The 230,686-nt window shown below is 28.3% G+C and carries 203 protein-coding genes, 1 tRNA gene, 1 other RNA gene, 2 riboswitches and 5 other annotated features (1 of these 212 running past the window's edge); of the genes, 67 read left to right on the forward strand and 138 right to left on the reverse strand.

The annotated features are described in order from the left end of the window. Window positions 1–90: 90 nt before the first annotated feature. Window positions 91–732 carry a peroxiredoxin gene (locus tag OW763_RS01475; protein WP_268039289.1) on the forward strand — a complete coding sequence of 214 codons (642 nt, stop codon included), beginning with the start codon at window positions 91–93 and terminating at the stop codon, window positions 730–732. A 78-nt stretch (window positions 733–810) separates the two neighbouring features. Here OW763_RS01475 and OW763_RS01480 read toward each other — a convergent pair whose 3' ends face one another. After that, on the reverse strand, window positions 811–1,137 hold the full coding sequence (locus OW763_RS01480) for a hypothetical protein (RefSeq protein WP_268039290.1): 327 nt from the start codon (window positions 1,135–1,137) through the stop codon (window positions 811–813). Next, the gene (locus OW763_RS01485; protein ID WP_472924606.1) at window positions 1,115–1,420 is read right to left on the reverse strand and encodes an RNA polymerase sigma factor; all 306 of its coding nucleotides are present in this window, start codon (window positions 1,418–1,420) and stop codon (window positions 1,115–1,117) included. The genes OW763_RS01480 and OW763_RS01485 overlap by 23 nt, the downstream gene beginning before the upstream one ends. 211 nt (window positions 1,421–1,631) lie before the next feature. Beyond that, a riboswitch (purine riboswitch) is annotated at window positions 1,632–1,733 on the forward strand. A gap of 80 nt (window positions 1,734–1,813) precedes the next feature. Between OW763_RS01485 and OW763_RS01490 the strand changes: the two genes are divergently transcribed. The 4 genes from OW763_RS01490 to OW763_RS01505 all read left to right on the forward strand — a co-directional run bounded on the left by OW763_RS01490 (window position 1,814) and on the right by OW763_RS01505 (window position 6,631). Further along, window positions 1,814–2,875, forward strand: a complete 1,062-nt coding sequence (locus OW763_RS01490) for a solute carrier family 23 protein (RefSeq protein ID WP_268039291.1) — start codon at window positions 1,814–1,816, stop codon at window positions 2,873–2,875. Between the two features lie 14 nt (window positions 2,876–2,889). After that, complete coding sequence (locus OW763_RS01495; protein WP_268039292.1) at window positions 2,890–3,438, forward strand: phosphoribosyltransferase family protein; 549 nt, start codon at window positions 2,890–2,892, stop codon at window positions 3,436–3,438. A 584-nt stretch (window positions 3,439–4,022) separates the two neighbouring features. Continuing rightward, the gene (locus OW763_RS01500) at window positions 4,023–4,955 is read left to right on the forward strand and encodes a hypothetical protein (RefSeq protein WP_268039293.1); all 933 of its coding nucleotides are present in this window, start codon (window positions 4,023–4,025) and stop codon (window positions 4,953–4,955) included. Between the two features lie 455 nt (window positions 4,956–5,410). Beyond that, window positions 5,411–6,631 (forward strand): linear amide C-N hydrolase, encoded by a 1,221-nt coding sequence (locus tag OW763_RS01505; RefSeq protein WP_268039294.1) that lies wholly within the window; start codon window positions 5,411–5,413, stop codon window positions 6,629–6,631. Window positions 6,632–6,786: 155 nt separating this feature from the next. Here the strand turns inward: OW763_RS01505 and OW763_RS01510 are convergent, their stop codons facing one another. After that, window positions 6,787–7,950, reverse strand: coding sequence for a linear amide C-N hydrolase (locus tag OW763_RS01510; protein WP_268039295.1), 1,164 nt, complete (start codon window positions 7,948–7,950; stop codon window positions 6,787–6,789). 293 nt (window positions 7,951–8,243) lie between these two features. On the opposite strand from OW763_RS01510, the gene OW763_RS01515 reads away from it, so the two are divergent. The 3 genes from OW763_RS01515 (at window position 8,244) to OW763_RS01525 (ending at window position 12,508) form a co-directional block, all read left to right on the forward strand. After that, window positions 8,244–9,464: a linear amide C-N hydrolase gene (locus OW763_RS01515; protein ID WP_268039296.1), complete on the forward strand. Its 1,221-nt coding sequence runs from the start codon at window positions 8,244–8,246 to the stop codon at window positions 9,462–9,464. 355 nt (window positions 9,465–9,819) lie between these two features. Next, window positions 9,820–10,266, forward strand: coding sequence for a YiiD C-terminal domain-containing protein (locus OW763_RS01520; RefSeq protein ID WP_268039297.1), 447 nt, complete (start codon window positions 9,820–9,822; stop codon window positions 10,264–10,266). 208 nt (window positions 10,267–10,474) lie between these two features. Beyond that, window positions 10,475–12,508 carry a methyl-accepting chemotaxis protein gene (locus OW763_RS01525; RefSeq protein ID WP_268039298.1) on the forward strand — a complete coding sequence of 678 codons (2,034 nt, stop codon included), beginning with the start codon at window positions 10,475–10,477 and terminating at the stop codon, window positions 12,506–12,508. Window positions 12,509–12,578: 70 nt separating this feature from the next. On the opposite strand, the gene OW763_RS01530 is transcribed toward OW763_RS01525, so the two are convergent. The 14 genes from OW763_RS01530 to OW763_RS01595 all read right to left on the reverse strand — a co-directional run bounded on the left by OW763_RS01530 (window position 12,579) and on the right by OW763_RS01595 (window position 31,073). Then, window positions 12,579–13,178: a 4Fe-4S binding protein gene (locus tag OW763_RS01530; protein ID WP_268039299.1), complete on the reverse strand. Its 600-nt coding sequence runs from the start codon at window positions 13,176–13,178 to the stop codon at window positions 12,579–12,581. Window positions 13,179–13,334: 156 nt separating this feature from the next. After that, the gene (locus OW763_RS01535; RefSeq protein ID WP_268039300.1) at window positions 13,335–14,747 is read right to left on the reverse strand and encodes a Na+/H+ antiporter NhaC family protein; all 1,413 of its coding nucleotides are present in this window, start codon (window positions 14,745–14,747) and stop codon (window positions 13,335–13,337) included. Window positions 14,748–14,896: 149 nt separating this feature from the next. Further along, entirely contained in the window at window positions 14,897–15,322 is a 426-nt protein-coding gene (locus OW763_RS01540; RefSeq protein ID WP_268039301.1) for a MarR family winged helix-turn-helix transcriptional regulator, read from the reverse strand. A 144-nt stretch (window positions 15,323–15,466) separates the two neighbouring features. Further along, window positions 15,467–17,095: a cell shape-determining protein gene (locus OW763_RS01545; protein ID WP_268039302.1), complete on the reverse strand. Its 1,629-nt coding sequence runs from the start codon at window positions 17,093–17,095 to the stop codon at window positions 15,467–15,469. 149 nt (window positions 17,096–17,244) lie between these two features. Continuing rightward, window positions 17,245–18,105 (reverse strand): protein kinase domain-containing protein, encoded by an 861-nt coding sequence (locus tag OW763_RS01550; protein ID WP_268039303.1) that lies wholly within the window; start codon window positions 18,103–18,105, stop codon window positions 17,245–17,247. 115 nt (window positions 18,106–18,220) lie between these two features. Continuing rightward, window positions 18,221–18,886: an FMN-dependent NADH-azoreductase gene (locus tag OW763_RS01555; RefSeq protein ID WP_268039304.1), complete on the reverse strand. Its 666-nt coding sequence runs from the start codon at window positions 18,884–18,886 to the stop codon at window positions 18,221–18,223. Between the two features lie 272 nt (window positions 18,887–19,158). Beyond that, the gene (locus OW763_RS01560) at window positions 19,159–20,310 is read right to left on the reverse strand and encodes an MGDG synthase family glycosyltransferase (RefSeq protein ID WP_268039305.1); all 1,152 of its coding nucleotides are present in this window, start codon (window positions 20,308–20,310) and stop codon (window positions 19,159–19,161) included. A 293-nt stretch (window positions 20,311–20,603) separates the two neighbouring features. Continuing rightward, window positions 20,604–21,812: a M24 family metallopeptidase gene (locus OW763_RS01565; protein ID WP_268039306.1), complete on the reverse strand. Its 1,209-nt coding sequence runs from the start codon at window positions 21,810–21,812 to the stop codon at window positions 20,604–20,606. A 249-nt stretch (window positions 21,813–22,061) separates the two neighbouring features. Further along, complete coding sequence (locus OW763_RS01570; protein ID WP_268039307.1) at window positions 22,062–23,576, reverse strand: sodium-dependent transporter; 1,515 nt, start codon at window positions 23,574–23,576, stop codon at window positions 22,062–22,064. 292 nt (window positions 23,577–23,868) lie between these two features. Next, window positions 23,869–25,044 (reverse strand): YgeY family selenium metabolism-linked hydrolase, encoded by a 1,176-nt coding sequence (locus OW763_RS01575; RefSeq protein ID WP_268039308.1) that lies wholly within the window; start codon window positions 25,042–25,044, stop codon window positions 23,869–23,871. Between the two features lie 25 nt (window positions 25,045–25,069). After that, window positions 25,070–26,293, reverse strand: a complete 1,224-nt coding sequence (gene dpaL, locus OW763_RS01580) for a diaminopropionate ammonia-lyase (RefSeq protein ID WP_268039309.1) — start codon at window positions 26,291–26,293, stop codon at window positions 25,070–25,072. A gap of 201 nt (window positions 26,294–26,494) precedes the next feature. Beyond that, window positions 26,495–28,228 (reverse strand): sigma-54-dependent Fis family transcriptional regulator, encoded by a 1,734-nt coding sequence (locus OW763_RS01585; RefSeq protein WP_268039310.1) that lies wholly within the window; start codon window positions 28,226–28,228, stop codon window positions 26,495–26,497. A gap of 159 nt (window positions 28,229–28,387) precedes the next feature. Further along, window positions 28,388–29,278 carry a CPBP family intramembrane glutamic endopeptidase gene (locus OW763_RS01590; protein ID WP_268039311.1) on the reverse strand — a complete coding sequence of 297 codons (891 nt, stop codon included), beginning with the start codon at window positions 29,276–29,278 and terminating at the stop codon, window positions 28,388–28,390. 19 nt (window positions 29,279–29,297) lie between these two features. Then, window positions 29,298–31,073 carry a glycerophosphodiester phosphodiesterase gene (locus OW763_RS01595; protein WP_268039312.1) on the reverse strand — a complete coding sequence of 592 codons (1,776 nt, stop codon included), beginning with the start codon at window positions 31,071–31,073 and terminating at the stop codon, window positions 29,298–29,300. Window positions 31,074–31,385: 312 nt separating this feature from the next. Between OW763_RS01595 and OW763_RS01600 the strand changes: the two genes are divergently transcribed. Both OW763_RS01600 and OW763_RS01605 read left to right on the forward strand, forming a co-directional pair. Further along, window positions 31,386–32,528, forward strand: a complete 1,143-nt coding sequence (locus tag OW763_RS01600; protein WP_268039313.1) for a 4Fe-4S binding protein — start codon at window positions 31,386–31,388, stop codon at window positions 32,526–32,528. Between the two features lie 83 nt (window positions 32,529–32,611). Then, on the forward strand, window positions 32,612–33,271 hold the full coding sequence (locus OW763_RS01605; protein WP_268039314.1) for a DUF5661 family protein: 660 nt from the start codon (window positions 32,612–32,614) through the stop codon (window positions 33,269–33,271). Window positions 33,272–33,324: 53 nt separating this feature from the next. Here the strand turns inward: OW763_RS01605 and OW763_RS01610 are convergent, their stop codons facing one another. Continuing rightward, the gene (locus OW763_RS01610; protein WP_268039315.1) at window positions 33,325–34,008 is read right to left on the reverse strand and encodes a hypothetical protein; all 684 of its coding nucleotides are present in this window, start codon (window positions 34,006–34,008) and stop codon (window positions 33,325–33,327) included. 295 nt (window positions 34,009–34,303) lie between these two features. Between OW763_RS01610 and OW763_RS01615 the strand changes: the two genes are divergently transcribed. After that, a complete protein-coding gene (locus OW763_RS01615) occupies window positions 34,304–34,948 on the forward strand; it encodes a DUF4230 domain-containing protein (protein ID WP_268039316.1) in 645 nt (214 codons plus the stop codon). A gap of 33 nt (window positions 34,949–34,981) precedes the next feature. Here OW763_RS01615 and OW763_RS01620 read toward each other — a convergent pair whose 3' ends face one another. The 5 genes from OW763_RS01620 to OW763_RS01640 all read right to left on the reverse strand — a co-directional run bounded on the left by OW763_RS01620 (window position 34,982) and on the right by OW763_RS01640 (window position 40,318). After that, window positions 34,982–35,839, reverse strand: coding sequence for an ABC transporter permease (locus OW763_RS01620; protein WP_268039317.1), 858 nt, complete (start codon window positions 35,837–35,839; stop codon window positions 34,982–34,984). Further along, window positions 35,836–36,738 (reverse strand): ABC transporter ATP-binding protein, encoded by a 903-nt coding sequence (locus tag OW763_RS01625; protein WP_268039318.1) that lies wholly within the window; start codon window positions 36,736–36,738, stop codon window positions 35,836–35,838. The genes OW763_RS01620 and OW763_RS01625 overlap by 4 nt, the downstream gene beginning before the upstream one ends. Before the next feature lie 3 nt (window positions 36,739–36,741). Continuing rightward, window positions 36,742–37,860 (reverse strand): anti-sigma factor, encoded by a 1,119-nt coding sequence (locus OW763_RS01630; RefSeq protein WP_268039319.1) that lies wholly within the window; start codon window positions 37,858–37,860, stop codon window positions 36,742–36,744. Beyond that, a complete protein-coding gene (locus OW763_RS01635) occupies window positions 37,850–38,377 on the reverse strand; it encodes a sigma-70 family RNA polymerase sigma factor (protein ID WP_336296874.1) in 528 nt (175 codons plus the stop codon). Before OW763_RS01635 ends, OW763_RS01630 begins: the two co-directional genes overlap by 11 nt. 417 nt (window positions 38,378–38,794) lie before the next feature. Then, complete coding sequence (locus tag OW763_RS01640; RefSeq protein WP_268039804.1) at window positions 38,795–40,318, reverse strand: BCCT family transporter; 1,524 nt, start codon at window positions 40,316–40,318, stop codon at window positions 38,795–38,797. A gap of 352 nt (window positions 40,319–40,670) precedes the next feature. Between OW763_RS01640 and OW763_RS01645 the strand changes: the two genes are divergently transcribed. Continuing rightward, window positions 40,671–42,323 carry a BCCT family transporter gene (locus OW763_RS01645; RefSeq protein ID WP_268039320.1) on the forward strand — a complete coding sequence of 551 codons (1,653 nt, stop codon included), beginning with the start codon at window positions 40,671–40,673 and terminating at the stop codon, window positions 42,321–42,323. Between the two features lie 138 nt (window positions 42,324–42,461). Here the strand turns inward: OW763_RS01645 and OW763_RS01650 are convergent, their stop codons facing one another. From OW763_RS01650 to OW763_RS01665, 4 genes are read right to left on the reverse strand one after another with little or no spacing between them, the layout of a single operon-like run. Next, window positions 42,462–43,250, reverse strand: coding sequence for a 5-deoxy-glucuronate isomerase (locus OW763_RS01650; RefSeq protein WP_268039321.1), 789 nt, complete (start codon window positions 43,248–43,250; stop codon window positions 42,462–42,464). Between the two features lie 43 nt (window positions 43,251–43,293). Then, a complete protein-coding gene (iolC, locus tag OW763_RS01655; RefSeq protein WP_268039322.1) occupies window positions 43,294–44,313 on the reverse strand; it encodes a 5-dehydro-2-deoxygluconokinase in 1,020 nt (339 codons plus the stop codon). A gap of 17 nt (window positions 44,314–44,330) precedes the next feature. Then, window positions 44,331–45,170, reverse strand: coding sequence for a class II fructose-bisphosphate aldolase (locus OW763_RS01660; protein WP_268039323.1), 840 nt, complete (start codon window positions 45,168–45,170; stop codon window positions 44,331–44,333). Between the two features lie 37 nt (window positions 45,171–45,207). Then, window positions 45,208–46,359: an iron-containing alcohol dehydrogenase gene (locus OW763_RS01665; RefSeq protein ID WP_268039324.1), complete on the reverse strand. Its 1,152-nt coding sequence runs from the start codon at window positions 46,357–46,359 to the stop codon at window positions 45,208–45,210. Window positions 46,360–46,685: 326 nt separating this feature from the next. Here OW763_RS01665 and OW763_RS01670 point away from each other — a divergent pair, with 326 nt between their 5' ends. Next, window positions 46,686–47,447: a DeoR/GlpR family DNA-binding transcription regulator gene (locus OW763_RS01670; RefSeq protein WP_268039325.1), complete on the forward strand. Its 762-nt coding sequence runs from the start codon at window positions 46,686–46,688 to the stop codon at window positions 47,445–47,447. Between the two features lie 201 nt (window positions 47,448–47,648). On the opposite strand, the gene OW763_RS01675 is transcribed toward OW763_RS01670, so the two are convergent. Together OW763_RS01675 and OW763_RS01680 are read right to left on the reverse strand one after the other, a co-directional pair. Then, the gene (locus tag OW763_RS01675) at window positions 47,649–48,101 is read right to left on the reverse strand and encodes a DMT family transporter (protein WP_268039326.1); all 453 of its coding nucleotides are present in this window, start codon (window positions 48,099–48,101) and stop codon (window positions 47,649–47,651) included. 12 nt (window positions 48,102–48,113) lie between these two features. Further along, window positions 48,114–48,536 carry a DMT family transporter gene (locus OW763_RS01680; RefSeq protein WP_268039327.1) on the reverse strand — a complete coding sequence of 141 codons (423 nt, stop codon included), beginning with the start codon at window positions 48,534–48,536 and terminating at the stop codon, window positions 48,114–48,116. Between the two features lie 195 nt (window positions 48,537–48,731). Between OW763_RS01680 and OW763_RS01685 the strand changes: the two genes are divergently transcribed. Beyond that, window positions 48,732–49,427, forward strand: coding sequence for a cyclic nucleotide-binding domain-containing protein (locus tag OW763_RS01685; RefSeq protein WP_268039328.1), 696 nt, complete (start codon window positions 48,732–48,734; stop codon window positions 49,425–49,427). Between the two features lie 24 nt (window positions 49,428–49,451). Here OW763_RS01685 and OW763_RS01690 read toward each other — a convergent pair whose 3' ends face one another. After that, entirely contained in the window at window positions 49,452–49,865 is a 414-nt protein-coding gene (locus tag OW763_RS01690; RefSeq protein WP_268039329.1) for a hypothetical protein, read from the reverse strand. Window positions 49,866–50,089: 224 nt separating this feature from the next. Here OW763_RS01690 and OW763_RS01695 point away from each other — a divergent pair, with 224 nt between their 5' ends. Both OW763_RS01695 and OW763_RS01700 read left to right on the forward strand, forming a co-directional pair. Further along, window positions 50,090–50,545, forward strand: coding sequence for a DUF2383 domain-containing protein (locus OW763_RS01695; protein ID WP_268039330.1), 456 nt, complete (start codon window positions 50,090–50,092; stop codon window positions 50,543–50,545). A 264-nt stretch (window positions 50,546–50,809) separates the two neighbouring features. Continuing rightward, window positions 50,810–51,724 carry a DMT family transporter gene (locus OW763_RS01700; protein ID WP_268039331.1) on the forward strand — a complete coding sequence of 305 codons (915 nt, stop codon included), beginning with the start codon at window positions 50,810–50,812 and terminating at the stop codon, window positions 51,722–51,724. 93 nt (window positions 51,725–51,817) lie between these two features. Here OW763_RS01700 and OW763_RS01705 read toward each other — a convergent pair whose 3' ends face one another. Next, window positions 51,818–52,543: a hypothetical protein gene (locus OW763_RS01705; RefSeq protein ID WP_268039332.1), complete on the reverse strand. Its 726-nt coding sequence runs from the start codon at window positions 52,541–52,543 to the stop codon at window positions 51,818–51,820. 248 nt (window positions 52,544–52,791) lie between these two features. Here OW763_RS01705 and OW763_RS01710 point away from each other — a divergent pair, with 248 nt between their 5' ends. Genes OW763_RS01710 through OW763_RS01720 form a run of 3 tightly spaced genes read left to right on the forward strand, consistent with a single transcriptional unit; the run spans window position 52,792 to window position 54,886 of the window. Further along, the gene (locus OW763_RS01710; protein ID WP_268039333.1) at window positions 52,792–53,889 is read left to right on the forward strand and encodes a TlpA disulfide reductase family protein; all 1,098 of its coding nucleotides are present in this window, start codon (window positions 52,792–52,794) and stop codon (window positions 53,887–53,889) included. Between the two features lie 15 nt (window positions 53,890–53,904). After that, a complete protein-coding gene (locus OW763_RS01715; protein ID WP_268039334.1) occupies window positions 53,905–54,063 on the forward strand; it encodes a CD1871A family CXXC motif-containing protein in 159 nt (52 codons plus the stop codon). Continuing rightward, window positions 54,056–54,886: a 4Fe-4S binding protein gene (locus OW763_RS01720; RefSeq protein WP_268039335.1), complete on the forward strand. Its 831-nt coding sequence runs from the start codon at window positions 54,056–54,058 to the stop codon at window positions 54,884–54,886. The genes OW763_RS01715 and OW763_RS01720 overlap by 8 nt, the downstream gene beginning before the upstream one ends. 104 nt (window positions 54,887–54,990) lie before the next feature. Here the strand turns inward: OW763_RS01720 and OW763_RS01725 are convergent, their stop codons facing one another. From OW763_RS01725 to OW763_RS01755, 7 genes are all read right to left on the reverse strand, one after another. After that, window positions 54,991–55,161 carry a glycosyl hydrolase family 65 domain-containing protein gene (locus tag OW763_RS01725; protein ID WP_336296875.1) on the reverse strand — a complete coding sequence of 57 codons (171 nt, stop codon included), beginning with the start codon at window positions 55,159–55,161 and terminating at the stop codon, window positions 54,991–54,993. Between the two features lie 6 nt (window positions 55,162–55,167). Further along, window positions 55,168–57,039, reverse strand: coding sequence for a PTS fructose transporter subunit IIABC (locus OW763_RS01730; RefSeq protein ID WP_268039336.1), 1,872 nt, complete (start codon window positions 57,037–57,039; stop codon window positions 55,168–55,170). 42 nt (window positions 57,040–57,081) lie between these two features. After that, window positions 57,082–57,996, reverse strand: coding sequence for a 1-phosphofructokinase (pfkB, locus tag OW763_RS01735; protein ID WP_268039337.1), 915 nt, complete (start codon window positions 57,994–57,996; stop codon window positions 57,082–57,084). Further along, window positions 57,993–58,742, reverse strand: coding sequence for a DeoR/GlpR family DNA-binding transcription regulator (locus OW763_RS01740; RefSeq protein ID WP_268039806.1), 750 nt, complete (start codon window positions 58,740–58,742; stop codon window positions 57,993–57,995). The genes pfkB and OW763_RS01740 overlap by 4 nt, the downstream gene beginning before the upstream one ends. A gap of 318 nt (window positions 58,743–59,060) precedes the next feature. Then, complete coding sequence (gene metA / locus OW763_RS01745) at window positions 59,061–59,984, reverse strand: homoserine O-acetyltransferase MetA (RefSeq protein WP_268039338.1); 924 nt, start codon at window positions 59,982–59,984, stop codon at window positions 59,061–59,063. Window positions 59,985–60,004: 20 nt separating this feature from the next. Beyond that, entirely contained in the window at window positions 60,005–61,285 is a 1,281-nt protein-coding gene (locus tag OW763_RS01750; protein WP_268039339.1) for an O-acetylhomoserine aminocarboxypropyltransferase/cysteine synthase family protein, read from the reverse strand. 69 nt (window positions 61,286–61,354) lie between these two features. Further along, window positions 61,355–61,456, reverse strand: a riboswitch (SAM riboswitch). 116 nt (window positions 61,457–61,572) lie between these two features. Next, window positions 61,573–63,897, reverse strand: a complete 2,325-nt coding sequence (locus OW763_RS01755; protein WP_268039340.1) for a PAS domain S-box protein — start codon at window positions 63,895–63,897, stop codon at window positions 61,573–61,575. A gap of 385 nt (window positions 63,898–64,282) precedes the next feature. Between OW763_RS01755 and OW763_RS01760 the strand changes: the two genes are divergently transcribed. The 6 genes from OW763_RS01760 to OW763_RS01785 all read left to right on the forward strand — a co-directional run bounded on the left by OW763_RS01760 (window position 64,283) and on the right by OW763_RS01785 (window position 71,464). Then, complete coding sequence (locus OW763_RS01760) at window positions 64,283–64,726, forward strand: CBS domain-containing protein (RefSeq protein ID WP_268039341.1); 444 nt, start codon at window positions 64,283–64,285, stop codon at window positions 64,724–64,726. 212 nt (window positions 64,727–64,938) lie between these two features. Beyond that, entirely contained in the window at window positions 64,939–66,660 is a 1,722-nt protein-coding gene (locus tag OW763_RS01765) for an ABC transporter substrate binding protein (protein WP_268039342.1), read from the forward strand. Between the two features lie 151 nt (window positions 66,661–66,811). Then, on the forward strand, window positions 66,812–68,209 hold the full coding sequence (locus OW763_RS01770) for an amino acid permease (RefSeq protein WP_268039343.1): 1,398 nt from the start codon (window positions 66,812–66,814) through the stop codon (window positions 68,207–68,209). Between the two features lie 212 nt (window positions 68,210–68,421). Continuing rightward, entirely contained in the window at window positions 68,422–69,819 is a 1,398-nt protein-coding gene (locus OW763_RS01775; RefSeq protein WP_268039344.1) for an MATE family efflux transporter, read from the forward strand. A 124-nt stretch (window positions 69,820–69,943) separates the two neighbouring features. After that, window positions 69,944–70,963 (forward strand): threonine aldolase family protein, encoded by a 1,020-nt coding sequence (locus OW763_RS01780; RefSeq protein WP_268039345.1) that lies wholly within the window; start codon window positions 69,944–69,946, stop codon window positions 70,961–70,963. A 39-nt stretch (window positions 70,964–71,002) separates the two neighbouring features. Beyond that, a complete protein-coding gene (locus tag OW763_RS01785) occupies window positions 71,003–71,464 on the forward strand; it encodes a MarR family winged helix-turn-helix transcriptional regulator (RefSeq protein WP_268039346.1) in 462 nt (153 codons plus the stop codon). Window positions 71,465–71,502: 38 nt separating this feature from the next. Here the strand turns inward: OW763_RS01785 and OW763_RS01790 are convergent, their stop codons facing one another. From OW763_RS01790 to OW763_RS01810, 5 genes are all read right to left on the reverse strand, one after another. Further along, window positions 71,503–73,419 carry an ABC-F family ATP-binding cassette domain-containing protein gene (locus OW763_RS01790; protein WP_268039347.1) on the reverse strand — a complete coding sequence of 639 codons (1,917 nt, stop codon included), beginning with the start codon at window positions 73,417–73,419 and terminating at the stop codon, window positions 71,503–71,505. Between the two features lie 170 nt (window positions 73,420–73,589). Further along, window positions 73,590–74,663 carry a GerAB/ArcD/ProY family transporter gene (locus tag OW763_RS01795; RefSeq protein ID WP_268039348.1) on the reverse strand — a complete coding sequence of 358 codons (1,074 nt, stop codon included), beginning with the start codon at window positions 74,661–74,663 and terminating at the stop codon, window positions 73,590–73,592. A 58-nt stretch (window positions 74,664–74,721) separates the two neighbouring features. Further along, entirely contained in the window at window positions 74,722–75,804 is a 1,083-nt protein-coding gene (locus OW763_RS01800) for a GerAB/ArcD/ProY family transporter (protein WP_268039349.1), read from the reverse strand. Between the two features lie 3 nt (window positions 75,805–75,807). Next, window positions 75,808–76,965, reverse strand: coding sequence for a Ger(x)C family spore germination protein (locus OW763_RS01805; protein ID WP_268039350.1), 1,158 nt, complete (start codon window positions 76,963–76,965; stop codon window positions 75,808–75,810). Further along, complete coding sequence (locus OW763_RS01810; RefSeq protein ID WP_268039351.1) at window positions 76,949–78,445, reverse strand: spore germination protein; 1,497 nt, start codon at window positions 78,443–78,445, stop codon at window positions 76,949–76,951. The genes OW763_RS01805 and OW763_RS01810 overlap by 17 nt, the downstream gene beginning before the upstream one ends. A gap of 175 nt (window positions 78,446–78,620) precedes the next feature. Here OW763_RS01810 and OW763_RS01815 point away from each other — a divergent pair, with 175 nt between their 5' ends. The 4 genes from OW763_RS01815 to OW763_RS01830 all read left to right on the forward strand — a co-directional run bounded on the left by OW763_RS01815 (window position 78,621) and on the right by OW763_RS01830 (window position 82,346). Continuing rightward, entirely contained in the window at window positions 78,621–79,706 is a 1,086-nt protein-coding gene (locus OW763_RS01815) for a GerAB/ArcD/ProY family transporter (protein ID WP_268039352.1), read from the forward strand. Between the two features lie 124 nt (window positions 79,707–79,830). Beyond that, a complete protein-coding gene (locus OW763_RS01820; protein ID WP_268039353.1) occupies window positions 79,831–80,718 on the forward strand; it encodes an ABC transporter ATP-binding protein in 888 nt (295 codons plus the stop codon). Window positions 80,719–80,723: 5 nt separating this feature from the next. After that, window positions 80,724–81,515, forward strand: coding sequence for an ABC transporter permease subunit (locus OW763_RS01825; protein WP_268039354.1), 792 nt, complete (start codon window positions 80,724–80,726; stop codon window positions 81,513–81,515). Window positions 81,516–81,548: 33 nt separating this feature from the next. Continuing rightward, on the forward strand, window positions 81,549–82,346 hold the full coding sequence (locus OW763_RS01830; protein WP_268039355.1) for an ABC transporter permease subunit: 798 nt from the start codon (window positions 81,549–81,551) through the stop codon (window positions 82,344–82,346). 138 nt (window positions 82,347–82,484) lie between these two features. Here the strand turns inward: OW763_RS01830 and OW763_RS01835 are convergent, their stop codons facing one another. Further along, the gene (locus OW763_RS01835; protein WP_268039356.1) at window positions 82,485–84,479 is read right to left on the reverse strand and encodes a methyl-accepting chemotaxis protein; all 1,995 of its coding nucleotides are present in this window, start codon (window positions 84,477–84,479) and stop codon (window positions 82,485–82,487) included. A gap of 441 nt (window positions 84,480–84,920) precedes the next feature. Here OW763_RS01835 and OW763_RS01840 point away from each other — a divergent pair, with 441 nt between their 5' ends. Beyond that, window positions 84,921–85,709, forward strand: a complete 789-nt coding sequence (locus tag OW763_RS01840) for a hypothetical protein (RefSeq protein ID WP_268039357.1) — start codon at window positions 84,921–84,923, stop codon at window positions 85,707–85,709. 69 nt (window positions 85,710–85,778) lie between these two features. Here the strand turns inward: OW763_RS01840 and OW763_RS01845 are convergent, their stop codons facing one another. Then, on the reverse strand, window positions 85,779–86,189 hold the full coding sequence (locus OW763_RS01845) for a YjdF family protein (RefSeq protein ID WP_268039358.1): 411 nt from the start codon (window positions 86,187–86,189) through the stop codon (window positions 85,779–85,781). 376 nt (window positions 86,190–86,565) lie between these two features. Between OW763_RS01845 and OW763_RS01850 the strand changes: the two genes are divergently transcribed. Continuing rightward, on the forward strand, window positions 86,566–87,372 hold the full coding sequence (locus OW763_RS01850) for an MBL fold metallo-hydrolase (protein WP_268039359.1): 807 nt from the start codon (window positions 86,566–86,568) through the stop codon (window positions 87,370–87,372). 60 nt (window positions 87,373–87,432) lie between these two features. On the opposite strand, the gene OW763_RS01855 is transcribed toward OW763_RS01850, so the two are convergent. Beyond that, a complete protein-coding gene (locus OW763_RS01855; protein ID WP_268039360.1) occupies window positions 87,433–88,911 on the reverse strand; it encodes an exo-beta-N-acetylmuramidase NamZ domain-containing protein in 1,479 nt (492 codons plus the stop codon). Between the two features lie 329 nt (window positions 88,912–89,240). Between OW763_RS01855 and OW763_RS01860 the strand changes: the two genes are divergently transcribed. Further along, window positions 89,241–90,770 (forward strand): sensor domain-containing diguanylate cyclase, encoded by a 1,530-nt coding sequence (locus OW763_RS01860; protein WP_418921788.1) that lies wholly within the window; start codon window positions 89,241–89,243, stop codon window positions 90,768–90,770. Window positions 90,771–90,938: 168 nt separating this feature from the next. Here OW763_RS01860 and OW763_RS01865 read toward each other — a convergent pair whose 3' ends face one another. After that, window positions 90,939–92,234, reverse strand: coding sequence for a Na+/H+ antiporter family protein (locus OW763_RS01865; protein ID WP_268039362.1), 1,296 nt, complete (start codon window positions 92,232–92,234; stop codon window positions 90,939–90,941). A gap of 184 nt (window positions 92,235–92,418) precedes the next feature. On the opposite strand from OW763_RS01865, the gene OW763_RS01870 reads away from it, so the two are divergent. The 3 genes from OW763_RS01870 to OW763_RS01880 all read left to right on the forward strand — a co-directional run bounded on the left by OW763_RS01870 (window position 92,419) and on the right by OW763_RS01880 (window position 95,884). After that, window positions 92,419–93,372 (forward strand): DUF5050 domain-containing protein, encoded by a 954-nt coding sequence (locus OW763_RS01870; RefSeq protein WP_268039363.1) that lies wholly within the window; start codon window positions 92,419–92,421, stop codon window positions 93,370–93,372. 189 nt (window positions 93,373–93,561) lie between these two features. Then, window positions 93,562–95,055 (forward strand): YjjI family glycine radical enzyme, encoded by a 1,494-nt coding sequence (locus OW763_RS01875; RefSeq protein WP_268039364.1) that lies wholly within the window; start codon window positions 93,562–93,564, stop codon window positions 95,053–95,055. Beyond that, complete coding sequence (locus tag OW763_RS01880) at window positions 95,048–95,884, forward strand: YjjW family glycine radical enzyme activase (protein WP_268039365.1); 837 nt, start codon at window positions 95,048–95,050, stop codon at window positions 95,882–95,884. Before OW763_RS01875 ends, OW763_RS01880 begins: the two co-directional genes overlap by 8 nt. Before the next feature lie 86 nt (window positions 95,885–95,970). Here OW763_RS01880 and OW763_RS01885 read toward each other — a convergent pair whose 3' ends face one another. After that, window positions 95,971–97,680 (reverse strand): methyl-accepting chemotaxis protein, encoded by a 1,710-nt coding sequence (locus OW763_RS01885; protein WP_268039366.1) that lies wholly within the window; start codon window positions 97,678–97,680, stop codon window positions 95,971–95,973. A 282-nt stretch (window positions 97,681–97,962) separates the two neighbouring features. Between OW763_RS01885 and pflA the strand changes: the two genes are divergently transcribed. Beyond that, window positions 97,963–98,676, forward strand: a complete 714-nt coding sequence (gene pflA, locus OW763_RS01890; RefSeq protein WP_268039367.1) for a pyruvate formate-lyase-activating protein — start codon at window positions 97,963–97,965, stop codon at window positions 98,674–98,676. Window positions 98,677–98,702: 26 nt separating this feature from the next. Here the strand turns inward: pflA and OW763_RS01895 are convergent, their stop codons facing one another. The 6 genes from OW763_RS01895 to OW763_RS01920 all read right to left on the reverse strand — a co-directional run bounded on the left by OW763_RS01895 (window position 98,703) and on the right by OW763_RS01920 (window position 102,988). Next, window positions 98,703–99,191, reverse strand: coding sequence for a QueT transporter family protein (locus OW763_RS01895; RefSeq protein WP_268039368.1), 489 nt, complete (start codon window positions 99,189–99,191; stop codon window positions 98,703–98,705). A gap of 2 nt (window positions 99,192–99,193) precedes the next feature. Beyond that, entirely contained in the window at window positions 99,194–99,889 is a 696-nt protein-coding gene (locus tag OW763_RS01900; protein WP_268039807.1) for a radical SAM protein, read from the reverse strand. Between the two features lie 353 nt (window positions 99,890–100,242). Then, a complete protein-coding gene (locus OW763_RS01905; protein ID WP_268039369.1) occupies window positions 100,243–100,764 on the reverse strand; it encodes a hypothetical protein in 522 nt (173 codons plus the stop codon). Window positions 100,765–100,878: 114 nt separating this feature from the next. Further along, window positions 100,879–101,169, reverse strand: a complete 291-nt coding sequence (locus OW763_RS01910) for a hypothetical protein (RefSeq protein WP_268039370.1) — start codon at window positions 101,167–101,169, stop codon at window positions 100,879–100,881. 225 nt (window positions 101,170–101,394) lie between these two features. Then, a complete protein-coding gene (locus OW763_RS01915; RefSeq protein WP_268039371.1) occupies window positions 101,395–102,270 on the reverse strand; it encodes a patatin-like phospholipase family protein in 876 nt (291 codons plus the stop codon). Continuing rightward, window positions 102,263–102,988: a DUF3139 domain-containing protein gene (locus OW763_RS01920; protein ID WP_268039372.1), complete on the reverse strand. Its 726-nt coding sequence runs from the start codon at window positions 102,986–102,988 to the stop codon at window positions 102,263–102,265. The genes OW763_RS01915 and OW763_RS01920 overlap by 8 nt, the downstream gene beginning before the upstream one ends. A 456-nt stretch (window positions 102,989–103,444) precedes the next feature. Between OW763_RS01920 and OW763_RS01925 the strand changes: the two genes are divergently transcribed. The 3 genes from OW763_RS01925 to OW763_RS01935 are packed head-to-tail and all read left to right on the forward strand — an operon-like array spanning window position 103,445 to window position 107,602. Then, window positions 103,445–103,933 carry an NADH-quinone oxidoreductase subunit NuoE family protein gene (locus tag OW763_RS01925; RefSeq protein ID WP_268039373.1) on the forward strand — a complete coding sequence of 163 codons (489 nt, stop codon included), beginning with the start codon at window positions 103,445–103,447 and terminating at the stop codon, window positions 103,931–103,933. Between the two features lie 3 nt (window positions 103,934–103,936). After that, on the forward strand, window positions 103,937–105,832 hold the full coding sequence (locus OW763_RS01930) for an NADH-quinone oxidoreductase subunit NuoF (protein ID WP_272507230.1): 1,896 nt from the start codon (window positions 103,937–103,939) through the stop codon (window positions 105,830–105,832). Window positions 105,833–105,868: 36 nt separating this feature from the next. Next, window positions 105,869–107,602, forward strand: a complete 1,734-nt coding sequence (locus tag OW763_RS01935; RefSeq protein ID WP_268039374.1) for an NADH-dependent [FeFe] hydrogenase, group A6 — start codon at window positions 105,869–105,871, stop codon at window positions 107,600–107,602. 49 nt (window positions 107,603–107,651) lie between these two features. Here the strand turns inward: OW763_RS01935 and OW763_RS01940 are convergent, their stop codons facing one another. Beyond that, the gene (locus OW763_RS01940; protein ID WP_268039375.1) at window positions 107,652–109,379 is read right to left on the reverse strand and encodes a glycoside hydrolase family protein; all 1,728 of its coding nucleotides are present in this window, start codon (window positions 109,377–109,379) and stop codon (window positions 107,652–107,654) included. A gap of 100 nt (window positions 109,380–109,479) precedes the next feature. After that, window positions 109,480–110,319: a YkgJ family cysteine cluster protein gene (locus tag OW763_RS01945; RefSeq protein WP_268039376.1), complete on the reverse strand. Its 840-nt coding sequence runs from the start codon at window positions 110,317–110,319 to the stop codon at window positions 109,480–109,482. A 251-nt stretch (window positions 110,320–110,570) separates the two neighbouring features. On the opposite strand from OW763_RS01945, the gene OW763_RS01950 reads away from it, so the two are divergent. From OW763_RS01950 to OW763_RS01960, 3 genes are all read left to right on the forward strand, one after another. Next, entirely contained in the window at window positions 110,571–112,061 is a 1,491-nt protein-coding gene (locus OW763_RS01950) for a spore germination protein (RefSeq protein ID WP_268039377.1), read from the forward strand. After that, window positions 112,054–113,154, forward strand: coding sequence for a GerAB/ArcD/ProY family transporter (locus tag OW763_RS01955; RefSeq protein WP_268039378.1), 1,101 nt, complete (start codon window positions 112,054–112,056; stop codon window positions 113,152–113,154). The genes OW763_RS01950 and OW763_RS01955 overlap by 8 nt, the downstream gene beginning before the upstream one ends. A gap of 161 nt (window positions 113,155–113,315) precedes the next feature. After that, a complete protein-coding gene (locus OW763_RS01960) occupies window positions 113,316–114,431 on the forward strand; it encodes a Ger(x)C family spore germination C-terminal domain-containing protein (protein ID WP_268039379.1) in 1,116 nt (371 codons plus the stop codon). 76 nt (window positions 114,432–114,507) lie between these two features. Here the strand turns inward: OW763_RS01960 and OW763_RS01965 are convergent, their stop codons facing one another. Genes OW763_RS01965 through OW763_RS01975 form a run of 3 tightly spaced genes read right to left on the reverse strand, consistent with a single transcriptional unit; the run spans window position 114,508 to window position 118,976 of the window. Beyond that, on the reverse strand, window positions 114,508–115,875 hold the full coding sequence (locus OW763_RS01965; protein WP_268039380.1) for a SpoVR family protein: 1,368 nt from the start codon (window positions 115,873–115,875) through the stop codon (window positions 114,508–114,510). 4 nt (window positions 115,876–115,879) lie between these two features. Further along, complete coding sequence (yhbH, locus tag OW763_RS01970) at window positions 115,880–117,049, reverse strand: sporulation protein YhbH (protein ID WP_268039381.1); 1,170 nt, start codon at window positions 117,047–117,049, stop codon at window positions 115,880–115,882. 4 nt (window positions 117,050–117,053) lie between these two features. Continuing rightward, window positions 117,054–118,976, reverse strand: coding sequence for a PrkA family serine protein kinase (locus OW763_RS01975; protein ID WP_268039382.1), 1,923 nt, complete (start codon window positions 118,974–118,976; stop codon window positions 117,054–117,056). A gap of 231 nt (window positions 118,977–119,207) precedes the next feature. On the opposite strand from OW763_RS01975, the gene OW763_RS01980 reads away from it, so the two are divergent. Both OW763_RS01980 and OW763_RS01985 read left to right on the forward strand, forming a co-directional pair. Then, window positions 119,208–119,876, forward strand: coding sequence for a CsxC family protein (locus OW763_RS01980; protein WP_268039383.1), 669 nt, complete (start codon window positions 119,208–119,210; stop codon window positions 119,874–119,876). 103 nt (window positions 119,877–119,979) lie between these two features. Continuing rightward, the gene (locus OW763_RS01985; RefSeq protein WP_268039384.1) at window positions 119,980–120,732 is read left to right on the forward strand and encodes a hypothetical protein; all 753 of its coding nucleotides are present in this window, start codon (window positions 119,980–119,982) and stop codon (window positions 120,730–120,732) included. Window positions 120,733–120,796: 64 nt separating this feature from the next. Here the strand turns inward: OW763_RS01985 and OW763_RS01990 are convergent, their stop codons facing one another. Beyond that, a complete protein-coding gene (locus OW763_RS01990; protein ID WP_268039385.1) occupies window positions 120,797–121,705 on the reverse strand; it encodes an HD domain-containing protein in 909 nt (302 codons plus the stop codon). 268 nt (window positions 121,706–121,973) lie between these two features. On the opposite strand from OW763_RS01990, the gene OW763_RS01995 reads away from it, so the two are divergent. Together OW763_RS01995 and OW763_RS02000 are read left to right on the forward strand one after the other, a co-directional pair. Beyond that, window positions 121,974–122,219 (forward strand): glutaredoxin domain-containing protein, encoded by a 246-nt coding sequence (locus tag OW763_RS01995; RefSeq protein ID WP_472924607.1) that lies wholly within the window; start codon window positions 121,974–121,976, stop codon window positions 122,217–122,219. Window positions 122,220–122,250: 31 nt separating this feature from the next. Next, window positions 122,251–122,787, forward strand: a complete 537-nt coding sequence (locus OW763_RS02000) for a peroxiredoxin (RefSeq protein WP_268039386.1) — start codon at window positions 122,251–122,253, stop codon at window positions 122,785–122,787. Window positions 122,788–122,840: 53 nt separating this feature from the next. Here OW763_RS02000 and OW763_RS02005 read toward each other — a convergent pair whose 3' ends face one another. Next, complete coding sequence (locus OW763_RS02005; protein ID WP_268039387.1) at window positions 122,841–124,541, reverse strand: methyl-accepting chemotaxis protein; 1,701 nt, start codon at window positions 124,539–124,541, stop codon at window positions 122,841–122,843. 275 nt (window positions 124,542–124,816) lie between these two features. Between OW763_RS02005 and OW763_RS02010 the strand changes: the two genes are divergently transcribed. Then, entirely contained in the window at window positions 124,817–126,643 is a 1,827-nt protein-coding gene (locus OW763_RS02010; protein WP_268039388.1) for a YcaO-like family protein, read from the forward strand. Window positions 126,644–126,740: 97 nt separating this feature from the next. Here the strand turns inward: OW763_RS02010 and OW763_RS02015 are convergent, their stop codons facing one another. From OW763_RS02015 to OW763_RS02170, 32 genes are all read right to left on the reverse strand, one after another. Then, window positions 126,741–127,130 (reverse strand): hypothetical protein, encoded by a 390-nt coding sequence (locus OW763_RS02015; RefSeq protein ID WP_268039389.1) that lies wholly within the window; start codon window positions 127,128–127,130, stop codon window positions 126,741–126,743. Window positions 127,131–127,227: 97 nt separating this feature from the next. Beyond that, entirely contained in the window at window positions 127,228–128,046 is an 819-nt protein-coding gene (locus OW763_RS02020; RefSeq protein ID WP_268039390.1) for a purine-nucleoside phosphorylase, read from the reverse strand. Window positions 128,047–128,068: 22 nt separating this feature from the next. Continuing rightward, a complete protein-coding gene (locus OW763_RS02025; RefSeq protein ID WP_268039391.1) occupies window positions 128,069–129,241 on the reverse strand; it encodes a phosphopentomutase in 1,173 nt (390 codons plus the stop codon). Window positions 129,242–129,398: 157 nt separating this feature from the next. Then, complete coding sequence (locus tag OW763_RS02030) at window positions 129,399–130,421, reverse strand: LacI family DNA-binding transcriptional regulator (protein WP_268039392.1); 1,023 nt, start codon at window positions 130,419–130,421, stop codon at window positions 129,399–129,401. A gap of 367 nt (window positions 130,422–130,788) precedes the next feature. Continuing rightward, on the reverse strand, window positions 130,789–132,357 hold the full coding sequence (locus OW763_RS02035; RefSeq protein ID WP_268039393.1) for an AbgT family transporter: 1,569 nt from the start codon (window positions 132,355–132,357) through the stop codon (window positions 130,789–130,791). Window positions 132,358–132,375: 18 nt separating this feature from the next. Further along, the gene (locus tag OW763_RS02040) at window positions 132,376–133,557 is read right to left on the reverse strand and encodes a M20 metallopeptidase family protein (protein WP_268039394.1); all 1,182 of its coding nucleotides are present in this window, start codon (window positions 133,555–133,557) and stop codon (window positions 132,376–132,378) included. A 477-nt stretch (window positions 133,558–134,034) separates the two neighbouring features. Then, on the reverse strand, window positions 134,035–135,294 hold the full coding sequence (gene larAH6 / locus OW763_RS02045) for a nickel-dependent malate racemase, LarAH6 family (RefSeq protein ID WP_268039395.1): 1,260 nt from the start codon (window positions 135,292–135,294) through the stop codon (window positions 134,035–134,037). A gap of 177 nt (window positions 135,295–135,471) precedes the next feature. After that, window positions 135,472–136,863, reverse strand: coding sequence for a PH domain-containing protein (locus tag OW763_RS02050; RefSeq protein WP_268039396.1), 1,392 nt, complete (start codon window positions 136,861–136,863; stop codon window positions 135,472–135,474). Beyond that, entirely contained in the window at window positions 136,856–137,341 is a 486-nt protein-coding gene (locus tag OW763_RS02055) for a PH domain-containing protein (RefSeq protein ID WP_268039397.1), read from the reverse strand. The genes OW763_RS02050 and OW763_RS02055 overlap by 8 nt, the downstream gene beginning before the upstream one ends. A 194-nt stretch (window positions 137,342–137,535) precedes the next feature. Beyond that, window positions 137,536–138,882, reverse strand: a complete 1,347-nt coding sequence (locus OW763_RS02060) for an FAD-dependent oxidoreductase (protein ID WP_268039398.1) — start codon at window positions 138,880–138,882, stop codon at window positions 137,536–137,538. Window positions 138,883–139,072: 190 nt separating this feature from the next. Beyond that, window positions 139,073–139,372: an ArsR/SmtB family transcription factor gene (locus OW763_RS02065; RefSeq protein WP_268039399.1), complete on the reverse strand. Its 300-nt coding sequence runs from the start codon at window positions 139,370–139,372 to the stop codon at window positions 139,073–139,075. A 213-nt stretch (window positions 139,373–139,585) separates the two neighbouring features. After that, window positions 139,586–139,942: a transfer-messenger RNA gene (gene ssrA, locus OW763_RS02070) on the reverse strand. A 236-nt stretch (window positions 139,943–140,178) separates the two neighbouring features. Continuing rightward, the gene (gene smpB / locus OW763_RS02075) at window positions 140,179–140,652 is read right to left on the reverse strand and encodes an SsrA-binding protein SmpB (RefSeq protein ID WP_268039400.1); all 474 of its coding nucleotides are present in this window, start codon (window positions 140,650–140,652) and stop codon (window positions 140,179–140,181) included. Window positions 140,653–140,819: 167 nt separating this feature from the next. After that, window positions 140,820–143,012, reverse strand: a complete 2,193-nt coding sequence (gene rnr / locus OW763_RS02080) for a ribonuclease R (protein WP_268039401.1) — start codon at window positions 143,010–143,012, stop codon at window positions 140,820–140,822. Between the two features lie 334 nt (window positions 143,013–143,346). After that, the gene (locus OW763_RS02085) at window positions 143,347–145,365 is read right to left on the reverse strand and encodes a sodium-translocating pyrophosphatase (RefSeq protein ID WP_268039402.1); all 2,019 of its coding nucleotides are present in this window, start codon (window positions 145,363–145,365) and stop codon (window positions 143,347–143,349) included. 391 nt (window positions 145,366–145,756) lie between these two features. Beyond that, window positions 145,757–145,984: a preprotein translocase subunit SecG gene (gene secG, locus OW763_RS02090; RefSeq protein ID WP_268039403.1), complete on the reverse strand. Its 228-nt coding sequence runs from the start codon at window positions 145,982–145,984 to the stop codon at window positions 145,757–145,759. Window positions 145,985–146,182: 198 nt separating this feature from the next. Further along, window positions 146,183–147,484 (reverse strand): phosphopyruvate hydratase, encoded by a 1,302-nt coding sequence (eno, locus tag OW763_RS02095; protein WP_268039404.1) that lies wholly within the window; start codon window positions 147,482–147,484, stop codon window positions 146,183–146,185. Between the two features lie 209 nt (window positions 147,485–147,693). Continuing rightward, complete coding sequence (gpmI, locus tag OW763_RS02100) at window positions 147,694–149,238, reverse strand: 2,3-bisphosphoglycerate-independent phosphoglycerate mutase (RefSeq protein ID WP_268039405.1); 1,545 nt, start codon at window positions 149,236–149,238, stop codon at window positions 147,694–147,696. A gap of 36 nt (window positions 149,239–149,274) precedes the next feature. Further along, on the reverse strand, window positions 149,275–150,027 hold the full coding sequence (gene tpiA, locus OW763_RS02105; protein WP_268039810.1) for a triose-phosphate isomerase: 753 nt from the start codon (window positions 150,025–150,027) through the stop codon (window positions 149,275–149,277). Window positions 150,028–150,350: 323 nt separating this feature from the next. Then, complete coding sequence (locus tag OW763_RS02110) at window positions 150,351–151,547, reverse strand: phosphoglycerate kinase (protein WP_268039406.1); 1,197 nt, start codon at window positions 151,545–151,547, stop codon at window positions 150,351–150,353. Between the two features lie 390 nt (window positions 151,548–151,937). After that, the gene (locus tag OW763_RS02115; protein WP_268039407.1) at window positions 151,938–152,852 is read right to left on the reverse strand and encodes an ABC transporter permease; all 915 of its coding nucleotides are present in this window, start codon (window positions 152,850–152,852) and stop codon (window positions 151,938–151,940) included. Then, window positions 152,845–153,921, reverse strand: a complete 1,077-nt coding sequence (locus OW763_RS02120) for an ABC transporter permease (RefSeq protein ID WP_268039408.1) — start codon at window positions 153,919–153,921, stop codon at window positions 152,845–152,847. Before OW763_RS02120 ends, OW763_RS02115 begins: the two co-directional genes overlap by 8 nt. Then, window positions 153,914–155,455 (reverse strand): ABC transporter ATP-binding protein, encoded by a 1,542-nt coding sequence (locus tag OW763_RS02125; protein WP_268039409.1) that lies wholly within the window; start codon window positions 155,453–155,455, stop codon window positions 153,914–153,916. Before OW763_RS02125 ends, OW763_RS02120 begins: the two co-directional genes overlap by 8 nt. A 158-nt stretch (window positions 155,456–155,613) precedes the next feature. Beyond that, entirely contained in the window at window positions 155,614–156,738 is a 1,125-nt protein-coding gene (locus OW763_RS02130) for a BMP family lipoprotein (protein ID WP_268039410.1), read from the reverse strand. A gap of 308 nt (window positions 156,739–157,046) precedes the next feature. Then, window positions 157,047–158,054, reverse strand: a complete 1,008-nt coding sequence (gene gap / locus OW763_RS02135; protein WP_268039411.1) for a type I glyceraldehyde-3-phosphate dehydrogenase — start codon at window positions 158,052–158,054, stop codon at window positions 157,047–157,049. Window positions 158,055–158,129: 75 nt separating this feature from the next. Continuing rightward, the gene (locus tag OW763_RS02140) at window positions 158,130–159,200 is read right to left on the reverse strand and encodes a sugar-binding transcriptional regulator (RefSeq protein WP_418921780.1); all 1,071 of its coding nucleotides are present in this window, start codon (window positions 159,198–159,200) and stop codon (window positions 158,130–158,132) included. A gap of 156 nt (window positions 159,201–159,356) precedes the next feature. After that, a complete protein-coding gene (rpoN, locus tag OW763_RS02145; protein ID WP_268039811.1) occupies window positions 159,357–160,721 on the reverse strand; it encodes an RNA polymerase factor sigma-54 in 1,365 nt (454 codons plus the stop codon). A gap of 222 nt (window positions 160,722–160,943) precedes the next feature. Beyond that, window positions 160,944–161,786 (reverse strand): DegV family protein, encoded by an 843-nt coding sequence (locus OW763_RS02150; RefSeq protein WP_268039413.1) that lies wholly within the window; start codon window positions 161,784–161,786, stop codon window positions 160,944–160,946. 10 nt (window positions 161,787–161,796) lie between these two features. Continuing rightward, window positions 161,797–162,282, reverse strand: a complete 486-nt coding sequence (gene trmL / locus OW763_RS02155) for a tRNA (uridine(34)/cytosine(34)/5-carboxymethylaminomethyluridine(34)-2'-O)-methyltransferase TrmL (protein ID WP_268039414.1) — start codon at window positions 162,280–162,282, stop codon at window positions 161,797–161,799. Between the two features lie 82 nt (window positions 162,283–162,364). Next, window positions 162,365–163,375, reverse strand: coding sequence for a spore photoproduct lyase (gene splB / locus OW763_RS02160; RefSeq protein ID WP_268039415.1), 1,011 nt, complete (start codon window positions 163,373–163,375; stop codon window positions 162,365–162,367). Window positions 163,376–163,448: 73 nt separating this feature from the next. Then, complete coding sequence (locus tag OW763_RS02165; RefSeq protein WP_268039416.1) at window positions 163,449–164,264, reverse strand: Cof-type HAD-IIB family hydrolase; 816 nt, start codon at window positions 164,262–164,264, stop codon at window positions 163,449–163,451. A 249-nt stretch (window positions 164,265–164,513) separates the two neighbouring features. After that, window positions 164,514–165,893, reverse strand: a complete 1,380-nt coding sequence (locus OW763_RS02170; RefSeq protein WP_268039417.1) for a VanW family protein — start codon at window positions 165,891–165,893, stop codon at window positions 164,514–164,516. A gap of 121 nt (window positions 165,894–166,014) precedes the next feature. On the opposite strand from OW763_RS02170, the gene OW763_RS02175 reads away from it, so the two are divergent. After that, window positions 166,015–167,055: a M42 family metallopeptidase gene (locus tag OW763_RS02175; protein ID WP_268039418.1), complete on the forward strand. Its 1,041-nt coding sequence runs from the start codon at window positions 166,015–166,017 to the stop codon at window positions 167,053–167,055. Window positions 167,056–167,116: 61 nt separating this feature from the next. On the opposite strand, the gene OW763_RS02180 is transcribed toward OW763_RS02175, so the two are convergent. The 3 genes from OW763_RS02180 to OW763_RS02190 form a co-directional block, all read right to left on the reverse strand. After that, window positions 167,117–167,971 (reverse strand): DNRLRE domain-containing protein, encoded by an 855-nt coding sequence (locus OW763_RS02180; RefSeq protein ID WP_268039419.1) that lies wholly within the window; start codon window positions 167,969–167,971, stop codon window positions 167,117–167,119. 137 nt (window positions 167,972–168,108) lie between these two features. Further along, a complete protein-coding gene (locus OW763_RS02185; RefSeq protein ID WP_268039420.1) occupies window positions 168,109–169,242 on the reverse strand; it encodes a glycosyltransferase family 4 protein in 1,134 nt (377 codons plus the stop codon). Between the two features lie 9 nt (window positions 169,243–169,251). Then, window positions 169,252–169,911 carry an SPOCS domain-containing protein gene (locus OW763_RS02190; RefSeq protein WP_268039421.1) on the reverse strand — a complete coding sequence of 220 codons (660 nt, stop codon included), beginning with the start codon at window positions 169,909–169,911 and terminating at the stop codon, window positions 169,252–169,254. Window positions 169,912–170,111: 200 nt separating this feature from the next. On the opposite strand from OW763_RS02190, the gene OW763_RS02195 reads away from it, so the two are divergent. Then, entirely contained in the window at window positions 170,112–170,513 is a 402-nt protein-coding gene (locus OW763_RS02195) for a hypothetical protein (protein ID WP_268039422.1), read from the forward strand. 45 nt (window positions 170,514–170,558) lie between these two features. On the opposite strand, the gene OW763_RS02200 is transcribed toward OW763_RS02195, so the two are convergent. From OW763_RS02200 to OW763_RS02215, 4 genes are all read right to left on the reverse strand, one after another. Next, on the reverse strand, window positions 170,559–171,035 hold the full coding sequence (locus OW763_RS02200; RefSeq protein WP_268039423.1) for a DUF3794 domain-containing protein: 477 nt from the start codon (window positions 171,033–171,035) through the stop codon (window positions 170,559–170,561). Between the two features lie 187 nt (window positions 171,036–171,222). Next, on the reverse strand, window positions 171,223–171,756 hold the full coding sequence (locus tag OW763_RS02205) for a DUF3794 domain-containing protein (protein ID WP_268039424.1): 534 nt from the start codon (window positions 171,754–171,756) through the stop codon (window positions 171,223–171,225). A 37-nt stretch (window positions 171,757–171,793) separates the two neighbouring features. Beyond that, the gene (locus OW763_RS02210) at window positions 171,794–172,858 is read right to left on the reverse strand and encodes a DUF3794 domain-containing protein (protein WP_268039425.1); all 1,065 of its coding nucleotides are present in this window, start codon (window positions 172,856–172,858) and stop codon (window positions 171,794–171,796) included. A gap of 53 nt (window positions 172,859–172,911) precedes the next feature. Continuing rightward, window positions 172,912–174,432, reverse strand: coding sequence for a collagen-like protein (locus OW763_RS02215; protein ID WP_268039426.1), 1,521 nt, complete (start codon window positions 174,430–174,432; stop codon window positions 172,912–172,914). Between the two features lie 162 nt (window positions 174,433–174,594). On the opposite strand from OW763_RS02215, the gene OW763_RS02220 reads away from it, so the two are divergent. The 3 genes from OW763_RS02220 (at window position 174,595) to OW763_RS02230 (ending at window position 177,265) form a co-directional block, all read left to right on the forward strand. Next, a complete protein-coding gene (locus tag OW763_RS02220) occupies window positions 174,595–175,203 on the forward strand; it encodes a DUF3794 domain-containing protein (protein ID WP_268039427.1) in 609 nt (202 codons plus the stop codon). 133 nt (window positions 175,204–175,336) lie between these two features. Then, window positions 175,337–175,819, forward strand: a complete 483-nt coding sequence (locus tag OW763_RS02225) for an SPOCS domain-containing protein (protein WP_268039428.1) — start codon at window positions 175,337–175,339, stop codon at window positions 175,817–175,819. A gap of 21 nt (window positions 175,820–175,840) precedes the next feature. After that, on the forward strand, window positions 175,841–177,265 hold the full coding sequence (locus OW763_RS02230) for a TolB family protein (RefSeq protein ID WP_268039429.1): 1,425 nt from the start codon (window positions 175,841–175,843) through the stop codon (window positions 177,263–177,265). A gap of 45 nt (window positions 177,266–177,310) precedes the next feature. Here the strand turns inward: OW763_RS02230 and OW763_RS02235 are convergent, their stop codons facing one another. The 7 genes from OW763_RS02235 to OW763_RS02265 all read right to left on the reverse strand — a co-directional run bounded on the left by OW763_RS02235 (window position 177,311) and on the right by OW763_RS02265 (window position 184,376). Then, complete coding sequence (locus OW763_RS02235) at window positions 177,311–178,243, reverse strand: patatin-like phospholipase family protein (RefSeq protein WP_268039430.1); 933 nt, start codon at window positions 178,241–178,243, stop codon at window positions 177,311–177,313. A 188-nt stretch (window positions 178,244–178,431) separates the two neighbouring features. Continuing rightward, the gene (nth, locus tag OW763_RS02240; protein WP_268039431.1) at window positions 178,432–179,079 is read right to left on the reverse strand and encodes an endonuclease III; all 648 of its coding nucleotides are present in this window, start codon (window positions 179,077–179,079) and stop codon (window positions 178,432–178,434) included. Next, complete coding sequence (locus OW763_RS02245; protein ID WP_268039432.1) at window positions 179,072–179,950, reverse strand: damage-control phosphatase ARMT1 family protein; 879 nt, start codon at window positions 179,948–179,950, stop codon at window positions 179,072–179,074. The genes nth and OW763_RS02245 overlap by 8 nt, the downstream gene beginning before the upstream one ends. A gap of 154 nt (window positions 179,951–180,104) precedes the next feature. Continuing rightward, complete coding sequence (locus tag OW763_RS02250; protein ID WP_268039433.1) at window positions 180,105–180,806, reverse strand: lysophospholipid acyltransferase family protein; 702 nt, start codon at window positions 180,804–180,806, stop codon at window positions 180,105–180,107. A 292-nt stretch (window positions 180,807–181,098) separates the two neighbouring features. Beyond that, entirely contained in the window at window positions 181,099–181,680 is a 582-nt protein-coding gene (gene epsC / locus OW763_RS02255; RefSeq protein ID WP_268039434.1) for a serine O-acetyltransferase EpsC, read from the reverse strand. 65 nt (window positions 181,681–181,745) lie between these two features. Continuing rightward, window positions 181,746–182,024 (reverse strand) — a binding site (T-box leader). Between the two features lie 97 nt (window positions 182,025–182,121). Continuing rightward, a complete protein-coding gene (gene sleB / locus OW763_RS02260) occupies window positions 182,122–182,829 on the reverse strand; it encodes a spore cortex-lytic enzyme (protein WP_268039435.1) in 708 nt (235 codons plus the stop codon). Between the two features lie 284 nt (window positions 182,830–183,113). Then, window positions 183,114–184,376 carry a magnesium transporter gene (locus OW763_RS02265; RefSeq protein ID WP_268039436.1) on the reverse strand — a complete coding sequence of 421 codons (1,263 nt, stop codon included), beginning with the start codon at window positions 184,374–184,376 and terminating at the stop codon, window positions 183,114–183,116. A gap of 588 nt (window positions 184,377–184,964) precedes the next feature. Between OW763_RS02265 and OW763_RS02270 the strand changes: the two genes are divergently transcribed. Next, window positions 184,965–186,851, forward strand: coding sequence for a YgiQ family radical SAM protein (locus OW763_RS02270; RefSeq protein WP_268039437.1), 1,887 nt, complete (start codon window positions 184,965–184,967; stop codon window positions 186,849–186,851). Between the two features lies 1 nt (window position 186,852). On the opposite strand, the gene OW763_RS02275 is transcribed toward OW763_RS02270, so the two are convergent. The 3 genes from OW763_RS02275 to OW763_RS02285 form a co-directional block, all read right to left on the reverse strand. Beyond that, a complete protein-coding gene (locus OW763_RS02275; protein ID WP_268039438.1) occupies window positions 186,853–187,503 on the reverse strand; it encodes a hypothetical protein in 651 nt (216 codons plus the stop codon). A 61-nt stretch (window positions 187,504–187,564) separates the two neighbouring features. Continuing rightward, entirely contained in the window at window positions 187,565–188,467 is a 903-nt protein-coding gene (locus OW763_RS02280; protein ID WP_268039439.1) for a YegS/Rv2252/BmrU family lipid kinase, read from the reverse strand. 325 nt (window positions 188,468–188,792) lie between these two features. Continuing rightward, entirely contained in the window at window positions 188,793–189,221 is a 429-nt protein-coding gene (locus OW763_RS02285) for a CBS domain-containing protein (protein ID WP_268039440.1), read from the reverse strand. Between the two features lie 175 nt (window positions 189,222–189,396). Here OW763_RS02285 and pssA point away from each other — a divergent pair, with 175 nt between their 5' ends. Beyond that, window positions 189,397–189,918 (forward strand): CDP-diacylglycerol--serine O-phosphatidyltransferase, encoded by a 522-nt coding sequence (gene pssA, locus OW763_RS02290; protein WP_268039441.1) that lies wholly within the window; start codon window positions 189,397–189,399, stop codon window positions 189,916–189,918. A 14-nt stretch (window positions 189,919–189,932) separates the two neighbouring features. Here the strand turns inward: pssA and OW763_RS02295 are convergent, their stop codons facing one another. From OW763_RS02295 to OW763_RS02310, 4 genes are all read right to left on the reverse strand, one after another. Then, complete coding sequence (locus tag OW763_RS02295; protein WP_268039442.1) at window positions 189,933–190,262, reverse strand: hypothetical protein; 330 nt, start codon at window positions 190,260–190,262, stop codon at window positions 189,933–189,935. 53 nt (window positions 190,263–190,315) lie between these two features. Then, window positions 190,316–191,365 (reverse strand): calcium/proton exchanger, encoded by a 1,050-nt coding sequence (gene cax / locus OW763_RS02300; protein ID WP_268039443.1) that lies wholly within the window; start codon window positions 191,363–191,365, stop codon window positions 190,316–190,318. Window positions 191,366–191,444: 79 nt separating this feature from the next. Then, window positions 191,445–192,272, reverse strand: coding sequence for a hypothetical protein (locus OW763_RS02305; protein ID WP_268039444.1), 828 nt, complete (start codon window positions 192,270–192,272; stop codon window positions 191,445–191,447). Between the two features lie 133 nt (window positions 192,273–192,405). Then, the gene (locus tag OW763_RS02310; protein WP_268039445.1) at window positions 192,406–194,064 is read right to left on the reverse strand and encodes a nucleoside kinase; all 1,659 of its coding nucleotides are present in this window, start codon (window positions 194,062–194,064) and stop codon (window positions 192,406–192,408) included. 189 nt (window positions 194,065–194,253) lie between these two features. Between OW763_RS02310 and OW763_RS02315 the strand changes: the two genes are divergently transcribed. From OW763_RS02315 to fba, 3 genes are all read left to right on the forward strand, one after another. Next, window positions 194,254–194,925 (forward strand): DUF421 domain-containing protein, encoded by a 672-nt coding sequence (locus tag OW763_RS02315; RefSeq protein WP_268039446.1) that lies wholly within the window; start codon window positions 194,254–194,256, stop codon window positions 194,923–194,925. 28 nt (window positions 194,926–194,953) lie between these two features. Further along, window positions 194,954–195,334 carry a DUF4363 family protein gene (locus OW763_RS02320; protein ID WP_268039447.1) on the forward strand — a complete coding sequence of 127 codons (381 nt, stop codon included), beginning with the start codon at window positions 194,954–194,956 and terminating at the stop codon, window positions 195,332–195,334. A 213-nt stretch (window positions 195,335–195,547) separates the two neighbouring features. Next, window positions 195,548–196,474, forward strand: coding sequence for a class II fructose-1,6-bisphosphate aldolase (gene fba / locus OW763_RS02325; RefSeq protein WP_268039448.1), 927 nt, complete (start codon window positions 195,548–195,550; stop codon window positions 196,472–196,474). 75 nt (window positions 196,475–196,549) lie between these two features. Here fba and OW763_RS02330 read toward each other — a convergent pair whose 3' ends face one another. Beyond that, window positions 196,550–197,587, reverse strand: a complete 1,038-nt coding sequence (locus OW763_RS02330) for a nucleoid-associated protein (RefSeq protein ID WP_268039449.1) — start codon at window positions 197,585–197,587, stop codon at window positions 196,550–196,552. Window positions 197,588–197,752: 165 nt separating this feature from the next. On the opposite strand from OW763_RS02330, the gene OW763_RS02335 reads away from it, so the two are divergent. Both OW763_RS02335 and OW763_RS02340 read left to right on the forward strand, forming a co-directional pair. After that, complete coding sequence (locus OW763_RS02335; RefSeq protein ID WP_268039450.1) at window positions 197,753–198,295, forward strand: class IV adenylate cyclase; 543 nt, start codon at window positions 197,753–197,755, stop codon at window positions 198,293–198,295. A gap of 60 nt (window positions 198,296–198,355) precedes the next feature. After that, window positions 198,356–198,430, forward strand: a tRNA-Gln gene (locus tag OW763_RS02340). A gap of 77 nt (window positions 198,431–198,507) precedes the next feature. Here OW763_RS02340 and larA read toward each other — a convergent pair. The 3 genes from larA to rpsA all read right to left on the reverse strand — a co-directional run bounded on the left by larA (window position 198,508) and on the right by rpsA (window position 202,104). Next, the gene (gene larA / locus OW763_RS02345; RefSeq protein ID WP_268039451.1) at window positions 198,508–199,785 is read right to left on the reverse strand and encodes a nickel-dependent lactate racemase; all 1,278 of its coding nucleotides are present in this window, start codon (window positions 199,783–199,785) and stop codon (window positions 198,508–198,510) included. Between the two features lie 221 nt (window positions 199,786–200,006). Next, complete coding sequence (locus OW763_RS02350; protein WP_268039452.1) at window positions 200,007–200,720, reverse strand: FadR/GntR family transcriptional regulator; 714 nt, start codon at window positions 200,718–200,720, stop codon at window positions 200,007–200,009. A gap of 211 nt (window positions 200,721–200,931) precedes the next feature. Beyond that, window positions 200,932–202,104 carry a 30S ribosomal protein S1 gene (gene rpsA / locus OW763_RS02355; protein WP_268039453.1) on the reverse strand — a complete coding sequence of 391 codons (1,173 nt, stop codon included), beginning with the start codon at window positions 202,102–202,104 and terminating at the stop codon, window positions 200,932–200,934. Between the two features lie 217 nt (window positions 202,105–202,321). Between rpsA and OW763_RS02360 the strand changes: the two genes are divergently transcribed. Further along, complete coding sequence (locus tag OW763_RS02360) at window positions 202,322–202,723, forward strand: rhodanese-like domain-containing protein (RefSeq protein ID WP_268039454.1); 402 nt, start codon at window positions 202,322–202,324, stop codon at window positions 202,721–202,723. Between the two features lie 55 nt (window positions 202,724–202,778). Further along, window positions 202,779–202,974: a binding site (T-box leader), on the forward strand. An 80-nt stretch (window positions 202,975–203,054) separates the two neighbouring features. Further along, window positions 203,055–205,508, forward strand: coding sequence for a leucine--tRNA ligase (gene leuS, locus OW763_RS02365; protein WP_268039455.1), 2,454 nt, complete (start codon window positions 203,055–203,057; stop codon window positions 205,506–205,508). A 116-nt stretch (window positions 205,509–205,624) separates the two neighbouring features. On the opposite strand, the gene yjbM is transcribed toward leuS, so the two are convergent. Further along, window positions 205,625–206,419 (reverse strand): GTP diphosphokinase, encoded by a 795-nt coding sequence (gene yjbM, locus OW763_RS02370; RefSeq protein ID WP_268039456.1) that lies wholly within the window; start codon window positions 206,417–206,419, stop codon window positions 205,625–205,627. A 323-nt stretch (window positions 206,420–206,742) separates the two neighbouring features. On the opposite strand from yjbM, the gene OW763_RS02375 reads away from it, so the two are divergent. Beyond that, the gene (locus OW763_RS02375) at window positions 206,743–207,600 is read left to right on the forward strand and encodes a DUF2225 domain-containing protein (RefSeq protein WP_268039457.1); all 858 of its coding nucleotides are present in this window, start codon (window positions 206,743–206,745) and stop codon (window positions 207,598–207,600) included. 30 nt (window positions 207,601–207,630) lie between these two features. Here OW763_RS02375 and OW763_RS02380 read toward each other — a convergent pair whose 3' ends face one another. The 15 genes from OW763_RS02380 to OW763_RS02450 form a co-directional block, all read right to left on the reverse strand. Next, window positions 207,631–208,317, reverse strand: a complete 687-nt coding sequence (locus OW763_RS02380; RefSeq protein WP_268039458.1) for a metallophosphoesterase — start codon at window positions 208,315–208,317, stop codon at window positions 207,631–207,633. Window positions 208,318–208,323: 6 nt separating this feature from the next. Further along, window positions 208,324–208,599 (reverse strand): EscU/YscU/HrcU family type III secretion system export apparatus switch protein, encoded by a 276-nt coding sequence (locus OW763_RS02385; protein WP_268039459.1) that lies wholly within the window; start codon window positions 208,597–208,599, stop codon window positions 208,324–208,326. Between the two features lie 28 nt (window positions 208,600–208,627). After that, a complete protein-coding gene (locus OW763_RS02390) occupies window positions 208,628–210,349 on the reverse strand; it encodes a hypothetical protein (protein WP_268039460.1) in 1,722 nt (573 codons plus the stop codon). 296 nt (window positions 210,350–210,645) lie between these two features. Then, a complete protein-coding gene (gene tyrS, locus OW763_RS02395) occupies window positions 210,646–211,866 on the reverse strand; it encodes a tyrosine--tRNA ligase (RefSeq protein WP_268039461.1) in 1,221 nt (406 codons plus the stop codon). Between the two features lie 55 nt (window positions 211,867–211,921). Continuing rightward, window positions 211,922–212,146, reverse strand: a binding site (T-box leader). 86 nt (window positions 212,147–212,232) lie between these two features. After that, window positions 212,233–213,015 carry a tryptophan synthase subunit alpha gene (gene trpA / locus OW763_RS02400; RefSeq protein WP_268039462.1) on the reverse strand — a complete coding sequence of 261 codons (783 nt, stop codon included), beginning with the start codon at window positions 213,013–213,015 and terminating at the stop codon, window positions 212,233–212,235. A gap of 18 nt (window positions 213,016–213,033) precedes the next feature. After that, window positions 213,034–214,212 (reverse strand): tryptophan synthase subunit beta, encoded by a 1,179-nt coding sequence (trpB, locus tag OW763_RS02405; RefSeq protein ID WP_268039463.1) that lies wholly within the window; start codon window positions 214,210–214,212, stop codon window positions 213,034–213,036. Further along, window positions 214,196–214,807 (reverse strand): phosphoribosylanthranilate isomerase, encoded by a 612-nt coding sequence (locus OW763_RS02410; protein WP_268039464.1) that lies wholly within the window; start codon window positions 214,805–214,807, stop codon window positions 214,196–214,198. The genes trpB and OW763_RS02410 overlap by 17 nt, the downstream gene beginning before the upstream one ends. Further along, complete coding sequence (gene trpC, locus OW763_RS02415) at window positions 214,797–215,573, reverse strand: indole-3-glycerol phosphate synthase TrpC (protein ID WP_268039465.1); 777 nt, start codon at window positions 215,571–215,573, stop codon at window positions 214,797–214,799. Before trpC ends, OW763_RS02410 begins: the two co-directional genes overlap by 11 nt. Beyond that, window positions 215,570–216,586 carry an anthranilate phosphoribosyltransferase gene (gene trpD, locus OW763_RS02420; protein ID WP_268039466.1) on the reverse strand — a complete coding sequence of 339 codons (1,017 nt, stop codon included), beginning with the start codon at window positions 216,584–216,586 and terminating at the stop codon, window positions 215,570–215,572. Before trpD ends, trpC begins: the two co-directional genes overlap by 4 nt. Further along, window positions 216,579–217,154 carry an anthranilate synthase component II gene (locus tag OW763_RS02425; protein ID WP_268039467.1) on the reverse strand — a complete coding sequence of 192 codons (576 nt, stop codon included), beginning with the start codon at window positions 217,152–217,154 and terminating at the stop codon, window positions 216,579–216,581. The genes trpD and OW763_RS02425 overlap by 8 nt, the downstream gene beginning before the upstream one ends. After that, entirely contained in the window at window positions 217,151–218,569 is a 1,419-nt protein-coding gene (trpE, locus tag OW763_RS02430) for an anthranilate synthase component I (RefSeq protein WP_268039468.1), read from the reverse strand. Before trpE ends, OW763_RS02425 begins: the two co-directional genes overlap by 4 nt. A gap of 50 nt (window positions 218,570–218,619) precedes the next feature. After that, window positions 218,620–218,960: a binding site (T-box leader), on the reverse strand. 178 nt (window positions 218,961–219,138) lie between these two features. Further along, entirely contained in the window at window positions 219,139–219,549 is a 411-nt protein-coding gene (locus OW763_RS02435) for a hypothetical protein (RefSeq protein WP_268039469.1), read from the reverse strand. 90 nt (window positions 219,550–219,639) lie between these two features. Further along, on the reverse strand, window positions 219,640–220,794 hold the full coding sequence (locus OW763_RS02440) for an AlbA family DNA-binding domain-containing protein (RefSeq protein ID WP_268039470.1): 1,155 nt from the start codon (window positions 220,792–220,794) through the stop codon (window positions 219,640–219,642). A gap of 88 nt (window positions 220,795–220,882) precedes the next feature. Continuing rightward, window positions 220,883–221,977, reverse strand: a complete 1,095-nt coding sequence (locus tag OW763_RS02445; protein WP_268039471.1) for a sensor domain-containing diguanylate cyclase — start codon at window positions 221,975–221,977, stop codon at window positions 220,883–220,885. A gap of 194 nt (window positions 221,978–222,171) precedes the next feature. Then, window positions 222,172–222,747 (reverse strand): ECF transporter S component, encoded by a 576-nt coding sequence (locus OW763_RS02450; protein WP_268039472.1) that lies wholly within the window; start codon window positions 222,745–222,747, stop codon window positions 222,172–222,174. 161 nt (window positions 222,748–222,908) lie between these two features. Between OW763_RS02450 and OW763_RS02455 the strand changes: the two genes are divergently transcribed. Both OW763_RS02455 and OW763_RS02460 read left to right on the forward strand, forming a co-directional pair. Continuing rightward, window positions 222,909–223,064: a DUF5670 family protein gene (locus OW763_RS02455; protein ID WP_268039473.1), complete on the forward strand. Its 156-nt coding sequence runs from the start codon at window positions 222,909–222,911 to the stop codon at window positions 223,062–223,064. 96 nt (window positions 223,065–223,160) lie between these two features. Next, a complete protein-coding gene (locus OW763_RS02460; protein WP_268039474.1) occupies window positions 223,161–224,363 on the forward strand; it encodes an NAD(P)/FAD-dependent oxidoreductase in 1,203 nt (400 codons plus the stop codon). 116 nt (window positions 224,364–224,479) lie between these two features. Here the strand turns inward: OW763_RS02460 and OW763_RS02465 are convergent, their stop codons facing one another. Further along, window positions 224,480–226,075 (reverse strand): peptide chain release factor 3, encoded by a 1,596-nt coding sequence (locus OW763_RS02465; protein ID WP_268039475.1) that lies wholly within the window; start codon window positions 226,073–226,075, stop codon window positions 224,480–224,482. A gap of 109 nt (window positions 226,076–226,184) precedes the next feature. Beyond that, complete coding sequence (locus OW763_RS02470) at window positions 226,185–226,757, reverse strand: ATP-binding protein (RefSeq protein ID WP_268039476.1); 573 nt, start codon at window positions 226,755–226,757, stop codon at window positions 226,185–226,187. Between the two features lie 197 nt (window positions 226,758–226,954). On the opposite strand from OW763_RS02470, the gene yidA reads away from it, so the two are divergent. Both yidA and OW763_RS02480 read left to right on the forward strand, forming a co-directional pair. Further along, a complete protein-coding gene (gene yidA / locus OW763_RS02475) occupies window positions 226,955–227,803 on the forward strand; it encodes a sugar-phosphatase (RefSeq protein WP_268039477.1) in 849 nt (282 codons plus the stop codon). 49 nt (window positions 227,804–227,852) lie between these two features. Next, window positions 227,853–228,755 carry a Cof-type HAD-IIB family hydrolase gene (locus OW763_RS02480; protein ID WP_268039478.1) on the forward strand — a complete coding sequence of 301 codons (903 nt, stop codon included), beginning with the start codon at window positions 227,853–227,855 and terminating at the stop codon, window positions 228,753–228,755. Between the two features lie 27 nt (window positions 228,756–228,782). Here the strand turns inward: OW763_RS02480 and trpS are convergent, their stop codons facing one another. After that, window positions 228,783–229,790, reverse strand: a complete 1,008-nt coding sequence (gene trpS / locus OW763_RS02485; RefSeq protein WP_268039479.1) for a tryptophan--tRNA ligase — start codon at window positions 229,788–229,790, stop codon at window positions 228,783–228,785. A gap of 124 nt (window positions 229,791–229,914) precedes the next feature. After that, window positions 229,915–230,151: a binding site (T-box leader), on the reverse strand. A 165-nt stretch (window positions 230,152–230,316) separates the two neighbouring features. On the opposite strand from trpS, the gene OW763_RS02490 reads away from it, so the two are divergent. After that, window positions 230,317–230,514, forward strand: coding sequence for a hypothetical protein (locus OW763_RS02490; RefSeq protein WP_268039480.1), 198 nt, complete (start codon window positions 230,317–230,319; stop codon window positions 230,512–230,514). A 96-nt stretch (window positions 230,515–230,610) separates the two neighbouring features. On the opposite strand, the gene OW763_RS02495 is transcribed toward OW763_RS02490, so the two are convergent. Then, window positions 230,611–230,686 carry the final stretch of a GH36-type glycosyl hydrolase domain-containing protein gene (locus OW763_RS02495; RefSeq protein ID WP_268039481.1) on the reverse strand. It continues 8,564 nt past the right edge of the window, so only the last 76 of its 8,640 coding nucleotides appear in the window; its start codon lies off the right edge, out of view; it ends in the stop codon at window positions 230,611–230,613.

The following is a 230,686-nucleotide window of genomic DNA, read 5'->3' on the forward strand; positions in this document are numbered from 1 at the left end:
TAAATTTATTTTAAACACCCTTTCTTTTTTATTACTATTGTTATATAATTATTAATAAATAATGATTATTTATTAGAGAGGGGATACGTTATGAAATTATTAATAAGAGATATTTTCCCAAATATTAAAGTAGAAACTACAAAAGGAAGCATAAATTTGCCTAAAGATTATGAAGGAAAATGGTTCGTTCTTTTTAGCCATCCAGCAGATTTCACTCCAGTTTGCACTACAGAATTTGTTTCGTTTCAAAAGAAAAAGAAACAATTTAATGAATTAGGAGCAGAATTAATTGGGTTAAGCGTAGATAATATAGAATCACATAAAAATTGGATTAAATGGATTAAAGAAAATATACATGTTCAAATAGAATTTCCTATTATAGATGATGAAGATAAAAAAATTTCTGAAAAACTTGGATTAATTCATCCTAACTCAGGAGATGCAGATACTGTAAGAGCAGTTATCATTGTAGACCATGTAGGCAGAGTTAGAACAATTATGGAATATCCTAAAGAAATAGGCAGAAATATTGATGAAATATTAAGAACTGTAAAAGCATTAAAGAATGCTTCTATTAAAAAAGTATTTGCACCAGCAAATTGGCCTAACAATGAAATAATCGGAGATAAAGTATTATTCCATCGTTCCGAAGAAGACAATCCAGCACTCGATAAAGAACGTGGAATCTACAGTTTATCTGATTGGTTTGTATATAAAAATATCGATGAATAAAAAGTTATATTAAAAAATACTCTATAGAGGAAATTTAAAATTATTGATTTTCTCTATAGAGTATTTTATTTAGTATATTTAATTCACAGGTATATCTATAACCTCATTATAAATTTTTTTGTACCTTAATCCTTTGATTTGTAAGTTTAATTCTTTTCCTGTACCTATAAACCTAAGAGTTCTAGTATGACTAGTAGTTTTATCTAACTCTTTATTTTTTTTACTTAAAATAGTTTTCTGTAATTCTACTTTTTTACCGTCCATTATCATATATATCTTTGAAAGAAGTACATCTTCTCTAGTAGTAATAGTTACATATGTTTCTCCTTTTGATTCATATACTTTGTTTATTTCTATTTTTTTTCCTAGAATTTCAATGGTTTTACTGCTGCCATTCTTCTTCAATAGATTCTAATGAAACTATCTTTTTTCTTTTTCTCAAAAGCTTCTTACAGCAATTCACCAAAATAGTTTTGCTCCAACTATAAAATGCATCATTTTTCTTCAATTTGTGTATATTCTCATATAAAATTACTATCATATCCTGCATTGCATCTAATGCAGCTTCTTCATTTTTCATATATACATAAGCAAGTTTGTAATACTCTTGTTTTTTGCTCATAATAAGTTGAATTAATGCTTCTTGATCTCCTTGTTTTGCATTTTTAACTACTTCTCTAGCATCCACATTTTCACCTCTTTCTATATATAAGAGTATTATATATGTAAAAAAGTTCATATTTAAATATGATTTTAAGAATAAAGCACAATATTGCCTTTATGAAAAATATTTATAATTTTCTATATATTATATTTTAAGCTCATTTTTTGAATATATACGAATATTTTGTTATATTTTGTTGAAATATTTCGTACTATATGCTATCATTTACCTCGATAACAAATATAATATTTGCTCTTGTATATTTCTGATAATATGGTTCAGAAGTTTCTACCGAATAGCCGTAAACTATTCTACTATAGGAGATACTATTAAGTTATTATATTTTTTCCCATAATAACTTTTAATATCTCTCCTTTTTATCACTAAGAGTAGACATAATTGAGAGGAGAATAAAACATGAATTTATGGAAAGACATTTTAGCAATCTTGAGCGTACTTCTTAACGGATTGCCTCAAGGACTACTGGCATTATCTTTTGGTTTTGCATCAGTTCCTACCGCATTTGCATTTCTAGTAGGTGCTGTTGGTAACGCAATAACAGGAGGTGTAGCACCTATATCCTTTCAAGCTGAGACAATCACCTTAGCTGGAACTATGGGAGACAACCTTAAAGAAAGGATTTCAATGATTTTTTATGGCGGATGCATAATGGCCTTAATTGGAATATTTGGCTTAATGAGCAAAATCATTGATTCAATTGGTCCTGTTATTACAGCTGGAATGATGGCTGGAGTTGGAATTATGTTAGCTAAAGTTTCTATAGAAATGGCTAAAAAGGACAAAATTGTAGGTTCAGTTTCTATAGCGTCTGGAATAATCACATACATATTTACAAAAGATTTAGTTTATACAATAGGAGTATCAGTAATAATATCAAGTATTGTCTATAACATAGTAAATAAAAATGTTGAATGTACAGTAACAGAAAGAGAAAAAATTAAAATGCAAAAACCTGTATTAAGTGCAAAAATATTAAGAGGTGCTATGAGTATGGTGTGCTTAAACATAGGTGCTAATATAGCATTTGGTAACATCACTGGACAACTCGCAAATCGTAAAGTTAACATAGATAAGCTCTCTATAGTAAGTTCTTTGGCTGATATGAGTTCTTCCCTTTTTGGTGGTGCACCTGTAGAATCAATAATTTCTGCAACAGGTGGGACTAATCATCCTGTAACTAATGGTATTATAATGATGTTAATTATGGCTGCAATCTTATTTGCGGGACTTCTTCCTAAAATAGGTAAATACATTCCTACAGGATCAATAGCAGGATTTCTATTTGTATTAGGTGCATTAGTTACAGTACCTGTAAATGCATCTTTTGCTATTGTTTCTACAGTTCCACATGGTACAGTTATAGGCGGAATTACGATGACTGTAACAGCTATTACAGATCCTTTTATTGGGATGATTGCAGGATTATTAATGAAAATATTATTACCTATAGTAGGATAGAGGAGGACTAATAAATGAATAAAAATTATGAATTAAATATATGTGGTATTAAACGTAATCTTCCAATACTAAAAATAAATGAAGAACTTGAAATTGCTAGTTTTGTGATACTTGGTGATACTGAACTTATATCTAATGTAGCCCCATCTCTAGCAGAAAAGTTGCCAGAAGTTGATGTATTAGTTACAGCAGAAGCTAAGGGAATTCCTTTAGTTTATGAAATTTCAAAGATATTAAATATGAAAGAATTTATTGTTGCAAGAAAAACTATAAAACCTTATATGAAAAATCCTATATGTGATGAAGTGGTTTCTATAACTTCTCAGAAAAAACAACTATTATGTCTTGATGGTATTGATGCAAACAAAATTAAAGGTAAAAAGGTTGCATTAATTGATGATGTAATTAGTACTGGTGAATCATTAAATGCAATAGAACGATTAGTAGAAAAAGCAGGTGGAATCATAACTGCTAAAGCTTCAATTTTAGCAGAAGGCGATGCTGCTGAAAGAGAAGATATAATATTTTTAGAAAAATTGCCTTTATTTCCAATAAACCATTAAAGAAAAAGTTTTTAAAGATTTTCATTTATAATTGTATATTATTTCGTAAACTACACATATTAATATCGTAAGGAACATAACGATTGAGCTAAGATTTATATATGTTCGTAAAATCGGATATATATAGGTCGACCAAAGATTGTATACAGGTTGAGAAGCTCGTATATAGTTAGAGGGAAGATTCTATACGGTGGGGAAAAGCTTTATTACAGTCGAAACCTTGTGTTATTGATTGTAATGAGGTTCCAACTTATGGTATAGGGTCGAGCGAAGATTATGCAGGGTGTTGAAATATTAGAATTTTTATTCTAAATCGGTTCTGTTAAGCCGAGAGGTTTAACAGGGTTGTGTAGATATCTTGTATGGTCGAACGAACCATCTTTATAGGTAGTCACCTGCTATTTCATAGTCGAAAGATTATGATATGGTAATAAGTTATCTATATAGGTGCAAGGTAGATTGTTATGTTCTTTATTTATTTTTTGCAATTTTAATTTTTAATAATTTTGTAACCTTTTAATACTAATTTTAATATACACTGTTTAAGTGAATTTTAATTAATAGCATATTTGGGAGGTATTACTATGAAAAGAAAATTAATAATTGCTATATGTGGATTACTAGCCACAACATCTTTTATAGGATGTAATAAAAAAACTCCAGTTAATAACACAGCTACTTCAGGACAAGCTGTTTCTGATTCATCAAAAACTTCTTTAAAATCAAAAGAAGAACAAAAAGAAATCTTAAATAATTTTGATAAATTAACAAAAGAAAATTCAAATGAACAAGATATAATAAACTACGTTGACCATAACATAGAAGGTTTATCAAAAGAAAATGCTTCTATTTTAATGCTAGGTTTAGAAACTTTTAAGAATGGACATTTAACCCAAGTATATGATAACTGGGCTAAAAATAATATTGATGAAAAAATACGTAAAGAATTTCAATATGATTTTACTATAGATAAAATAAAAGACATTAAAGATAAAGAATTAAAACAATATCTTGAAAGCTTTGTTAATAAAGGCTATAGTATTTTAATGACAGAGGGTATGTATTCTCCAATGCAAGATTATAAATTTTTTAATAAATATAGTAAATATCTAACTGATGATATTAAAAACTATATAGATATTCTATCAACAGAATATGATTCACCAGCTATTTTAGATGCAAACTTAAATATTTCATGGGATGAACTATATAAAAGAGCCGAAAATTGCGAACTTTTCTTGAATACATATAAAGACTCAAAAGCAAGGGTTACTATTGATAATTTATATAATTCTTACATTTCAGCATACTTATTGGGAATAACATATGACCCTCAAAGTAATAAATTATTTGATGAAGTAAAAGAAAGTTACTTAAAAGCAGCTGAGAGTAATTCAGATACTAAAATATCTAACATTGTAAAAGAATATTTAAAAATACTAGAAAAAAATAACTATAAGATAACTGAAGAATCAAATAAATTTATAGAGAACGCTATAAATGATTTAAAGAAATAGATGTACATGCAGAAAACTTATTAAGAATTTAAGTTCCTATTCTTAGTAAGTTTTTTCATTTTTAATTTTAATATAACAATATCAATAATTTAATTAATGGTATAGTAGAATTCTCTCATCAATTAGCTTCATCTTCAGAAGAATTATATGCTACCTCTGAAGAAGTAACCTCTTCTTCAGAAGAAATATCTAAAACCATTAAGAATGCCCATATTTTAAGCCTTCCTAAGAATTTTTATTGCAAAATTCTTAGGAAGGCTTTATAATATCACCCTTTTACATAATAAGAATATAATATACTAGAATAGAAGAATGTATATACATTAAAAAGTATTCTTCTATTAAAATTAATAAATTGAGGTAATTGCATAATTCCAAAATTATATAAATGCATGCAATTTTCTAAATTAAATATATTAAATCATTAAAAATTTAATGATTAATGGAGTGATAAAATGACTAACTCACAAGATTACAAAATAGTGCATAAAAATAATAAATGTAATAACCCTGCTGATAAAAAAGAAATAGAAATAAAAGCTTTTGAGAGACAAGCTGTTGATTATTGCATAGATGGACATCAAATTAACGGTGACTACAAAGATTTTAAAAATTTTAGCTATAATCAATTGAGAACTTTATTAAGTTTAGAACAAATCGATGAATATCCATGTTATTTGATGCATTATTACGGTGAATATAATTTTGAAGATTATTTAAAGGCAGGTTCAGAAAACTTTCTGGAACTTTTAGATTTCTTAAAAAAGAAAAAGTTATATCCTCCTAAGATTATAGAAAAAACATCTGACACTTCTCATTGTAGTGCATGTTCTAGTTTTTCTGCAAGCACTCTAGAAGGTCACAGTATATTTGGAAGAAACTATGATATGACTCATAAAGGAGCTCTTCTTGTTTATACAAATCCACCATGTGCATATGCATCAATATCAATGGTCGATATAAATTATTTAGGTTACTATGGTGATATACTTCCTTCAACGCTATGGCAAAAACGTCATTTGCTTAGCGCACCATATATGCCTTGTGATGGAATGAATGAATGTGGTGTAGCAATTTCACAGTTAGAATTACCCCAAAGTACTCCTACTAAGTTCCAAGGTAAAGTTACACTTTTGATAAACACAGCAGTTCGATTAGTATTAGATTATGCAAAAAATATTGATGAAGCAATTAAACTTCTTAAAGAATTTAACATTACTTTTCCAGAAGATCCAGTTAGAGGTCCAATGTATGTTCATCTTTTAATTTCAGATACTGTAGGTAACTCTGCTATAATAGAGTTTTTAGATGGAGAGATGAAGATTATAAGAAACAATGAACCTTGGCAAGTAGTTACAAACTTTATTATTTATGGATATGAACCTGAAAAAGAAGTATGTGGTGGTGGTTTAGACAGATATGAAATAGCATCAGAAATATTAAGAAGCAAAAATGGTATTGTAACTCTAGATGAAGCTATGGATATATTAAATCGTGTGAAGATGCCTACTTTCAATGGATTTGTCAATAATTTAAATAATGGATGGCATGTTTCTACAACTCAATGGTCTATTGTTTATGATTCAGAAAATGGAGAATTAAACCTTGTACTAAATAGAAAATATGGTAAAGTTATAAAGTTGAATCTTCTTGATAAATTTTTTTCTAAACCTTAACTAAGAATTACCAATTGAGGAAATTGGATAATTGCAAAATCACCTAGCTACATGCAATTTCCTCAATTATATAAATAAAATTTAATTTTACGTGTTCTATACAAGCAGTTAAAAAATTGTAGTTTTACATTAGCAAAACATCATTAACTTGTCAACTAAGAATTTTGCAATATATTCATTTTTATAACTTTACCAAATTTAGTTCCCAATACTAGATTTAAATTTATTTCACTCAAATTATATACACAAGACCAACAGGTTTGGTGTATTTTATTATTTGATGCTATAGATGCCTTAAAATCATTTGCTGTTGGTCCTTTTACACTATTTAATATATTCAAAGCTTCATTTATAGTAACTATTCCATTTTTACTTCGTAAAATATCACAAGCTAATTGATATCTATCAATACCTGTACCTTCTACCCCTTCCCCATGTTTATATTTGTAAATATTAAAATTTGTTACTGCTTGCCATATTTCAGTATCCCTAATAACTTTCATTTCTCCATCTACAAATTCAATAATTGCTGAATCTCCTAGAGCATCAGAGATTAAATAATGAACCTGCACTAATTTACCATTTGCTAATGTAATAGGTTTAATATTGAATTGCTTTAAAAGTTCAATTGCTTCATTTAAATTCTTTGCATAATCTAATACTAATCTAATAGCTGAAGTAAATAAAATAGACACTTTACTTGGGTCTTCTGGTGATCTAGAATAAGGTACTTTTAGCAAAGCCATTGCTACTCCACATTCATTTACACCATCATTTGGAAAATATGGTGTAGTAAGAAGATGTCTCCTATCCCACAAACATGACGGAAGCATTTTTCCATAATAGCCCAAGTTAGGTATAGCTACCATAGATAAAGAGGCATAAGCACATGGTGGATTTGTATAAAGTAGAAGTCCAGATGTGTCCTCCCAATCATGATTAAATCCATATAAATATTCTCCTTCTTCATTCTTTCCATAAAAGCACGTACATCCAGAAGTATATATATTTTTATTTTTTATATATTCAGGTGGATATAAATTTTTTTTATCCAAAAAATTGAATTGTTCTTCAAGGCTACTGGCACCTACTTTTAAAAAATCCTCAAAATAATACCCTCCTTTATACTCTATAAAATAACATGGATAATCATCAATCATTTTCAAGTTCAATAAAGTCTTGAGTTGATTGTAGTTAAAATGAATAAAATCGTTATAATCGCCATCTATATAATGGTTATCTATACAATATCGGACAGGCTTACTCTCAGATATATTTTGATTTTCATAAAAGTTATTTAAATTATTTTCATTGCTCATAATATCTCTCCTGTTTAATTTTACTTAATAGAGAAATTTGCATAATTACAAAATCACAAAGCTGCATGCAGATTTTATTATTCACTGCTTTAAAAATTCCTCTCATATTAAATAATATGTATAATCTTTTTAGTGTGATATGTAAAATGAAACATTTACTACTAGTAAGAATAAAATGTAGTATTAACAAGCTTTCTTTGTTAAAAAATATTAATCCATAATTAGGGTTAATAGATATAACAATAACAAATGTAGTAAATCATAAAAAATTTAATTATTAATGGAGTGTTAAAATGAATAACTCACATGATTACCAAAAAATATATGAAAATAATAACTGTAATAAACCTCACAATAAAGAAGAAATAGAAATAACCCCTTTTGAGAGACAAGCTGTTGATTACTTCATAGATGGACATCAAATTAATGGTGACTACAACGATTTTAAAAATTTTAGCTATAATCAATTGAGAACTTTATTAAGTTTAGAACAAATTGATGAATTTCCATGCTATTTTATGCATTATTACGGTGGATATAATTTTGAAGATTATTTAAAAGTTGGTTCAACAAATATTATGCAACTTTTTGATTTTTTAAAAAAGAAACAACTATATCCTCCAAATTTTTCAAAAAACAACCCTGAGAATTCTTATAAAGGAGCATGTACTAGTTTTTCTGCCATCACTCCCAAAGGACATAGATTACTTGGAAGAAACTACGATTCAGATCGCGGTCCTGCTCTTCTTCTTTGTACAAGTCCACCATGTGCATATTCATCTATATCTATGGTAGATTTAAGCTATTTGAATTATAGTAGAAATATTTTTCCCTATACTTTATGGGAAAGAAGACATTTTCTTAGTTCACCATATTTTACATTTGATGGAATGAATGAATGTGGTGTGGCAATTTCAGTATTTAAATTATCATATAGTACCCCTACTAAATTTCCAGGTAAAATTGCACTTTTAGTAACTTCAGCAATGCGATTAGTACTAGATTATGCAAAAAATGTAGATGAAGCAATTAAGTTGCTTAAACAATTTAATATTAGTTTTGTAACAGATCAAGCAGGAAATCCAATATATGTTCATTTAATAATTTCAGATTCTCTAGGTGACTCTGCTATAATAGAGTTTTTAGATGGCGATATTAAAATTATAAGAAGCAATGAGCGGTGGCAAGTTATAACAAATTTTATTCTTTATGGATATAAACCTGGTGAAGAACTCGATGGTACAGGTTCAGATAGATATAAATTAGCATCAGAAATATTAAGAAGTAAAAATGGTATTGTAACTACAGCTGAAGCTATGGATATACTAAACCGTGTGAAAATGCCTACAGCTGAAGGTATTATTAGTATTTTACAAACAAACTGGTCTGTATTTGCAACAGGATGGTCTGCAGTATATGATTTAGATAATGGAGAATTAAACCTTGTACTAGGCAGAAAATATGATACAGTTAAGAAAATAAATCTTCTTGATAAGTTTTTTTCTAATAAATAAACACAACATTAAAAATCTTCCTAAGAATTTTTATTTCAAAATTATACAAACTAATAACTTAACTTTGGTAAAAAAAATAATCTAAAGCATAGATAAATAATATATTCCGTATAAACCATTTGAACAAACAATTAGTAATTCTTGTCTTAAAAATTTATTATTATATTAAGAGAAACTCATGTTTGATCAATAACAAGTTTGAGTTTTTTAATAATACTAAACTTTTAGGACTTAGAATTACTTTACTAAGTGAAACATTTTATATCAATATATCATTTATCGCAGCGGTTATTTTTTAACTAATAAAGTTGAGTTATCTAATGTTAATTAAATTTATACTATTTGGAGGTAAAAAATGACTGAAAAAGAATTTGAAAAATCTTTATATAACAAAATACCATTAACAAAAGTGATGAACTTTAATGTTTTAGAATTCACACCATATAAAGTAAGGATATCAGCTAAACTTGAACCTAACAAAAACCATATGGGAATAGCCTTTGCTGGAAGTATTAATACATTGATGACTGTTTGTGCATGGTCAATATCATACATAAATATTAAAGAAATTGATGCAAATGCTCGTTTGGTACTTCAAAAAAGCAGCATAAATTATTTAGTCCCAATAAAAAATGATTTTATTGCAGAATGTGTTTTACTCAATGATGAAGATAGAAATAATTTTTTAAAAACTTATAATGAGCACGGGAAAGCCAAATTAAATCTTAAGGTATATTGTTATGACGGTGAAAACTTAGCCGCAAAATTTGAAGGTAAATATGTTGCGTTGAAAAACATTTAATATTTTTATATGCTAAAAATTCACTTAAAATATTTAATTTTTAGAAACATACCCTACATTTATAGTTATATACAATATAATTTAATCATAATTACTATGATAAATTAATTATAATCGCTATCAAGAATTGTCTATTATGAACGAAATATACTACTATGAAGTTGATTATGTTGAAATTTTGCATACTATAAAGACAGGGGGAATACAAGTGAAAAAATTTTTAAATAACTTAACGATAAAATCAAAAATATTAACTATTCCTTTAATAATTATATTTTTGATTGTTACATCGATAACAATTATGACTAATAATTTAGTGAAAAATAAATTGTTATTTCAGATGAAGGAAGATGGAATAAAATTAGCAAATCAGTTATCAAAACAAGCTGAAAATAACGATGCAGCAATAAATACTATAAATAAAAACATAGAAAATAGAATACTATCTTTAGGTGATTTTCTATATGACAAATCTGATACAATAAGTAATGAATATTTAGTTAAACTAGCTAAAACTTTTCAAGTAAATGAGATAAATATTGTAGACGCAAAAGGCAATACAATTTATTGTAATTTACCGGAAATGTCAGGATTTATATATGATAATACTCACCCTGGTTATTGTGTTTTATCTGGACAAAAAACTAAATTTATAGAAGATATAAGAAAAAGCACCGCATCTGATGACTATTATAAATATGGATATATCTCAAGAAAAAATGGTGGGATGATACAGGTAGGAATACTTGCAAATGAAATAAATAAATTAACAAATAGCTTGGAACCTCAAACTTTAGCAGATAAATTAGCTAAAGATAAGGATATCGTTTATGTTGTTTTTATTGATAAAAACTTAAAAGCTGTAGCTCACAGCAATAAAGACAGAATAGGTATAACTCTAACTGATGAAGGTAGTAAAGCTGCTGCTGTAGAGGAAAGGATTTTTAGTAGCGAATTTGATTATAAACCAGATAAGGAAACAGCGGCTATCCATGTTTATGATGTATTAGTTCCTGTTTATAATGAGGGTGTACATATAGGTGCAATGGATATAGGATTGTCTATGGAGCATGTAAATAAAACTATAAGTCAGGTCACAATGCTGATAATAGCTATAGGAATTATTGCTTTGGCAGCTGCAGCAGCATTATTATATTCAATATCAAAAAATATTACAAAACCATTAGGAAATCTTGTTGATATATCTAAACATATAGCAAAAGGTGAATTTGATAATGAGATAGTTATAGAAAGCAAGGACGAAATAGGTATTCTTGCTGCCAGTTTTAGAGAGATGTCAGATAGTTTAAGAAATGCAATTGGAAGCATAAAAGGACAGGCTGTTAAAATAGAAGATATGTCTTCAAACTTAGCAGGTAATTCAGAAGAAATGACATCAGCAAGCAACGAAGTAGCAACTGCTATAGGCGATGTAACAACTGGTGCAGCACAGCAAGCAAGTGATTTAATGGAAGTAGTACATAATATAGAGGATTTAGCATCAGAAATTGATAATATACAAAATAAATTATTATTTGTAAAAAATAATTCAGATGAAACAGAAAACAAAGCAAATATAGGAAAAGAACAAATAGATGTTCTTTTAAAATCTATTCAAGAAGTTAAGGAAGGTTTTGATACAACAACAAATACAATAAACAATTTAAATTCAAGTGTGTCTCAAATTGGTAATATAACTGATGTTATAAATGGAATATCCGAACAGACAAATCTTCTTGCACTTAATGCAGCAATAGAAGCAGCTAGAGCAGGAGAATATGGTAAAGGTTTTGCAGTAGTAGCTGATGAAATTAAAAAGCTTGCTGAACAATCAAAAGAATCAACACAACAAATACAGCATTTAATTGAATCAATAAGTGTTGAAACTGAAGATGTAATAAATACATCTGATAAAGTTAAAGAATTAGTACAAAATCAGGTTAATATAGTTGAAAATAATGTAATGGCTTTTGAAGATATATTAAAATCTATAGCTCAAATAGTACCACTTATTGATGATACATATGTATCTCTTGATAACACCATAAAATCAAAGAATATAGTTTCAGATAAAGCAACATCTGTATCCTCTGTTGCTCAAGAAACATCTGCATCTTCTGAAGAAATTGCTGCATCTTCTGAAGAAATGCTTGCAAATACAGAAGAAGTATCAAGTTTCGCTATGCAGCTTAATGAAGTAGCCGCACAACTTAAAGATGAAACAAATAAATTTAAAGTATAACTAAAAAACATATAATGTTGCAATTACTTAATGCAGCATTATATGTTTTAATTTTATTAAAAATTTAAAATTATAGTCCTAAAGGAGGAATTATGGCATTGTTTGGGCAAGCCTCAAAACATCTTCCACACTCCAAGCACTTAGTACTGTCTATCTTGTAAATACTATCTTCTGATATTGCATTCATAGGACAAGCTGATTTACATATTCCACAAGCTACACATTTCTCATTTATTGAATATCCTGAAGGATTTACAACCGATCCTCCAAAATCAAATCGTTGTCGTTCAATAGGAACTACAGACAAATCAAATATTTCCCCTACACCTCTTATCATACAGAATGCATCTAAAATCTCTCTCTTCTCACCAGGGTAAAGATCATTCATCATTGGGTTGGCTTCAAATATCTTGTCCACATAGCTTCTATCCACAAATTCAATATCTCCAGTAACTCGTACAGTTACATAGTTTTCATCCATACCTACAATTGCAAGATGTGGATTTTCCTTAAGTTGTTTATAATAAGGTTTACCTCTGGCTGTCAAAAAATAGAGTTTATCATCCTCTACCAGCATAACATCAGCAATTCTCACGCATGGTTTCCCATTTTCAACAGTGGCAAAAGCCACTGATTTGATTTTTCTTAAAAAGTTAAAAGCATCTTTCATCGTTTATCTCTCCTTATTTTTCTGTGGAATATTCCACTATTCTTATTTTTTGAAATTTGTTGTAAACAAATTATCATTAATTGTTAACTGTCCCTTGCCAATTGTTAATTGAATAAAACTTTATATTTTAAAGTTTTATTACTATATATAATCGCCTTAAAAAATAAATCCAGCGACTAGAAACATAATCAATGAAATTCCTCCTGATACAAGAGCATATGGTATCTGTGTCTTAAAATGTTCCATTACAGGAATTTCTGCTATCATTGAAGAAAGTATAGTTGAATCGGAAATAGGTGAACAATGATCACCAAATATGGCACTGGATACTACAGCACCTATAGTCAAAGGTATATTAGTTCCTAAGGATGCAGCAACTGGCACAGCTATTGGAAAAATAATACTTACCGTACCAACACTGGTTCCGGTAGAAAAAGATATTATACTCCCTATAATAAACATTAGTGCTGGAACTAAATAATAAGCAACATTCCCATTCATTACTTGTGCAAGATATAATCCTGTACCAAGCTTATTCATGACACTTCCAAGTGTAAAAGCCAATATTAGAATAATGGTAATCTCAAGAAATTTATTCATACCTTTTATGCACCACTTAATATATTCAGCAGGTTTTACATACCCTTGAATCCAATAAAAAATTCCAGTAATAAACAGTGTTATGATTATCCCTTGATAGATAGCAGAAGGTCCATCCCCTTTTGTAATATTGCCTCCACCAGTACTATATAGAAAAAAGATTATGTTCCCAACCAATATAGCTATTGGAAGAATCATATTTACAGCTCTTGGTTTTTTCCCTTGGAGAATTTCATAATGTAACATTTCCGCTGCTGCCTCTGCAATCACATCACTACTATTTTGTGTTCGTTCCTCTGCTTTTTTCATTAGGCTAAAGTCTCTACCTGTAAATATAACTATTCCAACCACAACTACTGCCACAATACTATAGAACTGAAAAGGAATTGCACTGAGAACATACATAAATGGTTCTCCACTTATAATCCCCTTTGAATTTTGTGCAGCAACTTGTGCCATAATAAATGTCCCTGCTGCATTTATTGGGAAAAGCCATGCTATAGGTGATGCAGTTGAATCGCAAATATAAGCAAGTTTCTCTCGTGATACTTTATATTTGTCAAAAAAAGGGCGTGCAACTGTTCCTGATATAACAACTGAACTGGTAGCTTCAACAAACAGAAGAAATCCAATTAGATAAGCTATTAGCTGAGAACCAATTTTTGACTTCACCACTTTTGTCTTCTCTGTTAGGAGGATAACAAGCCCTTGAATTCCTCCTGAAACCTCCAACACATAAACCATTGAACCTATAAGAAGACAAAACAATATTGACTTGCTAGCCCATTCTTCTTTTAAAATGTATACTATTGAGTTAACGCCCTCTGATATCCCTGCTAAAAAATTACCTTTAAGTATTATGCCACCAACTATTATCCCGAAAAACATGGATATTAGTATCTGCCTTGTTACAAAAGCCAATATAATAGCCACAAGTGGTACCAGTAACGAAAGCACTCCGCATTCCATATATATCCTCCTTTTGTTATGTATAAAGCTATTTGTAAATACTTTGACATGCAAGTATTCGTGTAAAAAATTTTATAAATAATCAAAATACTTCTTTATTATTTTATTTTAATATTTATTTGGATATCCAAGTATATTTCTAAAAAAATTTATGGTAAATTATCATAAATTTTTTTTAATACATTTCGAAACACCTGCTTTTCTTCTTCATTTATATCTTTATATTCAATTTCAAAAATCATATTGGATATTCTTATAAAATCCGATTCTAACTCCTTTCCTTTTTGTGTAAGATAGACTAAACTTGATCTGCTATCTTCTGGATTTTTCTTTGTTTCAACATAACCTAACTTCATTAACTTGTTCACTAAAGTTGTAACAGTAGATCTATCTCTATGGATTTGATTAGCAATTTTTGTCATAGTCAACTCTTTATACTTGAATAAAGTTACTAAAATATCACCATGGGATGGTACTACTTCTCTCATTCCGAGCTGTTTCAACTCACTTATTATAAGATTATTTGCTTTTTCTCTAATTCTTCCTATAAGGTAAATAGTATTATCTGCTTTCATATTTCATATTATACTTGGACATCAAAGTATTTGTCAAGTAATAATTGATTAAGATACCTCTGATAAAACGTTAATTTTTTTTTAAAAACAAAGCGAGAATTGAAAATTATAACTTTCAATTCTCGCTTTTAATTGATTTTTAAATTATTTAATTCCTTTAATATTTATATTATTAAATTCAAGTACATCTATACTGCTGCTCTCTGTTTCATTATAGGAAAATGAAACACTATCCCCTTCTTTTGTCAAAGGAAGCTGTGATGAAATAGAAGCAGATACTGTAAATATAGTTTCTGGTTTTTCTTTTATTATAAAATTATAATAAGTTGTACCTTCTACATTGAAAGCTCCTATTCTGCTTATTATTCCCTGAAGTTTTTTCTCTTCTCCTGTAAACTCTAATGTTATATCACCTTTACTTTTCAATGTTTTAACATAGTTTGATTTTGCCTCTTTTATTGTTTCACCAACTCCAACTATGCTATAATCTTCTACACTTACCATTGCATACTGCTTAATTAATCCCTTCTTGTCTTTTAAACTCATGAAATAAGTAGGGATATTTTCAACATTTATTAGCATAGGGAAAGTAGCTTTATATTCAAGATTTTGTACTTTACCTTCTGCAGATTGCATTCCCGCTATTTCTGTGGAACCTGAAACTTTGTAAAAGGTTGAAGTCATTGTTTTTGTATTTGTAAGAACAAATCCTACTATAGCTTCATCTGCTCCAACAGATGTTATTCCTGTATAATAATAGCACTCTCCATCATTGTATACCATATTCATTCCTTTTGTTGAAGTAAGCATGTCCTTTTTACTGAAATTGAAAAATCCATGAACGAGTTCTCCCCACCAGTCAATTCTATCTCTTATAAAGAAATCTGGTGCTACTCTATCTACCCAAGCAGGTATGTTGTTCATATCATATTCATTAATTTCTCCACTTTCAGCATCAACAACTATAACACCAAGTATTTTTTGACCTGAAAACCCTATTGAATTAGTGTATTTTGTAATAACCCAGTATGGTTTACCAGCATCATCTAATTCAAAACTAAAATCTGTAAGTCCCTGTTTTTTTTCTGCCTTCATATATACATGTCTTTTTAAATCTGTACCAAAATAAGCATTTGGCTGATATTTTATTTTCAGTGGCTTATCATTTAATTTATCTACCAATTTTACATCCTTAGTATTAGTAGCACTTACCATAATATATCCTGATGTTCCTTCTTTATTATTCATCCATTTGAATAATCCACTGTGAAGAAGAGGCGCTACCCAATAAAGTTCTCCATTTACATTTTGTTTTGTAAATTCCCCTAAGGTAACCTGACTTCCTAGTCCTACATAAGTTCCCAGCTTCTTATCTCCTAAATTTTGTGCAAGCTGCTGATCAACTATTGGAAGCTGTGTTAAATCAACTGCATCTATTTCGTTTGTAAATTCTTTTTGTTCAACGTTTCCAATTAAATTTCTATATTCATCAGCTCTGAATATAGGTGAATTTACTAATCCATATGCAATAATAACAACTATCAATATTCCTGAAATCATAAAACTTTTTTTTGATTTCTTACCCTCTGTTTTTCTTTGTGAAATTAACGATATTAAGTTCAACACTATGCAGTTAATTACTATAAATAATGTTAATATCAACGTTGTCCCTAGAAATTTCAAATTCAACGGTAATAATAGAAAATAGTTAAGAATAAATAATACTATCGCCGAAACAAGTACTACTATTATTCCTTTATTGCCTTTTTTCATTAGTACACCTCCAAATAATGTTATATCCACCTCTAAATATTATATTTTTTATTATTTAAAGAGTTATTTTATACTATATATTATATTCCTTTTATTTTTAAATGTCAATAAAAAAGTTCCCTCTTATTTATATATAAGAAGGAACTTTTTTATTTGTTATACTTCATTGGACATAATTTCTTTATAATTGCCAATAAATCTATACCATTTCTTTTGGATTGAGATTTATTTGACTTTTTATGATTACTTTTTTTCAACATTACCATTATAATTTCTTTGTTTAATTCTTTAACTGAAACATATCTATTTTTAATATCAATTTGAAAACATTTCTGTATTATTTTTTTTAAATTACTATCTATATTATTACCATAATTTACATCTATGAGAGGTTCAAAAGCTATGGATGTCAACTTTCCTGTCGCCATAAAATACATGAGCATACCAATACTCTGTATAGCTATTTGTATGTTGCATTGTTCTGAATTAACATAGCAATTTGAAGACATATATATAGTATTATTATCAACAGCTTTATCTATTTTTGCAACACCAAAATCACTTAGAATAACATTTCCATTTGAAGTTATAATTATATTATCTGGGTTTAAATTTCTGTATATGATAGAAGGATTTAAGTTGTACAACCAGTCTATAATATTACACATATTTGATGTAATATTACATATATCTTTTGTTTCCAAAAAAACTTTTTCTTTTACATACTTCTCCAGAGTTTGTCCCTCTATATATTCCTGAACTATATAAATATTGTTTTCTCTATAAACCATGTCAAATATCTTTGAAATACTTGGATAATTTAATTTCTGTAATATATTAAATGTTAATAGAATATCTATATTTTTCTTAAAATCTTTTTGTACTTCGTTTATAATACAAAGTCTTTTAAGTCTTATGTCTTTACATAAGTAAACTTTTCCCATATATCCCTTTCGCATCACTTTAATTATTTCATATTTTCCGTCTAAAATATAATTTATGTTAATCATAGTTCACCTCTTTAAATCTTTTGTTACTTAGTATATCTATTTATTGTACGCACATAACCTTTGATTTTAGGGGGTACATGGGAAAGTTCTTAAAATTTTTGTTTTTTATATATTATTATATTTTTAGCAGAGGTTCTTTAGAGAACTTTTCAACTACAGCATCAACATATTTATATGCTCTGCTAATAGCCTCCTCTCTACCAACATCCTGCATATCTACACCTTGAACAAGTATTTTTTCAAATTTATTTACACCTAGAAATTTGAATATATCATGAAAATAATCTACTCCATGGTTGAATTTTCCTCCCAAAAACTTTGGATAAACTCCACCAGAAGATTGAATGTAAACCATGTCTCTTTCTTTATCATCTAAAAGCCCTTTTACCTCATCTTTTGATATCTTGATTACCTTGTTATTTAATATAATACAATCTATGTATCTTTTAAGTCTTGAAGGAAAACTTACACTCCACATCGGTGCAGCAATCACATAAGTATCTGCACTCAAAAACTGATCACAAAGTTGATTTATTCTATCTACTGCTCTTTTATCATTTTCTGATAGGGCATCATATTCAGCACCTGAAACAGTCTCTGCTCTGCATTTGAATATTCTATGGTTTATTTCAGGTATATCTTCATTATAAAGATCAAGTTCCTCTACAACATAATCTTGATTTTTAGCAATAAATCGATTTACAAATTCTCTTCCTACCATTTTACTGGTAGACATTTCTTCTGGTTTTGAATTAACTGGAATATATAATAGTTTTTTCAACTTAACCACCTCCAAGATATTTAGTTATTGAGAAATTTGAATAATTCTAAAATCACACAGCTGCATGCAAATTTTAATTATATAATTTTCTCTATAATTATTTTTAACTTAATGTTTTAATTTATACGAGATATCTTTGGTCAGCTAATATATTAAACTTAATTGTATAATAAAAAAATTGTCTTAAAATAAAAAATACAATATATTGATTTCTAGATTAAAAACCAATATATTGTATACAAAATTTATTTTAAGACAAATCTTTTTCAAAATTAGGCTCTTAAAGACAATAATACTTGTCTTTCTATTTGTTGATAGTTCTTTTCAAGTATCAATCTATCTGCTAATTGTACTATTCTTTCCATTGAATAGTTTTTAGACATTTCTTTCATATTTCGTATCATTTTCTCTAGTAAATAAGGATTACTAATAAGCTTGTCTACAACCTCCGTAATATCACTTATTTCTTCTGTTTTAATAGCAACACCTGATTCAACCAAAAATTCTGCATTTTCTTCTTCCTGCCCTGGAATCATATAAGGTATTATCATCGGGATATTTTTAGCTATTGATTCCGATACTGTTAATCCACCTGGTTTTGTAATTATAACATCAGACATGTCCATTAATTGTGGTATGTTTTCAGTAAATCCATATACTACAATTTCTTTATCACCAAACTTTCCTACACACTGTTCCTCTATTCTTTTCTTTAATGTTTTATCCTGTCCACACACAGCTATTATCTTAAGCTTATTCTTACTATTAACAAGTTTCTCTAAAATATCTTCCATAGATCTAGTTCCCCAACTTCCACTCATTAAAAGTATTGTAAAATCACTTTCTTTATTTCTGCTTTTAGAAATTGAATGAGTGAAAAATTCTCTTCTTATAGGAATTCCATAATGAAATATTCTATCCTTAGATACTCCATTTTCCATCATGTTAAGCTTAGTATAATAACTTCCTGTAATATATGCATCTACATTTTTGTTAATATATGTTTGATGTGCCTTATAATCAGTAACTACAGAAATAAACGGTATATTTATTTTTCTTTTCTTTTTTAATCTTCCAACAACATTAACTATAAATGGATGAGTTGCAATAATCAAATCTGGATCATTTTCCTGTATAAGCTCATACATTTTATTTTGTATTATAGCTGTAATAATACTTGTTAGTCCAAAGTTAAGCTTCTTTCTATTACTTAATTTATATAATTCCCCATAGATTTCAGGAAAATTATTAGCTAATATTTTATGTACATCTATTATCAAAGACTCAAGTGTCTTATTAGTTTCCTTTAAAGCATCTAACTTTACAACTGTGTATCCATTTAACTTTAGTTCCTCTTCTAGTGATGCAGCTGCTTGGTTATGTCCTCCCCCTGTTGAAGCGGTAAAAATCATTACCTTCTTCATGGTATCATCTCCTCATTTTAAAACAAATTTCAACTTATAATTTTTTATTTAATCTTTCTAATGTGAAAATTGATTTATTACCATATAAAATCTAAAATTTATTTAATATTCGACTTTACTATCTGACTTATATTTTAAGTATAAACAACTTATCTTAAGATTTTCTTAACTATAAATTAAAATTTGATTAAAATTACCTTAACACTTACAAAAAATTAAAGTTCCAGTGAAAAATTTATTTTCACTGGAATTTTAATGATAAATCTATTTTGCTTTACATTTTTTCTTTTTTATTATAACCATAATTTTCTTGATGTAGTAAGGACATCTGCTCCTGTTTTAGTTACAAGAAGATTTTGTTCATAAGTAGCCGTTCCCATTCCTGGTTGATACAATCCTTTTTCAACAGCAAGATACATATTTTCTTCCAAAACAACATCTTCTTCATGAATAAACCAAGGGCGTTCCCAAGTCAAACCAATACTATGTCCCCAGTGAGGAGGGAATGCAGCATAAATTTGCTTTTCATCATTTTGTTCAGCAGATAAAGAAACTCCTCTGCTTAATAAGAAATCATCTCCAGCCTGACATAATTCTTTAATTGTAATACCTGGTTTCACTAAACTAATTACATGTTCACAAGCTTCTACAACTATTTCAATAATTCTGCGTTGCTCTTCTGTAGGTTTCATTCCTACGATTGTAGTTCTTCCAAAGTCACAGATATATCCTTCATACGCAATGATTAAATCTACTTTAAACATTTCACCATTTTGAATTATTCTGTTTGAATCATATCCTGGGAAATCAATGCTATGAACTGCATCACTATATGGTCCAGAACTTGTAACTACAAAGTATAGCACAGCTCCTTCAGAATATATTTTTTCCATTGCAGGTCCTAGAACTTGAGCTTCAGTTTTTCCAGCAGCTACATTATTCATAATAAGTTCCATTGCTGCACTTCCAATTTCATTAGCTTTTTTTATGGATTCAATTTCTCTTTGAGATTTAACAACTCTCATATCTGAAAGGATATCATCACATGGAATCATTTTTAATTCTGGCATTTGTTCTTTCATCTTTCTTCCAATTTTCCATGTTAAAACATCTTCATACATTATTCCAACTTCGCCTTCACTCATTCCCAACTCTTTAGCTGTATCACATACTAGTCCAAAAAAGTCTGTGCTGTATCTAATATCATCAATAGCTACCAAATCTTTTCTAAATTCCATAGTAGTAACTATGAGTACTGGTTCCCCTTCTGATGGAATCATCAATACACAATGAGAACGTCCACTCCAAAGTGGTTCTTGATCTGGCAAGTAACATCTTTGTTGATAGTGGTTAGCAAAATATTCTGCTCCTGCATATCTATCCCATGTTCCTCCACCTCTTGACCAAATCATAACACCTTTTAATCCACGTTTTTTAACCTCTTCTTGACAGTGCATACGTCTTTCTTTAAACTCTTCAAATGGAACATTCTTTGCAAACATGTATATATCCTCCCTTTAGTTGTTATTCTTTTGATTTTTAAATTTTTATTTTACTATGCAGCAGCAATACTGCTGCATAGATTAATTACCATTTATTTTAAGTATTAATATACTTCATATATTTTGCTACTTATCTTTTCCTGCCTTTTGAATTTTTACTATGCACCAAATGGCTCCTCCTATATTAAGAACTACAACTGCAATCATACATAATATTGAACTAATTGGCATAATATACTCCTCCTTTTATTAACCTTGATGTTCTTCTGGTATTTCTGGGTAACCTTCTGAAACTGAATCAATATAGTTATTTTTAACACTTTGAGAAATTTTCTTATTAAATACTAATAATAATCCTATCAATACAAGTATCTGGAATACAAACGTACCTGTACTATCTATTAATAATGGATTCCACCAATCTTCATGCCAACCTACTGATTCAATAGTCCACCAAATAAACATTGCGATTATTAATACTGGAGTTATAAATAGAACTGATACATTCCACCATTTACCAATATATAACTCATTCTCTGGAGTATTAATATATTTAGTTCTCATTTTTTCAGCACCAAACTTCCATATTGCAAAACAAGTAAATACTGTTCCAATTAATAACGCCATTCCCCAAACCCAATCTTGGTTATTTAAAACATCAATACTATATGCTGAGAAACTTCCTAATACTAATGTTATAAAGAAAATAATAGTTGTAGCTTTTTTTCTAGACATCTTAGCATCCATTAGAGGAACTACCCCTGTACTAAAGAATATAACGTTTGCTGTTAGTGCTGCAAAGAATAATGACATAAAGAATAAGAAAGCAATAATTGAACCACCAGGCATATCTCCAAAAAGTTGAGTTAAAGCTATAAATGTTAGTCCATAGTTTCCAGACTCAGCAATTGTTCTAGCCGCTTCTACAGAAGGTGCTAAAGCAAATAATGCTGGTAATACAACAAATCCTGCTAATACTGCTGATGAATTATCTCCAAGGCCCTGCATAAATTCATTTAGAGCTACATCTGATTTTGCCTTAGTATAAACACCCATAGTAAGAACCAAACCAAATCCAGGACCAACTGACCAAGCTGACTGTGATAAAGCTGCCATCCAAGTATCTACGTTAAAGAAGGTTTCCGGTGATATTTGGAAGTAATGTTTCACTCCTTCAACTGCTCCAGGTAGTGTAAGTGCTCTAACTACTAAAATAATAAGAACAACATATAAACATGGTGTTAAATATTTTCCAATCATTTCTGTACCTTTACTTATCTCTTGAGCAACAATTACAGCTGTTAAAAGAAGTACCCCTACAAAAACAGCAACATCTGTCCATCCATTTGAAATATTAGCGAAAAGATTCTCTAGTCCCTTAGTATCATATCCACCAAATCCTTTCAAAGAAATAACTGCATATTGCAAACACCAACCCATTACTACGGTATAATAGGCCGTAATTGCAACCGTGGTTGCAGCCATAAATGCACCCATCCAGGAATATTTTTTACCGATAAAATCTTTAAATGCACCAGCTGCACCATGTCTTGTAGCTCTTCCAATAACCATCTCTGCAATAATAATTGGAATCGATACAGCAAATAGTAATATAGTCCAAGCTAAAACAAACGAACCTCCGCCTTTTAATGCTACCATTCTTGGGAATCTCCATACATTACCAGTCCCAACTGAAGCCCCAACTAATGTAAGAACCAAACCCCATCTACTGGAAAATCCTTGAGCTTTTTCTTTTTTATCCATTTATTAAAAGCACCTCCAAATTTACATTTGTTTTTCACATTATTAATCCATAATTGCTGTTTCTTGTTTGTTATCTTATTGTTTGAGTATAATTCCTTTTATTTTATCTATTTATTTTAAATATTCTTGCTTTTCGAAAACGTATACATTTATTTTTAAAATATAATTACTAAGTTTTTGCAAAAACTCTTTATCTTTTTAATTCTAATATTCATTGAATGAATGTTTTGAAAAATCACTGAATCAGTATAACTATTTTATGAATGATATATGCCTTAAGACTTAAATCATATTATAGATAACTTACTAAATTTGTATAAAATTCACATGCTTTTATAATATCTGATATAGGACAGTTTTCATCTCTTGTATGTGCAAGTTTTGGATCTCCTGGTCCAAATCCAATTGTTGGTATACCCATCTTTCCTGCTGATCCTACTCCATTTGTACAAAAATCCCATTTAAACATTGTAGGTTTTTTTTCATTTAATTCTTGAAATGCTTCAACTGATGCCTTAGCAAGCTTACTTTCTTTATCAATTTCCCAACATGGTAAGAAGGAATGTAATATTAATTCTTCTCCAGTCCAACTTTTTCCTATTTTATCGTAAGTTTCCCATGTTGCATCTGTTCCAGCTAATAAAATTTCCATTTCTTTTTCTATAAATGCTTCATCTTCACCCTTAACTAATCTTCTATCAAGATATGCACTGCATTTATCTGGAATTGCATTAATAGATACTGCTTCACTTTCTATTTTGGTAAGGGCTAATGCACCTTTTTCACCCTCCATAGCCATGAATTTCTTACCTAGTTCTTCAACTCTATCAATAACTGTCTTCATTTTATATATTGCATTTACACCCTTTTCAGGAGCACTTCCATGTGCAGCTACCCCTGGCATATCTACTCTAAATACAGCTCTTCCTTTATGTCCTAGTGCTAACTTCAAAGAACTTGGCTCACAAATAATAACATAATCAGGTTTCATATTATACTCTTCAGAAAAGTGTTCAATTGCTTTTCCTTCATAGTCTTCTTCCATTACAGATGTGGATACATAAATAGTTTTACCTTTATCTAATCCTAATTTTTTAATGGCATATCCTGCATAAACATTAGCTGCAACTCCAGCCTTCATATCTGTTGCACCTCTACCATATATTTTGCCATCTATTATTTCTCCGCCAAATGGATCTACAGACCATTCTTTTGCATCATTTACTTCAACAGTATCAATATGGGAATCATAAAGTATTTTAGTTTCTCCATTACCTATAACTCCTATAACATTACCTAGCTTATCTACAATTACGTCATCATAACCAAGTTCAATCATTTTGTCTTTAACAAACATTGCTATTTCTTTTTCTTCCCCAGTATAACTTTTGATTCTTACAATATCTTGAGCAAATTTTATTATTTCAGATTCCATTTTAGCTACGAAGTCTTTTATTTTATCCTTCATTTTTACATCCCCTCTAATGCATTAATTAAAATATTGATGGATTTTTACCTTCATGTACTATTTTTTTATAATTTTCTGGATCTGTATCTCCTTCAGTATTAAAGAAAAGTACAACTGAATTTTCATTCAACCCTAAATCATTCTTTAATTCTTCTAATTCAGGTTTCACCATTAATAAACTCAAAAGTCCTACACCAACAGAACCAGATTCTCCTGATATTATTTTTTTATCTTGTCCTATTGAATTTCCTAATATTCTAACTCCATTTGCAGACACATAGTCTGGACATGATACATAAGCTTTTGCAAAATCTCTTAATATTTCCCAAGTAACAGTATTTGGTTCTCCACAAGCTAATCCTGCCATAATAGTATTTAAATCTCCTGTAACATTATGTGGTTTACCATCTCCAGCTAATGCTGATTTATAAATACATGCTGCTTGTTCTGGTTCAACAATAACTGTAGTAGGATGATTTCCTTTAAATTTATTTACATAATATCCTAAAACACCACCTGCCATTGCGCCTACTCCAGCTTGTAAGAAAACATGAGTTGGTATTTGGATTCCATCTAATTTCAACTGATCTAAAGCTTCATCTGCCATAGTTATATACCCTTGTGAAATCCAGTTAGGTATTTTTTCATATCCTTCAAAACCTGTATCCTGAATAAGATACCATCCATTTTCTTCACCTTTTTGCGTTGCTAATCGTACTGCATCATCATAATTTAACTCTGTAACATAAGCTTCTGCACCAGCTTCTATAATCGCATCCACTCTTCTTTGCGCTGAACCTTTTGGTAAATAAACAACTGATTTACAGCCTAATTGAGTTGCAGCCCATGCTATCCCCCTTCCATGATTACCATCAGTTGCAGTAACAAAAACTATGTCTTTTATTTTTTCCTTAATTTCTTGGGATTTAAAATATTCGAAGTCAACATCATGAATATCAACTCCTAATTTTTCACATAAGAACTTTGCTATAGCAAATGTTCCTCCTAAACTTTTAAATGCATTCAAGCCAAATCTATAAGATTCATCTTTTACATAAATCCTAGATACACCTAGTTCCTTAGAAAGCTCATCTAATCTTACTAAAGGTGTAGCTTGATATCCCTTAATAGATGCGTGGAAATTTCTTACCCCTTCTACCACTTCTTCATTAAATATTTTAGGAAAGCCTTCAGTTGCAATGTCACTCACCACAGCTTTTATTCCATATGTCTCATTAACCCTTTCCATACATGCACCTCCAAAATAATTGTCACTAATATTATTAGCAAAACACATGCCAACTTTTCATTCGCATGTTTTCTTTAAATTTTCTGCAATTATTATCATTTTGATAATAATTATGTTTAAAAAAACATTAAAACCTTGAATTTTCAACAAAAATGTCATTATCAAAACGATAATACGATATCATTTTGATAATGACATTTTTTACAAATTATACTTTTTCAATTTTCTATATAATGTCGCAATACCAATTCCTAGTTTTTGAGCAATAATCTTTTTTGAATCCGCATCATTACCATAAATATCGAGAGCTTTCTTTATAATTCTTTTTTCCATTCTATCTAAGTTTAAATCTTCAATTTCCGAACTTACAGAAACATTCTTTATTTTTTCTGGTAATAATTCGTATTTAATTATACCTGGATATTTCAACATATTGATTACATATTCAATTGTATTTTGAAGTTCTCTTACATTTCCTGGCCAAGCATAATTTTCGATATGATTCCAAAATTCATCTTCTATCTTAACAACTTTTTTATCAAATAACTTTGAAAATTTGTTTATAAATCTTGTTGCTATTAAACGAATATCTTCCTCTCTTTCCTTTAGCGATGGAATATTTAGTGGTATTACATTTAACCTGTAATAAAGATCTTCTCTAAAGGTATTATCTTTTATCATCTCTTCTAAGTTTTTATTAGTAGCTGCAATAACTCTTACATTTACTTTAATAGGTTTATTAGAACCTAATCTTACAATTTCTCTTTGTTCTAATACTCTCAAAAGTTTAACCTGAATATATAAAGGCATATCTCCTATTTCATCTAAAAATAAAGTTCCTTTATCAGCAAGTTCAAATTTACCAAGCTTACCTTTTGGATCTGCTCCAGTAAACGCCCCTTTAACATAACCAAATAATTCACTTTCAAGTAAATTTTCTGGAATAGCACCACAATTAATAGCAACAAATGGAGCATTTGCTCTATCACTTTCTTCATGAAGTGCTCTAGCAAACAACTCTTTTCCTGTACCACTTTCACCGTTAATCAATACAGTTGAAGTAGCAGAAGCAATCATTTTAACTTTATTCTTTAAATTACTTATCTTTCGAGATTGTCCAAATATTTTATCTAAACCAATATTTTCATTTGATGATGTTAAAGCTAAAACATTTTCTTTTATTAAATCTGCATCTTTAAATATAAACATTTTATTAAAATTACCAATATTAACATCATAAACAGTTCCTATCAAATAATAGTCTAAGTCATTTATCTCTACCCTATATTCCATTAAATTTAAAATCTGATTTCCTGTTGGTTCCAAATTAATAGTTTTTATTTCACTAACATGTGAATCTAACTTTAACATTTCCCTAGCAATAAAATTAGTTTTAGCTATAGCTTGCTTTTTATCAAAGACTATTACTCCTTGTTCAATTTTATCTATAATTACATTTAACAAATCAAAAATAGCTAATTTTTCATAATTTTTTATAATTTCAAACGCCTTGGATGCTATTAATTCTGAAATTTGATTTAAGAATTCAATAAAAGTATCATAATTTTCAAATATATGTTTCTTTTGGTTTTCAGTAAAACAAACAAACCCTATAACTCCTATTACCTTATCATTTATCTTTATTGGAGTGCTCATTTCAAAAGTTTCATTACAAATATTTTTTTTAGGACATTTCTTACATATTTCATGTTCACCAGGCATTTCTATAACTTTCATTTTTCCTGTTTCGATAACCTTCTTATATACATATCCTTCATCAGATATATTCAAATCAACTTTTTCTGCAAACACACCTGTTCCAGCTATTCTATCCAATTTTGCATCAACAATTTCAACATCTACTTTTAATATTTCGGACAAGACATTTGCATACCGACTAACGGTATCCTGCATTTTTTTTAACACTTCTTCCATTATTATAACCCCCGCTTCTTTTGTATAATAATATTTTAAAGTACATTTCTCATCTTTCAACTATTAAGTTTATTGTTTATCTATTATTATATCACCGCTTGATATTCCCTAAACATTTAAACTCTACTACTATATTGGATTTTCAAATTCACAATTTACTTAATAAATTATTTTTTTCGGCTGCCTAAATAAAATAACTGTAATTCCTGCTAATAATACTATTGTTGCTGCAATCCCCGCTTCTGGTCCAAAGGCTCCCCCTGTAAACCACTCATCTCCTACTAACTTCAACTTCATTATACTTCCAGTAGATATTTTTTCGCCACTTACTTCAAATCCAAAAATATTTCCTTGTATCCAATTCCATGCACAATGTAGCCCACAAGCACCCCATAAATCTTCTGTTTTAATTACATAAAGCCCTAAAAATATTCCTACTATTATAATATTTATAATAGCAATAACACTTACATTATCATTGAACATATGAAGTAATCCAAATAATAATGCAGAAGAGAACAAACCTAATTTCACATTATATCTTGCCCCCAGTACATTCATTAGCCAACCTCTTGATAAAATCTCTTCAGTTCCACTTTGTATAATCCATCCAGGCAAAATTATAAGCACACTACTTAATGCCGCCATTCCTACTGGAGCAGTTGGCGTTTTATCTATAACAATATGACCAGTAATACCAAGTATCATAACTACTGAAGAAAACATTACAACCCCACTAATAAAACCCATAAAATATTTTTTTATGAAATTTATTTTGCTAAATCCAACACTTGAAATATTACGTTTTTCAATAAATTTTACCCACGTAAATATCACTAGTGCTACAAATCCAAAACTAAAAATAAGATCAAACATCATCCTAATTGAATTACTACCATATAATGATACTTTAAAAACTTTGCTGGTTACTATACCTAATATTTCACCACCAATTAAAAAAGCAATAGCTAATATATAAGCAACAATTATATTAGGTAAAAACTTTGCTTTTTTAGCCTCCTTAAACAATCCCCTTTCGTTAGAAAACATGTTTTTCTCCCCCTCTCAATCATTTTCTATGATTACTTAGTTTTTGCAGTAATATTTTATAATTATCAGTTATTATATTATCTACACCTAAATCAATAACTTTCTGCATATCTTCTTCCTCATTGATTGTCCATACATGAACTTCTCTACCAATCATATGAGCATCTGCAACAAATTTTTCTGTAACATTTGTTTCCTCTACGCTATAAAAATCCACATTTAATTTATGCAAATTTCCTATTGCAACATACATTATATACCCAGTCTTTATTCTAGGTTCCATAGCTTCTACTTCTTGTATAACATTATAATTTAATGATGTTACAACACAAGAATTGATAATTCCTTTTCTTTTAATTAAATTCACTACTTTTTGCACAAGTTTTTTTTCATGTCCATTTGTCTTAATCTCAATGTTTAATTTGATTTTACCCCTAGAATGATCTATAACTTCTTCAAGCGTAGGTATCCTTACCCCTTTAAACCTCTCATCAAACCAACTTCCTGCATCTAATTGTTTTATTTCATCTAAATTAGCTTCCCAAATATTTTTATCAAGACCTGCTGTTCTACTTAAGCTTTTATCATGAATAAGTACTACTTTATTATCTTTGGTTTCTTGTACATCTATTTCTGCATAATCAGCTTTATTCTTTATTGCTACATCTATTGCTTCTAATGTATTTTCAGGGGCATCTTTTGAACTTCCTCTATGAGCTGTTATTTTAACATTATATTTTATACCTTCCATATATTCCATTACAGCTATCGTAAATATAGATGTGAATAACACTATACCAACAAACAATGTTATACCTATTTTTTTACTATTAAATATTTTATCAACAAGAGAATTATTATTCTTTTTTTCATCTAATGCTATATCTAGAATTTCATCATTGTTTAAATGATAAAAAAGTCTTGTTAAATACAGTATTTGAAAAGGTACTACTATAAACGATCCGATACTTCCAAATAAAACCCCAACACCAGATATCATTAATATTATATAATCCCAATGTACATTTATTCCACCTATAAATCGGATTATTAAAAATATAACCAATAAATATAACGCTGCCAAGCCACCTAATACTAAAGCACTTACTAGTAAAATACCCACAGTTTTTTTTATGAAAGTTTTCAAATTATTTTTTACTAATCTACTACTCTCTTTTAAAGCTTTTTTAGCTTTTTTATTTTTAAGCATAATAACATGCATTGTAAATATCCATCTAATCGATAAAATAACAAAAACTAATGTTAATATTTTAAGCATTATAAAAAAAATCATATTTTGATCTATTACATCTTTTATAAATCCAGGAATTTTAACATCTGATATTAAGCTAGTATAAATCCCCAAATGTAGCCATGGGAATATTATCACTAAACACAATACTATTATAAGTCCATCAATTCCTATAAAATGCTTGATTCTTCTCATGCAGTATTTGAAAATGGTATAGTAACTACTTTCTCTACTTTTTGTAATAACTTGATGACTAAGTACTATTAGTCCCCCTATTTCTATTAATGTAACTAACACCCCAAAAACAGCTAATAATACTATTGAAATTATTCCTTGAGGTGACAATAAAAATCTTGTTAATAATCCATTTGTTATATATGAAAGCCCCCTACTTTTCATCAATAAATTTAAAATTATCTTTAAAAAAGGAAGTAATATAATACCAATTAGGAGTTTTGTACATATCTGATATTTAATAAATCTGCTGAATCCAAATTTAAAGTCATGTAAAATCTGCTTGTACTCCCCCCATAAATTTTTCAATTTAAAGCCTCCTTAAACTTGTCTATTGTATTAATATATATTTTACACATATAATGAAGTAAAATCTACTAATACTGTAGTTGTTCTACAGTTTTATGACAGGACTTTGTAATGTTTGTGACATATTAAAATAGAAACATTTTTTGTTGAAAATCCCCTTAAAGATTAGTCCTAAACCAGTTCAATGTAGTGTTAAAATTAAAAGCCAAGGAAAAAATTTAGTTTTTTCACAAATTGATCACAAAATTACCACACTTTAAATAAAATTATCACTTAATATTAAAACATACAAAATATCAAGGAGGTTTGGATATGAAATTAAAAAACAAATTAAAATGGATAATTTCAATTTTCTTTTTAGGATTTTCAATATTTGCAGGAATAATGCATCAGATTAAGGGTGGTGGTCCTGATGGTAGTCCATCAACAGATGCTCTTTGCCCTTTTGGTGGTATGGAAACCCTATATTCGCTTATAACTACAGGAGACTATATAAAAAAAGTTGAACCTTCATCTTTGATTCTTTTAATTGCTATTATAGTATTAACAATATTGATTGGTAGAGCTTTTTGTGGTTATTTATGCCCACTTGGCACAATTCAAAGTATTATAAATAAAATTGCTAAAAAACTTAACATTAAACAAATTAAAGTAAATGAAAATTTAGATAAAATTTTAAGATATGCAAAATACGCTGTTCTTTTATTAGTATTATATACAACATACAAAGCTGGTGAATTAATTATAAAACCTTATGATCCATGGGCTACCTTTATGCATCTTGGAAATGGAAGTGAAATTTTCGAAGAATTTTTAATAGGCTTTGTTTTACTTATTACTATAGTTATATCTTCAGCCTTTATAGAAAGAGCTTGGTGTAAATATTTTTGTCCTCTTGGTGCAACTTTAGCTATATTATCACCTCTTAGAATTTTTAAAATCAAGAGAAATTCTACAAGCTGTATAAGCTGCACAGCTTGTACTAAAAATTGCCCTATGGGCCTTAATATTCATTCTTGTGAAGCTGTTTCTAGCATGGAATGTATTTCTTGTAATGAATGTACTACAAGTTGTCCTGTGCCTAAAACTTTAGAAATGAAAAAATGGAATTTTAAACTTTCTGTAAATAAAACGGCATCATTAATTATTGCAGTTCTTGTACTAGTCATTGGTTTGAGTGCAATTACAGGACAATTTAAGACAGCTTCTTCCACTAAAGAAGTTTTAATTGAAAATGGGCAGGCAAATCCAGATAATATAAAAGGTTATATGACTATAAATGATATATGCAAAGAATTTAATATTGATAAAGATATATTTTTAGAAAAAGCTAAACTTCCTAAAAATACGGATTTAAATACATCTTTAAAAAATCTAAAAACTGATTTTCAAGAAAAAGGCATAGAATTTGAACCAGATACCGCTCGAAAAGTTGTAAAAGAATTAATAAAATAGTGAATGAAAATAGAAACATTTAGCATGTTTTTTGTATTAAGCATATAATGTTATTGGTAAATTATTTTCTAGGAGGAACAATAGTGCATTTAGGACCATTCATTAGATATCCAGTAACATATAATAACTCTTTAGAAAAAACTTTAGACTTGATTAAAGAAGCAGTAGAAAATAATATTTATCAAAAAACAACTGAAATAACTATACCTGATATGCTTAACAGGACATCTGTTATGCCAAGAACTAGCTTTACTGTCCAAGAAGCAACAAAAATTGCAAAACAGCTTAATATTGATTTTAGCAAGGAAAAATTTGATTTAGAGCAATTCAAAATGGGTTTAGATACCGAACTAGAACATGGAAGAAAATATCTTCCTACAAATGTTACAGAAAATGACCCTATTACTACAGGTAAAATTGCTCTAGCACATCTAAGTGAATTTCCTGATTACTATACAAGACTTGCAAAGCTTGAATCAGAGGCAAAGGCATATTGGGATATGATGAATAAAAAGGAATATACTCCTGACCAATGGGTAATGTATATTGAACCTTTAGTAAAACGTGCATTAGCAGAATATAACGCAGAAATAAATTTAGAACACTTATTCCAAGAATTTATTTTATCAGGAGTTTTGGTAGGATTAGGTAAAAAACCTCAAGAAGCCATTGAGCAAGTAGAAGAGTGGGAAAAAACAGGTGAATCTCAACTTTTAAAACAGAGTAAAATGATAAATTCTTAATACGGAAAAATAGAGATAGTCTATGAAAATAACAGACTATCCCTATTTCATTATTAACTTGCAGGTTTTTCACCAAAATCAGTATTTACATAGCCTTCTAATTCCTTTGATGGTATACTTATCTCAATAAATTCTTTTGCATCATCATCTAAAGGCATATAGTAAAATACTACATCGTCTCCTTTAAAATATATTCTTATTCCTTCAGCTTCTAACCCTTCCTTTATTCCCTGTTCCTTAGCTTTTTTATCTAATATTTTTCTAACTTCATCATTATTCTTAATAAAGCTCTCATAATTAATTTCATTTGAAGACTTCATATCCAAATTCATACTATCCTTAATTTTTATTTCTCCAAAGTCCTTAATTTTACCTGTTCCTTTATATAATATACTTAATATTTCATTATTTGATTTAGTAATTTCATAATCTATATTTACATCATCATATGAATCACTGTTATATTGATCTACAATTTTTTTAAGACTTTGATTCATATAATCCATTAAAATCTCACCTACATAATCCTTAACTTGAGGATAATTTATTTTTATATGCTTATCTTTTATCTCTAGTAATTCACTAACTACCTCATACCCTAATTTTGAACTTTCTTGCTGTTTTTGAACCTTTTGCTGTTGATTTTGTTCAGTAGGTGCTTGTTTTTTAGCTCCACAACCTACAAGAGTAAAACTAACACCTAGCATTACATATACAAGTACCTTCTTCATATTCATTAAATTTTCCTCCATTACTAAAATATTATTAACTTCTTTTCTTTATTATAAATAAAAAATCCTTTGCATCAATTACAAAAAAGTTACAAACCTACTTAACATTTTTTATTCCAAAATTCTTAAGTAATTTAATTGTTTGAATGATAGCAAGTTTTAAATTTCCATATAACCTAAATCACATAAAGGATTTTGTCATTTTATATCGAATACAGTTATTAATCCAAGTTTAGATTTAACATAGTAAAGCATCATTAATTGTTAATTCTTAATTTCTCAGAAAGGAACTTTTATAATTATGGATTCTGAATTATCCTTCAATACAAAGAAAAAAAGCTTTAAATTAGGCTTTTTCCATAAATCAATAATAATTTTGGTACTTCTTATTATATTTTTATTTATGTTAAACTCGGTTGCAAAAATATTCAAATTACCTTCTATAACCATCAGTAAAAAGGTAGAAATAAACTCAACTGTAACTATTGAGCAGATATCAAAAATTTGTTCTTTGGCTTCTGTAAAATATGAATATTCAGACGTGGTTATAAAAAAAGAACCATTATACATAAATTCGGTGAAAATACCTTTTACTGAAAAAGGCTTTTTAATAAAGTTTAATGGAAAAATAAATGCCGGAGTAGATGTTATAGACTTTAACAAAACTTCTGAAGATTCATGTACCATTTTATTAAGTAAACCAAAAATATTAAGTAACTCCTTTGATCCAAACAGTATTTATTATTACGAAAAACATGATGGTTTATTTAATAAACTTGAAATAGATGAAGATGATAAAGCCATAGCAAATCAGATGAAAATGTTTGAACAAAATAAAAAGGAAGATATATTAAATAAAGCTGAGCAAAACGCAAAAGATTCTTTAATCAGCTTCATGAATGCTCTAAGCTTTAAAAATGTAGAAATAAAATTTTCAGAAAAATAGTCTGGAATTTAAAAATAAAATTCCAGACACATATTATAAATCTCTTTTTTGAAATCTTCTTAATGCCAAAATAACTATTACTATAATATAAACACCGATATATCCCATCATAAAAGAGCTTGGCTGAATATTTCCACCTACCATACCATCTATACTAAGATTTAATCCTGACTTAGTTGTGAATAAAATTGATGATGCTTTTCTATATATTACATCTGAAGGCATTATAAGACTTGTTACAATGCCTATATTACTCATAACTGATTTTGCAGTTTCAGCTGTTATAAAGAAACTCATTTTTTCCAAAAATCCACCTATCATACCACAAAAATATAGAATAACCACTATAACACCTGCTGCCATTGTTGATATAGAACAACTTAAAAATATTCCTATTGAAGTTAACACTATAGGTAAAAGATAAAGTGTTAATAAGGATTTTACTACTGAAGCTATAGCAAAATTGACAATTACACCCTCTCCAAACATAACATTTATCCCTATAATACTTAAATATAAAATTGTTACATAAGGAATAAGTATCAATAAAATTCCAATGAATTTTCCTAAAACCACTTCATATCTTGCTATTGGCTTTGATAAAACTGCATCATAAGTACCATTTTCAATTTCTGATGCAATAGCACCAACACTTGAAAAAATAGATAAAAAAGCTATTATAAACCCTGCTACATACATTCCCATGGATATAAACTGATTTATAAAAGTAAGTCTAATAACAGCATCATTCGTATTCGCCTCAAAAGATTGATATGCATACTTTGCTGCCGTTCCATAAAGAAGAAGAAATATTGCAGTAAGGATTAATGTGAGGTATAAGATTTTTTTCTTTTTCATTTCAAGAAATGTAAGCCTTATTATAGTCCTCATCTTTCATCCTCCTCACCTACAGTTTTAATGAATAATTCCTCAAGTATGTTTTCTTTTCTTTTCATCATATATAAAAGTCCTTCATTTTTTATTATACATTTTGCAATTTCAGGAAGAATTTCATCATTTTTCACATGCATTTCAATTTCATTTTCAACTTTTTCTAAATATGGATCAAAATTTTTTAATTCATTAATCATTTTCTCACTACAATTTCCTATTGATAAAACTACTGGTGAATGCATAAGCTCCTTAATAGTTCCAATAGTTTTGATTTTTCCTTTATCCAAAATAGCAACTCTATCTGATACAAGCTCTACTTCACTCAATAGATGAGTATTTAGAAAAATAGTTTTCCCTTGCTCTTTTAATTTGAAAATAATATCACGAACATGCTTTCTACCAACGGGGTCCAATGCACTTGTTGGTTCATCTAAAAAAAGAAGCTCTGGATCTGATAATATGGCACATCCTAGTCCAATCCTCTGTTTCATCCCTTTACTGTACTGCTTTATCTTTTTATCTTCATGTCCTTTAAGTCCAACTATATCAAGCACTTCCTGTATTCTTTTTCTAATATCCTTTTTATTCATTTTATACAAAAGAGCATGATTAAATAAAAGTTCATAGCCTGTAAGCCATTTATGATACTGGAACAACTCTGGTAAATATCCTATTTTCTTTTTAGTTTCAACATCTCCTATAGGCTTACCAAGAATCATTCCATTACCTGAAGTTGGATAAAGCATTCCAACAAGTGTTCTAATAAAGGTACTTTTTCCTGCACCGTTCTTCCCCAAAAAACTGAACACTTCCCCCTCTTTAACAGAGAGGGAAATATTCTGGAAGCCTCCTTTTCCACCAAATTGTTTTGTTAAATCATACGTTTCTATAACCATATGTTATTTCATCTCCTCAATAAAAGACACTAATTCATCAGTTGCACAATTACTATTTATAACATATAAATCATCTTTATCTTTAAAATAAACAGTTGAGTAATCTCCATTATTGTTTTTAATTAATATAGCTTTTTCTCCATTAACAGTTATATCTTCCTTAGTTTGATATTCTGGACTATAAGGTACTGGAATTGTAGCTGTTAAATCATCAATTTGCATAAATTGGTCTTTTAAGTTTTGTGGTAAAATACTCATAGAAAATAATGATTTTATTAATTGTTTTTCATCTACATCCTTTGGAGTTTGTACTGTAGGTGAATTCATTTTCATTACATTAATATATTTTCTTTCTTTATTTTTATTTTCAGTTTTTTGTGAGAAATTATAAGCTACTGCTTCATTAAAATGAATAGTAAAGGGCTTTTGATCTAATTCTTTTGGAAGTTTAGTTTTTTCACCTAAATAATTTAAAAGATCATTAGCTTTATCTATATTTAATTTTATTGTTACATCTGTTCTTGGTTGTTTAGCAACATACTCGTACTTAAATCCTTCTGGTGCTTTAATTACATTTTCTATAGATAATTTTTCTTTAATATCAGCCTCTCCTTCTGGACCTTCCGCAGAAACTTCTTTACCATTTGAAGAAACATCTACCTTAATAATATCTTTTATGTCTTTAGTTCCATTACCTTCACTGAATAATTTATCAATTCCCTTGATATCTTCTTGACTGATAGATATACTGGTGATTTTCTGCATACGAAATATTTTCAACAAATCCTCTGCTTTTGTACGAACAGGCTCAACAAGTACTAAACCTCCACATAAAACAACTGCTGCCGCCGCTGCTGACCATTTTCTAGCTTTCTTACTCATATCAAAAATCCTCCTTTTATTTTTCTTTTTAAAATCAACTGTACAAACATTAATAGGACGACGGGGTGGTATTTCCATATCCATTTGTAAAACACTCTCTATAAACTTATCTTGCTGCTTTAATTTGTGAAATTTTTTTCTGCATTCAGAGCAGTTTTTTATATGTGATAATACCTCATCTACATCACCGTCATAAGTATTATCAATTATTTGCTGAAGCACTTCTAATTCATAACACATTAATTTCACCTTCTTTTTTATATAATTTTACAAATTTCTGTTTACCCCTTGCAATAAACTGCCCTATATTGTTTAAAGGAATATTAGTTGCATTATGAATTTCTTCATAAGAATATCCCGAAAATTTCAAAATTAAACATACTCTCTGTTTATCTGGTATATTCACTAAAATCTTCCTAACTTCTTTAATTTGCTCACTTCTAAATATTTCATCTTCTATTGAAAAAATATTGTTTACTTCTTCTAAAATATTTTCTTCTCTTTTTATTCTTCTCTTTTCTCCTCGTAAATAATTAAAAGCTATATTTGCTGCAACTTTTGAAAGCCATGCCCCTAAAAACTCAATTTGTTCTTTTGAATTATAATATTTTATAAAAACCTCTTGAGTTAAATCTTCTGCCAGTTCATTGTTTCCAACTAAGTAATATAGCTGCTTATAAACTATTGGATAATATTTTTCATAATTTATCTGAAATTCATCTTCTTTAACTTTTCTTCGCCTTGGGATCCCAAAAATATTAACTCCTCCCTTCGTCTTTCACTAATATAAACACCACAGTATTAAAAAAAATGACACTATTTTCAAAAAAATTTTATTTAAAATTCCGATTTACTAGTTTACCTTATTAATTTATTTAAAATAAATCCACTCTTTAAACCTTATCATATTATTATATGAAAGAAAGAAATTTTATTTTGCCAATTATGCACAAAAATTATATACAGTTTTAAAATCTTATATTTTTTATAGCGTAAAAAAATAAAACCGAGAAACAATTCTCGGTTTACTATTATTGTAATTTAAATTTTTCAACATCGTCTGTCATTTCATGTGACATATTTGCTAAATTTTGAGCTGCATTGGCAACTTCAATACTTGATGCATTCATATTTTTCAACGCCACCATAATAATATTCTTCTATTTTTTTAGTATTATACAATAACTTTTTTATTTAGTTCTTTTTCAACTTCATCTTTTAATACTAACATCTCTTTTTCTTCACTCAAACTTTTCTTAAATGAAATCATAGCAAGTATCATTATAAAACCAAAAGGGAATGCAGCTAATATGGAAGCTGTTTGTATCATTTCAAGTCCTCCAGCTAATAAAAACACTATAGTTAGACTACCTTGAAGTATTCCCCATACAACTTTTTTTGAATTATTAGGATTCAAATTTCCTTTTGACGAAAGCATTCCTAAAACAAAAGTAGAAGAATCTGCTGAAGTAATAAAGAATATCATTGATAATATCATAACAAGAATACATATGAAAAATCCTAAAGGATATTTACTAAGAACCATGAAAAATGCTGTTTGTGATTTTTTTGCAGCTACTAATGCAACTGAATGCTCCACATTGAATCCCATAGTTCCAAATACAGCAAACCATATAAAGCATAATAAAGATGGTATTATCAAAACTCCAAGTAAAAATTCTCTTATAGTTCTTCCTCTCGAAATTCTAGCAATAAATATTCCTACAGGAGGTGCCCATGCTATCCACCAACCCCAATAAAATAAAGTCCATTTTTTATACCATCCACCATGTAAAAATATATTATTATTAGTAGTTACCAGTTCTTTACCATACATCGCCATTCCCTTAAATAAATTTCCAAAAATTTTCGATGTAGGTCCTACAATTAAAACAAGTACAATCATCACTGCTGCTATAAAGAGATTAGTATCTGATAAAATTTTTATACCTTTATTAATACCTATGATTGCCGAAGTCATGTAACATACAGTAACTATGGCTATTATTATTAATTTTGTTTTTATGTTTTCAGGTATATTAAACAGAAAATTAAGACCTGCATTTATTTGTAAAGTTCCAAGACCAAGTGAAGTGATAACCGCTGCTACCGTTGCAAATATAGTAAATATATCTATAACATTTCCAATCCAACCTTTAGCCCTCTTCTCTCCAATAATAGGTATGAACACACTACTCATTAAAGCAGGTTTCCCTTTTCTAAACTGCATGTATGCTAATATTAATGCAAGAACAGCATAACAAGCCCAAGCTGCAGTACCCCAATGTAAAAATGATTTTCCCAAAGCAAATACTTTTGCTTCTTCAGTAAATGGTTCTATATTAAGCGGATGTGTATAATGACTTAATGGTTCCGCTACTGACCAAAAAACAAGCCCCATTCCCATACCTGCACAAAAAAGCATTGCAAGCCAAGATACAAACCCGTATTCAGGCTTTTCATCGTCTTGTCCTAATTTTACTTTTCCATATTTACTAATCATAAGATAAACACAAAATATAAAAAAACTCAACATAGCACCAGAATAAAACCAATAGAATTTATCAAGTAAAAAATCCAGAGCATTCTTTGATGCTGCTTCAAAAGTTTTTATATTGAAAAATGCATAAATTAATATAGCTATTAAACTTATACTTGAAATATAAAATACTTTATCTTTTTTTATTTTGTTAATCATATAACCCAATAAACTACCTCCTTTTATATATTTTAAAATCTAGTTTAATCAAAACCTTTCAAAATATCGTTTCTTCATAGTTTAATATATTCTTAATTTTCATATTACTTTATACAGGAAGTGACAACTTGAATAATATATAGATATGTTACTTTAAGCAACTTTATTATATCATATAAGTTGCTTCTTGTAAAATATGTAAATAAATATATTTTATTACATAAATGATAATACTTTAATTTCAAAGTATATCTTAAATATTAATAAAATGCTTAAAAAACAAACATAATAAACATATATTATTTTTTAATTATTAATTTTAAAATTCCACTCACTAAAAGGAGGTGCTAATATGAAAAATACATCCAAAGACAATATTGACAAAAAAATTGAAGAAAAACTGTACAGTAGGAATTTCACTAAATTTGGTCTAGACATGAATCCAGTTGTTTCTATTGCTGCTGGACTTATCGTATTAATTTTTTCATTATATGCGCTTTTAAATTTAGAACGAGCAAACGAAATTTTCCAAAATGTTAAAAATGTAATTATCTCCAAAGGCGATTGGCTTTTTATATTATCCAGTAATTTTTTTATTGGAATATGCATATTTCTTGCATTGTCAAGATTGGGTAACGTTAAGATAGGAGGAATTGATGCTGAACCTGAATTTTCAAACTTTGCATGGTATTCAATGTTAATATCTGCTGGTATGGGAATTGGATTAATGTTTTGGGCAGTAGGAGAACCTTTATACCATTCTACATATACTCCTCCAATTTTCCAAAGCACAAATTCAATAAATTCAGCTTTAGCAACTACCTTCTTTCATTGGGGAATACATCCTTGGGGAATATATGCACTATTATCCTTAGCTTTAACATTCTTTGCTTATAATAAAAACTTACCACTTTCTTTAAGGTCAGTATTTTATCCACTTTTAAAAGATAAAGTTTTTGGTGTCTTAGGTGATATGATAGATGTTCTTGCCGTAGTATCATGTTTATTTGGTCTAGCAACATCCCTTGGTCTTGGTGTACAGCAAATAAACAGCGGGCTAAACTATTTATTAGGAATAGAATTTAGTGTTAAAATACAAGTTATATTAATTGTTATTATTACTGCTATAGCTACTTTATCTGTAGTTTCTGGAATAGATAAAGGAGTTAAATTTTTATCTGAGTTAAATATTAAAATGGCTTTTGTATTTATGCTTGCTATTTTTATTATTGGACCAACATTACATATATTAAAATTATTTTCTAATGCTTTAGGTCTTTACTTAAATGAGTTTATTAGTTCTTCTTTCTTTATATCAACAAAAGATACATCTTGGCAAGGTAGTTGGTCAGTATTTTATCTTGCTTGGTGGATATCTTGGTCTCCATTTGTTGGAATGTTTATTGCAAGGATATCTAAAGGAAGGACAATTAGAGAATTTGTATTAGCAGTATTATTTGTTCCTTCTCTTTTATCATTTATATGGTTATCTATCTTTGGTGGAAATGCTATATATATAAATGAGCAGGTCAATGGAAATTTATTTGATGTAGTACAAAATAATCTTCCTATAGCTTTGTTTGAAATGATAAATTATTTGAATATACCATTTTTATCAGGAATTATAAAAACCATTTTATCAATAATAGGTACATTGTTGGTTATATCTTTTTTTGTTACCTCAAGTGACTCTGGTTCATTAGTTGTAGATAACATTACATCAGGTGGAAAATTGGATTCACCAATACCTCAAAGAATATTTTGGGCTTGTATGGAAGGATTTATAGCTGCAGTATTATTATTGATTGGTGGGGAAAAAGCTCTTTCTGCACTGCAAACTGCTGTAATTACTACTGGACTTCCTTTTGCAATCATACTAACTATAACTAGTATATTACTTGTAAAAAGTATACATGTTTCTTATAAAAAGCAAAAAAGAATTAAAGATATAAAACTGTACAAAAAAATTGCTGAGCATACTTCTAATGAAAGAATGAAAAAATGAAAAAAATAAGCTTGTTAGGATTTTATTTAAAATCCTAACAAGCTTATTAACTTACATTAACCTTATTTTCCCTTATATTTCACTAATGCTTGAGCTGTAGTCACCCTTATTGTTTTCAACTCTCTTCCCTCCATTTTTCTATTTATCTGGCCATATTTTAACATTAGGTTCTAATAACCATTTATGTTCTTCTGCATTTATTCTATCTGTCCAAGGATTATTATCTAAATGTCTTATCATCCAACAATAATACATTGCATAACCTGGAGCAGCTGTTTGTGGATGTACTAATCCTCCTGGAATTGCTGCTATACTATTATCTTTAACTTTGAAAACATCATCACCTATTATTGAGCAGCCAAATCCTTGAGGTTTATTGAACCTATAGTAATAAACTTCTGGTTGTGGGTGTTCATGGGGTATATAACTTGACCATTTACCTGGGAAAGTAATAACTTCACCCATAACCATATTTGAATATGGAGCATTAGAATAATCAAAAACTGTTCTTACTACTCTTCTAGCAGTATCATTCCATACACCCTCTCCAAAAATATCGCTTTTACAATCTTTTGGAGAATAAAGTTTACTTTCAAATTCTTTTTCATTATCAGTTTTTTCAAGCAAAATTTCTGCTTCTGAAACTGCTGTAATTTTTACTTCTACATTCTTAGGAACATGTAAACACCATGGATCTTCATCAAATAAAGAAGTTCTCTTCATTTCTTGTTTATTTCCTTGCCATTCTATAATAATTTCTCCATATAACAATAAGAATGCACTTTCTTTTTTACTATCAAGACAACTTTCTTCTTGATTTGCTTTCATTTTATATGCACCTATATCCATTAACATATTGCTATGTTTTCCATCCATTTGTGTCATTGTGTTATAACCACAATTCAATTGATTTAATATTTCAACCATTTTCTATTTCTCCTTTACCCATGCTGATTTATTGTAACTAAAATTAGCCTCTAGCTATCATTTCACCATATTCTTCTTTTTTCTCACGAATGAATTTTTTTACAGCTTCTGCATTAGGCATATCTTCTGAACAACTGTGACTTGCCACTAACATAGCTGCTGATGCACTACCAAATTCTAAAGCATCAATTACATCCCAGCCTTCCATCAGTCCATAGATAAACGCTGAAGCATATGCATCTCCGCCTCCAAAAGATTTTAATAGTTTTACAGGAAATGATTTAATCTTAAATGACTCTCCGTTCTCTGTATATGCTGTTGATCCTTCTTTACCATGTTTTATAACAACTGCTTTATTTCCATATTCTATCCATCTATCTGCTGTTTCTCTATCGCTGCTTCCTTCTGGTTTTATTAATTTTTCCATTAAATCAAATTCTTCTCTTGAACCCATTACAATGTCACTCATTCTACCTGCCATTGAATAATAAATCGCAATTTCATCTTGTGACTTCCATGTGTAGCTTCTATAATCTACATCAAAAATTACTACTGTACCATGCTTTTTAGCATATTCTATTGCCTTAAAACATGCTTCTCTTGAAGGACTTGCAGATAATGCTACACCTGATACAACTATTGCTTTTGCATTTTTTATATACTCTTCATTTATTTCTTCTGGAGATAATTGTAAATCCGCTATAGCATTTCTATACATTAATATGCTACTTTCATTAGGACTTAATATTTCAGTAAATGTTAATCCTAATGATTCTCCATTTTTAGCTACAGCAATATTAGAAGTATCTATACCTTCTTTTTCAAAATAATCAGTTACAAATTTTCCAAATTGATCATCAGAAACTTTTCCAATAAATCCTACTTTTTTCCCTAATCTAGCCATTCCTACAGCTATGTTAGCAGGAGATCCCCCTACATATTTTGTAAACGTTCTACTTTCTTGTAGTGGTCTGTGAATTTCATTTGGGTTAAAGTCTATAGCAGCTCTACCAATAGGGATTATATCCATTTTTCTTGTATTATCAAATTTAATATTATTCATCAAAATTGCCTCCTTTATTACTCATAGCTTTTAAAAATATTCATATGGTTTTTCACATTTTCGTATGTTGCTTCTATTACCTTGTTATGGTAAGTAAAATAATCTACAGAATCTGAATTCTTCATTAGTTCATCTACTCTTTTAACTACATTATTAAATGTAGCTGTAGCAACATTTATCTTTTTTATTCCGTATTTTATACATTTTTTAAATTCCTCTGGTTTTATACCCGATCCACCATGAAGCACTAAAGGAATTTCTATAGCATCATCAATTTCCTTTAATCTTTGGAATTGTAGGATTGGTTCTTCTTTATAAACTCCATGTGCATTTCCAATTGCTAATGCTAATGCATCAACTTTAGTCTCTTTATAAAAACGTTCTGCATCTTCTACACTTGTAGCTAATACAGCAATGTCTTCAGAACCATCTTCGCTTCCACCAACTCTTCCTATTTCAGCTTCTACAGTAGCACCATATTTTTTAGCTAATTCTATTACTTCCTTTGTTTTTTTTATATTTTCATCTAATGGTAGATGAGAACCATCAAACATTACTGATGTAAATCCTACTTCTAACGCTTGCTTAATAGTTTCAATATTCACTCCATGATCTAAGTGAACTGCTACTGGTACTTTTGCTGTTTTAGCCGCTTCAATCATTACAGGTGATATCAAATCAAGTGGAGAATGTTTTAAACGAACTTCTGCAATTTGCAATATCAGTGGATAGTTTAATTCTTCAGCTGCTCTAACTGCTCCTATAATCATTTCCATATTTGCAATGCTAAAAGCGCCTACACCATAATCACCCTTATCTGCCTTTTCCAAAAGTTCTCTCATTTTTACTAATGACATGATATTTTCTCCTTCCTATATCTTTCCGTCCAAGGCTTTAGCTCCATAATTTTTTATAAATATCCATAACATCTTCTTTTTCAGGTTGTCTGATAGTATTAGCCGGACTACCACTAGCTAATGCATCATTTGCCATTTTATCTATGTTTGTTAAAAATTCATCTTCATCTATTCCATATTCCTCTAATGTTGGAATTTCAATATCTTTACATAATTTTTTAATTTCTGCTACTAATTCTTTTGCAGCTTCCATATCTGACATTCCATCTTTATAAATTCCAATTACTTTTGCAATATCAGCAAAACGTTCTGTTGCTCCCTCTATTGCAAATTCTAAACACTCACCTATAAGAACTGCATTTGATATTCCGTGTGGAACATGGAATAACGCTCCTATTGGTCTACTCATTCCATGAATTATTGTAACTGATGAGTTGTTGAAAGCTATTCCTGCTTCTAATGCGCCAAGTGACATTTGATTTCTAGCTTCAAAATCTTTTCCATTCTTGCATACTTGTCTTAGATTACCAAAAATACGTTTTATTGCTGATAAAGCAAATGTATCTGATAGAGGTTGCGCTTTTCTAGAAGTATACGCTTCAACTGCATGGGTTAACGCATCAATTCCTGTTGCAGCAGTTACATTAGATGGTGCGGTCATTGTTAACTCTGCATCAACAACTGATAATTTAGGAATTAATGTTGGTCCCATTAATAACATTTTTACATTATTTTTTGTATCTGATATTATTGTAACTTGTGTTGCTTCTGAACCTGTTCCTGCAGTAGTAGGTATTGCAACAAGTGGTGTAGGGTTATTTATTACTTTTCCCATATAATCGGTTATATGTCCTGGATTTGCAACCATAGCCCCAATTGCTTTCATCGCATCAATTGGACTTCCTCCCCCTATAGCAATCAAGAAATCACATTTGTTATTCTTGTACAATTCTATTCCTTTTTCAACAATTACATCTGTTGGTTCACTATTAACATCATTGTAAACCTTATATTCTACTCCGACTTTTTCTAATACATCTGTTACTTTTGATACATTACCAATTTCAATCATAATTTTATCAGTTACGATTAAAGCTTTACTACCTAATTCTTTAATATAATTTCCAGCTTCTTCTATAGCTCCTTTACCTGAAACTATATTGTTTGGAACTAAAAACTTATTTGCCATTAGAGTTCCTCCTATCTATTAAATAATTTCTAAAATATCTTCTTTTACTGAGTAATAATTTCCATTTTTCTCCTTCTAACTAGTAATTTTTTTACTGCATTTTTGTCATCTCTTGGTTAGATTTTAACCGTTTTTACAATCTTTGTCAATCGCTTTTATAATCTTTTGGTTATATATTGATTACATTTTGATTATGTTTTGATTATTTTTGCATATTTTTCTTGTATTCTTTCATACTATCTTATATACTATTTAATATAATACAGATATCAAATAGACATAATTTATATATATTACAAACAAAGAGTACTTTAGGAGGAGAGAAATTGAAATCTTGTAGAATACAAGAAATTGAAAATTACATTATAAAACATGAAAATGTTTCTTTAAATACATTATGCTCTGTTTTTGATGTTTCAAAAAACACTATACGAAGAGATATTTCGGAACTTGAAGAAAAAGGTGTAATTACAAAAGTATACGGTGGCATTACTATAAATAAAGATAAAAGAAACACTGTTCCATTTGAAGAAAGAGAAATTAAAAATAAATCTGAAAAACAAGTCATTGCGGAAGCCGCTAGTGAATTAGTAAATGATGGAGATATAATTTTTATAGACTCTGGAACAACCACTATGCACATGATACCTTTTTTAGCAGATAAAAAAAACCTGACTATAATAACCAATAATCTTAATGTATTAGTTATTGCGCTTATGTACCCTAATCTTAACGTATTATCACCAGGAGGAACATTATTTAGAAAAACTAATTCACTTATAGGAATTGAAGCTGTAAACTTTTTAAGAAATTATAATATTTGTAAAGCCTTCATGGCCACGACTGGAGTTTCTATTTCAAAGGGGGTTACTAATTCATCCTCTATTGAGTATCAGATAAAGAAAACTGTTGTGGACAAAAGCGATACAGTAGTAATTTTAGCTGACAATTCTAAGCTTAATGTTACATCTTTACTAACATACTGTGAATTAGAAAACATAACTGCTTTTATTACAAACAAGGTTCCACCTAAAGATTTTAAAGATTTCTTTAAAGAAAATGATATACAGTTAATAGTTCCAAGCTAATAAAAAGCATATATTATTTGAAATACACTTCACTATATTAACAATAAAAAGGACTATCTCAAAATAAATAAAAAATACAATATACTGATTTTTCGATTACAAATCAGTATATTGTATTTAAACTCTATTTTGAGACAGTCTTTCTTTTTTGCTTATTTAAAAATTTGCATAATTACAAAATCAACTAACTGAATGCAGCTTTCATTGTTCATTCTTAGCAATTTGTTTTTTATCAACATTAAAATTATACATTAGTCCTGCAATAATTAAAAATCCACCAATTATTTTTCCTTTTGAAATCAAATTTCCAGTAAAATGATCTATAAATAACCCTGTAAAAAGTTGTCCTATAAAGATAAGCAATGTTGAATAAATTGCTGGAATTTTAGGTATTATAATATTTGATATAACTACAACCATTACTCCTATTACCCCACCTAAATAAGCCCAAAACGGAATATGAGAAAGTGCACTCATAGATAAATTTGCAAACTCATTTTTAAACACCAAAATTAAAGTAGTAAATAATAATCCTACTGTATAATTTACAAAAGTTCCTTGGAACACACCTATTTTTTTTGCTAAATACGAGTTAATTACCATTGATAGAATAACCAAACATCCACTTATCAACGCCAGTATTATATATAACATATATTGCTCCTCCTAATATATCAGCATTATAATTATTCCTATTAATATTAAGGTAAATCCAATTAATTTTTCTCTTTGAAATTTATTAACATTCATTCCTAATAACCCAAAATGATCTATAATTCCTGATGCAACTGATTGTCCAAACAAACCTAGCGATAATGTTAAAGATACTCCTAGATACTTAAAACACACATTGTTAAAAAATACCAAAAACACACCAATAGCTCCTGCACTAAATAAATAAATTGGAATGTTTTCTTTAAACTTAATTTTCTTTTTTCTAATAACTAAAATGAAACTTATCATTGTAAGTCCTACTATATGAACTATTAATACTGATAAATAATCACCTATATTTTTTGCTAAAATCCCATTAAAAGTTACCATAATAGCAATTAATAACCCTATGAACACTGCTGATAATTTATACATTACCTTTCCTCCATTTCTTAATTCATCCTAAGCATATCACATCAACAAACAATATTAATATGACATATGTCCTATTTTTAGATAAATAGTCTATAATATAATTACTGGTATTATTTTTAATATATGAAGCTTTCTCAATGGAAGATAAATATAACACTAAACATTATTAATAATTATTTAGGAGGAATATGCGTAGTGATAAGAATTCATAATGAAAATAAATTAAATTATTATATCAATAAATATAATATTAAAGATATTTTTGATAAAGATATGAAAAAATATATGGAATTGTTTTTGTTCAATAAAAATGATCACATTTGCAGGTCTGATCAAAAAATGGACTATTGTTATTTTCTAGTTGAAGGCAAGGTCAAAGTATATACTTTATTGAAAAACGGAAAATCTCTTTTGTTGCAATTTTACAAACCATTAAATATATTTGGAGATATTGAATTTATTGATATTGATATGGCCTCATCCAATCTTCAAGCTATGGAAGACTCTTTATGCATAGGTATTTCAATGGACACTTTAAGAAAAAATGCAATTAATGATATACAGTTTTTAAAATATATATGCAAAAGTTTAGGTAATAAACTAGATAAATTTTCGAAATACAGCTCTATCAACCTTTTATATCCATTAAAAAACAGACTAGCTAGCTATATTTTAGCTACCACACCATATGATGATAATTCATCCACTGTAGATGAGTTATATACATATAAATTAACAGAACTATCAGATTTACTTGGAACTAGCTATAGACATTTAATAAGAACCATAAATAAATTATGCACTGAAAAAATTATAAAAAAAGAAAAAAACTCAATTATTATTTTAAACAGAACCTCATTAGAACAATTAGCTGGTGACATATATAAATAGCTTAAAAGCACTAAAGCTTTTAAGCTATTTCTTCTGCTTTAAATTCCTATTTATTCTTATAATTTGAGTATCATTATCCATAACTCTTCTGCTTAACATATTTATATCCATTCTAATATCATCCATTTTTTCCTCTACAGTTTGTATATCCCTTGAATTTTCTTTTACCAAACTCTCTATATTATCTGCTTTTTCTTCTATCAAATTTTGCACTTTATTATATTCACCACTTTTATTCTCATTATGTGAAAATCGACCATCAACAGTTTCTTTTATTTTCTTCCTTAATTCCTCTATCAAAATCATATTGTTATCATTTTTTCTTTCTAAGTTTTCTAATTTATCATTTATATTAACAAAATTATGCTCTATATTTTGAAACATGTTGTTAAACTCTTCATACATTTTTTCTATCAGATTTTCCGTTTTATCTGACACATTAACCCCTCCAAATTAATATTATATTTTAACAGTTAAATTAAAATATAATATTAAACACTATATTTTAACCTTCATAGTATTATATGAAAGCTTTTGTTATTTTGTTATTACCTTTTCACACTCTATATAAATTTATAGTTTTACATTAGTAAATCATTCACGCACTTTTATTATATTTTCCTATTACCTTGGGAATATCTATAATATAAGGGAGTGATATTATGGATAATAAAACAAGTATTGAGCAATTAAATACAATTTTAAAAGATGAATACATGTCCATTGACAGTTATGATAAATTTATTCAAGATGTAAATGAAGAAAATGTAAAAATTGAATTACAAAAAATTCAACAGAACCATAAACACCATGCTATTAAACTTGCTGAAAAAATACAAAATCTTGGTGGCAATCCCATAGATAATATAGGAATACAGGGTATGTTAGCACTAGCACTGTCAAATTTAAATAATGCAGGAGAAAAAGATTCATTATCATATCTAAAAAAAGCATACGATGAAGAAAATACTAGAATAAAAAACGCTTCTCAAGTAGTTTCAAAAAATATTGATGAGGAAAGTTCATCACTTGTAAATAATATTTTAAGTGAAAACAAAAATAATATTAATTCTCTTAATTTACTAATTAATGGATTAAATACATCTTCAGCAGAATAATTTATAAACTATAAAAACTTCCTAAGAATTTTGATAGCTAAACTCCAAAATTCTTAAGAAGTTTTCCTCTTTATAAAACTCAAAATTTTCAATTTCCTTCAAAATAAAAAATCACGATTTTAAATAAAAAACGTTGTTTTTATTTGTAAAATAACGCTAATATATTTAAATTCTTTAAAAATGAAAAAATTTGAGACTTTATATTATTTTAATACGGTTATATAATCCTATATGATATTTAATTAACTCATGGAGGAACCTACTATGAATAGGGATAAATTTATAGGAACATTACTTATTATAATCTCTGCTATGACATTTGGAAGTCTGCCTTTATTTTCAAAATTTGCCTATGCTCAAGGTATATCAGTAAGCACTCTTTTGTTCTTAAGATTTTTTACTGCAAGCCTTATTTTGTGGTCATATGTTTTAGTTAAAAAACTTCCTTATAAAACCACAAAATCTATACTTAAGCATCTACTTTTAATAAGCTTTATAGGATATACTTCTTCAGCCTCTGGACTTTTTTATGCTTATAAATACATATCAAGCTCTTTGGCTACAATTATAGTTTACTGCTATCCTGTTATAGTAGTAGGACATGAAATGATTGTTTCTAGAAAACTAGACTTTAAAAAGCTTTTTTGCCTAATTTCAACATCAATTGGATTACTTCTTGTTGTTTGTACTGGACCTGTAAAAGTGAATTTGACAGGTATACTTCTTGCTTTTATAGGATCTATTGGATATGCTTATTTTTGTATAGGACTTGAAAAGAAAAGAATACAAGCACTGAACTCTACAGTAATATCAACTTATGTAATGAGTTCTTGTATGATAGTTTATTTCATACAATGCTTAATTACTAGACAAACTTTAATTGCACCAAATACTAAGAGTTTTTTATGTTCTATAGTCTTAGGTGTTTTGTGCAGCATAGTTCCTACAATAACCCTCTATGAAGGAGTTAAAAGAATTGGTGTTGGTAATTCTGTTATAATAAGTACTTTCGAACCACTATTTGTATGTATTTTAGGAGTTGTTTTCTTAAATGAAATTATAACTTCAAACATGATTATAGGTGGATTACTAATTATCGTATCGCTAATATTTTTACAGATACCAACTCCAAAAATTTTCACCCAAAGACGGAAACCACCTATTTTAACTACAAAATAAAAAAGCTTATATCACTAAATTGTGTTTTTTCTTATATATTACACTAAAAATAGCAGAAGATATTTTTTATTCTGCTATTTTTAATATATTCCATTACATAAGGACTTCATAAACTTCTCTTAAGAAAGTATCTACTTTTATGAATATTTCTTTTGACTCTTTACCTTCTTCTTCATATGAAAATACATAATATTCCTTTTCAGGACTATCAAATTTAAATTCATACTTTGATTCATTATATTTTAATTTCTTGTTCTTAAGTGGAGATGATTTTATAAATTTTTCTGCTATTTTCTTACTTTCTTCTTCAGAAACTGGCTCCTTAGAATATTTATACTCCCATAACTTTTTATCATCAATTTTATCATCTTTTATACCTTTTTCCCTTTTATATTCTTCCTTTAATTTATTCCATGCAGAAGATGAACCTGTAATTGCAAAAACCTGTTTACTCTCTAGTGCTACACTTACTAGTAAATCCCCTTTATTACTACTTATAGGAACAATCCAATATGTATTCATATCAGTTATCTTATCTGGATTAAATTTCTTCTTATCAGCTTTGAAATCAAAGTACTCTTTAGATGCCTTAACTGCTATTTTAAATGCTTCTTCCTTAGTAATTTCCACTTTTTCTTTCTTATAATTCTCTTTGGTACTATTAGCATTCTGATTTTGTGCAACAGTTTCCTTTGAAGATTCCACTTTTATACTTTCATTTCCATCTACTTTGGAAAGTTGCTCTTGTGAACCACATGATGAAAGTGGCATAACCATGCTTGCTACCAACATCGATATAAATATTTTCTTTTTTAACATTTTTACACCTCTTTATTTAGTTTGAAATTTTCAGTAGTGTACGAACATTTAGTATTTCTCTAACAACCTTATCATATGCATACTAATAAATAGTTACGAAAACTTTACAATATATATAGTTTTTCCCATTATAACCTTACAAAAATGTAAGATTATAATATTATTTTGTAAGACAAAGAAATGGACTACTTATACTTTAAAATATATACTTATAATTGTAAATACTTAAATATTTAGGGGGAAACATCATGAAAAAGAAACTTTTATCAATAATTATAGCAACATTAATTTGTACTTCTATGGCAGCATGTGGTAAATCCACAAAACCAACTACAGACAATCAAAACAAGTCTCAACAAACTGAGACTCAAAAAGAAACTGCAAAAGATACTCATATGAAATTTGATGAAATGGGACTAGAATATGATATACCAGAAACATGGGCTGAAAAAAAAGGAGTAGGGCCTGCATGTATAGCACCGGGAAAACCAGGTGTAGCTTATATAATCGGAGAAATTCCATACGAATATCTATCAGATGAATTTTATGATAAAATAGTAGAAATGTCTAAGACTGCTAAAACCGAGGAAGAACAAAAAAAACTATTTGAAGAATATCAAAGTAAAGCAAAAGATTTTTGTACAATTATGGTACTTGATAAAAACACAGATAATGTTGATGACAAAAAACGAAAAGAAGAAGTTTTTGCAAAATATACACACAAAGATAAAGTAGCAAAAAAAGATAATTTTGAATGTTACATATTATATAATGATAAATATGATGAATCTGGTTTAACAGATAAAGAAAAGAAAGAATTTAAGGAAGTATACGCAGCTATTAAGGATTTAAAGAAAAGTATAAAACTATTCAAACCAGTAGATCCTATGGAAAAAGTATCCAATTATAAAAAACTTAATTTTAAAACAAAAACTTTAGATGGGAAAAATATAGATAACAGTGTATTCAACGATAATAAGCTTACAATGGTAAATATATGGGCAACATTCTGTGGTCCTTGCAAAGCAGAAATGCCTGATATTCAAGAACTTTATAAAGAAGTAAAACAAGAAAATATAAATGTACTAGGTATTGTGTCTGATACATTCAATGATGAAGAAAATCAAGAATTAGCAAAGAAAATAATAAAATCAAAAGACGTTGAATTTACTAATATAATTCCAGATGAATCATTAATGAATGGATTATTAAAAGACATCCCAGGAGTTCCAACTACTGTATTTGTTGACAACAAAGGAAATATTATTGGTGAACCTATAGTAGGTGGTAACAATAAGGAATTTTATAAGAATGAAATACAAAACAGATTAAAGACTTTAAAATAAAGGTTATGGTGAAATATGTATAAAAAACCATTTGAATTGAAAGAGAAAATATTACGGTACGGACTTCTTTTAATAAGTTCAAGTTTCATAGTTGCAGGCTTATATAGGAATGAAGTAAAAACAGTATTTAAAAAAGCTATAAATATATGTTTGGAGTGTATAGGAATTGGATAAAAGAAGAATAACTCAAATAGTCTTTACTTTAATTACGAATTCAAATATAAAAGGCTTTTTTGAAAAGAACATATATAAAGGTCCTCTTAAAAAGATATGTGTTCCGGGGCTCAACTGCTATTCATGCCCTGGAGCTTTAGGCGCCTGTCCTATCGGTTCAATGCAAGCGGTTATAGGAAGTATAAAATATAATTTTTCATTATATATAACAGGGTTTATATCTTTATTAGGACTAATACTAGGAAGATTCATTTGTGGATGGCTATGTCCTTTTGGATTGATTCAGGATTTACTTTACAAAGTACCATCTTGTAAGCTTAAATTTAATAAGAAAGTAAACAATGTACTAAAGTATTTAAAATATGTTATTTTACTTGTCTTTGTAATATTGTTACCTATGTTTTTGGTAGATGAATTTGGAATGAGTCCTCCTTATTTTTGCGAATATATATGCCCTGCAGGTACTTTAGAAGGAGGAATACCTTTAGTATTATTAAACAAATCTTTAAGGTCTGCTGTTGGATTTTTATTTGCATGGAAGATGTTTATTTTGGTTATTGTCATTGTAGGTTCAATATTTATCTACAGACCATTTTGTAGATACATCTGTCCTTTAGGTGCATTTTATTCTTTATTTAATCGTATAAGCTTTTACAGGTTCAAAGTAGATGAATATAAGTGTACAAACTGTAAAGCTTGTGTTAAAAAATGCAAGTTAAATATAGATGTATATAAAAATCCAAATAGTTCAGAATGCATAAGATGTGGAGATTGTATAAAAGCTTGCCCTACCAATGCTATTGAAAAAGGATTTTTTAATTAACAACTTAACTTTCACAGCTAAAAAATCAAAAATTATATTAACATAAACCATTGAAATGCTGTATCACTATCTGATACAGCATTTCAACTACAAATACTAACTTACTATCCAAGCACATCATCACGACTACTCTCATCACCAACAACTAAACTAAATTTAATATTCTTATGATAAATTTCAATTTTTTCTCCCTTAATCAAAGTGTATTTCACTGCTTTTTTATTAACCTCGACCTGTATTAAACATCCTTTAAAGTTTATTTTAAATTTATATATTTATCTTTATTTATTTATCTGTTTTTTAAGGAGTCCTAACATTATAGCTGTTACAATTGAACCTATTAATATAGCTAAGATATATAGCCAAGGATTTCCTTCAACTATAGGTATTACAAATAGTCCACCGTGTGGTGCTGGAAGTCCTATATTGAACATCATAGTTAAAGCACCAGCAATTGACGATCCTACAATTATAGAAGGAATTACTCTACCAGGATCTGCTGCTGCAAATGGTATAGCACCCTCTGTAATGAATGATAATCCCATTATATAACAAGTCTTTCCTGCTTCTCTTTCACTCTTAGTAAATTTATTTCTAAATACAGTTGTGGCAATAGCAATTCCTAATGGTGGAACCATTCCGCCTGCCATAACTGCTGCATGTGGTGCAAAATTCCCAGCATCAATCATAGCGATACCAAATGTAAATGCTGCCTTATTTATAGGTCCCCCCATATCAACTGCCATCATTCCACCTAGAACCAAACCTAATATAACCTTATTAGCTGTTCCCATAGAATTCAACCAACCTTGTAAAGCTAAATTCATACTCTTTACAGGATTTACAACCACAAGAAGCATTATTGCTCCAGTTATAAATATACCAAATAGAGGATATAATAAAACAGGTTTTATGCCTTCTAAAGAATCTGGTAAATTTGAAAACAGTTTTTTTAAGAATACAACAGAATAACCACCTAAAAATCCTGCTATTAGTCCACCTAAAAATCCTGCTCCATTATTAGCTGCAATAAGCCCACCAACCATAGCAGGTGCAAAACCTGGTCTATCAGCTATACTCATACCTATAAATCCTGCAAGTATAGGTACCATAAGAGCAAAAGCATTTCCTCCACCTATATCCATAAGTAATTTTGCAAATGGATGGAAGGATGGATCTTTTGGATCAAAAGCCTTAATTCCAAACATAAATGAAATAGCTATTAATATACCTCCTCCTACTACAAAAGGAAGCATGTTTGAAACACCATTCATAAGATGTTTATAAAATCCTGTTCTTTCACTCTTAGATGTATTAAGATTTTCTTTAGAATTTCCAGAATAATGATACACTGAAGCCTCTCCCTTTCCTGCTCTATCTATAAGTTCTTCAGCATTTTTTATTCCTTGTACCACTGGAACTTGTATTACTTTTTTCCCTTCAAATCTAGCCATTTCAACTTGCTTATCAGCAGCAACTATTATAGCTGAAGCCTTCTTTATTTCTTCATCAGTTAATCTATTTTTCACACCTGTAGAACCGTTTGTTTCAACCTTTATAGCTATACCCATTTCTTCTGCTTTGCTTTTAAGAGCATCTGCTGCCATATAAGTATGAGCTATTCCTGTAGGACACGCTGTTACAGCAAGTACTAACTCTTGTGAAGTAATTGTTTTTGTTTCTTCTTTATCTGAATTAGCTTCCTCATAAATATCTATTAATTTTAATAATTCCTCTTCACTTTTTACATTCATTAATTTACTTCTAAACTCTTTCTTCATAAGCATTACAGATAATCTAGATAGTGTTTCCAAATGATCATTATGTGCACCATCAGACCCAGCTATCATAAAGAATATATGTGCTGGCTGATCATCTAACGAATCATAATTTATACCTTTTTTAGAATATCCAAATGCCAATGCTGGAGTTTTAACGGCTGAAGTCTTTGCATGTGGAATTGCCACTCCATCACCAACACCTGTTGAAGACTGTTCTTCTCTTATTAAAATAGCTTTTTTAAATTCTTCTTTATTGTTTAATCTACCTGCATTATCTAGTTTATTTACAAGTTCATCTAATACTTCTGATTTTGTAGTCGATTTCAAATTGAGAATTATGGTATCTTTTTTTAAAAGTTCTGTTATTCTCATATTCTTCCCCCTTAGTTTTATTGGTTAATCCAAACCTGTTAATTAGCTTAATTTCGTTATATTAACTTGCTCTATAAGATTTTTAACCTCTTCGCTTTTACATAAATCCACTGAAAAAGCTGTAGCACTTCCTGATGCTACTCCCCATCTAAAAGCTTCTGTAACATTTAAAGTTTTAGAGTACTCTGCAATAAATCCTGCTACAAGCGAATCTCCTGATCCTACGGAATTTTTAACGGTGCCCTTTGGTGCTGAAGCTTTATAAACCCCCTCGTTGCATATAAGCAGTGCTCCTTCTGAAGCCATCGAAACTATTACATTTTGTGCCCCCATTTCACTAAGCTTTCTTCCATAATATATAATTTCTTCTCTAGTATTTATCTCAGTGTCAAATATATCGCTTAATTCATCATTATTAGGCTTTATTAAAAAAGGATTATTTTCTAAAGTACATTTCAGTGTTTCCCCAGTTGCATCCACTATTACCTTTACATTATTGTTTAAGCATTTCTTTTGAATTTGTGCATACATATCTATAGGCAAGCTTTTTTGAACATTTCCTGCAAGAATAAGGAAATCATCTGATGTTAATTTTTCTAACTTTTTAAACAGCTTTTTCAGGTCATCTTCTTTTATATCAGGACCTGATCCATTTATTTCTGTTTCTTCATTAGCTTTAAGTTTTACATTAATTCTAGTATCACCTTCTGTACTTATAAAATTTGTATCAACCCCCTCACTTTCTAAAAAATTTTTAACATATTCTCCTGTAAAACCTCCTATAAATCCTAATGCTTTACTTTTTACATTTAAATTGTTTAAAACTCTAGATACGTTTATCCCTTTGCCACCAGGATATTTGTAATCTTTTTTTACTCTGTTAACTTCCCCTACTTTGAACTCTTTTACATGAACAATATAATCTATCGACGGATTAAAAGTTAAAGTATATATCATTCTGTCACAACCTTTACTTTAGTTTTTTCTAAATACTTTTCATAATCTTCAACTTTATTATTAGTAATTATAGATGCTTTTTTTAAATCTGCAACCTTAACAAATGTTACCTCACCAAATTTACTTTCATCTGCTAAAACAAATGCTTCACTTGAAAAGTTCATAGCACTCTCCTTTAAAATAGCTTCTTCAGAATCTGGTGTGGTAAAACCATACTCTAAATGAACAGCATTTATACCTATAAACGCTTTATCAAATCTATATTTTTCTAAACTTTTCAAAGCATCTGTTCCTATAACTGCCTTAGTTCTACCCTTCACTTTTCCACCAAGTATATATGCATTGATATCCTTTTCAACAAGAGCATCAATATGCTTAAGTCCATTAGTAACAATAACAATATCTTTTTTGTCCATATATTGTATCATCTCAAATGTTGAAGTACCTGCATCTAAATATATACACTCTCCTTCTTCTATTAAATCTGCTGCATATTTAGCTATTATTGTTTTTTTATTGATATTTTGAACTAACTTTTCATTATAGCTTGGTTCATTGAATCTTCTTTTTGGAAGTGTTGCTCCACCATGAATCCTTTTCAACGCATTCATGCTTTCAAGATGAGTAAGGTCACGTCTTATAGTGGATTCTGATGTATTTGTCACCTCTACAAGTTCATTAATCTTAACTATTCCTCTATTTTTTAAAGCATCCAATATCAATTGTTGTCTTTCTTCTGTTAACAATTTAATCACCTTTCCTCTTCTCTATGTTTTCATTATAATTCAAAATCAATCATATTTCAATCATTTTCGTTCAAAACTAATCATTTTCTTTTAAAAAACTTCAAAATTAAATTATTCTCTTCCAAAACAAGCCATTATTAATCAAATTCATCCAAAAACCATCCTCAATAATATTATTATAATATATAATGTAATAATTTAATTTACTTTTTTCCACTAATGAATTATTAAACCTATTTTTTAATAGAAAAAGGCTATTGATAATATTTTTATCAACAGCCTAAAAAGTAAAACTTACATGTAACTATATTTTTTTATTTATTCAATTTCCTCATTTACATAAGTGTATGGCGTTTCCTGATATACGTAATAATTTAACCAATTAGAAAATAATAAATTAGCATGACCTTTCCACTTAACAATAGGTTTATCTTTAGGATTATCATTCTTAAAATAATTCTTAGGAAGTTTGATTTTTTCTCCTAAAGCTACATCTCTATCATATTCCCACTTTAAAGTATCTTTATCATATTCGCAATGTCCCATTACAAAAATTTGTCTTCCATCTTTTGAAGCTGCAATATATACACCTGCTTCCTCAGATTCTGATAATATAATAAGATCATTAACCTTCTCTATATCATTTTTTCTAACCTCTGTATGTCTAGAATGAGGAACATAAAATTCATCATCAAAACCTCTTAAAAGATTAATTTTTTCTTTATTTATGTTATGAGAAAAAACTCCAAAAATTTTTTTCTCAAGAAGATATTTAGGTACACCATAATGATAATAAAGTCCTGCCTGAGCTCCCCAACATATATGAAGAGTTGAGTATACATTTGTAGTTGAAAAATCCATTATTTTTTTTAACTCTTCCCAATAATCAACATCTTCGTATTCCATTTTTTCAACTGGAGCTCCTGTTATTATCATTCCATCAAATTTTTCATTTTTTACTTCTTCTATAGTTTTATAAAAACTAAGCAGATGATTTTGTGAAATATTTTTTGCATCATGAGTTTTAGTATGGATAAGTTCAATCTCTACTTGTATTGGTATATTACCAAGTAATCTTAAAAGCTGAGTTTCCGTTTCTACTTTTCTGGGCATTAAATTTACAATGGCTATCTTAAGAGGCCTTATATCCTGATGACTAGCTTTTTGTTCATTCATCACGAAAATATTCTCATTTTCAAGAATCTCTGTTGCTGGAAGATCCTTTGGTATTACTATCGGCATAATAAACTTCCTTTCTCTAGTTATTTAATTTTTGAAAGGGCTTGATCAAAATCATTAATTATATCAGCTGGATCTTCTATTCCTACAGATACTCTTATCAAGTCTGGGTAAACCCCTGAAGCTATTTGCTCTTCTTTACTTAACTGTCTATGCGTTGTAGTTGCCGGTTGAAGAACTGAGGTTCTAGCATCTCCTAGATGAACAACTAAAGCTACTAACTTAAGATTTCTTATAAATTCGCTTCCATTTTCTGCTTCACCCTTTATTCCAAAAGTTAATATTGCACCTGCTCCTTGTGGTAAAAATTTATCAGCTGCTTCATGACTTGAATGACTTTCAAGTCCAGGATAATTAACCCAGCTAACCTTTTCATGGTTTTCTAAGAACTTAGCTAAAGCTAATGTGTTGCTGCAGTGTCTTTCCATTCTCAAATGAAGTGTTTCTAGTCCTAAGTGATTCAAAAATGCATTAAATGGACTTAAGCAACTCCCTATATCTCTTAAGAGCTGTACTCTTGCTTTTACTATATATGCTGATTTTCCAAAAGTTTCAACATATTTAACTCCATGATAAGTTGGATCTGGTTCTACTAATTCAGGAAACTTTCCATTAGTCCAGTCAAAATTACCCCCATCTACAATAATTCCGCCTACACTTGTAGCATGTCCATCTATATATTTAGTTGAAGAATGAACGACTATATTAGCACCTAACTCTAATGGTCTACAAAGACATGGACTAGCCAATGTGTTATCCACAATAAACGGTACTCCCATCTTCTTTGCAATATTTGAAAATTTATCAAAATCTAAAATATTTAATCCTGGATTTCCTATAGTTTCTCCAAAAATAACTTTTGTATTGTCTTTAAATTCTTTTAATATTTCTTCTTCATTTGCATCAGGATCTACAAAACTCACCTCTATTCCAAACTTCTTAAATGTTGAAGCAAGCAATGTAAAAGTTCCTCCATATATAGTAGAAGCTGCCACTATATGTTCCCCATTTTTACATATATTTAATAAAGCTAAAGTAGTTGCTGATTGTCCTGATGATACAGCTAAAGCTCCAGCTCCACCTTCTAAACTATTAACCTTTTCTTCATAAGCAGCCACTGTTGGATTACTTATTCTTGAATACATGTGCCCTTCCGCTTCCAAATCAAATAATTTTGCTACATGATCTGGATCTTCATATTTATAAGTTGTACTTTGAACTATAGGTAGTACCCTAGCTTCTCCTGGTTTTGGACTATATCCTCCTTGCACACATATTGTTCCTTTGCCCCATTTGTTTGACATGTTAATTGCCCCCTTCATTTTTATATAATAAAAAAACACTTCTATAGAAGTGTTTAATATACTAACCACTTCTTATCTCTCAGGAAAATCCTGCTGGAATTAGCACCTTTGTACATATATACCGGTTGCCGGGCTTCATAGGGCCAGTCCCTCTGCCTCTCTGGATAAGATTATATTCATAATTTAATTTTATTTTTAATAATATTACACCTATTTATTATAAAAGTCAAGCTTTTTTTAATTTATATCACACTAATTGAATCCCCAATAATATATACTATAATTTTTTAAAAATATATATCTGAAAATTCTACATATATTTTTTCAACCTTATTGGATTGAATATTAATTAAAGCAACTTCATCATTACTATCTTCTATAATCCCTATAGGAAGCTTTATAGTAAATTCACTTCCTCTTCCATACTCACTCTCAACCCATATATGCCCATTATGCATTTTAACCAAAGCCTCTACAAGAGACAATCCTATTCCACTTCCCTCATTTTCTCTAGTTAAAGACTTATTTACCTGTTTAAACCTTTCAAATATATCTTTAATATTTTCTTCTTTGATCCCTATACCTGTATCCTTTACAGCAATTATCACTGAATCTTTTTCACTCTTTATATTAATAGATATTTTTCCTTCCTCTTTTGTAAATTTTATAGCATTTGATAAAAGATTTAGAAGTATTCGTTCAATTTTATTGGGATCACATGCAGTAATTTTACTATCTATATCAGAATTAAATTCAAGCTTCAAAGACTTAAGCTTTGCAAATTCTGAAACAGATAAGGTTATATCCTTTGTTATTTTTACAATATCACAATTTTTTAGGTTTAATTCTAAAAATCCTGAATCTATTCTTGTAATATCAATTAAATTATCAACTAGTCTTACTAATCTATAGCAATTTTGCTTTACACTATTGTTAAGCTCCTTAAATTTTTTATAACATTTTAAATTAGGTACATCTCTTAAATACATGTTCATCAGCTGTACAGCACCTAACATTACATTCAGAGGTGTTCTAAATTCATGAGATATATTAGAGAAGAATTCTGTTCTAAATTTTTCATATTTTGCAGCTTCATTTAATCTCTTAATATTTTCTTCAATCTTGTTTCTCAGTTCTCTAATCTTTTTTGTCTCAGTTATATCTCTTGAACAACATAGAACCTTAGTTACATTTCCATTTTCAATTACTGGAATATAATGTGCTTCAATATATACTAAATCCTTATTAGCATCTTTAGCAGTAAGTTTAAGTCCTATAATCTCTTCTCCCTTTATTAGCCGCGAAACCGCTTTCTTGCATATTTCAAGCCCTTTATCATCTAAAAGTGATACAGCTGTTACATGTCCTAAATTCCTTTTAGTCATACCAAATTTTTTTAAAAAAGCTGGATTAGCATCAACTATAGAATCATTATTTATGTCTATAAGATAAATATAATCTGGACTCATATCAAAAATAGTTTTATATCGTTCTTCACTTTTTTTTAATTCCTGCTCAATTAATTTTCTTTTTGAAATATCTCTAATTATAATTATAATTTCATCCGTTGATAAAGGTATTACTCTGCTTTCATAATATTTTAACTGTTCATTGTATTGCTCTGAAAATTCTTCTTCAACTAAGGTATTTGTCTTAATAGCTTTAGTTATAACTTTTTTAAAAAATAATTTTGTATTTTCAGGAATTATATCTTGAAATGTTTGTCCCATCCATTCTTTAGATGCTCCTTGAAAATCAGAAGTAATTCCAGCTTTACAGTCTAATATTCTTCCTTTATAGTCTATACGTAAATATAAATCTGGTACTGCTTCAAAAATTTTTTCCAATTCTTTTGTTTTTTTTCTTAATCTTACTTCTGTATTTTTTCTATTAGTTACATCAATTCCAAAAGCCCAAGAACTCCAACCATTAACAGGTACCTTTTCAGATATATTAAACCATGATATGGTTTTTATGCTTCCATCTTTACATACAATATCATACTCTAAATCTCTAAAATTGCATTTATTTTCTCTTATTTTCTTTAATACTTTTTCTTTATAATCCTTATCTGGATATAAATTTTCCCACATCCCATGATTGTTAACAATCTCTTCTTTTGAATATCCTGTTATATGCTCACATTCTTTATTCCATACCACTACATTATCATTTTTATCGATAGTATCCATCATTATAGGCATGTATTCAAGAATACGTCTTAGATTTTTTTCACTTTTTTTTAGATTTATTTCATTTAGTTTATGAATGGTTATATCATCTAAAATACAAATTATATTTTTAATATTAAAGTTATTATCATATATCTTTTTTAAACTAATTTTAAAATATAAAAATTCTTTTTTTATTTCTAAAGCTTTTTCAAAACATATTTTTTCTTTTTGAATATCCTCTTTAAAGCTTGTGAATTCTTCTTTAAGCCATTTTTTCATGTAATTATTAATATCGTTACACTGCATCTCTAATCTATCTTTGTAAAAATTTATTGTTTCAGCATTTATACTTACTATTTGGATATTATTATCAAAAACTATAATTGGTATTGGCAATTTATAAAAAAATGTTTTCATATCAATACTATCACAAAACATAGAGATCATTATCCTCCTAAATAATAATTTTTATCAATATATTTAATTTATGTATATATTTTAAATATTTTCCTATTATAATATTCGATATTTACTAGTCATACATTAATATAATATTACATATATTAATATTTTTTTACATAAAAGAAAAATTTTATAATCACAAAAGTATATTTTACCATATTAAGTACTTATAAATTTTATAATTCCTTTAAATAACTAAAAACAAATCATTAACTTAACTTTTTTATATAGTATGACAAACCGTTTTGTTCATAATTATTTAATAATTATTTAATATATAAATCATAAATACATGATATAATATTATTTATAGAGGTATTCACGATAAATTAAAATATATAAATAAAAAAGGATGATTAGTGTGAACATAGCATTTTTTCTTACACCAAAGCATGAAGTAGTTTATCAAAACATTAATTGTACAATGAGACAGGCTTTAGAAAGAATGGAATATCATAGATATACAGCAGTTCCTTTAATCGATGATGATGGAAAATATGTTGGAACTTTAACTGAAGGTGATTTACTTTGGAAAATAAAAAACACTCCTAATTTAAGTTTTAAAGACACTAATAAAATTCCACTTAAAGATGTACAAAAACATATGAATAATAAACCAGTATTAATTAATTCAGATATTGAAAGCTTAATATCACTGGCAAAAAATCAAAATTTTGTACCAGTAGTTGATGATGATAGTGTATTTATTGGAATTATAAAAAGAAGTGACATTATAAACTACTGTTTTGAGCTAATTTCTCAGAAACAAGAAGAAAAAGAATTTAAAATGGCAGTATCATATTAATTAAATTAAAACTTAACAATTCAAACGCATATGTAATAAGTAATAAATTTCAGTAAAAATTTATTACTTATTACATATGCGTTTTCTTATGCCCAAAATTGAATATTATGATATAATACATTATTATACATTAAATATTCATATTGTTAAAATTAGTAATTTATATATTTTTTAAGTTCTACTATCTGTATTTCAAGGAGGAAGTCTCTTATATGAAAAAAACATTAAAAATAAATAATATATGTTATATTTTTTTTCTAATTTTCTTACTTTTAATATTTAATAAAAGTATATGTTTAGCACAAACTAAACAAAAAAAACAAGTGCTCATTCTAAATTCTTATCATAAAGGTTTTAAATGGTCCGATGATGTTATAATTGGAATACAAACCACATTAAACAAAAGTAAACAAAATCCAAATATAATTATGGAATATATGGATACTAAAAGATATTATAGCGAAAATTATTTTAAACAACTATATAATTTATATAAATTTAAATATAAGAACAAAAAATTTGATGTAATTATTGCTACAGATAATAATGCTGTGCGTTTCTTATTAAAATATAGTGAACAATTATTTCCTAATGTTCCTGTAGTTTTTTGTGGCGTAAATAATATAGATACTTCTCTATTAAATGAAAAAAATATATTTAAAGGCACAATGGAAGATATTGTAATAAAAGACACTATCAATTCAGCATTGAAAAACAATTCCAATTTAAAGCAAGTAAATGTACTGATAGATAATACAGACAGTAGTATTATTTATAAAAAATCAATAGAAAAATTAATACCTTATTATAAAGAAAAACTGTCATTTAAATTTATTCAAATTTCAAACATTGAACAAGCTGTAAAAAATACTTCTACTTTACCTAAAGATAATATTGTCTTTCTAACTCCTATTTTTATAGAAAATAGCGATAATAATTTTGCTTCATTTAACGGTATTAAATATATATGCAACAATTGTCCTGTTCCAGTATATAGTTCATGGTCCAGTTATTTAAGCTGCGGTATAGTTGGTGGAAAAATACTTCACCAATATTTCTATGGAAGCAGTACAGCTAAAATTGCACTACAGATTTTAAATGGAGAAAATGTTTCAAATATACCAATCACTAAGGAATATGATTCAAAATATATTTTTGACTATACCCAGTTGAAAAAACTTAACATTGGTATTAATAATTTACCTAAAAACAGTAAAGTTATAAATTTACCTAGTAAATCTTATTCTATACCTAAAAACTTATTTATGAAAATTCTATTTACAGTTATATGCATTGAATTAATAATCATAGTAATTTTATTTTTTAATATACACAAACGCAGAAAAGCAGAATTCAAAATAATAGAAAACAAAAAACTTATAGAAGAACTGCGTAAACAAGAAGCATTAATAAAAAAACTTGCCTTTGAAGACCCACTTACAAATATACCAAATAGACGAAGTGGAAAAGAAAAGCTTCATATTGCTATACAGAAGGCAGTAAATAAAAATATAAACCCAGGCGTTATGTTTATAGACATGGATAAATTCAAATTCATTAATGATACTATGGGACATGATGTAGGCGATATACTTTTAATTAAGTTCTGCCAAAGATTAAAATCAAATATAAGAACTAAAGATATCGTTGCCCGTTTAGGTGGAGATGAATTTATGATTATTCTTGATGATGTTACCTCTTACGTAGAAGTTGAAATTTGTGCAAATAGAATAATACAAGCTATAAAGCATCCTTTTATTATTAACGAAAAAAAATTTAATATTACATGTAGCATTGGAATTTCCATATACCCTGAACATGGCACAGATATAGAAACCTTATTAAAAAATGCTGATATAGCTATGTATAAAGCTAAAAATAATGGTCGCAATAATTTTCAATTATTCGAAGAAGCGCAAATTGAAATAGTTTAGATAAAAAACCCATTTTTCTGGGTTTTTTATTTTACCCATATTTATCATATTTATAATATCTCTTTATATTTCCAATATAAAATGATAATACTATTATTAATACATATTATTTATCTCTTCTTATGCAAAACTTTTCAAGGAGGAATTTAACATGAAAAATAAAGAAGCAGGTCTATCTGCATTACAGCTTACTATGCTAGCTCTTGGAACTGTAATAGGAGGTTCTTTTTTTCTAGGCTCTGCTATTGCTATAAATAATGCTGGCCCTGCAGTACTCATAGCTTATATAATTGGAGGAATTTTAGTTTATTTTATTCTTTTTGCTCTTTCAGAAATGACAGTTGCTGATCCTGCTCCAGGTTCTTTTAGAACCTTTTCACAAAGAGCTTTTGGTCCTGGTGTCGGCTTTGTTGTTGGATGGGTATATTGGACTGGTTTGGTGTTAGCCATGTCCAGTGAAGCAACTGCAGTTTCTCTATTTTTCAAAGTATGGTTTCCAACAATTTCTCTAGGATTTCTTGGATCTATCATTATTATTGGAGTTACCCTTCTCAATCTTTTAGGAGCTGATAAATTAAGTAAACTAGAAAGTGGATTAGCAGCAGTAAAACTATTAGCAATAGTAGGTTTTATTGTTTTAGCTATTGCCTTGATATCAGGAATATTACCAAACAAAGCTACCATAGGTACAGGGGCATTAGTGAAAGAAACTTTATTTCCAGGTGGAATCTCAGGTATTGCAGGAAGTATGTTAATTGTAATGTTTACCTATGCAGGTTTTGAAATCATTGGTCTTGCCGCATCAGAAACTGCTGATCCGCACCATATTGTACCTAAAGCTATTGCTTATACAGTCATCGGATTAGTAGGCTTATATACTATAGCTATTACTTTGTTATTACCTCTAATTCCAACAGCTGATCTTACTGAAGAAATAAGCCCTTTTGTAGCTGCTCTTAGGCTAAATGGAGTGCCTTGGGCTGCAGATATAATTAATATAGTACTGGTTACAGCTATCTTATCTACGATGCTTGCTGCAACCTTTGGACTTGGAAGAATGATGCGTTCTTTAGCTGAAGAAGGTTATGCACCATCATGGTTAAAGGATAACAGAGATATCCCCTATAGAGGAATTATTTTTTCTGGTACAGGTATGCTTGTAGGACTTGGTATGGCATTCATACTTCCTAAAAGCATTTACTTATTTTTAGTTAGTTCAGGAGGCTTTTCTCTATTATTTACTTACCTAATAATACTAGCTACACACTATAAATTCAGAAGCAAGCACGGATGTCCCCCAAACGGTAAATGCCAACTTCCAGGATTTCCTTATACATCCTGGATTACAATTGCTGCTATAATAATTATTATAGTAACTATGCCTCTAATTCCCGGTCAAGGTTCCGGTCTTATAGCTGGACTGTTTTTAGTATTCTTCTATTCTACTGCTTACATTATATCTAAATATATTAAAAACACATCTAATATAAAGAATACATCTAATAATTTAAAAGCTGTAAGAATAAAAAGAAAGAAAAGACTTAAATAAAGTTTAATTTTCTGTATTGACAAAGTTTATTTTTTCCATTATCATTATAAAGAATTTAGTTAACAGATAGTAATTAAAATTTAATATATAGATATTTTTTAAATATCTAAGTGTTGAACACCCACTTTTAAAAACTCAAAGTGGGTGTTTTTTTTGTAATCGGCTAAATTAATAATTAACATATATAATAATTTTAAGAAAGGAGTTTTTATATGTCATTTAATTTAATCAAAGACTATAGAAATAATAAAAAATTTTATAAGACTTTAGTTACAATAACTTTACCAATAATTTTACAAAGCCTAATAGCATCATCACTGAATATGCTAGATACCATGATGATAGGTAAAGTAGGCGAAATAGAGCTTGCATCTGTAGGTATTGCAAATCAATACTACTTTTTATTCACTTTATTTTCAATGGGTATAGGTAGTGGTTGTGGTGTACTAATTGCACAACTTTGGGGGAAAAATGATAAAGATAATATAAAAAAGGTTTTAATTAAATCTTTAACAGTAAGTTTACTTATATCGCTAATTTTTATGTTGGCAGGTCTCATAATACCTGAAAAAATAATGGCACTTTTTAATAAAGATATATCAGTTGTGTCTATAGGTAGTGAGTATATGAGAATAACAGTTATAAGTTATATATTCACAGGAATCACTTTCACTTTTGCTTCCGCTCTTAGGAGTATTGAAAATACTAAATTGCCTATGTTTGCAAGTTTAGTAGGTCTTATTGTAAATGGAGTATTAAACTATGCTCTTATATTTGGAAATTTTGGAATGCCTGAACTTAAAACACAAGGGGCTGGAATAGCAACTCTTATTGCAAGAATATGTGAATGTAGTATTATACTATTTGGTGTATACTTTAAAGATACAGTATTAAACATTAAACTAAATGATTTAAGAGGTTTATCTAAAAATTTAACTAAAGCATTAGTAACTGTTACTATCCCAATAGTTTTAAATGAGGCTTGTTGGGGACTTGGTAATGTAACGTACATTGCAATATATGCAAGAATAAGTACTCGTGCCGCTGCATCAATGCAAATATGTTCAACTATAATGAATCTATTTATGATATTTGCTTTTGGCCTTGCTTATGGTGCCTTAGTTATAATAGGAAATGAAATTGGAGCTAATAGAGAGGATATTGCTATAGAATCCTCTAAGAGAATATCTACATTATCTATATTAATATCTTTAGTTTTAGGTATTCTACTTTTCATATTAGCCAAGCCTATAATTTCTTTCTTTAATGTATCAAATGAAGTTAAATTAGCTTCAACTTATATACTTTATGTATATTCAATTGTTATGGTTGTTAAAGTTTATAATATGGTTATGATAGTTGGAATACTTAGAGGTGGTGGCGATGCTGCTTATGGTTCTATACTTCAAGGATTCACTCTTTGGTTTATAGGTATTCCTCTAGCCTTTTTTGCTGCATTTATACTTCATTTGCCTGTATATTTTGTTGTTACATTTACTGTTGTTGAAGAACTTATTAAAGTCTTACTTATGATAAGAAGATTTAACTCCTTCAAATGGATACGAAATATGGTAAATGATACTCACGATAAAAAAATTACAGTAACATAAAAATAGTTGAAAATTCAACTATTTTTATTTATACTATAATTAGTTGAAAATTCAACTAATATAACATCTTGTTTTCACTCTCTGTTACTAGAGCTTGAAAACTTAATAATAAAGGAGGACTACAATGTACAGCTTTAAAAACGACTATAGTGAAGGTGCCCATCCAAGAATCTTAAATGCTTTAATAGAATCAAATATGACTCAAGAAGAAGGATATGGAAATGATACACACACAAAAAATGCAATTTCTAAAATAAAAACATTAATAGGAAACCAAAATATTGATATTCATCTTATATCTGGAGGAACTCAGACAAATTTAATAGCAATTGGAGCTTTTTTAAGACCTCATGAAGCTTGTATTTCTGCCAACACAGGACATATTGCAGTTAACGAAACTGGAGCCATCGAATATACTGGACACAAAGTAATTACAGTAGATTCAAATGACGGAAAAATAATTCCTGAAAAAATCCAAGAAGTGTTAAATTCTCATGCCAATGAACACGTTCTAAAACCAAAACTTGTATATATTTCTAATCCAACAGAATTAGGTACAATATATACAAAAGAAGAACTTAAAGACCTGAGTGAATTTTGTAAGTCTAATGATCTTATCTTATATGCAGATGGTGCAAGATTAGGTTCTGCCCTTTGTGTTAAGAAAGCTAATGTAACCTTATCAGATATGTGTAATTTCACAGATGCATTTTATATTGGCGGAACAAAAAGTGGAGCTCTTCTTGGCGAAGCCTTAGTAATAAAAAACGAAAACTTAAAAGAAGATTTTAGATATCATCTAAAACAAAAAGGAGCACTGCTTGCAAAAGGAAGAATTTTAGGAATTCAATTTGAAGAATTATTTAAAGATAATCTTTATTTTGAACTTGCAAATCATGCTAATGAAATGGCAAATCTTTTAACAGAAGGTCTAAGAGAAGCTAATTGTAAATTTTTAATAAATTCTCCAACTAATCAAATATTTCCTATTTTAGAAAATAAACAAATCGAAAACCTAGAGAAAAAGTTTAGTTTTTATACTTGGGAAAAAATAGATGATAACAATTCTGCTGTTAGACTAGTTACTTCATGGGCTACCCCAAAAGAATCTATACTTGAATTCATTGATGAATTTAAAAAATAAAATTATAGGTTTTTCTACAAAATCATAGAATATTAGGAGGTGCCTGTAATAAAACTAAATAATTATATTCTAAGAGAGATAGGCGAACTTTCTAGAACTATCCATGCCATTGTAGAAATTAAATTCAAAAAATTAAATTTACAAAAAGGTCAATTTATATATCTAACTAGAGTATATGAAAATCCTGGAATAAATTTAATTCAACTATCAAGTCTACTTAAAGTAGATAAGACAACAACTACTAAGGTTATTCAAAAACTTATAAAAGAAGGCTTTATACTAAAAAGTAAAGATAACACTGACAAACGTTCATACCAACTTTATCCCACATCTAAAGCCTCAAATACATATGAGGAAATAATTGAAGAAGAAAATAGAGCTATAGAAATATGTTTTAAAAATTTTGATAAAAAGCAAAAAGAATCAGTATATGAATTGATAAAAAAAATGAACGAGAACATACAAATTGATTGGTATGAAATCAAAAATTATAAAAAATAAATTAAGAATATTGCTTTGCAATATTCTTAATTTATTTTTTATTGATTATTAATTTTTTCTGCTAATTCATTTAAGTATGTCCATCTTTCCATCAACTGCTCTGATTTATCCTCTATTTCCTTCTGCTTTACAAGTAATTCTTCAAGAACAGTATAATCGCTTCCAGCAAAATTTATTTTCTCTTTTATCTCTTCCAATTCATTTTCTGTTTTCTCTATTAATGTATCAATCTGTTCATACTCCAATTTTTCTTTGTAAGAAAATTTTAATGATTTATTATTTGATTTTGGTTTTTCTTTAGATTTTTTTATACTTTTATCATTATTATTTTTCTGCTCTCTAATATCGTTTATGCTTTGCTTTTGTTGAAATTCCATATATTCTGAATAATTTCCAGTGAATTTTTCTATAATTCCACTACCTTTAAAAGCAAGTATTTCGTCTGCTATTTTATCTAGAAAATATCTATCATGTGAAACAGCTATAACTGTTCCACTGAAATTATCAATATATTCTTCAAGAACATTTAAGGTTTCTATATCCAAATCATTTGTAGGCTCATCTAGTATAAGAACATTAGGCGCTTCCATTAAAACTCTAAGTAGATAAAGTCTTCTTCTTTCCCCTCCAGATAATCTTGATATGTACATCCACTGAATCTCAGATGTAAATAAAAATTTCTCCATCATTTTAGACGCACTTATAAGAGTTCCATCTTCTGTTCTTATAAATTCAGCACCTTCTTTTATATACTCTATAGCTCTCATAGATTCATCAATATCCTTATATTCTTGAGAGAAATATCCTATTTTAACCGTTTCCCCTATTTCTATACTTCCACTTTCAGGCTTGATTTTATCAACAATCATATTAAGAAGTGTTGATTTTCCTATACCATTTGATCCTATAATTCCAATTCTGTCTTCCTTCTTAAAAATATAACTAAAATCATCAATTAATTTTTTCTCTTCAAAATTTTTACTGATACTATTAAGATTTATAACCTTTTTACCTAATCTACTGCTTCCAACAGATATATCTACTTGTTCATTTTTCTTTTCAAATTCCTGTGATTTAATTTCATTAAATCTGTCTATTCTAGCTTTTTGCTTTGTACTTCTTGCCTTTGCCCCTCTTCTTATCCATGCAAGTTCACGTTTTAATAGATTTTGTCTCTTATCTTCTAGCACCTCATTCAATACTTCTCTTTCTGCTTTAGCTTCTAGAAAAGTAGTGTAATTGCCTATATATTTGTATATATTCCCATTGTGCAACTCTAAAATTCTATTAGTTACCCTATCTAGAAAATATCTATCGTGAGTAATCATAATAAGAGCACCTTTTCTATTGTTTAAATATTCCTCCATCCATTTAACAGTTTCATTATCCATATGGTTTGTAGGCTCATCCAAAATCAGCAAATCGCATGGGCTTATTAAAGTACCTGCTAGCGCTATTCTTTTTCTCTGTCCACCCGATAATGTTCCTACTTTATCATCAAAATTACTAATCCCAAGTTGCATCAATACTGTTTTTGCCTGACTTTCTATTTCCCAAGCATTAGCTACATCCATTTCTTCATTAAGTTTTAAAAGTTTTTTCTGTAACTCAATATTCTCAGAATCATTTTGTAACTTATCAATAGTATTTTCATACTCTCTAAGAAGCTTCATTATCGGTGAATTCCCCTTAAATATCTGTTCTATAACCTTAGCATCATCATCAAATTCTATTTTTTGAGGTAAATATTCAATTCTAAGATTACTCATCTTTGTTATTTTACCAGCATCATAATCCTCTACACTCGCTATTACCTTTAATAGAGTTGATTTCCCTGTTCCATTTATACCTATTAACCCTATCTTTTCCCCTTCATTAATTATCAAAGATATATCCTTTAAAAGAACTTTTTCTCCATAGCTTTTACTTATGTTATCTAATGATATTACATTCATATATATATCTTCCTCTCCATATAAACTATAATTATCAACTGTAAATTTTTTTTAATTGAATGTAACTTTACATTTTAAAATTCTCTACAATATAATCATGATTAAATGATAACATAAGTATAAGTACTACAGGTAGTCCTAAATTTTTAAAGTTTCATGCCTATAATTTATTAATCTTTTATACGAACTAATAATGCTATAGAAGAAACATATATAACTAAAAATATTACCATTATAGGCATTATTTTCCCAAAAAAGTTTCTTCGAGCTATTTCATTAGTAAAAAACATACATAAAAAAACCGATACAGGATAAACGAAAAAGTAAATCTTTTTTATATCTACTTTTTTCATAAAATCCTTTAGAATATAAGCTGAAGCAAAGTAATAGATAGTTATACACCTGAGTATTATAAAACTCCATGAAAGCATAAAAAGATATCTAAAATTATTAATAATAGGTATATCTATAATTTCTGATGCAGCTAAAAAAGGCCATAAACTTTTACTAGTTACGTCTATACCAAAATAATATATTGTTATGAATACAATCCATATATATATAAATATTGATAATAATATGCCTATAAGTGTGGCTCTTTTTATTTTTTTTTTATCATTTATGTAAGGGTAGATTAAAAGTAGGAATTCTGGACCTATATAGGAATACATTGTCTCTATACTTCCTTTTAAGATATTATTAAATCCTGATCCGAAAACAGGTAATAAATTCAAAATACTTGATTTTTTAAGATTAAATAATGGAAGAATTATTAATGGTAAAGTGATATAAAAAGCAATCTCACACATTTTACCAATTACATTTATTCCTTTATGTGCAGTATATAAGCATACAAAGATTATAAAAATTAGCAATTTAAAAGGACTTAAGAACTCAGAAGAATATACTCTAATTATATTAGCATAACCTGCAGTTATTCCTAATGCCATCAATATAAACGGAAGTAGAAATAATAAATTAAAGATATTTCCTAAAAAGTTTCCAAAATACTTTTTGCTTAAAAAAAGTATATTATGGTTAGGATATTTTTTGCTTATATATATACACATAACACTCATATACAATGGATATATTCCTCCTAGTGCAGTAGATAACCATGCATCTTGTTGCGAAATTTTCACTAAACTATTAGGTAAAGCTAAAATCCCACCACCTGTTACTGAACCATATAAGATAAACATAAATTGACTTGGAGTTAAAACATCAGTTTTTGCCTTACTCATCATAATCATTCTCCTATAAATATCTTGTAATTTTAACAGATTAATATAAAGCTTTAAGTTAACCTTTTATACGAATTAATAATGCTACAGAAGATGCATATATTAATGAAAAGATTACCATTACAGGAGTTACCTTTGATAAAAAGTTTCTTCTTGTTATTTCATTAGTAAAAAACATTGATAGAAAAACTAATATAGGATAAATAAACAAATAAACCTTTTTCACGTTTATCTTTTTTATAAAATCTTTTAAAATATATACTACACCAAAGTAATAGATAGCTATACTCTTAAGTAATATAAAACTCCATGAAAGCATAAAAAGATATCTGAAATTATTTATAATAGGTATATCTATAATTTCTGCTGCTGATAAAAAAGGCCATAAACTTTTACTAGTTACATCTATACCAAAATAATATATTGTTATAAACATAATCCATACATATGTAACCATAGTTAAAAACACACCTGTAAGTAAGAAACTTTTTATTTTGTTTTTATCATTTACATAATGATATGTTAAAAGCAAAAATTCTACACCTAAATAGGAATACATCGTCTCTATACTTCCTTTTAATATATTAGTAATTCCTGACCCTAAAATAGGAAATATATTTAAAATACTTGATTTTCCCAAAGAAAATAATGGAATAATTATTAGTGGTAAAGTTATATAAAAAATAATTTCACTTATTTTTCCAATCAAACTTATACCTTTATATGCAGTATACATACTTACCACAGTTATAATAATTATCAATTTTAGAGAACTTAAAAACTCTGCAGCATATACTTTAACTATATTAGTATAACCTGAAATCACTGATACTGTAGTTAGTACAAATAGAATTAAAAATAACAAATTGAATATCTTTCCTAAGAAATTCCCAAAATATTTTTTGCTTAAAAAAAGTATATTATCATTAGGGTATTTTTTACTTATATATATAACTATTAGACATATATACAATGGATATATTGCTCCTACAATACTGGATATCCATGCATCTTGTTGTGAAATTTCAACTAAACTTTTAGGTAAACTTAAAACTCCAATTCCTGTCATTGATCCATATACTATAAAAAACATCTGACTTGGAGTTAAAAGTTGATTTTTTGCTTTATTCATTGTAGCCATTTGCTAAAAATCTCCTCTTCCATATCTATCTATATCAACTTTAACATTGACTTTTATATCAGCATTTGAAATAACCTCATTCCAGTTCACCCCTGTATTTCTTCCATACTTCGCTGCGGCTACTCTCCCTAATTCTAGAGAATCAATTTTATACTCATTTTGCATTTTTTCTAAAAATTTATAACACATTTTCTCTATTTGTTTTTCCATATCACTTTGAAATTTTTTATTTTCATTAGGTTGATCTAAAAAATCTCCATATACTTCATTACATACTATATCTCCTGTAAAATCCAAATCTATAGTAAATTCATATTTGTCTCCTATTTTTTTGCAATCAACTTTTCTTTTAGCTTTAGTTAGATAATCTACATATTCTTTTGGACTTTTTTGAATAGAAAGTATACCTTTAGATCTTTTTTCTTTTAAAATACTCATAATTCTAGATTCTTCTAAACCAATTTTAGCTATCATTTTATCCTTTTTAAACAAAGCCATTCCACTAATTTCTATATGATTATTTTTCATTTCTATATAAGGAACTGAGAGATCTCTACCTTCTTCATAAATTCTTACATATGAATCTACAAGTTTATAATTTTCTGGAAAAAAATTATAAAACTTTGCGTTTTCTATAAGTCCTTCCATATAATCTGTAGCACTTGGATATCCTTTAACTTTTACTTTTAATATGTCACTAGCTTTTCCATTACATACAACAAGCCACGTTTTATCATTTATATGTGGATTGGTAAAAGTTGTATTTATAAAAGGTTTTATACCATATCTAGTAAATTCTTCGCTTAATATAATTATTTTTTCAAGTCCAAACACAAATTTTTTATTACTTCTTCGCTGTCTATCCTCTCTTGTAGATATAAGAGTTCTAGCAGTACCTTCACTTACATCACTAGTAGTCTTATCTTCCTGAAAAATATCTTTACTTATAGACACTGTATATCGAATATCATCTTTTGTTTTTTTCTCAATATCGATTCCAACACCGCCAACGACATCAATCTGTTCTACAGGTACGATATCTACTCCAGCATTTAAATATACACCAGTACCTAAAATTAACACAGCTATTATTAAAATCTTAAATCTATTTATGATATTAATTGCTTTGAATGTAAAACTATTATTATGAGGTTTGTTCATCATCATTCTCCTTAAATTTGTTTCTAAAGTCTGTTTGCCTCATAGGATTATTATTAGGAATAGATTCTGGCCGTTTATTCATTTTCCATAAGGGAGCTCTAACAAATATGTCTTTTATATCATTCTTATTAAATTGAAGATAAGGAACACCATAGCTATCTAGTGAACACAGATGAACTATTAACAAAAACCATCCTATAGCTATGCCAAAAATGCCCAGAAAATTTGCAAGTAAAAGCATAGGATATTGTATAAGTCTTATTATAAGAGCCATATCATAGGTAGGTATTAAAAATGTAGCTACAACAGTAATTCCTATTATGAGCAGTGTCGTTGGACTAACTACTTTTGATTTTACAGCTGTATCCCCTATAATAATACCTCCTACCAAGCTCAAAGTTTGACCTATTTTATTTGGCAATCGAAGTCCCCCTTCTCTTAAAAACTCTATTACAATTTCCATAGATAAAATTTCTAAAAATGGAGTAAGTGATATACCTATTCTTGATTTTATAATAGGTTCTATGAATTTTACTGGTATAAGCTCTTCATTAAACTTTAATAATGTTAAATATATAGGAGCAAGTGTTATAACTGTAAAAACTGATATAATTCTAAGTATTCTAATGAAAGATGTTCTTAAAGTTCTCTGATTATAATCTTCTACTGCTTGAAAAAATTCTACAAATAAAGTGGGTGCTGTAAACACATGAGGAGTTCCTTCTGTAATAACAGCAATTCTTCCATCCAACAAATGGGCTTCAATTATATCTGGTCTTTCACTGCCAAAAGTTTGAGGAAATGGAGTATACGTATAGTCTTCAATATATTGTTGAATTTGACCTGATCCAGTAATAAAATCCACATCTATAGCATTTATTCTTTTTCTTAATTCATCTACTATGTTTTTATCTGCAATATCTTCTATATAAATAAGAGCCACATCTGTTTGAGAACGCCTTCCCACTATTGAGTATTCTATTGCTAAATTCTTATCTTTTATTCTTCTTCTAATAATACTTACATTAGTCTGTAAATTTTCCACAAACCCCTCTTTTGCACCTCTTATAGATGTTTCAGATTCAGGTTCTGTTATTGAACGATACTCTCCTCCTTTAGTATCTACTACTATGTATTCGTTTGAGTCGCATACAATTATAACAGTCTTTCCCCTTTTTAATTGTTCTGAAACAGCATTTATATCTGTTACTACCTTGGTATTACTCGATGAAATATATCTTTTACAAAGATATAAAGAAATATCTTCTATTTCTCTTAAATTTTCATTTGCCTGGTGCATTAAAGGCTTTAATACATCTCTATTTATAATATCTTCATTTGCCAAACCACTTATATAGAGAGCAATAGCTTCTAAAACCGGTTTTTTTCCTATAAAAAATTCTTTTATAACTAAATTATTTTTAGTACCTATATTATTATTAATTTCATCTATTTTCTTTTGAAAAAAATTATTTGGCATATCCCTAACCACACCTTTAAGTCAATTTATTATATATAGTTTTGGAAATTTTCATCTATTTTATTACTAAATATAATAAAATAACTTCTTAATAAAGCTTCATTATTTGGGTTAAGCTATATACTGAATTTCTTAAATATAACTAATGTTTGTATATATTGGGGAGGATTAAATTATGAATAAAGAAGTTATCTCTAATAAGCAGGGGATATCTCTTATTATAATGTTTTCAAGCGGAACATCTTCTTTAGCAGCATTTGGACTAGACGCTAAGCAAGATTTTTGGTTAGTGATTATTTTATCAATATTTATGGCATTACTTACTGCACTTATATACTCTCATCTTTATTATACATTTCCAGGTAAAAATTTATTTGATATTTTAGAAATTTGTTTTGGTAAGTTTATTGGAAAAATATTTATGATAATATTTATCTATTTCTTCTTTGAAGAAGGAACATTTATTTTAATAAATTTTAGTCAATTTATTAACTTGGCTGCTTTAAGTAATACTCCTTTAATTGTATTAACACTAAGTATTATGATTCTATGCATTTATGCAGTGAAAAATGGAGTTAATTTAATGAGCAAATGGACAGCGTCTATGGTTTCTTACTTTATCTGTTTTATAATTATCTCATTACTATTACTAATTCCGTACATGCATATAAATAATATTCTACCTATTCTAAGTAACGGTATAAAACCAGTTTTAAAGACATCCTTCAGTACATTCACATGGCCTTTTGGTGAACTATTAGTATTTACCATGGTTTTCTCCGTATTTGAATCTAAAGAATCATCTTATAAAATTTATATAATAGGCTTATTAATAGGCGGAACACTAGCATTATTAACTTCTCTAGTTAACGTTTTAGTTTTAGGCGTAAATGCAGCTTCTATTTATTATTATCCTACTTATGCGACTATGAAAAGGATAGATTTAGGATATTTTTTAGAAAGTATTGAACCTGTAATAGGCACAATATACACATTTGGTGCCTTTATTAAAATAAGTATATATTTATTAGCTACCAGCAAAGGAATTGCTAAGATATTTGAATGTAATAATTATGACTTTGCAGTAATACCTACTGGATTACTTATGGTCGTTTTATCTTATTTTGGGTTTACTAGTATAATGAATTTTTGGGAATATAATAATAATATCTGGATTTATTATGCCTTTATGCTTGAAATGATTTTTCCAATTACTATTTTGGTTTTAGCCGAAATAAAAAACAGAAAAGTATATACTTAAATGAATTTACATACTAAAAACAATAATAAAATATTATAAGCTTATTTGTAAATAATAATACTACTAATGTAATAAACGATATTATTAAACAATAAGAATCAAAGTTAAATGGGAGGCTCTAATAGTGAATGTTATTGAAATTGATAAATTAACCAAGTATTATGGTAAGTCAAGAGGAATTATTGATGTAAGTTTCAATGTTAAAAAAGGAGAAATTTTCGGTTTTATCGGCCCAAACGGTTCAGGAAAATCAACTACCATTCGAACACTCCTCTCACTAATTTACCCAAGTAGTGGAAGTGCAAAAATTTTTGGGAAAGATATTATTGAATTTAGTTCTGAAATAAAAAAAGAAATAGGCTACTTGCCCTCTGAAGTCTTTTATTATGACAACATGAAAGTTATCGACCTCTTAAAATATTCTGCTAGTTTCTATAAAAAGGATTATACTAAAAAAATTAAAGAACTATCTGAAGTAATGAATCTTGACTTAAATAAAAAAATTAATGATTTATCTTTTGGAAATAAGAAAAAGGTTGGGATAGTTCAGGCATTACTTCATGAACCAAAATTAATTATATTAGATGAACCTACCAGTGGGCTTGATCCTCTTATACAGCAAAATTTCTTTAATTTATTAGAGCAAGAAAAAAAGAAAGGTGTGACAATCTTATTTTCTTCCCATATTTTAAGTGAAGTTCAAAAACTATGTGATCGTGTTGCCATTATTAAAGATGGTAAAATAGTAAACGTCGAAAATATTAGCAGCCTTAAAGAAAATAGCTATAAGAAATTCAAAATTGAAATACCATCAAAACCAGCTGAAAATTACTTCAATATTAATGGTGTGAATAATTTAGAAGTAAAAGACAATATAATTAACTTTATATTTAAAGGAAATCTTAATTCCATTATGAATAAAATTTCAAACATTAAAGTATCTAATATTTGGATAAACGATCCTGATCTTGAAGAAATTTTTATGCATTATTATTCAGAAAAGGAGGACTAGAAAAAATGAATGTATTCTTACATGAACTAAAAACATATAGAAAATCAACTATTATATGGACTCTTTCTTTAATTGTAATAGTTATTATTTATCTTTCTATGTTCCCTGCATTTTTAAAAGATATTGACCAAATGAAAAATTTACTGAAAGGATTTCCTGAGGCTATACGAAATGGTATGGGTATTTCTTTGAATAATTTCGGAAATATATTAGGTTATTATTCTTTTCCCCTTTCATTTGTAATTTTAATTGGTGCAATTCAGGCTATGAACTTAGGTACTTCGGTTATATCATATGAATCTCGTAAAAAAACAGCAGACTTTCTTTTAACAAAACCTATTACACGTACACAAATTTTAACTTCTAAGATACTAGCAGTGATTACATCACTAGTAATTACTAATATACTTTATATAACAGTTGCAAATATTACTGCTTCTGCAGTAACAAATAATAGCTATAGCTTTAAAACATTTTTTATGCTTTCTATAACATTATTATTTGTACAATTGATATTCATGTCGATGGGAATTATTATTTCAGTAATTTTACCTAAAATCAAATCAGTAATATCTATTTCTCTTGGCACTGTATTTGTGTTTTACTTTATAAATTTTTTAAGTTCAGCTGATGAAGCAATTAGATATATAACTCCTTTTAAATACTTCGATACTGGTTATATTATAGAAAACAATTCCTATGAGACACCATTTATAATTATAGCCTTATTATTTATTGCTATTACTATTATTACTAGCTATGTTATCTATTCTAAAAAAGATATTCATACTTCTTAGTTATTAGTTCTAAAACACAGGGAGGTGTAACAAATGAATATATTTACTAAAGAAATAAAGGCCAATAGTAAATCACTTGTCATATGGTGTATAGGTATATTAGCAATGATTGGTGGTGGTATGAGTAAATTTGCCGCATATTCTAATTCAGGTGAATCTATGAATGAACTGTTAAAAGTCATTCCAAAATCATTACTAAATATAATGGGCTTAAGTTCTTTTGATTTAACAAAAGCTATAGAATTTTATGGTGTTTTATTCTTATATCTTATATTAATTTCTTCTATTCACGCTGTAATTCTTGGAGCAAATATTATAGCAAAGGAAGAAAATGAAAAAACTGCAGAATTTTTATTTACAAAACCCATTTCAAGAAGTAAAGTTATAACTTTAAAGCTATTAGCCGCTTTTTTTAATATTTTTATTTTAAATATGGTTACATTTGTTTTATCATTTTTTATAGTTAATTATTTTAATAAAGGTGATGAAATATTAGAAAATATAGCAATATTGATGGTGGGTATGTTCATAGTACAATTCCTATTTATGTGTATAGGTTCAATGTTAGCATCAGCAACTAAAAAACCTCATAGTGCTGCTTCTACTGCTTCTGGTATACTGCTTGTAACTTTTATACTATCTATGATAATAAATATGAATGATAAACTTGAAAATTTAAAATATATTACTCCTTTTAAATATTTTGAGGCTGAATCTGTATTGTTTGGTAAAGGTCTTAATTTTCATTTTATACTTTTGTCCGCTTTAATTATCACAGTATCCTTATATAGTACCTATATGTTTTATAAAAAAAGAGATTTAAACATATAGTGTATTTCTAAAAAAATACTAATTGAATATAATCTATATATCAATTAAGAGTTGACACATTTTGTCAACTCTTAATTGAATCTTATCTTAATTTTTAGTTATAATATTTTATTCAAAAATATACTCTACTTTGATCTCTTATATCTTAAATTTTTGTATTGAATTTTGAAGTTTATCCGAGAGCTCCGTCAACTGCTCAGAAGCACTAACTATTTGTTCCATAGCTGATGTTTGTTCCTCAGCAGATGCAGCCACTTCTTCAGTTCCCGCTGCACTTTCCTCTGTTATGCTTGCAATATCATCTATATTTTTACCTACTAATGATGAATTTTCACTTAAAGCTTCACTCGCATTTGCAACTTCTTTAATATTATTAGTAACATCTGTGACTGCTCCTAATATATTTTCAAATGAATCTATTGTTTGTTTAACTGCCTTTTCCTGTTCTCCCACCATATTTTCTGCCTTATTTACCTCTTTAACAGCTCTTTCTACTCCTGTTTGTATTTCGTTTATAAGTTCACTTATTTCTTGAGTAGATCTACTTGATTCTTCTGCTAATTTTCTTACTTCCTCAGCAACAACAGCGAATCCTTTTCCATGTTCTCCTGCTCTAGCTGCTTCAATAGCTGCATTTAACGCTAATAAATTAGTTTGATCTGCAACACCGCTAATTAATTCTATAATATGGCTAATTTGTTGTGATTTTTGTGATAATACATCTATTTCATTACTAACATTTTCTGCTGCCTGTTTTGTTCCTATCATTTTTTCCTTTTGAGATTCTATTGTTTTAATTCCTTCATCAATTTTCTCCATTGCTCTAACTGTAAGTTGTTCAGAATTATTAGCATTTTTAGTTATATTATTAACTCCCTCTACCAATTGATTTACCATATCACTACCTTGCTGTGCTGACTGAGCCTGTTCAGTAGCTCCTTTAGCTAAATCTGATACTGTATTTGCTATTTGCTCAGAAACTTTACTAACCTCTTCTGTTGATACCATCATTTCCTGTGATGTAGAAGCCACGGTCATACCCATTCCATTTACTTCCGATAACAATAATCTCATATTTTCTGTCATGTTATTAAAATTTTCAGCAAGCATTCCTATTTCATCTTTACTATTCACATCAACTTTAACTTTAAGATTTCCTGCAGCCACTTCTTCAGTAATCTTTGTCATTTTTATAATAGGTTTAATAGCTCTATTTATAAGGAAATATATTAACCCTGCAATTAGAATTACTGTCAAAGCACCTATTATCTCAATACTTCTTTTAATCTTTACTACATCCTTAGTAACTTCACTATAAGCAGTGGTCATTGCAATAGACCATTCAGTGGATTCAAGAGGTACATATGCTGCAATCTTTTCACTACCTTCAATTTCATAATTATCTATTCCACTTTCTCCATTTACCATTTTTTGAGACATAGCTACAAAGGTCTCACTTTTATTTTGCAAAACATTATTTTTAAGTATAAATTCACTGTTAGGATGTGCCATAACTAATCCATCGCTATTAATCATATAAGCATATCCTGTATCTCCTAGTTTCTCAGCATTAATAACATCAGTTATTATTGATAAATTTACTGTTGCTCCAATTAAACCAATAATCTCCCCACCCTCGCTTTTTATAGGTGCTGCAACCACAATAATCGGCTTGCCTGTAGATTTTGATATTACAGGATTTGACACAACTGTATTTCCATTCATCACTTCATCAAAATACTCTCTCTCACCAATATCACCAGTTGCTCCATTAGTACCAAAATACTTTCCACTCTTATCTGAAACAATTATTCCTTGAAATTCATTAAATTTTTCTTGATTTTTTGATACAAACTTTTTTACTTCTTCATAATTTAATTTTTTTACCGATTCTATTGAAGAAAGCAAACTCACTTCCATTTTCCATTCATGAAGTTTATCATCTGCAATTGTTACCATTTTTTCGACCTTATTTTGAGCTATTTGTTCTACATCATTAACAATTATTTTCTTAGCTTGAAGATACATTATTGTTGATAATATTAATATTCCAACCGAAGCAAGTAATACTACAGGAATTATAATTTTTTGTTTTAAGCTTTTCGTATTAATTTTCTGCTTTAACTTTTTCATAGTACCTTCCTCCTCACTTACTACATAACACCTTGATTTTTTAGTTATATTCATACCTAAAATATATAATCTACTTAGATTAGATTATATCTATGTAGTCTTATTCTTTCTTTTATACTTATTAGCTTTTAGTAGTTTTTATTATTCGTCTGTTTTTTTATACCTCCTCACTCATTTATCGTGCTTTTTTTATATTTTTTTAGTTATTTAATAATTTTTTTGGAATTTTTTCTTTTCATCCGTTTTGTTTGATTACATATTAGTTGTTCACACTAAATTTACTCTCTAAATAATTCATATAATATTAATTTTTTACTTCAATATACATATTTACTCTATATAAGATATCTGCTACAATTAAAATTGTATCTATACATTAAATACAATATATTTATTAATAAAAATTAATATAAAACACTAGAAATGGGTGAAAAATAACAAATGAGCAAAAAAAAGAATTCCAATAATAAGAAAAAGAATTCCAATAATAAAAAAAAGAATTTTAATGACTTCTTAAATGAAATACAATATGATGAAAAAACTAAAGAATACATAAAAGAAATGCACGAACTAGAAGATAAAAATGAATTTAGGAGCAATATAGCTTTAGCTTCAATAGCCATACCTATTATTTTAGTAATAGCACTTTCAGTAATACAAGTAGCTAGAGTTCCATTTAGAGTTATGGCCTCTAGTAATAAAATAGAACAAAACTCCAAATTAGCTTGTAGTCAACCCCCAGAAGATACAGTTGTAACTTCTGATATGAAAAATTTCAATACAAAAACATATAGTTATTTGAATGAATACACAAATAGAACTGATTCACTAAACAAAGCAATATCTCTAAATAATGGAAGTCGTAAAGGTGTTAATGCATATCTTATATCCCAAATATTAAGGAACAACGGATTGGATATATCTGAATCCACTTCAAACACACAAAAACTAATGAAATCCTTGGAAACTTTAGGTTGGGAAAAAATTTACGATTATAGCAAACTAGAAGAAGGAGATATTTGTTTCACAACTGATTTAAAAGGTAAATCTGGAAGCCCATCACACTCATATATTTTTATGGGATGGGTAGAAAACGATAAAACAGACTATGCTTTTGTATGTGATGGACAAGTATCCGAATATGGTTCCACTCTTCATAAAAGAAATATAGATTTTGTAGAAAAATCAAAGGATAAGTTTAATTTCTTTATGCGAAAAATTGATAAATAAATAATAGGATTTTGCAAATATTTATTATAATAAAAAATGCACGGCTTACCGTGCATTTTTTTATACTGTTTACCTTCCTTTTCTCTTCTCTTTCTTCATCTTTTGCTTTTTTGAAAATTTTTCATGTTCAATTTCTTCTTTTCTCTTCTTAGACAAAACTTTCTTTTCTTTTTTTCTTACTTCAAATTCCATTTTTATAGCTTGTTGAGCTTTAGTGGAAGCTCCTCTGTTTTCCGTTTCTTTTTTAATTTTTCTTTGAAGTCTTTTAGGATTAATCTTCTTTTTTTCAATTTTTTCAACCTTTTGACATCTGCTAAATTTAAGCTTATAAAAATTTTTTAGTATAAATTGATACACTTCACAATCTTTTGGCTCTACTCCAAATGTTACTTTACAAACACTATATTCATTTTTAACCACTTTTTCAAAGCTTCCAACCCAAAATGGATCGTCAAAATGAACTGTAAGTTTAATACTCATTTTTTCCCCTTCTTTCATTAATTTAAAGCAAAAAATGGACAACCCGAAGGGGGCAGGTTACTGACACATAACGTTCCTCTATTAACTATCATCTGTCAATTTTTAATTTAGTTATCTATATGTGCGTTCGGACTACCAACCGAAACTGTGTTTTTATTTCTGCTAACAAAATTTTAATTTATTTAAACATACATGTCAATCTATTCTTATATTTTCTATATATGCCTTCATATTTTACATAATATAATTTTTTAGTAATAAATATTCTTATATATCCATAATATACGAATACACTTTTAATAAAAATCTCTTTTATCATAACATCTTTTAAAATATAATAAATGAGTGACAGATTTTTTTAAACGGAGGTTATACTATGGAAAAAATAACTATGTTAGGCACTGGTTCTGCTATGGTTACGAAATGCTATAATACTTGTTTTACTATTTCAAATAGTGATGAACATTTTCTCGTAGATACTGGTGGTGGAAATACTATTCTTACTAATCTTGAAAAATCACAAATACCTATTAAAAAACTTCATAATATATTTATATCTCACGAACATAACGACCATATTTCAGGAATAATATGGATCATACGAGCAGTCGCTTCTGAAATATCAAAAGATAATTATAACGGTAATTTGAATATTTATTGTCATGAAAGTATAGAAGTTATTATCAGAAAAATTTGTAAGCTGATTCTTCAAACTAGATTTACCAAATACATAGATAATAGAATTTTCTTCCGTCAAATAAATGATAATAGTACATTTAATATATTAGGTTTAAAAATCACTTTTTTTAATATTCAAAGTACTAAGGTACTTCAATTTGGTTTTCGCACAACGCTCTCTAATGAAAAAACTCTAGCTTTCCTTGGAGATGAACCTTACAGAAATGCTATTTTTAAGTATGTAAACAACTGTGATTATCTTATGCATGAGGCCTTCTGTTTATATTCTGAAAAAGATATATTTGATCCTTATGAAAAATATCATGTAACTGTTAAAGATGCTTGCGAAATTGCTAAAAAATTAAACATAAATAACTTACTTTTATTCCATACTATAGATTCAAATCTTGAAAAAAGAAAAGAACGATATATTACTGAAGGCAAAAAATATTTCCATGGCAATATTCTGGTTCCAGATGATCTTGAAGTTATTGAATTAAATTAATACTGTTTTACTGATAAAAACATACTAAAATTAAAACGCCAGCATTTACGCTGGTGTTCTTTAATTATATATAAGATATTTTTTTCTTTCTTCTTTAAATTTTTCTAATTCTACCCTATACTTTTCTTCAATGTGCTGAGGAGTGTATCCTTCTTCTAAATATTTTCCTATCATATCAGTACCCATTATTTTATCAAACATAATAATTCTCTCACCACTTTTAGGTACTTCAAATCTATTTAAAGAATGGGCATAAGCTAGTACATATATTCCTGTTTTAGCTGGATTAAAAGTATGATAATCTGTAACCTTCAACCTAACTCCACCAGCACTCGGAGTTCCTTCAGGAATAAATGTAACTCCTGGCAAATTAGCATTATTTAAAAGGCTTGCAAAATTATCTGAATCAATACCTTTTCCACCTACCCATTTAAAGTAGTCTCTTTGAAAAATACCCGTACCTTCTCCAAGCCCTGTTGCATTATAACAAAATACAGAAGTTATATTAGGGATATATGGTGAACTTTGAACCCAGTCTAAACCTGTATCTTGAAAAATCATATTTCTTTTATATCCATTCATTGGTACTACAACTAACTCTGCATTAATCTTACGGTTAAAAAATTTAGCCAATTCTCCTGCAGTCATTCCATGGGTCATAGGTAAATTATCTACTCCAACAAAAGTCTTATACTTATCTTCTAAAATAGGTCCATCCATAATTTCCCCACCTAAAGGATTAGGTCTGTCTAAAACAATAATTTGCTTATTATATTTAGCCGCTGCCGTCATACAATAATTTAGTGTGGACATATATGTATAAGAACGAGCTCCTATATCTTGAATATCAAAAACTAAAACATCAATTCCTTGAAGCATATCTTCTGTAGGCATTCTTGTATCATTATATAAACTATACACTGGTATTTTAAGTTTTTCATCAATATAAGATTTTACATAATCTCCTGCGCTTGCTTGTCCATTAATTCCATGTTCAGGTCCATAAAGTGCATTAAACTCTGCTTTTTTATAATTTGCAAGCTCATCTATCATGCTTTTTCCTTGGCTATTTACACCTGTTTGATTTGTAACAAGTCCAACTCTTTTTCCATCTATAAGATAATTGTATTCTGTAAGTAAGCGGTCATCTCCCAATTTAAATTTTTCTTGTTTTTCTATAGTAAACTTTAATATATAGTCCTTATCCAAAAAACTTTTTTTCACAGATTTAAGATTATTATTCATTTTTATAAAATAAGTTTCTCCACTTTTATATCCCTGTTTTGGGCATTTAACTATCAATGTATTATCTTGAACCTCAGTTTGCACATCAATATTATTCCCCTTTGAATCCACTACGGTTACACCTTTGTTTATTGTAGAAACATCTAATTTTCTATTAAACTTAATCTTCCATTGCTTATTTGAAGCTACATTTATTTTTTCTAAATCAATCTTGTTTTTACCAAAAACATTATTATATCCAGCTAAAGAAAATATAAATAACATTAAGAATGTATATATAATTTTACGTTTCATTTTACTCCCCCATTTTTTATATTTTAAATCAATGAATTTGTAAATTAATTCTACCTATATAGATTTATATCGTACAATAAAACATCTTATTTACACTTTTTATACAATTTCTATCGCCACTAATCTTTTTTAATATAAAATTTACAATATCCCCTTATATACTGTATAATTATATTAATACCTTTCTACTTTTTTCGACAAATTGCAGATACTATTACATTTTTAAGTAAGGATTGATGCTATATATGAAAATAAACTCTTGTTCTATACTTACCCAGTATAAAAATTATATTTTAAAATCTTTCACGCTAAGTTTTATTATATTGATAATGTTATATTTTTGTATATTTAGTATATTCGAATACAATTATATAACAAGTGAAAGAACAATTTTAGAAAAAACTCAAGAAAATTTAGTTCACATTGAAAAAAACTTTATTGGAAATAATTTTAAAAATATTGTCTCCGATTTAAAATTCCTAACTTCCCAATATTATTTACACAATATGTCAAATTATCAAAAATCAAATCATTTATCCAATGAATGGCTTGATTTTTCTAAAGAAAAAAAAATCTATGATCAAATTAGACTTATTGACGAAAATGGTTATGAAAAGATAAGAATAAATTATAATAATGGTAATCCGGAAATTGTTGCTAATAGTGAATTGCAAAATAAAAAACATAGATATTATTTTAAAGACTCTATTAAATTAGAAAACCAAGAAATTTTTATATCTAAATTTGATTTAAATATCGAAAATGAAGACATAGACATGCTTATAAAACCAATGATACGATTTTCAACTCCTGTTTTCGATAACACCGGAAATAAAAAAGGATTTATTATAGTTAACTACTTAGCAAAATCTATAATGGAACAATTTGATAATATATCTCAAAATAATATAGGCAAAATATTTCTTTTAAATTCAGACAGTTACTGGCTTATTCATAAAGACACTAATAAACAATGGGGATTCATGTTTGAAGAAAAAAAACATATTAATTTTAAAAACGAATTTTCTAACGCTTGGGAAAAAATAACCAATAATACTACGGGACAATTTTATAATGAAAAAGGATTGTTCACTTTTTCCACAATATTCCCTTTAGCATTAACTAATCCTCGTGACTATATATTAAATTATAGTAAAATAACTTTAAATGAAGAATTATGGAAAGTAGTATCCTATATTCCTTTTAGTGAAGAAAATATTTACTTTAGTAATATAAATATATGGTATACCATATATGAACAATTTTTTAAAAACTATTACTTATTAAGTATTGTAACAATTCTTTCTTTTATAATCTGTTTTTTAATTACTTCTAATAAAATGTCAAAAGATAAAATTTCTTTTTATGCTGCTCATGACATGATGACAGACACTTTTAATAGAAGGGCTGGTATAGAATTATTAGAAAACGAATTTGATACTGTTAAAAAACATGAAAAACCCTTAACTATTTGTTTTATTGATGTCAATGGATTGAAAATCGTTAATGATAACTTTGGACATGAAAAAGGAGATGAACTAATTAAAACAGTTGTTACTTGTATAAAAAACTCTGTTAGTGTCTCAGATTTCATCATAAGATTAGGTGGAGATGAATTTTTAATAGCAATGCCAAACACTAGCTATAGTGCTGCTGAAAAAATTTGGATAAATATTTCAAAAACTATTTCTGAAATAAATGATAACGATGGCAGAAACTATTTAGTTAGCATAAGTCATGGTATTTCTGAGTATACACATAATAGTAAAATAACTTTAGAACAACTAATAAATGAAGCGGATAAAAAAATGTATATCGAAAAAAATAAGATTAAGAAAGATTTCAATTTATTAAGATAATTGCAAAATTACATAGCAAAACACAAGTTTTATTGTTCACAATAAAACTTGTGTTTTGTTTTTCCATTTTAAATCTTTAATTATTGAATTTCTTTCATTGTTAACCATCCAACTAATTACTAGTCACTACTCTCAATTTATTTTAAACTCATCATAAGCGATTAAGCTTTAAAAAACTATTGCTGCAATAACTCCAAATATAATTAACGGTATATTAAAATGAATAAATGTTGGTACACATGTATCCCAAATATGATTGTGTTGGTGATCAGCATTCAAACCTGAAGTTGGTCCTAAAGTACTATCTGAAGCAGGTGAACCTGCATCTCCTAATGCGCCTGCTGTTCCAATAAGTGCAATAGTACCAGGAATACTAAAACCTAAGCTTGCTGCTAATGGACAATAAATTGCCGCTAAAATAGGAACTGTTCCAAAAGATGTTCCTATGCCTATAGTTACAAAAAGTCCTACAATTAACATAACTAGAGCTGATATAATTTTACTTCCTCCCATCATACCTGAAACAGCATGAACAAGAGTTTCAACAGCTCCCGTCTCCCTTAATACATTTCCATAACCAGCTGCAACAAGCATGACAAAAGCTATAAATGCCATCATTGCTATTCCATCATCCATTAAACTATTAATTTCATTCCATTTTATAGCTCCAGTAATTATCATAACAACTATACCTGTTAACGCTCCTAATGGTAAAGATTTAGTAATTAGTTGAACTACAAAAGCTGCTATTGCACCTATTAATGCAGCATAATGCCTTTTATTCATTTTTATTTCCTCATCATTTTTTTGTATATCAATATGTCTATATTCTCTTTTCTTTCTATATGTAAAAAACACAGCACTTAAAAGCCCTAATAACATTCCAATACCAGGAACCCACATAACTTTCCATACCATATTTGTAGTTACATTTATTCCATTATCAATCATTTGGCTTGCTATAATTTTATGAAATATAAGTCCAAATCCTACTGGTAAAACAACATATGGCATTTCAAGACCAAAAGTTAGCGCACACGCCATTGCTCTTCTATCAATTTTTAGCTTATTCATTAAAGGCAACAAAGTCGGAATTAAAATAGGTATAAAAGCTATATGCACAGGAATAAGATTTTGAGAAAAACAACTTATAAATGCTATTAGTAAAACAAGTGTATATTTTTTATTTTTAACAATCTTAGCTATCTTTCTAGCTAAAATATCTGAAAGCCCTGTTTTACTAATTGCAACAGCTAAAACTCCTAGTAAAACGTAACTTAAAGCTGTCTCAGAATTTCCTCCCATTCCTGATATTAAAATTTCCATTACCACTTTTAACGGTATACTTGCTGATAATCCTGCTGTTAACGCTGCAATTAATATTGCTAAAATTACATTTAAATTTAAAAGACTCAAAATTATCATTACTAAAACCGAAATAATAACCGGATTAAAAAATATCATTTATATTCCCCTCCATATTTTGTTTATATGACTTCATCATTTTATCACATTAAATCATTAGTGTCACGTAACAACCCTAACTATATTTAAATCCATATGTAACTATATTGTAACCTATTTATAGTTCATCTATTTTATACTTGTTAATGTATAAAATACCATTAATATAACTGGAGGTCTTCTTATGAAGAAAAAACTATTAATATTAGTTGCTGCAATAATGACTACATCTATTATTTTTAGTGGATGTAAAAATAAATCTGCTACAAATAACACAAATACATCAAATTCTCAGGAACAAGATATACATAAAAATACTGATACTGAAAATTTATCTCAAAAATCAAATACTATTAGTAATTTAAACAATTTTGGAATTGCTGCTAAGCAAGGTGATTGGATTTATTATCTAAATAAAGATAACGGTAAATATTCTTTATTTAAAAAGAAAAATGATGATTCAAACAAAACTAAACTATGCAATGATGCAGCCTTTTATATTAATACAGTAGGAGATTATATTTATTATTCAAATGCTACTGATGGAAATAATATATATAAGATAAAAACTGATGGAAGTAATAGAGAAAAACTTTGTGATGACACGGTAACTTCAATGTATGTAATTAATAATTATATTTATTATGTAAATATGAAAGATTGGAAAATATATAAATTTAATATAGATAAAAATGAAAAAACAAAATTAAACGATGATACCATAGAAAACGGAAAAATTGCAATTGATGGAAATTGGATTTATTACTCCTTAAATGGACTTTATAAAATAAAAACTGATGGTTCAAATAAAACAAAAATTATAGATGATAACTGTTTCTCCATAAATATAGCCAATAATTCAATTTACTATTCAGCCAATGATGGAGTTTATAAAATAAATTTTGATGGAAGTAATAGGCAAAAAATTCTTGATAATAACGCATCTTGGGTTAATATATCAAATAACAATATATACTTTAGTGATATAAATAATGGTGGTATATATAAAACTGATATGGAAGGTAAATCAAAAGAAAAATTATCAGATGACTTTGCATATAAAATCAATATAGTAGGCAATTGGTTATATTATGATTACTCAAAACGCCCTGTAAAATTAAAATGGATTAAACTATAAAAAGAGCCAACAAAACACTAATTAAAATTGTTTTGTTGGCTTTTCGTATATAAATTTTTCATATACTACATTTACCTTTGATAAAATTCTTTATTCTGTGTAAAATGTAATTAACAGCATGTAAACTATTTACATGTTAAACAACCATTTAAAAATTATGGTTAAAATAATTTTAGTGGAGTGAATAATATGAATAACATTTTAGACATTATTAAAGACAAAACTTTAACCTATGAACAAAAGGTATTAAGTCTTGCAAGAGCCGCAGAGGACAGCTTAAACGTACTTAATATAAGCACACAAGTTCAAGAATATAGAGATGAAGGGATAATCTGCGATCTTAACGAAGGACATGCACCTTATAGACCTAGATACATTGTTCCTGACTATGAAAAATTTATGAGAAATGGAAGTGAATTTTTAGATTTAAAACCCGCTTCTGACATTTGGGATGCTGTAAATAATCTCCTTATTTTATATAAACATGTACCTTCTATTACTTCTTTTCCAGTATCTCTTGGAAATATAGATACTTTATTAGAGCCATATATAAAAGATGAACAAGAAGCCTATCACGCAATTAAATTATTTTTAACTCATATAGATCGAACTCTTACAGATTCTTTCTGTCATGCTAATATAGGTCCACTGGATACCAAAGCAGGAAAATTAATTTTAAAAGTTCAAAAAGAATTACAAACTTCTATACCAAATATAACTTTAAAATATAGTAAATATACGTCAGACAACTTTGCTATTGATGCTATTGATACTGCATTAGTAACAGCAAAACCAAGCTTTGCTAATCATGAAATGTTTTCAAAAGAATTTAATGGAAAATACAATATTGTTAGCTGTTATAATGGACTAACTACTGGCGGTGGAAGCTATACTTTATGCAGACTTAACTTAGCGTTTCTTGCTAAGAAATCAATATCTGAAGAAGACTTTATAACTGTTGTTCTTCCTGATGCAGTAAAAAGAATGGATGAATATATTGACGAAAGAATTAAATTTCTTGTTGAAGAAAGTGGATTTTTTAATGGAAACTTCTTAGTTAAAGAAGGATTAATTAGCAGAGATCACTTTACAGCTATGTTTGGTATGTTTGGTCTTGCTGAATGTGTTAACCATTTTATAGGTTCCGATAAGCAAGAATATAGATTTGGACATAGTGAAGAAGCCAATAACTTAGGTTTTAGAATTATAGAAAAACTTTCACAAGAAGTAAATAAGCATGAAAATCCTTATTGTGAAATATCAAAAGGTAAATTCTTATTACATGCTCAAGTTGGAATTGATACCGATAACAATATAAGTCCTGGCTGCAGAATACCGATTGGAGAAGAACCAGAACTTCCTCAACATTTAATACAATCAGCTAAATTTCACAAGTTCTTTCCTTCAGGTATAGGTGATATTTTCCCATTTGACAGCACTTGTAAGAAAAACCCTAACTTTATATTAGATATTATAAAAGGTGCTTTCAAAGAAAATATGAGATATTTCTCATTATATTCTTCTGATTCTGATGTAATTAGAATTACAGGTTATCTTGTTAAAAAATCAGAAATAGAAAAATTAGAAAAGGGTGAACAAGTTCTTCGTGATACTGTTGCCTTAGGTCTTGGAGCTGTTAAAAATCAAGGAGTATTAAATAGAAAGGTTAGAAAAAATGATTAAGGGATTAGTTAATAAAATTATTCCTTTTAGCTCAGTAGATGGACCTGGAAACAGAACATCAATCTTTCTTCAAGGTTGTAATTTTAACTGTCTTTACTGTCATAATCCTGAAACAATAAATTCATGCATATACTGTGGAAATTGTGTGTCTGAATGCCCAGTTAATGCACTTTCTTTATTGGATGGTAAAATACTATGGGATAAAAAAATTTGTGTGCAATGTGATAGATGTTTAAAAGTTTGCAACAAAGACAGTTCTCCAAAAGCTGTATATATGAGTGTAGATGAAGTGTTACAAGAAATTAAGAAGACAAAATCCTTTATATCTGGAATAACAGTTTCAGGTGGTGAATGTACTCTACAATCTAAATTTTTAATTAGTCTATTCAAAGAAGTAAAAAAAATGGGACTAACATGCTTTGTGGATACTAACGGTTCCATTCCTCTATATCAAAATAAAGATTTATTAGAAACAATTGATATGGCAATGGTAGATTTAAAATCTTATGACTCTAAAGAACATAAAAAACTTACTGGTATGGATAATACCATTGTAATAGAAAATATAAAATATCTTGCAAGAACTAATAAACTATATGAAGTAAGAACTGTAATCGTCCCTGAGGTTCTAAATAACCATTATAATGTAGATATGACAAGTAAACTACTAGCTTCTTTAAATCCTGATATAAGATATAAAATCATAAAATATAGACCTTTAGGAGTACGTACAAATATAATAAAAAGCTTTATGCCTTCTGATGAAATGATAAAAACATTCAAAACTTTAGCAGAAAAAAATGGGTGTAATAATATCATTACTACTTAATTTTACACATATAAAGGCTGTCCATTTTATAGGACAGCCTTTATATTATTAATTTTAATCATTAAATTTCACTATATTCCAAATAACTATATTTTAAATTTTGATACAACTTCTAAAAGTTTATCTATATTTTCTTTTGAAATATCTGTTTCGTGAATTACATCATCAGCTTTTTCAGCAACAACTATAGATTTTTCTGCAATATTAGTTGTATTATTTACTCCTTCACTTGTAGCTTCTGCTATTTCATTAATTGCTTTCATAGCATTTTCAACAGAAACAGCTAACTCCTCCGCTGTAGAACTAAAATCATTCATTAAAGCACTAACAGCATCAGCATCTTTATTGTACTGTTCACCTGTATTAACCATTCCTTCATAGTCTTTTTTTACTTTAGTATCTATAAATTCTAAAATTTCTTCAGAACCACCAGAAAGATTTTCAACTGAAGATATTACAGTACTTGTAACTTTTTGTATTTCTGATACTGTTTCATTAGACTGTTCTGCCAATTTTCTTATCTCATCTGCAACTACTGAAAAACCTTTGCCTGCTTCACCTGCTCTTGCTGCCTCAATTGCTGCATTTAGTGCTAATAGATTAGTCTGAGAAGATATCTGTAGTATAGCCTCTGAAAGAACATTTATCTGTTCTACAGCTTTAGATTCTCCTATTGCTTTTTCTAATTTTATTTTTGTATTTTCATATATTTCATCAGCCTCATGTTTAGACTCTAATGCATTTAGCTTTAACTCAATTGCTCTATTATTTATTTCTTCAACATATTTTGAACCTTCTTGTCCTTTAATAGCAATAGAATTTACAGCTTGATTAATTTCTTCTGTCGTACTACTTATTTCCTGCGCTGAAGCTGCTGTTTCCTCCATGCTTGAAGACATTTGTTCTGTAGTATAACGTACATCTTCCACTTGTTCATTTAATTCTCCCATAGAATTTTTAATCATTTCTACAGTCTTAACAGTATTATTAGTATTGTTATTTACTTCTATCATAATTGTTCTAAGATTAGCTAAGAAATTATTTACTGCATCTGCAAGTTCACCAAATTCATCATTAGAAGAGAGTCTAATTTTCTGAGTCAAGTCTCCTCCTTTTTCTGCTAATGTTTCTAACTCTTTTTTCAAAACATTTATAGGTTTTAAAATACTTGTTCCAATAAATAAACCTGATAATATTGCTAATATACATGTTATTACAACGCTAATTAAAAGTATTTTTTTAGCATAATAATAAGCTCTGTCACCATCTTGACTTAATTTTTCACTTTTATTAGCATTAAAATCAACAAGTTTTAATGCCGCATCAGAAGCAGTATCAAAAGCTTCCTTTGATTTATTATTCATTATTTTCATTGCTTCTTGTGTTTTTAATTCTCTACTCAAAGATATCATACTTGTATTTAATTCTATGTATTTTTGCCACTCTTGCTTAACTGTATTAAATAAATTCCTATCTTCTTCAGAATTAATTATTTTTTCATATTCATTTAGATATTCTTGAATTTTTAAGTTCTTTTCTTTCATTTGAGATTCTTTTTTATCCATTTCATTTTTAGATGTAGAAATTATATGTTCATATTCTAAAATTCTAAAATCAGAAGTCATAGTGTTTATATCCTCTGAATACTGAATTTTAGGAATCCACGTTTCAGCTATAATAGTAGATTGATTATTTACCATTTTAAGTATTCTATTAGAATATAAACCAACCCCAATGATAATAGCAACTAATATAACAAAAGCAATACTTATTTTTTTCTTTATTGTTAATTTCATCATATTCCTCCTTTTATTTGTTTTATTCCTATGCTATTTATATCATATATAATAATTATTTTCAATTTTTTTCCTTCAAATTTAAAAATATAGCTTTAAAAGTGTAAAAACTAATTTAACTAAGTGATTATGCCACAACAAATAACTTGATTTTTAAAAATTATTGCTGTGGTCTTTTATATTTGAATTACAATATAGATAATTTATATTGACAATTATTATAAATATGTTATTGTAATTAATAATTATAAAAACATATAATAGATAGGAGCGAGTATACCAATGACAAGAGGACGAATTCACTCATTTGAAAGCATGGGATTAGTAGATGGTCCTGGAATACGGGTAGTAGTCTTTTTTCAAGGATGTCCACTAAGATGTGCTTATTGTCATAACCCTGATACATGGAACCTAAATGAAGGAACAGAAATAACAGCCAAAGACCTTTTGAATAAAATTCTAAGATTCAAGCCTTATTTTAAAGAATCCGGAGGTGTTACTTTTTCTGGTGGTGAAGTTTTACTTCAACCAGATTTTCTAATAGCAATTTTAAAGATGTGTAAAGAAAACGGAATCCATACTGTCATTGACACTTCTGGCTTTGGAATTGGAAAATATGATGAAATCTTAAAATATACAGATTTAGTTTTACTAGATATAAAACATGTGGATGATGTAGGATATAAGTATTTAACAGGTAAAGACAAACTCTATCTTGATCAATTCTTAAAGACTGTGGATAAATCCAATACCAAATTGTGGATAAGACACGTGGTTATTCCAGGAATTACTGATTCTGAAGAACATATATTCAAACTTGGTGATATAATAAAAAAAATCAAAAATGTTGAAAAAATTGAACTGCTCCCTTACCACACTCTTGGCATTAATAAATATGAAAATCTAGGTATAAACTATAGGCTCAAAGAAGTACCCCCTATGAATAAAGAACAAACTAAAAAATTAGAAAAATTACTTGAAAAATACATAACATAAGAATATTGCTTTGCAATATTCTTATGTTATGTATTTATTTTCAATGCATTAATTAAGTTTTTATTATTTAGTATCATATACTTAAATAGTGGGTATCCTATAATAGTCACCACTACAAACTCACCTAGTGCAACTTGAAGTGTAGTTAACCAAAACGGAAGTTCTAAAATAAAATGTAATTCTGCACCTACAAATATACAGTTTATTGTTGGCCAAAGTGATGCTGCAAATAATCTTTTTGATTTACTAATCATATAAACACTAATAAATGTAGCAAAGCTTCCTACCACTACATCTACTATTCCTAATGGACTAAAAAGATTAGCAATAGCACATCCAAGAACCAACCCTGGTATATATAATGGATCAATAAAAGCAAGAAGAACCATAACCTCTGATAACCTAAATTGAATAGCTCCATAACTTATAGGATTTAATCCTATCGTTAAAACAGCATATATAGCTGCAACTAATGCTATTTTTACTATATTTTGCGTTCTTTTGTTTGTATTCATTATTAACTCTCTCCTCCTACTCCAAAATCAGTATTATTCCATAAAACTTCTATACTTTGATTATTTTCTAAATATGAATATTCTTCTTTAAACCATTTTATTAGTTCAGGATCTCTCTTTAAGGAAGTTGTATTTTCTATATAAATGTTTATACACCCCTTCTCAAAGTATTTTAATAAATATTCTATATCATTCTTTATCATATCTTTTGTTTGACCCTTTATACCTACCATGAGACAAATAGAAGTAAAATATTTAGAAACTTCCTTTGGTTCTGAAAATAATACACCTTTATTTAAAACACTATTTCTAAAATAATCATCAAAAGTTTCTATTCCACACTTAAATATTATTGGTATCTTAAAGAACTCTCTTATTTCATCAAGCCTGTTTCTATACAACCAATGGCTTTCAAAAAAAAGTTTTTCAATTCCCTTTTCATCTACTATTTTTTTTATATCCTCTAATGTTTTACCTGGAAGTTCAAAGCAACTTCCAGAATTTATAACTTCTAAAACTTTATATTTTGCAGTAACTTGGCTTAATACTTTTTTATTTAGCTTAATCATTTTTTCTTCATCTAAATCATTATCTAATATATAATCACAAAACGTACATCTTCCCCATTTACACGGAAAAGCTTTCAATAAAACAATCTCCCTTTGATTCTTCCCTTTAACTTCACTATATCTTTCTATATCCATATTTTCTTCCCCCTTTAATGAAAGTACTGCACTATCACTCACCAAAATAAAAAATTCCAATAAAAAAAACTGCCCTCAAACCAAGGCAGTATTATTCCATAAGAAATACACTCTATCTAACTTAAATAATATATAATTAACCAAGTGAATTTTCATAGATTACTATACCTTAGTTTTATTTACAGACAGGAGGCTTTCGAACTGTCCATGTATTAATTTGTAAAATTTTTAAACTCGCTTATTAATTATATCACTAATATTTATTGTTTTAAAGAAAAAAGTTTTTAACATATAAAGATAAAGTAGCAAGTTGCAACCTTGCTACTTTATCTTTATATTATTTATTTTTAATAATAATTATAGTATCTAAGAGTAAGTCTTACTATTCTTCTACATATTCTTCTTGCTACTGGATATGGAACACCATATCTAACCATTCTTCTTATTACTCCAGGATTATATCTTTCTATCATTCTACATATTCTATAAACATCTCTCGAATCATATTCTTTATCATAGTATTTATCTTTATCATAATATTTATCTTTATCATATTTATCTTTATCATATTTATCTTTATCTTTATAGTATTTATCTTTATTCTTATAGTATTTGTCCTTATAATCATCATCTTTTTTTCTAAAAAGACATCTTTCCTTTTCTTTGTCTTCCTCTTCATCAATTATCAAATCATCTTCATCCACTAATTCATCTATTTCTTCTTCGTCTCTATAATCAGATTCTTCTTCCATATCCATGTCCATTTCATCTACCATATCTTCTGGCAATACTCTCGGCATATACATGGAATTCATCATTTGAAAAGGAAACATTGCATATTCTTCATCTATGTCCATATAATTAAACAACTTATACCTCCAAAATAATCTTACTACATTAGTATAATATTATTTTTATATGATTTTGGTACTAGTTTTATGAAAATTTGTTATCTTAATCTTTTTTCTATACATTTATGAATTTTATGCAGCTTCTTCTGGTAACTCTTTTAAATCTACATTTATAATTTGATTAGTTGCCAAATCTCTTTGCACAGATATTATCTTTGTATTAATTTTTTCACCTTCTATATTAATAATTAAATTACCGTGTTCACCTTTTCTTGCTATGTACTTTTGAAATTCATTTAAATTAATTTGAAATGCAACATTTCCTCTTTTCCCACCATAAAGTATTCCTGGCAACTTACCAATTTTCCTAACTTTTTTAGCCTTAACATTTATATCCCTTTTATTTGCTAATAATTCATTCATTTCCCCATCCCCTTCTTTTTTACTTTATTAACCTTATATTACAATAATAGTAAATTAACTTCATAAAGTCAAGAATTTTCTCACTTTTTAGAATTTTGTTTGTAATAAAAAATATATAATTAAATCTATTCACAGATTTGAATTTTTATAATTGAATTTTACATGCAGCTACGTAATTTGGTAATTATGCAATTTCATAAATTTTGATATGATTAAAGCAGCAAACTAGTAGTTTGCTGCTTTAATCATATCAAAATTATTAATCCATTCATTCATTTTGCTGTATATATTTTTAGCGTCATTGTAACCCATATTATAAAGTTTTTTTAATTTATCAGAATTCTTTTCTAATCTATCAACTTCTAACGCCTCACTAGGTCTTATTACAAATACATTATCTTCTCTTTCTAGTTGCTCTATATAATCTAAAGTTTCATTATATATTTTATAACGATTAAAAATCGTATCTACTAACTTCGGATATTGCCTATACGCTCTTTTTACAAACATTTTAAATTTATAAGGTTTTTTTCTATATTCTTTATTTCTAGTTAATATTACTACATTTTTTTTCATACCATCAGCTACAGCTTTTTTTATTGGAATAGAATCAGCTACCCCACCATCTAATAGCTTTTTACCTTCAGCTTCAACTATAGGTGCTAATAAAGGAATACTGCTGGAAGCTTTTATAACCTTTAATATGTCTTCGCATTCATTTTTATCAAAATATAAAGGTTTTCCTGTTTCACAATCAGTCGTACCAATTATAAACCTTTGCTTTGATTTCTTGAAAATTTCAAAATCAAAAGGATTCAATTTATATGGAATTTCATTAAATAAAAAATCCATACCAAAAATACTTTTTTCCATAATTAAATTTCTATAACTTAAATATTTAGGATTATTTATGTAATCTATATTTATGCTTTTATTTCGTCCTATTTGTCTTGAAATATAAGACGCTGCATTACAAGCTCCAGCAGATACACCTATAACATAAGGAAACCATATATCATTTTCCATAAAAAAATCTAATGCACCTGCAGTATAAAGTCCCCTCATTCCTCCACCTTCTAATACCAATCCTGTATTATTCATATCCATTGCCTCCATTGTTCTCATATATTCTTATATTATCATTTTCTATATGTCCGCATTCAGCGTCTCCATCATCTACATTAACAGCTACTTGAAATATTTTATTCTCTTCTAAAATATATGTGTAAAACACATTAGGCTCATCTATAAATCTCACTTCAACAAAATCTTCATAGTTTCTACGCCCTCTTATAATATCGATATTAAGTATATCACTTTTTTTATATCCATTTTGATAAATTAAGTGGTTCTTTACATTTTGTTTAAAAATTAGTGATTTAATATCACTTTGATCAGTAGCTGTAAAAATTACTATACTTACAAGTATATAGGGTATAACTAACCATAGAGCTTTGTTAAAACATAAAGTTTTTTGTTTTTTATAATTAATTACCAAAATAGCTTCACTAACTATGAAACTAGGTATTATCCAATATATATGATGTATTCTTTTAATACTAAAAATATTTATCATATATATACATATAAACAGTATAAAAGGTAATATAAGCAATATTGTATTAAAATTTAATGTATTCTTTTTAATAGTACATTTAATAAAAGTTAGTACTATTATAGCCATAATTATCATTACAGCTACTATCAACCAATCTTTTTTTAATTTTTCATTGTCATGCACCCACAGAAGAATTGCTCCAAAACAAATTATAAATAATATATATATATCTTTACTTTTAAAAAAATTTTTATTCTTCATAGAGCTTCCTCCTTTTAACGACTGTAAATCTTATACCAATTTTACCATATATTGTTAATTTAGTCTTCATATTCTATAAATAAAATGAAAAATCAGCAATCTTCATACTGATTGCTGATTTTTTTATAAAGTACACATTATTATATCAATATTTTAATATTCATTTGTTGTAATTTATATATATTTTTCTTATAATTTATATATAAATACTAATTGAAGAAAATAGCATAATTAAAAACTTGATATAACTATGATATTTTAAAATTATGTACTTTATCAGTTTTTTAATTATATTTTTTACATTAAAATGTTACAATATTAACAATTAATTTTAATTATTTTCTATGAATATTCTGAATTTTAAAACTTAATGACTGTTTCACTATTTTTAAATGTGAAAAACACACTTTTTTTGTTAATGTTTTATCAAATTCGTAATAAGGGGGTATTTTTTTAATGTGTACTAACAAGTTATCAACAGAAAAATTTAAAGAACTAGAAACATTTATTGAAAATCTTGAAGAAAAAGAAGGTGCTTTAATAGAAGTATTACATAAAGCACAAGGATTATTTGGTTATCTTCCGCCCAAAGTTCAACAATTCGTAGCTGATAAATTAAATATTCCTGTTTCCAAGGTTTGTGGAGTTGTAAGCTTTTATTCTTACTTTACAACAAAGCCTAAAGGTAAATATGTAATAAGTATTTGTATGGGAACAGCCTGTTTTGTAAAGGGTTCTGGTGATGTACTAAAAGAATTTGAAAGAACATTAAGTGTAAAAGCTGGTGAAACTACTCCAGATTCAAAATTTACTATTGACGTTTTAAGGTGTGTAGGTGCCTGTGGTCTTGCTCCTGTCGTTACAATAAACAATAAGGTTTATGGTCATTTCACAACTGATATGGTATCTAAAGTATTAAATGAATATAAAGAATTGGAGGGATAATCCTTGAATAAAATTAATTCTATTGACGAACTTAAAATATTTCATAACAGATATAAACAATTATTGGACATGCGTAATATATCTCATGAGGAAGAAATGACCTTTGAAAATACAAGATGTAAACGAGACGTTTTAATCTGTGGTGGAACTGGATGTAAATCTGCTGAAAGCGATATGATTTTAAAGAACTTAAAAGATGAAGCTGAAAAATCTGGTCTTTCTAATGAAGTACATATAGCTATGACTGGCTGCTTTGGTTTTTGCGAAAAAGGACCCATTGTAAAAGTTTCTCCTGATAATGTTTTTTATGTTCATGTATCACCAGAAGATGCTGAAGAAATAGTTCAAAAACATTTACTAAAAGGTGAAGTTGTAGAAAGACTTTTATATGAAGAACCTACTCTTAAAGAAAAAGTAAAAAGACAAGATGAAATGTCATTCTATAAAAAGCAAGAAAGAATAGCACTTAGAAATTGTGGGCTTATAAATCCTGAAGATATAAAAGAATACATCGCAGAAAAGGGATATCTAGCATTAGGTAAAGTGTTAACTCAAATGACTCCTGATGAAGTTATAAAAGAAATTTCAAATTCAGGTCTTAGAGGACGCGGAGGCGGTGGATTCCCAACAGGTAAAAAATGGTCCTTTGCTAAAATGCATGAAGCTGATCAAAAATATATAATCTGTAATGCTGATGAAGGAGATCCTGGTGCTTTCATGGATCGTTCTATTTTAGAAGGAGATCCTCACAGTATTATTGAAGCTATGGCAATAGCTGGATATTCTATAGGTGCTTCTATAGGTTGTATCTATATAAGAGCTGAGTATCCTCTTGCGATTGAACGATTAAGACTAGCTATCAAAAATGCCCATGAATGTGGTCTTCTTGGAGATAAGATTTTAGGTACTAATTTTAGCTTTGATGTTAAAATCAAGTATGGTGCAGGAGCTTTTGTATGTGGAGAAGAAACTGCTTTAATTCATTCTATTGAAGGTTGTAGAGGCGAACCTACAAATAAACCTCCATTCCCAGCTGAAAGCGGATTATGGAATAAGCCTACTTGTGTAAATAATGTTGAAACTCTAGCTAACATACCTGCTATCATAAATAAAGGTGCACAATGGTATAGTTCAATTGGTACAGAAACTTCTAAAGGAACTAAGGTATTTGCCTTAGCAGGAAAAATAAATAATGTAGGACTTGTTGAAGTTCCAATGGGTACAACTCTTAGAGAAATCATATATGATATCGGTGGAGGCATTAAAAACGGACGTAAATTCAAAGCAGTACAAACAGGGGGGCCTTCTGGTGGATGTATAACTGCTGAATATCTAGATACTCCTATAGATTATGAATCACTTAACTCTATAGGCTCTATGATGGGCTCAGGTGGTATGATAGTTATGGACGAAGATAACTGTATGGTAGATATAGCCAAATTCTACCTTGAATTCACAGTTGAAGAATCCTGTGGAAAATGTACTCCTTGCCGTATAGGAACTAAGCGTTTACTTGAAATTCTTGAAAAAATAACTTCTGGTAAAGGAACTGCAGAAGATTTAGAAAATTTAAAAGAATTAAGTGAAACTATAAAAGATACCGCTCTTTGTGGACTTGGACAAACTGCACCAAATCCAGTACTAAGCACAATGAAATATTTTATGGACGAATTTGAAGCTCATATATATGAAAAACGTTGTCCTGCTGGAGTATGTAGTGATCTTCTTCATTACGAAATTACAAACACCTGTATTGGTTGTACTAAATGTGCAAGACAATGTCCTGTATCATGTATTAGCGGTAGTGTTAAAGAAAAACATACTATAGATCAAGAAAAATGTATTAAATGTGGTCAATGTTATAGTGCTTGCCCAGTTGGTGCAGTAGTAAAAAAATAATATATGAATTATATTCCAATGAAAGAGGTGTAAAATTTGAGTTTAATAACTTTAAATATAAACAATAGACAAGTTCAAGTAGAAGACGGCTCAACTATTTTAGAGGCAGCAAAAGTTCTTAACATTCACATTCCTACATTATGTCATTTAAAACTTCATGATGATAAAACAATAAATCACCCTGGTTCTTGTAGAGTCTGTGTAGTTGAAGTAGAGGGAAGACGCAATTTAGCTCCTGCATGTTCAACGCCTGTTACTCAAGGAATGTCAGTAAAAACAAATTCAATTAGAGCCATTAAAGCACGTAGAAATATTGTTCAGCTTCTACTTTCAGACCATCCTAAAGACTGTCTGCTATGCGAAAAAAGCACAAACTGTGATCTTCAAAAAATAGCTGCTGATTTAGGTATTCGTGAAATAAAATATAAAGGAGAAATATCTAGTTTTCCAAAAGATAATTCAAGCTATTCAATAATTAGAGATTTTGATAAATGTATTTTATGCAGACGTTGTGAAACAGTTTGTAATGAAATTCAAACTGTAGGTGTATTATCTGCTATGAATAGAGGATTTAAAACTACTGTTGCTCCTGCTTTTGATCTTCCAATGATGGAAACAAATTGTACATTTTGTGGTCAATGTGTAGCAGTCTGCCCTACTGGTGCTTTAACAGAAGTTAACTACGTACCACAAGTATGGAATGCAATAAACGATAAAGATAAAGTAGTTATTGTACAAACTGCACCTGCAATTCGTGCGGCTCTGGGAGAAGAATTTGGGTTTGAACCTGGTACCCCTGTAACAGGTAAAATGGTAGCTGCTCTTAGATCTCTTGGATTTGATAAAGTATTTGATACTGATTTTGCAGCAGATTTAACTATAATTGAAGAAGCTAGTGAATTCATTCATAGATTAAATAGTGGTGGAAGACTTCCAATGTTAACTAGCTGCTGTCCTGGATGGATAAATTTCATAGAAAGCAATTTCCCTGAGCTTCTAGATATTCCATCTACTTGTAAATCCCCTCAACAAATGTTTGGTATAATTGCTAAAACATATTTTGCACAAAAGTTAAATGTAAAACCTGAAAATATAGTAGTTGTTTCAATCATGCCTTGCCTTGCTAAAAAATATGAAGCTGCAAGACCTGAAATGAAAACAAATGGTGTACGTGATGTAGATATCGTTATAAGTACAAGAGAGCTTGGTAAAATGATTAAAGAAGCTGGTATTGACTTTATTTCACTAAAAGATGAAGATTTCGATGCACCGCTTGGAGAATCTACAGGTGCTGGAGTAATTTTTGGTACATCTGGTGGGGTTATGGAAGCAGCATTACGTACAGCTCACGAATGGATAACCAATAAATCTATTCCTGATTTAGAATTCAAGTCTATTCGTGGAATCGAAGGTGTAAAAGAAGCTTCTGTTAAAATAAATGATATGACCGTCAATGTAGCAATAGCAAATGGTCTTGGAAATGCTCGTAAATTACTAGAAGCTATAAAATCAGGTAAATCCAATTATCATATGATAGAAATCATGGCTTGCCCTGGTGGATGCATCGGCGGCGGTGGTCAACCTTATATCCATGGTAATATAGAAATACTAGAAAAAAGATCCGAAGCTTTATATAAAGAAGATAAAAACAAAGCCTTAAGAAAATCTCATGATAATCCTTATATTGATAAATTATATAAAGAATTTTTAGGCGAACCTTATGGTGAAAAAGCTCACGAACTTCTTCATACCTACTATACAAAAAAATAAAATAATACTATAAAAGAAAAGTGCCACGCACTTTTCTTTATTTATTAATTTAAAATTTATATATAGTAACTTCCTCTTGCTTTGGAGGTTTTCCGTTGTAATATTGAAGCTTATACCATTTCTGCATTTTAATTTTATCTCCTAAATATTTACCTTCTACTGGAGAAGTAGAATCAATTAGTATATTAGATGTAGTATTAAATAAGAATATTCCATCAGCACCTTTTTTATATACATCATAAGTTCTTAATAGATATTGATCTATATTCAAGTATTCTTTTTTATGAACATAAAGTCCCATTTTCATTAATATTTCTTCTTTTTTTGTTAAATCGTGTCCTTTAACATCAGCAACAATTCCAATATATAATTTTACCTTTGTACCTCTTACCATCTTTACATAAGGTGTTATATCAAAAAAATCTTCATTACTTATATTTGAAGGAATTAATCTATCTATATATCCTTTTTTAACCCAAGTTTTTATATCAAATCCATAAAAGAGAGGATTTTTATAGGGTATTCTTACTGTAATAGTCTTATTTTTAGGCATCTCATTTCTTAATTCATTCATAAACTGATTCATAATAGCAATTTTTTCTTTTTGTTCAGCTTCTTGTCCCATCACTGTAGGATATCTACAGAAATCAAGCGTTACCCCATCTACGTTTTTAAAAGAAGCTGCTTCTTTAAGTACATTTTTTATATAAGTTCTAAATTTGGGATACTTATAGCTTATTGCTTGACTTCCTTTTTGAAGACAATTTTTATATTCATCATACATCATTCCATTCAGAAATCCATATTTTTCAGGATTATAAAAAGCATTCATTCGCAGTGACGCATTAACCTTCATTCCAGCTTTTTCTCCTTCATCTGCTATAATCTCTAAAGGAGATTTTCCTGATTTTATAATATTCAAAATCTGTTTTCTTGCAATTCTATCTCCATCTCTAAACTGATAATCATATTTTTTATCATATTCAAAAGCTTCGCCTGCGTACCTGCTATTATAATTTAGCATACACGTAGTTCCTAGACACCAATTTATCTCTCCAACACCTTTTTCAGATAAAACTCCTACTGTTCTCATCTTTAAATCATTTCCATTTGGATAATTTCCTGAAAAGAAGTCTGAATACCCATCAAAATCATATATAATCCTATTACCTTTTTTCCCTTCATCTAGCTTATTATATTCCTTTATCTCCTTACGAGTTAATCCAATTAATTTTATATAAGCTATTCTTGCTTTTCCAAAATTACAAGGTACAATTTCAACACTGTCTTCCTTAAAATTACAAACGCTCATATTTTTTTCGCAAATAAATTGTTTGCCTTCTAAATTATCATAAGAATTATTTTTCTTTCTAAAAACATATGAATCTTTATTTTCCGTTCGTCTTATTATAAATGCAGTTGTTCCAGACGCATATCCAACACAAACTTTAAACCATCCATTAAGCTTTACAGGCAATTTCAATACTTGTGATTTATCAGTACTTTCAATTATAACTCCTTTATTTTTATCTCCTTCATATGCAGAAACATCCCAACTACCGTACATTGCATTCTTATTGTCATAATTAAGCATTTTATCTACTCTTCTAAATAAATAAATCTTTCCTGCTTTTGATGTTATAGTATCATTCGTTTGCAAATATACTAAGTCCTCTTTTGTATTATTTTTTATTTGAACTGCATACACACTACTAGGAAACATAAATATACACAAAATAATACCTATAATAAATCTCATTAACCATTTTTTCTGCATACTTCCCCTCCGTCTGTCCATATTATGTCTATAGTATATTTCTATATAAACCATATTATAAGCATAAAATCACATTTTTTATTTATAAAATTTTTCTTATTTATACACTTCTATCCATATCATTAAATCCATTTTTAAACCAATACTGAAAAGCTTTATAAACAGCCTTTTCTTCATGTTCTAATTTTGAATATAACTTTAACTTTTTATATCTTGTAACCATCATAGAAAGATAATTTACTGCATATTGTGTAATATTGTTTATAGAAACCGTTGGTTTAATCACTTCCTCTTTTTCTTTACATTTAATAAAATCTGATATTGTAAAAAATCTTCTACAATTAAATGGTCTTACTTCATATATAGAACATGAATTATCTTCTTTTAAAAAAATACATGGTATGTTTTTCTTGCTATATGCTTCAATGACTTGGTTTTTATTTTCTTCATTCAATACTTCTTTGTATGAAGGAACTTCTTCTATAGTTTCTTTTACTTTTATCATAAACCTATTTATTTCATCTTCATTAAAATTTTTAACAACATATTCTCTAACGAGTTCTGCTTCTACCCCTGTGCAATCCATATAAATATGACAACAATGACTGCAGCCTTTTTTGCAAGGTGCATACTTTAAAAACTGTTCCATCCCTTGTTCTTCCATCTTATAAAGTTTTTTTAAATACTCTTTTCCTTTACTTACACTTAATTCTTGATTAGCAATTTGTGATAATAAAAGCTGTGAAATCTCATCATATACTTTACTACTTTCCGTATAATCAAATATTATTTCTTCATTTTTATAGTTCTTTCCTAAAGTTCTATATTCATGTTTTTGGCTTTTACAGCAATCCTTAAACTTTAATCCGCTGTCACAAATACACTGGTGCTCGTTATTTATTTTAATTTTTTTTTCAATATTAGTCATTCTAGTTTTCATGTCCCCACTCCTACTCATTACTATTTAAAATATATTCACATTATTATATCATATCTTTTTTATATACTATGATTTGTATACCAATAACCAATAATTTAAGTTTTACTTATAAAAAAACTTTTTATAGCTATTAAAACCTATTACTTATCCCTCAGTCACCTAAATATTAATATCCAAATACTACCTCCATAATTACTAATATATTGTATATAATCTTATAATAAGCAAATACTAATTTTAGGGTGGTATTGATGCTTAATAATATAGAAGAAAAAATCAATTTTATTTTTAATAAAACAGGAATAAATTGTCCTATTAATATAAAAAAATTTTATATAGGAAAATCTCCTAAACTATTAGCTTGTATAATCTACATAGAAAACTTATCAGATAAAGATATAATTAACAGAGATATACTTACTCATTTAATGTTTAAAATAGATGAAGAAATAATTATTGATAAAACTACTGCAGAATATATTTGTAGAAAATATATTCCTATGTCCAGTACCATAGTGAAAGATGACCTTAATGCTGCTGTAGATGCTATTAAAGTAGGTAAAGCAGTTATTTTAATTGATGGACTTAAAGAATTTATAATTTCAGATACAGTAGGTGGAGAACATAGGAACATATCAGATTCACTCAATGAATCAGCAATAAGAGGTTCAAGAGAAGGATTTGTGGAAAATATTCAAACTAACATAAGTATACTTAGACGAAAAATAAAAGATAAAAATTTATCTATGGAAACCTATGAAATAGGAAGACGTTCTCAAACAGATTTAGTTATAATGTATATTGATGATATAGTTGATAAAGATATTTTATGTGAAGTACGAAGAAGACTTAAAGCTATAGACATTGATTCCATAAACGATACAGGAATGCTTGAGCAATATATAGAAGATCATCCTTATTCCCCTTTCCCACAGGTTTTTGGAACAGAAAGACCGGACATTGTAAAAGCAAATTTAATGGAAGGTAAAATAGCTATTTTATTAAATGGTACTCCTCATGTAATTACAGTACCAGCATTATTTATAGAATTTTTTCAAGCTGTTGAAGATTATCACGAAAGAACACTTGTTTCTTCTTTTTCTAGAATTTTAAGAACTTTAGCAACCTTTATAATAATTATTATAGCTCCTACATATTTAACACTAATATCCTACAATGTAGAATTAATACCCGTTAAATTTATAACTCCTATAATTGAATCACGAAAGGGTATAGCTTTATCACCTATTCTTGAAATATTATCAATGGAATTAGTTGTAGAATTTCTAAGAGAAGGTGGTCTCAGACTTCCTCCTAAAATAGCAGGAACTTTAAGCATAGTTGGTGGTATCATCATAGGAAATACAGCAGTAGAATCAAAAGTAGTAAGTCCTTCTACTTTACTTATAGTTGGAATAGGAGTAATTTCCACTTTTTTGATACCTAATTACGAAATGTCTCTCAGTATAAGATTTATCAGATTTCCTATGATTTTTTTAGCAAATGCTATGGGTTTTTTAGGTATAATTTCTGGGTTGTTTTTTCTATTAATTATCCTTTCATCTATGAAAAGCTTTGGAGTGTCTTATTTTTCAATAAACAGCAGCGATTTAAAGGATATTTTTATAAGAGCACCTTTATGGTATATGAACAAAACCCCTAAGTCAGTACCAAATAATAATCCTATACGTCAAACAAACTTTAGAAAAAAGTTATGGAGGAAAAATAATAAGAATGAATAATATGGATAAAAAATTTATCACATCCAATCAAGTAACTGCTCTATTGCTAGGCTCTACCGTTGGTCCTGGATTATTAAAATCACCTAACGTCCTTGTGGAACAGGTTGGACAGGATGCTTGGATTTCTTCAATAATAGGCTTGATTTATCCAGCATATATTCTTTTTATAAGCAACTACATAATAAAAAAGCATCCTGATGATACTCTATTGAAATTAAGTAGGAAATTTCTTGGAACTTCATTAGGAAATATTTTTAATATAATTTTTGCAAGTCAATGGATTATTTTTATGACATCAATAGCATCAGATTTAATCAAAATATCTAGAATTTACTTTGTATCTTTCTTAACCCCAACAAAGGTTCTTCTTATTGGTATCACTATAAGCTTTTACGCAGCTTATGAAGGATTAGAAACTTTAGCAAAGATATGTGAAGTAAATATGTATTTACTTATAATAATAATGCTTTTTTCAATAGCATCTTTAAAATATGGTAAGCTGTTAAATCTTCAACCTGTATTATCCTCAGATATAAAAGATATATTTAGTTCAAGTATACTATCTTCATATTACTATATAGGCTTTGAATTCTTGCTCATAATTTCTCCTTATGTTAAACATATTAACGAAATAAAAAAAGCAAGTTTAAAAGCTTTATTCATTGGTGGATTAATATGGGTATGGGTTGTTGTTATAACAATTTACTACTTAGGGATAGATGTAATACCTAAGACTTATTGGTCTTTCATACTAGTTTTTGAAAGCATTAATGTACCAATAATTAATAACTTTAGATATATATTTATGTTTATATGGACTTTTGTAATATTCAGAATTTTAGCTAATCACTGCTTTACTTCTTATTTCATTATAAACGATATTACAAATATAGATATTAAGAAAATACTATCTTTCTTATATCCAATAGTATGTATTCTCTCATTCCAATTTTTAAATATAAATTTTTATAAAAAAGTATTAGATATTATTTCTCCTATATTTGCAATCTTTAATACTATTTTCATTTCATTAATAGCCGTACTATCTACCTTTAATAAAAATCATATTACAGTTAATAAACTTAATAATTAACTATGAATAATTAATCATTGTAGATACTTTGCTACGCAAAATTTTAATTTTAGACTTTCTTCATAAACAGAGAATTATCATTCATTATTAATTCTTAACTGTTAATTATTCATTATATGAAGTTTTAAATTTTAAAATTTCATAATTTCAGGAGGAAAATTATGAATTATAAGAAATTTTTATACACTATATATTTTTGTTTAGGTACATATATTTTTTATTTAACAGGCAATACTCTTGTTCCTGCTGAAGACCTTATAATTCCTATTGCCATAGGTCATGATGTTATTCATAAAGACTCAGGTGATGTGGAATACAGTATTCCAGTTTCAGTATATAATTTTTCAGAAATAAAACCAACACCTATTATGATAAAAAAAGGAATAGGTGAAACCATTGGAAAAACAAGGGAAAATCGTCAACTTAGTTCTAACCTTGATTTTATTTTAGGTCTCGAAAAAACATTAATTTTTTCTGAAGAATATGCATCCAGTTTTGAATTCATTAATTCAATAGATATATTATTTAATAATCCAACATTAAATGACACAGCATTAAATGTAGTATGCCATGGACAATCTATAGATGTATTAAAATTAAATATTGAAGGATATACCAATTCTTCAGATTATATTGCTGAACTATTAACACATTGTGTTGAAGCTAACTTTTTTTCAGATAACTATAAATTGTTAGATATCTATGTAAGAGTAGGCGCAGAAGGCAGAACATTAGTTTTACCTTATTTACAAATAAAAGATAAAAAACCTACCATCACTGGATTAGCAATATTTAATAAAGATAAAATGGCTAAAGTAATAAATATTAATGAAGCAAGAATTTTAAATCTTTTAAAAGAAAATAAAGTTAAAGGCATACTCTCATTAAGTAAAAGTCCAAAAGAATACATCGATTTCTCTACAACAACTAAAAGGGAAGTCAGCTGTGAAAAGGTTAAGAATAAATATGTATTTTATATAGACATTTCCTTAGAAGGATCAATTATAGATAATAATTTGTATAAAAATATAGCTAATGATTATTCTATAACAAAAAAATTTGAAGAAGATATGAATAGCAAAGTAGAAAAAATGTGCTATCGCTTTATAGATAAAATGCAAAAGGAATATAAAATTGACTGTCTATCTCTTGGAAGTGTAGCTGCTGCAAAATATGGAAGACATACAGGTACTGATTGGAATAAAGCAGTATCCGAAGCAGATATAATAGTCAATGTAAAAACTAAAATAGATAAATTTGGAAGAGGAGATTACTAAAGACCAGCCTATTAGCTGGTCTTTAACTTAAATATTATTTTCTCTTACTATTTTGCATATATCTTTTAAGTTCTAATTAATTATAAGTTATAATTTTGCTTTGGTTACATGTTATTGATATAACTTTATCTTTTAACGTAGTTTTAATAACAACTTTATGCTTCCACAAATCAACAAGATATCTTAATGTCTCTTTTGCATAAGTGGCATCTAATTCTCTACCATCATAAACATGCTCTAGTGTTAATGTTTTATCTGTTTTTGATATATCTACTACTCTAATATATGGAATCATTCCCATACCGCAAGAATTACTCAAATTATTTCTTATTTCCTTCCATCCTTCTTCATCAGATACTTCTTCAATTACATAATATCCACCTTGCTTAGCATATTCAAATAAATTTAATTCATTACAAAGCTCTTTTGTCAGATACTTTCTTATAAATGAATTATCTCTTTCAAGCAATCTAACCTCAAATATTTTTTCTTCTCCATATTTTTTCACTAAATCCTCATATATTTTGAATCCTACATAATAAGGATTTATTCGACCAATCATAGGAGCTATTACATCATTATGTCTCTTAATGAATTCTATATGAAGTGAAGGCGGAAGATCCAGCTTTTTAAGAATATTATAATGCCAGTAGCTAGCCCATCCTTCATTCATTATCTTAGTTTCTATTTGAGGAATAAAATATTTTGTTTCCCCTCTCACTATTTCTAATATATTATTCTCCCATTCAGATAAATCTCCATATTTACTAATAACATAAAGCAAGTCGTCTTCTGGTTTTAGTGGTATTTTACTTACATCAGGTGGTTTAGGTTTTTCATACGGCTTTAAAATATCATAATTTGAATTTTGTTGTTTATAATTCTTTATTAACTGTTTCTTTAATTCTTCATCGGTTATCTTTTTTTCACCTATCGCCCGTGATGTCTGAAGCTTAATACTGTGAGCTGCATCTAATATTTTTTCTACATTTTCATATCCAATACTAGGATCATTTATATAGCTTCTTATAATATCTGCATGATTTTTAAACATTTCCACAGTGTATTCTGCATTTGTTCCTTCTCTAAATAACCTATTATTTTTAAAAAAATCATTATGACCATATACATGAGCTATAGTTAATATTTGTAAAAGCTCTGTATTATCCTTCATAAGATAAGCTATGCAAGGATCTGAATTAATAACCATCTCATATGGAAGTCCTGTTAAATTATATTTATATAATGTTCTAAGTTTTTCATATGCTTTTCCAAAACTCCAGTGAGGATATCTCGAAGGCATTCCTACGTATACTTCATAAGCTAGCATATCATTATAACTTATCATCTCAAATTCTTGAGGGTAATAATTAAGTCCTACATCTTTAACTACAGCTTCTATTTTTTTATTCCATTTTTCTAAATCTCTTAAAGTGTAATCCAAACTATCACCCCTCTTTCAAATCTTGAGTTAGTGTCTGTTTAAGTGCAGTCCATAAATCTTCTTTTTTCTTCATTGAAGTTGCAACAAAGTTCTTATGAGTTATACGTTCCATATATTTTTTCATTATAGTACTATGAGGCACTCCAGACATAATCTCTGTATACCCAAAAAGATTAGATACTTCACAAAGTTCTTTTGCACTTTCAACTGCTTTTTCATTATCTTCACTCCAGTTATCACCATCACTTACATGGAAGGCATAAATATTCCAAGCTGCTGGATTATATTTTTTTTCTATAATTTCCAGAGCCATATTATATCCACTAGAAATATATGTGCCTCCTGATTCTACTTTGTGGAAAAAATCATATTCATTAACAACCTTTCCTATAGTTGAATGTGCTATAAATTCAACTTCTACATTTACATATTTCATCTTTACAAATTGGTATAGCATAAAGAAAAAAGATCTTGCAAGATACTTCTTGTGCCTATCCATTGATCCTGATGTATCCATTATGAACATAATAACAGCATTACATTCTTTTTTTATTACTGGTTTAATTCTATAATATCTTAAATCGTCTTCTTTAAAAGGAAATCTTTCTATTTCTTCATTAGTGTTTTCTTCTCTAAATGCTCTTTTTATTCCCTGTTTTCTTTTTAACTTTTCAATAACAGTACGCTTTTTAGCAAGTCGAGGTCTAATTCCATTTTTTTGATATCCCTTTCTTTTAAAAGACTCTTCTGATAAAACCTCTGACATTTTCTTCTTATGAAGGTTAGGAAGATTTAAATCTTCAAATATATAACTCATTACCTCTTCAATAGTAACTTCCGTTTCATAAATATCTTCTCCTTCAGAATTTCCTGCTCCTTGATTACCTTTTCCTTGAGCTTCTCCTCTAGCTTTTCCTATTTTATCTCCTCTTTTTTCAGATCCATCTCCACTTCCAACCCCAGATGAATTTTCACCATATACAAACTGAAATTCCTTTAATCCCTTTATAGGAATTTTGATTTTCTTATCTTTACTCTTACCTACTATACTTTCTTCAGACAATATATCAACAAGATTCTTTTTTATTGAATCTTTCACAAGTTCTTTATGCCTTCTTTTATCTTCTACAGCTCTATCATGATGTATAGGATTGAACTCTCTAAATATTGCCATATTATCAATCCTTCCAAAGATTATTAGCCGCATACTTCAATATAACATCACAGCAGTGGTCACAATAACCATTAGCTTTCATTTCTTCTACCATAGAATTATATTTTTTACCCTGTTCCTTATCTCTAACTTTAGATTGAGTAATTACTCTTGATAATTCTTTTACAGATGAAGTTAATTTCTTTTCAATAGCCTCTTTTAAAGGTTCATATACATCGTAGGTTATTTTTCCACCATTTCTTATCAAATAGAACATATATGATGTAACATCTAATCTAAATCCCTTTGCAGAACTTTCACTTACTCCTATTTGCTCTTCAATTGAACGCATAAATTTTTCATCAGGTTCTAATTGTTCTCCTGTATATTCATCTTTTAACTTCGTCTTATTTACATATGCTTCTGCATTATCAAGATAATTATTAAATAAGCTCTCAGCCTGTTCTTTGAAACTATTTATAAATGCTCTTGTTACTTCTTTTTCTAAAATTTTGTTATATTCTTTTCTTATAGTATTCTGAACAAATGCTAGATACTTCTTTTTATCCTCATCATTAGTATCTAATTCTTTAGTAGATTTTATTAAGTTTTCCATTACACTCAAAGGGTTGATACAATCACATTCAGAATTTGAAAGTGCATTATCTATAGCCTTAATAATAAATCTAGTAGATATTCCTGTCATTCCTTCTGCAAGTCCCGCTTCCTCTTTAAGCTCCATCATGTCTATTTTTTTAGTAGTTCCTTTTTCAACTATTTCTTCTCCATTATATATCTTTAACTTTGTAAGTGAATCCACTTTAGTTGATGGAGTAAGTCGTGTTAATACAGCAAACATTGCTGCAACTTCAATAGTATGTGGAGCTATATGAGCCTTGAAATAACTCTTTTTTAAAATCTTTTTATATATTTTTATTTCTTCATTTAATTCAAGACAATATGGAACCTCTATTTTAACTATTCTATCTAGTATAGCTTCATTTGTATGATCTGATTTAAATTTATTCCACTCTGCTTCATTTGAATGTGCTACAATTACTCCATCAAAGTATATCATTGAATTTTTTCCTGGTGATGGTATAGATTTTTCCTGAGTAGCTGTAATTATAGTATGCAAATACTCAACATCATTTTTAAATACTTCTATAAATTCAACCATTCCCCTATTACCAACATTGAAAGCACCATTTAATGAAAGAATACGAGGATCATCTTCTGGATATAAATCCATTTTTGATATATCAACAGATCCAGTAAGTACAGATGTATCCTGATTATTTGGATCAACTGGCGGAACAACACCTATACCTTTTCTTGATCTTATTGAAAAATCTGATGTTACAACTGGAAATTTTTCATATTGTCCATTGTATTCATTTTTTAATCTATATCTACAAATAGGACATAAATCCCCTTCAATTTGCACTCCTAATGCTTCTTCAAAATTTTTTCTTAAATGCTTAGGCACCAAGTGTAGCGGATCTTCTCTCATAGGACAACCTTCTAATGAATACACATGTTCACTAGACTCTAAAGCTTTTTTTAATGCTTCTACAAGTGAAGATTTACCTGCACCAACAGGTCCAACTAAATATAATACCTGCCTTGCTTCTTCTCCCTGCATAGCTGCTGAATAAAAATAGCTAACTATTTTCATCAATACTTTATCTATTCCAAAAAAATCTTTCTCAAAAAAATTATATTTTTTTATTGTTTCATTGCCATATATTTTTCTTACTCTTCTATTTTCCTCTGGTTTTAAAACTTCAAATCCCTCTTTCATAATAATGTCATACATTCTTTTATGGGATAGATTAACTATATCTGGATTTTGCTTAACCAATTCAAGATAATCTAAAAATGTACCTTTAAATTTGTTTTTCTTTTTATTTTCTCTATCTGATTGTATAATCTTCTTAAAATCCACAAAACCCCTCCTTTAAACAATCTTTTATGCTAAAGCATAACCTTTATATTTATATAAGTTTGTTTCTAATTTATATGCACCTAATGTTAGATTTTATTCCTAAATTGCTCTAAATAATTTAACATTTTAACACTTTTGTGCATAGTATGTTAGTGAATACAGCATTTCTAAAAATAGATTTATCTATTTAAACACTGTATTACAATAGATTAAAAGGAGAGAGCCTATAGGATGGAAAATGAGAGAAAATTAAAAGCTGGGTTTGAAAAAGAAGATGTAAAAAATTGGGTTAGTTATGGTCCAGTAGTATCTGAAATACCTGTAGTATTAGCTGAATTTTATGTTGATATACCTGTTGTAACAGATATTAATCTTCCTACAGCTGCTGTTGAAATTAAAAGAATTACTAAAGATGTATGTTTAACTCAATGCCAATTAATAGGAACATCTACTATTTTATCTATATCAGGATTTGTTCGTAAAAATATAGAATACGTAGATGATGATTCATGCCTTCAAGATTTTACAGTAGATGTTGATTTTGATTATACAATGGATATAGCTAAATACCTTAAACACTATATTTGGTATTCTAGCAAATACCAAAATGAATTCCTATTTGGTGAAAATTGTTGCTGTAAAGATAAATTCTGCAAAGATTTCAAGAGAAAAGATTTAACAGACTGGGCACATTTAAATGAACCTGTTTTCTGTAAATTACTAAGATACTATATTACTGAAACTGATATTAATAGACAACAAGACGAAGAACCATTTACTACTCTTCATGAAAAAATGGTAGTGTCTTTAGCTTTAAAAGTACTTCAAAAGAGACAAATTTATATTCCTAGACCATATTATGGAGAAGGTAAAGAAGAAGTGCAAGGAGAAGAAAGATAAAAAAATATCTAATGATATTTAATATAAATATATAATATAACAGACTTAAAATCTTTTAAAGATTTTAAGTCTGTTATATTAAATAAATAAAGGAGTTTGAAATATGCCAAAACACCATAAACATACTTCAAAAGATATCTCTAAAAATAATACTTCTCATAAACATAAACATAAAAATAAAAATTATGAAGTTATTGAAGAAAATGAAAACTCTATATGTGCTAACTCACATGCTGTTAAAGAATTAAAAAAAGATTATTCAGCTAAGTTAAATAGCTCAAAATTACTTCAAGAATACTCTTCTAAACCTTTAGATTCTTCTAGTATATCAGGTCCTCTAATATGTATGCTTCCTGTAATATTATCCGAAATACAAATAAAAATAAGTATAGATGCAGTAATAGAACTTCCAGAACCTGCACTAGAAATAACTAAAATTGATAAAAAAGTACTTTTAAATGAATGTGATATTATATGTGAAACTAGTACACTATTTTTAAATGGATTTATAAGACAGAATATCCAATATGCTTCTGTAACCTCCACTAGACATAAAACTATTAATGGGAACATAAAATATTCAGTTATATATATACCTTTTGAAATAGCAACTAAAATAGATTTTAATACGCCTCCACAATTTAAAGATATTAGTGAAAAACCATTTTGTAAATTAGATTCCTCTAAAATAATGGAAACTGATATTAAAGAAACTCAAAAGCCTTTAAGAAAATTTTTTATGCCTGAATACACCTTTGAAAACTTACATGAAAAAATAGCAACATACTTAAATTTAAAAATACTTCAAAATCAAGATATATTAATCCCTGAAAGTGCTGAATCCTGTGAGAAATAAGATATTTAAATTTATAGGTCTTACATAATTAGTACATAATATATTAGTAAGACCTATATAAATTTTACATATATAGTCTAGTTCCAATTCTTCTATCATATTCTGACCACGTATTAGGTTCTGTAATTTGTTTAACCTGACTTATTTTATTGAGTACTGCATCTATATTGTCTGCAAAATTAACAATAAAAGCTTCCTCACTACTAGCAGCTTTAGGTGAACCATATTCTACCTTGCCATGATGCTGAACCATACATCCTTTTATTCTATATTTAAAATCTTCACTATATATATTGCCTCCAGCCCTAAAGGCTTCTTCTAGCATATTAGTTCCAATAACTATATGCCCTTCCATCTCTCCACGCATAGTTACAGCAAAAGGTCCATCTGTAAAATATTCCTCTATTTTTCCAATGTCATGAAGCTTAGCTGCAAGAATTGCTATCTCCTTATATCTGCAATCATATCTATAAGCCATAACTTTTGCCATGTACATGACATTCAAAGTGTGCTCAGCTAGTCCTCCTCTGTAATTATGATGCTGTTTAAGGCCTCCAATACCTTTTTTAAATTTTTCAAGAAAAACCTCATCTTTAAAAAAATACTTATCTAAAGTAATAACATCTTTACTTTTAAATTCTTCTTCTGATATTTGGTTTAATTCATTCATAATTTCTACCATTGGTCTATCAATTGTAGGAATAAAATCTTCCATATCAAACTTATCTTCTTTTTTAAACTCATCAACTAAAAAGTTTCTATCATTATTATTTTTTTTAACTAAAATAACATCTCCTACATTTAAAACATCATCTTTATCAGGTATAGAAGCTTTTATATCTCCTGTTTTATCTCCTATATAAGCAATTAACTTTCCGTCTTCTTTAGAAAGTTTTTTCATTACCATAAAGCTTGCTTCTAAAATCTTTTTTCCCTTTAAATCTTTTATATCATTTACAAATATATCCTTCATTTGTTTTTCCCTTTCTATAGCAAATATATATTTATTTTTTCACTAAACCTAATTTTTTATCCTTTATAAACTGGAAAAATTTCATAATTTCAAAATTACTTAGATTGATTCAGATTTGAAATTTTAGTATGTGATTTTATGGATTAAAAACTCAAAATACCCTTTCTTAATATAAGTATATTTATAAGTATTTTGAGTTACTCTAATAAATATATAAAGTAAATTTAAAACTGTTATAAATCATAAATGAAAAAGGGAGGTCTTCTCTATGATGGTAAAAATATATTCAACTACAGGATGTCCATGGTGTAAAAAAACTAGAGATTATTTTAAATCTAAAAATATAGATTTTGTAGAAGTTAATGTAGGTTCAAATGAAAATGGAAAAGAAGAAATCATACATCTTTCTGGACAATCAGGAACTCCAGTAATTAATATAGATGGAAATATTGTTGTTGGTTTTAATAAAAAAGCTATAGATAACATTATCTATGATTATGTTAGTATGATGTAATGTTGAACTGTTTCAATTAGGAGGATTTTCTATGGATAGATTAGTTGGAAAACCAGCACCTGACTTTAAACTAAATGCAGTTACTGGTGATGGAAATGATTTTATAGAAGTTAAACTTGAGGATTATAAAAACAAATGGCTAATAATGTTCTTTTATCCTCTTGATTTTACATTCGTATGTCCAACAGAAATAACTGGTTTTAGTAAACACTATGAAGAATTTAAAAAACTAGACTCTGAAATACTTGCTGTAAGTTGTGATAGCCATTATTCTCATCAAGCTTGGATAAAACTTAATCCACAAGAAGGTGGATTAGGTAAAATAGATTTTCCTATTGCTTCTGACTTAACAAAAGACTGTTCGGAAAAATATGGTGTATTAATACCTGAAGAAGGTATTTCACTTAGAGGGCTTTTTATAATAGATCCTGAAGGCATAATTAAATATTCAGTAATACATGATCTTAATATAGGAAGAAGTGTAGATGAAACTCTTCGTGTTGTTAAAGCCCTTCAAAGTGGAGGACTCTGTCCTATAGATTGGCAACAAGGTGACCCTACTCTTTAAAAATAAAATTATAAGTTAAAAACTCACTAACTTTTAATTAGTGAGTTTTTAACTTATAATTTAAATTTATTAACTTCTTCTATAGTTTTAGCTGACATTTCAGAAAGAATTTCAGCACTGTTTGCTACTTCTTCTGTAGAAGAATTCATTTCTTGAACTGATGCTGCTATTTCCTCAGATGAGGCAGAATTTTCTTCTGCAACTGCCGAAGCAGATTCAATCTTATTTATAATACCATTTTTATCATTATTAATTTTATTAACCTCACCATTTACATTGTTAATTAAAGGTAATATTTTTTCTATAGCATTTATTATGTCTCTAAAAGAAACTATTGAATCATCTATTACCTTAACTTGAATTGTAAGCTCATTGCTCACTTCATCTGTAGTAGTAATAACACCATTTGTTTCTTCTGAAATCACTGCTAATAATCTATTTATCTCTGTTGAAGAATTTTTACTCTGTTCAGCAAGTTTTCTAATTTCATCAGCAACTACAGCAAACCCTTTACCTGCTTCACCTGCTCTTGCTGCTTCAATAGCTGCATTAAGTGCAAGCAAATTAGTTTGATCTGCTATACTATTTATAAGTGCTGTAATCTCATTAATCTGATTTACACTAGTACCAAGTTTAGATATTTTTACACTTACATCCTCAAAAGATTTATTTATATTGTCAACTGATTTTACTAAATCCCCTAGCTGTTCATTACTATTTTTAGCCATATAATTAACATTCTTAGCATTAGTATCTACTTCTTCAACGGATAAAACAATACTATCTATTGCATTTCCAAAAGCATTTAAACTACCAGACATATCAATTAGTTCACTAGCTTGTGATGTAGAACCTTGAGCTACCCCCTGTATAGCATTAGATACTTCTCCAGAAACTGAAGTCATTTGTTCTGAAATTGCTGATAACGATAATGCTTGTTCATTTACTTTATTTGTACTTTCCTTAACTTCCCCTAATATATGAGATATTGAGTCAATAGTTACTGTAATTTCTTTTTTCATGATTCCAAATTCATTTTTTTCTGTAGTATCAAATTTTGCTGTAAAATCTCCTGCAGCAATTATTTTTAATGTATTTATCATTTCTTTAATAGAAGCTTTTATAATATTGAGGATTACAAAAGATAACATAGAAACAATAACAATTAAAGCTATGGAGATTACTGTAAATATAAATTTACTATGTTTATACTTATCTTCTACTTCTTCATGAAGTATTTCTGCTGACTGCTTACTGTATTGAATCAAATTATTAATTTGCTTAGATATATTATTTCCATATTTTCCATATTGCTCTAAAGTTTGTTCTTCTAAAACTTCTCCATTAAGTTTTTTTTCTTTTACATTCTTATAGCCACTTATGTAAGTATCATAATTTTCTTTCATTTCATCAAGCATTTCAACTTTTTTAATATCACTAGTAGAACTTTTCAGCTCTTCTATTTGAGATGTAATTAATTTATCATTTTCTTCTATTATTTTAATATATTCTTCATTATAATCTCTGTCTATTACCTTTGTGAACCCATTTATTAAAACACCCATGTTTCCATTTATATCACCTAGTCTTTCAATGTCCATAAGATGTTCATTATAAATAATTTCAATATTGTTGTTTAATGTCTTCATATTAATAACACCTAATACTCCAGTTCCTAAAGTAACAACAATGGATATAATCCACAGCATTATAATACAATGAGTAATTTTTAAATTTTTAACTTTCTTTATCATTAGCACTCCTCCTACATTTATTTATAATTTATTTATAATTTATTCATAATTGTAATCTTATTATCGTAATCTACAATATAATCTTTCCATGTAATTTATGGAAATAGGCTTATGCCATTAGTTAATGACTAAACTAACACTTTCATAATTTACATATTAAAAAAATATAATGTACTTAAAGCACATCTGTTCATGAATTTCAATATTTAAAATTTCATGAATTAATTATTTAAAATTAACACTAAAAAATAGATTTTATATGGGGGAGATCAAAAATGAATTCTTTAAAAATGCGAAAATATAAAGATGAATTACCTCTAAACACAATTAATAAAATTAGAAATATACTAGGTGATTTGGGGATTTTAACATCAGAAACAAACTGGAAAAACTCAGCCAATGGCTTTTATTCTGTAAGTTTAACAGTTGAAAACACTAATATTCGTTCAAATGGTAAAGGTACTACACAAGAATACGCCCTTGCAAGTGCCTATGGAGAACTTATGGAGAGGTTACAAAACCAAGCTTTTTTTAGACTTTCTATGGATTTAAGTGAAGAAGATTTGAAATATAAAGGTTTTTACTATGCTCCTGATGAAAAACATTTATCCATTGATGAGTTTTTAAATAGCGAAGAAGATTGGATTAAAATACAAATGGAACAGCTAGAAGAAGACATTAATAAATATGAACTTTTAAAGAAATGGCTTTCTGTCTCATATGAAGATGTTCCTTCAGATTTTATAGCTTTACCTTACCTTAATTTGTCAAATAACAAAACATCTTATATACCTATAAAAATGATTTCAAAAATGTATATGTCTAACGGAATGTGTGCTGGAAATAGTATAGAAGAATCACTAGTACAAGGAATATCTGAAACTTTCGAAAGAGTTGTAAATAAAGCAATAGTACAAGAAAAAGTTGTACCTCCAACTGTTCCTCAAAGCTATATAGAAAATTTTCCTAGAGTAGCTGCAATGGTAAGACAAATAGAGTTACGAGGAAATTATAATGTAATAGTTAAGGATTGTTCATTAGGAAAAAAATATCCCGTAGTAGGTGTAATATTTATTAATAAAGATACTCAAACTTATTTTATTAAATTCGGATCTCATCCAGTATTTGAAATAGCCCTTGAACGAACATTAACTGAGCTTTTACAAGGTCAAGATATAAATAACATGCTGGGAGTAAAAGAATTTTCTTATAAAAATGAAATACTAGATGAAGCACAAAACTTGATAGGTATTCTTTCCAATGGTTCAGGATACTACCCTAGTGAATTCTTCAGCCAAAAATTCAGCTATGAATTCAAAGGCTTTGAAAACATTACTGCCACAACCAATAAAGAGATACTTGATTACTTGCTTAATTTATTAGACGAAATAGGATATAGTATTTTTATAAGGAATGTATCCTTCTTAGGCTTTCCTAGCTTTCATGTTATTATTCCAGGTTTCAGTGAAATTGAGAAAATAACAGATATAGATGCAATAGATAAATATTCTGACTATAATAAAATAAAGAAATATATAAGAAATTTATATAATATATCTGATGAAGAAGAAAAGACACTTATTAATTATATGAGTAATATTACCTATAGTACTGAAGCTTCTATTATGCAATTTTTAAATCTTCCAGTAAAAAATTCGTTCCCATGGTATTATTCAAATGTTGATTTATTCATTAGTGCTTTATATTATAAAAAAGATGATTTTGTAAATGCCCATAAATCCTTTACAAGATATTTAAAACATATTCAACCTAATTCTTATAATAAAAGTATATACACTTATTATAAATGCGTTAGAGATTATATTGGAACACGTATAGATAACCTTGATGAAAATAATACCATTCAAACTTTAAGCATTTTCTATCCACTAATGATGATAAAAGATGTAATGAATCAATTTAAAAATCCAAAAGAAATTTTTAATCATTTTGGTCAAATGAACTATTGGGACTGTACAAACTGTAATTTAAAAAATAACTGTTCATACGATTCATTAAGCAAAATATATAGAGAATTAAAGAATAAATATATTCTAAATAATATAAATCAAAAAAATATCAAAACATCATTACAAATCTAGCTTTTAAATGAAATGTGAGCCAAAATATTATTTTGACTCATATTTCAATGCTTATCAGCATTTTGTAATAATATGTTATGAAATATACATTAATTTCTTATTCTTTATCTTTTTTTTGTTTCATTTCTTTCGTATGCATTGGATGCATACACTGCATACTCGTCATTGAATCCATTGATTGCATTGATTGCATTGATTGCATTGATTGCATACTTGACATTGAATCCATTGTTTTCATTGATGACATTGGTGACATTGAATACATACTTGACATTGAGTTCATTGAGTTCATTGAGTTCATTGAGTTCATGCAACCCATACTACCCATACTACCCATACTAGACATTGCATCCATTGGTTTCATGCAATACATACTACTCATTGATTCCATTGAACACATAGAAGCCATTGAATTCATACTTGACATTGCATTCATTGATTTCATACAGTGCATACTATTCATAGGTTCCATTGAACATACATGCATATTGTTTTCACCTCATATACTTATTTACATACAATAATATTATATGGATCAAATTGTATGTTGTTACTATTTTATTTAATCTATATAAGTATATATATTAAATTTCTTTTATTATATTTTTCATAAGTTTAATAAATTTTTCTCTAGCCATTGCAGAAGTTTCCATTACTTCACTGTGATTTAATGGTTGTTCTAAAATACCAGCTGCCATATTAGTCATGCAAGATACACCTATTACTTTAACTCCACTGTGAGCAGCTACTATTACTTCTGGCACTGTAGACATTCCAACAGCATCTCCACCTAAAACACGTACCATTCTAATTTCTGCTGGTGTTTCATAAGTAGGACCAGTCATGAAACTATAAACGCCTTCTTGAATTTCTATATTTAAAGAATTTGCGATTTTTTTTACTTTTTCTCTTAACTCTACATCATATGAATTTGACATATCCGGGAAACGAGTACCAAAGTCCTCTAAATTCTTTCCTATTAACGGATTATTACCAGATAAATTCAAGTGATCTTTTATAAGCATTAAATCTCCTGGTTTATAATTTGTATTTACAGCTCCTGCCGCATTAGTTACTATTAATGTTTTTATGCCTAATAACTTCATTACACGAACTGGGAAAGTAACTTCTGTCATATGATATCCTTCATAATAATGAAAACGCCCTTGCATTGCAATGACTTTTTTTCCTTCTAGAGTTCCTATAACTAAGCGACCTTTATGTCCTTCTACTGTTGAAACTGGGAAATGTGGAATTTCGTTATAAGGATAATATTCTGCATCCTCTATTTGATCAGCAATAGCTCCTAATCCAGAACCTAAAATAAGAGCGATTTCAGGTTTGATTTTTGTTTTTTCTAAAATGTATTTTGCAGCTTCATTTATTTTAGTTTTAAAATCCATATCATTCTCTCCTTAAACTATTTTATTTTGTAATTTCCTCTAAAAAGCTTTCTCCATATCTAATAGGTTCTACTGATAAAATTTCAGCAGTTGTTTGCCCTATATCAGAAAAAGTTTTTCTTGTTCCTAAATTAACATCAGCTTTAAGTGTTTTACCATAAGCTAAGAAAGGAACATATTCTCTTGTATGATCTGTTCCTGGTCTGGTTGGATCACAGCCATGATCAGCATTAATAAATAACACATCACTTTCTTGCATAGCATCTAGAATTTCTGGAAGTCTTGCATCAAATTCTTCTAATCCTCTTCCATAATCCTTTACATTATTACGATGTCCCCATTTCATATCAAAATCAACAAGGTTAGTAAAAATAATTCCTTTTTTATTTTGTTTCATATAATTTAAAGTCTGGTCAACACCATCCATATTGTCTTTAGTGTGGATAGCTTCTGTTATTCCCTGACCACAAAAAATATCTTCTATTTTTCCTACTGCCATTACATTTAAGTTATTATTTTTTAAATTATCTAATACTGTATTATATGGTGGTGTAAGAGAAAAATCTCTTCTATTAGGAGTTCTAGTAAAGTTTCCTAGTTCTCCCACAAATGGTCTTGCAATAACACGTGCAACGGCATGCTCTCCTTGTAAAATATTACGAGCTATTTGACACATATTATATAATTCTTCAAGCGGAATGACTTCCTCATGTGCAGCAATTTGGAACACACTATCAGCAGAAGTATATACAATAGGCTTTCCTGTTTTGATATGTTCTTCTCCAAGTTCTTCTATAATTGCAGTACCAGAAGCTGGCTTGTTACCTATCATTTTTCTTTCTATTGCACTTTCAAATGCATCTACAACTTCTTTAGGAAATCCATTTGGATATGTAGGAAAAGGTTTTTCTGAATAAATTCCTCCCATCTCCCAATGTCCTGTAGTTGTATCTTTTCCATTTGACATTTCTGCTAAACGTGCATAACATCCTAATGGACTTTCTATCTTGTTAACACCTTGCATACCATCAATGTTTCCAAGACCTAGTTTCTCCATATTAGGAAGTTTTAATCCTCCTAAAGCCTTTGATATATTTCCAATTGTATTGCTTCCAACATCCCCATACTTTTCAGCATCAGGTAATTCTCCCATACCAACACTGTCTAATACAATCCAAATAACTCTATCAATCATTTTCACTACTCCTTCCTAATTTTATACTATAAGAATATTTATATGTTAATTTCACATAACATTTTGTATACAATCTACTAATCAACATACTTTTCATCATAATGGAACCGCTTACACTTTTTTTAAAATTTAAATTACGCATTTTAAGCGTAAAATATTATTGTTTTATATAATTCTCGGAGCCTTTTAAAACAAGTTTAGGTATTAAAGTAATCTTGTTTATCATTCTATTTTTTTTATTCTTTAAAGCATTGATAAGCATTTCCATACCAATTCTACCCATTTCTATAGTAGGTCCATCAATAAAACTAATATTCATTCCAACTATATTTAGTACATCTACTCTGTCAAATCCTATGATAGCTATATCCTCTGGTATACTAAGTTTTTCCTCATAAAGTGCTTTTATACATCCTAAAGTCATCATATTACTACATACAAAAATAGCAGTAGGTCTATCCTCCATTTTTAATATGTGTTTTGTAAAGTCATATCCACTTTCTTGTTTATAATCACCATAAAAAATATATTTTTCGTCTATAGGTATATGATTTCTTGCTAAAGCTTTTTTATATCCAATTAATCTGTCTTTTGCAGGTTTAGAATTCATACGTCCTGTAATTATAGCTATTTTTCTATGACCAGCCTTAATAAAAGCTTCTACGCCTTCATAAGCTCCTTTTATATTATCAACAAATACACCATTGAAAGTAGAATATTTAACATGTCCATCTACTAGAACAATTGGAATCCCTAAGTTTTCAAGAGTATTTAAATATTCACTATTAAATTCATCTTCAACAGAAGTAGGAGTTATTATAATCCCTTGAATTCTCTGCTCTTTAAGAAGTTGAAGCGCTTTTAATTCTTTTTCCATCCTCTCATCAGTATCACAAAGGATTATATTTAAATTATGTTTATCAGCTACCTCACTTATTCCTTTTATTATCTCTCCAAAGAATGGGTTATTTATATCTGGAACTATAACTCCTATAGTATTTGTTTTATTTGTAGATAAACTTCTTGCTATAGCACTAGGAGTGTAATTTAATTCCTTTATAATTTTTAAGATTTTTTCTCTTGTTTCCTGTTTTACATATCCTGAATTGTTCAAAACTCTAGATACTGTTGCTTGAGACACCCCTGCTTTTTTAGCAATATCGCTTATTGTAACTGCCATTCTAGCTCCTCCTCATATGTTTAAGAAACCGCTTTCATATTTAATATACACTATACAATTTTAAAATTCAATATCCCCTAATTAATTTCTTCATATTTTAATGTTATAAAACGGGAAATACCAGTTCCTATTTTTTTCCTGATGATAACTCTTAATAATACATCAGTTAATTTTTCAGAAATATATCCTAATAAAGAACCTATAATCATAGAAATGATTGTTACTTAGAGTTTCAGAGCTTTAGAGATGTTTTTTTAAACTGGAATAGCTCATATTAATATGGTATTACATAAATAATAACTTTATATTTTATAATTTTATATAATTAAAGACCAACTTAAAATTAATTGAGTTAGTCTTTAATTTATTAGTTAATAGTATAATATATTCCGCCACCAGGTCCTAGTGGAATATTGAATACTATAAAAATAACAAGCAGTATTGCCCAGCAAACAAAGAAAACTATAGAATATGGAAGCATATTAGAAATCATAGTTCCTAATCCCGCTTTTTTATCATACTTCTTTGCAAATGCTACTAGTATAGGAAAGTAAGGGAATAGTGGGCTTATACAGTTTGTTATAGAATCACCTATACGATAAGCAGCTTGAGTTAAAGCTGGATCATAGCCTAATATCAAAAACATAGGAACAAATATTGGAGCCATAATAGCCCATTTTGCAGATGCACTTCCTACAAAAAGATTAATAACACCTGCTAATATTATAAATCCAATGATCAATACAGGTCCTGTTGCCCCTATATTTTTTAAAAATTCAGCACCTTTAACTGACATTATAACACCCAAATTACTCCACTTAAAAAAAGCTAAGAATTGTGCTGCCATAAATGCAAGAACTATATACGGTCCCATATCACTCATTGATTTTCCCATCATTCCTATAGCATCTTTATCACTTTTTATGCTTCCTGTCATTTTACCATAAATATAACCAGGAATTAAAAATACTACAGTAAGTATAGGTACTATTCCCTGCATTAGAGGCGACTTATATGCTAACAATGAATAAGTTTTTGAATCTTTTAAAAATGCCTCTTTACCAATACTTAACCCAATTATCACAATTATAAGTATCACTAATGATAATCCAGCATATTTTAATGCCTTTACTTCTTGAGGACTTAGCTCTTTTCTTTCTTCTTGTTCTACAACTCCAGTATATTCTCCTAAACGAGGTGCAACGATTTTTTCAGTAACATATACTCCTGCTATAAGCAAAAATATAGTAGATACAATTATAAAATAATAGTTCATTGCAGGAGTACCACGGTAATTAGCATCCATCATTTGCGCTGCTGGTATTGTAAAACTAGCTGCTAAAACATCGCTCATATTTACTATAAAATTAGCAGCAAACCCTCCAGAAACTCCAGCAAAAGCAGCAAACATTCCTACTAAGGGATGCCTACCAATGCCTAAAAAGACTATAGCAGCTAATGGTGGTAACACAATAAAACCAGCATCTCCAGCTCCATTTGCCAATATTCCAGCCAAAATAATTATAGCCGTAATCATTCTTTTTGGAGCCTTTGCAATTGTATGTTCCATAGCCGCCTGCATCATTCCTGATTTTTCAGCAACACCTACACCAATCATTATAACTAACACTAAACCAAGTGGTGGAAATCCTTCAAAATTATTTACAAGGTTCATTAAAATCTTTTGTAGATTTGCTTTAGTTAATAAGCTAACTGCTGGTACAGTTTCTTTCGTTAATGGATGAACGACAGCTACTTTGGCAGATGCACAAATCCACGAAAGAATTAATACAATAATACATAAATAGAAAAATAATGTTACAGGATCAGCCATTTTATTTCCTATTATCTCTACTCTATTAAGAAATCTTTCAAATCTACTATTTTTAGGTTTCACTTGTGAAAATTGCTTTTCAGTTTTTGGTGCCCCAGACATATTATCCCCCCTAAAATCTTATTTATGTTCATTCAAGTAGTCTACTGCAACTTGAGCTAAAGCTTGAGAAGTAATTAATAAAACCTCATCCGACCAAGCAAACTTAGGATTATGATGCATTACTGGCCTATCTTCAGCAATACCTACAAGAAAAAATGAAGCTGGCACCTCTTGAGCGAAAAATGCAAAATCTTCCCCTCCCATGTTAGGTTGTAAAGCTTCTGAAACATTTTCTTTACCAACTATTTTTGATAAAGATTCAGCTGCAAAATCTGTTGTTTCATTATCATTAATCAATGCTGGAAAATGCTCTATATATTTATATTCATAGGAAGCTCCCTGCATTTCCGTAATTCCTTTTAAAATACTTTCCATCACCTCTGGAATCCACTTTCTCAACTTCTGATTAAACGTACGAATAGTGCCAGTAACCTCTACCTCATTAGGTATAACATTATGATTTTCGCCACCATGTATTGACCCAAAAGTGACAACTGCTGGTTCTAGTGGATTTATTCTACGACTTACAATAGTCTGCATACTATTAATAGCCTGTACAGCAATAGATATAGGATCTACAGATATATGCGGCATAGCGCCATGTCCACCTCTTCCAATTACTTTAAAAATAAATTTATCTGGTGATGCCATTAATGGTCCATGTTTAACTTCAATTTTTCCTTTATGTACTCCTCCCCATAAATGGCATCCAAAAGCTGCATCTACATGAGGATTTTCTAAAACTCCCTCATCTATCATTAGTTTTGCTCCACCATCATCTTCTTCTGCTGGTTGAAAAACAAGTTTAATATTTCCATGTAAACTATGTTTAATATCATTTAAAATCATAGCTGTACCTAAAAGTCCAGCAGTATGTCCATCATGTCCACAGGCATGCATTTTTCCAGGAATTTTAGATTTATATGGAATATCCACTTCTTCATTAATATTTAAAGCATCCATATCTGCACGTAGTAAAACAGTTTTGCCTGGGTATTTTCCCCTAATTAAACCCACTACACCAGTTTGACCTACATTTGAAGTTACTTGAATTTCAAGCTTATTTAGCTCATTTTCTATAGTTTTTGCAGTTTCAATTTCCTCAAATGCTGTTTCTGGATGCATGTGAAATTGATGTCTTAGCTTCACTACCCTATCATAATATTTTTCAGAAAGCTCTTTAATTTTATTAGTATACATTATTTTTCCACCCCTTTTATTTTGTATATTAAAAAATATAAAATATTTATTTTTTTGTGTTAAAAATTAATATTTTAATAATTTCATATATTCAGACATTAATAATTATGCATATTTTACCATAAAAATTAACTTAATTCAATATTTTCATATTATTAATTTATTTTGTATTTTAAACAAATATTTGAAAACTTTTATGAGGCAAATGCAAATTTTACAATTTAGATACAACTAAACTAAAACTTGAAACAAATAACTAGTATAATTTAAATAAACTCACTTAATATGTGATAGCTAAATTAAGTAAAAAAGATAACTAGTATAAGCTTTTGCTTAACCTAGTTATCTTTTTATAATACAATTTCTTTATTTTAAACATATACTAATAATTTATTTTTTCAATAAAGGTACATTTATTTTATAGTTTTTATAAATAGTTTTCTTGCCTTAAGATAAAATTTTCACTCCATTTTAAGTTTATAATCTCTTCTCCTCTAATACAGGTAAAGTTGATCCTCCTAACGGCATTATTAATACAGTAGCTTCTTTACCTTTTTCTTTAAATGCTTCATCTAAAGCATTCTGAACGTCTACAAATGGATTCATAAATATACTCTTTACAAACTCTTGCTCCATTTCACTTACTAAAAATATTTTAGCTTTTTGAAGAATCATTGCTATAGATGCTGCCTTATGTCCACCAAGCTGAAAATTCTTTTTTATTTTTTTAATCATATCTTCAGGCTTTTGAGCTTCCATCATCCACTCTTCAAAAACTTTCGAACCTAGTCCTTCCTTACATGAAGCGGCAACTATAATAATTCCATCTTCTTTAACTGCATGTTTTGCATTATCTAAAGCTTTTTGTGCTTGATATAGATTTAAATCCTTTGGATATCCTCCTGGTGTAGTTATTACTATATCTGCTTTTTCTTTAATTTTTATTTTATAAAAATCATCTAAAAACTTACATCCTTCTCTATGTGCATCTATATAATGTCCTGCTACTGCTTTTATTATTTGCTTTTTCTCATTTAAAACTACATTTAGCATAAAATCTATAGGAACAAATTTCTGTACCTCATCTATATCTACTCTTACTGGATTCGTTTTAAGATTACCCGTTTTAGCTTCTTCTTCAACCATTCTACTGTGATTAGCTTGTATTGCATTTTTTGTAGATACACCTGGCATTATAGCCTTTGCTCCACCACTATAACCTGCAAAATAATGATACTCAATATTCCCAAGACAAATACGTTTATCCGCTTTTGCTACTTCTGTAAATATTTCTACTGGTGTTCTATTCTTTGTATATCCCAAATTAACACAATCATTAGTATCACTATCTATACATCTTATATTATTATATATCTCTTCCCCTACTAAATATTTTTTTTCTTCTTCAGTATGAAATCTATGGCTTCCAAGTGCAAATACAATTGTTATATCTTCTGATGATACCCCTGAACCATAAAGTTCATTTATTATTATAGGGAGAACTATTTTACTAGGCATAGGTCTTGTAATATCACTTGTAATAATCACTATTTTTTCATCAGGTTTCACTATATCCTTTAATCTCTTTGAGTTAACTGGATTTTTTAAAGCTCTTTTAACTTCTTCCTGCCCCATTAAATCAATTTCTAATTTATTAGGTAAAATATTACCTAATAAATTTTTTTCATCAATTTCAAAATTCATTTTATTCTTTCCAAAACCAATACTACATTTCATATAATTTGCCCCTTTTTAATAAATTTTTATATTTTTAACAACTGAGAAAATTGCTAATTAAAAATTTGCATGTAGCTATGTAATTTTGAAATTACACAATTTTCTCACCTATCAATATATCTAGAAACCTAATATCAATCTTATTAATGCTTAATTGCTGTACCAAAAATAATTCTATTATTTTATGCTTTCTATTAATTCATATCTCATATTTTTTACTTTTATATTTTTTCCAAAAAATACTCCAAATATATTAATTGTATAGTCACATAGCCCCATTCTCTTTTGAAAATAATCGAACGATATCGTCGAAGATTGCACAGCACTAATTTTAATAATGGATTTAGTTTTATAAAACCCATTATAGGACATATAAACTAAAGTATCCGATATACCAATAGCTGTGTTTTTATACTGCATATAACCTAAAATTAAAACAAATATCAATAAAACTAATCCAACATAAGCATATTTAAATTTATAAATTAAAAATACAAATATAATACTTGAAAATATAATCTTTTTCAAAATAAATCTTACACAAGCACTAGTTGGAGATTTATAAATTTGTTCTGTAAAACAAAATTCCGGGAGTAATTCGCTAATTATTTCTTTTTGAAATTTCTCATTACAAATAGGATATAAAATCGCTTTTTCTCCTTTTTTATCTCCATATCCAATACTCTCTATTTCAATAGTACCCATATTTAATATCTGCATTAAAAAATTTTGTTTAATATGCACTCCTTTAATTTTTTTCTTGTCAAAAGAATAATTTTTTCGGTCTACAAAACCATAGCTAACATTTAGCTTGTTTTCTTCTAAAAAAGTCTTAAAATTATAATATTTAAAACAGTTATATATAATTGATAAACAAATACTGATTATAATAATCCCCATTATAAATATTATAATTCCCAAAATCTTATTATTAACTTCTTCTAATTTGATATCTTTAAAATAATGTAAAATATCAAATTTAATAAATTTTTTTATGTCATCTAAAAATTTATTAAAAATCCAGATAAGACCTAATCCCTTTAAAATAGCATTTGATATTAACGAATATATAATCAAACTTTTTAGATTAAGCTTGTACTCCTTTTCTTTATCTGTATTTATTTGTTCATTTTCTTTATCTATTAAAATGTTTTTTATTTCTGATGCTCTTTTGCTACTTACAGTAAGACAAATCTCACTTTCATCATTTTTAACATTACCTGTATCTATCTTTATTCTTGTTAACTTGAAAATTCTTTCAAATATTCCTTGAGACATATCTATTGTATTAATTTTACTTAAAGGCACTTCTCTCTTAGTTATATTAACTATACCATTTTGATAAAAAATAGATTTTTCATTAAAATAGTAAATAGTTTTATACCATTCTAAAAAACATATTAAAATATCAAAAATTATGTATACTACTAAAATTAACATAGCAATCTTATTGCCAAATCTCTTGTTGAGAAAATTGTATGCTAAAAAAATAAAAATTAACTCTTTAAATATTCCTTTGAAAAATTCATATACTGCTTCTAATCCATTATTTCTCTCTATGTTATTCAATTTTATCACTCATTTCTATCATATCTTTCAATTTCTCAGATATTTCTTCTGCTTCTTTATTAGTTAAAGCAGGAAGTGTATGCGAAGCACCTGCAGTATTAATTTCTATACTTGACATTCCAAATTTTCTATAAATAGGTCCTTGCTGTATATCTAAATGCTGTATTCTAGAAATAGGAATTATAGTCTTTTGTCTTATAATTACTCCATTAATCAGCTCTATTTTATCTTTACATATTTTATATCTCCATTCTTTATATTCTACTATTGGAAAAACGAAAGTATATATAGCTAAGTAACCAATTAGAACAATACTTAAAATATCAATACCATATTTGATCACTGAAATATCTCCATACTTGGGAACAAGAAATTTATACATACCTATAAAATATATAACTGAAAACATTGATAAAAAAATCATTCTACCTATAAACCATGATTTCACAGCATTTTTATTAATTTTATTATAATTCATAGTTCTTATCTCCATTCTATTAAATATATATATACTAAACATTATACATCAATCTATAAAATCATTTTCTTAATTCACACTTAAATTTCACCATATATATTGAATATATATATTCAATATATATGATTTTAAAATTTCTAATCTATAAAAAACCGCATTGGATAAGTCCAATGCGGTTTTACCTATATCTTATTTTATTTAAGTTTTTTCGCAACAACCTCTGCAGCTTTAATTAATGGATATCCTGCTGGTGAAGCCGTAAGCATCGGATGTGTACCGATTTGTGCTGTTAATAAATCAGCTATTGTCATTTTACCTTGAATAATAAATCCTATAACATTTATTAACTCTCCAGCACTCTTTCCTCCAACAATTTCTCCTCCTAATATTATGCCACTATCTTTTGAGGCAATTAATTTAACCATTTGTTTATGCGTATCTTCAATATGTCCTGGATGTCTATCAATCCCTGTAAAACACCCAGTAACTACTTCAAATCCTTCTTTTTTTGCTATAGCTTCAGTTAAACCTGCTGCTGCAAATCCAGTTTCATGAATAGCAGTTGAATATATACCAATTGTTCCAAGAAATGTTTTCACTGTTGAAAGTTTATATAGATTCATCCCTGCTACTCTTGCTTCTGTGCAAGCAGTAGATGCTAACATTATTCCACTTAGCTTTCCTGTAATAAAATCTCTTTTTTCAGAACAATCTCCTATTGCAAAAATATCTTTATCACGTGTTCTTCTATACTGATCAGCTATAATAAATCCCATATCATTAATTTCTAGACCTGCTTCTTGTGCAAGTTTTACATTTGGACGATATCCTATTGATAAAACCACTGCATCAGCTTCAATTTTTTCTCCATTTTCTAACAATACTCCTGATACTTTATCTTCTCCTAATATCTCTTTAACTCCAATACCTGTTAACAATTTAACTCCTCTAGATTTAATAAGTGCTTCTGCTTCAACTGCAACTTCTGCATCAAAAGCGAGTCCTAATATATGAGGCAATTTTTCAACTAAAACAACTTCCTTACCTAATTTATTTAATTCATCTGATAATTCAACCCCTATAAAGCCAGCTCCTATTGTAACAATCTTCTTACATCCTTCAAGCATTGACTGCATTTCATCAAGATAAACTTTATTTTTAGGAATTGTAAATACATTTTTCAGCTCTGTTCCTTTTAACCATTTTGGTACTGTAGGCGTTGAACCAGTTGCTATTATAAGCTTATCATATTGCAAATTATCACTATTTTTAATAGTACATACTTTATTTTCTTTATCAATTGAAGTTACTTCATCTACGATAATATTAACACCTAATTTTTTTAATCCTTCATCAGGAAGTATATTTTTATTAGTAGTACCTGTTGTGCCATATACATATGGAATACCACATGGAATCATTACTATTTCTTCCTTACGAATTACTGTAACATCCTTATCAGTATAGTTTGATTTTGCAGTTAATGCAGCTACTAAGCCTGCGGCACTTCCTCCAATAATTAATATATCAGTTTTTTTCATATTAATCCCTCCTAAAATCTTTCAATATTGTATAAATATTTAATTCTAAAATTTAACATCTTGTGAAAATTTATATATTGCTAAAAATCCATTTACACTTTTTAAATTAAATACTTAAAATAAGTATTTTCTATTAATGTTATCTTGATATTTGAATATTAGAATATTACGATACTGCATTTAAAAAAAATTATAATGGAATTTCATTTTCACTAAAAAACACCTTTATAACCTTCTTTACATCTTCGTTTACAATAGAATATATAACTTCTGAACCATTTCTTTGTCCTTCTATTATTTTTCTTGACTTTAAAATCGAAAGATGCTGAGATACAGTTGATTGAGGCATAACTAAACACCCCTGCATTTCTGAAACATTTAATTCTCTAATCATAAGTTTACATACTATACATAGTCTTGTAGGATGACTCAATGCCTTAATTATTTCCGCAACATTTTTAATTTTATCATTATATTCTTCATTATTCATTAATATCACCTTTTTCAAAAATGTCTTCTTATGTTATCTATTTTAATTTTAAAATATACTAGTAATTTTGTCAATCGATATGTATATATATTGCTATCTATACTTTAAATTTTTATAAAACATAAGAGATGTATCAATATTTTTATCTTAAAATTAAAAAATGTTTTTTTATAAAAAAACCGTACTGTTTTTACAGTACGGTTCTAATTTCATTGGTGGAGGCGAGGGGAGTCGAACCCCTGTCCGAAAGTAGTCTCACCACGGCATCTCCGAGCGCATTCAGTAATTTAACATTCCCTCCATGAGACTCCTACTGACAGGATTCTCACTTTAGTAGCTTCATAGATTCCGTTCCAACCTCAAAGCTTTGGATGGCTCGGTTCCCCACTAATTGGCGCCCTATCCCGAGTCGTGGGATTCTCAGGTAGGACGAACAGCTATATTAAGCTGCTAATGCAAAATTATCTTCTGCGTTTACATTAAGTTCCCAGTTTTTTAACGCGGGTCCAGGAAACCCTCGGCTCGCTTCCGCAACACAACTTACCCCCGTCGAAAGCCAAATACGCCCCCATATTATTTAGTTAAGAATTAACAGTTGCTAGTGTAATTAAAAACATCAAATCATATATTTACTTACTCAACAACTATAACCCTAGCTTAAACGCATTGAAGTTTGTACTTATACTTAACTTATAGGTAAATTAGCTTATTAATATATTTAGTTTTCAATAATTACTTGTAATGTATAAATTATTGTACTACACATTTATTATTTTGTCTAGAAGAACTATTTAGTAAATCTGCCTTTAATATCTCATATTATCTTTAATTCTTCTTTCTATATCACGTTTTGCAGATTTTTCTGCAATCGCTTGTCTTTTGTCATAGTCCTTTTTACCTTTGGCAACTCCAAGAGCTACTTTAACTCTTCCTTTTTTAAGATAAAGAGATAATGGAACTAATGTATATCCTTCTTGAGCTGTATATCCAATTAATTTTAATATTTCATTCTTGTGAAGCAAGAGCTTTCTCTGTCTTAAAGGATCTTTATTAAATATATTTCCCTGCTCATAAGGACTCACATGCATATTACATAAAAACACTTCTCCATTTTTAATTTGAGCATAGCTATCTTTTAAATTAGCTTTCCCAGCTCTTATGGATTTAACCTCTGTACCAACAAGCGCTACGCCTACCTCATAGACTTCTTCTACGAAATAATCATGTCTAGCTTTTCTATTTTGCGCAAGAGTATTATTACCTTTTTTATTTTTCACCATAACAAACACCTACTTTATAATACTCAATTCTAGTATTTTATTATACCTTATAAATTTCATTTAGTCAATTTTACCCAAAAATCCATATGTATTTTCCATCAATATTGAATGTAATATCAACTGTGAGAATTTTAAAATTTCTCACAGTTGATATATAAGTATAAAATTTAATTAAATTCATGCTCCATTTGCTCTTTATTTAATTCATCTATAATAGGATTTGAATGCACATCCTCTTTTTCTTCAGTAGATTTAACAATATCAAAATATATTTCATACGAACCCATATCTACTTTAGATACTTTTATTCTTATTTCATCTCCTAATCTATATATGTTTTTAGTTCTTTCTCCAATTAAGCATAAATGTTGTTCATCATATACATAGTAATCATCATCCATATTGCTTATGTGTACCAGTCCTTCTACCGTATTAGGTAACTCAACAAACATTCCAAAACTAGTAACTGATGATACTATTCCCGCATATTCTTCTCCTATTTTTTCACTCATATATTCAGCTTTCTTCAAATCATCTACTTCTCTTTCAGCCTCTTCCGCTGCTCTTTCCATTTCTGAAGACTGTTCTGCCGCGTAAGCTGTAGCTTTTTCAAGCTGTTTAACTCGATTACCATCTATAGTTCCATCTAATGACTCTTTAATTACTCTATGAATTATTAAATCTGGATATCTTCTTATTGGTGAAGTAAAATGACAATAATATTTTGCTGCAAGTCCAAAGTGTCCTACACATGCAGGCGAATATCTTGCTTGTTGCAATGAACGAAGAAGTAATGTGTTTACTACTGTTTCTTCTTTTTTACCTTTAACTTTCTCTACAATTTCCTGTAATGCCTTTGGATGCACTTGTTGCCCTGTCTTTACAAAATAACCTAGGTTATAAGCGAACTCCCTAAATCTTTGAAGTTTTTCTTCATCTGGATCTTCATGTATTCTATATACAAAAGGCAATTTAGTCCAATACATATGTTCTGCTACAGTTTCATTACATACAAGCATAAACTCTTCTATCATTCTATTTGCAATTGCTCTTTCATAAGGTTTAATTTCTACAGGTTTTCCACTTGGATTTAATATTATCTTACATTCTTCAAAATCAAAATCTATAGCTCCTCTTGAGGTTCTCTTTTTATGTAATATATTGCATAATTCTTCCATGAATTTAAATTCTTCATATAAATATTCATATTTTTCAATAAGTTCTTTATCATTATCTCTTAGTATTTTAGTAACATCACTATAAGTCATTCTCTCATTAGTTTTTATAATACTTTTAGTTATAGTATAATCTACCACTTTTCCATCTTTATTTATCTCCATAAAACAACTCATAGCAAGTCTATCCACTTTAGGATTTAAGCTACAAATTCCATTTGATAATTTTTGAGGAAGCATTGGGATAACTCTATCTATCAAATAAACAGATGTAGCTCTTTTTAAAGCTTCTTTATCTAACGGATTATTCTCTCTTACATAGTGAGATACATCAGCAATATGAACACCTAAATAATAATTTCCATTAGGAAGCCTATCTATAGATACAGCATCATCTAAATCCTTAGCATCAGCACCATCTATAGTAACCATTTTTATTTCTCTTAAATCTTCTCTCTTTTTACATTCTTCTTCCATAATGTGATCTGGTATTTTTTCTGCAAACATTTCAACTTTTGGTGGAAACTGCTCGGGAAGTTTGTGCTTCTTTATTATTGTTAAAATATCTATACCTTTTTCCCCTTTTTTACCCAATATCTCTATAACTTTTCCCTCAGGATTTCTTCTTTTGCCAGGCCATTCAACTATCTCAACTATTACTATATCTCCCTCTTTAGCTCCATTTTTATCTGTCTTTGATACAAAAATATCCTGAGTTATTTTTTTATCCTCTGAAATTACAAACCCAAAATTTTTACTTGCTTCGTATACACCTATTATAGTTTTATTAGCTCTTTCAAGTATGCGTATTATTTCTCCTTCGCATTTTTTACCATTTTTTTCTCCTCTAGTAATCTTAGCTACTACTCTATCCCCATGCATTGCACCATTCATAAATGAAGAATTTATAAATACATCTGCTATTTCTTCATCTGGAATAACAAACCCAAACCCTCTTTGATGAACTTGAAGCTTTCCAGTTATAAGTCCCATTTTTTCTGGTATTCCATAGTGATTTGTACGAGTTTTTATTATACTACCTTCGACTTCCATAGTAGCCAACATTTTTTTAAAATCCTTCATATCCCTTTTTGATATTCCAAAAACTCGTGCAAGTTCTTGTATATCCATAGGCTTATATGCTTGTTCTTTCATAAACTCTAAAATTATATTTTTTATATTCATTTTTTCCCCTCCAATTTTATAACCCAATTTATTTAAAATAAGTTTAATCAATCTATTTTATTTTTTGCTACTTTTATGTATAATATTCAATTTTTATTTAACTATTCTTACAAACATAATATTTATATCTAAATACTATATTAAAAGGAAGTACTAGTCAAACCTTTATACTATCTTTAAGTAAATATATTATAAATATTAATAATTTTCTAAAAATAAAAAAAGCTAAAAGTTGATATATGTTATAACCCTATTATTAATAACATATCAACTCTCAACTTTTTTCTCAAGCTCAGCACATGCGCACATCAAAATTATTCAATATATTATTTAACTACTTCAATAAATTAAGAAGTATTCCTCCATGATTAGCTATTACTGAAGCAAATACTAATGATACTATTGTCATAAGTTTAATTAATATATTCATAGCTGGTCCTGAAGTATCTTTAAATGGATCTCCAACTGTATCTCCTACTACTGCCGCCTTATGTGCATTACTACCTTTTCCTCCATTTTCTCCTGATTCTATATATTTTTTAGCATTATCCCAAGCACCACCTGCATTTGCCATAAATATAGCCATTAAAACTCCAGCTGCAACTGCACCACCTATCATACCGCCAAGTGCTTCAACTCCTAATAACATTCCCATTAATATTGGAGCAGTTATAGCTATTATTCCTGGAAGAATCATTTCCTTTAATGCTGCTGCTGTTGAAATATCCACACATTTTTTATAATCTGGTTTGCTTTTTCCTTCCATTATGCCAGGAATTGATTTGAATTGTCTTCTTACTTCCTCAATCATTTCATTAGCTGCCTTACCAACAGATTCCATTGTTAGCGCACCAAATAAGAATGGAAGCATAGCTCCTACTAATAATCCCACCAAAGTAACTGGATTTAATAAATCTATTTTGCTTAAATTAGTAGCTTTAGCATATGAAGCAAATAATGCTAATGCTGTAAGCGCCGCTGAACCTATAGCAAATCCTTTACCAATAGCAGCTGTAGTATTTCCAACTGAATCTAATTTATCCGTTATCTCTCTTACACTTGATGGAAGCTCTGACATTTCAGCAATTCCTCCAGCATTGTCAGCTATAGGTCCATATGCATCAACTGCAACAGTAATTCCTGTTGTTGATAACATTCCAACTGCTGCAAGAGATATACCATATAACCCCATAGATACATTATTTGCTCCACCCATTATATAAAACGCAACCAATACTCCTACTGCTATAAACAATATTGGAATCATCGTTGAATACATTCCAACTGCAAGTCCTGAAATAATAGTAGTTGCTGCTCCTGTTTCTGATTGATCAGCAATTTTTTTAACTGATTTATAATCATAAGAAGTATATATTTCTGTAATTTTACCTATTAACATTCCAACAATTAACCCTGCTATTATTGAACCAAAAACTCTGAAATTTCCAAAAATATTGTTGCTTAATATACCAGTTCCAATAACAACTACAGCTCCTGCAATATAAGTTCCAGTATTAAGAGTTTTTTGTGGATTATTATTTTTACTATTACTTGCAAATAAAATTCCAACAATTGAAGCAATAATACCTAGTGAAGCTAACATTAAAGGGAACATAACTTTTGTTGGGCTATCAGTAAATATAAATGCACCTAAAGTTAATGCTGAAATTATTGAACCTACATAAGATTCAAAAAGATCTGCACCCATACCAGCAACATCACCAACATTATCACCAACATTATCTGCTATAACAGCTGGATTTCTAGGATCATCTTCAGGTATTCCAGCTTCAACCTTTCCAACGAGATCTGCACCTACATCTGCTGCTTTAGTATATATTCCTCCTCCAACACGTGCAAATAATGCTATTGAGCTTGCTCCTAAGCCAAATCCTGATATAAAACTAACATTTTTATCAAAACCTAAATATAATATAGATAATCCAATTATACCTAATCCAACTACACACATGCCCATAACAGCTCCACCCGAAAAAGCTATTTTTAAAGCTTTTTTCTGTCCATGTCTTGCTGCCTCTGCTGTTCTAACATTAGCTTTTGTTGCTACTCTCATTCCGAAAAATCCAGCTAAAATAGAAAATATAGCTCCGCAAATAAAACAAATAGCTGTTTTGTAGTCTATCAGTACCCCTACCACTATAGTAACAATAATAATAAATATTAATAAATACTTGTATTCCCTAATTAAAAATGCCATTGCACCTTCATGAATATACGCTGCTATTTCTTTCATTCTATCATTTCCCGAGGACTCTTTACTAATCCCCTTACTTAAACCAAAGGCAAAAAACAATGCTATCACTCCACAAATTACAGGTAAATATAAACTCACTTTATCTCCTCCTTTTCATCATTTTTTTATAAATTTGATTTTATAATATTACTCACTTATATCTTTATTTATATGTTTCTGAAAATATTAATAATTTTTTATAAAAAACTCAAAAACATATAATATTTTAAATACACTTCATTATATTAATTGCTTCTAAATTTAAAAAATATACACTTTAATACTATATATTTTTATTATAACTAAACTTGTCTAAAAATTCAAAATATTTTAACTTTTTCAAACAAAAATAAAGCATATAAATCTCTATTAATCAAGATTCATATGCTTTATTATAAAAACCGTTTATATTATTCTCTTTTATATTAAAAATTAATTTTTATTTTACATAAATAATTTTTATACTCTTTATTATCAAAAGTTTAAATAATTATTTTATTAAAGTTATACCCATTGTTGCTAGTGTAAATAGTACAGCCAAAACAACAGTTGCTCTAGCTAAAACTGACTCATATGTTTTTGTTTTGTTTTTAGAAAAAAATGTTTCTGATCCACTAGATACTAAATTAAATCCATCTGTCTTTCCAGGTTGTTTTAAAACAGTAATTATTAACATAACTGAAGTTATTATTTGAACAGCTGCTAAAAATTTATACACTGCTGTATACCTCCTCATTTTTCACATATTTATATGAATATACTAACTCATGTTACCTCTAAATATTTTATCATACTGAATAGTAAAACACAACACTCTTCTTAAATTGAAAATCAACCCCAAATCAACCATAACAATATATTTAAAAAGACTAATGCCAATTACAGCATTAGTCTTTTATTAGAAATTTTGAAATAATTATTTATTAATATTATAGAAAGCTTTAATTCCTCTGTATTCTCCCATATCATGTAATTCTTCTTCAATTCTTAATAATTGATTATATTTAGCAACTCTTTCACTTCTTGATGGAGCACCAGTTTTTATTTGTCCTGCATTAACTGCTACAACTAAATCAGCTATTGTAGTATCTTCTGTTTCTCCTGATCTATGAGATACAACTGCAGTATATCCTGCTCTTTCAGCCATTTCTATAGCATTTAATGTTTCTGTTAATGTTCCTATTTGGTTAAGTTTTATAAGAATTGAGTTTGTAACTCCTTTTTCAATTCCCATTTGAAGTCTCTTAGTGTTAGTTACGAATAAATCGTCTCCTACTAATTGAATTTTGTTTCCTAACTTTTCAGTCATGATCTTCCATCCATCCCAATCTTCTTCAGCCATACCATCTTCAATTGAGATTATTGGATATTTTGCTACTAAATCAGCATAAAAATCAACCATTTCAGCTGGAGTTAGATTTCTTCCTTCTCCTTTTAATTCATATATATTAGTCTCTGTATTAAAGAATTCAGATGAAGCTGGATCTAAAGCTATAAATAAATCTTTTCCTGGTTCATATCCAGCTTCTTTAATTGCTTCAACTATAACTTCAATAGCTTCTTCATTGCTCTTTAAGTCTGGAGCAAATCCGCCTTCATCACCTACTCCAGTAGATAATCCTTTTCCTTTTAATATTCCTTTTAATGTATGGAATACTTCTGAACACATTCTTAAAGCCTGTGCAAAACTTTCAGCACCTACTGGCATTATCATGAACTCTTGAAGATCCACATTATTATCAGCATGTGATCCACCATTTAATATATTCATCATAGGTACTGGTAAAACTTTTCCATTCACTCCACCTATGTACTGATATAAAGATAATCCTAAATATTCAGCAGCTGCTCTAGCACATGCAAGAGAAACTCCTAGCATAGCATTAGCACCTAATTTCCCTTTATTTTCAGTGCCGTCAATAGCTATCATAGTTTTATCTATAGCTATTTGATCAAGTACATTCATTCCTACTAATTCTTCAGCTATAATAGTATTTACATTTTCTACAGCTTTTAAAACACCTTTTCCTTTATATACATCTTTGTCTTCATCTCTTAATTCTACTGCTTCAAAAATACCAGTTGATGCTCCTGATGGAACTGCTGCTCTTCCAACTGTACCATCTTCTAATTCAACTTCAACTTCTACAGTAGGGTTAGCTCTTGAATCTAGTATTTGTCTTGCATAAACGTCTATTATTTCTACAAATTGTTTCATTATATATCTCCTCCTGATTTTTAAAGGTAATTTATTTATGTATACAGCAATATTCTTAATAAATAAATTTATTAGCTTCATCTATTTACAGATTCCACAATTTAGTTTTTTATTTAAAATTCATTTGCTGTTTTACATTCTTATTAATAAATTCGTTTCTTACATTATTAATTTTAAATTTTTATCTATCAACTGGTAAACTTATAAATTTAAACCCTGTCTTTAATAAGGCTCTTTCCAGTCATTTCACTTGGAATTTCTTCTTCCATTACACTAAGCATTGTTGGTGCAATATCTGCAAGTATTCCATTTTCTCTTAATTCTTTTATTTTTGCTTTATTAGACACATAAATAAATGGTACTAAATTAGTTGTATGTGCTGTCATAGGCTTTCCTGTAGAATAATCTATCATCTGCTCTGAGTTGCCATGATCTGCTGTCATAAATACAGTACCATCTTTCTCTAATATTTTATCCACAACCTTGCCTAAACATTCATCAACTGTTTCAACAGCTTTTACAGCAGCTTCTATACTTCCTGTATGTCCTACCATATCAGGGTTAGCATAATTCAATATGATTACATCATATTCATCACTGTTTATTCTTTTTATAAGCTCATCAGTTACCTCATAAGCACTCATTTCAGGTTTTAAATCATATGTTGCAACTTTTGGTGAATTAATTAAAACTCTTTCCTCATTCTCATTTGGTTCTTCTACTCCGCCATTAAAAAAGAAAGTAACATGAGCATATTTTTCAGTTTCTGCAATTCTTAATTGCTTTTTACCTAATCTACTTATATATTCACCTAAAGTATTATTATATGATTCTGGTTTAAATGCAACTTTAACATTTTCAATAGTTTTATCATATTGTGTCATAGTAACATAAGTTAAATCTAAGTTTTCTCTGTTAAATCCAGCAAACAATTTATCATTTAGAGCTCTAGTTAATTCTCTAGCTCTATCTGGTCTGAAATTAAAGAATATAACTGAATCTCCATTTTTAATAATATCAACAGGCTTTTCATTCTTGCATATAACTGTTGGAAGAACAAATTCATCTGTCTTATTGTCATGATAAGATTTTTCTATAGCTTCTTTAGCACTTGATGCATATTCACCATTTCCTAAAACAAGAGCATTATACGCAAGCTGTACTCTTTCCCATCTATTATCTCTATCCATAGCATAATATCTTCCACAAACAGTTGCTATAGTACCTACTCCTATTTTTTTCATATAATCTTCTATTTCATCTACATACTTCAAAGCTGATTCTGGTGAAGTATCTCTTCCATCTAGGAAAGCATGTACATATACTTTTTCTATATCATTTTGCTTAACAAGTTTTAACAGTCCTTTTAAATGTTCAATATGAGAGTGTACTCCTCCATCTGATAATAAACCCAACAAATGAAGAGAAGAATTATTTTTCTTTGCATTATTTACTGCTTTTATTAAAGCTTCATTTTTAAAGAAATCTCCATCTTCAATAGATTTTGTTATCCTAGTAAGTGCTTGATATATTACTCTTCCAGCACCTATATTCAAGTGTCCAACTTCTGAATTTCCCATTTGTCCTTTTGGTAATCCTACTGATAATCCACTTGCTCCTAATTTTGTATGTGGGTATTCATTCCATAATCTATGATAATTCGGTTTATTAGCTATTCTTACAGCATTTCCTTCTTCACCCTCTGATATTCCAAATCCATCTAAGATCATTAACATCATTGGTTTTTTAGCCATTTTGCTCACCTCCGCAAATCAATTAATAACTGATAATTATTTATCGTAGTTTATTATTGCAGCAAAATCTAGTGCTTTTAATGAAGCTCCGCCTATTAATCCTCCATCAATATCAGGTTGTGCCATTTGTTCTTTTATTGTAGCTGGTTTAACTGAACCACCATATTGAATTCTCATTTTTTGTGCAGTATCTTCTCCGAACATTCCTGCAACAACACTTCTTACATAAGCTATAGTTTCATTAGCTTGCTCTGATGTAGCAGTTTTTCCAGTTCCAATAGCCCAAATTGGTTCATAAGCTATAACAGTTTTTTCAACTTGTTCCTTTGTTAATCCTGTAAGATCAAGTTTAACTTGTTTTCCTAATACTTCTTCTGTTATATTTCCTTCTCTTTCTTCAAGAGTTTCTCCAATACAAAGTATTGGTAATAAATTATGTTCAAAAGCTTTCTTCATTTTTTTATTTAACGCTTCATCTGTTTCAGCAAAATATGTTCTTCTTTCACTATGTCCTAATATAACATATTGTACACCCATTTCTTCTAACATAGCTGGTGCTGTTTCTCCAGTAAATGCTCCATTTTCTTCAAAGTGCATATTTTGAGCTCCAACTTTTACATTTGTTCCTTCAGCAGCTTTTACTACTGCATCTAAGCAAATTGTTGAAGGACAAACCACTACTTCACAATTTGCATCTTTTACTAATGGTTTTAATTCTTCTACTAATTTTATTGCTTCTGAAACAGTTTTGTTCATCTTCCAGTTTCCTGCTATTATTGCTCTTCTCATCATTAAACACCTCATTTTTTTTAATTGATAGTTGAAAATTGAATGTTGAGAGTGCGGAATGTTTTCATTCATTCAAAACCAGCTTTTAATTTGAAACATATTATAAATATAATTCATATTACTCAAAACTATCAATATCCAACTTTCTATTTAATTTTTTTATTGCTGTCTTTATTCTTAATTAAAATAACAATTTATTATTTTTAAACGTCAGATTTAACCTGCTAACACCATCATTATAAAAAATTTCCCACATGAATTTTTTACTTCCGTTTTTCACTTTGGCCCTTCAAATCTGAACTGTAATAAATAGTCGATATAGACTATTTATTACTAAGTGCTGCTATCCCTGGAAGTTCTTTTCCTTCCAAAAACTCAAGTGAAGCTCCTCCACCTGTTGAAATATGAGTCATCTTATCTCCAAATCCTAGGTTGTTTACAGCTGATGCACTATCTCCACCACCAATTATTGTAGTTGCATCTGCTTCTGCTAATGCTTCTGCAACTGCTATAGTTCCTTTTGCAAAATTTGCAAATTCAAATACACCCATTGGACCATTCCACACAACTGTTTTAGCTTCTTTAACTGCACTTGCAAATAATTCAGCACTCTTTGGTCCTATATCTAATCCTTGTTGATCAGCTGGTATATCTCTGCCTTCCGAAATTCTTGGTTCTGCATCTTCAGCAAATCTATCAGTATAAGTAATATCTACTGGAAGTAACAATTGTACTCCTTTTTCTTCTGCTTTTTTCATCATTTCTTTTGTATATTCAATTTTATCTTTTTCTAAAAGAGAGTTTCCTATTTCATGTCCTAATGCTTTTAAAAATGTGTACGCCATTCCGCCACCAATTATTAAAGTATCAACTTTTTCTAGTAAATTATTTATAACTCCTAATTTATCTGAAACTTTAGCACCACCAAGAATTGCAACAAATGGTCTTTTAGGATTTTCAACAGCATTACCTAAAAATTTTAATTCCTTTTGAATTAAATATCCACAAGCCGCTTCTTCAACGAACTCTGTTACTCCAACAGTTGAGCAATGAGCTCTATGAGCTGTTCCAAAAGCATCATTTACAAACACATCAGCAAGTGATGCTAATTCCTTTGAAAATTTTTCTTCATTTTTAGTTTCTTCTTTTCTATATCTTGTATTTTGAAGTAAAACAACCTCTCCAGCCTTCATATTAGCTACAGCATTTTTAGCATTTTCTCCAACTACATTATCATCTGCAGCAAATACCACTTCTTTTCCTAACATTTCTGAAAGTCTTTTAGCAACTGGTGCTAAAGATAATTCTGGTTTTGCTTCTCCTTTTGGTTTTCCAAGATGTGAACAAAGTATAACTTTTGCATCGTTTTCTATAAGGTGTTTTATTGTTGGCATAGCTCCTACTAATCTATTCTCATCAGTAATCACTCCGTCTTTTAGTGGAACATTAAAGTCACATCTTACTAATACTCTTTTGCCTTTAACTGTAATATCTTCTACTGTTTTTTTGTTCAGCTTCATGATAATATCTCCCCTCTTTTTTATAGAAAAATGTATTCTATTTTTATTAAATACTAAGTTATTTAATCTTCACTTTATTATTATGTACTTTTTTATGTATTTTTATATATTATTATTGTTCATTTCAGGACTTTATTAGTCCCACTTTCAACATTTTTGTCCCACTTCCATTATAATGTAAAGTGGTAGATTTTAAAATAGTATTTAAAAATTTTTTTTAGATATTGACTATAAATTATATTTTTAGTACCATAATAACAAATATTAACATAAAAGTAAAATAGAGTACAGATACATAAATCCATACTCTATTTTACCTTGTTTTACATTATTTTATAATATTTTTAATAAAATAGTTTTAAAACATATCTCATATAAAAAAATTTTATTTTATCTTTCTCCTTTAATATACGGGTCACCATCTGCTTTTGGTGGAGTTGTTTTTCCTACAAATCCTGCAAGAGCTAACATTGTTAATATGTATGGAATACTTGCATAGAATTCGTTTGGAAGTCTTATTGCAAAACTTTGAGCAGTTATTTGGAATGCTGTACCAAATGCAAATAACATACAAGCCCACATAGTTCCAAATGGTTTCCAATTTCCAAATATCATTGCAGCAAGTGCTATAAATCCACGTCCAGCCACCATTCCTTCTTTGTATATAGGAGTGATGCCAATGGATAACGCTGCACCACCAAGACCTGCTAACATACCTGATATGATAACACATAAATATCTCATCTTATAAACGTTTATTCCAAGAGTATCAGCTGCACTAGGATGCTCCCCCACAGCCCTCATTCTAAGTCCAAATGGTGTTTTAAATAAAACGAAGTTAGACACAAAAACTAATATTATAGCTAATATAACAAACCAGTTTAAATCTTTTAATATAGGGACATTTGCTAAAAATCCAGGTAATTTATATGATAATCCTTTTACAACATCTGTTTGACCACCAGTTTTAAATATTGGTCCAATTAAAAAACTAGCTAATGCTGTTGAAAAAAGGTTTATAGCCGTACCTGAAATAATTTGATCCGCTCTTAAATGTATACTTAAAAAAGCATGGATTGCTGCCATTGCTCCACCTGCAATCATTGCAAATAAAATTCCCATTATAGGACTTCCAGTTATGAAAGAACCAAAAACTGCAAAAAAGGCTCCAACTATCATCATACCTTCAAGTCCTATATTAACAACTCCAGATTTTTCAGAGAAAACTCCGCCAAGCCCTGCAAATATAAGAGGTGCTGCCATTCTTAATGTAGCTGCTATCAATGGTATTATGATGTTATCCATTTGTTACCTCTCCTTTCTTTCTCTTATCTGCAAAATATTTAATAATATAGTCAGTTGCAACGAAAATAATTATTATAGATTGTATTAAAAATACTATTTCTTTTGGTATAGCATTCAATTGAAGTAGTGTTGCACTACTCTTTAATGCTCCAAATAGAACTGCTGAAGCTATACATCCAATCGGATTAGACTTAGCAAGTAATGCTACTGCTATACCGTCAAATCCAAAATTAGTAAAAGCCATAAAATCTTGACATTGATACCTTACTCCAGCTACATGTGTTGCTCCCCCAATTCCAGCAATTGCACCTGATAATACCATTGCCAGTACCATATTTTTAGCTACACTTATTCCACCATATTCCGATGCATCAGGATTTATACCCACTCCTCTTATTTCATACCCTACAGTAGTTTTCCATATTAAGAAATATATAAGTATCGCAAAGACTACAGCTATAAAAATACTTATATTCGCCTTACTAATGCTGCTTAAGCGCATCAATCTGGCGCTTTCTTGAATCAATGGAGTACTTGATTTTCCAGGAGCCGCAAAAATTGATTTTTTAACTATCCAATTTGCAAAGTACATTCCAATATAGTTCATCATAATGGTATTAACAACCTCATTAATACCAAACTTAGCTTTTAAAAATCCAGGTATTCCTCCCCAAATCGCGCCAATAATTATACCACCTAATACAATTAAAATAGTATGCGTTACTGGATTTAATCCAGGAATCAAACCAATTACTGCTCCAGCTACCATTCCCATTATAAATTGTCCTTCAACACCTATATTAAACAATCCACATTTGAATGCTATAGCATTTGCTACCCCAGTAAAAATTAATGGTGTTACATATGTTAAAGTAGTGAGTGTATTTCTTTTAGTAGAAAAACTTCCTTTCCATATGATACTAAACAAATCTCCTAAAGCAGTAAAATATTCTGTTATTGGATATTGTTTAGCCCATATTACAAAGAATACAGCAACAAATATAGAAATAATAATTGAAATCAGTGGAAATAAAAGACTCTTTAATACACTTTTGATTTGTTTATTCACCTTCATTCACCTCTTTTTTTTGCTTTTGTAGACTTCCTCCTGCCATAAGTACTCCAAGCTTTTGTTCATCTGCATCCGCTCTATCTAAAACTCCTACAATTTCCCCGTCATACATTACAGCTACTCTGTCAGATAAAGCTAATATTTCATCTAACTCAAAGGATACTAGAAGAACTGCTTTTTTCGAATCTCTTTCTTCAACAAGTCTTTTGTGTATAAATTCAATAGCTCCTACATCTACTCCTCTTGTAGGTTGAGATGCAATTAAAAGCTCAGGATCTTTTGATATTTCTCTTGCAACTATTAATTTTTGTTGATTTCCTCCTGATAATGCAGAAGCTGCAACCTCATCACTAGGTGTTCTAACATCAAACTCCTTTATTATTCTTTGAGAGTATTCTCTTATTTTTTTGTAGTCCATAACACCTCTTTTGCTAAATGGCATTTTGTGCTGCATTCCTAATATTGAATTTTCAAATAAAGAATATTTAAGTATAAGTCCTCTTTTATGTCTATCCTCTGGAATATGCCCTAAACCACAATCTATTATTTCTCTTGGAGACTTTGAAAATATATTCTTATCTTTTAAAATTATGGTACCGCTTTCACATTTTCTAAGACCTGTTAATGCTTCTATAAATTCCGATTGTCCATTACCATCTACCCCTGCAATTCCTACAATTTCTCCTGCACGGACAGTTAAATTAACACCATTAACTGATGGCAATCCTCTTGAGTCTTTCACCTGAAGATTTTCAATTTTTAACACTTTTTTCCCAGGTGTACATGGTTTTTTATCAACTACAAGCTTTACTTTTCTTCCAACCATAAGCTCTGCCAATTCATCTATAGATGTATCTTTTGTTTCAACAATTCCAGTAACCTTACCACGTCGAATAATTGTCACTCTATCACTCATTTTCATAACTTCTTTTAACTTGTGAGTAATAAGTATTACTGATTTCCCTTCTGATTTTAAATTATCAATGATAACTGATAATTCTTCTATTTCTTGAGGTGTTAAAACTGCAGTAGGTTCATCTAATATTAATATATCTGCTCCTCTGTATAACGCCTTTAATATTTCAACCTTCTGTTGCTGTCCAACACTTATATCTTCTATAACTGAATTCGGATCAATATTAAAACCATATTTTTTTGCTAACTTTTCTACATCTTTTATTGCTTTTATGATATCAAGTTTAACTCCTTTTTTAGGTTCCATTCCTAAGACTATATTCTCCGCTACAGTAAAATTATGAACCAACATAAAATGCTGATGTACCATACCTACTCCTAATTTTATAGCCTCATTAGGATTAGTTATGTTCACTTTTTTACCTCTTACATAAATTTCACCCTTTTCCGGTTGATAAAGACCATAAAGGATATTCATTAATGTTGTTTTTCCTGCACCATTTTCACCAAGTAAAACATGTGTCTCTCCTTTTAATAAATTAAAGTCCACATTGTCATTAGCTATAGTTCCTGGGAAAACCTTTGTAATGCCTTTCATTTCAATTATATTCTCCATCTTTATCCTCCCATTTTAATTTTGGTAACATAATTATAATTGGACCATATTCTTCAAATTAACCATGTATTCTTTAAAAAGCTAGATGTTATAACATCTAGCTTTTATTATACTTTACTCTGTAATTTATAAAAACGTCTAATTTACATATTTATTTCTTATTGTAAAGGTTCTGCTGTAAATGTTTTAGCTTCTTCTGGTTTTTCTGGAACTTGTATTTTGCCTGCTTTTATAGCTTCTGCATATTTATCTGCTAATTCTACAAGCTCATTAGGTACATTTTGTTTAACTATATCTTTTAAGTCTTCTGAAATTTCTCCTCTTGAAGTTGGAGCTATTCCTACACCATCTTCTTTAAGTCCAAATACTATTGTTTTTCCACCTTCAAATTTTCCTTCAGCAACTGCTTTTGCAGCTTCATATGTTGCAGTATCAACTCTTTTAATCATACTTGTAAGAATTACATCAGCATACATAGGTTTTTTCTCTTCATCTGTAACTGTTAATACTTGGTCTTGGTCAACACCTATAGCCCAAACTTGGTTTCCAGCATCTTTAATTTCTTTAGCCGCTTTAAATAATCCTAATCCAACTCCACCTGCAGCATGGAATACTACATCACAACCGCTTCCATATTGTAATTTTGCTAATTCATAACCTTTATTAGAATCACCAAAACTATCAGCATATCTAACATCTACTTTTATATCTGAATTTACAGCTCTTGCACCTGCTATAAACCCTGCTTCAAATTTTCCTATAATTGGGCCTTCTTTACCGCCAATAAATCCTATCTTATTAGTTTTAGTAGTTTTTGCAGCTATAACTCCTACTAAGAATGAGCCTTCATTTTCTTTGAAAACTAGTGATTGAACATTTGGAGCATCAACTACTGCATCAACTATAGCAAAATGTTTATCTTTAGCTTCTTCAGAAGTTGCAACTTCTTTTAAAGCTTCCTGCATTTGGTATCCAATTGCAAATGTTAAATTACAATTTTCTGTTAATGCTAAAGTTTGAAGATGTGGAATGAAATCTTCTTTTTGAGTTGATTCTACTGGCTTATACTCAAAATTAAATTCTTCTTTTGCTTTTTTTATTCCTTCATCTGCCGCTTGGTTAAATGATTTGTCATTTAATCCACCCTCATCAGTTGAAAGACCTATTTTAATATCTGATGTTGGTTTTTCTTCTGCTTTTTTAGCAGCATCTCCACAACCTGCAAACAATGATGCAACAACTGCAACTGATGCTAAAATGGCAACTAATCTTCTTTTTTTCATAAAATTCCCCTCCTATAAACTAAATTGCTTAATATGTAGTAAAGGTTTACATATCATTATTCTGCCTCTACTAAAAACCTTTTAATTTCTTATGAATTTTACAGTAATTTCAAATTTTTTTATTGTTTGAATTCCTATAAAATTCTATTTATACTATACGATAATAAAAAATAAAAATCAAGTAAATACCAAAAATCTCCCTATATATTTTTAGCATTTTATTATGATTTAATACTATACATAACAAAAATAAGACTCATTTTACTAAAAACGAGCCTTATTTTTGATTATTGTTATATAACTTTAAATTATAATCTATCAGCTACAAATTTTGCTAAGTCAGCTAATCTATTAGAATATCCTGCTTCATTATCATACCAAGAAACAACTTTTACCAATCTATCTCCCATTGTCATAGTTGATAATCCATCAACTATTGATGATCTTAAATCATTTCTGTAATCTATTGAAACTAATGGTTCTTCACTGTATCCAAGAATTCCTTTTAATTCCCCTTCAGAAGCTTTCTTAAATGCAGCATTTATTTCTTCTACTGAAGCATCTTTACTTATTGTACATACAAGGTCAACCATTGAAACAGTTGGAGTTGGAACTCTTACAGCCATTCCATTTAATTTTCCTTTTAATTGAGGTAATACCAATGCAACTGCTTTAGCAGCACCAGTAGTTGTTGGTATCATTGATTCAGCAGCAGCTCTTGCTCTTCTCAAATCACTGTGTGGAGCATCTAATATTTTTTGATCATTAGTGTACGCATGAATTGTAGTCATTAATCCAGCTTCTATTCCAAATTCTCTATCAAGTATTTTAGCAAATGGAGCTAAACAATTTGTTGTACATGAAGCATTTGAAATAATATTATGACTAGCAGCATCATATTTTTCTTCATTAACCCCCATAACTATTGTTATATCTTCATCTTTAGCTGGAGCTGAAATAAGAACTTTTTTAGCTCCTGCATCTAAGTGTAATTGAGCTTTTTCTCTGTTTTTGAATAATCCTGTACATTCTAATGCTATATCTATTCCCATTGCTCCCCATGGAAGATTTTTAGGGTCTCTCTCTGCAGTTATCTTTATTTCTTTTCCATTAATAACTATAGCGCCTTCTTTAGCTTCTACAGTTCCATTAAATTTTCCATAAAGTGAATCATATTTTAATAAGTGAGCTAATGTAGCTGGATCAGTTAAATCATTGATTGCTACTACATCCAACTCATTGCTGTAGTTTGTTAATAGTGACCTAAACACATTTCTTCCGATTCTTCCGAATCCATTAATTGCAACTTTTTTCATTTAAAATTACCTCCTAAAATAATTTCAATTTAAAATTATTTTTAAAATATATTTATTTATATTTTATTACCTAAGTTAAGCATCTTTATTAGTATTTTCATTTTTTATAATATCTATTATTTTTTTTGCTGCACCTTCATCTGTAATCAATATATTTTTTGAATTATATCTTTGAACAGAAATAATAGCTTCTGCTTTGCTTTCTCCACCTGCTATGGCTATTAGTAATTTTATTTTCTTAGTATCTTCACTCTTTATTCCAGCAGTTGGAGTAGAAACTACAATTTGTCCCTTTCTATTGAAATAACATCCAAACGCTTCTCCTACTGCACCTTTTTTACTTAATTCATTTATTTTACTATCATCTATTCCTCTTCTTTTTGCCATTTCATCAGCTTTTCCAACACCGTATATCAGAATATCGGCTTTATGAATATACTCTATTACTTCTTTGATGCTTTCTTCATGAAATATAGCAAATAATTCTTTATAATCTACACTTTCCATAAGTTGAAGCATTTTATAATCTGCTGATAATTTATCTGCAAGTTTAGCAGCTAATGTATTAGCTTGAATCTGAACACTTCTACCAAGTCCGCCTCTTGCAGGCACTACCAAAATGTCTTTATATTCGTTTGTTCTAGTTACATTATCAACTATTTTTTTTATGGTAGTTCCACCAGTTAAAGCTATTATATAATTATTTTTTATAATTGTTTTTAAAAAATTAGCTGAAGTTCTCCCTATTTGATCTAGAACAAGTTCATTTTCATCAACATTTCCTGGAACAACTATAACTTTTTTTAGATTTAAATGTTTTTCTATGAATTTTTCCATTTCTGATAAACCTTTTAAATCATGTACAAATTCTTTTAATTTTTCTAATACTTCTCTTCCTTCATCAGTTATTGTCATTCCATAACTTTTTACATCTACCAAATTTTGTTTTTTAAAAAAATTAACTTCTGTTCTTACTATCCTTTCGCCAATTCCTAAATAACTAGCAAGCATTCTTCTACCTATTGGCTGATTATAGTAAATTGTAGTTAATATGTCATATCGCTTTTCTAATAGTTCTAAAACTTCTGGAACTATTTTCTTTTGTATTTCCAAATCAAATTTCAAATCGAACACCTCTTTGGTCATCCAACGTCCCGCTTGTTTGATTGTTGTCCCACTTCTATTATAAATCAAATATTATTTTTTTTAAAGGTATTTTACGAAAATATTGTTAATTTTTTATGATATCTACATTTATTTTTACAAAAAAAATAAAATATATTCAAAAAAAAGAAAAGATATTTAAAATCTTTTCCTTTTACTAGAAGATTTAATGCTCATTTCTTCTCTATATTTAGCTACAGTTCTTCTAGAAATATTAATATTTTTTTCTTTTAAAATGTCACATATTTTTTGATCTGAAAGAGGTTTTTTCTTATTCTCATCTTCTATAAGTTTTTGTATTTCTTTTTTTATTATTTTGTTTGATATCCCCTCAAAACTATCTATTTGGGAAATTCCTGTAGTAAACAAATCTTTTATTTTAATTGTACCTTTATGAGTATGAATATATTTTTCTCTTATAGCTCTACTTACTGTAGATTCATGCACTCCTAAATCATCTGCAATTTCTTTTAATGTCATGGGTTTTAAATATTCTTCTCCATATTCAAAATAATCTTTTTGTAATTCTAATATTTTTTCTATAATATTGTATATTGTACTTTCTCTTTGATTAATACTTTTTATTAAAAACATAGCACTATTCAATTTATTCTTTACAAATTGTACAGTATCCTTATCTTGCTGACTATTAATAATAGATTTATATAATTTATTTATATTCAATTTCGGAATAGCACCATCATTCATTATTATACAATATTCTCCATTTATCTTTCTTATATATGCTTCTGGAACTATATATTTGGTTTCTTCTCCTGTATAAAAACCTCTTGATGGCTTAGGTTCTAGTGATTTAATAATATCACCATATTCTTGAGCTTTTTTGACATCTATCCTTAATTCTTTTGCAATTACATTATATTTATTTTCAGCTAATAACTCTAAATATTTATCTATTATTACGAATAAATCGTTATCTATTAATGATTTCTGTTGCAATTGTATTTTTAAACATTCTTTAATATCTCTTGCAGCTATTCCATCCGGTTCCAATGACTGCACTATTTTTAAACACTTTTCTGACAATTCTTTACCTACTTCTAATTCTTCAACTATTTCATCTATACTAATATCTAAATATCCTCTTGCATCAATATTTTCTATCATATATTTGCATATAGATTTTATATATTCAGGTTCATTTAATTCTAATATTTGTTCTTGCAAAAACTCTTTTAGAGATTTTTTTGCGCTAATAAAGTTAAACGGTGATGCCATTTCCTCATCTCTATCATAATTTACATGATAATTATAATTATCACCTTCAATAGATTTTATAAACTTCTTATAATCAAAATCATCATCTAATTTATTATTTTCATTTTTTTTATACTCAGCATCAATTACAGGATTTTCCTGTAATTCTTTTTCTATATAATTCTGAAGTTCAAAATTCGACATTTGAAGCAATTGAACTGACAGCTGCATTTGTTGTGTCATTATTAATTTTTGTTCTTGAGTTAAATTTAATTTAAACTCCATCTTCATAATTCTCACCACTTTATGTATATTACTTTATTTACATTATAACATAAAAACGGTTACAGAAAAATAATTTAAAACTTAAAGTCAGACTTTATTTTCAATAAAAATCATTAATTACCATTATTTGTAGCAAAAATAGTTTGTACATAAAAAGCATTGATATAAAAAATTTACATCAATGCTTTTTCACTGTATCATTATGCTTTTTAATAGTAATTTCTAGTTATAATCTTCTATATACGCTATTCCACACGCATTAGGTCCTGAATGTGTTCCTACTACACATCCTACTTCACATTCTATAAAATCACTTTTTCTCTTAATTAATTCATTTCTAATTTGAATACGAATATCTTCATTATCTATGTGGAGTAATATACTAGTTTCATCATTATTTAATGTATTTTCCTCTAATTTTTTTAAAATAATTCTTATGGCCTTCTTGGTTCCTCTAACTTTATCAACAACTGCCATTTCCCCATCTACAACTGCTAGAATCAATTTTATTCCCAAAAAATTCCCTATCATTCCAGCAGTTTTAGAAAGCCTTCCACCTTTCACTAGGTGATCTAGACTAGCAAAGGCATATGCATTTTTAACATGCGGTAGTGTTTCTTTAATTTTTTCTTCAATTTGATATATATTACATTTTTGTTTCTTTAGTTGAGCTGCCTTAATTACCAATAACCCTAATCCTGATGTAACATTTAAACTATCTATAACTACTATATCATCAGTTTCTAACATTTCTTTAGCAATACAAGCTGATTGATATGTTCCACTCATTTTAGAAGAAATATGTATGGAGACTATTCTATAGCCTTCTTCCAAATATTTTTTATAACACTGATAAAATCTGTGTGGATTAATTTGAGCAGTATTAGGAAAAATATCTTTTTCTTTAATTCTTCTTAAAAATTCATGTATTTCTATGTCTACACCATCTAAATAACTTTTTTCTCCGAAATTAACCACTAAAGGTAATACTTCTATATCATACTTCTCTATAATTTCTCTATTTAAGTCACATGTACTATCAGTAATAATCTTAATCTTTTCCATAGCTTCCCTCCTACTTCATTTTTGGAAAGCCTATCTGTCTCAAAGCTTCATAAGTTACGATAGCTACAGTATTGGAAAGATTTAAAGATCTTGTAGTAGATTTCACCATAGGAACTCTAATACGATTTTCAACATATTTATCTCTAATATAATCTGGTAGTCCTGACGACTCCCTTCCAAAGACAATAAAATCTCCTTGTTTATATTGAACTTCATCATGATGATATTTACTTTCTTTTGTAGTTGATAAATATATTGTAGCATCAGGATATTTTTCAATCATATCATCAAAAGATTCATGCACTTCTAAATCTAAGTGAGGCCAATAATCAAGTCCAGCTCTTTTAACTTGTTTATCATCTAATTCAAAACCTAATGGTTTTATTAAATGCAGTCTACTATTAGTTAAATAACAAGTTCTTCCAATATTACCTGTATTCTGAGGTATTTCTGGTTGAAATAAAACTATATGTAAATTTGGTATATTATTTTTCATCTTTATTCCCCCTCTATAAAACACCACACACATATATATATTACCTTAATTACAAGATAAGGTAAAGCATAAAAAAGTATAACTATATTATATAATCTATATTACCATTTTTAAAATATCTTTCTATATTTTCTTTAAAAAATTCTTCCATACGTTTAAATTCATCTTTTCTATATACATATTTTCCATATCCAAATTGACCATATTTAAATTTCCTAATTTCCTCTTCCATTGGAAGCATAGTTTTTGGAAATATATTTATAATATTTTCTTTTGCTCGTTTAGTGAATCTATGAGAAATTATCTCAAATCTTATTTTTTTATCCTTAAAAATATCAGCTACCTTAATCAAAAGTTGTAGATATTGATTTTCCCATTTATTACATAAAAATACAGGCGCAATTATAAAGCCTAACTCATATCCACTTTCACTAATTTTATATGCAGCTTCCAACCTTTTTTGTAAACATGGTGTCCTATGTTCATATACTTTTATAATTTCATCTGTATTAATACTAAATCTTATCATAGTTTTTCCATTATGTTCTATATTAAGCAAATTATCTACATCTGTATATTTTGTTACAAATCTAAACTTCGAATATTCATTTTTACTAAAATATTTAATAGCAGCTTCTAATGCACCACTATATCCCTCTATAGGTACTGGATCAGAAGTTGCTGCTCCTTCAAATATAGTTATTTCTGGTTTTCTCTTTTCTATGTACTCTCCAGCTTTATTCAAAATTTCTTGTAGATTTGTATGTATTTTTATATACGGCTTCTTACCCATCTGAGTATTAAGATAACAATATTCACACATTCCCATACACCCACTTACAAGTGGCAACTGATAATGTGCTGATGGTTTACATGATTGAAATTCTAAAGTTTTTCTTTCTCCAACCACCAAAGTATTCTTTCCTTCACCATATTTTTCACTAGGAGTTGATCCAGGTATTCCTGTTATACGCCCACTTTTAGAAAACATTATTTCAACATTTTTGTTATTTTTAAATTTATGAAATAACTCTTTTCCAAGTCCATACTCTATAACTTTTTTTTCAAAAATAACTCTTTTAGGTTCAAACATACTATCCTCTCCTTTATTTTTAATCATGGATAGTATGTCTTTAACCTATTTCACCTATACAATTCTCATAGCACTATAAAATAAATTTCTCTATAACTTTTGCTATTCCATCGTTATTATTAGTATCAGTAATAAAATTAGCTTTACTCTTCACAAATTCTTCAGCATTACCCATAGCTACTCCCATTCCTGCATACTCAATCATGGATAAATCATTCTCGTTATCTCCTATACACATAATTTCTTCTTTTTTTAAATCATAAAATCCAGCTAATACCTCTACAGCTTTCCCTTTAGAAGAATTTTTATTTATTATTTCAAAATTATTAATAGAAGAGCTCACTACTTCAAACTTATTTAAACCTTTTATTTCTTCTTTAGCTTTTCTTAAATTATCATAATCCTTACTTAAGCATATGAATTTAAGAATATCATTATTGGAAAAAGCTCCTTCAAACTCGGGAAGTACTTTTAGCTTAATTTTCATATTATCTGGTAAACTATCATTTATCTTATAATAAAAATCTCCTTTTGAAAAAGGCTTATTAGAAATAATAGTATCGTATGTATTAAAACAACTTAAAAAATCATATTTTTTTATAATTGACCATATTATTTGACAATCTTCTTTATTTAATAATGATTGATATATAACTTCATCTCTATCTTTTTCTCTAATATACGAACCATTTGAAGCTATTATAGGTGCTTTTATTCCAATTAAATTAGCATAATATTTTGCTGAAATAAATAATCTCCCTGTACATATAGCTATCTTTACCCCTTTATCATGAGCTTTTTTTATAGCTTCTTTATTTCTAATACTGATTGTCTTTTCATCATTTAGCAGTGTACCATCCATATCTAAACATATTAACTTATATTCCATAGTATCATCTCCTTAAAGTATTTTTCTCCACTTAATATATCTTCTTATACTTAATATGCCACTTTTTAAAATTACAATAAATAATTATATCATAAAACATATTTGTATTTTATTATTATACTAGTATGAACTTCAACCTTTAATTTAATATACAGTTTAAAATTTTTCAAATAAAAATCAGGCTATAAATATAGTAGCTTCCTATATTTATAGCCTTTAAATTTTATTTAAATTAAAGAATTCAACTTATTAAATCTTCTTAGTTCCTTTTTTAGTTATTCCATTTACTACCACATAATAATCTTTATAAATCAGTTCTTTATTTATTGTCTTACCATTCTCTATAGTATTTCGATATACTTTAACTCTATATCCAGTATGAGCCTTTCTCATTACTTCATATTTTCCTTCTGGAAGACTTGGATTATCTTGATATTGTATTTTAGGTTCTATCTTTTCATATAAATCTGTTGTTATAGTATACTTTCTTTTATTTAATTCAGAATTTGAATAAATATTAAAATACACATTTTTGTTTTTAATATACCCTTGTATATATATAGGCTTATCAAGAGTATTTTTAAATTTCAAATCTATATTTCCCCAATCTATAGTTGCATCCAATCCTAAACCAGCATAATGAGAAGGAAAGGTATGATGTACTCTTTCTGTTACTTTTAAGTTTGTTCTTAATATAGCCTGATATAATGTTGTGGAAACTTGGCATATTCCACCTCCAAGTCCATATTCCATCTTTTTATTTACTATTACAGGAGCTGCTTTATATCCTCTATCTTTTGTTCTTTCTCCAACTATCTCATTAAAACTAAAAGCTTCACCTGGCATTAGTACTGTACCATTAATACTTCCAGTAGCTACTATTATGTTAGTAGATCTTTCTTCTGAAGACGATGTAAAATCTGTAGACCATCCAGTTAATTTTGTATTAATTGATTTTAATGCATTTTGTGTTACTTTTGATGACAAAATCTTAATAGGTGCTTCTATATTAATGTCACTATTAGTTTGTTCATTTATTTTAGCTACAATTTCTTGTTTTAACTTATCTGATTCTAGCTCTGCACCTTTGACATCTGCAGTTGTTTTAAAACTACCATTTTCCATCTTAATTTTTGCATCTATAGGCTGCTTATTTATTTCTTTTTCCATGGATTTAATAGTATCTTCTATGGGTTTTTCATTATATGAAAACTTAAGACTAAGTTCTTTGTTTTGAGGGTTTCTTATGAGTTTATACTTTTCTATCATATTTAAATTTTTACCATAAGTCAAAGCCTCATCTATAACTTCATAAATATTGTATTTAGCATTCAACCCCGAATATCCTATAGTATAAGTTCTATTTGAAGTTTTAATATTTATTTTTCTTTTTAATACTTCATCTCCATATTTTTCTCTTAAAATATTAATTGCTTCTTCTTTAGTTTTTCCTGTTAAATCAATATTTTTAATTATAACATTAGGAAAAATTACATTATTCCACTTTTGAGTAGTAAAATATACATAACTCATTGCTGCGGAGGCTCCAATTAAGCATATAGCTAAGAAGGAACTTAATAATTTCTTATTTTTTTTCTTTTTATTTGTATTTTTTTCTTTTCTACTCATGCCATTTCTCCTCTCTTTCTCGTTTATTATACTATAAAACACATAATAATTGCACTCGAAATGTTTTTCTCATTGGTTATTAATTAAATTTATGCTAAAATTCATTTAAAGGAGTGATATTATGCAATACAACGAAAATAAAATTAAATATTATTTAAAAAATATATTATCTACACCAAGCCCTTCTGGATATACTAATAAAGTAACTGATTATATCAAGGAAGAACTTTATATATTAAATATACCATTTATCACTACTAATAAAGGTGTCATAATAGTTACAATTGAAGGTAAAAATAATGCTCATCAAAGGACCTTCTCATCTCATGTTGATACACTAGGTGCTATGGTAAAAGAAATAAAACCTAACGGAACTCTAGCTATAACACCAATTGGTGGTTTTATGGGGAATTCTGTCGAAGGCGAAAATTGTCTTATTTTCACCTTAGACGATAAAACATATACTGGAACTATACAAACTACAAAACCATCGGTACACATAAGTGGAGATGACGCTCGTGATCTTAAAAGAACTTCAGAAAATATGGAAGTAGTATTAGATGAAAAAATTTTCACCAAAGAAGATGTTGAAAAACTAGGAATAAATATTGGAGATTTCATAGCCTTTGATCCTAGAACTACATTTACCGAAAAAGGCTTTATCAAATCAAGGCATCTTGATGATAAAGCAAGTACCGCTGTAATTTTATATGCTATAAATTATATAATTGCTAATAATATAGAACTGCCTTATACAACTAATTTCTTTATAAGTAACTATGAAGAAGTAGGGCATGGTGCTTCAGCAGCTATTCCAGAGCTAACTAAAGAATTCATATCTGTTGACATGGGCTGTCCTGGTCCTGGGCAAAACTCTTCAGAATACAGCGTATGTATATGTGCAAAAGATTCTTCTGGACCTTATGATTATGAATTAAGAAAAAAACTAATAAACATATGTAAAGAAAATAAAATCAATTATAAAATAGATACTTATCCACACTATGGCTCAGATGCATCAGCTGCTCTTAGGTCTGGATGGGATATTAAAACTGCTTTAATAGGGCCTGGTGTTTTTGCATCTCACGCTTATGAAAGAACTCACATAGATTCGATTATGGCAACAGTTGATTTACTATTAAACTACTGTCAAAAAGAATAAACCTAGATTTGTTTTTATTCTTAAAAAACCTACACATTTTATACGTGTAGGTTTTTTATCATTATCCTTTGATTGTAGGATATATTCTTATTTGTGCATAATCACCAGGATTTGTACACTCAAGGGCTTTACATTTCAAGCGAACGTAAGCCATATTAGCATTTGTAGTTAAAACCATATTATCGCCTGGATTCAGTGTACATAAACTAACAGAAGATGTATGACTATCAATCCATATATTTTTATCAGCACTAAGCTGTGTAATTACGCATACATTTTTAGGACCATTGTTCTCTATTCCAAAATTTGCAGTTCTATTATCTAAAGGAATAGGAATTGAATAAGCCCACTCACCTGTACTTATAATATCTTCAGGTTCATATTCAATAATTATTCCATCAATTACATAACTAACTTCAAGTATAGGATGCTTATACTCAAGAGAATAAGTTCTACTTGGAAAAACAGTAAGAGAATTTTCAGTTTCTAAACCTCTTAACATTACTCCATAATTTGTAGTATTTTCTGTATACCAGTCAGTTACTAAAGATGTTAAATTCCATTCCAAATAAGCATCTCGTTGTGAAATAATATTTACTGAGGCTTGTGGATTGGGATGAAAAGCTGGTTGATTTGAATAAGTAACAGTATATTCATCAAACCCAGCTAAAAGCTTGTACACTTTAGTTTGCTTTACAACACTCGGTACATTGTTTCGAAGTATATATAACTTTAATATAGCTTTTTCTATAATGGCTGCTTTAGGAATAGAAGAGATATCAAAATTTAATAAAGTTCTATATATACCTCCTCTATTTTTACCACAATAAAGCTCAGTATCATGTCCCATATTTCTATCAGGCTCTAAATCGTAAATGCTGGCATCCTGTAATGCTTCCAATGTCACACTAGCCATGATATTCACTCCTTATTATTTAAAAGTGTCTAACTATTCAATATACGTCAAATAAAAACTGTATTCATATAATTATAATATGTACTATAAAACCATATGTGACCTTTATTAAAATAAAAGTGCAATGCACTTTTATTTTAATAAGCCAACGACTCATAAATTTCAATTGTTTTTTCTATGCTATTACTCCATTTATATTTTTCACTTTGTTTTTTTCCTGATTCACCGACAAAATTTCTATAATTTTTATTTAATAATGTTTCCAGCACTGCATCTTTCATATACATTTCATCATCAATATCTACTAAGATTCCTCCTTCCCCTACTACTTCTTTAAACAAATCATTGTTGTTGCATATAACAGGGGTTTTACACGCCATAGCTTCCAAAACTGATAAAGGGAAACCATCATATTGCGATAAATTAATTAAACATTGAGCTGCATTATAAAAATACTTCACATCTTTATAATCAACTGTACCTGTAAAAATTATCGAATCCTTAATCTTCAAATGTTCAGCTAAAATTTTTAATTTAGAATAATACTCTTCTCTTTTTCCATCATATTTTCCCAATATAACAAGCTTTATATCCTTTGTATATCTATATTCTTTTATTTGTTTTAAAACTTTAAAGAGTATATGTAAGTTTTTTCTCTGATGTACACTTCCAACGTATAATAAGAAATCTCCTTCTATATTATAATTATTTTTTAATACTTTTTTACAAACTTCATACTCAATAGGTTCAAATTGTTTTGAACACCCTGGATATATTACTTTAATATTATTTTCATCGATATGAAAATATTTAATTATTTGTTTTTTTATAAAGTTGGATACTACTATTATCTTATCAGACTTCTCTACAGTATTTGGAAATACCGTCATGAATTTTTCGTAATATTTTTTATCAGTAAATAACATATTTTCCATAGGTGATAAATCATAAATAGTACTAACATTTTTACAATTTTTTTCAAAAGGAATACTAAATCCATTATTTAAAGAATGATATAATTTTACATTGTCCTTTTTAATATGCTGTTCCAGTTTTCTATAATCATTTTTAGCTCTATTCATTTCTAAATTTAAATATGATAACTTATTTTTTTCACCTAAAGAAGTAATATATTTAGACTTTCCCCATACTACTTGATATTCAGGTTGAAGGTACATTTCAAATAAATTATTTAAAAATTCACTAGTGTACGAATATAAACTTGTACCTTTTAAATTGCTCAATCCTATTCCATCAATACATATTTTCATCTTACCACCTCACAGATATTCAGCTTCTATGTCAATCAATTCTTTTTCATCATCTTCGTTATTAATATTTTCTTTAGATATCAATATTTCATCAGTAACATCAAGCATACTTTCTTTACTTAATTCTCTTAAAATTTCTGCTTCCTTAATTTCTTCTACTTGTTCTATTTCTTGTTTTTTGATTTTTCCTTGTTTAACTTCTTTTTCTTTATTACTAAAACTGCCATCTCCATAATGAATATCGACTAAATATACAATGTGACCATATACTTTTCTAGAGCCAATTAAATTAAAATATGCATCTACAATCAAAACATTAATATCACCTATTTCTTTATCTCTTGGTAATTCAAAAAAAGTATTATAAGGCAATTCCAAATTAACAATATTAGCTTTATTTGAATGTCCCCTTCCTCCATAAATAATCTTTATCTTTTTTACTCCATCAATAATAACCATTTTGCCTAAAGGTATATCTATAATTTTAGTATTTGTTACCTTCACATCAATTACTATTTGAAATATATTTTTGATACCAGTATTATATTTAGGAATAAAAATATTTTCTATTTCTGAATACTCAAGAATCTGACCATTCTTTATCTTAGTTGGAAATTGTTCTTCAGGAGTTATCCCTTCTACGTCAATATGATTTCTTATAACACCCATTAGATTACTTCCCCTTTTATTAATAAATATATTTTCTATACTAAATTTATTAACCATATTGATTATTTATTCATATTTATAATATATAGGAGTTAATATATTATAAATAATTATATAATGTATTAATTCCAACATACCTTAATAATTTAATTAATAAAATTGTAAGGATATTAAATAATTCAATAGGGGGATTATATTTTATGGGAGCTCGTTTAACAAAATATGAATTTTGTCCAAAACCAAACGAAGAAATAGAAGCAGTAATAAAAGTTGAGCACGAACCAAGAGCTGCTCTTAATGGAATAGTTTTGGATTGGAAAGATAAACCTGTAAAAAACGCTGTAGTTAAATTATTTGAAAGAAATAAATGCGACTGTGGATGTAAATTAAAACCAATAACACATACCTTTACCGATGAATGTGGTCAATTTATATTTGGTCCACTTGATCCAAAAAAATGCTATGTAATTAAAGTATGGTTTAACGATCCTGTTTGCAGTAGAGACATAGTAGTTAAACCTAGTAAATGTGATAATTGCTGTAAGCAAAATCATGACAACTTTATGTCCAAATCACGTATGTTTGATGATGAGGAAAATTAAGAACTAAACACATGCCAATATCTATTAAAGATATTGGCATATGTTTTATTTATTAATTTTTGCATCTAATAAGACTATAGTGTTCATGTAAATGCTTCTCTGTTCTATTTTTTTTGCATATATATCTTCAACACATCCTTCAACCTCCACACAATCTCCTATATCAAACTTTGATGGAAATACAATAAATGAGCTAAACGGTACATTGAAATATACTTCATGAACACTTTGAGTTGGTTCATCAGCTTCATATTGAATTTGACATCCTAAATTCCCTTCAACTATTAATTTAAATCCTGTTAAATTCTGACCCTCTACTGACTTAATTGTTGGAGTTTTTATAACTTTTGTATTAACAATATAAATTCCAGTCATAACTTCTATAATTTGTTTAACCTCTGGTTTTGTGTAAGGTATTCTTAATGTTTTTCCTATATTAAATTGTTTGAAACACAATGGTTTTTTTGGAAGTTCATCAGCTAATCCTGTAAATTTTATTAAATTTCTAACTATACTAGCCATTAAATTTCTCACCCTTTTCTTATTAAACTACTATATGTATATTCATATTTTTATTAATTAATATTATGCTTTATTTATAATTAAAAGCTTTCTTATAGTTCAAGAAAGCTTTTAATTATCTACATTATTTAAATTTTATTGTTTAAAATTATATATAATATTTCTATAACCATAAATTTATTATCTATTATGGACATACAAAACTTTCTAATTTTTTAGCTCTTAAAAGTAAAGTCACATTCTTAAAAATTTCTTTTTTACCTAATACTTTAACATACACATCTTCAACACAAGTCTCAACACAATACTCATCTTCCAATTCTGCAGTTGAATCTAATACAATAAATGCTGAAAATGGTATATCAAAATTTGCTGAATGTACTGGTTGATCTGGTAATAATGCTGTATAAACAATCTTTTGCTTAAGTATTCCCTCAACTATAAGTTTTTTACCAGTAAGCAAAGTTCCTTCTTCATTTTCTACAGTCTCACTATCTGGAGTATCAATTACTTTTTTAGATATTATTTTTACTCTTACAAATACTCTGTCCACACTTTCAATCTCTGGTTTTTGACAAGGTATTCTTAAAACTTCTGGTATACTCATTTCTGTCCAAGCATATTCTTCTGGTACATTAGGATCAAATATTATTTTATCAGTATCACATAACCCTACAATATCGACTGCTCTATTAGCTTGATTACAACATCCACAACTCATTAATACATACCCCTCCTTATACTTTCACTTCATCATATTATACACAAGTTATTTGTGTTGCTTTTATAAATAAAGTTATATTCTTAAATATTAGTTTTTTATCTAGTTTGCAAGCAAATATATCTTCAATACAAGGTTCTATTTTAAATTTTGATGAAAGAAGTGTATCTTTTGGTAATACTATAAATGCTGAAAATGGTACATCAAAATGTGTTGAATGAACTGACTGTTCTGGAACATCTGCTGTATAAATTACTTTTTGTCTTAATATTCCTTCAATTATTAGCTTCCTATTTGTAAGTTTTGTACCCTCTTTGTTATCTACTGGAACACCCGTACTATCAAAAGCTCCAGGAGTTTTAACAACTTTTTGAGATAAAAGCATAACTCTAGAACTAACACTTAGCAACTGCTCAATTTCTGGTTTCTGACAAGGAACATTCAAAAATTCTGGTATGAATATTTCAGTCCATGTATCCTCATCTGTTCCTAACATTCCCACTAATTTATCTACACTACATACTCCTTTTGTAAGAATTTGATCTTCTTCACATTCACAGTCTTCATCTTCACATTCTGGTATAACTCTTGGAACAGCTTGTAGGAATAATGTTACATTCTTGAATATCTGTCTAGTATTAAATCCTTGAATAAATACATCTTCAACACAAGCTTTTACATCAAAATCTAAATCCAATGGATCTATATCTGTAACAGTACTAAAATCATATAAATCCTTCAAAACTATAAACGCTGAGAATGGTATTTTAAAATGTGCCGTATGCACAGATTGCTTTTCTTCAAGTGCCGTATATTCTATCGCTTGGCATAAATTCCCTTCTATAATAAGTTTTCTTCCAGTTAATATCTTTCCTTCTTCATTTTCTCCATCAGAATTTGGTGTAACAATTACCTTTTTTCTAAAAATTTCCACACTTGCATTTACCGAATTTATCTGCTCTATATCAGGCTTTTGCTCTGGTATAGTTAAGGTTTCTGGCACAGATATCTCCGTCCAAGAATTATTAGGACTTGCTAAATCAAATCCATTAGGATCACACAATCCTGAAACATGAATCATATCATTTTCTATACAGTTCAAACTATATTCCTCCTTTATTATGCCTATATTAGACTTGTTTAATTATCTATTATTTATGAAAAAAACACATCATCTATATACCATATACCTGAAACATTTATTGTATCATCAACACCATCTGCCACAAAAAGAATTGTAGCTTGTGTAGTACCTGGTGGTATTGTATTATTAGGACAAACCGTACTGCAGCAATCATCACAATCCACACACCCTTGTAGATGATAATAACTCTCAAAATCATAATCTACTAACTCACCAGTAGTAGTATCTATTTTAAGTTGATTAGGTGTTCCTTCTCTAATTGTAATCTTTATGCCTGCTGGTGTACTTGATAGAAAATCATCGATATTATTAGGTCCTAAATTACTTAATTGATCTCCCCAAAATATATAAGCACTAGTTATCAAATTAGGTTGATCTGGAATAAGAAATTGATTATAATCTAACCTTGCTCCCCAAAATTGCAGCTGATAAAAACATTCAGGATCTATTCCACTTACTACTTGCACAGCATAAGCTTTCTCCCATTTTAAATTAGTAGTATTATATACAGGTCGCAAACATGCCGAATGAGCTCCAGTATGAGAAAGGAACTTAAACGATGTTGGAATATTAGTAACTACAGGTGGTGGTCCTGGATCAGTTATTATATCTATATTATCTACATGAGATTGTACTGCATTTACTCCCTTCCAGCAGCTAGTGGGATCATTCAATTCTCCTATTTCACAATTAAAACTTGTATCTCCAACTAAATTGCATTTTATGCAGCACTTTCCTTCTGGTCCTGTTGGTCCTTGTGGACCCGTTGCTCCTCCTGGTCCTTGTGGACCCGTTGCTCCTCCTGGTCCTTGTGGTCCTTGTGGTCCTGTTGCTCCTCTTGGTCCTGGTAATCCTGGACAACCTGTATCTCCTTTTGGACCTTGTGGTCCTGGTGGTCCTGGTGGTCCTGGTGGTCCTGGACATCCACAGCAACTTCCACCACAACTTGATTGACCTGGTGGTCCTGGTGGTCCTGGTGGTCCTGGTGGTCCTGGTAGTCCTGGTGTTCCTGGAGGTCCTTGACATCCTGTATCACCTTTTTGTCCTGGTGGTCCTGGTGGTCCTTGACATCCCGAATCTCCTTTTGGTCCTGGTGGACCTACTGGTCCTATTGGACCTGGGTAACCTGAATCACCTTTTGGACCTTGTGGTCCTACTGGTCCTGGTGGACCAGCTGGTCCTGGTTGCCCTGATTGCCCTGGACATCCTGAATCACCTTTTGGTCCTTGCGGTCCTACTGGTCCAGGATATCCTTGACATCCATTATCACCTTTTTGTCCAGGATATCCTGGCCATCCATTATCACCTTTTGCTCCTGGACACCCTGGACATCCTGCAGAACCTGCATCTCCTTTTTGACCTGATGAACCTGGTGGTCCTGGTGCTCCTGGTGGTCCCGGTGGTCCTGGTGGTCCTGGTACTGAATATGGAGTACTTACTACAGAATTACTATGGGGATAGTAATGACTGTGTTTATTAAAGTTATATTCGCCATCTTCAATTTGACCGTTTGAATATATATAACCAGACATCTGGTTTTTCCTCCTTTCTAAGGCTAACATCTAATTATAATTTATGAATTAGTCTTTAAATTTGTTACTATTTTAAATTGAAAATTATGTACAATTTTCATAATTAATACATAAGATATAATGTAAAATCACTTTTTTATTTATTAATAGGAGGACTATTAAATGAAAGATAATCTTGTTAAAGTAAATGGTATAACCCCAATAGATAAATTCCCCCCTTGCCCTGCCAATCATCCTTGCATAGAAATATGTAAAACTGATAAGTTATGTATTCCTTGTAAAAAACCTGATATAAAAGATATTTGTGAAATTTTTGTAGATATATCTATCTGTGATTTTAAAACTATTAATACTCCTATGGGCAAAAAATTAGTAATTGAAGGTATTGAACATATAAAAATCGTCTATACTGCAGATACTCCTTGCCAAAATGTTCATTCAGCACATTTTAATGTACCATTCTGTACTTTTGTTTTATTAAAAAACATCTGTCGCAAAGTAGTGGACGTATATGCTGCAGTAGAATATGCATCCGTTAAATTAATAGACTGTAAATGTTTTGCTATATCAACTATTATTTTCATTTGCCCACTTTTCCAAAAAAAACCTCATCATCACTGTAACGAAAATAATGATTGCTATTGTACTGATTATACTTATTGTAGTAATGACCACTGTCTTCATGAATGTAATAATATTGAATTTGACTATGATAACTCAGATTCATATAATGACAATGAGGTTAAATGGGATAATTGTGATTGTAGCTAAAATACTTTTGGCTACTACAATAAAGACTGATGATAATTTTATCATCAGTCTTTATTTTTATTTTTATATACTATTTCACTCTAAACTTGAATATGTATTTATTATGAATTCTATATTTGGAGGAACTTAAAAAATGAACGTCAATTCTTACGGAACAATAGAAATAAGTGGGATTTCAGATAACTTTCCACCTTATTCAAATACATTTAAACAATTTCACTTACAAAAAATTTTATGTGTTCCTAATACAAAACCCAACATCCACCAAATATTACACGCAAATGTAAACACTAAAATTTGTAATAAATATTCTATTTCATCTTCTAAAGCATTTTCACACGAAGGTCAAATTTTAAAAGAATGCAATTTAGTTATACATGGAATAGTTCTTTTGAAAATTGAATATGTATCCTGTGAAATTGATCACTCTGTTCATGCTGCCGAATTCAAAATACCTTTTTCTAATTACATAGTTATGAATAAATGCATAACTTATAATTCCAAAATTCTCGTTTCTTCTTATATAGAAGATGTATTTATAGAACAAATTAATAAAAGAAAGTTATTTGCTAATATACTACTTCTTATTAATTCTAACTATTGTAAAAACAATTAATATGTTCAAGGAGTGAAAGCTATGAAAGAATGTGAAAATCCAATAGAATTTTTTTCTGAATTTATAACTTGTGAAACTATTCGCCTAACTAACAACCTACCAGATATTGAACAAATACTTTCTATTATAGTTGACCCGCAAATTATACATTTTAAAATAATAAACACAATGGAAGGTCAATCTTGCGAAGGTCAAAAACTAACTGGGAAAAAAGTTGTAATGGAACTTCTTATAAAACAAAAAATACTATACGTTTCTAATCTACCAGAACAGTCTCTTCATATAGTTGAAAATGATTTTTATCAAAGTGCTTATTTAGTAATACCTTGTAAAATCGAAGGAATGGATGTTGAAATCCTTCATGAACATAAAAGATTAGATCCTTCAATAACAATAGAAAATATATCTACTAGAAAACTAAATAACCGCTGTATTTTTAAAAGTATAACCCTACTAGTCCAACTAAAGTATATACCTACATATGAACTGTGTTATGCTGTTCATCAAGATTATTTTTATAGTAATCTTTTTATTTGTTATGAAAATGGAAGTCATGAATATAAATTAACTTCTTATGATCATTCAAAAGTAATTAATCCTCAATGGTCACCTTCAGGATGTTTTATTTCATTTATCTCAAATCATTCTGGAAAATACCTTTTGTATATTTTTGATATAAAAACCGAATCAATTAGAAAACTTTGTGTTCCTGATAAAATAAAATGTATTACTAGCTTTTGCTGGACACCTGATTCAAAAAATATTATTTTTTCCGGTATAATTAATTCCAATATTAATAAAGAATTATTCTTTATTAATGTTGACAATTTAAAATGTAATCAATTAACTAATGGTAATAGTTTAATGAAAAGTTATAAACCTAAATCTTCTCCTAAAGAATCAAAAATTGCTTTTTTGCGTTCAATATATGATAAAACACATTTATACATTACAGATTTTAATGGAACAGATTTTAAACAAGTAACCTTTTTAGGTAATATAAAAGATTTTGATTGGTCAAAAGACGGCGAATACATTACCTATATTTGTAATACTGATGATACTTCTTATGATATATGCATAATAAATTTAAACACTCTAGAAACAAGCACTATAGTTCACTACACTTATTTAGGCGAAAAGAAAAAAATATGTTTTTCTCCTGATAATAAATCTATAGCTTTTATAGGCTCAGATTATTTAACTGAAGATATATTTATTTACGATTTACAAAAAAAAGCTGTTACGAATATAACAAATAATGAATGTAATACAAAAATCAGTGACTTTGCTTGGAAAATAGATTCATCAAAAATCTATTATTCTAAATGTTTATTCAACCACTGTAATATTTGTTCTGTAGTTTTAGATACTCAAAATAAATATGAACTTACTAATTCCACCGCATCTTATATAGAGCTAAATTATAGACCTAAAGTAGTATAAGGTATCTATTAGTATAGATACCTTATACCTTTTAATTTTGTATCTCTAAATAGAAGATGATATATTGGGGTATTTACTTATATATTCTTCAAAATCCCAATTTTCAAGGAAATTTCTTGCTGATCTATATCCTGATTTAAAAAGTTTTATACTCTTCTGTTTAGAAATATTAAACTCAGTTACTTCTACGTTATCTGCCGATATAAAAACTGTTCTTTCCATATCCTTTTTATCTAATTTTTCCAAATCATCTCTTGCTGCCACTGTGCCTGCTATATCAAATAAAAATGACATTATATCTGTTTTCCATACACCAGTATAATCATTAATTGAATTTATAAATTTAAACCCTACAGTAGGAATTTCTGGTATTCCTTCCACATCAAAAATTGTTAACGGATAATTCCAACAAACCCCTCCATCTACTATATAACTTGTTCCTCCTTCATATTCAAACTTTACTGGTTTAAAATAGAAAGGTATACTAATACTCATTCTTAAAGCTGTTGCTATTTCAAATTCCATTGGGTCTATACCATACTCAACAAGACTATCAGGAAGAATTAAAGTTTTCTTTTTTGTTATATCAGCAGCAATTATTTTAAGTCTTGATTCTCCATTTTCACTTACATCATTAAATTTAACTATACCCTTTTTGCTTAATAATTTTTTTGCCCACTTCTCAAAATATTCACCTGAATAAATACCTTTTTCCTTAAAAACCCCTAATAAATTACCCAAAATTGGTATCCTCTGAATTGTACTCTTATCTAAAAACTTTAAGAAATCTGTTTCAACCATTATTTTTTCAATTTCTTTTGTAGTATATCCCGCAGCTATTAGCGCAGCTATTAACGCCCCCGCAGAAGTTCCAGCAGTTTGATTCCATGTATATCCGTTTTTTTGAAAACAACTTAATGCACCAACAAACCCTATTCCTCTTATCCCGCCTCCTTGAAATACAGCATTACACTTCATATAGCTCCCCCCTTCTTTTGTCATCTTAATATATAATATTAAAAACTTTTTTAAAATGATAATTTAGTTTTTGATAATTAACTAAATTACATAATTAAAAACATCAAATATAAAATGTAAGTTTTATTGTGAACAGCTATAAAAAAAAAGAAGCGGCTATTTACCCGCTTCAATTATAACTATGCTAATTATTGTATTATATTTTCCTTATAATAATTACAATATTCTTTTAAAATACATTCCTTACAATTAGGTTTTCTTGCTTTACAAGCCCTTCTACCGTGAAAGATAATTAAATGATGTGCTTTTGACCATCTTTCTTTGGGTATTACACTTTGAAGTTGTTTTTCTGTTTTAAGAACATTATCACCATTAGCTAAACCTATTCTATTAGATACTCTAAATACATGCGTATCTACTGCTATAGCAGGAACATTAAAAGCATTACTTAAAACTACATTTGCTGTTTTTCTTCCTACTCCTGCAAGCTTCATTAGTTCTTCTTTATTATTTGGAACTTGACAATTATATTGTTCTACTAAAACTTTACACATATTTATAATATTTTTAGATTTATTTCTATATAAACCAATCACCTTAATATCCTGCTCCAATTCTTCTTTATTAGCTTTCAAAAATTCCTGTGGAGTAGGATATTTTTTAAATAATATTTTTGTAACTTCATTAACTTTTTTATCTGTTGTTTGAGCACTGAGCATTGTGGCTATAAGGAGCTCAAATGGGTTATTATAATTCAATTCACATTGAGCTTCTGGATAAATTTCTTCCAATATATCTAATATTTTGTTAACCTCTTCTTTTGATTTATTAATCATGCTTTTCTCCTATAAACATATTACTATATTTTTCTTTATCTAGTTTATTAGCAAGCATATCACATTTACATAAAAATATGTAATATATGTTCATATTACATCCTCCTAATGACTCAAAGTTACCCTGTCCCTTTGATATTATAACATCTGCTTCAACTATAATTTTCTTTACATCATCAGGAATTTCATATAAATCTGTACCTGCAATATCAGTTTTATTATTCATTATTTTAGCATACTTATCCATACCCACATAATATGCATCTTCTTCTGTAATATCATTTAATATAGGTTCTCCTCTTGTCATAAAAATTATTTCTAAATCAGGATATTCTTTAGCTATTTCTTTTATAAATAATTTATCAAATACTATCTCTCCTGTATTATCTCCAAGATAAACTAATCGCTTTCCATTTAACAATTCTTTTTTTAATCTATTAAATAATTCTTGGTCAAATTGATTTTTAGAAGTTTTATCAATTATATTTTTCACCATTTCAAAACTCACTTCATCAAAAGCTCCAAAGTCTATAATATTACCTGCTGAAGCAAGTTTCAGAGCACTAAATAACCTATTTTTAGATGAATTTATTATTTTTTCAAGTTCAGGCTCCATTTCTAAAATTTTATCATTAAAATATTTTTTCTCTTCTATATAAAAATCATCAACTTCGAATTCTTCTTTAAATATCCTAACTATCTTTGAGTGAATAAAAGGAGTTGTTCTATCAAATTCAGTATTTATAACTTCTTTTAAAATTCTCTGCATAATATTATACTTTTTTCTTTTATCAGCTTTATCTATGTACTTATCACACAATTGATTAGCCTTATTTAGAACACACGGTATACAATCTACAAATGTTTTCATATTACTCTCTCCTCGTATTAAAAAATATATTATTTATGGCATATGATATTTTATATTATAATCTAAAATAAGAAAAGAAAATACCTTAATATAAATTAAAGACCATAAATATAAATTTCCTTATATTTATGGTCTATTTATTATAAATACTAAATTACTTGTATTCTCCCCTATATTCTTCTGGTAACAACTCTGCTATATTTTTCATTATAAAATCAAGAGTTCTATTTTCATAGTTCTTTTTAGCTTCTTCTTCTTTTATATTAGGCAAATGAAAAGGGTTACCTATTTTTACATGAATATCTGAATAATGAAATTTTTCTTTTTCCATTCTTCCTTCTTGATTTATTGGAAGCAACTTTTCAGTTCCAGCCATTCCTATTGGTACAATTGGAACTTTACATAGTTTAGCTATTAATACTACTCCTCTTTTTGCTTTTATTAATTGTTTTGTTCTACTTCTCGTTCCTTCTGGAAATATTAAAACGCTTCCTCCATTTTTAAGAATACTTATAATCTTTTTTAATCCACTTTTATCTGCTGTATTAGGACGCATTGGAGTTGTCTTAACTATACTTATCCCCATATTAGTCAATGAATTGCTATTCAATTTAACTCCAGCTACAAATGTTACATCATCATCTTTTAATACTCTTTGTAATACTAATGCATCTGCATTACTCAAATGATTTGAAACATATAAAACTGGTTTATTTATTTTCTTTAAGTTATCTTTATTTTCAACTTTAATATTAGCATATTTATTCATATAACCATTTATAAGTTTTCTTGATATAAACGTAACCATTCCTTTTGGAAGATATCCTATAACTTTAGTCATTGCTGGAGATATCATATATTCGCCCTACCTTTCTATAGTTACTTTTTCACTTTATAGATGTCAAATCTGAAAATAAAATTTGTTATAAATTAAAAGTATTATCGAATATCCAAATTGAAGTTAAAAATGGATATCTATACATAATATAATATACCATAAATATATCATAATTTAAAATTTTTCAAAAGCCTAACTATAAACTATATTTTATTTTCTTAATTTTATTTGTATTTTTAGTAGGGCAAAATTAGAATATAATTTAAAATCTGAAAATTATAACTAATCATCTTTTATTTAGCTTACATTTCTATCTTACACATTGATATTGTTCTTTTTTATCATATTGTTCCATATTTATAACATTAATGTTTCTTTTCACTACTTTTCCTGGTATACCTACCACAGTAGAATTTGCTGGAACATCTTTAAGAACTACTGAGTTAGCGCCTATTTTAGAATTATCTTCTATAACTATAGGTCCCAATACTTTTGCTCCTGAACCAATTATAACATTGTTTCCAACAGTAGGATGTCTTTTTCCCGTATCCTTTCCAGTTCCACCTAAAGTTACTCCATGATATAATGTTACATTATCCCCAACTTCTGCTGTTTCCCCTATTACTACAGCCATACCATGATCTATAAAAAGCCCTTTTCCTATTTTAGCACCAGGATGTATTTCTATACCTGTGAAAAATCTTCCAAGTTGAGATATAAGTCTTGCCCAGAAAAACATTTTTCTTTTATAAAATGAATGAGCTATTCTGTAATGTATCATTGCATTTACAATAGGATAAAGTATCAATACTTCTACTCCATTTCTTGCTGCTGGATCATTTTCAACAATATTATCAATATCATATTTTAATATTTTAAAAAATTTAAACATATCTTTTCCCCCCATGAATTAGTAATTTAATTAAAATAAAAAAAGCCCTGTCTCTAATATATAATATTAGAGACAGAGCATTATACTCTGCGGTTCCACTCTACTTGGATATAGTAACCCCATCTTATTTCAAGTACTGTTCACTTAACAATTAATTATTTATCATTAACTATTAGCTAAAGAAATACTCTATCACTATAACGGGTGATCCCGCTGCAGCCTACTATATTTCGGTGCAAAACTCCAAAGGGCACTTCATATAAACTTAATATAGAAATCTTACAGCATCTGATTTCCTCTCTGAATATTTTATTTATATTACTTTCCTTTTTCACAGCATTTATTTCTTAGTATTTTAGTACGGATTATATATTTATTATATAGATTGCTTTAAAAATTGTCAACAATTTTTATTATGGAAATATGTGTTTTATTGAGTTATTATCTACAAAATCTATGCTTTCCTATAACCTTTATAAGAGGTCTTGACCATATCCAAGAGCTTGTAGCCGTAACTGGGTTAAAATAGTATATAGCTCCACCCGATGGATCCCATCCATTCAAAGCATCTCTCGCAGCATTTATTGAACTTTGTTTCATTTGTGCATTTATTTGACCATCTACTATAGCAGTAAATGCACCTGTCTGATATATAACCCCAGCAATTGTAGATGGAAATTTAGAATTACTAACTCTATTAAGAACTACTGCTCCAACAGCAACTTGACCTGCATATGGTTCTCCTCTTGCTTCTCCATTTATAATCTTTGCGAGAAGCATTACATCATTATTATTGGATGAATTAGAAGGCATAGCATTTTTATCTATTGTTTTAGGATTTATTCCTAAGGTAGTCAATGTTTGATTTCCAGCTATTCCATCTACAGTAAGTCCATTCTTCCTTTGAAAATATTTTACTGAAGTATAGGTTTGATATCCATATATTCCATCTACACTTTTAGTATAATATCCCCATCTTTTCAATCTTGTTTGTATTTCTTTAACTATATCACCTCTTGAACCGTATTTATAAGTAGCTACTTTTACTGCATTAAAGTATGGCTCAATGCAAATCGAAACACTTGCATATGTAAAAAATATTGCTGTTAACAATACAAAGATTCTCTTAAAATCAAATTTTTTTTTCATTTTTAGCTGCTCCCTTCTAAAATAAACATAAAATAATATTGCTGTATATAGTTTGTGCAACCTTTATTAAAAATACACGCAAAACCTTAGTTTATATTAAAGATAAAAGGAAGAGTACATAAAATTTAATATACTATTTATGTCTTACAATTGAAGCTATACTTAAATTATAAATTTTATATTTTTCTGTATAATAAAAAGACTGTAAATATAGAACTTGTCTATATTTACAGCCTTTTTACCTTGTTTTTTATAAGAAAAACATTTTTTTACTCTAAATCTTTTTAAACAGCTTTTTTCAATTTTTTTTTAAATTTATCAGATAAAATTTCTTCTATTATATCATTTATAATAACTACTCCCTGAAGCTTTTCTTCGCTATCAATAACAGGTATTGTTATAAGATTATATTTTATGAATTTCTTCATAGCTGTATCTAAATTTTCGTCATCTTTTAATTTTATAATTTCTGTTTTCATAATATCTTTCAACTTACGATTAGGCTCTGAAAAAACTAACTCTCTTAAAGATATTACCCCCTGAAGCTTTTCATACTCATCAGTTATATATATATAATGAGATACTTCATCGTCTGGTTTAATCTCTTTGAGTAGTTCCAATGTTTCTACTGCTGTTATATTTATATTTAAAGCTACATGATCTGTATTCATTATACTTCCAACAGCCTCATCCTCGTATTTCATAAGATCTCTAATTTTCTCTTCATCCTCTGTTTCTAAATTAATAAGTAAGTTTTCTGCTGTTTCTTCATCAAGTTCCTCTAAAATATCTGCTATTTCATCATTTGACATATTATTCAAAATTTCTGATACTTTAGATTGATTCATTGTTTCTAAAATATCTGCCTGAATCTCTGGGTCAATTTCTTCAAGAGTATCTGCTGCAAGATGCTCATCCAAACTCTCAAATATTCTATTTCTATATTTTAAATCGACTTCTTCTAAAATATCTGCAATATCTGCTGGATGAAGCTCAGATATTTTTTTATATGGTACAGATATTTTCAATCCATCATTTACCATTTCAAGTGATTCTACATCATCCCACATTATAATCTTTTCATTTGGTTTTTTATTAAATAACTTATAGAAAAATTTAATAATTTTTTCTAATTTATATCGTCTGGTTACAGCTAAAAATCCAGTATCAACTGCAATTACCCTTATTTCCCCCGCAATATCTGCCATTCTTAAATCATTAACTCTTACAACTTTTTTCCCATTCACATCAACTATTTGCTTATTAAGTAAATGTTTAGATAAGAGATAGGAATATGCTCTTGGAATTATATCTTTTACCACTCTTACCTTTATGTGCATTTTTCCATCCTTATCATAAAAGTTAATGTTTCTAAACTCATAGTTAAATACTTCACTACCTTTTTTAACCTTATACCCTATAGCTTTAGGATATCCCTCTCTAGCCGTTACATATACGTCATTAATCCTACCTATACAGTCTTCATATTCATCATAAAGCTCTTTGTGAAGTATTTCACTTAAATAGAAACTACTAAGCTTTTTCATGGATATTCCTCCCTTCGTATATAGAGGAAATCCCACTTAAAATAATTGAGAACTGATAATATCTTTTAAATATTATTTAAATATTATTTATACTCTAAAAACTAAGTTATTAACTATTTAATTTATTTCTCATTAAAATTCTATATTCTAATATTCTTTTAAACATAGCTATTTTTTCTTATTAAGGTGCTAAAAGTTTGACATAGTTATATTAATTATCAACTTTCAACTACTAAAAAGTTTCCCCTATATACAATATTCAGTTTTAAGTTCTTGTCTGACCTCCACCTAAGGGGATCACCTTCCATTAATTCCACCTCTTTTCAAAATAGAACACCTAAATTTTACTTCTTCACTATAAATTATATTATACTTTTTTCAAAATGCAACCATATAAAAAGCATTTTGTTTAAATTTATTTATTTATACATGTTTATATACATTTTATACAAATTTTCTACGTTTTTCTTTCAAATTCACAATATAAGAAAAGTACGACTGCACTTTTCTTATGTTGTGCAAATAAATTAATTTATATTTTACTTATGTTATGTTAATATTATTACTAGATTTGGAGGAATATTTTATATGAAAATAAACAAACAATTTTTACCTATGGATAACCAAGACTTGAAAGAACGAAATATAGATCAACTAGATTTTATAATTATAACTGGTGATGCATATGTAGATCATCCTTCCTTTGGCACAGCAGTAATAGGTCGTGTTCTTGAGCATGAGGGCTTCACAGTAGGTATTATTTCACAGCCTGATTGGCACAATGTTGAAGATTTCAGAAAACTTGGAAAACCTAAATATGGGTTTTTAATAAACTCTGGAAATATGGATTCAATGGTAAATCATTATACCTCATCTAAAAAGAAACGTAGCATTGATTTATTTTCACCAGGTGGTGAAAGAGGTCATAGACCTGACAAAGCTTTAATTGTATATTGTAATAGAGCTCGCGAGGCCTATAAAGACGTTCCTATAATAATCGGTGGAATAGAAGCTAGCCTAAGACGTTTTGCTCATTATGATTATTGGGATAATCGATTAAGAAGAAGTGTTTTAATCGATTCTAAAGCTGATTTACTAGTATATGGTATGGGTGAAAAAACAGTAACACAAATAGCTAATCTTCTAAAGTACGGAATGAATATAAAAAGGATAACCAATGTTAGAGGAACTGTTTATGCAACTAAAACATTAGATGAAGTAATAGACTATATCGATGTATCTTCTTTCGAAAATTGTGTACAAGATAAAAAAGCTTATGCTGAAAGTTTTAAAATAGAATATTTTGAACAGGACAGTATAAATGGTCGCAACATAGTACAAAAGCATGGTGATAGATATATAGTTCAAAATAAGCCTCAAGAACTTTTATCTGAAGCAGAAATGGATATGGTATACAGCTTACCTTATACTAGAACTTATCATCCTATATATGAAGAAAAAGGTGGCGTACCTGCTATTAGGGAGATAAAGTTTTCTATAACAAGCCATAGAGGATGTTTTGGTGGCTGTTCTTTTTGTGCTCTTAATTTCCATCAAGGCAGAACTATTCAACATAGAAGCCAAGAATCAATTATAGAAGAAGCTAAAATGCTAACAACTTTAGATGATTTTAAAGGATATATACATGATGTAGGGGGCCCTACTGCTAATTTTAGACATAGATCTTGTGAAAACCAAAAGGAAAGAGGCGTATGCAAAAATAAACAGTGTCTATTTCCAAAACCTTGTAAAAATTTAAAAGCAAATCACAAAGAATACTTGAATTTACTTAGAAAAATTAGAAAATTACCCAAAATAAAAAAAGTATTTATTCGTTCTGGAATACGATTTGACTATCTTATGGCTGATAAAGATGATACGTTTTTCAAAGAATTATGTGAACATCATATCAGCGGTCAATTAAAGGTTGCACCAGAACATATAAGTGATAAAGTATTAAAATGTATGGGAAAACCTAAAAATGAAGTTTATGAAAAATTTCAGAAAAAATATTATGAAATAAATAAAAAATTAGGAAAAAAACAATTTTTAGTTCCATACTTAATGTCAAGTCATCCTGGCAGCGATTTAAATGTAGCAATTGAACTTGCACTTTACATAAAAAAGATGGGATATACTCCAGAACAGGTTCAAGATTTTTATCCTACTCCAGGTAGTCTTTCAACTGCCATGTATTACACAGGAATAAACCCTCTTACTGGTGAAAGTGTTTATGTTCCCAAAACTTTTGAGGAAAAATCAATGCAAAGAGCATTACTTCAATTCTCAAAACCTGAAAATTATAATTTAGTAAAAAAAGCTTTAATTAAAACCAATAGAGAAGATTTGATTGGTTTTGGTAAGGATTGCTTAATTCCACCAAGACCACCTAAAACAAAATCTAAAATAACACCATCTAAAAATAAATCAAATAAAAATAAACATAAAAAGCTACCTAAAAAATCAGGCAGATAATTTATCTACCTGATTTTTTTAACTTATTAATTACATAATTCAAGCTTACAAGCCATAATATCTCCCCAATAACACTTTCCATAAAAATTGGTTTTCCTAAAATAATTAACATATTTTCAATTATTAAAGTAATTGATGAAATTATAATTAAAGCAATTCCTTTATTATCCACATTCTTATTACAAAAGTTTATTGCAATCATTATTAAAAATATATTAATAAGAATATACGCACCACATATATATTCCATTTTTATAAATTTCATATAATACCCATATTTTAAATCTAACATTGTAATAACAGGATATTTATAAATTATAAATGCATATATTATCGTTAAAATTCCACTTATAAAAAACATATGTGAAAAATTAATCTTTTCGCTTCTAATTAAGATATAAATAGTTATAAGTGCTGCCATGGGTACACATATTAAATTTAAAAAATATATAGGTTTTACTATAAAAATATATTTAATGTTTTGTACTGCAAACATAATTAATAAAGTTATGTACCTTAATAACATTCCAACAAAAACGCCTCTACTAAGCCTTCGTATCTTTGTAGGTGCATATTTTGAACTTTTAGTTAACCCCTCATATATTACAACTATCATAAATAATAATAAAACAAGATAAATATAAATTTTCAATAACATATACTCCAACAAATTACTATCACTTATAATTATTATATTTGTCTGTTAAATATTCTTATTTCTTTAAACTATTAATATTTTTAACCCCTAAAACTTTTAATCCACCTGGTATGCATTCTATAGTAATAGGGAAATCTGGTCCTCTTTCTCCATCTATATCCGTTACAATATTTTCATCACATTCTATTTTAAGCTTATTAGTTTTAAAATATATTAATCCATTAAATCCTTCTAAATGCTCACCTCTTAGCATTTTCACAAATAATGTTATAATATCCTTTATCATTCCAGCTTTAAATATAATAACATCAAACAATCCATCTGTAACATCAGATTTATATGCTAACTTAAAATTCCCAGCTGTCTGTCCATTAAATACAAGCATTAAATACATGTCTCCATCAAACTCTTTATCTAACGAATGAACCTTAACCCCTATTTTTCTAAGATTAGGTATTTGTTCTACAGCTTTAACATAATAAGCAAGTTTACCCATCATGTTTTTAAGGTTAACATCAGTTTTTTGAGATATATCAGTAAACAATCCTGTACTTGCTACATTTATGAAATATTTATCATTAATTTTACCTAAATCTAAAGCTTTTATTTTACTATTTAAAATTTGCTCACATGCCTTATCTACATCTTGAGGCATTCCTATAAATCTTGCAAAATCATTAGCAGTTCCAACTGGTAATATAGAAATAGGAAGATCTATTTTTAATTTTTTCATAATATTTACTACATTATCTACAGTTCCATCCCCTCCGGCAATCAATACATATTTATATGTATCATCAATATCTTGGAATGCTTGACTTAATTCATACTCTTTACTAATTCTAAAAGGAGAAACTATATAATTATATTTTTGGTGTATTCTTATAACATTATCCAAATCATATAATATTGTATTTTCACCTGAATATGGATTGTATATAAATTTAACTTTATTCATATTAAACTCTCCTACTACTTTTTACATATATAATGTTAACTTAATTCATTATACTCTGAAACTACTATAATTATCAACCTTATAAAGAGGATTCTTGGCCTCAGATAAAGTTTTTACTTCAGCTAAAACTTACAATTTCTTATCTAGTATCGTACTCACCCTATGTAATTAGTTGCATGTATACATTGAGTATAATTTAGAATATAGCAATTAATATTTAAGCAGTAATATGGGTGCACTTCATTTACCCATATTACTGCTTTTTTACTTTAATTAACATTTTATTTTAATAAAAATTCAAATTATAAAATATATAAACATATATTTATATCATTGGGCTACATGGTTCTGAAATTTCTGTTAATGCTCCTTCTGCATCATTTGCAAGATTTGGCTCAACGGCTAAATCTCCTAAAGATACTATTCCAGCTAATTTATTATTTTCTACTACAGGAAGTCTTCTTATTTGTCTTTCACTCATTATTCTAGAAGCATCATGAATATCCATTTCTGGTGTACCTAAAACAGGATTTGAACTCATTATACTTCTAACCTTTTGATTACAAACATTTTGACCTTCAGCCGCAGATCTTAATGCAATATCTCTGTCTGTAACTATTCCAATAACTTTCTCTCCATTACATACAGGTATAGAACCCACATCATGTTCTTTCATCATTTGTGCTGCACATTCTACTGAATCTTCTACACTTATAGTTGCTACAGTTTTAGTCATTATATTTTTTATTTTCATGTAAAGCACCTCCTTAAACTATTTTAACCACTTGAAATACTTTATATGAATTTAAACATTGTTTTTTTATTTTTTTTATTTATACCTTAAATAATTTGCAAAAGTAATATATAATTGTATTATATGTGATAACTTGTTTTATAATTGTAGTAATAATATTTAGGAGTGTTATTTTATGTCAAAAATATCAAAAAACGCCTTGCCTAACCTATTTACTTTTGGAAATCTTATTTTTGGAATAATGTCGTTAATAATGACATTTCAAGATCATTATAAATCAGCTTGTATATTCATTTTATTCTCAGGAATTATGGACAGATATGATGGACGTGTTGCTAGGTTTTTAAACGTATCAAGTGACCTTGGAAAAGAATTAGATTCATTAGCTGATTTGGTTTCTTTTGGTGTAGCACCTTCGCTTTTAGTTTTTTATTTATACGATTTAATAAATTTAGGATTTATAGGTTATTTATTAGTTTTAATATTTCCACTAGCTGGAGCATATAGACTTGCAAGATTTAATTGCTCAAATTTTGATGGAAATTTCACAGGAATTCCTATTACTGCAGCAGGTATACTTGTGGCTTTATATTCTTTTGTAACACTAAAAAACCCATCTAATATTATACTAACTGAAATAATTATGATTTTACTATCTTATCTTATGGTTAGTAAATTAAAGATAAAAAAAGTGTGACTTTTTCACACTTTTTATTCTTTAAATAATAACTCTTCGTCTATTTCATTTAAAATAAACTTCATATCCATTCTTCCTCTTATAATTTCAGATTTAAGCTCACAATATTGTTGATAATCCCCACTTGTCTGTTCCAAAGTTTTTATAAGCTCATCTATGATATCTCCTAATTTATCTGCTCTTTTTAAAGCACCCTTAACATCATTCTTTTTAGATAAAGCTATCTTATTTAACTCGTCTGCTCCTCCAATTAATAATCTATATGAACTAACCAGTTTTGTAAGAATATCTGATAGGTTATTAATATCACTATAATACGTTTCTATAACTTTTCTGCGGCCCAAGTAATCACCCTAGTACTTGATATCATAATAAATATATTAAAATATATTTAAATTCATGCCAAATAATAATAAGCCATTGTAATTACTATATATATCGATATTAAAATAGCACCTTCAAGCCAGTAGGTTTTTCCATCCTGAAATACTATAAAAGACATTACTATAGCTATTCCACTCATAACAATCTGAAAATGACTAAATACATAAGCCATTTGTATTCCAGCTAAATATGAAAAAATTATAATTACCGGAGTAACAAAAAGAGCTATCTGTATACTAGAGCCTATAGCTATTTCAAGGCTCATATTTACTTTATTCTGAGCAGCACACATTATAGCAGAAAAATTCTCACCAACATTTCCAAGTATAGGTATTAAGATTATTCCTATAAATTGTTGAGATAAATTGTACTCATTTACCATTTCTTTTACATTAAATATAAGTTTTTCACTTATGATAAAAAGTAAGAGCGAGCTTATTATAATTTGTAATAATAATATATGCTTCTGTTTATTGTTATTAATTTGTAAATTATCAGTTTTTTTTTCGCTTACTAAAAAAAGATTACTATGAGTATACAGTGAAAATATAAGCCCTAATATATAAACACATATGAGTACAATAGCAACTTTAATACTTATACAAACCATTACCTCTTTTGATATATCGCTATAACTTTCTAGAGATATCATAACTAACATTGCTACCATTGCTAACAACAGCATATTAAAATTTGTTCTAGCTATTAGCTTATTAAATTTCTGTTCTCTATACTTTATTCCTCCAAAAAAAGTTGAAATACCAAGTACTAGAAGCATATTACTTACAATAGAACCTATTAAAGCTGCTTTTGCCATAGGTACCATTCCAAAGCTTACAGACCATACTCCCATCATCAATTCTGGAAAATTTCCTACTGTAGCAGCTAAAAGTCCTCCTCTTTTTTCTCCTATATATTCTGAAATTGCTGAAGTAAAATCACCAAGTAATATAGCTAATGGAACTACTGCTATAGAATAAATTATTGTATTTATCAAACTACAAGAAGTATTTATAAACATCAATATTAATGAAATCATTAAAAAAACATATTTTTTTTTCATAAAAACACCTATTCATAAATTATTGTAATTACCCTATGTGTCATTTTATGTCTTTATGATAAAAGGAGTTACACTAAAATCACATATCTTCTTTATCAAAATCATTGTATAATTCTGAAATTTGTTTTTGTATAAATTTATATAAAAATTTAGAGGTTAAATCTAAAAATTTTAATAACATGTATTCAAATGATTCCTTACTTAAGTCATTTTCATCTAACGATTTTTCTATTGAAGCATAAAAAACATCAATTTTAACATTACTAGTCGGTTTATTAGGTAAATTTCGAGATACATTTGTTAATATTTCTGCTGGACTTATAGTTTCTACTGAATTTTTTAGTAAAGGTTTCTTCTCATAATTCGTTTGACAAGGTGTCATAATCTCAGATTCTACTTCTACTGGTAAAATTCCTTTATCATAAGATTTGTCCATTTGTTTTTTATGTTCTTTACAAATCTTATATATAATTTCTCCCAAAGAAGTATTTAAATATTTTTTGTTTGTTAACATACTTTGAAACCTAATAATCATGTTATCTAAATCTTTTTTTGATATTTGAGGTATAGATTTGTTTAATACTTGTTTCACTATATTCTCTATATCTTTATATTTATTTACCGTCCATTCATTTAGAATTTTATTCATATAGTCTATATCTTGTTTTTTATTTTTAATTGCTTGATTCAATCTATTTTTCTCAATATTTTCAGTAACTGCACTTAATTCTTTTGTTAATTCTCTAATTTCATATCTTAGCCTATTTGATTCCTGAGATATTTTCTTTTTATTATTCATTAAACATTGAATCACATCTCTAGGCATTGCTTTTAAAACATCACTCATATCTATATCTTGAAATTCTATATTTTTAATTCGTCCTGTATTTTTTTCAACATTACCCATACTCTCTTCCCCTTTGCTATTTAAAATAATTTTTTAAATAAAATATTCCTTACTATATTTTATTTAAAAATTATTAAGGTGTGCTATAAGTATAGGATTTTAAAAATTAAAATTTATTCAATCTATTCCTGTTTTAATATTTATAAAAGCAACTTCCCCCAATAAATTCTCTAAATATAGAATTTTCTGGAACTATATTCCTATCTACATTCTTAAAGAAATGTAAGAAGCTTCTTAACCTCATAGCTTCATAATAAACTGAACTATCTTTGGTGACTTTTTCAAGTTCGGGTTCAGCATATTTTTTTAGAACACAAAGCTCATAAACTAAACTTGAATTAAACATAACATCTGCTTCTTCTTGGAAAACAAATATATTGTTCTCCTCTCCTCTTTTTATAGACGGCCACATATTTAATGTTTGTTCTACCCCATATCCTCTTGATAAGTGATCTCTCACTATTCTTCTTATTCTTCTCACATCTGTAGTAGAAATTCTGTTATGGTTGTCCAAATTTAATTGAGTTAATGCACTTATATATATTTTAAACTTGTTTTTTCTATCAATTGAAGCTGTAAGCATCTCATTTAATCCATGAATTCCTTCGATTAACAATATTCCATTTTTAGGAAGCTTTAACATCTTCGTATGCCATTTTCTACTTCCTGTTAAAAAATCAAATTGCGGTATTGTAATTTCTTTTCCATCTAAAAGTTCATTTAAGTTTTTATTAAATAATTCTAAATCTAATGCATATATAGATTCAAAATCATAATTTCCATTTTCATCTTTTGGAGTATGCTCTCTATCTACAAAATAATCATCAAGTGAAATAGGCACAGGCTTCATTCCATTAACTCTAAGTTGAATTGCAAGTCTTCTAGTAAAAGTTGTTTTTCCTGATGATGACGGACCTGCAATTAATATAATTTTAATATTTTCTCTATTTTTAATCATATCTGCTATATATGCTATTTTCTTTTCATGAAATGCTTCTGCCACTCTTACTATATCAACTATTTCACCACTTGCAACTTTATTATTGAGCGAGCCTACATCTCCAACTTCAAGTATTTTACCCCACTGTTCAGCTTCATAAAATATCTTAGCTAATTTTTTATGTTCAATAAATTCTGGTAAACTTTTAGGATCTTTTTCTGTTGGAGCTTTTAATATAAACCCTGATTCATAATACATTAAATCAAATACCTTAAGTACTCCTGTTGAATAAGCCATCGGTCCATAAAAATAATCATATCTACCATCTAACTCGTACAGCTTTAAAGTATTGGATGTTACATGTTTTAAAAGCCTTAATTTATCATCCATTTCATAATCTTCAAAAATTTTTATAGCTTTTTCTTTTGTTACAGATATTTTATTAATTTTAATGTCTCTATCTATTAATTCCTGCATTTTTTTCTTTATTATATATATATCCTCTTTATTAAGAGCTTTTTCCTTATGAATTTCTCCAAAAATTCCTTTGCTTAAAGAGTGTTCAATATTTATACTAGCCTCTGGATATAAATCATAAACCGCTTTTATCAAAACAAACTGAAGTGTTCTTAAATAAGCTAGTCTAGCAACTTTATTATCAATTTTTACACATTCAAAATCAGCATCTTCTTCTATAATACATCTTAACTCTTGTAGCTTTCCATTAACTCTTCCAAGTATACAGGGAATATCATTTTCTAGAGCATTATCTTTTACTATTTCATAAAGCATGTTTCCTTTTTCCACATAAATTTTCTTCCCATCCTTTAAAGTTAAAGTGATTTTTCCCATACAGTTCCTCCTATTGAATAATTTTGTATTATTTGTATATTCTCATTATAAATGATATATAAATTCAATCATATTATTATAATACTTTATATATATAAAAATGTGTTATTTTAGCTTATATTTTTTAATATTTTGCAAAAAATAAGAACTGGAAAAACTTTTTTATAACTCTATTTGAGGAGTGATTATGTGTTTATTGTAATGATTAGAACTAGTATACTTTACACCATAGTTGTTATAAGTATGCGTTTAATGGGTAAAAGACAAATAGGTGAACTAGAACCTTTTGAGCTTGTTATTGCTATTATGATATCAGATTTAGCTTCACTTCCTATGCAAAATCTATCAACTCCTCTTATATATGGAATAATATCAATTTTTACTTTGCTTGCTTTTCAAACATTTATAACTATATTTGAATTAAAAAGTATAACATTTCGAAAAATTATAAGCGGAACACCAAATATACTTATACAAAATGGTAAAATTGATATTAAAGAACTTAGAAATCAAAGATTGACTTTTAATGATCTGATGGAAGAACTAAGGATTAAAGGCTTTTATAATATTAGTGACATAGCCTATGCCGTACTTGAAACTAATGGTGAATTATCAATTATGCCTAAAAGCGAAATGAATTCTGTAACAAAAAAAGATTTAAATATACAAACACAAAACGAAAAGCTTCCAATAGCTTTAATATTAGATGGTAAAATAAATCATGATAATCTACAAATAATAAATAAAAATGTCAATTGGTTAAATAATAAGTTAAAAGCTAATAATATTTATGATACAAACACAGTTTTTATAGCCATGTTAGATTCACAAAATAAATTTTTTTTTCAACTTAAAGAATAAAATACTTCTATAAGGAGCAGTAGATTAAATGAAAAACACAATAATTTCTTTAGTTATTTTTTTTATTTTAAATATTTTTATTATTTTTTCTATAAATTTTGTTAATAATAGATGTATTTATTATGAAAATATATCTAATACTTTAGAACGTAATATAAATAATCAGCTTTGGGATGAATCATATAAAATAAGCACTGAATTCTTAAAAAACTGGGAAAGTGATTCTCAAATAATTTCTGTTTTTGTAAGCCACGAATATTTAGATGATATAAATAGTGAATTATTAAAATTAACACAATATATTAAATTTAAAAATGAAAATCATTCTTTAGCAATAATACATAATATAAAATTTTCATTAAATAGTATAACAGATTTCGAAAAAATAACTATAAAAAACATTTTTTAATAAATTTTATTGAAATTTATGGAAAATATAATATAATTATAAGTATAAATATATTATAATAGTATCATATTTGATTGTTCACATATTATATATATCTTAGTTTGTTATGGTAAATTTATTGATATTAAGGTATAATGTATAGGGACATGAATTTTATGATTGTGGACATTTTAAGTCCCGATTAATATTATCATATTGGAAGGTGGAATTTTTATGGCATTGGTAAATACTAAGGAAATGTTTAAAAAAGCTTATGAAGGTAAATATGCAATTGGTGCATTCAATATTAACAACATGGAAATATTACAAGGTGTTGTGAATGCAGCTAAAGCAAAAAAAACACCTGTTATTGTTCAAGTTTCTAAGGGAGCATTAACTTATGCTGGTCCTAAATATTTGAAAGCAATGGTAGATGCTGCAATTGCTGATACTGGTATCGATCTTGCTTTACATTTAGACCATGGTCCAGATTTAGAAACAGTTAAATTATGCATAGAAACTGGTTTTACTTCAGTTATGTTTGATGGTTCTCACTTTGATTATGAAGAAAACGTAGCTAAAACTAAAGAGGTTGTTGACTATGCTCATGCTCATGGAGTAGTTGTAGAAGCTGAGCTTGGAGTACTTGCTGGTGTTGAAGATGAAGTGAGTAGTGATGTTCATGTTTATACTGATCCAGAGCAAGCTGTTGATTTTGTTAATAGAACTGGTGTTGATTCATTAGCTATAGCTATTGGAACAAGTCATGGTGCTTTTAAATTTGAAGGAGAAGCTAAATTAAGATTCGATATTTTAGAAGAAATCCAAGAAAAATTACCTAACTTCCCAATAGTTCTTCACGGTGCTTCAGCTGTTAACCCTGAGTTAGTAGCAACTTGCAATGAATTCGGTGGTAAAATACCTTCAAAAGCTAAAGGTGTTCCTACTGACATGTTAAGAAAAGCTGCTTCAATGGCTGTTTGTAAAGTGAATATGGACACTGATTTAAGACTTGCTATGACTGCTGGAATAAGAAAAGTACTTGGAGAAAAAGCTGATGTATTTGATCCAAGAAAATATTGTGGTTCTGGAAGAGATTTAATACAAAAAGTTGTAGAGGATAAAATAGAAAATGTATTAGGATCTAAAAATACTCTATAATATAAAATGTATAAAATAAAAGGTGTGTAAAATTTTATTACTTAATACACCCTTTTATTTTTTATATGCATAATTTTATTTTTCTATATAATTAGAAACATGCTTTATAGTCATATTTATTGTTCCATCACCATTTCTAATAATTTCAAATCTACTATTATCATTATATGCTTCCTCATTTATATATAAATCAATATCTTTATCTACCTTAAGTCTTATTCTTTTAAACTTTTTATCAATCCATTGTTTATCAATAGCTACTTTTTCCACTCCCCCTTGTTCTTTAACAAATTGAACAAAGTCCTGCTTTTTATCACCTTCTTCTTCAAATAATTCATGTGCAACTTCATTTACATCAACTTCATCTTCTTCTCTTAATTTTTTCTTTATAGTCCTTCTAACTGCTTCTTGTGCCTCAGCATTCTCTTTTAAGTTATTTCTAGTCCATTTTTCCGCTGCTTTAACAAAGCTTTTAGTCATATCTCTTTCATTATCAATAACAGTACAACCTAAATAATTACTTATAAAATAATTTGAACCATATTCTTCACTATTTTTATTCTTAGTTTGTTTGTCTATCACCATAATATCAAAATTATTCTCTTCCTTAATTGGTTTTATAAACGCACATTTTTGTAATCTTTGACCACTTCCTGGAAGTCCTGTGTATTGAGGTATAATATTTATACCTATTTTATTCTCTATAAACTCTACCGTATGAACATAATTTTTTATATAATCCATTTTCATAATTCCAAGTAAAGGACCATATTCTGTAGATATAGATATTACTAAAAGGTCACAAGAAGATATGCTTCCCTTAGATCTCATAAGTAAAAACATTTGTCTTGCAAGTTCTTTAGATACTTCAATCAAATTAATTTCTCCATACAAAAATTCTTGCGAAATATCCTTAATAACATTTCTTTCTTTATTAAACACAGCATATTTAAGTTCTTCATCCTTTAAACACTTTTGTATATGCTTATCTAAAAAAGTATATATTTCTTCATTCAGCTCCAATTTATATTCATTTAAAACAGGCTCATCTGAATTATTATCTAGAATATGAACTACTGCTTCATTAATTGTAATTTCATTTATATATTCCATTATATTACCACCCTTGCTATACACTATATTTCATTCTAAAAATAAAAAAACACATCTCTCTTAATTACATATAGATGCGCATTTAAAATTCATATTCTATTATAACACAACAAAATAAAAGTGCGTGGCAATATTCTTATGTTATAATGTAGTAGGGTGATTACGATGAAAGAAATAGAAACTAGAATAATTGATATTGATATTGATGATATAAGAAAAAAGCTATTAAAAATAAATGCAGTAAAAGTAAAACAACAAGATCAAGTTAATAATATATATGATTTTTCAGATAGAAGGCTTTTAAATAATAAAGGTTATGCAAGAATAAGAATTGTAGATGATAAATTAAAAAATTGTACATATTGTTATATGACCACAAAAAAACTTTTAAGTCAAGAAAAATATAAAATCATGGAAGAACACGAAATTCAAATTAGCAATTCTATTGAAGGTGAAAATATTTTTCAAGCTCTTGGTCTTAAACTTGTTGAATCTATAAAAAAATATAGGGAAAGCTATAAATATAAAAACACTTTAATAGAAATTGATATAAATGAGAAAACATTTTGTCCCTTCCCTTATATTGAAATTGAAACTTCAAATGAAGATGAACTAAAAGAAGTTGTTACACTTTTAGGATACACTTTAGAAAATACTACTTCTAAAACCATTTATGAAATAATAAATGAAAGAAAAAACATAAGATAATTATGATTTCCTTGACTTTTCTTGTTAAAATGTTATAATTATTTCTAGTAATAGTGATAATGCCCAATCGCCAAGCGGCAAGGCACTTGACTCTGACTCAGGGATTCGCAGGTTCAAATCCTGCTTGGGCAGCCAATAAAAAACGATACTCAATAAGTATCGTTTTTTATTTTATCTTAAAATCATTTATATAACTATCTAATTTTTTCTTATTATTTTCTAACCACTATCGAAACGCCATCTGGGATAACAGCAATCTTTCCATCTTTTCTTCCTAACAATTCATCAGCCATTTGTAAAGCTGATTCTACACTAGATGCCCAGCGCATATGCATATCTTCAACTATTTTTCTTGAAGCACTTGTTACCATAATAACAGGATATTTTAATAATATTCTAGAAAGCACTTGTGATTCCCATTGATCTGGTATAGTTTCATGCCTATCCCTAGCTACTATTTTATTCATTATTTCTTTTACTGATTCAGCATTTTTAAAAGTTCGGTAAAATTCTTCTCCCCCATGACCATCACTACATTCAGATACCATTATTATAACACCTTTTTCTCCTAATGTAGCTTCTGCTGCTGTCATTCCTTTTACTGATTGATACATATTCTGATCTAATGGATATCCACCATTTGTTGTAATAGCTATATCTGCTTTTACAGCATGAATTCCTGACAATTCTTTTACAAACTCACATCCCTCATAATGAGCTTGTTCACGTTCTCCTGAAAAAGCTGCAATAACTTTTTTATCACAATCTATAACAACATTTAGGATAAATGCTAAATTGACCTTTTCTGAAGCATATAGCATGTCCCTATGAAGTGGATTACCTTCTAATTTACCTGTTCGTGCATGATTACTTCCAATAAACTCTGAACAATGATTTGCTAGTATAGTTGCCTTACTTGCAATTCCTGGCAAAACAGACTTACGTCCTCCAGAGAAACCAGCAAAAAAATGAGGTTCAATAAATCCTTCTGCTATCAATAAATCAGCATCAACTGCATACTTATTTATAACAAGTTCCCCTCCTGATGGTAGTATACCAACCTTAACTAACTGTGAATCATCTTGGCTATCATGTATAATAAAATTTTCATTATCTACAATCTTTTTGCCATATTTATCAATAAGTTCTTGTTTAGTCGTGTGTCTGTGCATTCCTGTAGCTACTAAAATAGAAATTTTAGCATTAGGATTACCTTTTCTTATTTCTTTTAATAAAATTGGCATTGTTACATGACTTGGAACTGGTCTTGTGTGATCACTGGAAATAATGACAACGTTTTCTCTTCCTACAGCTAGTTCACTTAAAAGCTTACTTCCAATTGGATTTGCTAGTGCCTTTTCAACAATTTCAACTTCTGTTTCTTTTGGCTTAAAGGTATGGGCTTTAGATACTAATTCCCCAGCTATTCTATTTTTAGGAATATTTACTTTAATTTGTTTGTGTCCATATGGTAAATTATAATTTAACATTAAAATTCCTCCCTCGTACTAAATTGTTATTCTTTACTGGTATGACCATCAGATTAACGTATTGTGTGTATGTGTGTATAATATATCATCTTTATGTAGCTTTTTCAATAAAAATATGTTATATTATAATGTTATCTTTTTAACATATGAATATAAAAAAAACACACATACTGTGAAAAAATATTTTCACAGTATATGTTTTTTACATATTATTAATTATTTTATTTTTTATTATTTCTATAAATTAACTCATTTAAATAATTTAAATGTTCTTCTAATGCCTCTATTGCCTTTCTGCAATCTCTCTCCTTCATTGCATTATAAATTTGTAAATGCTGATCTACAAATTTAAGCATAGTTTTAGAATCTGAAGCTAATTTTGTACGTGTATTTTTTATATGAAGATTCATAACTTCAGAAATAGATATTAAAACTTGATAAAGCACACTATTTCTACTTGCTTTAGCAATTGTGTAATGAAACATCATATCTGCTTCTACACTAATTTTCTCATTTCCCTTACTCTGTTCTAATATTTGAATATATCTCTTCATTTCTCCTAGTTCTTCATCAGTTATCTTATCCACAGCTAATCTAATACAATCACACTCTAAAACCATTCTAAGCTCTAATAATTCTTCCACCACATTTTCCTCTAAAGCCAAAATTAAAGATAATGGTTCTAAAAATTTCGTAGAACTTTCATCATTAGAAATAACTGTGCCTTCTCTAGTTCGTGTTTCAATTATCCCTATTAATTCAAGTGCACTAAAAGCTTCTCTAATAGATGATCTACTTACCCCTAATTTTTTTTGTAATTCACTAACTGTAGGTAATTTATCTCCTTTCTTTAATTTTCCTTCATATATAGAATCTTTAATTTGCTGAATTACTTGTTGGCTAACTTTTGTAGTTTTTATGTTTTTAAACGTCATTTGTTACTCCTCCATACCTTTTACAGATATATATCATTATATCATACTATGTTAAACCCTTAACTATATTAAAATATAATTAATTAACTTTAATATATTCTTCTATCAGATTATAAAAAACAAGCGCAAAATGCATTATAATATTACGCTTGTTTTTACTTATGCTTTTATTAAGTTTTTTACTTTAGAAAATTGTATAATTAAAAAACTTTTATTTATCACCTTTAAAATTCTTTAGCAAATCTGCAAAAGCAAAGTTTCCTTCATCTTCGTCATTATACTTAGAGTATTCTTTACTATTCCCGTTTAAAGCTTCCTTAATGCTTAAACTAATTTTTTGTTCTTCTTCTTTTATATCTAATATTTTAACTTTTACTTTATCCCCTATACTTAATATTTGAGAAGGTTTTATAATATTTTCATCGGTAATTTGTGTAATATGAACTAACCCTTCTACTCCTGACTCAATTTCTACAAAAGCTCCAAATTCTAAAATTCTTACAACTCTTCCTTCTAAAATATCATCAATCTTATATTTATTAACTACATTATTCCAAGGATTTTCCTCAATATCTTTCAATCCTAATGAAATTCTACCATTATCTTTATCAAAATCTAAAACATAAACTTCTACTTTATCACCTTCTGATACAATTTCTGAAGGATTATTAACCCTTTTCCAGGATAAATTTGAATTATGAATCAGTCCATCTATTCCACCCAAATCAACAAAAGCTCCAAATTTAGCAAGCCTTCTTACAATACCAATTCTTTTTTCACCTTTTTTTAGGCTAGCCCAGAGTTTTTCTCTTTTATTCTCGATTTCCTTTTTCTCAACTTCTTTTCTAGATAACACAATTTTTTTCTTTGCTTTGTTTAACTCAATAATTTTCACTACTAATTTTTTACCAATAAAATCATTTAAATTTTTTACAAAAGAGCTAGAAACATGTGACGCAGGTATAAATGCTCTTATATCTTTAGCATAAACAATAACTCCGCCTTTTACAACTTCTTTCACTTCTACTTCAAAAGTAGTATCATCTTTTAATGCCTTTTCAAAATCATTCCAAACTTTAATTTCATCTGCTTTTCTCTTAGATAAAACTACATTTCCTTCTCCATCATTTAATTTAATAATATAAACTTCAATCTTATCTCCTGATTTTAGAATTTCTTTAAGCTCTATTTCTTCATCAGTAGATATTTCTTTTTTTGTAATAATTCCATCTGTAATATATCCTATATTAACCAAAACTTCACTTTCTGTTACTGAAATAACTTCACCTGTTACAATATCTCCGCTATGAATTGTTTTCATTGATTTCTCTATTTCACTCATCATCTCATTCATTGAATTTTCTTCAACTTTATCAATTGTCATATTTCACATCTCCCTATGGTATTCAAATTACAAATTATAATGTAATTCAAATTTATTTCTATATATAGTATAACAAAATATTTAATTATCTTAAACTGCAATGTCTTTCAAGCACTTAATAATAATCTTATTATTCTCAATAAAACTAAACTTTACTTACTACATATATTTTTTTTATTAGAGCAAACTATTTAAAAGAATAAAGGAGGTATTAACTATGTATACCAAAAAATTACACTTAAAAACATTCTTATCATCTATTATATTAATTCTTTTAATATTTAATTTCATATTACCGAGTACAGCGAAAGCATATAAAGATATTTCACCTTCAGATGTAAGAGATATGATTGATACTTCAACTCTTATGTTAGTCATAGATGTACGAGTTCCAAAAGAATATTCTAAAGGGAAAATACGAACTAGTGTAAATATTCCACTTAACATTCTTAAAAACACAGTAATTGAAAGAAACATCCCCAAATCAACAATAATAATTACTTATAGTCAAGATAATGCTACTGCTTACCAAGCCGCTAAAATTTTAGACAGTTTAGGATATCAACAAGTATATACTTTAGGTAGCATAAATAGTTGGCCCTACGAGATTATAAGATAATATCTTGACAGCATTTATTATTTAATCTATAATTATACGAAAAAGAATAAAATTCTATGATGCATTGATTAGGAGTAGTAATATTTGATTCAATTAAAGAGAGCTGCCGGATGCTGTAAGACAGTATTGATAAAATATGAACTTGCCTTTGAGCTTATCTGTTAAAAGCAGGTACGGATAAACCGTTATATTTGGAAGTGAGGCTTATAGCCTAACTAGAGTGGTACCGCGGAACAACTTTCGTCTCTATATATTAGAAACGAAGGTTTTTTTATTTATACATAATAAAATAATATTACACATTCATTTAAAATGTAGGAGGTAAAATACTATGGCTAACTATGGAACATCAGTAGATAAAAAATGGCAATCAAGATGGGAAACATCTGGACTTCATAATTTCGATGAAAATGCTCCAGGTGAAAAATTATATGTACTTGAAATGTTTTCATACCCTTCAGGTGCAAAACTTCATGCAGGGCATTGGTTCAACTATGCTCCTACAGATTCTTGGGCAAGATTCAAAAAAATGCAGGGATATAATGTATTCCAACCAATGGGCTTTGATGCTTTCGGTCTACCTGCTGAAAACTATGCAATAAAAACAGGGGTTCATCCTAAAGATTCTACAATGAAAAACATTTCAAACATGGAAGAACAATTAAGAGCTATGGGAGCTATGTTTAATTGGGACCATGAAGTTATAACTTGTCTTCCTGATTACTATAAATGGACTCAATGGTTATTCTTAAAATTATATGAAAAAGGATTAGCATATAGGAAAAAAGCACCTGTAAACTGGTGCCCTAGCTGTAATACAGTACTTGCAAATGAACAAGTAATAGACGGACAATGTGAAAGATGTGATTCTGAAGTTGAGAGAAAAGAATTAACTCAATGGTTCTTAAAAACAACTGACTATGCTGAAGAATTATTACAAGATTTAGATGGTCTAGATTGGCCTGAAAAAACTAAATCAATGCAAAAACATTGGATTGGAAAATCAAAAGGTGCAGAAGCAACTTTCAAAGTTGAAAATTCTGATATAAATTTTGATGTATTTACTACAAGAGTTGACACACTAAATGGTGTTACTTATGTCGTTCTAGCACCTGAAAGTCCTTTAGTTAATCAAATTACATCACCTGAATATAAATCAGCAGTTGAAGAATATAAAAAACAAGCTGAAAAACAATCAGATATAGAAAGACAATCAATTTCAAGAGAAAAAACTGGAGTATTTACTGGAACTTACGCTATCAATCCTATAAATGAAAAAAGAATTCCTATTTGGGTTGCAGATTATGTGCTTGCATCATATGGTACTGGATGTGTAATGGCAGTTCCTGCACATGATGAGCGTGACTTTGAATTTGCAACTAAATTTAATTTACCAATAGAAAGAGTTATTACAAGTAAGAATGGAAGTGATGATTCTTTACCTTTCACTGAATATGGTAAATTAGTAAATAGTGGAGAATTTGATAATCTTACTACTGAAGAAGCTAAAGAAGCAATAGTTAAAAAACTTGAAGTAACAGGACTTGGTAGATGGAAAATAAATTATAGACTTAGAGATTGGCTTGTTTCAAGACAAAGGTATTGGGGCGCACCTATTCCTATAGTTTATTGTGAGAAATGTGGAACAGTGGCTGTACCCGAAGAACAGCTTCCAGTTAAACTTCCTTATGATGTTGAATTTACTCCAGATGGTAAATCACCACTTTCAAAATGTGAAAGTTTCTTACACACTACTTGTCCTAAATGTGGTGGTACAGCTACTAGAGAAGTAGATACATTAGATACTTTTGTATGTTCTTCATGGTATTACTTAAGATATACTGATAATAAAAACACTGAAAAAGCATTTGATTCTGCTAAGGCAAACGCTCTACTTCCTGTAGATAAATACGTAGGTGGTCCTGAACACGCTTGCATGCACCTTTTATATGCAAGATTCATAACTAAAGCACTTAGAGATATGGGCTATATAAACTTTGATGAACCATTTACTTCTCTTACTCATCAAGGCTTAATTCTTGGACCTGATGGACTTAAAATGAGTAAGTCTAAAGGGAATACAATTTCTCCAGATGATTATATAGAACAATATGGTTCTGACGTATTTAGAATGTATTTAATGTTTGGTTTTGCGTATTCTGAAGGTGGTGCTTGGAGCTATGATGGAATAAAATCCATAGCTAGATTCATAGATAGAATAGAAAGATTATTAGACCAATCTAAAACAGAATTAAATAACTCAAATAATTCAAAAACTGAACTTGAAAAGTCTGAAAAAGAATTAAATTATGCTAGACATTACGCTATAAAACATGTAACTGAAGATACTGAAAAATTTCAATTTAATACTTCTATTGCAAGAATAATGGAGTTTACAAACGCTCTATCTAAATATTTAAATGACGAAAAAAATAAAAATGTCAAATTCTTAGAAGAAGTATTGGTTGATTACATAAAATTATTAGCTCCTTTTAGTCCTCATTTTGCAGAAGAACAATGGGAACTTTTAAATAAGGATTTCTCTATTTTTAAAACATCTTGGCCAAAATTTAATCCTAAAGCACTAGTTAAGGATGAAATTGAAATAGCCGTTCAAATTTGTGGAAAAATTAAAACTAGAATAAATATACCAAACGATATTTCAGATGATGAAATAAAAGAACTTGCTCTTAAAAATGAAACTATCCAAAAAGATATAGACGGCAAAAACATAATAAAAGTAATAGTTGTTAAAGGTCGACTTGTAAATATAGTAGCAAAATAATTTTGTACAATTTAATAAAGAAATGAGGTTTTGCTATTGCAAAACCTCATTTCTTTTACAAAACTGTCATCTCCATATTTCAACTTATTAAAAAATCAAATCAACTCTCAACTTATTTATACTTCTCCATAAGCTTTAAGACTTCTTTCAGTAGCTTCTAATAATTTATTTAATTCTATTACCTCTCCTTCTGAAATAAGCTTATTTAACTGATTTCTATAACTAGTCGCTTCATGAACTCTACCAGAAGACATTAAACTAAATATATTGTTCATAATATCAGATACTAAACTTGATTTAACTTCAAATAATTTCTGAGCATCCATTATTTCATCTTTTATTTCAAGTACTTCTTGATCTAATTTAAACGCAGCATCTGCTGATGATTTTAGTTTAGCTTTTATATATTCGGGGATTTGATGCTTATATTTATAGTTCAAAGAATGTTCGAGCGTAGCCCAAAAATTCATTGCTAATGTTCTTATCTGAAGTTCAGCAAGTATTTCCTTAACTCCATCAGCCATATTTACAGGGTATTTTATTATCATATGATAGCTTCTATATCCGCTTATCTTTACATTTGTGATATAATCTTTTTCATACATTATCTGCATATCTTGTCTTTGCCTTATTAAATTAACAACTTTATATATATCATCTACAAATTGACACATTATTCTTATACCTGCTATATCCTCTAATTCATATTCTATTCTATGAACAGGTATATTAAATTTATTGGCTTTTTCCAATATACTAGATAGTTCTTTAACTCTACCTGTTACAAATTCAATTGGGGAGTATTCGCTTTTTCTTCTATATTCACGTCTAATACTTTTAAACTTAACTTTTAATTCTTCTACAGCCTGTTCATAAGGTATTAAAAATTTTTTCCATTCTATTACAGCCATATAACCTAACCTCTACTTTTCATATATTATTTTATATATTATAAATAAACATCTAAAAAATCAAGTTCTCTATAAAAAATTAATTAAACAACTAAACTTTCATATAACTGCTCAATCTAAAAATTATATAAGTTTATAATAATAACAATTAAATTTTCACTTTAATTTTACCATATATATTAATATTTACCCTATACATTTTATTATTATAATACATAAACATTACATATATAAATGATTATTTTTACACACTTAATGTTTTTTCTCACTTTTTTTTGTTATAATTGATTTATAATTGTACTTATTACATTTGAGGTGATTACGTGAGCAAAGATATTTTTTCTGGATTAGATGATTTAGGATTTGACGATATAGATAATTTAAAACTATACGCCAACAAAAAAAAACAAACAACCACAACCTCTGTTAGAGAAAACCATACTGAAAAAATTGAAATTTATTTATACGATAAAAAAGTAACCTGTCCAGTATGTGAAAATAACTTTAAGGTTAAAGCAGTTAAAACTTCAAGCTATAAAATGAAAGAAAAAGATAGTGATTTTTTCATAAGATACGAAAAAATAAATCCTTATTTCTATGATGTCTGGGTTTGTAATAGTTGTGGATATGCTGCTATGAAATCTGATTTTCTAAAAATAAGAAAGTACCAAGTAGATTTAATAAAAGAAAACATAACTCCTAAATGGAAAGGTAAAGAATATAAAGTTCCTTATGATATCAATACAGCTATTGAGCGATATAAACTATCTCTATTAAATTATTATTATATGGATTCTAAGGCTAGTAAAAAGGCTATGAACTGTTTGAAATTAGCATGGATGTGCAGGTTAACCAGAGATAGTAAAAACGAACAGGATTATTTAAAACAAGCTTTAAAGGGTTTTAATGATTCTTATTTTAACGAAGACTTCCCAATATACGGAATGAATAAATTCACAAATATGTACTTGATTGGTGAATTAAATAGACGTATAGGCAATAAAGAAGAAGCTTTATTGTGGTTTAGTAAAGTTATAACTACACCTAATATAAATAAACGACTTAAAGAATTAGCTAGAGATCAAAAAGATTTGATTAAAGAATCTAATTTACCAAAAAAAATTCCTGTACAACAGACTACTAAGAAAAAAGGATTTTTCTCATCAATCTTTGGTAAATAAAAATGAGTTAGAATTTATTCTAACTCATTTTTATAATATTTTAATAGGGTCAAAATTTATATAATCACAAGAAGTAACTATATATTCAATTTCTTCATGATGACCTTCAAAAACCCTTGATAATGAAGGTCCATGAAGATGTCCATATATAACTTTTTCCACTCCATATTCTTGAAAAATTTTAGTAAAATCAGATTCCTCAAATTTATCATTAACAGGTGGATAATGAACCATCACTATTATTTTTTTATATCCTGCTTTTACAGCACTATCTAAAGAAAGTTTTAATCGTATCTTTTCTCTATTATATATTTTTTTATCATGCTCTGAGTACCTATCCTCATTAGGTGGATTCCAACCTCTTGTACCACAAACAGCATAATCTTCATATGCAAAAAAATTGTTCTGAATAAAGCTTATATCCTGATAAAGGTTATTCAGTTTTTTTATACTACTCCACCAGTAATCATGGTTTCCTTTACAAATAATTTTTTTTCCTGGGAGTTTATCAATCCATTCAAGATCCTTCATTCCTTCTTCTATATTCATAGACCATGATATATCTCCAGCTATCAAAACTGTATCTTCATCACTAATTTGATTTCTCCAGTTATTTTCTATTTTTTCGTGGTGCTTATACCACTTGTCTCCAAATATATCCATTGGTTTATCACAATTAAATGCTAAATGTAAATCTGATATTGCAAAAAGTCCCACTCTTTATCACCTTCCATTTGCTAAGCTATCTATGTCCATTATATAAGCTATTACTTCAGCTACTGCTTCATATAATTCTTCTGGCACATAACTTCCTACATCTACATTTGTTAATAAATCTGCTAATTCTTTATTATAAACTATAGGAACATCATTTTTTTCAGCTTCCTCTAAAATTTTATCTGCTATATATCCTACTCCAGCAGCCGTTACTTTAGGAGCATCATAATTTAATTCATATTTTAATGCAGCAGCTTTTCTTCGTTCTTTATTATTACTCATAAAAGTCCCCCAATATCCTCATAATTGGTTATACCATATAGTTTATATTAGTAAATTCACTATCCTCAAAAAAATCTCTACACTCTACTAAATTAACATCTTCTACTTTTTCACTTATTTCTACTGTAGTTATATATCCCATATTATTTAAGATTTTAGCTATTTTATTTTTTCCTACTTCCAAAACTCTCATCCATTTTTTTTCACATTTCATATCTACATTAATGCTCTTATCCAGCACCTTAATATAAGCATCTACTTCTCCCATATTTACAGTTTTCACAGAAGCTACAAATTTAATATTTTTTGAATCTATTTTCTTTCCTCTTTTTCTTTCATCTTTAATTATTAATTTACATGGATATTCTTGTTCATTCATATTTATAGGAACATCCATATAATAATATTCATTAGATATAGAATTAAAAACTTTAAAATCATTTATCTTGTTATGTAATACTTGTGCAACTTTACTAAAGGTTTCTGATTTTTGATTACTATTTTCTTCAATAGCTTGCTTTATAACCTCTTTCATCTCATTAATTTTATTATCTAATTGTTCCTTTACCTTTGATGATGTGTCAAGTTTTTCACTAATCGTCTTATTAATTTCAAGGTGTTTTTTTATTTCCATCTTTTTTTCATCATTATTAATATTTTCTTTACCTGAAGCAACTTCTTTTTCAACATTATCTATATTTTCTTTTTTGATTATATTTTTTGTATCATTTGTATTTATAATTTTTTTATCATTTATGTTATCAAGATTTTCTACATTTTGTTGTTTACTAACTTCATTATTATCAAAATCAGTATCTAAAAGCTTTTTTAATATTTCTTTACCACTTAATTCTTTTAACTCATTTGTATTGTATATGTTTTTTACATAATTATTATTTTTAACAATACTATTTCCTTTTAAATTAGAGTTTTCAATATTAACTTGTTCACTTTCTTTTACAATATTCTGCATCTTATTATCAAATTCATTTCTCTGTTCTGCTTTATTTATTGTATTTGGTTCAGTATTTGCTATTTTATTTTGAAAAATTTGTTTATCCAACTCTGTTATTCCTTTATATATTGTCATAGGTTCTTTTATAATTTTACTAAAACTTTTTATATTATTTTCTGTTAGCTCAATATCATTTTCAAGCATAGTAAACAATTCATCAGCACTTAATTTTTTAAATTCACTAAAAAAACCTTTTAATGATTTTTCAACATTTTGTCCTTTTGGGCTATTTATATCAATATCTTTATTATCTAAATACTTTAAAATAAAGCTATCTTCTTCATTAGAATCTATTATTATTTTATTTTGAAATTCCAATAATGATTTAATCTTAGATATATTTTCTCTTGTTAATGGCATTTTACATTTTATCATTTTTTCTAAAACAGTATAATCTTCTTTATCTGTATATATTCCTTGTTCTTCTAACGTAGTTTTTAATAAATTTTCAGAAACTTTTTCAGTTTCATCATTTACAATTTTAATTACAATTTTACCATCTTCATATCCTTCTACTTCAAACTTTAGTAATTTATGAGGCACAAAATCAATAGGTTCTTTAATTTGTGCTGAAAATTGCCATCCATCTAAAAGTTTTAATATTGCTTCATTTGTTAGGCTATCTAAATCAGTAATCCTTGCTGTGAATTTTTCTCCTAATTCAAAAGACAGTTTTTTATGGATTCTTTTTGAATTTGCATTATGTGTACTATTGATATTCAAAATTCCAGCCATTAATTTCATACCCTCCTTCAATACATATACCCTACACTTTAATAATCAGTTTAATTCTTTTTTAATAATATCAACATATCACTATTTTATTTGAATTAATATATATTCTTTTTTATTATCGTGATAAAATTGTACATCTATATATTTACATTATCATATGATTAAATTACATAATTAAAAATTTCAACTGCAAAATGCAAGTTGGAAATTATGCAATTTTCTCATATAAATATTATATAAAACTTTTATAGAAAACAAAAGAAAATGCCTAACATTAGACATTTTCTTTTGGAAAACTATTGTACAACTATCTTGTAATATTTTTTCTTACCCTTTTTAATAATTGCACTTCCATCTTTAAAATTATCTTCAGTAAGTATAGCCTTTACATCAGTAACCTTTTCATCATTTAGTGAAATACCGCCTTGCTCAACAAGTCTTCTTCCTTCTTTTTTAGATGGAATTACTTTTCCACTTAAAAGAATATCAAGTAAAGCTGTACCAATCATATCACTACTTATTTCTATAGTTGGTACATTACTCATATCAGCTCCACCACTAAATAATGCCTCTGCTGCTTGTTGAGCCTTTTTAGCTTCTTCTTCTCCATGCACTAATTTAGTAACTTCATATGCTAATACTTTTTTGGCTTCATTAATTTGAGCATCTTTTAATGCTCCTAATCTTTTAACTTCATCCATAGGTAAGAAAGTAAGTAATGCCAAACATTTTTCTACATCTGAATCTCCTACATTTCTCCAGTACTGATAAAAATCATATGGTGAAGTTTTTTCTGGATTAAGCCACAATGCACCATTTACTGTTTTACCCATTTTCTTACCTTCACTATTAGTTAATAGTGTACATGTCATAGCATACGCAGATTTTCTTTCTTTTCTTCTTATAAGTTCCATACCAGCAATCATATTAGACCATTGGTCATCTCCACCTAATTCCATTACACATCCATATCTTTTATTTAATTCATAAAAATCATATCCCTGCATCAACATATAGTTAAATTCTAAGAATGATAATCCTTTTTCCAATCTTTGCTTAAAACATTCTGCTGTAAGCATTCTATTTACTGAAAAATGTATTCCTATATCTCTTATAAATTCTACATAATTAAGATTTAAAAGCCAATCTGCATTATTTACCAATATAGCTTTATCATCACTAAAATCAATAAACCTTGAAAGTTGTTTTTTTATTCCTGCTACATTATGCTCTATTTGTTCTTTAGTAAGCATTTTTCTCATATCAGTTTTACCGCTAGGATCACCAATCATAGCTGTTCCACCACCAACTAATGCTATTGGTCTATGACCAAATTTTTGCATATGAGCCATAAACATCATTGCAATAAAGTGTCCTACATGCAAACTATCTCCTGTTGGATCAAACCCTATGTAAAATGTGATTTTTTCTTTTCCTAATAATTCTCTTATTTCTTCTTCATGAGTTGTTTGTTTTATGTACCCACGCTCCATTAAAGTATCAAATACATTTGACATTAAAAATACCTCCTACTCTTTTAATAAAAAAAATCCCATATATCCATTAAAGAATATATGGGACGAATTCACTTCGCGTTACCACCCAATTTGATATATCAAAAAAGCTATATCATCTCTTTCCCTTATAACGTAGGGATACCCGTAACAACCTACTAGTATAACTAACTTTCAGTATAAAATTCAGAAATGTATTTCACTATGTTCCACCAATCAGTTTTCACCAGCCACTGACTCTCTTATGGTTCACACAATTACTTTTTTCCATCATTATCTTTAACACTATACAGTTTATCTAATATTATATAAATAAAATTAGATAAATGCAATAAGTTTTAAAATAATAATGTTTTTTATTATTTATACTTACATACTAACACTAAACTCTGAGTAGATGAATTTTTCAACTTCTTCTATATCTCCTTTAGTTTCATGAATCTTTTTAACAATTGCTGAACCAACTATAACACCATCTACATAAGGTGTAAATCTTTCTACATCTTCTCTGGATGAAATACCAAATCCTATAGCTATTGGTAAATCTGTATGCTTTTTAACAGTTTTTAAAAATTCATCTACTTCTTCATAAAATCCATCTTTCATACCTGTAACTCCTAATGAAGAAATACAGTATACAAACCCCTTTTTACCTTCGACTACATCTTTTATTCTTTCTTTAGATGTAGGTGCTACTAATGGAATAAGTGCCACATTATTTTTTTTGATATATGGTATTATTTCATCCTGTTCTTCTAAAGGTAAATCAGGAATAACAAAACCATCTATACCTATTTCTTCACATTTATCCACAAATTCTTTTATTCCATAAGCTAATATTGTATTGTAATATACCAAAAACACCATAGAAATTTCTGTATTTTTACGCACTCGCTCTATGCAGTTAAATATATCCTTTAACTTGATTCCATTATTCAAAGCATTTTGTGCTGCTTTCTGTATTATAGGTCCATCTGCAAGAGGATCAGAAAAAGGAATTCCTACTTCAATAATACTTGCTCCAGCTCTTTCCTTTGCATAAATAAGTTGTTCAGTTTTTTCAATAGATGGATCTCCTGCTGTTATATATGTTATTAATGCTTTCTTATTATTTTCTTTTAACTCATTAAACTTTTTCTCTATTCTATTCATAACTACTATACCCCCAAATCATTTTTTTCCAATATATTCTGCTATTGTATAAACATCTTTATCGCCTCTCCCTGACAAGTTAATAACTATAATTTTATCCTTACTCATTTTAGGAGCAATCTTTACAACATGAGCTACAGCATGTGAACTTTCTAATGCAGGAATAATCCCTTCCACTTTAGATAAATATTGAAATCCTTCTACAGCTTCTTTATCTGTTATAGAAACATAGTTAGCTCTTTTTATTTCATCTAAAAACGCATGTTCTGGACCAATACCTGGGTAATCAAGTCCTGCTGAAATAGAGTGAGCTGGTTTAATTTGCCCTTCTTCATCCTGTATAAGAAGAGTTTTCATACCATGAAGAACTCCTACTTTGCCTTCTGCAATTGATGCTCCATGCTCACCTGTTTCTATACCTTTCCCAGCTGCTTCTACACCAATTAATTCTACTTCTTTATCTTCAACAAATGGATAAAAGATTCCCATAGCATTACTTCCGCCCCCTATACATGCAATAACCTTATCTGGAAGTCTACCTTCTACTTCTAATATTTGTTTTTTAGTTTCTTGTCCTATAATCTTTTGAAAATCTCTAACCATAGTTGGGTATGGATGAGGACCTACTACAGAACCTATAACATAAAATGTGTCTTCAACTCTTCTTACCCATTCTCTTATAGCTTCATTTGTAGCATCCTTTAAGGTTCCTGTTCCTGACTTAACAGATTCAACCTTTGCTCCTAAAAGTTCCATTCTAAATACATTAAGTTTCTGTCTTTCTATATCTTCTTCTCCCATAAAAACTGTACATTCCATATCAAATAATGCTGCTCCCGTAGCAGTAGCTACTCCATGCTGTCCTGCACCGGTTTCTGCTATTACTCTTTTCTTACCCATTCTTTTTGCTAAAAGCAATTGAGCAATAACATTGTTAATCTTATGAGCACCAGTATGATTTAAATCTTCTCTTTTAAGATATATTTTTGCACCACCTAATTCTTCTGTCATTCTTTCTGCATAGTACAGTGGAGATGGTCTTCCCACATATTGTTTTAAATAATACATATATTCTTTTTTAAACTTTTCATCATTACTATATTTAATAAAAGCCTCTTCTAGTTCTTTTAATGCATTCATAATTGTTTCTGGTACATATTGTCCTCCAAATTGTCCAAATTTACTTTTTAAATTCATATTTCTTCACCTTCCTAATAAATTTTTTTATTTTTTCTTCATTTTTTTGCCCATCTTTTTCAACTCCTGAACTTACATCAACCATATGTGGATTAACTATCTCAATACACTGTTGAACATTTTCTGAATTAAGTCCTCCAGCTAAAATAGTAAAATAATTTTTTGAAAACTCTTTTACTAAACTCCACTCAAAACTTATTCCTGACCCTGCTTTTACTCCATCCAATAAAAATCCTTTTACATTTTTATATCTCTGAGCTTTAATTAAATCTTTCTTATTTTGTACTGATATTGCCTTCCAAACTGGAACAATAATTTTTTCACATTCCTCTGAACTTTCTTCCCCATGCATTTGTACAATATCAATTCCACAATAATTAACAATGTCATTTATTTCATCATAAGGAGTATTAACAAATACCCCTACCGCCTTGATTTTAGTGCTTAATATTTTTTTCATATCTCTTACTTGTTCTTTAGAAACCTTACGTTTACTTTCTACAAAAACAAATCCTACATAATCTATAGGATATTTATTTATCATTCTTATATCTTCTAATGTTTTTAATCCACAAATTTTAATTTTAGTCTTCATAAGCATCCTTAAACTCCTTAGCTTTTTGCATAATATCATCGCATTTCATAAAGCTTTCACCTACCAAAACTCCATTTATATTTGCTTCTTTTAAAACTTGTATATCTTCTTTATTGTGAATTCCACTTTCACCTATAACTAATATTTCATCTGAAATAAGCTTTTTTAATTTTAATGTATTATTTAAATCTACAGAAAAATCTTTTAAATTTCTATTATTAATTCCAATAATCTTAGCACCTGCACCTAATGCAGTATATACTTCTTCTTCTGTATGAACTTCTACTAACGCATCCATATCAATAGAATATGCTATATCAATAAACCTTTTTAAAGTTTTTTTATCAAGTATTGCTGTTATAAGCAAAACACAACTTGCCCCTAATATTCTTGCTTCATAAATCTGTTTTTCATCTATAATAAAATCTTTTCTTAAAATCGGAAGAGAAGTTACACTTTTTATTTGTTTCAAATACTGTGGACTTCCCATAAAAAAATGTTCTTCTGTTAATACTGAAATTGCATCCACAGCTTTTTCATATTCTCTTGCAATATCTTGTGGTCTAAAATCTTCTTTTATTAATCCCTTAGACGGAGAAGCTTTTTTTACTTCACCTATAATAGATAAACCTGATTTTTTTATAGCATTATGAAAACTTTTAGGTTTTTCGCTATTTTTTATTTGATCTATTAATTGTTCTTTATCAAGAAATTTTTTTTCCTTTAAAGTCTGTTTTTTTCTTTCTACAATTTTGTCTAATATCATATTAGCCTCCTTGTATACTCAATATATTGATTCATTTTTTCATAAACCTTACCACTATCAATAAGTTCAGCAGCCCTGCTAATACCTTCTTTAATTGAGTCAGCTTTTTTACCTACATACAAAGCAGCACCAGCATTTAAAAGTAAAATATCTCTCTTAGCACCTTTTTCTCCTATAAATAAATTTTTAATAATTTGTGCATTTTCTTCTGCATTCCCACCTAAAATTTCCTCTTTTTTACTTCTTTTAATGCCTAGCTCCTCTGGTGATATATAATAAGTCTTTATTTCTTTATTCTTTAATTCAGTAACCTTAGTTTCTTTAACAGAAGATATTTCATCTAAACCCTCCATTCCATGAACTACCAAAGCATGTTCTACTTCTAAATTTTTCAGTACCTGTGCCATAGTTTCAGTTAATTTTTCATCAAATACTCCTAATACTTGTGATTTAGCCTGTGCTGGATTAGTTAATGGCCCTAAAATATTAAAAATAGTTCTAAATCCAAGTTCTTTCCTAGGAGCTACTACATTTTTCATAGCTTTATGAAATATAGGAGCAAACAAAAATCCAATATTTTGTTCTCTAACACATTTTTCTACTTGATTAGGAGTAATATTAATATTTACTCCTAGTGCTTCCAGTACATCTGCACTTCCACTTTTGCTAGAAACAGACCTATTACCATGTTTAACAACAAAGCAACCTGCTGCTGCACTTACCAAAGCTACTGCTGTAGAAATATTGAAAGTACCTGATTTATCCCCACCAGTTCCACAAGTATCTAAAGTATATAGGTCCTCTAAATTTACTTTTTGGCTTTTTTCTCTCATTAACTTGGATCCGCCTGTAATTTCTTCAATAGTTTCTCCTTTTAATTTAAGAGCTGTAAGAAAACTTCCAATTAACGTAGGTAAGGCTTTGCCTTCCATTATTTCTTTTAAAGCTGCCATCATTTCTTCTTCCGTTAAATGTTTATTTTCAACTAGTTTATTTACTACTTCTTTAATCATCTTTATCACCTCCTTCTATAAAATTTTTTATCATTTCCATTCCCTCTGGTGTATAAACAGATTCAGGATGAAACTGTAATCCATATAAAGGATATTCTTTATGTGAAATTGCCATAATCTCACCATCATCTGTTGCCGCATTAATTTCAAATTCTTTACATAGTGTATCTTTATTTATAGCTAATGAATGGTATCTGGCCACTTGAATTGGATTTTGTAGTCCTTTAAAAATTCCTTTTTGATTATGTTTAATCATAGAAGTTTTACCATGATAAAGTTTTTTAGCATAGGTGATTTCACCGCCAAAGGCTCTTCCAATACATTGATGCCCTAAACATATTCCAAGTATAGGTATCTTTTTATAAAATGTTTTTATAAACTCAATACAATTACCTGCTTCATCAGGAGTTTTAGGTCCTGGTGATATAACAATTTTGTCTGGATCTATTTTTAAAATTTCACTAGCCGTTATTTCATCATTTCGAAAAACTTTAACTTCATCAAACTCTCCTAAGTATTGATATAAGTTATATGTGAATGAGTCATAATTATCAATTAATAGAATCATTCTTCTAACCTCCCAACTACTTTGACTAATGCTTTAACCTTATTCTTAGTTTCTTCATATTCACTTTCTGGAATAGAATCTGCTACAATTCCTGCACCAGCCTGCATATATGCCATTTTGTCCTTTATTATCATGGTACGTATAGCAATACACATATCCATGTTTCCATCAAACCCAAAGTATCCAACAGCACCTCCATATATACTTCTTTTTTCTTTCTCTAACTCTTCAATAATCTCCATTGCTCTAATTTTAGGTGCTCCTGAAAGCGTACCTGCTGGTAAAAAAGAAGCTAGTACATCAAATGGATCTTTATCTTCTCTTGTCTTACCTTCTACCAACGAAACTAAATGCATTACATGAGAATAATTCTTTACTTTCATAAAATTACTTACATTAACTGATCCTATTTTTGATACTCTTCCCATATCATTTCTTGCAAGGTCTACGAGCATTACATGTTCCGCTCTTTCTTTTTCATCATTAAGTAAATCATTTGCTAGCATCTCATCTTCTTTTTCATTTTGACCTCTTTTTCTAGTTCCAGCTATTGGACATGTATAAACCTTATCCACTTTCATTTCAACCAACATTTCAGGAGAACTTCCAACCACCTGATAATCTCCAAAGTTTAAATAAAAAAGATATGGTGATGGATTTATACTTCTAAGTTTTCTATATATTGTAAAAGGATCTTCTTTTATTCCTATTTCCCATCTTTGAGATAATACTACTTGAAAAATGTCACCTTCATAAATATATTTTTGAGCTTTTTCAACCATCTGCATAAATTGTTCTTTTGTAGTATTACTTATTGCTATATTATTTAAATTACAATTATCTAATTTAATATTTTCAAGCTCAGCATTACCTTCTTCCAGAATTTTCTGTATATTCTTTATTTTGTTTTCCGCTTTTTTTATACCTTCATTTGTATCCTCTTCTAAAACACACAATATAATTTGATTATGCAAATGGTCATATGCAATAAATTCAGTAATAATCATTAATTCTACATCTGGCAAATACATAGTATCTTCAGTTTCATTTGGTATATTTTCATATTGACGAATAATATCATATGCAATAGTTCCTATTGCTCCTCCTATAAAAGGTAAACTCGTATTATTACAGACTTCAAATTGCTTCATATATTCTCTTACAACATCTAATATTTTTCCTTTTTTTATTTCCTGTTTATAATTATTATCTATAATAACTTCATTATTATTTGCCTTTAAAATGGCATAAGGATTTTTACCTATAAAAGAATATCTTCCATTTTCTAAATCTGTAGTCTCAAGTAAAATTCCTTTTTGATCTCCAACATATTTCTTATATAATGTTATAGGTGTTTCTGTATCTCCTGAAAGCTTTTTTATATATGGAACTAAAATCTTTTTCCCCAATTTCATATACCCCCCTTTAGAATTTATATAACAAAAAAAGACCATTTCATCCACTAAACTGGGACGAAATGGTCTCCGCGGTACCACCCAAATTAAAATATATTATATAACAGCATTTTCAAAAAATAAAAGGTACTTCATCCACTACAGGACGAAACACCTAGATTTCGCTATGCCACCTATAAAACATATCTTCTCTCAATCAGATACAGAGCAATCTTTCATTTTCACTCGATATCTTACCTCTGTAACGTGAGGACACGGTATTAGCTACTAAAACTTCACCTAACATCTCATGGACCCATTCCTTAAAGTTTCTTGTTATCGGACCTTACACCACCCACCGACTCGCTTAAACAAAAATACTAAAAGTACTCCTTCCAATCATTGAATTTAAAAATTAAATTTAATCTGTTTTTTATATTTTATATATTTTATTATACTTTGTCAACATGCAAAATTTTGTAATTATACGGATTTCATAAAACACTAATAATAGCATAAAAATAACTAAGACCTTCTTATAACTTTTAAGAAGACCTTAGTTATACCCTAGAAATTTATTTTACAGTTAACTATGCAACATATTTTTTCACAAAATCAGGTACAGCTTCTTTTCCTTCACTAATACCGAGGTAAATATCAATGCCACGATTTTTTATTAATTTTTCTATATCAAAAAATAAATATGCAGCATCTCGAAGATCTCCGTCTATAATATTAAACAAGCCATCAATATACATTGTTGTAATATCATAGTCTTCTGACAGGATACCGCATAAAAATCCATAAAAACTACTATAGTTTTTTAAATTAAATTCCTCTGTTGAAATAAACCTTATCTTTCTATCTAATTCAAACATAGGTCTACTATCATCATCAATATAAACTATATTTCCTTTAGATATTTTCGCCTTCTCATTTGCAGATTTAATTAGAAATTTAGTTTTTCCAGCCCCTTTCTTGTCACAAAAAACATGTAGCATGTTAACCACTCCTTTTTTATTATTAATAAATACCCTTTATTTAATTATATAATATTCCGAATTTTCTTTCAATACTAACTTGAAATATTTTCAATTAAATGTATTTATTCCCGGATAAACCACTTTAAAATTGTTATATCTCAATGAATTTATAAAAAATACTTTACCATGTTTTTTAAATGCTTTTTTCATTTTTGTAAATCCTCTGCCTGATTTAATAAATCTCTTATTATTGTCCATCGTTATTATTTTTTCGTAAATCCACATATTTCTCTTTATATAGTTATGAGGAAATACATTAGTGTCATTATTATCTTTTAAAAGTATTCCTGGACTAATTACACTTATATTATTATAATCTATGATAATTTCAATTTCTTTATTCACTATAGTATAGTCTCTATATAAAACTGCGTTCTTAATTCCTTCATATACCGCATAGCAAGGATAATTATTCGGTAATATTTTTAAAAGCCATTCCTCACTTTTATCTAAAATACTTAATAAGTCACCTTGTATTATTATTATTTCATCAAAATCTCTATTTACCGTATTTACTATTCTAATCATATTATTCGAAACAAGCAGATAATTAATTTTAGAGAAAACCACTAATCCACCTAAAGTTCCGTAATACTTTTTTGCTTCTTCATCTAAATATATCATTCTTGTATTTTCCATAAGTATTATTCTATTTTCATCATTGCTTTTAATTCCATGAATACTAAAATATTTGTCTACTAATTTAAAATCAAAGTTATCTATACTACTATTAACAATAGGTGTAAGCTCAATATTTAAATTCATATTCTCTTGAAAACTTGAAACTAATTCTTGCTTTCTCATTGTATCTGTTGTTGAACCACGTCGTATATAGAAAGCTCCATTTTCTCTAAATTGATATGGTTTTTGATTGCTTTGAAATATAGTTATAACAGCAACATTTTTATTTTTATATTCTATAAATTCTAAAGTAATAGGTATAGGTGGTTCACATCTTGAACTTATTATCTGTTGAATTTGTTCTTCGGTAAAAACATCCTTTTCAACTCCAACTACTCTCTTTGTCTTATCTTCAATTCCTATAATAAGATATCCTCTTCCCCCTCTTGAATTAGCTATTGCACATATATCCTTTGCAAATTCTTTTTTTCCACTTTCTATACTTAAATCTATTTGTTTCTTAAAATCTAATTTAACACCTTCTTGCCTTTTAAGTAAACTTGCTAACTTCTTTTTATTCATAAATATCCTTACCTCAATTTCATACTTACTATATCTTATTCAAAAAAAAGGCAATGAATTACTCATTGTCTCTTACTAATAGTGTTTTTTATCTATATATAATTTTGTTTTTCCCTTCTTTTTTAGCCTCATATAATCTTATATCCGCTATGCTTATTACTTCATGTAGATTATGCCCATTAACAGGATAGTAGCTAATTCCAAAACTTGCTGTAACACTACTTTTTGTATTCCCACAATAAATAATATTCTTGCTGATTTTTAACCTTATATTATTAATTTTATCATAAACTTCATCAATATTATCTAATTCATTTATATAAATTATAATTTCTTCTCCACCATATCTCCCAATCATGTCATTTTTATCAATATTATCCTGTATTATTTTTGTTGTTTGCTTTAAAACCTCATCTCCAAACAGATGACCATTTACATCATTTGTTTTCTTAAAGTCATCCAAATCAACCATAATAATAGCAAATTTGTTATTAGGATTCTCTTTGATTTTTTTCTCAACCAGTTCAAAAAAATGCTTTCTATTATAGATAGTAAGTAACGGATCTCTTATTGCACATTCTCTAATCTGATTATATAAAACATTATTTTCTAAAGCTATTGCTATTTGGTTTGCTATAGTTGTAATAAAATTTATATGATCATGCCCAAAAAAATTATACAGCGTATGTTCAACTATCATATATCCTATAAATTTTTCTCTTAATGCTATAGGCACACCTATTACTGAATGAATATCTTTTCTTGCTGAATCCTCATCAAATAATGGTTCTTTAGCGTTAATTATAAATGGTTCTCCACTGAGCAACTCTCTCCAATAATCTTTATGCAAAAAAACATTGTTATCTTCTTTAACATTAGTTGCCTTAACAACCAACTTGTCATTTTCCATAGAATATATAGAAGAATATGTAGCACCTAAAACACCTATACTCATATCATTTATCATAGTAATTAAGTTTTTATCACTAATATAGGAATTTATATATTTACTAATTTCTACTATATTTGTGACTGCATCCAGCTTTTTTTCTAATTTAAAATTTCTATCACTTATAATTTGTATAGTAGTCTCAGCAAAATTCCTATATGTTTCAAATTCATCTTTTAATTTTAAATATTTTTCATAATATTCATTTTTTAAACTATCATCGTAACTATTCATATAGTCTCACTTTCCTAAAAAAATCAGCTTTATATTTTAATATAATATTATAATATTCTTCCTGATTAATCAACTTTCCTCTATTAAATATAAAATCAAATAGATTCAGGTTGTTGACCCTTTGTCAACAACCTGAATCTATTTGATAATGAATATACTTTTATATTATAAATATATGTTGTGCAAATTTTACATTATATAGATATATTTGATCTTTCTAGAGCTTTCTTTACAGTTAAACTTAGTGGAACTCCTATAATTATACCGGCTAGAGCTTGTGATATATTTCCTGGTACATCCTTTAATGCTAAAATGAACGCTTGATTTAATGTAGCTGTTTTAGCAAAAACAAATCTTGCTAATACTGCACCGCTAAAGTAATATGCAATAATCATAAATATTCCGGCAATGGAAAAAGCCAATAAATTATTCCACACATTTTCACCCTCATATTTTTTTCTATATACTATGCTAGCCGCTATAAAAGCCATTAATCCTTTTATTATAAAAGTAAATGGTGCCCAATATACATATCCTGATAATACATCAAATAAAGACATTCCAATAGCAGAAGCCATAGCACTTTTTTTTCTTCCTAATAATACAGCAGCTAAAAATATCATACTATCTCCTAAATGAACAACCCCCATAAATGAAGGAATATGAACAATAAATGTAGCAACACATATTATTGAAGCCATAAGCCCTACTTGTACTATACTGTTTATTTTAGTTGAACTCATTCTTAATCCTTTATGTTTATTTTCCATTTTGTTTTCCTCCTAAACTTCGTTTTTATATATGTTATAAAAAATATCCATTAATCGCAAGTGTATGGATACATTTTTATAAATAATTTTGTATAAATCATTATAATCATATTAGTTTTTGTAAATACTACATTACATATAATATAAATGGAGGAATTGTTATGACATTTTTTAGATGGTTAGGTGGATTTGTAATTTTATTTTGGTTAATTGGATTAATATTTAAGCTTGGAGGCGCTTTAATAAACTATTTACTTGTCTTCGCAGCTTTAATTTTTATTCTTGATGCTTTGTTTAATAGAAAAAAATCATTATAGTTCTTAAACTCTTGAAACTTAAATTTTACAGGTTAATGAGTTTAAATTTACTTTGAGAGGAGAGAAGGTTGTGTTGTTTAAATATAGCCCTACATTATGATATTATCTTCTACAAACACTTACTGGAATTCCATAAACAAAGCATATAAATTATATCCTACATTAAATTCAAATCAAAAATGCGATGTAATAGTCATCGGTGGTGGAATAACTGGCTGTTTAATTACTTATTACCTTTCACAATATAATTTAAATACAATATTAATTGAAAAAAATTTAATAGCTCATGGAAATACTGCTGCTGATTCATCTATTCTTAAATATGATATGGAATTACAAAAACTTATAAACTATATTGGTAAAAAAAAGGCTGTTCGTATTTATAAACTATGTCAAAAATCTATAGATGATATTGAAAACATACTATATAATATAAAAAAGGTTTGTGATTTTGAAAAAAAGAATTGCATTTATTTATCAAATCATCCTGAAAAAGATGATTTCATAGAAAAAGAATTTAAGCTTAGAAAAGAATTAGGCTTTGATGTACAATTTATGAATAAAAATCAAATGGAGAGTTACTTTCCTTTTTGTTGTTATTCTGGAATTTTATCAAATAATTATGGAATAATAGACCCTTTTAAATTTTGTCATGCACTTTTAAAAAGCTCTACAAAAAAAGGTGTCAAAATTTATGAAAATACTACTGCGATAAGTTATGATTATTCTTCTAATATTATGAGAGTAAATACTGATAAAGGACACCACATTCATTGTAAAAAAATTGTGTTTGCTGATAGTTTTCTTTGTTATAATTTAATTAATGAAAGTAATCTTATAAAATTAAAAAACACTTATTCAATTATAACTAATCCAATATCCTCTACTGAAAGCTGGTATAAAAAATGTATAATTTTAGAATCTGATTACCCACATATGCATATTACCTCAACCAAAGATAATAGAATATTAGCTAGCGGCTTTGATGATGATTTTAATTCTAATAATAGCTCAATAGACAATTTAGGAAAAAAAGCTGCTTCTATTAAAAAAGTATTAGAAAATATGTATCCACATATAAACAATATTAAAATAGATTATTTGGGCAATAGAATTTTTACCCAAACTGAAGATAATATTCCTATAATTGGAGAACACCCAAAATTTCCAAACTGTTATTTTAATTTAGGCTTTGATAAAAATAGTACTATATACAGTGTTATAAGTGGTCAAATTATTAAAGACCTTATACTATATAACAATAATCCTGATGCAGAAATTTTTAGTTTTAATAGATAGATTTTCTCATAATTAATAGATATAATTATTTTCATTATTTATAATAATAAAACCATAGTTATGAAATTTAAATTCACTTCATAATTATGGCTTTTTAATTTTATTCAAATATTATTTTACTCTTCACTCTTTCCAACATCCGATAATACAAGTCCTTTATTATGTTCAAGAGCCCAATTTATCCCCCAATCATTAGAAAACAATAACAAATCTCTCTCTTTTAAATCTTTTACTATTTTGGTATCACTTGTTACATTTAATTTTTGAACTTCTGTTTCTATTTTTTCAATCCATCTTATATTAGTGAACGATAATCTTTCTATCTTTATATCTACATTATATTCATTTTTTAATCTGTATTCTAAAACTTCAAATTGTAATACACCAACAACCCCTACAATTATTTCTTCTATTCCTATATGAAGCTCTTTAAATACTTGAATAGCACCTTCTTGAGCAATTTGAGTTATTCCTTTTATGAACTGCTTTCTTTTCATAGTATCCACAGTTCTAACTCTTGCAAAATGTTCTGGTGCAAAACTTGGAATTCCTTCAAATTTAAATTTATTAGAAGCTGGGCATAATGTATCCCCTATACTAAAGATTCCCGGGTCAAACACACCAATTATATCTCCTGCATAAGCTTCTTCAACTATTTCTCTATCTTGTGCTAGAAATTGTTGAGGTTGTGTTAATTTAACCTTTTTACCCTGTTGAACATGATAAACATCCATGCCTTTAGAAAACTTACCTGAACATATTCTCATAAAAGCAATCCTATCTCTATGAGCTTTATTCATATTTGCCTGTATCTTAAATATAAAGGCTGAAAAGTTTTCATCATATACATTTATTTTACCTTTATTTGTATTTCTTGATAATGGTGGGGGCGTAAGACTCAAAAATTCCTTAAGGAAAGGTTCTACTCCAAAATTAGTTAAAGCACTACCAAAAAATACAGGTGTAAGCTCCCCAACTCTAACTTTTTCTAAATCAAATTCTTCTCCTGCCATATCTAATAACTCTATATCTTCTACAAGTTTTTCGTGCAAATGTTCTCCTATTAGTTCTTTAATATGTTCGTCTTCTACTGATCCTTCTACCATCTTTGCTTGGCTTTGGCCATGATTTCCACCTTCAAATAATATTACTGCTTTTTTATTTCTATCATATATCCCTTTAAAATCAGCTCCACATCCTATAGGCCAATTCATAGGATAAGACTTTATTCCAAGCTCACTTTCTATTTCTTCCATTAATTCAAATGCATCTCTTGTTTCTCTATCCATCTTATTTACAAAAGTAAAAATAGGTATTTCTCTTAAACTACAAACATGAAATAATTTTCTTGTTTGTGCTTCTACACCTTTTGCTCCATCGATTACCATAACTGCACTATCAGCAGCAATCAAAGTTCTATATGTATCTTCACTAAAATCTTGGTGTCCTGGAGTATCTAATATATTTATACAGTGATTATCATAATTAAATTGCATAACAGAAGAAGTAACAGAAATTCCTCTTTGCTTCTCTATTTCCATCCAATCTGATACCGCATGCTTTGTAGCTCTTCTAGCTTTAACAGAACCAGCTTCTCTTATTGCTCCCCCATATAGTAAAAACTTTTCTGTCAATGTTGTTTTACCCGCATCTGGGTGAGATATTATAGCAAAAGTTCTTCTTCTCTCTATTTCACTTTTAAAATTTGCCACTTATTTTCTCCTCTTTCTTGTTTATTTTTAGCCTTTCCATTATGATTTTAACTTTATTAGATTGCTATGTCAAACATAAATAAAAGGCTTGCTAACTATACAACAAGCCTTACTCTTCTTTTTGATTTTCATTAAGTTTAATAATATCTATAATTTTTTTAGCTCTTTCCTTTGTGGCTCCTTCAATAATAGTATATGGTACATTTTCAGCATCTAAAAAATTCATTATAGCAGAATCTATACTTTTTGCAGTTTCTTCATCCTGCCACCTTACACCATCCTTTAAATACCCAAATTCTCTAGGTACAAAAAATATATAATCGTACTTAGGTATATCCTTTAACGCTAAATAATACAAATCCTTTAATATTTCAATTTCCTTCTTAGTTCTTTTTTTACTTCCAAGCATAAACCTTCCATATACATAAGGTACGAATGTTGCATAATCTGTTATGGCATAATCAAATTCATTTAACTTTTCTTCTAATATAGCTTGTCCTATATATATTCCATATTGCTCTGATATAGTTTCAATCATTCCTTTATCTCTAAGATAGTCTGTAGAATATTCCGATTCTGCCCCTACAGATAGACCCCTAATTTTCATTTCAACATATAATTGCTGTATTAGTGTAGTTTTCCCACAACGTGGTCCACCTAATATTGCTATTCTTATTGGCATATTTAAACCTCCATAGTAAATTCATCACGAATTCAATTATATCAATGGATTGTGTATTTTTCAACTTTATTAAACCTTACTTTTATCTCTATAAACATATTCACCTTTTTAATTTATTAAGTGATATAATAAGAATATTGCAAAACAGTATTCTTATATTACTGAACTAATTAGCATAAAATATTGGGGGTCATTATATGTATAAACTTATAGCACTAGATATGGATGGTACTCTTCTAAATGAAAACAAAGCTATTTCTGAAGAGAATCGTACAGCTATTGAAAAAGCTAAACAAAAAGGAGTTAAAATTGTTTTAGCTACTGGAAGGCCAAAAAAAGGTATAGAAAAATATTTAGAAGAATTAAATCTTGTATCCGATAATGATTATTGTGTAACTTATAATGGTGGAGTAATTCAAAACACAGGAACAAATGAAGTAATTTCGATGCAATTATTACATGAAGAAGATGTTCATTATTTGTATAATTTAAGTAAGACACTAGATGTTAATATACATGCACTTACAACAACTGGATGCATATCTCCTAAATTAAGTAAATATACTAAACTTGAGATAGATTTAAATAACATACCATTTGAAGAAGTGGATTTTCAAAGTATTGATTCTTCTTATAACATAGTAAAAGTAATGTTTATAGACGACGAAAATAAACTTTCTAAAGTAATCGCAAATTTACCAAAAGAAGTTTATGAAAAATATACTGTAGTAAGAAGTGCTCCTTTTTTCTTAGAATTCTTAGACAAATCAATTAATAAATCCACAGGCGTTAAATCATTAGCAAAAGCCTTAAATATAAATCAAAATGAAATTATTTGTGTAGGCGATGCAGGTAACGATGTTCATATGCTTAAATATGCTGGTTTAGGTGTAGCTATGGGAAATGCCTTTTCAGAAGTTAAAAAAATTGCTGATTACATAACCTATACAAACGAAGAAAATGGCGTTGCTCACATTATTGATAAATTCATATTAAATGATACTGATCTATTTGAAAACTTTAATGGTATAGAAAAGGCTGTGTAATATAAGAATATTGCTTCGCAATATTCTTATATTAAAAAGGGGGAATTGCATGTACAAACTTATAGCAATTGATATAGACGGTACTTTATTAAAGAATGACAAAACCATTTCTAAAGAAAATTATCTAGCAATTGAAAAAGCTAAAGCTAAAGGCATTAATATTGTTTTATCAACTGGCAGACCTATTCAAGGCGCTGAAAAATATTCAATAAAATTAAATTTAACAAGTAATACCAATTATGCTGTTGCATACAGTGGTGCTCTTGTACAATGTTTAGGGAATAAAGAGATACTTTTTGAATCTATTTTAACTCATGATAACATAAAATTTTTATATGCTCTTTCTCAAAAACTCAATATAACATTAAATGCAGCCACAGCAAATTCACTATTAACTCCAACTTTAAATTTAACTACACAAGTTGAATCATTTCTTTCAAATTTACCTGTAAAAATAGTAGACTTCAATGATTTAAGTAAATATCCCATTATTTATAGAGTTGTTTATCTAAATGAAACCCAACCATTTATAAAAAAAATAAAAACTTTATTAAAAAATACTAATATTAAATATAATATTTTAGATACTCTTAATAGAAATGATGACTTGTTTTATCACAAAAATAACCTTCCTAGTGAATTATATAATAAATTTACAGTATTTAAACCTTCATCTAACACTCTTGAAATATTAAATAAAGGAATTAACAAAGGAACTGGGGTTGAAGTTATAGCTCACAAACTTGGTATCCATAGTGAAGAAGTTATATGTATTGGTGATTCAGAAAATGATATAGATATGATAAAATACGCTGGTCTAGGTGTTGCTATGGGCAATGCCTCACTCGATGTGAAAAAAGCCGCTGACTATGTAACTTTTACTAATGAAGAAAATGGACTTGCACATGTTATAAATAAGTTTATTCTTAAAGAAGAAGAAAAAGCAGTATAAATAAAAAAAAGTGCTGTGCACTTTTCTTTATTTTATAGGAATAAATCCTATTTTCTTTTGAACTTTTCTCAATGTCTTATTAGCTACATAGTTTGCCTTTTCTGCACCTTTTTTATAAATTTCTTCAAGCGATTTTTTATCATCAAGTAATTCCTTTACTTTTTTTTGTATTGGTTCTAACTCATTTATTATTGCATCACCAACATCTTTTTTGAATTCTGCATATCCTTTTCCTTGATAATATTTTTCTATTTCATCAAAAGTTTTACCTGTAATAACATTCAATATTGTCATTAAATTTTTAACTCCAAGCTGTTCATCAGAATATTTAACTATTCCAATACTATCAGTAACCGCTCTACTTATTTTCTTTCTAATAACATCTGGAGTATCCATTATAAGAATATATGAATTAGGATTATCTGATGATTTAGACATCTTTTTAGTTGGATCTTGTAAATCCATAATTTTAGCTCCTGCCTTTGGTATATATGGTTCTGGTATCTTAAATGTAGGACTATATGCATTATTAAATCTTTCTGCTAAATCACGCGTTAACTCTAGATGCTGTTTTTGATCTGCTCCAACTGGTACTAAATCCGCTTGATATAATAAAATATCAGCAGCCATTAATGCAGGATAATTAAAAAGTCCGGCAGCAATATTATTTCCATATCTTTTAGATTTATCTTTGTATTGAGTCATTCTGCTAAGTTCGCCCATATATGTGTTACAATTCAAATTCCATGCTAATTCACTATGTGCAGGTACATGTGACTGAATAAATAGTGTGTTTTTCTCAGGATCAATACCCGCAGCAATATATATCGCTAATACTTCAAAAGTTCTTCTTCTTAAATCCTTAGGTATTTGTTTTACTGTTATTGCATGTAAATCCACTATACAATAATAGCAATCATATTCCCCTTGAAGCTTAACCCAATTTTTTAGAGCTCCTAAATAATTTCCTATTGTAAGGTCACCTGAAGGCTGTATTCCACTAAATATAACTTTCTTTACTTCTTGTTGTTCCATTTTTATTCCTCCCTAATAATAAAAACTAAAAAATATATAATACTAGAAGTACATTTTAGTACATTAAATACTTCTAATTTTTATAATTTAACAAAACAAAAACCCTATATAACTAAATTGTGTTATATAGGGCGTATTATACGCGGTACCACCTATTTTTGAAAAGCTAAAACTTTTCCTCATTAAAGATACCTTATAGTATCCTGCAATTATAACGTATAGCTTACGTCTAGAATTACTAAAAATTTCATTCTAAATCTCCAAGACCCATTCACCTTAAACATAATTACTGTAATCTCACCACCAACAGTTCTCTTGAAATCTGTTTTTAAGGTTACTTACTTCTCTTCACAAATTATATTCTCGCTTTTTATATATAATATTCTTATTATGGTTTTTTGTCAATATCATTTTTAGTTTAATATTTAAAATAATATTATTTTTACTAGTTCTTTTAAATTAATTATTTTCTATTTTCGTGGAATACTAATTTTTGAGGTAATAATTTAAGAAAGGAGATAAATTTATGGAAAATAAAAATAATAACATCTATGGACCTCATGAAAGAGGATATCTTGAAGAGAAACCCAAAATAATAAAATCTCATTCAGCCAAAGATTATACTATCCTTCCAGATCCAGTTCAAGACCCAATAGTTACAAATGATATATCTAATGCTGAATTTGATTATACCTATAATGGCGGAGATGATATTCTAGAATAAATATTTAAAGACATCTATGAAAATTAATTCATAGATGTCTTTTTACAGGATTTATTGTATAGATTTATGATTAAATATATTCACTACTATTTATTATCATATTTTACAATATTCTTCTTTCAATGCCCTTTGAGGATTAAAAACCACTTCTACCTGATGAACACCACTATTC

This window comes from Clostridium aestuarii, from assembly GCF_026735135.1.
GTDB classification, from domain to species: domain Bacteria; phylum Bacillota; class Clostridia; order Clostridiales; family Clostridiaceae; genus Clostridium_H; species Clostridium_H aestuarii.

Coding starts and splice junctions, on each gene's coding strand:
- OW763_RS01475 (WP_268039289.1), top strand. CDS start 91: ATGAAATTATTAATAAGAGATATTTTCCCAAATATTAAAGTAGAAACT.
- OW763_RS01490 (WP_268039291.1), top strand. CDS start 1,814: ATGAATTTATGGAAAGACATTTTAGCAATCTTGAGCGTACTTCTTAAC.
- OW763_RS01495 (WP_268039292.1), top strand. CDS start 2,890: ATGAATAAAAATTATGAATTAAATATATGTGGTATTAAACGTAATCTT.
- OW763_RS01500 (WP_268039293.1), top strand. CDS start 4,023: ATGAAAAGAAAATTAATAATTGCTATATGTGGATTACTAGCCACAACA.
- OW763_RS01505 (WP_268039294.1), top strand. CDS start 5,411: ATGACTAACTCACAAGATTACAAAATAGTGCATAAAAATAATAAATGT.
- OW763_RS01510 (WP_268039295.1), bottom strand. CDS start 7,950: ATGAGCAATGAAAATAATTTAAATAACTTTTATGAAAATCAAAATATA.
- OW763_RS01515 (WP_268039296.1), top strand. CDS start 8,244: ATGAATAACTCACATGATTACCAAAAAATATATGAAAATAATAACTGT.
- OW763_RS01520 (WP_268039297.1), top strand. CDS start 9,820: ATGACTGAAAAAGAATTTGAAAAATCTTTATATAACAAAATACCATTA.
- OW763_RS01530 (WP_268039299.1), bottom strand. CDS start 13,178: ATGAAAGATGCTTTTAACTTTTTAAGAAAAATCAAATCAGTGGCTTTT.
- OW763_RS01535 (WP_268039300.1), bottom strand. CDS start 14,747: ATGGAATGCGGAGTGCTTTCGTTACTGGTACCACTTGTGGCTATTATA.
- OW763_RS01540 (WP_268039301.1), bottom strand. CDS start 15,322: ATGAAAGCAGATAATACTATTTACCTTATAGGAAGAATTAGAGAAAAA.
- OW763_RS01545 (WP_268039302.1), bottom strand. CDS start 17,095: ATGAAAAAAGGCAATAAAGGAATAATAGTAGTACTTGTTTCGGCGATA.
- OW763_RS01550 (WP_268039303.1), bottom strand. CDS start 18,105: ATGATTAACATAAATTATATTTTAGACGGAAAATATGAAATAATTAAA.
- OW763_RS01560 (WP_268039305.1), bottom strand. CDS start 20,310: ATGAAGAAGGTAATGATTTTTACCGCTTCAACAGGGGGAGGACATAAC.
- OW763_RS01565 (WP_268039306.1), bottom strand. CDS start 21,812: ATGTTTGCAAAGAATGTTCCATTTGAAGAGTTTAAAGAAAGACGTATG.
- OW763_RS01570 (WP_268039307.1), bottom strand. CDS start 23,576: ATGGATAAAAAAGAAAAAGCTCAAGGATTTTCCAGTAGATGGGGTTTG.
- OW763_RS01575 (WP_268039308.1), bottom strand. CDS start 25,044: ATGAAGGATAAAATAAAAGACTTCGTAGCTAAAATGGAATCTGAAATA.
- dpaL (WP_268039309.1), bottom strand. CDS start 26,293: ATGGAAAGGGTTAATGAGACATATGGAATAAAAGCTGTGGTGAGTGAC.
- OW763_RS01585 (WP_268039310.1), bottom strand. CDS start 28,228: ATGGAAGAAGTGTTAAAAAAAATGCAGGATACCGTTAGTCGGTATGCA.
- OW763_RS01590 (WP_268039311.1), bottom strand. CDS start 29,278: ATGTTTTCTAACGAAAGGGGATTGTTTAAGGAGGCTAAAAAAGCAAAG.
- OW763_RS01600 (WP_268039313.1), top strand. CDS start 31,386: ATGAAATTAAAAAACAAATTAAAATGGATAATTTCAATTTTCTTTTTA.
- OW763_RS01610 (WP_268039315.1), bottom strand. CDS start 34,008: ATGAATATGAAGAAGGTACTTGTATATGTAATGCTAGGTGTTAGTTTT.
- OW763_RS01615 (WP_268039316.1), top strand. CDS start 34,304: ATGGATTCTGAATTATCCTTCAATACAAAGAAAAAAAGCTTTAAATTA.
- OW763_RS01620 (WP_268039317.1), bottom strand. CDS start 35,839: ATGAGGACTATAATAAGGCTTACATTTCTTGAAATGAAAAAGAAAAAA.
- OW763_RS01625 (WP_268039318.1), bottom strand. CDS start 36,738: ATGGTTATAGAAACGTATGATTTAACAAAACAATTTGGTGGAAAAGGA.
- OW763_RS01630 (WP_268039319.1), bottom strand. CDS start 37,860: ATGTGTTATGAATTAGAAGTGCTTCAGCAAATAATTGATAATACTTAT.
- OW763_RS01640 (WP_268039804.1), bottom strand. CDS start 40,318: ATGATTAACAAAATAAAAAAAGATAAAGTATTTTATATTTCAAGTATA.
- OW763_RS01645 (WP_268039320.1), top strand. CDS start 40,671: ATGAAAAATACATCCAAAGACAATATTGACAAAAAAATTGAAGAAAAA.
- OW763_RS01650 (WP_268039321.1), bottom strand. CDS start 43,250: ATGGTTGAAATATTAAATCAATTGAATTGTGGTTATAACACAATGACA.
- iolC (WP_268039322.1), bottom strand. CDS start 44,313: ATGAATAATATTAAATTTGATAATACAAGAAAAATGGATATAATCCCT.
- OW763_RS01660 (WP_268039323.1), bottom strand. CDS start 45,170: ATGTCATTAGTAAAAATGAGAGAACTTTTGGAAAAGGCAGATAAGGGT.
- OW763_RS01665 (WP_268039324.1), bottom strand. CDS start 46,359: ATGGCAAATAAGTTTTTAGTTCCAAACAATATAGTTTCAGGTAAAGGA.
- OW763_RS01675 (WP_268039326.1), bottom strand. CDS start 48,101: ATGTTATATATAATACTGGCGTTGATAAGTGGATGTTTGGTTATTCTA.
- OW763_RS01680 (WP_268039327.1), bottom strand. CDS start 48,536: ATGTATAAATTATCAGCAGTGTTCATAGGGTTATTAATTGCTATTATG.
- OW763_RS01695 (WP_268039330.1), top strand. CDS start 50,090: ATGGATAATAAAACAAGTATTGAGCAATTAAATACAATTTTAAAAGAT.
- OW763_RS01700 (WP_268039331.1), top strand. CDS start 50,810: ATGAATAGGGATAAATTTATAGGAACATTACTTATTATAATCTCTGCT.
- OW763_RS01705 (WP_268039332.1), bottom strand. CDS start 52,543: ATGTTAAAAAAGAAAATATTTATATCGATGTTGGTAGCAAGCATGGTT.
- OW763_RS01710 (WP_268039333.1), top strand. CDS start 52,792: ATGAAAAAGAAACTTTTATCAATAATTATAGCAACATTAATTTGTACT.
- OW763_RS01715 (WP_268039334.1), top strand. CDS start 53,905: ATGTATAAAAAACCATTTGAATTGAAAGAGAAAATATTACGGTACGGA.
- OW763_RS01730 (WP_268039336.1), bottom strand. CDS start 57,039: ATGAGAATAACAGAACTTTTAAAAAAAGATACCATAATTCTCAATTTG.
- pfkB (WP_268039337.1), bottom strand. CDS start 57,996: ATGATATATACTTTAACTTTTAATCCGTCGATAGATTATATTGTTCAT.
- metA (WP_268039338.1), bottom strand. CDS start 59,984: ATGCCGATAGTAATACCAAAGGATCTTCCAGCAACAGAGATTCTTGAA.
- OW763_RS01750 (WP_268039339.1), bottom strand. CDS start 61,285: ATGTCAAACAAATGGGGCAAAGGAACAATATGTGTGCAAGGAGGATAT.
- OW763_RS01755 (WP_268039340.1), bottom strand. CDS start 63,897: ATGTTTTGTGATAGTATTGATATGAAAACATTTTTTTATAAATTGCCA.
- OW763_RS01765 (WP_268039342.1), top strand. CDS start 64,939: ATGAAAAAAACATTAAAAATAAATAATATATGTTATATTTTTTTTCTA.
- OW763_RS01770 (WP_268039343.1), top strand. CDS start 66,812: ATGAAAAATAAAGAAGCAGGTCTATCTGCATTACAGCTTACTATGCTA.
- OW763_RS01775 (WP_268039344.1), top strand. CDS start 68,422: ATGTCATTTAATTTAATCAAAGACTATAGAAATAATAAAAAATTTTAT.
- OW763_RS01780 (WP_268039345.1), top strand. CDS start 69,944: ATGTACAGCTTTAAAAACGACTATAGTGAAGGTGCCCATCCAAGAATC.
- OW763_RS01790 (WP_268039347.1), bottom strand. CDS start 73,419: ATGAATGTAATATCATTAGATAACATAAGTAAAAGCTATGGAGAAAAA.
- OW763_RS01795 (WP_268039348.1), bottom strand. CDS start 74,663: ATGAGTAAGGCAAAAACTGATGTTTTAACTCCAAGTCAATTTATGTTT.
- OW763_RS01800 (WP_268039349.1), bottom strand. CDS start 75,804: ATGGCTACAATGAATAAAGCAAAAAATCAACTTTTAACTCCAAGTCAG.
- OW763_RS01805 (WP_268039350.1), bottom strand. CDS start 76,965: ATGAACAAACCTCATAATAATAGTTTTACATTCAAAGCAATTAATATC.
- OW763_RS01810 (WP_268039351.1), bottom strand. CDS start 78,445: ATGCCAAATAATTTTTTTCAAAAGAAAATAGATGAAATTAATAATAAT.
- OW763_RS01815 (WP_268039352.1), top strand. CDS start 78,621: ATGAATAAAGAAGTTATCTCTAATAAGCAGGGGATATCTCTTATTATA.
- OW763_RS01825 (WP_268039354.1), top strand. CDS start 80,724: ATGAATGTATTCTTACATGAACTAAAAACATATAGAAAATCAACTATT.
- OW763_RS01830 (WP_268039355.1), top strand. CDS start 81,549: ATGAATATATTTACTAAAGAAATAAAGGCCAATAGTAAATCACTTGTC.
- OW763_RS01835 (WP_268039356.1), bottom strand. CDS start 84,479: ATGAAAAAGTTAAAGCAGAAAATTAATACGAAAAGCTTAAAACAAAAA.
- OW763_RS01840 (WP_268039357.1), top strand. CDS start 84,921: ATGAGCAAAAAAAAGAATTCCAATAATAAGAAAAAGAATTCCAATAAT.
- OW763_RS01845 (WP_268039358.1), bottom strand. CDS start 86,189: ATGAGTATTAAACTTACAGTTCATTTTGACGATCCATTTTGGGTTGGA.
- OW763_RS01850 (WP_268039359.1), top strand. CDS start 86,566: ATGGAAAAAATAACTATGTTAGGCACTGGTTCTGCTATGGTTACGAAA.
- OW763_RS01855 (WP_268039360.1), bottom strand. CDS start 88,911: ATGAAACGTAAAATTATATATACATTCTTAATGTTATTTATATTTTCT.
- OW763_RS01860 (WP_418921788.1), top strand. CDS start 89,241: ATGTTATATTTTTGTATATTTAGTATATTCGAATACAATTATATAACA.
- OW763_RS01865 (WP_268039362.1), bottom strand. CDS start 92,234: ATGATATTTTTTAATCCGGTTATTATTTCGGTTTTAGTAATGATAATT.
- OW763_RS01870 (WP_268039363.1), top strand. CDS start 92,419: ATGAAGAAAAAACTATTAATATTAGTTGCTGCAATAATGACTACATCT.
- OW763_RS01875 (WP_268039364.1), top strand. CDS start 93,562: ATGAATAACATTTTAGACATTATTAAAGACAAAACTTTAACCTATGAA.
- OW763_RS01880 (WP_268039365.1), top strand. CDS start 95,048: ATGATTAAGGGATTAGTTAATAAAATTATTCCTTTTAGCTCAGTAGAT.
- OW763_RS01885 (WP_268039366.1), bottom strand. CDS start 97,680: ATGAAATTAACAATAAAGAAAAAAATAAGTATTGCTTTTGTTATATTA.
- pflA (WP_268039367.1), top strand. CDS start 97,963: ATGACAAGAGGACGAATTCACTCATTTGAAAGCATGGGATTAGTAGAT.
- OW763_RS01895 (WP_268039368.1), bottom strand. CDS start 99,191: ATGAATACAAACAAAAGAACGCAAAATATAGTAAAAATAGCATTAGTT.
- OW763_RS01910 (WP_268039370.1), bottom strand. CDS start 101,169: ATGAATGAATTATTAGCAAATAAAAGGGATATAAATGTTAAGGCTAAA.
- OW763_RS01915 (WP_268039371.1), bottom strand. CDS start 102,270: ATGAATAATACAGGATTGGTATTAGAAGGTGGAGGAATGAGGGGACTT.
- OW763_RS01920 (WP_268039372.1), bottom strand. CDS start 102,988: ATGAAGAATAAAAATTTTTTTAAAAGTAAAGATATATATATATTATTT.
- OW763_RS01925 (WP_268039373.1), top strand. CDS start 103,445: ATGTGTACTAACAAGTTATCAACAGAAAAATTTAAAGAACTAGAAACA.
- OW763_RS01940 (WP_268039375.1), bottom strand. CDS start 109,379: ATGCAGAAAAAATGGTTAATGAGATTTATTATAGGTATTATTTTGTGT.
- OW763_RS01945 (WP_268039376.1), bottom strand. CDS start 110,319: ATGAAAACTAGAATGACTAATATTGAAAAAAAAATTAAAATAAATAAC.
- OW763_RS01950 (WP_268039377.1), top strand. CDS start 110,571: ATGCTTAATAATATAGAAGAAAAAATCAATTTTATTTTTAATAAAACA.
- OW763_RS01955 (WP_268039378.1), top strand. CDS start 112,054: ATGAATAATATGGATAAAAAATTTATCACATCCAATCAAGTAACTGCT.
- OW763_RS01960 (WP_268039379.1), top strand. CDS start 113,316: ATGAATTATAAGAAATTTTTATACACTATATATTTTTGTTTAGGTACA.
- yhbH (WP_268039381.1), bottom strand. CDS start 117,049: ATGGCAATATTTAGAGAGTTCAATCCTATACATCATGATAGAGCTGTA.
- OW763_RS01980 (WP_268039383.1), top strand. CDS start 119,208: ATGGAAAATGAGAGAAAATTAAAAGCTGGGTTTGAAAAAGAAGATGTA.
- OW763_RS01985 (WP_268039384.1), top strand. CDS start 119,980: ATGCCAAAACACCATAAACATACTTCAAAAGATATCTCTAAAAATAAT.
- OW763_RS01990 (WP_268039385.1), bottom strand. CDS start 121,705: ATGAAGGATATATTTGTAAATGATATAAAAGATTTAAAGGGAAAAAAG.
- OW763_RS01995 (WP_472924607.1), top strand. CDS start 121,974: ATGATGGTAAAAATATATTCAACTACAGGATGTCCATGGTGTAAAAAA.
- OW763_RS02000 (WP_268039386.1), top strand. CDS start 122,251: ATGGATAGATTAGTTGGAAAACCAGCACCTGACTTTAAACTAAATGCA.
- OW763_RS02005 (WP_268039387.1), bottom strand. CDS start 124,541: ATGATAAAGAAAGTTAAAAATTTAAAAATTACTCATTGTATTATAATG.
- OW763_RS02010 (WP_268039388.1), top strand. CDS start 124,817: ATGAATTCTTTAAAAATGCGAAAATATAAAGATGAATTACCTCTAAAC.
- OW763_RS02015 (WP_268039389.1), bottom strand. CDS start 127,130: ATGCATGTATGTTCAATGGAACCTATGAATAGTATGCACTGTATGAAA.
- OW763_RS02020 (WP_268039390.1), bottom strand. CDS start 128,046: ATGGATTTTAAAACTAAAATAAATGAAGCTGCAAAATACATTTTAGAA.
- OW763_RS02025 (WP_268039391.1), bottom strand. CDS start 129,241: ATGATTGATAGAGTTATTTGGATTGTATTAGACAGTGTTGGTATGGGA.
- OW763_RS02030 (WP_268039392.1), bottom strand. CDS start 130,421: ATGGCAGTTACAATAAGCGATATTGCTAAAAAAGCAGGGGTGTCTCAA.
- OW763_RS02035 (WP_268039393.1), bottom strand. CDS start 132,357: ATGTCTGGGGCACCAAAAACTGAAAAGCAATTTTCACAAGTGAAACCT.
- OW763_RS02040 (WP_268039394.1), bottom strand. CDS start 133,557: ATGTATACTAATAAAATTAAAGAGCTTTCTGAAAAATATTATGATAGG.
- larAH6 (WP_268039395.1), bottom strand. CDS start 135,294: ATGAAATGTAGTATTGGTTTTGGAAAGAATAAAATGAATTTTGAAATT.
- OW763_RS02055 (WP_268039397.1), bottom strand. CDS start 137,341: ATGAATTATAATAAAATTAATAAAAATGCTGTGAAATCATGGTTTATA.
- OW763_RS02060 (WP_268039398.1), bottom strand. CDS start 138,882: ATGAAAAAAACTGATATATTAATTATTGGAGGAAGTGCCGCAGGCTTA.
- OW763_RS02065 (WP_268039399.1), bottom strand. CDS start 139,372: ATGAATAATGAAGAATATAATGATAAAATTAAAAATGTTGCGGAAATA.
- smpB (WP_268039400.1), bottom strand. CDS start 140,652: ATGGTGAAAAATAAAAAAGGTAATAATACTCTTGCGCAAAATAGAAAA.
- rnr (WP_268039401.1), bottom strand. CDS start 143,012: ATGAATATAAAAAATATAATTTTAGAGTTTATGAAAGAACAAGCATAT.
- eno (WP_268039404.1), bottom strand. CDS start 147,484: ATGAAACAATTTGTAGAAATAATAGACGTTTATGCAAGACAAATACTA.
- gpmI (WP_268039405.1), bottom strand. CDS start 149,238: ATGGCTAAAAAACCAATGATGTTAATGATCTTAGATGGATTTGGAATA.
- tpiA (WP_268039810.1), bottom strand. CDS start 150,027: ATGAGAAGAGCAATAATAGCAGGAAACTGGAAGATGAACAAAACTGTT.
- OW763_RS02110 (WP_268039406.1), bottom strand. CDS start 151,547: ATGAAGCTGAACAAAAAAACAGTAGAAGATATTACAGTTAAAGGCAAA.
- OW763_RS02115 (WP_268039407.1), bottom strand. CDS start 152,852: ATGGATAACATCATAATACCATTGATAGCAGCTACATTAAGAATGGCA.
- OW763_RS02125 (WP_268039409.1), bottom strand. CDS start 155,455: ATGGAGAATATAATTGAAATGAAAGGCATTACAAAGGTTTTCCCAGGA.
- OW763_RS02130 (WP_268039410.1), bottom strand. CDS start 156,738: ATGAAAAAAAGAAGATTAGTTGCCATTTTAGCATCAGTTGCAGTTGTT.
- gap (WP_268039411.1), bottom strand. CDS start 158,054: ATGAAAAAAGTTGCAATTAATGGATTCGGAAGAATCGGAAGAAATGTG.
- OW763_RS02140 (WP_418921780.1), bottom strand. CDS start 159,200: ATGACCAAAGAGGTGTTCGATTTGAAATTTGATTTGGAAATACAAAAG.
- rpoN (WP_268039811.1), bottom strand. CDS start 160,721: ATGGAGTTTAAATTAAATTTAACTCAAGAACAAAAATTAATAATGACA.
- OW763_RS02150 (WP_268039413.1), bottom strand. CDS start 161,786: ATGGAAAAGATTAAGATTATTACTGATAGTACATGTGACTTAAATAGA.
- trmL (WP_268039414.1), bottom strand. CDS start 162,282: ATGAAAAATAATATACCAAATTTACATATAGTTTTATTTCAACCAGAA.
- splB (WP_268039415.1), bottom strand. CDS start 163,375: ATGTTTGAACCTAAAAGAGTTATTTTTGAAAAAAAAGTTATAGAGTAT.
- OW763_RS02165 (WP_268039416.1), bottom strand. CDS start 164,264: ATGGAATATAAGTTAATATGTTTAGATATGGATGGTACACTGCTAAAT.
- OW763_RS02170 (WP_268039417.1), bottom strand. CDS start 165,893: ATGAGTAGAAAAGAAAAAAATACAAATAAAAAGAAAAAAAATAAGAAA.
- OW763_RS02175 (WP_268039418.1), top strand. CDS start 166,015: ATGCAATACAACGAAAATAAAATTAAATATTATTTAAAAAATATATTA.
- OW763_RS02180 (WP_268039419.1), bottom strand. CDS start 167,971: ATGGCTAGTGTGACATTGGAAGCATTACAGGATGCCAGCATTTACGAT.
- OW763_RS02185 (WP_268039420.1), bottom strand. CDS start 169,242: ATGAAAATATGTATTGATGGAATAGGATTGAGCAATTTAAAAGGTACA.
- OW763_RS02190 (WP_268039421.1), bottom strand. CDS start 169,911: ATGGGTGTTATAAGAAATCATATTGACGTAGAAGGGATAACTCCTGAA.
- OW763_RS02195 (WP_268039422.1), top strand. CDS start 170,112: ATGGGAGCTCGTTTAACAAAATATGAATTTTGTCCAAAACCAAACGAA.
- OW763_RS02200 (WP_268039423.1), bottom strand. CDS start 171,035: ATGGCTAGTATAGTTAGAAATTTAATAAAATTTACAGGATTAGCTGAT.
- OW763_RS02205 (WP_268039424.1), bottom strand. CDS start 171,756: ATGAGTTGTGGATGTTGTAATCAAGCTAATAGAGCAGTCGATATTGTA.
- OW763_RS02215 (WP_268039426.1), bottom strand. CDS start 174,432: ATGTCTGGTTATATATATTCAAACGGTCAAATTGAAGATGGCGAATAT.
- OW763_RS02220 (WP_268039427.1), top strand. CDS start 174,595: ATGAAAGATAATCTTGTTAAAGTAAATGGTATAACCCCAATAGATAAA.
- OW763_RS02225 (WP_268039428.1), top strand. CDS start 175,337: ATGAACGTCAATTCTTACGGAACAATAGAAATAAGTGGGATTTCAGAT.
- OW763_RS02230 (WP_268039429.1), top strand. CDS start 175,841: ATGAAAGAATGTGAAAATCCAATAGAATTTTTTTCTGAATTTATAACT.
- OW763_RS02235 (WP_268039430.1), bottom strand. CDS start 178,243: ATGAAGTGTAATGCTGTATTTCAAGGAGGCGGGATAAGAGGAATAGGG.
- nth (WP_268039431.1), bottom strand. CDS start 179,079: ATGATTAATAAATCAAAAGAAGAGGTTAACAAAATATTAGATATATTG.
- OW763_RS02245 (WP_268039432.1), bottom strand. CDS start 179,950: ATGAAAACATTTGTAGATTGTATACCGTGTGTTCTAAATAAGGCTAAT.
- OW763_RS02250 (WP_268039433.1), bottom strand. CDS start 180,806: ATGATATCTCCAGCAATGACTAAAGTTATAGGATATCTTCCAAAAGGA.
- epsC (WP_268039434.1), bottom strand. CDS start 181,680: ATGTTTAAATTTTTTAAAATATTAAAATATGATATTGATAATATTGTT.
- sleB (WP_268039435.1), bottom strand. CDS start 182,829: ATGAAAAAAAAATTTGATTTTAAGAGAATCTTTGTATTGTTAACAGCA.
- OW763_RS02265 (WP_268039436.1), bottom strand. CDS start 184,376: ATGAAAAAGCTTAGTAGTTTCTATTTAAGTGAAATACTTCACAAAGAG.
- OW763_RS02270 (WP_268039437.1), top strand. CDS start 184,965: ATGAAAATAAACAAACAATTTTTACCTATGGATAACCAAGACTTGAAA.
- OW763_RS02280 (WP_268039439.1), bottom strand. CDS start 188,467: ATGAATAAAGTTAAATTTATATACAATCCATATTCAGGTGAAAATACA.
- OW763_RS02285 (WP_268039440.1), bottom strand. CDS start 189,221: ATGAAAATAAAAAATATAATGACTAAAACTGTAGCAACTATAAGTGTA.
- pssA (WP_268039441.1), top strand. CDS start 189,397: ATGTCAAAAATATCAAAAAACGCCTTGCCTAACCTATTTACTTTTGGA.
- cax (WP_268039443.1), bottom strand. CDS start 191,365: ATGAAAAAAAAATATGTTTTTTTAATGATTTCATTAATATTGATGTTT.
- OW763_RS02305 (WP_268039444.1), bottom strand. CDS start 192,272: ATGGGTAATGTTGAAAAAAATACAGGACGAATTAAAAATATAGAATTT.
- OW763_RS02310 (WP_268039445.1), bottom strand. CDS start 194,064: ATGGGAAAAATCACTTTAACTTTAAAGGATGGGAAGAAAATTTATGTG.
- OW763_RS02320 (WP_268039447.1), top strand. CDS start 194,954: ATGAAAAACACAATAATTTCTTTAGTTATTTTTTTTATTTTAAATATT.
- fba (WP_268039448.1), top strand. CDS start 195,548: ATGGCATTGGTAAATACTAAGGAAATGTTTAAAAAAGCTTATGAAGGT.
- OW763_RS02330 (WP_268039449.1), bottom strand. CDS start 197,587: ATGGAATATATAAATGAAATTACAATTAATGAAGCAGTAGTTCATATT.
- OW763_RS02335 (WP_268039450.1), top strand. CDS start 197,753: ATGAAAGAAATAGAAACTAGAATAATTGATATTGATATTGATGATATA.
- larA (WP_268039451.1), bottom strand. CDS start 199,785: ATGTTAAATTATAATTTACCATATGGACACAAACAAATTAAAGTAAAT.
- OW763_RS02350 (WP_268039452.1), bottom strand. CDS start 200,720: ATGACGTTTAAAAACATAAAAACTACAAAAGTTAGCCAACAAGTAATT.
- rpsA (WP_268039453.1), bottom strand. CDS start 202,104: ATGACAATTGATAAAGTTGAAGAAAATTCAATGAATGAGATGATGAGT.
- OW763_RS02360 (WP_268039454.1), top strand. CDS start 202,322: ATGTATACCAAAAAATTACACTTAAAAACATTCTTATCATCTATTATA.
- leuS (WP_268039455.1), top strand. CDS start 203,055: ATGGCTAACTATGGAACATCAGTAGATAAAAAATGGCAATCAAGATGG.
- yjbM (WP_268039456.1), bottom strand. CDS start 206,419: ATGGCTGTAATAGAATGGAAAAAATTTTTAATACCTTATGAACAGGCT.
- OW763_RS02385 (WP_268039459.1), bottom strand. CDS start 208,599: ATGAGTAATAATAAAGAACGAAGAAAAGCTGCTGCATTAAAATATGAA.
- OW763_RS02390 (WP_268039460.1), bottom strand. CDS start 210,349: ATGGCTGGAATTTTGAATATCAATAGTACACATAATGCAAATTCAAAA.
- tyrS (WP_268039461.1), bottom strand. CDS start 211,866: ATGTCAAATGTATTTGATACTTTAATGGAGCGTGGGTACATAAAACAA.
- trpA (WP_268039462.1), bottom strand. CDS start 213,015: ATGAATAGAATAGAGAAAAAGTTTAATGAGTTAAAAGAAAATAATAAG.
- trpB (WP_268039463.1), bottom strand. CDS start 214,212: ATGAATTTAAAAAGTAAATTTGGACAATTTGGAGGACAATATGTACCA.
- OW763_RS02410 (WP_268039464.1), bottom strand. CDS start 214,807: ATGAAGACTAAAATTAAAATTTGTGGATTAAAAACATTAGAAGATATA.
- trpC (WP_268039465.1), bottom strand. CDS start 215,573: ATGATATTAGACAAAATTGTAGAAAGAAAAAAACAGACTTTAAAGGAA.
- trpD (WP_268039466.1), bottom strand. CDS start 216,586: ATGATTAAAGAAGTAGTAAATAAACTAGTTGAAAATAAACATTTAACG.
- OW763_RS02425 (WP_268039467.1), bottom strand. CDS start 217,154: ATGATTCTATTAATTGATAATTATGACTCATTCACATATAACTTATAT.
- trpE (WP_268039468.1), bottom strand. CDS start 218,569: ATGAAATTGGGGAAAAAGATTTTAGTTCCATATATAAAAAAGCTTTCA.
- OW763_RS02435 (WP_268039469.1), bottom strand. CDS start 219,549: ATGCTACATGTTTTTTGTGACAAGAAAGGGGCTGGAAAAACTAAATTT.
- OW763_RS02440 (WP_268039470.1), bottom strand. CDS start 220,794: ATGAATAAAAAGAAGTTAGCAAGTTTACTTAAAAGGCAAGAAGGTGTT.
- OW763_RS02445 (WP_268039471.1), bottom strand. CDS start 221,977: ATGAATAGTTACGATGATAGTTTAAAAAATGAATATTATGAAAAATAT.
- OW763_RS02450 (WP_268039472.1), bottom strand. CDS start 222,747: ATGGAAAATAAACATAAAGGATTAAGAATGAGTTCAACTAAAATAAAC.
- OW763_RS02455 (WP_268039473.1), top strand. CDS start 222,909: ATGACATTTTTTAGATGGTTAGGTGGATTTGTAATTTTATTTTGGTTA.
- OW763_RS02460 (WP_268039474.1), top strand. CDS start 223,161: ATGATATTATCTTCTACAAACACTTACTGGAATTCCATAAACAAAGCA.
- OW763_RS02470 (WP_268039476.1), bottom strand. CDS start 226,757: ATGCCAATAAGAATAGCAATATTAGGTGGACCACGTTGTGGGAAAACT.
- yidA (WP_268039477.1), top strand. CDS start 226,955: ATGTATAAACTTATAGCACTAGATATGGATGGTACTCTTCTAAATGAA.
- OW763_RS02480 (WP_268039478.1), top strand. CDS start 227,853: ATGTACAAACTTATAGCAATTGATATAGACGGTACTTTATTAAAGAAT.
- trpS (WP_268039479.1), bottom strand. CDS start 229,790: ATGGAACAACAAGAAGTAAAGAAAGTTATATTTAGTGGAATACAGCCT.
- OW763_RS02490 (WP_268039480.1), top strand. CDS start 230,317: ATGGAAAATAAAAATAATAACATCTATGGACCTCATGAAAGAGGATAT.